This is a genomic window from Citrobacter sp. RHBSTW-00524, from assembly GCF_013747755.1.
Taxonomy (GTDB): Bacteria; Pseudomonadota; Gammaproteobacteria; order Enterobacterales; family Enterobacteriaceae; genus Citrobacter; species Citrobacter braakii.
In genome coordinates this window covers 2821045-3048139 of sequence record NZ_CP056421.1, presented here as the reverse complement: position 1 = coordinate 3048139, position 227095 = coordinate 2821045, and the positions used below count along the sequence as shown (strand labels likewise).

Genomic DNA, 227095 nt, shown 5'->3' with positions numbered 1-227095 from the left:
GGTCAAACCAGGACAAAAAGTGAAACGTGGCGATCGTATCGCGCTGTCTGGCAATACCGGGCGTTCAACGGGTCCGCATCTGCACTACGAAGTCTGGATCAACCAGCAGGCAGTGAATCCTCTGACGGCGAAACTGCCGCGCACGGAAGGCCTGACCGGCTCGGATCGTACCGATTACCTGGCACAGGTGAGAGAGGTTGTTCCTCAGTTGCGTTTCGATTAATTAACACGCTGACAGAGCCGGTACGCTATGCGTGCCGGCTTTTTTATTTTGTGCGGCGCATCGCGCGCCGCTACACTATCAGCAGATCTACTTTTCGCCGCACCAGACACTGGAAGAGCATGGAAACGAAAAAAAAGAATATTGAATATATCCCCGAGTTTCACAAATCATTTCGCCATCCGCGCTACTGGGGTGCATGGCTGGGTGTGGCGGCGATAGCAGGCATTTCGTTAACGCCAGCATCATTTCGCGATCCAATTCTGGCAAAGCTTGGAAGAATGGTCGGGCGGCTGGGAAAAAGCTCGCGTCGCAGAGCACTGATCAATTTATCCCTCTGCTTTCCTGAGCGCAGCGAAGCTGAGCGTGAAGCTATTGTCGATGAGATGTTTGCGACTGCACCTCAGGCGATGGTTATGATGTCGGAACTCGCCATACGCGGCCCGGAAAAAATTCAGCATCGGGTTGACTGGCAGGGGCTGGAAATCATCGAAGAGATGCGTCGCAACGATGAAAAAGTGATTTTTCTGGTTCCTCATGGTTGGGGCGTAGATATCCCAGCGATGCTGATGGCTTCCCAGGGACAGAAAATGGCTGCGATGTTCCACAATCAGGGAAATCCGGTATTCGATTATGTGTGGAACACGGTACGCCGTCGTTTCGGTGGTCGTTTGCATGCGCGTAATGATGGCATCAAACCGTTTATTCAGTCTGTACGTCAGGGATATTGGGGATACTACCTGCCGGATCAGGACCATGGCCCTGAGCACAGCGAGTTTGTGGATTTTTTTGCTACCTATAAAGCCACGTTACCGGCGATTGGCCGCCTGATGAAGGTGTGTCACGCCCGTGTGGTGCCGCTGTTCCCGGTATACAATGGGAAAACGCATCGCTTAACGATTCAGGTTCGTCCTCCGATGGATGACATCCTGACGGCGGATGACCACACCATTGCCAGACGAATGAACGAAGAAGTGGAAATCTTTGTGGCGCCGCATCTCGAGCAATACACCTGGATTCTAAAACTGCTTAAGACGCGTAAACCTGGTGAAATTGAGCCTTATAAGCGTAAAGATCTTTATCCGAAGAAATAAAAAAAAAGCCTCTCAAACGAGAGGCTTTTTTACATCAAACGGGGCGTTACTCGACGGTCAGAATACGCGTGGTATTCGTTGAGCCAATGGTGCTCATGACATCGCCTTGCGTCACAATGACCAGGTCGCCGGAAACCAGATAGCCTTTATCGCGCAGCAGATTCACTGCTTCATTGGCGGCAACGACGCCGTCAGTTTCGCTGTCAAAGTGAACTGGGGTGACGCCGCGATACAAGGAAGTAAGATTCAGCGTACGTTCATGACGAGACATCGCGAAAATCGGCAGACCAGAACTGATACGTGAAGTCATCAGCGCAGTACGACCGGATTCCGTCATTGTGATGATAGCGGTGACCCCTTTCAGGTGGTTAGCGGCATACATCGCTGACATGGCAATCGCTTCTTCAACGTTATCAAACTGCACGTCAAGGCGGTGTTTAGAAACATTGATGCTCGGGATCTTCTCAGCACCCAAACAGACGCGCGCCATAGCCGCGACGGTTTCAGCAGGGTACTGACCTGCTGCAGTTTCTGCAGAGAGCATAACGGCATCGGTACCGTCGAGGACGGCGTTAGCCACGTCCATCACTTCCGCACGGGTCGGCATTGGGTTGGTGATCATCGACTCCATCATCTGCGTGGCGGTAATGACCGCACGGTTCAGCTGACGTGCGCGGCGAATCAACGCTTTCTGAATACCTACCAGCTCAGGATCGCCAATTTCAACGCCCAGGTCGCCACGCGCCACCATCACCACGTCGGAGGCAAGGATGATGTCATCCATCGCATTCTGGTCGCAGACGGCTTCTGCACGTTCTACCTTGGCGACAATTTTCGCATCGCAGCCAGCGTCGCGCGCCAGACGGCGGGCATAGTTCAGATCTTCGCCGCAGCGCGGGAAGGAGACGGCCAGATAGTCAACGCTGATTTGCGCAGCGGTGACGATGTCGGCTTTGTCTTTTTCGGTCAGGGCTTCAGCAGAGAGACCGCCGCCCAGTTTGTTAATGCCCTTATTGTTGGACAGTGGGCCACCGACGGTAACTTCGGTGAAGACTTTCATGCCCTGGACTTCCAGCACTTTAAGCTGTACGCGACCGTCGTCGAGCAGCAGGATATCGCCCGGGACGACGTCAGCAGGCAGTCCTTTATAATCAATACCGACTTTTTCTTTGTCGCCTTCGCCTTTGCCGAGGTTGGCGTCTAACAGGAACTTGTCGCCAACGTTAAGAAATACTTTACCTTCTTTAAAGGTCGATACGCGGATTTTAGGTCCCTGCAGGTCACCCAAAATAGCTACATGACGTCCCAGTTTTGCGGCAATTTCACGGACCTTATCCGCCCGCAGTTTGTGATCTTCTGGAGAGCCGTGAGAAAAGTTCATACGTACGACGTTCGCACCCGCGGCGATAATCTTTTCAAGGTTATTATCGCGGTCAGTTGCCGGGCCTAACGTGGTAACGATTTTGGTTCTGCGAAGCCTTCTGGACATGTAATACTCCGTTGACTGAAACAACTTGGTGTTGCGTGAACATTAATCCGGTCGTTCTCAAATATTAACGGTAAATGAACGACCCGGATGATAAAAGGGTAGAACATTGTTATTGCTTTTAGCGGTCATCACTCTTGATGAGTAATTCTTTATCAAAACGCGATTCCTTGAGCGCTTCCTTGACACGCTTCAAGTTATCTCTAAATTTTGCCCCACGGCGCAAAGTAAATCCTGTAGCCAGCACATCTATCACGGTCAGTTGAGCAAGTCGAGAGACCATGGGCATATAAATGTCAGTATCTTCCGGTACATCGAGAGTAATTGCCAGCGTTGCTTCACGCGCCAGTGGCGTGCCGGGAGAGGTGAGGGCGATAACCATGGCGTCATTTTCCCGCGCCAACTGCGCCAGTTCCACCAGACTTTTGGTTCTTCCGGTATGAGAAATAAGCACAATGACGTCATCGTCGCTACAATTCATGCAACTCATGCGTTGCAGAACAATATCGTCGGAATAGATTACCGGTACGTTAAACCGGAAAAATTTATTCATTGCGTCATGCGCCACTGCGGCAGAAGAACCGAGGCCAAAGAAGGCAATTTTTTTCGCCTGAGTTAATAAATCTACTGCCCGGTTTACCGCTGCGTTATCCAGAGACTGGCGGACGTGGTCGAGGCTTGCCATCGCTGACTCGAAGATTTTCCCCGTGTAAGATTCTACGCTGTCATCCTCATCCACATTGCGATTAACATAAGGGGTGCCATTTGCCAGACTTTGCGCCAGATGCAGTTTAAAATCAGGGAAGCCGCGGGTATCCATGCTGCGACAGAAACGGTTCACCGTCGGTTCGCTGACATTGGCTTCCACAGCAAGTGTGGCGATGCTTGAATGGATTGCCCGCTCGGGAGAGGCAAGAATAATGTCGGCGACTTTACGCTCTGACTTGCTCAACTGTTCCAGTTTTAACTGGATTTTTTCCAGCATATTCATGATGTAGGTAGACTCATGGGTCATGGGCAAAAACGATTTCAATGATACGGAGAAACCGGGGCATAATTTCGTGTATAGATATTACCCCTGCTAATGCAGCAACGGGGCAAAATGGACAGAATAGTTGTTGTTTTTTTTCATTACATGATCGGAGTCGGGTTTTCTTACGTCTTCAGGGGTACGAAAAAAGACGACTTTTTTGTCCAATTTGCAACGGCAAACGCCCATAAAGCGACTGTTCGCGGTAACAGCACGGCTGGATAAGCGTTTACGGTTTCCGGATTCACGTAAAAGCAGTACAGTGCACTGTAATAAAATTACAACCAGTGTCTGGCAAAAGCACCAGGCACTTAATTGAGGAGAATGACATGGCGGTAACGCAAACAGCCCAGGCATGTGATCTGGTCATTTTCGGCGCGAAGGGCGACCTGGCGCGGCGGAAATTGCTGCCTTCCCTGTATCAACTGGAAAAGGCCGGCCAGATTAACCCGGAAACCCGTATCATTGGGGTAGGGCGTGCCGACTGGGACAAAGCAGCCTATACCAAGGTTGTGCGTGAAGCGCTCGAAACCTTCATGAAAGAAAAAATCGACGAAGGTTTGTGGGAGACTCTCAGCGGTCGTCTGGAGTTTTGTAATCTGGACGTCAATGACACCGCCGCGTTTAGCCGTCTGGGCGAAATGCTGGATCAAAAATCACGTACCACCATTAACTATTTCGCGATGCCGCCGAGCACCTTTGGCGCGATCTGCAAAGGCCTGGGTGAAGCAAAGCTGAATGCTAAACCAGCCCGTGTTGTGATGGAAAAACCGCTGGGTACGTCGCTGGCAACATCCCGTGAAATCAACGATCAGGTCGGCGAGTATTTCGAAGAGTGTCAGGTTTATCGTATCGACCACTATCTTGGCAAAGAGACGGTCCTGAACCTGCTGGCACTGCGTTTTGCCAACTCCCTGTTTGTGAACAACTGGGATAACCGCACTATCGATCACGTAGAAATTACCGTGGCGGAAGAAGTGGGTATTGAAGGCCGTTGGGGCTATTTTGACCAGGCAGGTCAAATGCGCGACATGATTCAGAACCACCTGCTGCAGATCCTGTGCATGATTGCGATGTCTCCGCCGTCCGATCTGAGCGCCGACAGCATTCGTGATGAAAAAGTGAAGGTACTGAAATCGCTGCGTCGTATCGATCGTTCGAACGTACGTGAAAAAACGGTTCGCGGTCAGTACACCGCGGGTTTTGCCCAGGGCAAAAAAGTGCCGGGGTATCTGGAAGAAGAAGGCGCGAACAAGAGCAGCAACACGGAAACGTTTGTGGCGATCCGTGTGGATATCGATAACTGGCGCTGGGCGGGAGTTCCGTTCTACCTGCGTACCGGTAAACGTTTACCGACGAAGTGCTCTGAAGTGGTGGTTTACTTCAAAACGCCTGAGCTGAATCTGTTCAGAGAATCCTGGCAGGATCTGCCGCAGAACAAGTTGACCATCCGTTTGCAGCCTGATGAAGGTGTCGATATCCAGGTATTGAACAAAGTGCCGGGTCTGGATCACAAGCATAATCTGCAAATTACCAAGCTTGATCTGAGCTATTCCGAAACCTTCAACCAGACGCACCTTGCCGACGCCTATGAGCGCCTGCTGCTCGAAACAATGCGCGGAATACAGGCGCTGTTTGTGCGTCGTGATGAAGTTGAAGAAGCATGGAAGTGGGTCGACTCAATTACCGAAGCCTGGGCGATGGACAACGACGCGCCGAAGCCGTATCAGGCAGGGACCTGGGGCCCGGTTGCTTCTGTGGCGATGATTACCCGAGATGGTCGTTCCTGGAACGAATTCGAGTAAAATATCACCTAGCCCATAGGTGTTATTTTACCGGTAACATGATCTAACACAGATTGTAGAATAATTTTTGCACTTTTAAGCTCCGCGTGGATTCACCCGCGGGGCTTTTTTTATTACACTGCCTGAAACGATTTTGCCCCTGAGCTACGGCCAACAAGCGATTCAGCTGTTTTTACCCAACTGAAACACATTGTTGATCCAACGCTCTGACAGATAAATTTTAGGAGCCTCTATGAATCCGAATTTGTTACGCGTAACACAACGTATCGTCGAACGTTCTCGTGACACACGTTCCGCCTATCTCGCCCGTATTGAACAAGCGAAATCAACTACCGTTCATCGCTCGCAACTGGCATGCGGTAACCTGGCGCATGGTTTTGCTGCGTGTCAGCCGGACGATAAGGCCTCGCTGAAAAGCATGCTGCGTAACAATATCGCGATCATTACCTCCTATAACGACATGCTTTCCGCGCATCAGCCGTATGAACACTATCCGGCCATCATTCGTAAAGCACTGCATGAAGCCAATGCAGTAGGCCAGGTTGCTGGCGGTGTACCTGCAATGTGCGACGGTGTGACCCAGGGACAAGATGGGATGGAGCTTTCTCTGCTCAGTCGTGAAGTGATTGCGATGTCTGCTGCAGTGGGCCTTTCCCACAACATGTTCGACGGCGCGTTGTTCCTCGGCGTGTGCGACAAAATTGTCCCGGGCCTGGTAATGGCTGCGCTGTCATTTGGTCATCTGCCGTCAATCTTTATTCCTTCCGGTCCGATGGCGAGCGGTCTGGCGAACAAAGAAAAAGTGCGTATCCGTCAGCTGTATGCTGAAGGTAAAGTCGATCGCATGGCGCTTCTTGAATCCGAGGCGGCGTCTTATCACGCTCCGGGTACCTGTACGTTCTACGGCACGGCGAACACTAACCAGATGGTAGTGGAGTTTATGGGTATGCAACTGCCTGGCTCCTCATTTGTACATCCTGATGCGCCGCTGCGTGAAGCGCTGACCGCGGCTGCAGCCCGTCAGGTAACACGCCTGACCGGCAATGGCAATGAATGGATGCCGATCGGTAAAATGATCGATGAAAAAGTGGTAGTGAACGGTATTGTGGCGCTGCTGGCGACCGGGGGCTCTACCAACCATACGATGCACCTGGTGGCTATGGCGCGTGCGGCCGGGATTCTGATTAACTGGGATGATTTCTCCGATCTGTCCGATATCGTGCCGCTGATGGCGCGTCTGTACCCGAATGGTCCGGCAGATATTAACCACTTCCAGGCGGCGGGTGGCGTGCCGGTGTTAATGCGTGAACTGCTCAATGCGGGTCTGCTACATGAAGATGTGAACACCGTTGCCGGATTCGGTTTATCCCGCTACACCATGGAACCGTGGCTTAACGAGGGTGAACTGGACTGGCGCGAAGGGGCAGCGAAGTCTCTGGACAGCAACGTGATCGCCACCTTTGACCAACCATTCTCCCACCACGGCGGCACCAAAGTGCTGAGCGGTAACCTTGGGCGTGCGGTGATGAAAACGTCGGCGGTACCGGTAGAAAACCAGATTATTGAAGCGCCGGCAGTTGTCTTTGAAAGTCAGCATGATGTGTTACCCGCGTTCGATGCCGGTCTGCTTGACCGGGATTGCGTGGTGGTTGTGCGCCATCAGGGACCAAAAGCGAACGGAATGCCAGAATTACATAAACTCATGCCGCCACTTGGTGTATTATTGGACCGTTGTTTCAAAATTGCGTTAGTTACCGATGGACGACTTTCAGGTGCTTCAGGTAAAGTGCCTTCAGCAATCCATGTAACCCCCGAAGCCTATGATGGCGGGCTGCTGGCAAAAGTACGCGATGGCGACATCATTCGTGTGAATGGACAGACAGGTGAATTGACGCTGCTGGTTGATGAAGAGGAACTTGCCTCCCGTCAGCCACACATTCCTGATCTCAGCGCATCGCGCGTGGGTACGGGACGTGAAATGTTCAGCGCGTTGCGTGAAAAGCTGTCCGGTGCGGAGCAGGGCGCAACCTGTATCACTTTTTAAGACTTATTTTGTAATCAGGCGAGAGAAAACTCTGATGAAAAACTGGAAGACAAGTGCAGAAGCAATCCTGACCACTGGCCCGGTTGTACCGGTTATCGTGGTTAATAAACTGGAACACGCGGTGCCAATGGCAAAAGCGCTGGTTGCAGGGGGCGTGCGTGTTCTGGAAGTGACCTTACGTACCGCATGTGCGATGGATGCCATTCGCGCGATCGCAAAAGAAGTTCCCGACGCTATCGTTGGTGCGGGTACCGTACTGAATCCACAGCAACTGGCTGAAGTCACTGAAGCGGGTGCGCAGTTTGCTATCAGCCCGGGCCTGACCGAGCCGCTGTTGAAAGCTGCAACTGAAGGCACTATTCCGCTGATCCCAGGCATCAGCACCGTTTCTGAACTGATGCTGGGTATGGACTACGGTTTGAAAGAGTTCAAATTCTTCCCGGCGGAAGCCAACGGCGGAACTAAAGCGCTGCAGGCAATTGCGGGTCCGTTCTCTCAGGTCCGTTTCTGCCCAACCGGCGGTATCTCTCCGGCGAACTACCGTGATTACCTGGCACTGAAAAGCGTGCTGTGCATCGGTGGTTCCTGGCTGGTTCCGGCAGATGCCCTGGAAGCTGGCGATTACGCACGCATTACCAAGCTGGCTCGTGAAGCAGTCGAAGGCGCGAAGCTGTAATTGCGTAAAATGCCCGGTAATCATTACCGGGCCTGCGAGTCTAAAACGGGCCATCTGGCCCGTTTTTTATCCTGCGACTTTCACCTGTGCCGCCGCGTCTTTCGCGCGTGTCACTGCGTCTTCAATACTCTGCGCTGTGGCCAGCACAACGCCCATACGACGGCTCCCGTCGATGTCCGGCTTGCCGAAGAATCTGACTTGCATACCTGTGCCCACAGCGGCCTGTACGTTATCAAACGTGACATTCTGGCTGGTAAGCTGCGGCAGAATAACGGCGGAAGCAGAAGGCCCATACTGACGGATTGCGCCAACCGGCAGACCGAGAAATGCGCGTACATGCAGGGCAAACTCAGACAGATCCTGCGAAATCAAGGTCACCATACCCGTGTCGTGAGGGCGAGGGGAAACTTCGCTGAAAATGACCTCATCACCGCAGACAAATAGCTCTACCCCAAACAGACCGTGGCCGCCCAGCGCCAGCACCACCTTACGGGCAATCTCCTGCGCTCGAGCCAGCGCCAGTTCACCCATCTGCTGCGGCTGCCAGGATTCGCGATAATCGCCATCTTCCTGACGATGTCCTACCGGTGCGCAGAAATGTACGCCATCAACGGCGCTGACGGTAAGCAGGGTGATTTCAAAATCAAAATTCACTACGCCTTCGACGATAACGCGTCCGGCACCTGCTCGGCCGCCTTGTTGAGCATAATTCCAGGCTTCAGTGAGTCGATCGGCGGAACGAATAAAGCTCTGTCCCTTACCGGAGGAACTCATTACCGGCTTCACGATGCAGGGATAGCCGATTTCGGCGACGGCCTCGCGAAAGCGGGCTTCGCTGTCAGCAAAGCGGTAAGAAGAGGTCGGTAGAGATAATTCTTCGGCGGCGAGACGACGGATTCCTTCGCGGTTCATGGTCAACTGCGTCGCTCGGGCGCACGGCACGATGTTGTGACCGTCTTGTTCCAGTTTTACCAGCATATCCGTGGCAATCGCCTCTATTTCCGGCACGATATAATGTGGTTTTTCACGCTCGACGAGCTGGCGTAAAGCATCGCCATCCAGCATGTTGATTACGTATGAGCGATGGGCAACGTGCATGGCTGGCGCGTCGGGGTAACGATCCACGGCAATGACTTCCACACCCAGGCGTTGGCATTCAATCGCTACCTCTTTACCCAGTTCACCTGAACCTAATAACATCACTCGCGTTGCTGCGGGACGCAGCGCTGTGCCTAATAACGTCATAAATTAATCCCCTGTTTTATCTGGGCGCAGTATATACGAAAACGTTTGCGTCTGTCTTTATTACCAGGTTGATTTCAAGGCGCAAAAAGAATATACTGTACATAAATACAGGTAATTTAAGAGGCTGCAAAAATGGCGGTTGAAGTTAAATACGTAGTCATTCGGGAAGGTGAGGAAAAAATGTCGTTTACCAGCAAAAAGGAAGCCGATGCGTATGACAAAATGCTTGATACAGCAGATTTGCTCGACACATGGCTGGAGCAATCGCCGGTAGCGCTGGAAGACGAGCAGCGCGAAGCGCTTTCCCTGTGGCTGGCTGAGCAGAAAGATGTGCTGAGCGCCATTCTGAAAAACGGCAAGCTGCCCTCTCCGCAGGCGGTCGAAAACGATGCGCACGCTGAGGATGATACTCAGGCTGCCTGAAACGACTTGCGCTCCTGACGTTTTGTACCATGCTTTTCCCTGAATCATTGTGCAATCCCTGACGTCTTTTCACGTTGCAACAGGCAACCTGAAGGACGAAGGGGAGATTAAGGAGAAAAGAATGTATAAAAAAAGAGCGTTGTTGAGCCTGCTGTTGTTATCTGCCAGCGTATCTGTATTTGCGGCAAATATGGAAAGCAAGAAAGTTCAGTTCCCCAAGTGCGAAGGACTGAATGCTGACGGTATCGCGGCGAGCGTGAAACGTGATTATCAGCAAAATCGCATCGCGCGCTGGGCTGACGATCAAAAACGCGTCGGGCAAGCCGATCCTGTCGCCTGGGTCAACACGCCTGATATTACGGGTAAAGATGGGAAATGGTCAGTTCCCCTCACGGTTCGCGGTAAAAGCGCGGATATTCACTACCAGGTAAAAGTCGACTGCAAAGCCGGAACGGCGGAGTATCAGTCGCAGTAACGAAGGCAGAAGGTATTTGCACTTCTTTTGATGACCTGAACACTTCCTGACATCCCCTCGGGTACGCTTTGATGATTATTCGTCTGTACTTGAGGGGCAACATGGCTAACTGGCTGAATCAACTTCAATCTCTTCTTGGGCAAAAAGGATCTTCCGCGTCATCTTCTGGTGAGCAAGGGCTGAGTAAACTTCTGGTTCCCGGCGCGTTAGGCGGTCTGGCAGGATTACTGGTTGCCAACAAATCTTCACGTAAGTTACTGAGTAAATACGGCACCAGCGCGCTTCTGGTGGGCGGCGGTGCGGTTGCCGGTACCGTGTTATGGAACAAATACAAGGATAAGGTTCGCGCGGCGCATCAGGGTGAGCCGCAGTTCGGTGCACAAAGCTCGCCGCTGGATGAGCGAACCGAACGACTGATCCTGGCGCTGGTTTTTGCGGCGAAAAGCGATGGTCATATTGATGCCAAAGAACGTACCGCCATTGAGCAGCAACTTCGTGAAGCAGGCGTGGAAGAGCAGGGACGCGTTCTGATCGAACGCGCCATTGAACAACCGTTAGATCCTCAGCGCCTGGCACAAGGGATCCGCAACGAAGAAGAGGCGCTGGAAATATACTTCCTGAGCTGTGCGGCGATTGATATCGACCACTTTATGGAGCGTAGCTATCTGAACGCGCTGGGCGATGCGTTGAAGATCCCGCAGGATGTTCGTGAAGGCATTGAACAGGATCTCAAGGAACAAAAACAGGCTTTACCAGGTTAATTACTTACCGTTAAGGCGCATGTTTCGCTTGCATCATTGCTGTCTTTTGCCACCCTTATAGGATGTTTAAGCAAAAGAACAATGACATGCTACCAAAAGCTTCTCGTATTCCCCACGCCATGACGAATCATGGCGATACCCGCGTTGATAATTATTACTGGCTGCGAGATGACACCCGCTCGCAGCCAGAAGTGCTGGATTATCTGCAACAAGAAAATGCGTATGGCCGCCAGATCATGGCCTCGCAGCAGGCATTGCAGGATCGCGTCCTGAAAGAGATTATCGACCGTATCCCGCCTCAGGATGCTTCCGCCCCCTATGTGAAGAATGGTTATCGCTACCGGCATATTTATGAACCGGGGTGCGAATATGCCATTTATCAACGTCAGTCTGCCTTCAGTGAAGAGTGGGATGAATGGGACACCTTGCTGGATGGTAACCAGCGCGCGGCCCACAGTGAGTTTTATACGCTGGGGGGACTGGCGATATCTCCGGATAACACCATCATGGCGTTGGCCGAAGATTATCTCTCTCGTCGGCAATATGGCGTGCGTTTTCGCAATCTGCAAAGCGGCAACTGGTATCCGGAAGTGCTGGAAAACGTTGAAGCGGATCTGGTCTGGGCGAATGACTCGCAAACCTTCTATTACGTGCGCAAACACGCAACGACGCTGCTCCCGTATCAAGTGTGGCGGCATACCGTCGGCTCGCCGTCATCACTGGATGAGCTGGTGTATGAAGAAGCCGATGACATGTTTTATGTCAGTCTGCATAAAACGACCTCGTTACATTATGTAGTTATTCATATCGCCAGCGCGACCACCAGTGAGGTTTTGCTGCTTGACGCAGAACTGGCGGATGCCGAGCCGTTAGTCTTTTTAGCGCGACGCAAAGATCACGAGTATAGTCTCGATCACTATCAGCATACGTTTTATCTGCGTTCCAATTGTCAGGGTAAAAATTTCGGCCTGTACCGTACCCGTGTGCGTGATGAACAAGCCTGGGAGACGCTGATCCCGCCGCGCGACAGCGTCATGTTGGAGGGCTTTACGCTGTTCACAGACTGGCTGGTGGTGGAAGAGCGTCAGCGGGGCTTAACCAGCCTGCGACAGATTAATCGTAAAACGCGCGAAGTGGTCGGTATCGCTTTTGATGATCCGGCGTATGTGACATGGCTTGCCTATAATCCAGAACCTGAGACATCGCGTCTGCGTTATGGCTATTCCTCCATGACCACACCGGACACGCTGTTTGAACTGGATATGGACACCGGAGAGCGTCGCGTACTCAAACAGACGGAGGTCCCAGGGTTTGATGCGGTGAACTACCGTAGCGAACACGTCTGGATCACCGCGCGTGATGGCACCGAGGTTCCGGTTTCGCTGGTTTACCATCAAAAGTATTTCCTGAAAGGGAAAAACCCGTTACTGGTCTACGGCTATGGCTCGTATGGCGCCAGCATGGACGCCGATTTCAGCAGCAGCCGCTTGAGCTTACTGGATCGCGGCTTTGTTTATGCCATTGCTCATGTGCGTGGCGGCGGCGAGTTAGGACAGCAGTGGTACGAAGACGGTAAGTTTCTGCTCAAGAAAAATACCTTCAATGACTACCTTGACGTCTGCGACGCGCTGCTAAAAATGGGTTATGGCGCGCCTTCGCTGTGTTATGGCATGGGGGGGAGCGCCGGAGGAATGTTAATGGGTGTTGCCATTAATGAGCGCCCGGAACTCTTCCATGGCGTCATTGCGCAGGTGCCTTTTGTCGATGTGGTGACCACGATGCTGGATGAGTCCATTCCCCTGACGACCGGTGAGTTTGAAGAGTGGGGGAATCCGCAGGACGAAGAGTATTACACCTACATGAAAAGCTACAGCCCGTATGACAATGTTACAGCGCAAGATTATCCTCATCTGCTGGTTACGACGGGATTACACGACTCCCAGGTGCAATACTGGGAACCGGCAAAATGGGTGGCAAAACTGCGCGAGCTGAAAACGGACGATCGTCTGCTGTTACTCTGCACAGATATGGATTCCGGGCATGGCGGAAAATCCGGGCGTTTTAAATCATACGAAGGCGTGGCCCTGGAATACGCGTTTTTGATCGGACTGGCGCAGGGGACACTGCCTGGGCAGGCGTCTGCTCAGGCGTTATCCAGATAGTGCTTCAGCGTTAAGCGCAGCTCCGGGCTCATACTGTCGAGGTTATTAAATAACCAGCGCAGATAGCCCGGATCGCGTTCAGCCACTTCTGATACAGGTTTTCCGCGATACTTGCCGAAAGTGAAAGTAGTAAGTAACGCAGGACGGCCGGTAATATCGACCATCTGTTCTGCTGACCAGCCTGACGTTTGTATGATGTCGATCAGCAGTGCCGCGGTGATGTAGCAGTCGTACAGGGCACGGTGATGATGCAGGCCAGCTGGCGTCTGCACGCTCAGCTTGCGCGATTTATACAGCGCCATGTTGCTGTATTTGATTCCTGGCCACAAACGACGGGAGAGTTTCATGGTGCAAATCCACTCCCCGGGCATGTCGGGTAATACGCGGCGATCAAAACTTGCATTGTGCGCCACGTACCATTCACTGCCGTAATATTGTGGGATGACATCTTCAATCCATGGCTTATCGGCCACCATCGCTTCCGTAATGCGATGAATTGCCATCGCCTGAGGGCTGATGGGGCGGTCAGGACGCACCAGGTGGCTCATGGGATTGACTATTTTTCCGTCAACCACATCGACAGAAGCAATCTCAACAATGCCTCCCTGCAGACCACAGGTTTCTGTATCTATTATGCGCAACATGCCATGCTCCTGACCCAAAACGATTAGCGTAAAGGAATGATATCACCTTGCCAACCCCGTGGCGTGCGTTGACCGGTTAAGAGTAAGGAACCGCTGTCTGCGCGAACAATCAATCGACCTTGCTCATCCCATAACGCGCTGCTGCCACGCGCATTTGCCATTAATACCGCAATGGCAAATTTATGCGAGAAACTCTGTAGACGAGATGTGGAGGAGAGCAATTCGGGCTCACTGACAGACTGACTGCTGGTGAATAGCGAGTACGCCGGGTCGATATCGATACCTTCCGGCTGGCTATCCACAACGCTGATGGCATTTTGCTGTCTGGCGATACAGGCCCCGTGGCTCTGATGAAACATTAAGGGGGAGGTCATCCAGGGAGAGAAAAGCGCGATACCTTTTACGAACCGATTGTTATGTTCTACCGATAGCCCCGCAATAATCGTCATGCGATAAGTCACGGCTGCATGCGCGATAGGTTCTAACAACGCTTCATCGGGTGGGGCAGGGAGCGCGTCATTCTCATCAACACAACCCAACAGGGAAAGGGAGGGGAAAACCAGCAATTCACATTGGCATTGAGCGGCTGCCTGAATGAATTGCAGGTGATGCGCGACATGTTCGGTAACTGAGGTTTGAAGAGGTTCGTACTGTGCTGCTGCGATTTTCCAGTGCGACATAATGATTTCCTTTTCATAGTGTCTACAACCATCTTTAAAGTATAGATTAAGAATATACTTATACTGTAGCAGGCATCATGTAAGGAATCGTAACGTAATATAAGTTTTATTTAACTTTAGGCTCGTAGGGTAAACGTGAAAGGGAAACAGATGCCAGACGGTGCGCGATCAGTCTTTCCCGAAACCAGTCGCGTAAATGTTCGGGCTGTTCACGCTCAACGACTTCGGCAACAACCGGCATGTTGTATCGCTCCTTAAATGCGACACCCGCCGCGGCCAGGTCAACATTGACCTTATCCATTTCAGCTTGCTCAAGTTTGGCCAGATTGATGTTCATGGGCTTCTCCTTTTCTCTGTCTTTCGGCGCGCAAAGTTACTAAGAGTGTGCATTAATGGCAAGACCGAAATGATGATTCTCGACTCGATCATTGTAGAAGGTTATTCTCTATAGATTAGACATAACAAAAAGGAATAGTTGAAATGGCTTCATCTGCATCTATGCTTCGTAACGCTCTCATCGTACTCGCCAGCGTTCTGGCAACTCCCGCCGCTCTGGCTCATGCTCACCTGACAAAACAAAGCCCGGCGGCTAATGCCGATGTTGCGGTATCTCCTCAGGCGTTGACGCTGAATTTCTCTGAAGGTGTCGAGCCGGGATTCAGCGGCGCAACGCTGACAGGCCCAAACAAAGAACAGATCAAAACGGGCAAGGCATCACGCAGTGAACAGGACAAAACACAACTGATTATTCCGCTTGCTCAAACGCTTGAGGCCGGAAAATATACTGTCGACTGGCACGTCGTCTCCGTGGATGGCCATAAGACAAAGGGGCAATATACCTTTAGCGTGAAATAACCAATGCTGGAATTTACCTGGGTTGCACTACGGTTTATCCATTTTACCACGTTGATGCTGGTGTTTGGCTGTGCGCTCTACGGCGCATGGCTGGCTCCCGTTTCGGTTCGTCGTTTAATGATGCGTCGTTTTTTGCGTCTGCAACGACATGCCGCAGCGTGGAGCTTCATTAGCGCGACGCTGATGCTGGCGATCCAGGGTGGTTTAATGGGCTCAGGCTGGCGGGATGTTATTTCTAGTGACATATGGGGCGCCGTGTTGCAAACGCAGTTTGGCGGCGTGTGGTTATGGCAGATTATCCTCGCACTGGTCACGCTGGTGGTGGTAATTATAGTACCGCGCAGCATGCCGCGACGGCTGTTAATGCTGACGATTGCGCAGTTTATTTTGCTGGCTGGCGTCGGACACGCGACGCTGCATAGCGGTATCGCAGGGGCAATCCAGCAGGTTAACCACGCCTTGCATTTGGTATGCGCTGCCGCCTGGTTCGGTGGTTTGCTGCCCGTACTTTACTGTATGCAAATGGCGCAAGGCCGCTGGCGGGAACAGGCCATCAATACTATGATGCGTTTCTCCCGCTACGGGCATCTTTTCGTTATCGGAGTTTTACTTACCGGTATCATGAATGCGCTGTTTATTGTTGGTTTTTCTGTTCCCTGGCACATGGCTTACGGGCAACTGCTTTTGTTAAAAGGTGCTCTGGTGATGCTAATGGTGGCGATTGCGCTGGTGAATCGGTATGTTCTGGTACCACGCATGCGGCAGGATAACCGCAGTATGACACTCTATTTTGTTTGGATGACTAAGCTGGAATGGGGAATTGGGGCCGTTGTGCTGGCGATTGTCAGCCTGTTTGCAACCCTCGAACCTTTCTGATTGATGGATTGGCAAAACGCATGAAAAAAATCATTATCTCGTTATTAATACTGGCAAGTTCAGGGGCCGCGCTGGCTGCGCCACAGGTCATCACCGTCAGCCGTTTTGAGGTTGGCAAAGATAAGTGGGCGTTTAATCGGGAAGAGGTGATGCTGACCTGCCGTCCGGGTAACGCGCTGTATGTCATCAATCCCAGTACGCTGGTGCAATACCCATTGAATGATGTTGCCAGACAGCAGGTAGAGAGCGGGAAAACTACGGCGAAGCCGATCGAGATTATCCAGATTGACGACCCGGCGAAACCGGGTGAAAAAATGAGCCTCGCACCGTTTGTGGAGCGTGCAGAAAAGCTCTGCTAATTGTCAGATGTAGCGTTCTGATTTCCAATAAAAAACCGCAAGGCTCTCTCAGGAGAACTTGCGGTTTTTACGTTTGGATGTGTGACAATCGTCCTTTTTTTCAGGCCACTTTAGTCGCGGACTGGAAAACCTGGCGCTGTCATCTATTCTTAAATGGCAGGGTAACTTAGCCTGCATTAATGCCAACTTTTAGCGCACGGCTCTCTCCCAAGAGCCATTTCCCTGGACCGAATACAGGAATCGTATTCGGTCTCTTTTTATATTCTTGTTTTCGTTGGGTTTTTTCGGTGCTTTCACGAAATTCCACGAAAATTACTCGAAATTTCCATATCCTGTCTAAACCATAACATATTCTGCACCACGTGCGTCCAGGTATTTTTTGGTCATTGTTAAATTTTTATGCCCCAGCAGCCTCTGTGCGAAATCCTCTCCGCGCTCCCTTTCATAGAGTCTACTCGCCAAACTCCTGATTTCATGGAACGGAGGAGGGTTGGGGCCAAACTTTAACTCTGTAGAATCCCTGATATCGGAAAACGCTTGAGTGATTCCGTCCGGAGTTAACGGACCTGGCTTCCTACCGCCACGCCTTACCGAAGAATAAATCATGAAGTCTGACGGGTTGTTTTTACGACAACGGTCGATAACATCCTGCAGTACCAAATCAGCAGAGTCCAGTCGCAAATCAAGTGGCAACGCCAATTTGTGACCTGTCTTTTCCTGCGTGACAAACAACCTTCCATCCCTGATATCGCTGAATCTGAACAACGATACGTCCTCTCTTCTTTGTCCGGTGACAAGTGCAAGGTCACATGCATTTGCAGCCCATTCGGAATGGGTTGTTGCGGCATCTCTTATTATCTCAAACTGTTCAAGCAAAAGACGCTCACGCTTCACTTTTGGTGTCGGCGTTCTTGTCGGCTCTGCCGGGTTCCTTTCAATATGCCCTTCGACAATCGCTTCCCTGAAAATATCCAACAACACCGAACGCAGTCCGGAGGCCATGCTCTTCTTGTCACAGAGTATGTAACTCTCAAGAAAAGAAGATACGTCCTTCGTGCTGACAGCAGATAGCGGCATACGTCCGAATTCATCACTGATAGTGGCGATCTGGTTACGCCTGACCTTCATCGTGTTGGGCTTCAATTCTCTTCGCTCAAGAATTACTTCGTAACGCTCAAGCCACGCTTTCACCGTAAATGTGGGTGTTTCCTTTATGCGGTCCAGCAGCGCTGACGGAAGGTAATTCTGTTCGATGTAGTTATTGGCTTCGATGGCCTGAGAAATGGCGTCCTTTCTGTCGATCCGGCCAAGAGATAACTCTTGACCGGTAATCGGGTTTCGCCAGCTATAAAGCCTGTCTCTTTTACGATAGGTCAGGTTACGGGGCAGGTTAGCGTCGTAACGAACTGGCCTTTTCGCCATGAGTCAGTCTCTCCAGTAGAGTGCCGCCAGTTGGCAGCGCTAGGTGTTTTGCTTTGTGACGAAGGTTCTTTTTGCTCGGATCCACATAGATGGCGTCAGGCTGAACCTTATATTCTTTGCCGTGAAGCTCCGGGGCAGGGAAAATGCGCCCCTCCCGCGCCCAGCGGCGAAGTGTTGAAAGAGACGGAGGGGTTGAATAAGTTGAATTCGCCCATTCCAGCAGATTAAGAAGCTTGGCCATACTACCTCCGGCTTCCGGCAACTTATTATAGAGCTGCCGGAAAACTGTTAATGAAATATCGTTATCAACTCACCTGACCTGGCAGCGCGCGCAACCGGCGCATACCTGTCATTGCCGTGGCCACGTAGCTCGCCTTACGGTTAACTACCTCAACCCAGACCTTTACGCCTTCAACTCTCACCGTGTACGTCTCTTTCATCTTGCTGCGGCCATAGTCGCCGTAACGTTCTGCATGAGTGGCCAGTGCTATGTCGCATGCCTGACGCGCTAATGGGGATTGCTGATTGGCTCGGTTAATCAGTCGCATTACATCTCCTCAGTGGGAGGGCGAAGCCTCCCGCCTCCCTTAGGCCACGTATTCCGGTTTCATATCCGCCAGGATGATGCTGAACTGATCGTGCAGCTCGTCGCCCAGATGACGTTTCGCCGTTGCAAGAGCTCGCTCAACTTCCCCAAACCGTTCAGCTGCATCCGGTGCGTCCGGAGACGGTAGGGAGTTGATCGCGGCTTCAACCTTGTTACGTGAATCAACCAAGTAATAGCGTTTCACTGCCTTATTCTTCAGCTCGGTGAACAGGGCAGATCCGAGCGTGGCCTTCGCGCTTTCGATATCAGCGCGCAGTGCTTTTGCACTATCAACATCCTGAGCGGCATCGATGCGTTCGCGGAAATCATCAGCCAGTGAGTCGATATTTACCGATGATTCCTGTGCGCTCTGCGTGGTTGTGACGGTGTCACATGCTATTTCAGCAGCGCTCATTCGTTGGATTGGTGCAGGGTTAATTTCGCGCTCTGTTCGTTGTTCCAGATCTTCTCTGTCATAAACACCCATTGTGACTTCAGGGCAGTAAGTCCTCGCCCAATACTTGACGGCCAAATAACCTATTTGCTGTTTAGGTGCGGTTTTCCACAAAGGGGAATTTCGCGTAGTAATATCAGCAAGGTAAATTGGCTCTCCCCAGGTCACCTCTGTCTCGCCTCGAAGGACTGCTCCGACGCGAACAAACAAACCTGATTCATCACGCCCGTCTTTTTTGCCAACAATTTTTTCCCACTCGCCGCCGTACTCGTATTTAAAGCGCCCGTGTACAACTTTGGAGCTGGTGATTAAAGCGTTGTAAAGCTGTGCTTCATAACCCAGAGCCCCGTTAACTAGGTGTGTTTTCTGTCCTACAACAAATGGGTCCATACCCCAACGAGCGGCCTGCATGATTATTGCTAGGCAATCAGAAGGTCTTCCCTGTAGATGTTTCGGTACTGTCGCTACGCCCTGAGACATCACCTCTGCTAGCTTCATCATGCGATCCATGACGTCGATATTCAGAAGCAGGGATGTGTTATTCATCGTGTTAGGTTCGTTATGTTCAATAACTGCAACGTTGGTCTTTTCCATCATCATTCCCCTTATACCTGAGTGCGCAGCGCTTCAAGGCGGCGCAGGTCGAAGTCGTTCAGTTCGTCGGTGTAATCAGCAGTGATCGGCGCTGGCCATTCACCAGTATCAAAACCGGTAGCGATGGCGCGCATCGCCTTGCGGTACTCCAACATGCCCAGTTCCAGTAGTTCTGCGGATGCCTCGATGATGGCGATCCAGTGGTAGTTCTCGTCTTTGTTGACGAAAATCCAGAAGAACTGGTCCAGTGCTGCGGTCTCGCAATACATAGCCGCGCTCAGGTGGTAGTCACGATCGATGATTTCCCGGTGCAGTTTGGCGCGAAGACCCTCCTGCTTAACGTTCCACATACTGATGGTTTTCAGGTCGGCACCGATGCGCACACCGTCCAGGTCGATTTCCAGATCCGGACGTACACGGACTTCCAGCCCGGTTTCGTCGTCGAATCCGAAATAACTAACCTCAACAGCGCGGCTCGGGTGTGTCAGTAGCTTGCCGGCGGTGGGGTGCTGGAGCAGAGCTTTCTGAATGTTCAGCGCGGTACTAAGTTGCTGGCGGGTTACCAGCACTTTCCCTTGCGGGTTCTCGCGCCACGCATCCAGCAGTTCGTCGGCGAAGACGGCGTCCGGATTAACAGACTTCACTGCCTGTATCAGATCTGCTTTAGTACCGGACACTTTCAGCTGTTGGGGTTTCTGCGCTTCCTGTGCAACCAGGTCAGGATTGATGATTACCAACTGCTCGAGTAACGCATCACGGCTACCGCTGGTTTTCAACTGTGCAGGCAGAGTGGCGTTGTATTCCTTGATGCAGGCTTTCATCGCCGCTGCGGTCTGTTTCTGATCCGCTTCGATACGCTGGTACTCTTCGGGCAGCGACATATAACTCTGGCCGGTTTCTTCCAGCGACCCGCCGAGCGGCAGTTGTACTGGCAGCGTGGCGTTGTATTCTTCTAGCAAAGCTTTGATATCGTCTGCGCTCAGTTGCGCTGGCAGGTTGGCGTTGTACTCATCAATAAACGCGCGGATAGTTGCCGTGGTGGTAAATGCGCCTTCCGGGATTACGGGTTCAACGCTAAATTCTTCATCGAGCTGCTCTGGCTGCAACGCCAGTGCATGCACCAGGTTACCCATATCCAGAACAGGAGAGCGTTCTTTGATAATGGTTTTCTCTACGTGGCGCGCATTGAAGTACATCAGCGACACACGCGCATCTTTCACCTGGGTAGAGCTGATACCGTTGGCTGCGTGATAAACCTCGTTCGGCAGACCTTCGTAGCGACCTGGCTCGAAGTAAGCGGGGTAAACAACAGCTGGTTCGTCAGATTGGGCATCTGGCTCGGTTTGATTCACTTTTTGGGCGTTTTGATGCGCAGATTCATCATTCTGATGCGCGTTTTCTGGTTTTTGTTTCACATCGGCTTGCTGGCCGGTATGTGACTCTTCACCAGTTTCCAGACTGCTTTCGCCTGACTGCACTTCATCACCAGTCTGTTCTTCATCACTGACAGTTTCTTCCATCTGCACATGACTGGTGGTGTCCTCATTAACTGGTGAGCGGTCATCTGTATGTGTTTGTTGATCACCCATCAGGCCATCGATGGAGAATACGCCGTTGCCCATGTTGGCGATTTGTGGCTGTTCGTCAGCGGCCTGCTTATTAATTTCGTTTTCCCAGCTTTCTTCCGGCTTATGCCTGGCTGCTGCCAGCATTTCTGTTGTTGGGTGCTCGTGGTCGGTTTCCGTTAGGTTCGCGTTGATATAACCAGATAGACGGTCTGGATTAAGGTAATAAGAAGGATGCGCGCTACGTATCAGCGCAAAAATCGCAGCGCGGGAATAATCTAGGATACCTGCGCGTTTGCGCAGGGCTGAGGACCACTCTTTGAATGGACTATCTTTGGCTAGTACCATAGCTTTTGCTGGGCGGAAGGCTTCACCGGGAATATCGTAGATGTTGAAATCCATCGACAGAGTGGCGAGAGCAATTTCTATATCCAGATTATCCAAAGAATGGGTAAGTTTAGGATTGCGATCGGTCTTATTTCCACCGCCAGCATTGGTTTTGACGTCAGTGCGTTGAATCTGCGCAACACGATTACCTTTCTGCCATTCCTTGACCAGCAGGCCGCGATCGATGTAATCAGTTTTGAACCACACCGTCAGGAACTGGATAACTGTTGCCAGCTCCGTTTTTTTACCGTCGACAGGGAAGACAGTCATAACAGCATTCACGACTTTATGAATATCGTGCTCAATGGCTTTTTTGAATGCTTCCACATTCTCAGCAGCCAGCAACAGGTTCTGGATGTACGTGTCATCAGTGTCCATCTCAAGGCGGACAATCTCGTTTTTCTGCCCAGCGTCGATGTGATAGAGATATTCACCTTCACCGATGAACTGAGCCAGTACGCGCTGGCGGAATGGCAGGGTGGCTACGACGATCAGGTTCGGCTGCTCTGACTGCTGAGACTCTTCTGCATGGCCGGTTTCACCATCAACGACATTGTCATCAGCCAGGTGTTTTTCTTCCTGCACCACATCATCAGCTTTCAGTTTCAGATTCCAGGTGCGCTGGTCTTCGGCCAGTTCGTAACGATCGCACCAGGTGAAATCAACTTCACCTTCTTCCGGAAGGTCATCAACAACCGGGAAGTCAGTGCGAATTGGCTTGGCGTACTCCTTACCACGGCCAGTTTCGATGCCAGCGTCTTCCAGAGCAACGTCCAGCATCAGGTTGGCGCGAGCCTCAGTTTTTGCAGTGAACCAGACAAAAGCATCAGGCTTTCCCGACTTTTGTGTGGCTTTAACTACATATGGAAATTCCATGTGAGATCCTCATTTTTGGGTGTTAGAATCCCCGGACCATTGATAGCGCCCATTGGGTTAACTTTGGTTTTAATGTTGTTTCCGGTGTAACTTTGGTCGGTGCCACCGGACGTAGATCCCGCCTTGCGCGGGGTGTACGTTAGCCTTCGTGAGCCATCTGGTCGTGCGAAGCGCAACGTCTGGAACAGTACTCTTTCTCTTTGCGCGCCAGCAGTGAGCCGTTGCGATAGAGAAGGGTACTTTTGATTACTTCTTCCGGTTTAACCGGCTTGCTGCAATAACCGCATTTCTTGTCTTGCATGACACTCTCCGTTAATGGCTGAGGCCATTCCCCAGACCGTTCAGATAAACTTCAACCAGCAAATCCCTGGTGTAAGTCATCTCAACGCCGCGATGCAGATACAAACGACCACGAGCATTAGCTGATGCCGTCCAGGTTGAATCCTTGTGTTTGACGAGCATTCCCGGCTGAACTGCGCCGCGGTTTACCGTCTGTGTACCGTAGTGCTGATGAACCATGATGTTCTCCACTATTGCTGAGTGAACTTCGCTGGTGATGCCGTGGTGCTGATCTTCACAGTTGAGCGTTTTAACTCTGCAGTTCACCACCGCGAAATTCACTCTTATGTGCCTGTTTGTTATCCCTGTTAGGCTTCAGGGTTCCTTGCTTTCCACAGTCAAAGGAATTCGGTACTCTGTCATTTCCACAGTCAAAACAAGGAAATGTCATGAAATTCAAACTCATCTCAGGCAATCGCACGATTGATTCAGTTGCCTACGATTTGGCGCTTTCGATTGCCTCAAAAGAAACTTCAACAACCACTCCGGCCTTAGTGTTGGCGAAGGTCATGGAGCTGATGCCTGAATGCATCAAGCTTGTTTCCGAAAAAGCTTCCGAAGAAAGCAAGCTGAAGACCGGTAAAGTTCGGCCGCTAGTCCTTTAAGAGATCGGCCATATAGCTCGGTCATAACATCTTCCAGCGAGCCGCTTGCATAAATTGAGTGGCCGCTGTTCAAAACAATTCTCACCACCTCACCGCCCGCCCCACTATCGTAGGATTCAAGGTAGGTAACGCTTCTACTGTGAATCACAACAACATGATCATCATCGCCAGTTATTGTTGTGAATCGAAATTTACCTCTCATGGGTCCTCTCCTCATTTGCCCTTGTCGCCAGGCTGGCGGAACGTTGTTGAACCTTATGCGCTTAGTGTTTCGCGATGAGGTGATAATAGCAATGGCTATCAGTCATATCAATACGTATTGCTATTTAATGAATGCAATTGCTATTAAAATGTTGATAGCGAAAGGAATTTATTTTTAATGCGGTCGCATGTTATGCTCAAAAAAACATCAAGACGGGGTGGCTGAATGGAATTAAATGAAGAAAGAGTGAACATGATGGCTCATGCCGCAGGGCGGGCGGTAATGGAGTTAGCGCTGGCGGATTTACCTGTTACTCAGCAGACCATCATTGACAAGCTAGAGCAATATCGCAAAGAAACTGGGAATGTTATCGGAAAGGGCGTGAACAGGGATGCGGCAGAGATAGTGAGAAATGGCAGTAAGGCTGTTAAATAGGCAGTAAAAACCCGGCGTGATGGCCGGGTTAAAAGATAAGAGTTAAGACTCTAATAATATTTTCTTGGCAAACTCTATTGTATCTTTATGATTTGATGCAGGAATATGGTTTATCTTCTTAGCGTCCATTGTTTTCTTTATAGTATCTATAACCTTTTTTTGACCTGTAGTGGGAGATTCTGGTACTTCAATGGTAAAAAGAATATCTTCAATCTTCAGTAGATTTTCTTCGGCAGCTCTAGTGATCCTCATGACCCAAGTGTCGCTATGTTCCATCATTTTCCCAGGTTCAGTCTGAGTGAATGCTATAGGCTTAATCGCGCATTGAATCTCATTTTGCCTTTTTGCTACTAAAGGCATTGAGAATTTTGCATAAAACCCATCAATAGACTCCTGCTTAAAAATATTTCTTAAACCATCAATTCTATCAATACTTCGTTTGAGCTCTCTTGCAAGCACATCCTCACGACGTTCTTTGGTGTAATCGGAGTGATTAACATATTTATTGTAAATACGTGTCAAATCTTCCTTTGGATTTTCACTGAGAACAACCCTTGTCGTGCTGAACTGAAAAATAGATTCTTTTTTCGAAGTAAAATATCTAAAGAATTGAGCAAGTTGCTGATGTCCAGAAATCTGTGAAGCTTGGGCTTTTGCGAATTGCAACTCTCGTTGAATGGTGTCTTTTGCTACAGGGAAAATACAATCATCGTGGAAAAAGCTTTTTACACGAGAATCATTTCTCTTAGTTATCTGAAAATCAAAGTAATTTTCTTTTGGCGCGCAGATGACTACGCCTATGTTCGCAAACTCTTCAGTTTCCGCATAGGGCGCATACCTAACAATGCTGTAAAGGCATGGGGTTGTCATGCTATCTCGCTCCAAAATTCATCACGGTCGCCTTTATCTAAGGTGTCGCAAACAAAAGGTAAAAACTCATCATCAACGATCCACTCATCTGGAATTTCTTCAAGAATAGCAGGAAGCTTAACTAAGCTATCGACGACCTTCTGACGATACTCAAGGCGATCTACTAAGTCATACTCCCACTTGCGATTACCAGGGCCGTAGACATGAACTAAAAAATCATCAGGATCAGCATTTTCATCAAAGGATAGATTATGGTCAATTAGATAATACTTATCGTTGCCAACATCATAAAGAATATTGACGTTCCCACCTTTACTGGTAAGAGTTCTATCGGCATTGATTACCCATCTATCAAAGACATAGATTAACTTCTGTTGCTCTATAGGTACGATGGACTCATTCCTTGACTGAGAGAACGTCAGTGCTACCGCACCTTCGATGTAAAGTGACGCAAAGGCGTGGCCGGTACAAATGTCACGTTGAAGGTCAGGTGAGTACTCAACAAGATCTTCCGGCACGAATACGATTTTAAAGTCAGGCAAAGCAAGGCCTAAATCGTTAGCCAGGCAACCAGAAATGAACTCAGCCAAGAGATTTTTAGGTGGCATCGATGGCTTCGATTTCAAAACATACAATTGGCCATCATCACATTTGCAAAGATATGGTTGTGTAGAGCCTTCATTAATGCGACGAATTATTTCAACGACATTAGGGATTGCATCATTGTTGCCTGCTTCGCGCTCCATCACTAATCCTTGCCTATTCGTGGTTGCTTAACTGATGCATTTCAAATGCCGGGCCCGCTAGGACAGCGCCTGAAGCAAAGTCATGCCAAATCTCAACATCGATTTTTGTTAGATACCTCAATCGTTCCCGCTGCATCATCTCAATCCTCAGATGAACGAATTCGGCCCTTCATGTACTTCTCGTACATAGCATCCAGCTCTTTCAGGCGGATGGAGAAAAAACCATTTCCTGCGGTGATTCAGGCAACTTCTTACCCATGCTTCCTGTACGTCTGCGGCATGCTACCAATCACCTTCCCGAAGACGAAAATCTTGTTCATCTCTTCCTTCTCAATTGGCTCCCACGGGCGATAGGTCTGGTTGTCTGAGATTACCAGTAGTTTGTCTTTCATCTTCTGAAGTCGCTTAACATGAGCTGTTTCGTCGTACAGGAATGCGTAAATGCCATCTCCATCGAAATGCTGAATGCTAATGTCGACGAAAAGAAGATCACCTGGTTCAATTGTTCCGGACATGCTGTCACCGCGAACGTTGATAATACGGATCTGCTCTTGTTTACGCCCGTTGAACATCTGGCGCGCATCTTCAACTGAGTATTCCACGGAGCGTAACACCTCCACGAACTCACTATTAATGACTCCGGGGCCAGCGCTGACTGTAAGGTCGAGGACGTCAACACGGAAAATGTTTGGATCGGCTTTTATAGGAGCAATGGAAACTGGTTGTTGACCGTCAGATCTCATTGGCCCAATACCTGTAGACAACCACTCAGTTCTCACACCGAGCGCATTCGCAATTTCTACAATCTTAGTCGAACCGCGAGCGTTACCGCTCGTTAGTCTCCAGATGGTTGGCTGAGCAACTCCTGACGCCTTCGCAAGAGCGCCCTGAGACATCCCGGACTGTTCCATTGCCTGATTCAGGCGTTCAGCAAGAGTTTCTTTTTTCATGGTTTTTAATTTATACGCTTGCGTATTGATGGTCAAAACACGTTTTGCTATTGCCTTGATTAATACGCATTGCTATCATTGTCTCGTTCAATACTTTTAGGAATTGAAAATGACCAACAAAATAATCCAACGCGCCATTGATATTGCCGGCAGTCAAAAAAAGCTTGCAGACCTCTGCGGTGTAGCTCAGCCAACTGTTTGGCGATGGCTCCATGGAGGCGGCATTGATGCGCGATACGTTATGAAAATCGTGTCAGCAACAAACGGGAAGGTTAAGCCAGCTGATATTCGTCCAGATCTCGCATTGTTGCTTGGTTCAAACAACCGCTAATTCTAACCACGAAAGGGAAAGCACTATGCAATCACTTACGTACCAACAAAATACCGGATTCCATTCGTCCGCGATGATAAATCGTGCTCAACAAGAGCATGGCGATAAACATGATGCCATTCGTGACGCGGTCCGCTCCTGGGCGGGCGCAGATGGTCAGGACGTAGTTACGGCTCTGATCATCGAAGAGTACCAGGCGCAGGGTGGTGATGACATCACTTTCCCTGATGATCTCTGCCGGAAACGCCAGAAGCTCTTTCGCTTCCTGGACAACCAATTCAACAGCGAGCGGTATCGCGAGAACGTCCGCCAGCTAACCCCGGCAATCCTCGCGGTTCTGCCGATTGAGTTTCGCAATCGCCTGCTGCCAGAGGACAACATCATGGCTCGCCTGGCGCGTATGGAGAAAGAAACCAGTGAAGCAAAGATTGCCGTCGCGCTGGATGCGCCACGGCATCAGAAGCTGAAAGAGTTGAGCGAGGGGATCGTGGAGATGTATCGCGTTGACCCTGGGTTAACTGGTCCGCTGATGGAGATGGTGCAGATGATGCTGGGGGCTATATGACCGGTTCAAAAATGGCGAAAGCCGCGGTGCGCGAACACCAACGGCTTTCTGGTGCAATTCATTGCGAAATCATTGCGGGGTAAGTATGCCTAACAACAAATTGTTTTGCCAGCGTGTCGGACCGCGACTGGATAAATCTTCCCTTAATTATTCTTCAGGAGGACTTAATGGCCGGAGACTGGATAAAGATGCGTACATCACTGGTCACCAGCCCGAAGGTGAACGGAATTGCGCGAATACTGGAGCGTTCACCGGAGGTGGGAAAAATGTTCACACTTTCGCATAACACCACGTTATCAGACGTTGTAACGCGTAACGTAACCCGTAACGTTACGGTGTCGTTACTAGTAACGTTTTGGTCTGCGGCAAATGAACACTCGCGTAACGGTGTATTTGAAAATGCAGACCTGTCTGATATCGATGATATTGTCGGAGTACCCGGTTTTGGGGCTGCATTATCAACCGTAGGCTGGGCCATTTATGATGCGGAGAATAACTGCGTCATTCTTCCAAACTTCAATGAATACAATACGTCAGGTGATATTCGCTCAGCTACGGCCAAGACAAATGCGCAGCGCCAGAAGGAGTTTCGTGAACGGAAAAAACTCCAGGAAAGTAACGTAACGAGTAACGTTACTAATAACGTAACGCGTAACCACAGAGAAGAGAAGAGAAGAGAAGATCTAAACCCAGAGAGAGAACGCGCGGGCGGAAGTCATTCTGGGGATGATATTTCTGGAAATCACCCACCTCTGCCAGCTATCCCTCCCAAACCTCAGAACGAGGATTTTGGGCCCGGTCTGGATTTTGGCCCATTGGGTAAATTTCCGATCACTGACTCATGGACCCCGTCTCCAGACTTCGTGCGTCAGGCTGCGCTCTGGGGTAAGAACGTCGGCACTGAGCCGGGTTACACCGCTGAAGAACTTCAGCAATTCCGTGATTACTGGATACCTGACGGCAAGGTTAAACACCAGTTGGCTTGGGAGCAGACCTTTGCCAACAGTCTGTTGCAATCGCGTGGTCACGGCCAAAGGACCGTCCATGTTGGACAGCGAGATCCCAACCGAATTTCTGAGCCAGATAAAACCATCCCGACCGGGTTCAGGGGGTAACGGTGAAAAACATTGTTAATTCTGGCAGCGCTCTTGAGCGCCTGAAGAAACTCATACCGCCAGGCGTACAGCCGAAGTTCACCAGCGCAGCAGAACTGCTGGCGTGGCAGCGTGAAGAAGGCCTGAAACATTGCGAAGAGCTGAGCAAGCGGAATCAGAAAGCGCGCACAGAGAAAATCTTCGGTCGATCTGGTATCCAGAGCCTGCACCGCAGCTGCACGTTCGCCAACTACGAAGTATCCGGAGAGCAACAGCGAAAGGCCTACACCATGGCGAAAAGCTACGCACAGAACTTTGGGGCTGGCTTTGCGAGCTTCGTGTTCAGTGGCGGGCCTGGTACCGGTAAAAACCATCTGGCAGCAGCGATCGGAAATCATCTCCTGTCCGGTGGCAAATCTGTGTTGGTGGTGACAATCCCTGACCTGATGCTGCGTGTTCGCGAGTGCTACGACGGTGGCCAGTCAGAGGCTTCACTTCTGGATGACCTCTGCAAAGTCGATTTGCTGGTACTGGACGAGGTCGGTATTCAACGCGGTAGCAACGGGGAGAAAGTCATCTTGAATCAGGTTATCGACCGTCGCCTGTCATCGATGCGCCCGGTTGGCGTTCTGACGAATCTGAACCATGACGAACTTCTTGGCGCGTTGGGTGCGCGGGTTATCGATCGCCTCCAGATGGATGGCGGGATGTGGGTGAACTTTGACTGGGGCAGCTATCGCAAGAACGTTAGCCATCTCCGGATCGTTAAATAACCTCGAGGAAAAATCACTATGGCAAGCAAATCACTGTGGGCAATCGTCGATTTCCTTCGGGTTAACCAGACCATCACGCCTCGTCAGGTCCAGAGCCTGCTGGGATGTGACTGCAAGAAGGCACATAACCTGCTGCTTCACCTGGTACGCAGAGCGGTAGTAATCCGCACTGGCGAGCCGCACCGCCCGGTCTATTCGCTGCAACCCGGCGGGGAGTTGAACATCAAGCAGCTCAAATCGAACATGAGCAAAAACATGGTCACATCAGTTTGCCGCACAAGTCCGGCTATGCAGCGTGTACTGGCGTTTTACGGGAGAGCATCAGCATGAAACCAGATGTTAAAAAAATCATCGCCGATATCAAGGCGACAAAAGGGAACCGCAAATTTTGTAATGGCCTGGCTGGCACACTCCAGGATGATAATTATGCGTCATCGATTTGCAAATACGTTAAAACCGTAACGCCGGAAAGAATCGATCTCCTGATTGAATATGCTGAAAAACTTGAAGCCGAAGTCACAGACATGGCAGTACAGCTCGCTAACGCCGAGAGCAAGTGCAGGGAGCTGGCGGGGGAGAATGAAAAGCAGAATACGCATAGCGAGGCCCTGGCGGTAGACAATGCAGCATTGCGTGAAGTGGTTGAACGCATGGTCAATCAATTTGCAATGAGTGGTATTTCTCCAGAAGAGAAGTCAATCAACCCCGCAAAATCACTTATGTTTGATGCTAAATCAGCATTGTTTATGCCAGCGACCGACGCCTACCTGGCTGAAGTGCGGGCCGCCGCAGTAGATGAAGTTTGCCTGAAAATTAGCAACGAAATTGTTAATTGCTATCAGGACGAACAGGTCGGCCTTGATGCAGCAGCAACTATCTGCGGTGACTTCGCCGCCCAACTTCGCAAAGGAGCCGCGCTATGAGTATCACAGTCGAAAAAATGAATGTACTGGCATTCACTGTCACCGGCGCTGAACGTATCGACCCGATTCGCGTGATGATTGAAAACTATGAACCAGGAAAAGGTCGCATCACTATTACCTGCTATGGAGCAGCGTGGACGGGGGCATGGTTTTCAATGGGAGGCGATTCAGTACAGGAATTCATTAAGCGAGTAAGCAATGAGTACCTGATCGGATGCTTCGACCCGCAACTGCAAAGTACCGTTGATGACGATAATGATGCGAACCTTATTTTTGTGAAGTCTGAAATCATCAAACTTCGCCGGCAATTGGAGATTAGCCACGAAGAAGCAAGGGTTATGTGGGATGAGGCAGAAGGTGCCGATGACGTGAAGGCGAGCTGCTGCGATTACCTTGTCGGTGACAAGTTGCTTAACCTGCTGGGTGATGACCCATGGTATGCGAAATGGCCGACTGCGCCAAACCACAAATATCAATACCTCGATCGCATCGTTAGCGCTGTACGTGATGGACTTAACCAGCTGGAGACAGCCCAATGACAATCAACAAACAGGCGCTGCGTGAAGCGGCGCAGGAAGAAATAATGCTCCGCTCTGTCAGTGATACCTCTGACGCCTGGCAGGATGAAGCAAGCCCGGAAGCTGTGCTGGCGCTTCTGGATGAGCTGGAAGCCGCAGAGAAGCGCATAGCAGAACTGGAGGCAAAGTTAGCTAATCCCGTTTTGCTGCCAAAAACAAACGGCTACTGGAATGAGCAAGAAAAGGCGTATGAAGAAGCCATTACGCTCGCCAAGCGGCAAGTTCGTCTTGCTGGATTTCGCTGTGAGGGGGATGAATGATGGGAAAGCGAGATTTTAAGCCAGAAGGCGCGGCCTGTTGGCAAGGTGGTAGTTGCACCCATCGCGGAGTGACTCGACGTAATCGTTATGTCACTGGTGGAGATGGTCGGAAATTTGAATCTTGTCCGTATTCTGACGACTGGTATGCGCTGGGTGACACTCTGGATTCGGTCGGGCAACCATACAGATATCGAGTCACTGGTGATAAAGCCACAGAAATTACTCGGTTCTTCGACGAAGCAATCCGCGCCGCTGGCATTGGCGTGAAGGGGGAGTGAGAGATGAGCAAATTTACAGACGTACATGACCTGTTAACCGCGTACCAGAAACAAGCTCGGAAGATACAAGCTAAGGGTGTTTATGCCTCAAGACATCGACAGGTTGAGGTAAACGCGGCCCACGTGCGAAAGATAATGCGTAAGCGTCGGCGGTCAGTCGGCAAGTCAAATAAACTCGGATGTCGCTTTACGGCGGAAATGCGCGTAGCACTGATTTGCGATATGAATTTTTGGGCTCTGGTCTGTCGCTATAACCGTAAGCAGGAGCATGCAGCATGACAACTAACAACCACCCGGCGCACGGTCCTGTATCACTCGATCGCCTGCACCAGATACGCGAAATACTCAGCAAAGCAGCAGCACAAAGCGACGGCGGTAATATCGGCTACGCAATGGCTGATGCTGTGAAGGTGATTGGTGAAGTTCTTGGACGTCGGCAGGCTGATAATCTGCCGGTTCATCCAACCATAGCCGACGAGAAGTTAGACGATGAAACACTGCAGGAACTCATCGAGTTTCGCCGTAGCACTTTTGAATATCACTCAAAGGAAGGGCACAAAGTACAGACAATCATTCACGGCGTAGTGCTCTCAGCGCTGCTGGAGCTTCAGGAGCGTCGCGCCGCCATGCTTCAGGCGGGCAACTCTCCGGTAACTCCGGATTGCTCATGCCGCACATGTCGACCTGTAACTTTCACTGATAGTCGCTTCGTTGTCTGCCATGAATGCGGAAACAAACGCTGCCCTCATGCCAATGACCACAGGAATGCATGCACAGGCAGTAACGAGCCTGGTCAGGTTGGTAGCGCATATCCAGCAGCGCCGCAGCAGGAGGTGAAGTGACGAACAAGTTGACGAGAATTACCATAGATATAAATCAAGGCCCTTACGGGCCTTTTATTCTATGATAAACGGACTTTGTTTGAGAGTGACACCATGAAGCCGAAGAAGCTAAATGCTAAGCAGCAATACCAATTAGACCTTGAGTTGGTCAAGAATAAACCTGCGAACCGGACAGAGGCAAAAGCCCATTTAGCGGCACAATTACGGATTAGTAAGTACAAGGCACAAACCTCTTCCAAAATTCGCGTTGGCAGTTTCAGGGGAAAAAAGAAAGTACATTTCAGTAAGGCGGAAGAAGCAGCCAGGGCAGCACTAAGTAAAGCAAATGCCATTAGATTTTCCGAAGGAGAGGTCGAGTCCGTCGATACGGATCGAATCTCAGAAAGTAACAAACGCTGGCGCGGGAAAACTGCTGACTAATGTCTGACTGGAACATTGCTGCAAAGCCGCAGGAAGATCGCGACAAGGTCAACGTTGACCTGGCGGCCTCCGGGGTGGCCTACAAAGAGCGCCTGAACATGCCGGTTATCGCTGAACAGGTAGCCCGTGATCAGCCAGAGCATCTCTGCGAATACTTCATGGAGCGTGTGCGTTACTATCGCGAGCAAAGCCTGACATTACCGAAAGCATCCGACCCGCGCTATCTGGATATGGCAGCCCAGAACGAGAAGAAATAATGGGCTGCCTCATTGTAAGCGGAATCAAGTTTTACGTTCTGGCAGAAGGTGAGTCATATCCCGATCCGCATAATGATAATCGGTATGTCGGTGCATATGCCGTATTCCCGTTTGAGGGAAAGTGGGTTGCTCAGAAGTATTTCAGGGGAGGACGCTGGAGTGATATCACCGAACGCCGATTTAACACTGAAAACGAGGCATTCAACTTCACATACGAATACGCGTTTCTCCCGGAAAACCGCTACAAATATTAATCAGTTCAGCTAAAAGCAACATTTGATTTTCCATTATCAGCTGTACATAATGTCAGTGTCAGCCTGAGCAACTGACAACCTTATGCGCCACGGAGAGCACCATGGCGCACGAACTACAACTAATCAAGCAGTCTTCAGGAATCCTGATCCCCGCCACGCCGGAGACCAGTGATATTCTGCAATCAAAATTCAAGCTCGGCGCCGTGCTGGTGGCTGAGTTCCGGCAGGTACGCAACCCGGCTTTTCACCGTCGCTTCTTCGCATTACTCAATCTCGGTTTCGAATACTGGGAACCTACTGGCGGAGCAATCTCTTCCAACGAACGCAAGCTGGTAACCGGCTATGCCAAGTTCCTTGCCTCATTCGCGGGAAGTGAAGCAGCACTCCTGGATGCTGCTGAGCAATATCTGGACCGCATCGCCGATAAGCGCGCCGGTAGTATCAGCATCTGCAAATCCTATGACGCATACCGTGCATGGGTGATCGTCGAGTCTGGCCACTACGACGCCATACAGCTTCCCGACGGCACCCTTCGCAAACACCCCCGCAGTATCGCCTTCGCCAACATGGACGAAACCGAGTTCCAGCAGCTGTACAAAGCCGCGCTCGATGTTCTGTGGCGCTGGGTATTGTCCCGGGCATTCAAAGACCAGCGTGAAGCGGAAAACGCCGCCTCGCAGCTCATGAGCTTTGCGGGGTGATGGCGATGAAATATTCCTGGTTTCACCATCATGAATGCACCACCGAGCAATCCGACGAGCTGGTGGCCAGTTACCGCCGCCGAGGCGCCACGGTAGAACGCAGCCTGAATCGCGACAACATCACCTGGACTGTCAGCGTGCAGCTGCCGGAAAGCGAGAAAGCGCCGCGCCCTAGCCGGGTATGGCAAAGCAAGGCGTGGGGGTGAGTATGGCTAAGCTACCGCGCCGTAAGTGCGCCAACAAAGAATGCCGCCAGTGGTTTCACCCGGTGCGTGATACGCAGACTGTCTGCGGTTATGAGTGCGCCAGCGCTGTCGGCAAAGAGCAGACCAGAAAAGCCCGTGAAGACGCTAAGCGCAAAGAGTCCGCCAAACAGCGCGCTACTGAGAAGAAAGAGCGAGCCGCCTGGCGCCAGCGTAAAGCTGCGGTTAAGCCGCTGAAGCACTGGGAAGATTTAACGCAGCGTGTAGTCAATGACTATATTCGCGAGCGTGACCATTATTTGCCATGCATCAGTTGCGGGACGTTCGAAACCGTCCAGTGGGAAGCAGGTCACTACCGCTCACGCGGTAAGGCATCACATCTTCGCTATCACGAAGACAATATCAGTAAACAGTGCCACCACTGTAACGTGCAGTTGTCGGGCAATCAGCAGCAGTACCGCCTTGGCCTTATCGAGAAAATTGGGCCTGAGCGCGTCGAGGCACTCGAAAACAATAACGTCCCACACCGATACACCATCGAAGAACTCGAAACCATTAGGAAGCACTACAGCGCGCTTCGCCGTGGATTAATTAAGAGCAGGGAGGCTGCATGACATTTGAATCCTGTTTTGCCGATCACCTCCGCGTTCGTTGGCAACGATTGCGCTTATATCACTTTCCCGGCTCTGTGCTGACGGACTACCGAATACTGAAGAACTACATCAAAACCATAGGCGGTGCTGTATGAACACTCAATTTCTCGAATACGTGCGCCAGCAGCTGATAGTGGCCACCGCCGATCTGAGTGGTGCGACGAAAGGGCAGTTAATGGCCTGGCTTGAGAACGCGCAGTTCGATACCGGTACCTTTAAGCGGAAGAAGATGAAGGTGAAGGATGAGGTTACTGGCGAGATGATAACTCTGGATAACCCGCCAATCCCCGGTAAACAGTCGCATGCCAAGGGATCGCATATTCCGCTGGTGCAGCCGGTTGAATACTCCACTGCATCGTGGCGCCGCGCGCTGATGTCACTCGAAGAACACCAGAAGGCCTGGCTGCTATGGAACTACAGCGAGAATGTGCGCTGGGATAATCAGGTTGAGGTTACGCAGTGGGCGTGGGCTGAATTCAAGTCGCAGATGGGGGATCGAAAGATAGCTGGTAAAACCATCGAACGGTTGAAGGCGTTAATTTGGCTTGCTGCTCAGGATGTGAAAGCAGAACTAGCTGGGCGCAGCACATACGAGTACCAGCAGTTGGCGCAACTGGTAGGGGTATCAAAGCCAACTTGGACTGAAACCTACCTCCCGCACTGGCTGGCGATGAAACAAGCATTCTCACGCCTTGATAATCAATCCTTGCTTTCCGTTTCGCGATCACGTTCACAACAAAAGGCGACAAATTTGGATGTAAGTCTTGCAAAACCGAACTGAAATGGGTATATTTCGTGTAAATCTGATATTGTGCCATTGTTGTATGCATTGGCAGTAAATGAGTTTTCGAGCCCGAGGTTAACGCCTTGGGCTTTTGCGTTTCTGGAGGTTTTAATTGTTTAACGTCAACGCGTTGGTGAGAAAAGGAGTCAAGAATGTTCGTTTCAGATGACCTTTTGGAGAAAGGAATGGACATTACTTACGATGACATTAGAGCCAGTAGAGAGGCGCTTGAGCAAAAATATCTCAAACGCAAAACTGAGTTGCATGAGTACGGGTATAAAATAGTAAGAAGTTATAAAGAGTCTTTAAAGCTTCCTGACAATCACTATGTCAAAGCTGATGGCTCCCAGCGGGCGTATGTAACTTGCGGTGTAATAAATAGTAAGCAGAATTATGAGTCTCGACCATTATCTGTCATGCCTCTTGATGATAATTATGGTCTTCAATTTTTGATCAGCACAGCAGTTGAAGACTCTCCAGCAAGTAATGATCAATACGTCTATGTGGAAGTTTACATTTGGAAAGAAGCGGGGATATTGATGGTTACCATCGATAAGCAAGATACCCTGTCTGTTCCATACCCAGAAGAAGATAATGCCTTTGCTGGCGTGGACGCACTGATTAAATCTCGAGTACTGTTTAAATGTACTGACGAACGACTTGATTAATTAACTCAAATCAACTTCAAGCCCCGGCACCCGCTGGGGCTTTTTTATTTCAGGCTTCCGGGAATCATCCGCTACGTGCTTTGTTGATAAATCCAGCCCGTGAAGCCTGACCCTTTTCATACACACACAGCGCCATCCGAAGAATCGGAGGTGAGGCTATGACCAGAATGAGCACCATTTACAGCAGACTTTCATATGGAACAGGCACCACGCTGACCGGCTGCGGTGTATCAGCGAAGGCATACGCCGAAACAGCTAAAACAGCAAAAGAGGTGTCCTGGATGTTGGCCGACAGAATTGCAGGGTTAAGCCTGAGCGACTGGGCAATTATTGTCGGTATCGCATGCACCGTTATCACCTGTGCAGTGAACTGGTACTACAGGCAAAAGGAAAGGGATGACCGGCTTAATGGCAATGTCACCAAAGCTGAAGAATAAACTGAGCGCAGCGGTCGTTGGTTTGATTCTTGCCGGGGCTTCCGCGCCCGTGATTCTCGATCAGTTTCTGGATGAGAAAGAGGGTAATAGCGAGCAGGCGTATCGTGACGGCGGCGGGCTCTGGACGATTTGCCGTGGCGCCACGGTGGTTGATGGTAAACCCGTTATCCAGGGTATGAAGCTGTCAGCTGAGAAATGTGCCCAGGTGAACGCCATTGAACGCGACAAGGCGCTGGCATGGGTTGAACGAAATATAAAAGTTCCGCTGACCGAGCCGCAGAAAGCAGGTATCGCTTCTTTCTGCCCCTATAACATCGGCCCCGGAAAATGCTTCCCGTCTACGTTCTATAAGCGCATCAATGCTGGCGACCGTAAAGGAGCCTGTGAAGCGATCCGCTGGTGGATTAAAGACGGCGGCCGCGATTGTCGTCTGACCAAAGGTCAGAAAAATGGTTGCTATGGACAGGTAGAACGACGGGACCAGGAAAGTGCGCTGGCATGCTGGGGGATAGACCAGTGAACCTGCGCTATCAGTTTATTGCCATTTCGCTGCTGGTGGCCGTTGCATTCATCGCGGGTAGTGTATGGAGCAGCCGCGGTTGGGAAAAAAAGTGGGCGGAACGTGATAGCGCGGAATCATCGCAAACAGCGAACGCGCAGACCGCTGCCAGAATGATTGAACAAGGGCGTATTATCGCCCGTGATGAGGCTGTAAAAGATGCACAAGCACAAGCCGCTAAATCTGCTGCCACTGCTGCTGGCCTGTCTGCCACTGTTAGCCAGTTGCGCACCGAAGGAACAAAGCTTGCCGCCCGCCTGGACGCCGCAAAGCACACCTCAGATCTTGCCGCTGCCGTCAGAAGCAAAACAGCCGGAGCCGACGCCGCAGTGCTCGCCGACATGCTCGGACGCCTTGCAGAAGAAGCTCGATATTATGCTGGACGAGCTGACGAAAGCTACCGCGCTGGAATGACGTGTGAGCGGATTCATGACTCGGTGAGAGAGTCAAATAACCAACAATGAGCTTCGCAATCAGCAGTCGCCAGATGAAAGAAAATAAGCATGTACTGGCTATTGAGCATGAGTACATTATGCATCCACATTTGCTAGTTGGACGACAGTAATTGGTTAATAATTGAACGGAATGCGGTATGATAAACCACATTCATTAAAAGGTCAGCCATCATGTCATTCTTCGATTACGCAATGCAGCGTGTTGGGCTTGTAGCCAATATGACTGTCACGTGTCCGATATGTTGACATAAATCCACACACTCGACCACGAAAGTACGCCAGCAACAGGCGTTACTTTGCCCTAAATGTAAATCGCTGTTTGTCATTCACAGGTAGTGGGTCGCGATACAAATAACCCCAGGCCTCGCAATAGCGGGGCTTTTTTATGCGTATCACACATCCACATGTAAAAGGAAAAATACCATGAGTAACAAAATCATTACGCTATCTGGCGCTGCTAATGAAGTGCTTTATGCGCTGTTTTTCCGTGGCGCGTTGCTGTCTGGTGATCTGCCTTCTAAATCTGGCACAGCCGAATTGCGCGAGCTTGGTTTTGCTGAAACCAGACACACAGCAACCGAATACCAGAAAGAAAATCACTTTACCTTTCTGACGTCAGAAGGTCAGAAATTTGCCGTTGAACATCTGGTCAATACGCGTTTTGGTAAGCAGCAATATTGCACTTCGATGACGCTTGGCGTTGAGATTGATACCTCACCATTTGTTGTGAAGAACGGTGAGGTATTCATCAAGGAAGCCAATATCGCTGGTGGTTCTATCCGCGCTGCCGAATTAGAAAAGCCTCAGCCGGTGACCAATATCTACAACATCAATTTTGGTGCTCGCAGTGATGAACCGGCACAGAACCAGGTAACCATCAGCGCCGACAAATTCGAAGTTAACTCTGGCGTCGATACCAATCTCGAAGCGGTGCTTGGTAACTCGCTGAAAAATGCTGCTGAATGTGCGGCGCTGGATGTCGCAAAGCAAATGGCAGCAGACAAGAAAGCAATGGATGAATTAACTTCCCATGTCCGCAAGGCCATTATGATGGAATGTTTCCCCGGTGGCGTTATCTGGCAGCAGTGCCGTCGATAGCCTGTGGAGGTCATATGCGTCTCACTGTAGTAGATGACGATCCCGGCAAACGAAATCTACTGCTGTCTGCTCGCCGTACTGTTCACGGCATTCCTTCCGCATTTCAAACAGGATTAACTCATGGTGAACGAAGACGAGCGCAGGCCACTTCCACCAGTTAATTTCATTGGCCCTGATAACTGGCAGCCCTACACCAGATTGATTCCCGCCAATGAAGTGCATGACTGGATAAGCCATCAAATCCTCAGCGATAGCGGAAGCATCCATAACCCAGACCACGCCCATTTAATGGAAGCTGATTTGTGTTTTATGTGGGCTTCTGACTCATTCGCGAAGAAAGGGCGCTACGTTCTCGGACAGGCCGAACAGGTAATGCTCCGCGCAGGTGGTTGGCAGAAAGCCAGAATGGAACAGCAGATGTATGAATGGTTCGGGCGCATCCCGAAGTTCATCATCACGCTGGCAGCCGACTACTGCTCACAATGCAGCGACCTTGAATTCTGCGCCCTGGTAGAGCATGAGCTTTACCACATTGCCCAGGCCACCGATGATTTCGGCGCACCTAAGTTCAACAAAGAGACCGGGCAGCCAGTTCTCACATTGCGCGGCCACGATGTCGAAGAGTTTGTCGGTGTAGTACGTCGATACGGGGCGAGCACTGACGTGCAAGAGCTGGTGGACGCAGCCAATCAACCTGCAGAGGTGGCAAAACTTAACATCGCCAGAGCATGCGGGACGTGCATGCTGAAACTGGCTTAAATACTGGACTGTATAAGACGAATGGTGATTTATGGCTGCATTAAAACCTGATGTGAAAGCCTTCATCATTCAGTCGCTTGCGTGTTATGACACGCCATCGCAGGTGGTCGAGGCTGTCCAAAAAGAATTCGGGATCAATATAACCCGACAACAGGCCGAATCTCACGACCCTACGAAGGCCAGCGGTAAGACGCTCGCAAAAAAGTGGGTCGAACTTTTCAACGCAACTCGCGAACGCTTCCAGAATGAAATTTCCGATATCCCGATCGCCAATAAGGCATATCGGCTGCGTGTACTCGACAGGATGGCTACGAAAGCAGAGGGAATGAAAAACATGGCCCTTACTGCCGCCCTGATGGAGCAGGCGGCCAAGGAAGTTGGCGATGCTTACACGAACAAACAAAAAGTAGAGCAAATAGTGGTTGCCACTCATAACGTTATGCCGGTCCCATCCTGCGATAACGTGAATGAGTGGGAAGCAGCAGCGCAGAAGCAGCAGAGCGAGGTTCTTGGTGGATGAATTACAAAGCCGTCTGGAAACCCTTGCCGGGATCGCAATCGCTCTCCCTGAGCTGTCCATGTAACGAAATTCTCTACGAGGGCACGCGCGGGCCGGGTAAAACTGCCGCGCAGCTGGCGCGCTTTCGTCGTCTGGTTGGTCTGGGCTATGGTTCGTTCTGGCGCGGTGTCATTTTCGATACCGAGTATAAGAACCTCACCGATATCATTACCCAGTCAAAGCGTATGTATCGCCTGTTCAACGACGGTGCCCGATATCTGGCCTCAGCATCTGAGCTGCGCTGGGTGTGGCCGACTGGTGAGGAGCTGCTGTTCCGCTTCGGGAAAGAAGAGGGCGACTACTGGGATTACCACGGCCAGGAGTTCCCGTTTATCGGGTTTAACGAGCTGACCAAGCAGCAGTCGGGTGAGTTCTACGAGATGATGTTCTCCTGCCGGCGATCATCTTTTCGGCCCGAGAACTACCCGAGGGATGATGGCTCACTGCTGAAGCCGATTCCACTGGAGACATTCAGCACCACAAACCCGTTTGGCATCGGCCACACATGGGTTAAGAAGCGCTTCATTGAGCCTGCGCCGCGCGGCACCATCATTCGCGAAACGCAGAAGGTGTTTAACCCTCAGACCGAGCGAGAAGAGGACGTGACGCTGACGCGTGTCGCTATCCACGGTTCGTTCAAAGAGAACCCGTATCTGGATCCGCAGTACATCGCGACGCTGATGGCAATCAAAGACCCTAACCGGCGCAAAGCCTGGGTAGAGGGTTCATGGGATGTCACCAGCGGTGGTCGCTTTGACCATCTGTGGAATGCCTCGCATCACGTGATTAAGCCGTTCCGCATTCCCGATAGCTGGACGGTTGACCGCTCTCATGACTGGGGAGAATCGAAGCCGTTCTCCAACCTCTGGTGGGCGCGGGCTGACGGCACCACCGCTGAGCTGCCTGATGGTCGCCAGTTCTGCCCGCCTGCCGGGTCGCTGATCCTCATTGGCGAGTGGTACGGCTGCCCGCCTGATGAGCTGAACAAAGGGCTGAATATGTCATCCACCAACGTTGCTAAGGGCGTGGCGTGGATTGATAAGCGTCTGGTGGGAGAGGAGCTTGCTGAGCCTGAGGAGATAAAACTCAACGGGGTGACGCAGGGGCAGCTGAACATCATGCCCGGTATCTGCAAGAAGGTTGTTCCCGGACCTGCTGACGGGGCTATCTACAACACCGGTGATGACGAATTATCTATTGCCCAGAAAATGGAATCCCAGGGCGTTAAATGGGTGCCATCCAACAAGAAGCCAGGTTCACGCGTGAACGGCGCGGCACTGTTTGCTGACATGCTGGAGGCCGTCATTGAGGGCAAGAAGCTGGAATCAGGTATGCCAGAGAAACCAGCATTCTACGTGTTTGACTACTGCCGGGGCTGGATTAGCCGTGTTCCGGTTCTCGTTCGCGACAGTAAGAACCCTGACGATGTAGACACACAGCAGGAAGATCACGATTGGGATGGCACGCGCTATGCCGTCCTACATTCACCGCCGAAGAAAGTCGGCAAAGTCACCAGCCTGAGGCTCTAAACCCATGCCTGATATTTCAACCCCCAATCTGGACTATGGGAACATGGTGCAGGCGTGGGACATCAACGACGCCCTGATGGGCGGCACGCTGTACATGCGCCAGCTTGGTGAGGCTTATCTGCCGCGCTGGCCAAAAGAGGACAAAGAGGATTACAAAAAGCGCCTGGCTGTGGCCACGCTTCTTCCTGCCTACGAAGAGACCATCAACCAGAACGTTGGCCGCGTATTCGCTGAGCCGATCCAACTGGGCGAGAACGTCCCGGATGCGCTGCGCGAATTTGCGAGGAACGTGGATCTTGAAGGCAGTCGCCTCGATGTATGGGCACAGGCGTTCTTCAGCCTGGCGATGCAGTACGGTCTGTCCCACGCGCTGGTGGACTACCCCCGGGTCGATGCCGAGCAGGTAAAGACCAAGGCTGATGAAAAGGCCACCGGAGCGCGTCCCTATGTGACGATGCTGAATCCCCGCCAGGTGATCGGCTGGAAGTCGACGATGACCGGCGGCAAGGTGCAGCTCACTGCGTTGCGCATCAAAGAGGTGGTGGTCGAAGATGGTGACGACTTTGGGCAGACCAAGGTTGAGCAGATTCGACTGCTGACGCCCGGGAAGGTGCAGATTTACCGCAAGGCCACTGGTGCCGATGGTCAGGTGAACTGGGCGCTGCATGAAGAGTGGCAGACCTCCCGCCGAGATATCACCCTGGTCACGCTCTACACCAAACGTACCGGGTTTATGTGTGGTTCACCGCCGCTGCTCAACATGGCGCTGCTGAACGTTAAGCACTGGCAGAGCCAGAGCGAGCAGGACAACATTCTGCATGTCGCACGGGTGCCTCTGCTGACGGTATTTGGCCTTGGGGATGGTGAGGAGTTGGTTATCGGCTCTTCCTCTGCAACTCAGTTCTCCGACAGGCAGAAACAAGGGCTCGAATACGTCGAGCATACTGGCTCATCCATTGGTGCTGGCAAAGATTCGCTGACTGACCTGGTGGAACAGATGCGTCAGGCAGGCGCGAAGCTGCTGCGCACTGATAATACCTCAACCAAGTCCGTAGACCAGACCTCTGAAGAGAAAATGCAGGAACAGTCGCCGCTCTACACTATGGCAACCAGCCTGGAAGATGCGATCGACAACATCCTGCAAATTATGGCCGAGTACATCGGGGAATCTGAGGGTGGTAACGTCGATGTCCGCACCGAGCTGGATGTCGAGTCGAAAGAGTTCAATCCTCCTGCTGCACTGGCCATTCAGTCGCTACGTCAGGGCGGTGACCTTCGCCGCATCGATGCGATTAAATCCCTGCAAAAACTCAACCTGATTGATGCCGATGCAGACCCGGAGAAGGTCCTGGACGAATTGCTGGCTGAATCATCGTCTCTGGATACCAGAACGTTAGACGAGGTATAGCATGGTCCGCTCTGTCAATGACCGTCTGCAGGACGAGACGATAGCGCACGGCCTATATGTGAATCGCTACGGTACCGGCGTCGCCCGGCGGATGGTGGCTCTACTCAACAAGCTGGATGCTGACCTGGCCGCCAGACTGCTGGTGCTGCTGGATGGCAAGCGTGCTGATACCTACAGCGCCCGTCGCCTGGCATCGCTGCTGGCTGGTGCGCGTGACCTCAACCAACAGGCATATGAACCGGTTAATTCCGCGCTGGCGCGCGAACTGACGCGTTACGTTGAGTATGAGGCGGGGTATCAACTGGACCTCTTCAGCAGCATTATTCCGAAGCAGATTCTCCAGCACGTTCCGCTCCAGAGTATCGCACCAGAGCAGGTTTACGCTGCTGCCGTGGCGCAGCCATTCCAGGGACGATTGCTCAAGGAGTGGGGGCAGAAACTCGAATCGGATCGACTGGACAAAATCACTAACGCTGTGCGCTCCGGTTTCCTCCAGGGTGAAACGGTAGAGCAGATTGTCAGACGCATTGCTGGTACGCCACAGCGTAATCGCGAGGACGGGGTGATCAACACATCCCGGCGCGACCTGGCCGTAGTCACGCGCACGGCGGTGAACCATATGGCTGCTTCAGCGCGTCAGGAGTTCGCCCAGGCCAACAGCGATATCGTGAAGGCCAAACAGTGGTCTTCGACTCTGGACACCCACACCAGCCAGTGGTGCATCATCCGCGACCGTAAACTCTACACACTCGATGGCAAGCCGCTGGGCCATGCAATTCCGTATCTGCGCGGACCCGGCAAAATCCACTTTTGCTGTCGCTCCTGTGAAATCCTGATCACTAAATCGTGGGAGGAAATGCAAATAGCATCAGGCGAGCTGAGCAGCGTCACGCGAGCCTCAATGGACGGACAGGTGCCAGCTCATACCAGCTATGCCGAGTGGCTTGCGAGGCAGCCTTACGCGCGGCAGGAGCAGGTGCTGGGCGTTACTCGCGCGCAGATGCTGCGTGACGGCAAAATCACCGTACCGGAGATGTTCAACGATGCCGGGGAGTACCTGACCCTGGACGAACTGCGCCGCGTGGATGCGTCGGCATTTGAGGGATAGGGTATGCGTAATGATGATTTTCACTGCGTGGGCGATGGCCGTGGCAGACGAAGGGTGTTTGTAAATGGTAATGAGGTAAAGAGCTGCGTTTGGGCGGACGTTAAGCGAGGTGTCGCTTGCATTCATCCACACCCGCTGCGGATCAATAAACGAAAGCGGAGTGAGGTTTACTCCCGCAAGCTACGCGGCGAAATTACAATCGAATTTATCTAACAGGCTGCCTCCGGGCAGCTTTTTTTATGCCTGCCGCTGAGCGGATGCGACGCGGTGCCCGGGTCGGATGACCCATTACGTATGGCCGGAAGGCTGGAGCAAAAACAATGAAACTGAAACTTGATGCTAACGGAAATGTGGTCGTTGAAAACGGTATGCCTGTGTACATCCATGATGACGGCAAAGAAATCCCGTTCGATGCGGTCGCAGCGATGACCAAAATCACCTCTCTGAATGGCGAGGCGAAAACTCACCGTGAAGCGAAGGAAGTGGCGGAAGCCAATCTCGCGAAATTCTCTGGCATCACCGACCCGGCCAAGGCGCTCGAGGCCCTGGAAATGATGACCAAAATCGACCAGAAAAAACTGATTGATGCTGGTGCCGTTGACCAGGTAAAGGCGGAGATCACCAAAGTTTTCCAGCAGCAGCTGGACGAGGCGAACGGTAAGACCAAACAGCTGGAAACTCAACTCTACGACGAGATGATCGGCGGCCGTTTCGGTGGCTCTAAGTTCATCTCCGAGAAGATGGCGATCCCGACGGAGTTCGTGCGTTCCTACTTCGGTCAGAACTTCAAAATCGAAGAAGGGAAGGTTGTCGCCTACGACGGCCAGGGCAATAAGGTGTTCTCTCGCACCAAGCCCGGCGAGTTAGCCAGCTTTGATGAGGCCCTGGAGTCTCTGGTCGAGTCGCATCCGCAGAAAGATTACATCCTCAAAGCGTCCGGTAACAGCGGCGGCGGCTCTCACCAGTCGCAGCACCAGGCCGGGCAAAAAACCATGAAACGCGGTGCGTTTGATTCCCTGGATAACGCTGGCAAGCAAGCAGCGCTGAAAGACGGCGTCAGCATCGTCGATTAAATCGAAAGGAGCCATAAATGGCAGGCAATACCCTTACTGGTCTGATCCCGACCATCTATACCGCGCTGGACGTAGTGTCCCGCGAGCAAACTGGTTTTATTCCTGCGGTGGCGCGTGACGCGAAAGCGGATGCTGCTGCAAAAGACCAGACCGTACGTGCGCCAGTCGCACCTGCAGCCACCACTGAAGATATTGTCCCTGGTCCGTCAGCACCTAATTCTGGCGACCAGACCATCGGTGGTGTGGATGTCAAAATCACCAAATCCAAGATGGCCCCGGTCAAATGGAATGGTGAAGAGCAATTGGCGCTGGGCCCGGCTGGTACCTACAACACCATCCTGGCTGACCAGTTCAAACAGGCTTTCCGCGCGCTGGCGAACGAAGTGGATGCAGACCTCGCCGCGCTGTACCTCAACTCCTCCCGCGCTGTTGGCGCGCCGAAGAATACCCCGTTCAGCATCAAAGACGATCTGACAGATGCTGCGTTGGCGCGTCAAATCCTGACCGATAACGGTGCGCCGACTACCGATTTGCGTATGGTGCTGGGTGGCGAAGCGATGGCATCTATCCGTGGTAAACAGGCTGTCCTCTTCAAAGCGAACGAAGCGGGAACCGACCAGCTGCTGCGTGAAGGTGTTATCGGTCGCATCATGGGCTTCAACCTCCACGAATCTTTCAGCATCAAGCGTACCGCGAAAAGCGCTGCTGCTGGCTATAAGGTCAATGGCGCGAAGAAAGAGGGCGATATCATCATCGCTATCTCTGCCGGCACTGGCGGTATTGCTGCAGGTACTGCGGTGAAGTTCGCCGGTGATGACAACCAGTATCTGGTCGTTGCGGCTACTTCTTCCACTATCACCATTAGCGCGCCGGGTCTCCGTCAGGATCTGGCAGACCAGGCTGATGTCACCGTGTTGAGCGAATTCGTACCGAACATGGCGTTTGACCGCGGGGCATTCCTGCTGGCCAGCCGTACTCCGGCGATGCCTGAAGGTGGCGATACTGCTGATGACGTCATGAATGTGACCGACCCGGTATCTGGCATCACCTTCCAGGTGGCGTTGTACCGCCAGTACCGCCAGGTGCGTTATGAAGTGGGTCTGGCATGGGGTGTGGCTGCTGTGGCGCCACGTCATTCCGCCATCATCATGGGTTAACCAAGGGGGCTCCGGCCCCTTTGTTTTTAAGGAGGCCCAATGGCCGGATTGACCAAAGAGCAGCGCGCGCAGCGTGAGGCTGAAAAGCTTGCGGTGCAGAACGGCGCTGAACATGCTCCTGCCCAGCAGGAGCAGCAGGAGCAGCAGGAGCAGCAGGAGCAGCAGGAGCAGCCTGGTATTGAGCTGGTGGTCATGGTGCGTGATACCCCAGAGTTCCCAGGCGGCCCGCTGAATGCTGATGTTCATCCTGACGAAGTAGACAACTGGCTGGCGCTGGACTGGCGTCTGGAGGAGTAACCATGCTGGTTGCCGATCCCCACTCTCCAGACTTCAACAGCTACGCCAGCGTGTCAGACCTGCGGGCATTTGCCGCCGGGCGCGGATATAGCATTCCTGCAGATGATGATGAGTGCGGCCAGATGCTGATGCAGGCAATGGACTTTCTGGAAGGGAAGGCCTGGCGCGGTCAGCGTTACAGCGCATCACAGCCTCTATCCTGGCCGCGTTCCGGCGTTCGTTTCGATGGTGTTGACCTGCCGGATGATGCTATTCCACAGCGCCTGGTTGATGCACAGTGCCGCCTGGCTATCGAATCGCAGGAGATTGACCTTACGCCGTCGGTAGCTGGTGGCGGAGCGGTGACCATGGAGCGCGTCGAGGGTGCGGTAACTGTTCAGTACGAGGCGGGTACCAACAAGGCTGCGCCGTCGTTCCCCTGGTTCTATTCCTCGCTGCGCGGGCTGGTGGTGGGTGGCAATCAGATCCGTATTGAAAGGGGCTGAGATGGCAATTAACTATCTTCGCATGCGCGCGACCGCAACCAGGCTACTGACCGAGAACGGGAGGACTTACCCGTTGACCCGGGGCGGCACCACCGTCCGTGATCAGTTCGGGAAAGAAGTATCCACTCCGGCGGTTAACGGGACAGTCACCGGTGTTATCACCGAATACTCCGCTCGCGAAATCGATGGTTCCCTGATTGCTACCGGCGATAAGAAGCTTGCAGCGACGTTCGAGACAGAGGTGCGTATCGGCGATCACATCGATATCGACGGTAAGAAATGGCGCGTAGTTCAACCGAACCCTGTTAAACCTGCGGATGTGCTGATCTCGTACAACATCCAGTTGAGGACCTGATTATGACCAGCACTGCAAATCAGCCGTTTCTGGCTGCCATTCAGCTGTTCGTTGATGGCTCAAAGGAGGAGATAGACCAGGTAGTGCGACGGACGGGTATCAAAATACTCGGTCGGCTGGTTGATATGTCCCCGGTTGGTAATCCGGATATATGGGAAATAAACCAGACTGCTTCTGCGTATAACACTGCAGTAAGAGATCACAACGATTCGCTGAGAAGCGACCCGAGCAATCTCACAAAAGCTGGACGCCTGAAACGTGGGCGAGCCGTAACCGATTCGATGGATATCAAAAAGCCAGATGGCTACGTCGGCGGGCGGTTCAAAAACAACTGGTATGTCGGGTTCGACAGCCAACCTACCCAATCCAACGACACGCCGGACGCTTCCGGACAGGGATCCAATTCTCGAGGTATGGCTGTGCTGGAGGTGTTCCGGGTGGGGCAGGTCAGCTCGATTTACTTCACCAATAACCTGCCTTATGCCCAGGCGCTGGAGAACGGGCATTCTAATCAGGCACCCGGCGGCATGGTGGGCATAACAGCTCTCGATGCCGCGCAGCTGTTCCGCGAGGCAATGAGCGAGGTGCGCAATGGCCGGTGACCAATCAATGCGGATTGCAGCGTTACTTGAGTCACGTCTTGCTGAGATCTCTTTTGCGATTGGCATGCCTGTTGCGTGGCCAAACATCATATTTGAGCCGCCGGATGATGTCCCGTACGGAAGAGTTTATATACTTCCAGCACAAACTATCGGGCAAGACTTTGCTGGGCAGCTTCGCACATATCAGGGCATTTTTCAGGTGAATATAGTCACCCCTGCAGGGATCGGCGTCAGTAAAGCTCGCTCATTTACCAACGCGATTGCGGGTGGATTTCCTGAGGGATTAGCGCTGGTTGATGGTGAGCTGACCGTCTACATCAACGGACCACCTCAGGTTCGCCAACCGATTCAGGACCGCCCAACGTCAGCACCAAACGATAGTAGCGGCTCGATCACCTATACCATCCCCGTCAGCATGCAATACCGCGCTGATTACTGACCCGCCACCCGGCGGGTTTTTTATTACCTAAATTCAGGAGAATGCAATGGCATTCGCAATCCCTAACGGGTCGCGTGTAAACGTGGCTAAGGCCTATCTTGCGCCGATTATCTTCACTGCTGCATCCAATGCGACGGAATGCGAACTGACCGTTGCCTCGGCTGCTGGCATCCTCGCGGGAGACGTTGTCCAGGTTAACTCTGGCTGGCTGAAACTCGACAACATGGTGGTGCGCGTTAAGTCAGTCACCGGCACTAAAATCGTGCTGGAAGCGTTCGATACCACTGATACCAAGAAATTCCCGGCAGGAACCGGCGCTGGCACGCTGCGTAAAATTGACTCGTGGATCACCATGCCGCAGGTTATGACACTCTCTACCGAAGGCGGTGACCAGCAGACCATCAGCGTGCAGTTCCTGGAAGATGATAAAGCCCGAACCATCCCGACGTTTAAAAACGCGGTCGTTCAGGTCTATACCTTCGCTCACGATCCGTTGCTCGCCATCTACAAACGACTCATTGAACTGGATGAGTCAAGCGATACGACGGCAATCTGGTTCCACAACCAGCGCGGCAAGGCTGACCGTTACTATTCTGCGAAGGTCTCATTCCAGAAGGTTCCAAAGACTGAAATCAACGCCGTAGAAAGCAACGAAGCGCGCATGAACTTCGAATCGGATATGCAGATTTACCCAATCGCTGACTCTTCTGCTGTGCCGCTGGCGTTCCTGACTGATCTGCCGGGCACGAAGCCTGCGACCGTTGGCTCAGCACTGGATCTGGCTGTGGTCATGCAGGGCGGTTCTGCACCGTACACCTACGTGTGGAAGAAAGGCGGCACGGCTATTCCAGGGAAAACTGCATCAACATTCAATATTCCGTCGGTTGCTTCCGGTGATGCCGGTTCGTACACCTGCGAAGTTACCGATGCTGCAGGCAAGACACTCACCTCAGCTGCGTGCACTGTCACTGTCAGCTAACCATTCAGGCCCGGTTAGCCGGGCAATTCTGAGATAAACCAATGACTCAATTTTCTCTGATCCCGAATCCAACGTTTTCAGCTACTGCCAGCATTCCGCAAGCCGGTAAAGAAGACGGCAAACTGACTTTCACCTTCCGCCATAAGACGCTGGAAGAGCTGCGCGCCATGGACGAGCAGTTGCACAAAAAGGCCGATGGTAAAAAAGCCCCTATCGAGCCGCAGGCGGATTACCTGATGGATATCGTCGAAGGTTGGGCGCTGCCGGATGAATTCACCCGCGATAACGTGGTTGTTCTCCTGAAGAACTACCCGCGCGCATTTGACAGCATCGGCTTGGCCTACACCAAAGAGCTGATGGGTATCCGCGAAAAAAACTGAGGCAGGTCGCCGCAGCGATGTATACACCGGGCCCGACTCGCGAGGAGTTAGCCGCTTTTGGTTTGACGCCTGAGGACGTGGAGGAAGAGGTGGGGATCCTGCCCTCGGTGTGGAGGTCCTTCACCATCTTCTCTTCCCTGGCGACCCAGTGGCGAGTCGGCGCGAGCGGGGCGACCGGCCTTGATTACAACGTTCTCCCCTGGATGTTCGAGTTACATGGGGTTGAGGATGCGGCGGCCTGCATGGCTGACCTTCAAATTATGGAAAGCGAGGCTCTCAAAGTAATGCATAAGGAGACGAAGTAATGACTGACCAGATCGCCTCGATTACTTTGCGGGCCGATGTTTCTGACCTGAAAACAGCCAGCAACGAACTGGATAAACTCGGCCAGGCGGCAGCTGGTGCTGTCGACAAAGCTGATGACCTTAATAGTGTATTCCGTGCTGGTGCTGAGTCTGCGAAACAGGGCACTGAAGGTATTAAGGAACAGCAGACCGCGCTGAAGGGGCTGCTGGAGAATATCGATCCAGTTAACAAGGCGCTGAACCGGCTGGATGAACAACAGGCAGCGCTGCGTAACTTCCAGACCAAAGGTTTCCTGGATACTGATGATTTTCAGCATTACAACAAAATCCTGGACGATACCCGCCTTAAGTTGACGGATACGGGGGAGGCGGCGGCCAAAGCAAAACAGGAGCTTGATGCTGCGCGCGAAATCGAGAGGCAGGCTGCCTCGCTGGATAAGCTGGTTGCCAGTATCGATCCTGTTCTTGGCAGGCTTAAGTCGCTCGATAGCCAGTTTGTTGAGCTGGAGGAGCATTTCTCTGCCGGGCGGCTATCGGGAGAGCAGTTTGCTCACCTGAGTGGCATTCTCCTGCAGACTGAGCAGCGGCTGACCGACACTGGCGAAGCGGCGGCGAAGGCGCAGGCCGAACTGGCGGCCACGCAGGCAGCTGAGAGGCAATCAGCTGCGCTAAAAGGCTTGCTGGGCTCAATCGACCCGACGATCCGTGCGTTCAGTGCGCTTGATGAACAATACGCGCAATTGTCCGCTCACTTCGAAGCCGGGCGCATCAACAGCGCGCAATTCGAGCACTTCAACGGCATTCTCAACCAGACGCGTGAGCGCCTTTCTGGTGTCGCTGACGTGCTGCCCGAGGCATTATCGCGGCAGGAGTTGGCCGCACGCCGCGCCGGTATTTCTGTCGGCCAATACAGCGCGGCAATGCGCACGCTGCCAGCGCAGTTCACCGACATTGCTACGCAGCTGGCTGGTGGTCAGTCTCCTTTCCTGATCCTGCTCCAGCAGGGCGGGCAGATTAAAGACCAGTTCGGCGGTGTCCAGGGGGCGCTGACGGGCGTCGGCGATTACATCAGCAGCATGGTTGGTCTGATCAGCCCGACCACCATCGCGCTTGGGGCGCTGGTTGGCACAGTCGGCCTGCTGGCTGCCGCTGCGTACAGTTCATCAAAGCAGTTCGACCAGATTGCCCGTTCCGTCATCATGATGGGTGGCGCTGGTTTCTCCTCAATGCAGCAGCTCAATCAGGCTGCCGAAGAGGTGGCCGGTAAGACGAACACATCTATCAGCTCTACCGTCGATACGTTGGTTACGCTGAATGATACTGGCAAATATACCGCCAGCCAGATGAAGCAGATCGCCACCTCCATCACGCTGATGGGCAAGGCGGGTAGCGACACCAAAGCTGCAATGTCCGACTTCGGCAAGATTGTCAGCGACCCGGTAAAAGGCTTGGCGAGCCTGAATGAGCACTATGGTTTCGTTGATGAGGCCATGATGAAACACATCATTCAGTTGCGTAAGCAGAAGGGGGAAGAGGCTGCTGTTGCGGAGGCAATTCAACTTTACGCTGACGTCATGACCAAGCGCGCCGAAGAAACGAACAAGGCAACTGATAATATTGGACGGGTCTGGGATACGCTGAAGAAAAGTGCCTCTGATAACTTCCGGGATATTGGTATTACTGTAAGGGCCTGGGGAAACCAGGTTATCGATATCTTCAACCTGGTAGAAGCATCGATAAAAGACCTGTTTCTCAACATCACATCTCTTGATGCCAAGTTCACAGGAACTGTTGCTGGATGGGCAGAAAAGATACCCGGCGGCGGGGCATTAGCTAATTTCCTCGGTATGGATGTCGAGGCAATGAAAAAAGCTGGTGTAGAGGCTGACAAAGAGATCGCCGCGAACAAAAAACGCTACGATGAGCTTTGGAAGCGGGTCACTGCACCGAATGCTCAGGCCAACTACGAGGCTGAGGCAAGAGGGGCTGGAGTATCTGGCGACGGCAGCACCAGTCGTGAGTCGAAGAACGCGGTATCCAAGTTAGCTGAAGATTCTGCCAAAAAGACAAAGGAGGCTAAAGCCACTCTTGAGGCCGGCGACCGCACACTTGAGAACTACCGTGCACAGGCCAGAACATTAACGGAAACCCTCGAAACCCTACGGCTGACTGGTGAAACTCACGCCAAAAACACTGAGTACAGTAAACAGCAATCCCGCTTTGCTGAACTGGATGATGCCGCTAAAACCCGCGCGCTGACTGCGCAGGAGAAGTCACTCCTGTCGAGCCGCGAGGCCATTCTGAATGTTGCCAGGGTGGTAGATCAAAAGAACAAGGAAGTTGAGGCCCAGCAGAAGATTAACGGCCTGACGCAGCAGGCAAATAAGTATGTAACGCAGATGTCGGAAAAGACCGATGCTTTGCGTGACAGTGCAGGTCTCAGTGGTCGCCAAACGCAGCGCATGATGGAAGAAGCCCAACTCCGCCAGGGGTGGCTAAACGGCGGCGGTAAGATCGAAGATACAGGCTATGAGAAAGAGCTGGCAGCCCTTCATAAATACTACGCCGAAGAGGATAAGCTGCGTGGTGACTGGAAAGCAGGGGCGGTTAGTGGGTGGAACGAATATCTGGACGCTGCTACCGACACATATGGAGCGGTTAAGAACGTGGCAGGTTCTGCGCTCACCGGCATATCCGATATGCTGACCGACCTCGTAATGACCGGCAATGCGTCGATTAAGTCGTTCGGGATGTCGATGCTGAAGATGATCGCGCAGGTCGTAAACCAGCTAATGGTCGCCTATGCGGTGCAGGCGGCTATGGGATGGATTGGTAGTAGCTCAGCGCCATCAACTGGGGGAGGCCAGTCATTTGCTGTTCCTTCACCACATCTTAACGCCAAAGGCGGCGTCTATGAGTCGCCCGGACTCAGTAAATATGTGAATGGTGTCTACGACTCTCCTCAGTATTTCGCTTTCCAGGGCGCGTCGAAGTTTGCCAAGGGCGGTGTGTTTGCCGAGGCCGGCGCTGAAGCAATTATGCCGCTAACTCGAGACTCTGCTGGACGACTTGGCGTAAGGGCTCAGGGCGGTGGTGGTTCAGGGCATCAAATTAACGTTGATATTTATGTCGATAACAAAGGCAATGCCACCACAAATACAAGCGGAGATGGTGACACGGCTGCTAGGGCGCTGGCCGATCGCATTAAGTTTTATGTTTCCGATGGAATCAGAATGGCTATCAAAGATGATGGAGCTATTGGGCAACGGTTTGCTAAGAAGTAGCGCCTTACAATTTTGGTTACATCTCTACCCCCCCCTGGTTATCATGTTCAAAACCGCGATAATCAAGGGGATGATAGTGCTTAGAAGGATACTGAAGAAGATTCTCAAAACTATTGGGATGTTTATTCTACTTATTGTTGTTGTCGGCATTGCTGCTGTAGTAAATAAGCCGACCGAGGCGGAAAAGAAACAAAAGGAGGCCAAAGAATTATCTGACAAGAAACTGGATGAACTCCGGAGCGCATGTGAAATCTACGTCAAGATGTCAGTAATTAACAAAAGCACCTTGGATATGTCTGCCTTTGACGCAAAAAGATGGCAAGGTGACGATGGTAAGTTTTATGCCACGCAGGAATTTAGCGCCAAAAACAAATTCGGTCTTGAGCAAAAATTCAGGGCTGTGTGCGTCGAGGATAAAGGCGGTAAAACCGACTATCGGCTTGAAGAGATAAGCGGCAGCTAACCCTAGTTATGCTTCCATCCCAGCCCCACTCGGATCTTTAATCACAGCCCACTCAGGTGGGCTTTTGGGTTAATTTTTCAAGGCGCTCAGCGATTTCATCCAGCCTTTTTAGGCGCTCATCCAGATGAACGCCGTCAGTGATTTTCGCGTTTTTCCAAAAGTCATTATTCACTGAGTCCCGCTCCTGCTTAAGGATCTCGAACTCCTCATCATCGGTCAGTAATTCAACGGCTTTTTCAATTGCTGACACTACTTCTGCATTTACTGAACGTTTGTTTTTCAATGCAAGGGCGTGAAGTTTATCTTTCAGTTCCTGCGGCAAACGAATATTCACCTTGGGTTCGTCACGTGCCATGTTCATCTCCACTTTTAATTTAGTATTGACATGATGGCACCGTGGTACTAAATTATCAATGATTCCACGGTGCCACCATGAGGGGTGATATGAATAAAGGTGAATGGAAGTTTGTCGCGCGCATTCCTGAGGAGTTCAGAGAAAGGATGTACGCATTGGCAGAAAAAGAAGATCGGTCGATAAACTACTTGGTGTTGAAGGCGATTAAAGAGCTTTTAGCCAGAAACGACGAAGCCCCAACTACTTGCGATAGCTAGGGCTTCTAATTTGTCCGTCCGCAGAAGGAATCGAACATGAGTAATTTAGCAATAAAACAGTCAGCTTGCACCATTAACGTACCATTCCACGGCAATGATTTGTATGTCGTGAACCATAATGGCGAGCCGTACACGCCGATGAAGCCGATTGTTGAGGGCATGGGGATGGATTGGAAAAGTCAGCACGTCAAGCTGACTCAGCGGTTTGCAAAAGGTATGGTGGAAATCACCATACCCACCGCTGGCGGCATGCAAAAGATGATTTGCCTCGCGCTCCGCAAACTCGCCGCTTGGCTAAACACCATCAGCCCTAACAAAGTTCGCCGGGAGATTCGCGAGCGCGTTATTCGTTACCAGGAAGAGTGCGACGATGTTCTGTATGAATACTGGACAAAGGGGCAGGTGACGAATCCGCGCAAAACCAGCACCGACGAGCGCACACCGTTGCGAGATGCAATCAATATGCTGGTGGGAAAGCTCGGCATTATGTACCCGGAAGCGTATAGCTACGTTCATCAGCGCTTTAATGTCGCTCATATTGATGAGTTACCAGCAGAACAGTTGCCGGTAGTCATTGAGTATGTTCATCGCCTGGCTCTCGAAGGTGAGTTTCTTGGCAAGCAGGAGGAGCTGCCAGATCCAAAGCTAGAGCTACCTGATATCACAATGGAGTGGTGGTATCGCAACAACATGCAGATGCAGCATGATAATCCTGAGCGTCGGAATAATCAGCCATGGAATGACGTAACACTAACGCCTCTGATGATAAGCGGTGATAATTCGCCATCACCGTCGCTATACTTGATTCGTATTCTGGAGCAGATGGGTTTCGATATGGTTGGGCCTCGCATTGAAGTGGAGGCGATGCGATCTATGCTCGGCAAAGGTAAGCAAAAAATCAGGGTAATGGGGGATAGTCAGGTTAAATACCTTCTCTCGCTTTAATTGATTAAACAACACCAAGCCTCGCTAACGCGGGGCTTTTTTACATCTATAGCCGAGAGGCAGGAGAACGTTATGACTTTAGAAGAACGCATTGAAGCGCTGGAGAAAGATGTCTCAGCTCTTAAAAAGCAGGTCAGTGACACGAACGAGGCGCTTTCCTGCTTTGAGAGTGTTATCAGAAATCGAATTAACGAATTTAGTGCTTATATCGATACGGCTACTTTAGCCGCTCGTGGAATTTCTCAATAGCCACCTTTTCAAGCTCTTCGATAGTTGATTTTCTGATGTCCATATCGCCTGGATCGAATGTGACTTGTGTGAATCCCGCGGGCGTATTGAGGCCAATAGTTACATTGCAGTTTCCTGTTCTTGATGGGTCTGACTGCCAGTCAATATCCCGAATTGATGTGATGGAAAACTTTCCCATTTTAAATTCCCTTAACCAGAGGTAATCAGCCATCCCTCCTTCCCAGAGTGCGTCAGCGTCCCACCGCTGACGGGCTGAGTCTACACATTAACCAGGGTTATCAGTTAACAACATCCTGATATTCAAACAGTAGCCACCTCCGGGTGGTTTTTTTATGGAGTAAATATGGCAGTTGAAACCTATATCTGGCACTCACAGCTCGGTGCTGGTGCCGTGGAATACAGCCAGACGGTGCGGTCTGCTCAGTTTGGCGATGGTTATGAGCAGGTGGCCGAGAACGGCATTAACTCGACTGCTATTCAGGTACCGATGAAGCATGTGGGTGCCGACTCTGAAGTGAATACTGTTCGCGACTTCCTTCTGGCTCATACCGTGAAGGCTTTCATTATCACGCCGCCTGGCGAGGAGGTAGGGCTTTATCGCGTAGTGGCCGATTCGGTGCGAAAAAACCAGATCAGTAGTAAGTTCGCTGAGCTGACTTTTACCATTAAACGGGCTTACGGGGTGTATGCATAATGGCATTTGTCGATCAGGCGGCAATGCTGGCACCGGGCGGCAGGGTCCGCCTGGTCGAAGTAGATGCTTCAGAGTTCAGTGGCGGTATTCACCGCTTCCATTATTCACCATTTCCTCATTCTCCCGCCGAGATTGATGCTGCGAACGGCGATGAGGCAAAGCTAGGACCAAAACCCATCATCTGGGATGGTAAAACCTTCGACTTCTGGCCGTTCCAAATATCCGACCTTGCACTGTCAACCGACCAGGCCGCAGAACCGAAGCTGAGCGTGTCTAACCTCGACGGACACATCACCGCGCTGTGCCTACAGTTCAAAGATATGGTCAATGCGAAGGTGAGCATCATCGATACCTATGCGGTATATCTTGATGCGGCAAACTTCCCAGGAGGCGTGAATGTAACAGCTGATCCGACGATGTTCACTCTTCAGACTTTTTGGCTGGACACAAAAACATCAGAGGATGATGAGGTGGTTACGTGGGCACTCAGTAGCCCCGCTGACCTGCAGGGTTTGGTTATCCCAACCCGGCAAATTACATCACTCTGTGAGTGGGCGTTGCGCGGCCAATACCGTAGCGGAGATGGCTGCACCTACAACGGCACGGCGTACTTCGACACCAAAGGTAATGCTGTCTCCGACCCAGCGCTTGATGTGTGCGGCGGCTGCCTTAGTGACTGTCGAAAGCGATTCGGTGCTGGCTTGTCAGAACCTAATACTGCCACCCTCGATTTTGGCGGATTCCCTGCAACCGTGCTTTTTACCCGATAACCGGACATCCAAATGAATAAAACGATAATGGCGGCAATCCGGGCGCATGCACTGGAGGAGTCTCCGCGCGAGTGCTGCGGCTTCGTCATCCAGACAGGACGGCGTCAGCGATACATTCCGGTACCGAACAGTCATGAAAACCCATCTGAGCATTTCCGTATTGATGGTGAGTACTGGGCAAATGCCGAGGATGCAGGGACCATTATTCGAGTCATTCACTCGCATCCTGGCGATGGAGCCAGGGCTATCCCCTCAGACCTCGATCGCCAGCAATGCAACCAGTCAGGTGTGGTATGGGGAATATATGCGCCTGATTGCGATGAATACGCCGAGATAACCCCGGATGCTATTCCGCTAATCGGCCGCCCGTTCATCCTTGGCTCTCACGACTGCTGGGGGTTGATCATGGACTGGCATACCACCCAGGGTGTAACGCTGAATGATTTCCGGGTCGATTACCCGTGGTGGGAAAGCCACTACCCAGACAACCTGTATTTCGATAACTGGGAGCGGGAGGGGTTTGTCGAATGCGACCCATCGCCAGGCTGTATGGTCATCATGCAGGTTGAATCCAGTAAGTGGAACCATGCGGGGATCATTACCGAGGAAGGCGAACTGCTTCACCATCTGTACGGGCAGCCATCCTGCATTACTCCGTATGCCAGAGGCTATTTCAAAGACAGGACGATGATCTGCGTCCGTCACAAAGAGCTACAGCAGGAGATTAAGCCATGGCGCGCTTAACCACGATTCGATTGTACGGCGCGCTGGGTGCCCGATTTGGCCGCGTTCATCGGCTGGCGGTGCAGACGTCAGCGGAAGCGGTAAAGGCGCTCTGCATCAACCTGGACGGACTGGAAAGTTATCTCCTGAACGCCAAAAAGAATGGCATGACGTTCGCGGTGTTTCGCGGTAAGCGCAATATCGGGGTGGAGGATTTTAAGGAGTTGTCTGGTGAAAGCGATATTCGCATTGCGCCAGTGATGGAAGGAGCGAAGAAGGCGGGCATGTTCCAGACGATTCTTGGGGCTGTGATGGTTGTTGCTGGGGTTGTTATTGGCGCAATGACCAGTTGGACAGGTGTTGGCCTGACATTCGGTGCCGGGCTTGTAATGTCCGGTGCATCAATGATGGCCGGAGGCATCTACCAGATGCTCTCTCCTCAGCCAAAAGGCCTGCAGGGACGCGACGATCCAGATAACAAACCTAGCTATGCCTTTGGTGGCTCAGTAAACACCCTGGCAATGGGTAACCCAGTGGCTCTGCTGTATGGCGAGCGTGAAATCGGCGGCGCAATTATCAGCGCGGGGATCGTCGCTGAGGACATCTGACGGCTTCTCACTTTTCAATTAGCACCCAGTAGGGTGCTTTTTTTATGGATGCAATATGGCAACGATTACTGGTGCAAAGGGCGGCAGCCAGAAGCAGCACACACCTGTAGAACAGCCTGATTCGGCGCAATCAATGGCGCGCTGTCGCATGCTGCTGGCGCTAGGGGAAGGTGAGTTTGCTGGTGGTCTGGATGCGACCCGGATTTTCCTGGACGGTACACCGCTCGGTAACGCCGATGGAACGATGAATTTTGAGAACGTTTCCTGGGAATTTCGACCGGGCACACAGACCCAGACACCGATTCCGGGTTTTCCCGCAGTCGAGAACGAAACTACGGTTGGCGTATCGCTGACGAAAGTCACCCCATGGACTAGAGCTATCAGCAATACCCAGATCGACGCCGTATTAGTACGAGTTGGCATTCCTGGCCTTCAGCAGCAGGAAAACGATGGGGATATTGTCGGCACTACTGTAACGTACCATATTGATCTCGCCGTTGATGGTGGAGCTTACTCTACAGTAATGACCAAAACGGTTACGGAGAAACTCAGCTCTCTCTATGAGTTGACGCACCGTATTAACCTCCCGAAAGCGAACACAGGCTGGCAGATTCGGGTCGTACGCGATACCGACGACAGTACCAGCCAAATGCTCCAGAACAAAACGCAGGTACAGGCGATCACCGAGGTGATTGATGCGCGTCTCCGTTATCCACATACCGCACTACTGTATGTGTCATTCAATGCTAAGTCATTCAGCAATATTCCGAAGATTTCTTGTAAACCTAAAGGTCGGGTAATCCGCATCCCTCAGAACTACGATCCGATTACACGCACTTATGGCGGTACATGGGATGGTACATTCAAATGGGGATGGACGAATAATCCTGCATGGATTTGGTTCGATATTCTTACTGAGCCGCGCTTCGGACTGGGTCGCAGGGTTACGCCAGCGATGCTCGATAAATGGGAGTTGTACCGTATTGCGCAGCGCTGCGATCAGAAGGTGCCGGATGGTAAGGGTGGCAGCGGTACCGAGCCTCGCTTTATGTTTGACGTTTATATCCAGGCTCAGGCTGATGCCTGGCAGGTGATCAAGGATATTGCGGCAGGTTTTAACGGCATGACGTTCTGGGGCAACAACATGTTCAATGTTGTCTCTGATATGCCAGCGGATACGTCAAAACTTCAGATACTCACTCGAGCCTCTGTTGTCGGTAAGCCAACGTACTCCAGCGGCAGTGAAAAGAACCGCTATAGCTCTGCGCTGATTAACTTTAGTGACCCAGATAACCACTATCAGGATCGCACAACGGCAGTGATGTTTCCCGAGCTGGTTAAGCAGTTCAAGTTTAAGCAGACGCAATTGACGGCTATTGGCTGTACACGTGAAAGCGAGGCGCAGCGCCGCGGAGGGTGGGCCGTCTACTCCAACTCGCTGGATCGCATTATCACTGTTCAGACTGGACTCGATGGCTTCGCCTATGTACCTGGGACAGTGTTCGCCTTTGCCGATGAGCGGCTGTCTGGCCGTGTCTATGGTGGGCGAATTACTGACTACGATGCCGGGCTGAAATCTGTAACTACCGATCGGGGAACAAGCGCATTGGCCGGCGATACGCTGATGATTCGTACCCAGGGCGGTACCGTTGAGAGCAGAACCATTCAGGCGGTTAACGGCCAGCAACTGATACTGGCAACTGCCTTTATCGCTGAGCCACTACCTAATGCCATTTTTGTTATCGATGCAGGTCAGTTGCGCCTCCAGTATTTCCGTGTAACCAATCTGACATTTAACGATGAGGAGAATACCTACAGTATCACCGCTGCAGAGTACAACGGGGCGAAATATGATGCCGTTGATAACAATGCCCGACTGGATACGCCACCGATCAGTCTGATACCGACAGGCCTGGTAGGGCAACCGTCGAACATCGCAATTAGCAGCTACGATTCGGTCCGCCAGGGGCAACGTATCGCCACTATGGTTGCGAGTTGGGATGCGCCAGTAGATAAAAACGGGAAACCTCAGGCTGATATCGTCGCGTATCAGGCACAGTGGAAACGTGGTGATAATGAGTGGATCAATATTCCCGAAACAGGCCTACGCAATATAGAGGTCTCCGGAATTTTTTCCGGTGATTACCTTGTGCGAGTCCGCGCTATTAATTCTGGTGGCGCTTCCAGTTTGTGGGCATCTTCTGTTCTGACTCATCTCACTGGGCGTACAGGGGAAGTTCCCAAACCGGTTGGTCTGCGCACCACAGCAATCAACTGGGGTATTCAGGTTGACTGGTCCTTCCCGGTTGATACAGGTGACACCCTCCAGACTGAGTTGCAGTATTCAGTAAACGGCAATGGGGATAACCCTCTGCTGCTTGCCGGAATTCCTTATCCGCAACACACCTACACACAACTGGGCTTAAAGGCTGGTGTTGAATTTTGGTACCGGGCTCGTCTGGTCGACCGTATTGGTAATCAGAGTGACTGGACCGACTGGGTTCGTGGTCAATCTAATGCAAATGCAGACGATTACCTGGGCGATATTGCTGATGACTTCCTTACGTCTGCCGATGGTGACCGCCTGACAAGCGACATTGATACAAACCTGGAAGCTGCATTGCAGAATGCGCTGGCCAATCATGGAACAGTGGAACACCAGTGGGCGCAGTACGGCGAGGTGCGCGCGGATATTCTGGTAATTAAAACGACGGTCGCCAGTGTGGATAAGGCGATGGCTGAGCTGTCTACGCAGGTACAGGCACAGATTGAAGATGTGACAGCCTCTCTCGAGGACAAACTGACCGCTACTGTCGATGCTTCGGGGGCGACAGCCATTCATACCCTGAAAGCCGGAGTGCGCATCAACGGTATTTTTTACAATGCCGGGATGTCGATTGCGGTACTGGCCGAAGCGGGTAAGCCGGTGGTCACTCGTGTCGGGTTTAACGCCAACCAGTTCGTCCTGATGAGTGGCAGCGGTGATACGCAGTATTCACCGTTTGCCGCTATCAATGGTCAGGTATTTATCAGTGATGCCTTTATTCAGAACGGGAGTATTACCAGTGCGAAAATTGCGGATGCTGCGATTACTAACGGCAAAATCTCAGGCGCATTCTGGTCTACGGGCTATAAAATTGCAAATCAGGGCGGTTGGTGTCTGTCTAAGGCTGATAACAACCTGTCATTTACTGGGCCCAGCGGGCGACTGCTGGTACAGCTGGGGCATATTACCGGAGTAGCGCCTAATGTCTGATTTTGGTTTTGATTGCTGGCATGAGGACGGATCATCAGCAAACTTTGGTATTAAACCAATATCAATCATTGGAACGATAAAGCTGAGTGCCGGCCAGACGTCAGGTGCATATTCGTTCAACGTGCCGGCAGGGAAGAGGCTCGGATATATGCTGGGTCTGGCAAAAACTATAGCGTATGTAGAGGGGCGCCGAACAATAACCGTTTCAGGCAATAGTATTGTAATTGGCGCAGGCACTGATAACTCTCTGAACCAGCCTCAGGCAAATGAGAGCTATGTTTTTGTTTTTCTGGAAAATGCATAATGGCTAACAGATATGGTGCGTTATTATCGTTGAAAAGCGGCGAAACATTTATCACCCCCCAGTCAGTACCTGTTTGTCTGTATTCAAAGCAGACGTTTTCGTCAGTATCGAATGGTGCTCTACATTATATTGAGAAACTGGTTAATATACCTGATGCATCACAACCTGTTATCCCGTTTGTTCTGACATCCCGTCAGGCTGCATGTGCTGTCTGGAATGAATCAAACGGACAACTGGCTGTACGAGCCTATGAGATACTGAATACCGCATTTACCATGACAGTCTATTTATTCACTATATTCCCTCAGCCCATGCCTAATCCTCCGTATGGGCTGGCTGTCTGGGATGACCAGACGGGTAATCTGATTATTACTCATGAATCGAAAATCCTCACGGACGTGGTAACTGTCGGAACAGTCGGGGCAAATGGAGGCATTTATATTGACGAGACCAGAGCGGGTAAATGGGCAATTATCCCGAATGTTGCAGGTCAGCAGGTATGGCGAATATCTGGCGGTGGACCGGGCGGTCAGCTCTGGCCTGTGCCGGTTACTTTTACAGCTGTATATAACGGGGCCAGCACCCGAATTTATACCGCTGCCATTCAGGCAATTCCATCTGGTAGCGCACAGCCAATGGCCCCTGTAAATGCAGGTAACACAGTTATTGCCGTTGAAGTGTCAAAATATTGAATGCCTGTACGATCGCTTTAAACGATCAATGTATTTAAAATGATCTGTTAAATCTATTATCTATTGTTGCCCGCTATTGATATTTTGAATATGAATAACTACAGCGAGTAACAATATGAAAATTATATTAATCGTTCTTGCATTTTTATCATTAACTGCATGTTCCGGCACTCCCGAAAAGAAATTACCCTTATGTACAGCAACGGCGATGATCGGCAATCAGGAAACAGATGTGCTCATTTACGGGATCCGTAAAGTTGTAAACCAGACACAATATCAGGCCGGTTATCCGTTTAACTGGCGATGGGTGAATAAAAATAACTTCACCAGTTCGAATTGCCATTAATGAGTTACTAAAAAATAACCCGCTCCGGTGGGTTTTTTATTATCTGAATTCAGGAGATATCCATGTCAGCAGGAACCTTAACCCTGACGAATAACTCTGCTGCTGTAGCCGGCAGCGGAACCGCATTCACTACAGAACTGGCGGCCGGTGACTTTATTGTCGTTACGGTCGGTGGTATTCCTTACACCCTCCCGGTTAAAACCGTTAACAGCAACACATCACTGATACTGGTGAGTAATTTCACCGGACCAACTCAATCAGGTTTGGCCTGGTCTGCTGTTCCACGTTTGGCGCTTAATATGGTTACTGCCGCACTGGTGGCTCAGAGCGCTGAAGCACTGCGCGGGCTGAACTATGACAAGCAAAACTGGCAAAGCATTTTCAGTGGTACAGGTAATGTCACAGTCAAACTGCCAGATGGAACGTCATACACCGGGCCTGCATGGAGTGCGATTACGACTGAGTTGGGTAAAAAGGCAAACTCATCAGATTTAGGAAGTGCTGCAAAAAAAAATACTGGCACGTCTGTTGATGATGTGATGCAGGTCGGCGCATTTGGCCTGGGGATTCATGCATCAACAGGCCCTGAGGTGGGTAATGGTTTTTATGCTAACTCAGGGTCAGGGAATTTTGTACCCGGGAATGGTGGTGGCATACAGGTGGGGTATGGAAACAACAGATTTATGCAAATCTATGTTTCATCGAACCAGGTTCTCCAGGCGAGATATATTACAGGAAACGGTGGACCCCAAACTCCAAACTCTGTAACGCCATGGATACCTCACTGGTGCACAGCAAATACGACAATTGATTCAAATGGATTTATTAAGCGTGCCTCTCCAGTTGTAAAGATTTTCAATGATGGTACGTATAAAGCCAATGATGAATCAGAAGGGGTAATTGTCAGCCGACTTAGCGTAGGGGAATATCTGATCGAAGGATGTATGGGAATGAACTCGGATGCATCCTGGGGAGGGGTTGATGGCGGATTTGAAATACCTAAGGATCGCAATGGGCAACCGCTTATCTGGCTGGATTATGAGGTAAATGCAGATGGTTCAGTCCTGGTGAAAACCTATCAGCGTACCCATCCTGACGCTCCCATTTTTGCACGTAACGAACGGGATGGATACGCCAGTGGTGACCCGATAGATATTCCATCTGACCAGTTCGTTTCCGTACGCGTGGAAATGCCGGAAAACAGTATCTGGCACCAGAAACAGAGGGAGGAACGGGAGTCGATGGAAAAAGCTGAACGCGAGCGCCAGGAAAATCAGCAGGATGCTCAGTCGTAAAAATAATAGTTGCCGCAACCACACCGTATGCAAGAGCATGATTGCGGCGCGACTGGCGAGCATTCGATAGTGCGAGTATTGAATGATTGCCAGTCACGGCGGATTGTACTTAAGCAATATGACGGTTCAAGGCGTTCAATCTGAAACCAACCACATATCAGCCTCTTCAAACATTTCCTGAACAGTACGGCTTATCTGTTCCTTCTCATGCTTGCTGGCGTCAGTGTTGATCGCCGGCAGTGTCATCATTGGTTTTACCCGGACGTTAGCATCCGGAAAAATCCGGTGAAGCCTCTTACTCAATTCGCCCTGAATGATATCTTTTGAACCGGGCAGACCATCAAAATTCCTTTTGTCATAAACGAGTTCCACGAACATTGCTTATTGCTCCTTTACTGGATGTATATACAGTATTTATACTGTGTTTTTATCCGGTATTCAAGAGAGGGCGTAAAGATGCCACGACGCAGCGATATTGAAATGGCCTGGTATGCTTCGATACAGCAGGAACCGAATGGCCGGAAGACCGTCACCACGCAGCGGTTTGTCCAGGAACTGAGTAAGGTTAACTGGAACTGGACGATGAAGCAGGCCAACGAATGGATCGAGTGGTATGTGACAACGTTCCGCGATGTATCAACGCAGGAAGGCGAGAACCGTACTTTTCAGCTGTTCAATCCAAACGGAGGGCTTTAGCCATGGGCTTCCCTTCACCTGCCAGTGATTACGTTGAAACAAGGATTTCCCTCGATCAGCAACTAATCAGCCAGCCCGCAGCGACTTATTTCATGCGAGCATCGCGTTCACATTTCAGGGAAGGGATAATCCAGGGAGCTCTTCTGGTTGTGGATGGGTCGCTTTCAGCCTGTGATGGCTCGCTGCTGATATGTGCAATAGACGGGGAATTCAGGATAAAGCGATATCGGACTCATCCCCAACCCCATCTGATAAATCTGGAGAACGGGAGAAGGGAAGCGTTGCCGGATGATGGTGATGGCTACAGATCCTCACACGCAATATTTGGAGTTATCACGTACATCATTAATGATGCCAGGAACGCGGAGTTCGATGATTGCCCGGTGATGTAATCACATTGGCTGTATTAGTTCGGATCCCTGATTTTTCACATTCCCGACGGCACGCGTCACGGCGTGCCGTAGAAATTTCTGTCCTGGAGTTTTGATCCCGAAGATTTCCCGACGGCGCCACGAAACCAATGGCAACTGATTGATCTTGAATGATTGCAATAGTAAGTATTAGGAGGTGTTTTTTAGTGGGTTTTTGGTATTAACTTATTGAAGTTTAAAGGTTATTGCGCTTTGAGTTGTAAACAGGAATCGTATTCGGTCTCTTTTTGTGTACTTTATAAACCAAAAGGTTAGAATGCACGGTGCCAAAACACACGAAATTCTTTGTGCGGCATTTTATGCCTGCTACAACAATCTAAACATTTTTGCCCCCATATCCAAGTACTTTTCTGTCATTTTTCACTTTGGTCTTGGACTCGGTGCTATCTGCATCCCTTTATGCAAATGTTCTCGTAACGTGGCAGATGGATATTATTTAAATGTTGTACTATTGAAAATGACAGTATATTAATTTTTTCATAGCCATGGGGATATCGGATAAAGTTAATTGGTAATAATCTAAGGATTATGATTTATTATGAATGGGTTATAGCGATAAAATTATTAAAGATGGAATGGATATATGAATGACTCAGATGGTTATGTTTATATTTTAAAGAATGATGCCTATCAGGATAATCTTTTTAAGATAGGGTTTACAAAGAACATGCCTGAGCATCGGGCTAAGCAATTGTTTAATGGGGTGACCGGTGTTCCACTACCATTCGATGTGGTTATGGCATGTAAAGTAGGAAATTATCGGGAAGCAGAAAAGAATATTCATCTTCGCTTAAAACCTTATAGAGTAAACCATAGAAGAGAGTTTTTTGAACTACCAATAGAAATTTGCAGTAAGGTAGTTCTAGATGAATGTAATAAGATAAATGAACGACTTAATTTCAATTGTATTAATCCTATAATATTGGTGGAAAAGAAAGAGATCGCTATTGAAATTGAAAAGTATCATGAGTCTAACTTTTTGATATCTATGAAAGATATACTTATGCAAGAAAAATATAATTCTAAATTAAATAGCGAGCAAAAAGATAGAATCGAAATATTGATGCTTGTATTAGCTGAGGTGTTCCCTAACGATCTTGTGGGTTGGTATGATGGATTTATGAAAGACCATGATCCGGAAAAAGAAATACAAATTTGGGAATCGTTAGTTAAGGCTTTTTGTAAAGCCAAGCGTTATTATGAATTCAATGCATATAAACAAGAAGTTTTTAATAGCCTGCTTCTACGGACCATTAATGATAAATCGTTTGTCATGAAAGCTATGGCTTCATCGGAGGTTCCTCATGACTTACTTTCACGAATACTTGACTGTTACGATTTAAAGCCAACACCACTTGTCGTTCTTACAGCGAATGGGATTAAAATGGATGCCCGATTACATATCCATAAATAATTATGTCTCGGATATAAATAGAAACGTCCCCGCCTTTCTGATGTATTTGCTAAAATTAAAGTTGCATGAGAACTGTGTACAGGAGGTCAAATGGGACTGCCTGACAATGCTTATCAAAGAGTGGAAGCGACGCGCTGGCGACATGTTTGGGTGGTCGGGGATATCCACGGTTGCTTCTCATTATTGATGGCGAAATTGCGCCAGTGTCGTTTTGATCCGTGGCAGGACCTGCTGGTTTCAGTGGGGGATGTTATCGACCGCGGACCAGACAGTCTGCGTTGCCTGAAGCTACTGCGTAAACGCTGGATTATCGCGGTCAGAGGGAATCATGAACAGATGGGGCTGGACGCGCTGGCAACCGGGGAGCAATTCCTGTGGTTTATGAATGGCGGTTCGTGGTTTGCGCAGGCGGAGCAGCCAGCGGCGACAGCCGCTCTTGAAACGTGTCGGCAATTACCCTGGATTCTGGAGCTGCGTTGCCAGAACGGCATACACGTTATTGCTCACGCAGATTACCCTGATGATAATTATCAGTGGCAAAAAGAGGTCGATTTACAGCGGGTACTATGGGATCGCACAAGGCTGATGAATAAAGGTAATGGCATTCGCGGCGCGGATCACTTTTGGTTTGGCCATACGCCTCTGCGTCAGCGGGTGGATCACGAGAATCTGCACTATATTGATACTGGTGCGGTGTTTGGCGGCGAGTTGACGCTGGTGCAACTGCAATAATCAAAAATCGCTGTATTCCTGGGCCGGACGCCAGAAGCTGTCGATGTAGTCATCCGCGGGTAAACATCCGCCGTTACGAATACGCTGATCGTCCATCGATATCAGGCACTGCTGCTCAGTTTTGTAGACATCAACAACGATATCTTCACAACCGCCACCCAGGTAGCACACAAAAAGAACCAGCGTGAACATTCCATCCTCAAATGGTAAAGCTATAGCTGTAGTGTAGAAGATGTTGATAGATGAGGGAAATTAACCAAGAAATAACCCGTCTGGCGACGGGTTCTTTTTGAATCAGGCAAGGCGCATGATCCAGGCATCTGACTTACGATCGTAGTGCTCGCGAAATAGAACTGAATGTTCTCCGTTAAGAAGAGCCGGGACGCTGGTGTCGGCATCCCAGGCATCAAGTTGCATGCATAAATCCGGATCGGATTTACACGGAATGGTTAACGTTCGGTCCCCTGGCGATTCGCCATGTAACTCGGCGTCGTCGATTTCAAAAGCGCCAATGCGCACACTGGTTTTCATCATCGTGCTCTCCGTTTATTTGCTGGTTGTGGTACGACCAGTTAGGCCGTCCATTTTTCAGCGTAGTCAACGTTAGCAAAAGCGCCAGTAAAAACGTGCGTTATCCTGTAAAGAGTTTGCCATCCCGGACAAGATCGCGCGGGTAGCTATTCTTTAATCGCGATCCAATACGTTTCGCCAGGCCAATCGGCTGATGCTGGAACGTAACCAGCACATCGTCGGTGGTCGGTGCGGTCTGCGGGTAGACATCCCGTCCGCGGTACCACTCTTCGGCTTCGGCAAGGGTCAGTTCGAACGCATGGCTGTGATTTGTGCTGGCGAGAGCAATGACGGCTTCATGCTGCCAGCGGTACCCTTTATTGTGCGTTTCAGCGAGTTTGATGCCAAGTCGGGAAAAGCGGACTTTGCCGATCAGGGGTTCAATCTCGGTTGGGAACAGCCAAATCTCTTTATCACGCTGCCACAGGCGCAGAGTGTCTTCCCACTGCAATCCACAGGCGTTAGCGGCCTGAGTGACAAGCGCGGATTCACGTCCTTTAAGCGGGCTGAACGGGAAGTTACCGACTTTGTATTTTGGCGTCGGTAGTGCAGGGATCGCGGCAGTTTTGCGCAGACGCGCGACGAAAAAACCTTCACAATCGTAGATCTGCGGGAACACATGCAGGAATCCTTCCGGGGTCAGGGCGCGTTCAGCCTGCGGGAATAAATCGCCCAGTGGTAAAAACTCGACGGCGTCCGGGTAGGTCTCAATCAACCACTGCATAATGTCTTCATTTTCGTCACGGTTCAGCGTGCAGGTCGAGTAAACCAACGTGCCGCCGGGACGCAAGGCATGAAAGGCGCTGTCGAGAAGTTCGCGCTGGGTTGCGGCAATTTCCAGATTACTTTCTGGCGACCAGTTTTTTAGCGCATCGGGATCTTTACGCACCACGCCTTCACCGGAACACGGCGCGTCCAGCAAAATGGCATCGAAGGCTTCTGGCAACGCTGCGCCAAATACCCGCCCGTCAAAATGGGTTAGCGCGACATTGGCTATCCCGCATCGGCTGATATTGGCATGCAGGACTTTGACGCGACTGGCGGAAAACTCATTCGCCAGAATCGCACCCTGATTTTTCATTTTTGCGGCAATTTGCGTGGTTTTGGAGCCGGGGGCTGCCGCGACATCCATCACGCGATCCGGGGTATTGCCATCGGCAAACAGCGCGGCGACCGGCAGCATTGAGCTGGCTTCCTGAATATAAAACAGGCCGCTTAAATGTTCCGCGGTACTGCCGAGCGGTACTGACTTTTCATCATCGCGTTCGATCCAGAAACCTTCAGCGCACCAGGGTATCGGAGTGAGCGACCAGTTGTAAGGTGCAGTCAGAGTGAGGAAGTCGGCAACGGAGATTTTCAGCGTATTGACGCGGATGCTGCGACGAAGCGGACGCTGGCAGGCAGCGAGAAAATCATCAAATGAGAGCGTGGAAGGCATTGCTTCACGCATTTGGTTTAGAAAGGCGTCGGGAAAATAAGCCACTTGGTACCACCGGCAAAAAAACAGGTGCGCAGTGTAGCATAAGTGCTCCGGCGCGAGTATGTACGCCGGAGCAAGGGGAGAGATTAACGTGGCAGGGCGGTTCCCCATTCACGCCACTCTTTTGGTTCGCTTTCGAGCAGCAGGAAGTGTTTACCTGCCTGCGCTTTCGGGGCCAGCGGCGTACCCGGTGGCGTAGCGAAGGCGATTCCGCCGCGAATGAACTGATTGAAGGTACCGGTCTTCACGACGCCGCCGGTCAAACCAAAGTCGAGATTGTATCCGGATGCCAGCCAGAACACTGAATTGTTCCGCACCAGATGCTGATAGCGCTGGCTAATGCGCATCGCCACCATCACGCGGTCAGAAAGCGAGCCCAGCGTCAGCCCGGTGACGGTCCCCACTTCAATGCCTCTGAACAGGACAGGCGTACCGATATTCAGCGAACCTGCTTCCGGCGCTTCTACCACAATACTCAGACCATCGAGGTAACGAGAGTCGGTAATGGTGGCTTCCTGCAGTTCAAAATCACGGCGCGGGTTACCGCGTCCTGGTTCAACGTTAATATACGGCTGTAAGATCGTATCCAGATGCTCGACGCCTGCCGCTGAGATTTGCGGTGTGATCACGGAGAAGCGGGTACCGCTACGGGCAAAAGTCTGCACGTATTCCGGATACAAAACCGCTTTTGCCTGAACTTCGTTACGGGCGGTGATGAGCTCAAGCGTCTGGATCTGGCCGATATCGATCCCCAGGTAGCGAATTGGCATGCCGGCCGCGAGTTTACCGGCATCGAACGCGTGTAGGGTTATCTGCCCGCCCACTGCACGTGCAGCGGTTTCGGAAGCATACAGAATACGCTTGTCGCCTTTGCGTTGGCTGGCGCTGGCACCGCTTAGGTTATCGAAGCTAATCGCCCCTTTGAGCGCTCGCGACAGGGGAGATGCCTGTACGGTCAATCCGCTACCGTTAAGCTGAACCTTTGCCCCGCCTTCGGCCCAGAATACGCTGTTGCTGGTCAGCAGGTTGCGATATTCCGGTTTGATATGCAGATCGATATCAAACGCATCGGCGCGTGGGCGAACGCTAATCACTTCACCGACCTCGAATTTGCGGTATAAGACCACCGAACCGGCCTGCACATCAGGCAGCGTTTCGGCGCTCAGGCTGAGCGTGGTAGTTGGCAGATCGCTCAGGCTGTTTTCAATCGCTTTTTCCAGGTTGGCATACAGCGGGTAGCTTTTTTTCATTTCACCCTTGGTACCGGGCAAAATACGAATGCCGCCGCTGAGCCATTCGCTGGCGCTGGCGCCAAGGAATTCCACGCCATCAAGCCCGACCTTGACGTCAACCCGGCTGTTGACCACAAACTTACTGTCACCTTGCACCAGGGCGCGATGCTGTGGTTCGATGGCAACGGTAAATGAAACACCTTTGCCAGAGAGCGTGCGATCAATCACCTGACCGACCTGTACGCCGTGAAGAATCAGTGGCTGACCGGCATCAATACCGTAACTCTCCGGCGCGATCAGCGTAAGCGTCATGACGCCCGGATCGTGTAACAACGACTTCTCAGCAGGAATAACCGCAAACTGGTTACGCGGCTCGCCCTCGCCAGGTACCAGCTCGAAAGTTTTGCCCGTTAGTAGCGAACTGATATTTGCATCGTTTAACGATAATTTAGGGCTGTGTAATTCAATCCGCGTATTGTCGCGCAGCAGCGTTACTACGCTGGGATCGACCGTCATTTCGCCGGTCACTTTACCGCCTGGATTTAAATCCAGTTTGGTCAGTTGCCCGACTTCTAATCCTTGATACATCAGCGACGTTGAGCCGGCCTTGAGTCCATCGCCGCTGGGTAAATCAAGCTTGACGATCACTCCCCGCTGGCTGTGCGCGAGATCCTGATACAAACCAAACGTGTCATCGGCCACCGCGGGTTTAGAGTCTTCGGGCGAATCAAAAGCAATGGCGCCATTGACCAGCGCCGCCAGACTCTCCAGCTTGATCTTCGCTCCGCTGAGGCTGACATCCGCATTCACACCGGACACGTTCCAGAAACGGCTGCCTTTTTTCACCAGGTTGGTAAAGCGACGTTCGATCAGCACGTCGATGGTTACGCCCTGATGATTTGGGTTGATGGTGTAGTCATACACCCGGCCCACCGGAATCTTGCGGAAATAAACCAGCGAACCGCTATTGAGCGACCCGAGGTCAGGGGCGCGCAGGTGCAGCATCAAATCGCCATTATCCAGACGATATTTGGGCTGCGTATCGAGGGCGACGAAATGATCTTCCGGCTCGCCGGTTCCGGGCATCATGCCGATATAGTTGCCGCCAACCAACGCATCCAGGCCAGAAACCCCCGCCAGCGACGCTTTCGGCGTGACCAACCAGAACTGGGTATCTTTGCGCAGAGCATCTTTCATGGTCGATTTGATGCTGACGCGCACTTCAATTTTGCGTAGATCTTCGCTGAGGTTGATATCTTGCACGGTGCCCACTTCAACGCCCTGATAACGAACGGGAGTACGGCCCGGTACAATGCCGTCAGCAGACATAAAGTCAATGGTTACGGTATTGCCGCGATCTTCATAGCTTCCCCAGATAAGCCATCCTGCAATCATCAGCGCGATGAAAGGCAGCAGCCAGAATGGAGAGATACGGCGTTTAGTTTTAATCTGCGCTTCAGTCTGCGAAGCGGGCGTTTCCTGACTCATGTGCATCCCAAAGTAAGCGGCTGTCCAGCCATTCCACAGCAAGAATAGTCAATATTACCGCTGCGCCGAAATAAAACGCAGCTGGCCCCATAGTAAAAGCAAGTATCTGATCGCGATTAATCAGCGACATGGTTAAAGCGATAACAAAGAGATCCAGCATCGACCAGCGACCAATCCAGGTCACCATACGCAGCAGTTTGATGCGGGTACGCAATCCTTGCTCACATCTAAAATGGATGCTGATGAGCAACGTAAACATCACAATCACTTTGGTGAATGGCACCAGAATACTGGCGATAAAAACAATCGCCGCTACGCCAACGTTGCTGTTCGCCAGGGACATTATGCCTGACAGGATCGTGTCTTCCTGGCGGCCGCCATTGACATAAATTACCGAGATGGGCAGCAGATTAGCAGGCAAAAGCAGGACGATCGAGGCCAGCAGAGCAGCCCAACACTTTTGGATACTTTGATTCCTGCGCCAGCGCAACGGGATATGACAGCGAGGGCAGCGACCTCGGGCGTCCGGATAACCTGTAAAGTGGCAGCCGAGGCAGACGCGGAGTTTTTCATCGGGCCGACGGGCTGGTCTTTGCGGGTAGAAACGGTCCCAAAGCTGCTCAACGTTAAGGTGCGACAGCGTCAAAACACTGAGGATCACCAGCGCAATAAAAGCAAACAGACCTACACCGGGTTGCAAAAAAGCATAGTCCTGAACTTTGATTGATGCGACGCCAATGCCTACCAGATAGATATCAAGCATCACCCATTCTTTGAGCCTTTCCAGCATCAGCAGCACTGGGCGCAGGTTCATCCCAAGAATATTGCCAAACCACAGATAAGCGATTGAGGTCACGAGAATGATGGGCGCACCGGCAACGCAAAAGAGTACGAAGGATGCGGTGAGTGGGTCGCCTTGTCGGGTCATTTGCCAGATGCCTTGCAGCACATTGGCGTCAATGCGCACACCTAATAAATAGATGTGCAGGAGCGGTTCTCCCCAGGCAAAGGGCATCAGCAGCAGCATGGTGAAAGCCATAGCCGCCAGTCGTGTTAATGACCAGTCGCGTCCGTCACGAATTTTTGCCTGACAGCGTGGGCAAAATGCACTTTGATGCGAACGCATTTTAGGCAAGCTAAAGATCAGGTCACATTCAGGGCAACGATGGTAATGCGCACGAGGGAGTGCATCACCAATGGACCTGATGGCTATTTTTTTAGTCGGCGTGATGCGTGGTGTCGTTAAGGCCATGTATCGCGAATCAAATTGTTGAAGTAATGTTATCTTAACTCATGACGGGAATGATCTTGAGCATTAACGCATTTAATGTTTATTTTAGTAGGCTGCAGCTTTAAGTAAGACAACTAAGTGATTACATAATGAACAAAACAGAGCTATACACGGATCTGAACCGTGACTTTCAGGCATTAATGGCAGGTGAAACCAGTTTTCTGGCAACGCTGGCAAATACCAGCGCGTTGTTGTACGAACGTCTTGCAGAAGTAAACTGGGCCGGTTTTTATCTGCTCGAAAACGATACGCTGGTGCTGGGACCTTTCCAGGGAAAAATCGCCTGCGTGCGGATCCCGGTAGGACGCGGGGTGTGTGGGACCGCAGTAGCGCAGAACCAGGTTCAGCGCATTGAGGACGTTCATGCTTTTGACGGACACATCGCATGTGATGCCGCCAGCAACGCTGAAATCGTCCTGCCAATCACCGTCGAAAATCAGATAATCGGCGTGCTGGATATCGATAGCACGGCGTTTGGCCGCTTTACTGACGAGGATGAACAGGGGCTGCGAACGCTGGTGGCACAGCTTGAAACCGTGCTTGCAACGACGGATTACAAAAAATTCTTTGCGCGCGTCGCAGGATAATCAACGGATAACGTAGCAATTACTGATGACGTCATTATAATGTCGCCTGTTCATGCCTGCGCTTGTTGGCTACGTCCGTTGTAATCAGGAAATTTCATGGAAAATCAACCTAAGTTGAATAGCAGTAAAGAAGTCATCGCGTTTCTGGCCGAACGCTTCCCGCAGTGTTTTAGTGCGGAAGGCGAAGCGCGCCCACTGAAAATTGGCATTTTTCAGGATCTGGTAGAGCGTGTTGAGGGCGAAATGAACCTCAGCAAGACGCAGCTCCGCTCTGCCTTACGTCTCTATACTTCAAGCTGGCGCTATCTGTATGGCGTTAAATTGGGCGCAACGCGTGTTGATCTCGACGGTAACCCTTGTGGTGAGCTGGATGAGCAGCACGTTGAACATGCTCGCAAACAGCTGGAAGAAGCTAAAGCCCGCGTTCAGGCGCAACGTGCAGAGCAACAGGCGAAAAAACGCGAAGCAGCCGCTGCTGCCGGTGAAAAAGAAGACGCACCGCGTCGCGAGCGTAAGCCGCGTCCTGCACCGCGTCGTAAAGAAGGCGCTGAGCGTAAACCTCGCGCTGAGAAACCAGCAGCAAAAGCACCGCGTGCTCCTCGTGAAGAACAGCATACCCCGGTATCTGATATTTCAGTACTGACGGTAGGGCAGTCTCTGAAGGTGAAAGCAGGTAATAATGCGATGGATGCCACCGTATTAGAAATCACCAAAGATGGCGTCCGTGTACAGCTGAATTCGGGTATGTCTTTGATTGTACGCGCAGAACACCTGGTGTTCTGAAACGGAGGCCAGGCCTGGCATGAACACTTTTTTTAGGCTTACTGCGTTAGCTGGTCTGCTTGCATTAGCAGGCCAGGCACTTGCTGTGGAAGATATCACGCGTGCCGATCAAATCCCCGTTTTAAAGGAAGAAACCCAGCATGCGACGGTAAGTGAACGTGTGACATCGCGTTTTACGCGTTCGCACTATCGCCAGTTCGATCTGGATCAGGCGTTTTCGGCAAAAATTTTTGACCGCTATTTGAATCTGCTCGACTACAGCCACAACGTGCTGTTGGCGAGCGATATCGAACAGTATGCAAAAAAGAAAACGGTCCTTGGCGATGAACTGCGTACCGGCAAGCTGGATGTCTTTTACGATCTCTATAATCTGGCGCAAAAACGCCGATTTGAACGTTATCAGTACGCTTTAAGCGTACTGGCACGTCCAATGGATTTCACCGGTACCGACACCTTTAACCTCGACCGGAGCAAAGCGCCATGGCCGAAGAGCGAAGCAGAGCTTAACGCGCTGTGGGACGGCAAGGTTAAATTTGACGAACTCAGCCTGAAGCTGACCGGCAAAACCGATGCGGAAATTCGTGAAACGCTGACGCGTCGCTACAAGTTTGCGATTCGCCGTCTGGCGCAGACCAACAGCGAAGATGTGTTCTCTCTGGCGATGACGGCTTTCGCCCGTGAGATCGACCCGCATACTAACTATCTCTCTCCACGCAATACCGAACAGTTCAATACTGAAATGAGCCTGTCTCTGGAAGGTATTGGCGCGGTTTTGCAAATGGATGATGACTACACCGTCATTAACTCCATGGTGGCGGGCGGCCCGGCAGCCAAGAGCAAAGCAATAAGCGTTGGCGACCGTATTGTCGGCGTGGGTCAGACCGGTAAGGGAATGGTCGACGTGATTGGCTGGCGTCTGGATGACGTTGTTGCGCTGATCAAAGGACCCAAAGGCAGCAAAGTTCGCCTTGAAATCCTGCCTGCCGGTAAAGGAACCAAGACGCGCACCGTCACGTTAACGCGTGAACGTATTCGTCTCGAAGACCGCGCCGTGAAAATGTCCGTGAAAACCGTTGGCAAAGAAAAAGTCGGCGTACTGGATATCCCTGGCTTCTATGTTGGCCTGACGGATGATGTCAAAGTTCAGTTGCAGAAGCTGGAAAAACAGAACGTCAGCAGCATCATTATCGATCTGCGCACTAACGGTGGCGGCGCGCTGACCGAAGCCGTTTCGCTCTCCGGTCTGTTCATTCCTTCCGGCCCGGTGGTTCAGGTTCGTGACAATAACGGTAAAGTGCGTGAAGACAGCGATACCGACGGCGTTGTGTACTACAAAGGCCCGCTGGTAGTGTTAGTCGATCGCTTCAGTGCTTCGGCATCAGAGATTTTTGCTGCGGCAATGCAGGATTATGGTCGTGCGCTGATCGTTGGTGAACCGACTTTCGGGAAAGGCACTGTACAGCAGTATCGCTCTCTGAACCGTATTTATGATCAGATGCTGCGTCCGGAATGGCCGGCGCTGGGTTCTGTTCAGTATACGATCCAGAAATTCTACCGTGTAAACGGTGGCAGTACACAGCGTAAGGGCGTTACGCCGGACATCATCATGCCGACAGGTAATGAAGAAACGGAAACCGGTGAGAAGTTTGAAGATAACGCGCTGCCGTGGGATAGCATTGATGCTGCGACCTACACCAAATCAGAGAATCTGACGCCGTTCGGACCTGAATTGTTAAAAGAGCACAATGCACGTATTGCCAACGATCCTGAGTTCCAGTACATCATGAAGGATATTGCGCGTTTCAATGCGATGAAGGATAAACGCAACATCGCTTCTCTCAATTATGCTCAGCGTGAGAAAGAGAATAACGAAGATGACGCAATGCGTCTGGCGCGTATCAACGATCGGTTTAAGCGAGAAGGTAAGCCGCCGCTGAAAAAACTGGACGATTTACCGAAGGATTACCAGGAACCAGATCCCTACCTGGATGAAACGGTAAAAATTGCGCTTGACCTGGCGCATCTTGAAAAAGAAAAGCCAGCGGAACAGCCCGCAACCAGTAAATAACCTCCAACAGGCACAAGGAATTGTGCCTGTTTTTTTAACAAACGCATGAAGACGTCAGTGTGATACGATAAAATGTAAAGTTGTGTCTTTCTGGTGACTTAGCACCTATGGATGCTTGAAAATAGCCATAAGACCCATACGATATGGGTAATCGCATAGTGCGTTTTGTTAAATTGAGGTTAAAAGAAAATTATGATGCGAATCGCGCTCTTCCTGCTGACGAACCTGGCTGTGATGGTCGTTTTCGGGCTGGTATTGAGCCTGACAGGGATTCAGTCAAGCAGCGTTCAAGGCTTGTTGATCATGGCACTGCTGTTTGGTTTTGGTGGTTCCTTCATTTCGCTGCTGATGTCCAAATGGATGGCGTTAAAATCCGTTGGTGGGGAAGTGATCGAACAGCCTCGCAATGAAAGAGAACGCTGGCTGATGAATACGGTAGCGAATCAGGCTCGCCAGGCTGGGATCGCTATGCCGCAGGTTGCAATCTACCATGCGCCAGATATTAACGCGTTTGCTACCGGTGCGCGCCGGGATGCTTCGCTGGTGGCTGTGAGTACAGGCCTGTTGCAAAACATGAGCCCGGACGAAGCCGAAGCCGTTATCGCGCATGAAATCAGCCACATTGCTAATGGCGATATGGTTACCATGACGCTCATTCAGGGTGTGGTGAACACCTTCGTTATCTTTATCTCACGTATTCTGGCGCAAATTGCCGCTGGCTTTATGGGCGGAAACCGCGATGAGGGTGAGGGCAGTAACGGCAACCCATTGATCTACTTCGCAGTGGCGACGGTGCTGGAACTGGTGTTTGGTATTCTGGCGAGCATTATTACCATGTGGTTCTCACGTCATCGTGAATTCCATGCGGATGCCGGTTCAGCAAAACTGGTGGGGCGTGAGAAAATGATCGCCGCGCTGCAGCGTCTGAAAACCAGCTATGAGCCGCAGGAAGCGACCAGCATGATGGCGTTCTGCATCAACGGTAAATCCAAGTCGTTGAGTGAGCTGTTTATGACTCACCCGCCGTTGGATAAACGTATTGAAGCGCTGCGCAGCGGAGAGTATTTGAAGTAAGTTAATGACTGTCACGGGGCACTCGTTGCTCCGTGACTCATAAAACATAATGGCTATTTAAAGCTATCGATTAAAGCCTCGCCCAGACTATTCTGTCCCAGTTCAGCTTTATCTCTCGTTCTGTCATTTTTCTCTGCCGAGGACGAAAATATTCCTTGCAGCTTTATCTCTGGTAAAAACATTGGAGCCCCGCTGGCTGGCAAAAAGAACAGTGCCGGGCATTTGATGAAACCCAGTGGTAGACGGGCTATCATTGACAGCCCGTCTGGTAGGAAAAAACTAAATCAGAACTGGTAGTTTAATGATACCCAATAGTTACGGCCCGGGTTTACGTATCCGGTAGTGGATTGTGCAGTCTGATAGTAATCTCCTGCGTAGGTGCTATTACGCCCCACCTGATAAAGTTTAACCTCGCTAAAGTCTTTATCCAGCACGTTATTGACCGCCGTATTCAGCGTCAGATCTTTGGTCAGCTTATAAGACATCCCCATGTCGAGAACGGTCCAGGCTTTTAAATCAGCGCCTTTATCGTCATAGACGGCCTTTTGTACTGCGCTGAGGTTGTTGTAATTTTCGGTAAAGCGTGGGGCTTTACCGCGATAACGTGCGCTCAGCCAGGCATTCATATCTTCCGTTGCCTGCCAGTTCAGGCGAGCGTTAGCCATATGTTTTGGCGTGTAGCTTAACGGCGCGCCTTTATTGTCACCATCTTTTTGCTTGCTCTGGGTGTAGGTGTAGTTGAGGGATAAAGTCAGCACATCCGACCACAGAGGGAAGGTGCTGGCAAATTCAACGCCATCGGTCCTTGCCTTGCCGCTGTTGGTATAGCTGTTGGTATTATCATCGATAGAATACGAGACAATTTTATTTTTGTATTCGGTATAGAAGCCGGTAATGTTGGCGTTCAGCCCGGTGTCGTTCTCGTAATACAGCCCGGTTTCGTAGCTGATACTTTCCTCTGGTTTTAGGTCCGGATTACCGACCGTATTCACGGTTCCTTGCGCGGTTACGCCGCTGATCCCGTTATGTAACTGGCTCAGTGATGGCGCTTTATAACCTGTCGTCACGCCGCCTTTGAGCGTCCATTCGTCGGATACGTCCCAAACCATATACGCTCGTGGGCTGAAATGACCGCCAAAGACATCGTTATGCTCGTAGCGTGTCCCTGCGGTTAAGGCCAACGAGTCGAGAATATGCCATTCATCTTCTACATAGGCTGCCCACGTTTTTTGATGGAACGTTTCGCCGGTATTGGCCAGCACCACACCGTCTTTCATCCGCGCATCCCAATATTCCCCGCCGAGGGTTAAGAGGTGCGAATCACCTAATGGCGTCAGCAGTACTGAGTCCAGAATGACGTTAGTGTTCTTCAGTTCACGTGCGTCACCGGCCCGGCCTGCGTTCTCTGGCGTGAGTGCGGAGGAGACCAGTTGTCGTCCTTTGTTCTCAGTTTCATTCCAGCCGAGGGAGGATTTCCATGTGCCGAACGTTAAGGCGGTATCGTGGCCGAGGGTGACTTTGTTACGCTCATAGCGCAGCGTTTTATCGTAACCCCCCGTCAGGTTACCCAACTGACCGTCATCGTTATCATAGCGCTGTCTGGCGGAGTCGAGATCTAACCATAGCGTATTGCTTTCATTCGTCTTCCAGTCGAGTCGCGTGCCGATGTTATAGTTTTCTGACTCGGTAGGATAAGGTACGCGAGTGGAGGAGGTATCGCTCAGGGAGGTAACGCTGGAACCCTGACGTTGGGTGGTGCTACCCCGAACCTGCATATCCAGTACGCCAGCGATTAACGGGCCGCTTGACCAGAAGTTGGCGACCGTGCTGTTACCCCATTTATTACTCTCTTGCAGGTTAACGCCGGTATTGATGGAGGTGCTCCATTTATCGGTGCTTTTTTTGGTAATGATATTCACCACGCCACCGATTGCGTCGGAGCCGTAAAGCGTCGACATCGGGCCGCGGATCACCTCAATATGATCGATTGCCGCCAGTGGAGGCATAAAGCTGGTATTCATAGCTGAGAAGCCGTTTGGCGTCACATCGCTGCTGCCGTTTTGACGAATACCGTCAATCAGGATCAAGGTATAACTGGCGGGCATGCCACGAATGCTGATCTCCAGGCCACCGGTTTTACCGGTGCTGCTTTCAACATCCACCCCTTCAACAGAACGCAGGGCTTCGCCTAAATCATTATATTTATTGGTTTGTAACTCTTGCTGTGAAATAACGGAGACGCTGGCGGCAGCGTTGGTGATTTTCTTTTCGTAACCGGAAGCGGTTACCACCATAACATCTTCAGCGAAGGCCAGGGGACTGGAAAATCCTAAACAGGACAGAACAACAGAAGCAACAGGTTTTAAGCGCATAGTCAAACTTCCTTTGTTAAAAATTCAAAGGAAGTAAGATAATTGATGGGAATGATAATAAAAATAATTATCATTATATGTTTACATAACTTATCACTTCTGGTGTTTTTCTTGAATAAATATACATAAATTGTCATTAATTATAGCTAAGTAAATAGCGGAAATGACCAATAATTAGTATTTGTAATCATTAGGTTGTAATTAATTTGCCATTAATTGAATGGCTAACATTTAATCTATTTTCGGTGATTCAGAGGGTACTCAATCAGGAGTATCAGAAAAAAGTATGATAATTTTAGGAAATCGTCATACTTTTCTGCGCCGCATCATTTTTTTCGTCATTTCAGTCCGCCATAATCCCTTCCCCAGGAGACCGTTTAACGGCATTGAATCGTTGAGCGGCATAAAAATAACGCAAATCTGGATAACATAATGATTAAAGGCAAGCTGGCACTGCTTACGTGCGCATTGACTCTCGCATTAACCTCACCACTTCTCGCCGCGCAAAATGTGAGCGAGGGGCAGACGTTGAAGCTGGCAATTGGACCTGAGCCAACGGAAGGGTTTGACCCGATGCTGGGCTGGAGTCATGGCAGCTATTTGCTTTTGCATGCACCATTATTAAAACAAAACGCAGATATGAGCTGGGGTAACCTGCTGACGGAAAAAGTTGAAACCAGTGCTGACGGCAAAACCTGGACGTTGAAGTTAAAACCCGACCTTAAATTCTCCGATGGTTCCCCGCTAACCGCTGAAGATGTGGTGTTCACCTATAATAAAGCCGCAAAGAGCGGCGGCAAAATCGACATGGGAAACTTTACTCATGCCAGCCTGAAAGATAACCGCACGGTAGAAATCACGCTGCGCAGCCCGCAGAGCACCTTTGTGAACGTGCTGGGCTCTTTGGGTATTGTTCCCGAAAAACGGTATGACGAAAAAACATTCGCCAAAAATCCGATTGGCGCGGGCCCCTATCGGTTGGTGAGTTTTCAGCCGGGGCAGCAGTTGATCGTGGAGGCGAACCCCTGGTATGCCGGTAAGAAAAATGATTTTAGTAAGCTGGTGTTTGTCTTCCTTGATGAAGATAACGCTTATGCCGCAGCGCGCAGTGGTCAACTGGGACTCGTGCGTATTGCGCCTTCGATGGCGGTCGCCCCTCAACAGCAGAATTTGAAGCTTTGGGTACGCGACAGCGTGGAAAACCGTGGCATTGTGTTCCCAATGGTCCCTGCGGGTAAAAAAGACGCCAATGGTTATCCGGTCGGCAACGATATCACGGCTGATATCGCCATCAGACGCGCCATCAACTACGCCATCGATCGTAAACAACTTGCCGATCAGGTCATGGAAGGTCATGCGATTCCGGCGTATAGCGCGGTTCAGGGCCTGCCATGGCAGGGACAGTCAGTTGCGTTCAAAGATGGCGACAGCGAAAAAGCACGGACGATTCTGGAAGAAGCCGGCTGGAAGGTGGGGAAAGACGGCGTACGTGTGAAAGACGGTAAAGAGGCTCGCCTGACTCTGTGGTACGCCAGCGGTGACAGTACGCGCCGGGATTTAGCCGAGGCCGTACGTGCGATGCTGGAGCCCGTGGGTATTCAGGTCTCGCTGCAATCCGGAAGCTGGGAAACCGTTGAGCGGCATATGCATGCGAATCCGACGCTGTTTGGCTGGGGAAGCCTGGATCCGATGGAGCTTTTCCATCACTACAGCAATCAGGCCGCGGGCGTGGAATACTACAATCCAGGCTATTACAGCAATCCCGTCGTTGAACAACATCTTAAACAGGCCATTGATGCTCCGGACTGGCAAAAAGCGTTGCCTTTCTGGCAACAGGTGGAGTGGGATGGCAAGCAAGGGGCTGGGGTGCAGGGCGATGCCGCCTGGGCATGGCTGCTGAACATTCAGCACACTTATCTGGCAAATCCGTGTATTGACTTAGGCAAAGGCGCGCCGGAGATCCACGGTAGCTGGTCCCTGCTCAATAATCTGGATGAATGGACCTGGACCTGCCGTTGATGAAGTCTGTTGTAGGCCATTTTCTACGGCTGATTGTGTTATTAGTGCTGGTTGCGGCTGGCACTTTTATGCTGCTCAGCTTTTCTCCTGTCGATCCGATTCGCGCCTATATCGGCAACGATCTCCTGCACGTGCCGCCGGAACAATATGCGCGTATCGCTGCCCGCTGGGGATTAGACCAGCCGTTATGGGAGCGTTTTGGTCACTGGTTTATACGTGTATTGCAGGGCGATCTCGGCTACTCAATGTTGTTTAATGCACCGGTTGCCAGCGTAATCAAGGAGCGCTTTGCGACTTCGTTTGCCTTGCTTGGCGGCGCGTGGCTGCTCTCCGGCATACTGGGAACGGCAATGGGGTTTGTCGCGGGTCGTTATCTGAATCGCTGGCCGGATAAAGCAATCTGTCGACTCAGCTATCTGCTTTCGTCGTTGCCGACCTTCTGGATTGGCATGCTGTTGCTGGCGTTATTTGCCGTGCGCTGGCCGGTATTTCCGGTCTGCTGCGCGTGGGAGCCGGGCAACAGTGGTGATATGGCCACGCTGGCTGAGCGTCTGCGCCATTTAGTGCTGCCCGTTTGCGCGCTAAGTTTATTGGGACTTGGCCAAATTACACTTCATACGCGGGAAAGTATCGCCAGCGTGATGAAAAGCGATTTTGTCCGTTTTGCGCGTTCTCAGGGAGATAAAGGCTGGTCGCTGTTGCGTCATCAGGTTCTGCGCCACGCTATCACGCCCGCGCTGTGCCTGCAGTTCGCCTCGCTGGGAGAACTGCTGGGCGGCGCATTGCTGGCGGAAAAAGTTTTTGCTTATCCGGGACTGGGACAGGCCACTATTGATGCCGGATTACGCGGCGATCTGCCGTTACTGATGGGGATTGTGTTGTTCAGTACCGTGTTAGTGTTCATTGGCAACTCGCTGTCTACCTGGCTTGTCCATGTGTTGAACCGTGCTCTGGAGCGACCTGATGCTCTATAATCCGACGCCGACGCTGATTCGTCTTCTGCTCTCTTTTAGCTGCCTGCTATGCATTGCGGTGTATGGCGCAGCGACGCTGGATAACCCATTGAGCGTTAATCTGCTTGCCCGTCATTTACCGCCTGATGCGCTGTATTGGTTTGGCACCGATAACCTCGGTCGCGATCTGTGGATTCGTTGCTTTCAGGGCGCGTTAACCAGTCTGCAAATTGGTATTGGCGCGGCGTTGTGCAGCGGCTTCATCGCATTAATGATGGCGGCGGTTTCACGTATACATCCGCGTCTGGATGTACTAATGCGTCTGATTACCGATGCCATGCTGTCAATGCCGCATCTGCTGTTGCTCATATTGATCTGTTTCACGCTGGGCGGCGGAAAAAATGGGGTGATTATGGCGGTTGCGTTGACCCACTGGCCGCGTCTGGCGCTAATCCTGCGTGCCGAAGCGCAGCGCGTGGCCCACAGTGACTATCTGACGTTAACCTGGCGTCTGGGACACGGACATTTTTACTGCTGGCGGCATCACTATCTCCCGGCATTGTTACCCCAGTGGTTAACGGGAACCTTGCTGATGTTTCCCCACGCGGTGTTGCACAGCGCGGCGTTGAGCTTCCTCGGTTTTGGGCTGGCGCCACATGAACCATCGCTGGGCCTGCTGCTGGCTGATGCGCTGAGGTTTATCAGTCATGGCGACTGGTGGTTAGTGCTGTTTCCCGGGCTGATGCTATTCAGTCTGGTTATGTTATTCGATCAGTTCGCAAGGGCAGTGCATCGTTTATGGTTACGAGGTGACGGATGTTGAGTTTAAGACAGGTCTCGCTGGACGTGGCGCGTTATCGCTGGTACGGCGCGAGAAACTGGTCTTCGCTGTTGCAGGATATCTCTTTCGATGTAGCGCCAGGTCAGATGGTGGCGTTAGTTGGGGGAAGTGGGGAAGGTAAAAGCCTGTTGCTGCAATGTCTGCTTGATCTCTTACCGGACAATTTGCGCTTCAACGGCTCCATCACCCTGGAGGGGAAAACGCTGGACAGTGATGATATTCGCAAATGTCGTGGCAATACTTTCAGCTATGTCCCGCAAGGTGTTCAGGCGCTTAACCCGCTGCTCTCGATTGAAAAACATCTGCGCAGGGCAAGTCAGCTCTCCGGCCAGGCCTGGAATGCCGGAAAAATTGAACGATTGCTCCAGCGTAGCCAACTGGAAAGTCGCGTATTAGATGCCTTCCCACGCCAGCTTTCGGGGGGGATGGCGAAACGTGTTCTGGCCTGTCACGCGTCGCTGAGTCAGGCTCGCTATATTCTGGCGGATGAAATTACCGCCTGGCTTGATGCACCGCTGGCTAATCAACTGCTTGAACAGCTACGTGAGCAATGTGAGCAAGGGGCTGGCGTTGTATGGGTAACGCACGACCTTACGCTGGCCGCTCGCCACGCGGACCGCATTGTCGCGCTGCATCAGGGAAGGGTGTCGGATAACGTCAGCCGGGAACAGCTGTTACGCGGAGAGATCAGCGAGCATCTGCAACGCCAATGGCGGGCCCTGCCTGAAAGAAATCAACTTTTTGGAGAGCGCGATGCTGTGCTGTCGTGAAGTGACGATTTGTCAGGGAGGAAAGGTGCTATGGCAAAATCTGACCTTCTCTCTGCGCCCCGGAGAACGCATTGGGGTTTGCGCACCCAGCGGAACCGGCAAAACAACGTTGGGGCGCGTACTGGCGGGCTGGCAAAAACCGACCTCGGGTGACATTCTGGTTGATGGCCAACCGCTGCCAATGCACCAGTATTGCCCGGTGCAACTGGTGCCACAGCATCCGGAATTAACCTTTAACCCCCGGCGCAGCACCGGCGATGCGGTTTATGATGCCTGGCGACCTGATGCTGAACTGCTTACCCGTCTTCACATCAACCCTGAGTGGTTAACCCGCCGTCCCGGACAGCTTTCTGGCGGTGAACTGGCGCGAATTGCTTTACTTCGCGCGCTGGATCCGCGGACACGTTTTCTTATTGCCGATGAAATTACCGCCCAGCTCGATCCTTCCATTCAAAAAGATATCTGGGTATTGCTGCTTGAAGAGTGCCAGCGTCGGCCATTAGGTATGCTCATTATCAGCCATCAGCAGGCTCTGCTTGATCAGATCTGCTCCAGAAAACTCATTGAAGCGTGAGGCAATAACGTGCAGTAATGTCTATTGATTAAATTGTTACGTTATATTATAACAATTCACTCGCAAACGATTTGAGGGTGAAATTTTGGCTATTCGTTTTAACAAACTGACAATCGCTCTGGGGATGCTTTTAGTCAGTGGGCAGGTTTTGGCGCATGGTCATCATTCCCATGGTGCGCCGATGAGTGAAGTAGAACAAAAGGCGTCGGAAGGGGTATTTGATGATAACCAGGTGCAGAACCGGGCGCTGTCCGACTGGGATGGCATGTGGCAATCTGTCTATCCGTATCTGGTCAGTGGCGAACTTGATCCGGTTTTCAAAAAGAAAGCGGAGAAAGATAAAAGCAAAACGGCAGAACAAATTAAAGCTTATTACCGTACAGGCTATGCAACCAATGTAGACACTATCGGCATCGAAGATGGCGTGATGGAATTTCACACCGGTAATCAGGTCGCATCGTGCAAATACGATTATGCCGGGTATAAAATCTTGCACTATAAATCAGGCAAGAAAGGTGTACGGTATCTGTTTGAGTGTAAAGCCGCTGACAGCAAAGCGCCTAAATACGTGCAATTCAGCGATCATATTATCGCGCCGCGTAAATCGAGCCACTTCCATATCTTTATGGGAAATACCTCGCAGGCTGCCTTGCTTGAGGAGATGGAAAACTGGCCTACCTACTACCCTTATCAACTGAAGGGCGAAGAAGTAGTGGATGAGATGCTGCACCATTAATCTGGGCTAACCTTATCTGTACACACCCGCCACCAGTGGCGGGTTTTTTAATTAATAACCTGCTCTTTCCATCACCTGTCGCATTCGTTAGCATATTGTATCGCAGCAAGTGCATGTGTTTTTTCAGGAAGAGGTTAACGTGTTCGCAGAGTATGGAGTTCTGAATTACTGGACGTATCTGGTGGGGGCTATTTTTATCGTGCTGGTACCGGGGCCAAATACGATATTTGTGCTGAAAAACAGCGTCGGTAGGGGAGTAAAGGGGGGTTATCTCGCCGCCAGCGGTGTGTTTATTGGTGATGCCGTGTTGATGTTTTTGGCCTATGCCGGTGTTGCTGCATTGATTAAAACAACGCCCGTTTTGTTCAATATCGTTCGTTATCTTGGCGCTTTCTATTTACTGTATCTTGGCGCGAAGATCCTGTATGCAACACTGAAATCGAAAGCAAGCGACGCCGCGCCTGAGGAAGTCCCGTTTGGCGCTATTTTTAAGCGCGCATTAATCCTGAGCCTGACCAATCCCAAAGCTATTCTGTTTTATGTGTCATTCTTCGTGCAGTTTATTGATGTCAATGCGCCGCATTCAGGGCTGTCATTCTTTATTCTGGCTATTACGCTTGAGATAGTGAGCTTTTTCTATTTGAGCTTCCTTATTTTCTCCGGCGCGTTTGTGACGCAATATATCCGTACGAAGAAGAAACTGGCCAAAGTGGGGAATTCCCTTATCGGCCTGATTTTCGTTGGTTTTGCCGCCCGTCTGGCCACGCTTCAATCGTGATGCCATCGGCCCGCTGATTGCGGCGGGCCTTTAATATTGCGCTCTGCTTTTCATTTATAATCGTAGGGTTGTAACCAATAAATGGTATTTTAAATGTATATTTTGAGGCGTACCCTGTATACAGCAGCGGTTCAATATGACTCGCTGGTTGTCGACTGGAAAAGGGAAGAAAAATGCTTCAAATTCCACAGAATCATATCCATACACGCTCTACGCCATTCTGGAACAAAGAAACGGCGCCTGCCGGAATTTTCGAACGCCACCTTGATAAAGGGACCCGAGCCGGGGTTTATCCTCGACTTTCGGTTATGCAGGGGGCGGTCAAATATCTCGGATACGCAGACGAACACAGCCCGGAGCCAGTAGAGGTGATGATTATTGAAGCCGGTCAGTTTGGCGTTTTTCCACCGGAAAAATGGCATAACATCGAAGTGATGACCGACGACACTTACTTTAATATCGATTTTTTCGTTGCCCCGGAAGTTCTGATGGAGAGTGCAAATCAACGAAAAGTCGTGCGCACCGGCAAGGAGTAAATCATGGGTAAAGCAACCTATACCGTAACAGTGACCAATAACAGCAACGGTGTTTCTGTTGATTATGAAACAGAGGCGCCAATGACATTACTGGTGCCGGATGTGGCAGCTGAAGTGGTCAAAGATCTGGTCAATACCGTGCGTTCGTACGATACCGAAAATGAGCACGAAGTCTGCGGGTGGTAGGCATTAGTCACTGCTACTGATTGAATATATTAGTTTTTAATCTAAAAAACGCACTGCGCTTTGACGGCGCAGTGCGTTTTTTTTGTGGGCGAAACAGGGAAATATCCAGAAAGGATTCCTTAAGAATACCTTAAGAGATTCGCATTGATTGCTAATAGTTGATCATTCACAGGGGTTATGATCGCGAACCAGATATAAAACAGAACATCGCGCTTATGAAACTCAATACCCGACTTACATTACCCACAATCATTCTCGGATTAGCCATCGTGGCGATCCCGTTCGCCGCGAACTGGCATCTCCCGCTACTCAACGGTACTGTCGTCAGCTGGATTGAAAATGGCCAGGCGCTATGGCTGCTGTTTGGTGCCATATTTACACTCAGCTACATCAGGCCCTTATCACGTCCCGAAGGCGAGAAGCAATTTTGGCTTTGGGCGGCAGCGTGGTGGCTGGTATTACTGGGCCGAAGCACAAGTTGGGGCCGCGATTATTTTCCTGAGCATCCTAAACTCCTGTTCCGGGCTATCTCAGTGGTATTGATTGCCATGATTATTCTGCCAGTGCTGATTTCGAAGCGCTTACGCCAGGATATTGCCCGTCGCTTTCGCAATGAACCGCTACCTCTGTGGCTGTTAGCGATCACCACCTGTGCATTTTTGATCTCCGATACGGTAGAGCATCATCGTCTGCTGGCTCCCATCTTTCTGCACAATGCTCAGTATGGCGATCTGATTGAAGAACTGTACGAACTACCGTTTATGGCGGGATTGTTTCTGATGAACCTCGGCTTTATGCGGCGGGATAAGCAGGAGGAAGCTGCATCCATCCGCTTCAGTGAACCACAGCTGGCGAAGTCATGAGATAAGGCCTGAGTCTGGAAAGCCAGACTCAGGCGATGATGGCGGTGACTTACGCAATAGCCTCACATAGACGTGACTTCATATCGCTATACGTTTGTGCGGCATATTTTTCTGCCCACCCCTGATCGGTAATGTGCTCAATATTTACGGCGCAATATTTGGTTTCCGGCGTTTTCGAAATAGGATCGAGATTGTCCTGGGTTAACTCGTTACACGCGCCAATCCACCATTGATAGGTCATATAGACCGTTCCGACATTGATGCGCTCGGAGACATCCGCGCGGCTGATAACCTTACCGCGGCGCGAGCTGACCCATACCAGATCGCGATGACGAATACCCATTTTTTCAGCATCATGGGTATTGATTTGCACATACCCAGGCTCGTCTGCCAGTGCTTGCAACGCTGCGCAGTTGCCGGTCATCGAACGGCAGGAGTAGTGCCCAACTTCACGCACGGTACACAGAACCAGCGGATATTGTTCATCAGGAACTTCTGCTGGCGCTCGCCACGGTGCGGCAAACAGTTTGCCTTTGCCATTGGCGGTATCAAACTGGCTGTGCGCGTAAAGGTAGGGTGTACCAGGACTATCGAGATCCGGACATGGCCACTGAACATGACCCATCTCACCCATTTTCTCATAGGTCACGCCGTAGAACAGTGGACACAGCTCGCGCATCTCATCCCAGATTTGCTGGTTATTTTGATACTGCATTGGATAGCCCATTTCGCTGGCCAGCAGGCTGATAATCTCCCAGTCACGCTTTACATCACCAGTGGGTTCAATCGCTTTCTCAAAACGCTGGAAACCGCGATCGGCGCAGGTAAAGACGCCACCGTGTTCGCCCCATGAGGTGGCTGGCAAGAGGACATCGGCCATTTCCGCCGTCTTGGTCATGAAGATATCCTGCACGACGATAAAATCGAGCGCGTTAAATCCTTCGCGGACCAGACCCAAATCGGCCTCGGTTTGCAGCGGATCTTCTCCCATGATGTAGTAGGCTTTGATTTTGCCTTCGATAGCCAGATGCGGAATTTCGGTGATGCGGGTTCCAACCTTGTCATCCATCTGATTAACGTCAATTCCCCATGCGGTGGCAAATTTGTCCCTGACGGCGAAATCGGTTACGTCCTGATACCCTGGAAACTGGTTAGGCAGCACCCCCATATCGCACGCGCCCTGCACGTTATTTTGCCCGCGCACCGGGCCAACACCGACGTTAGGGCGTCCCAGATTTCCGGTCAGCAAGGCCAGGCTCGACAAACCACGAACCACGTCAACGGCCTGACCAAACTGGGTGACGCCCATCCCCCACATCACGGTGGCCGATGGCGCCGCAGCAAATGTACGCATCGCCTGACGAACCTGCTGTGCGGGAACACCGGTTAAATGTTCAACGTCTTCAGGCGCATACTCCTTAACGGTTTCCCAGTATGTTTCCAGTCCTTCCGCATGCTTTTGTACATACTCGCGATCGTAGAGTTGCTCCTCGATGAGAACATGGCCAAACGCGTTGACCAGCGCCATATTGCAACCGTTTTTCAACTGCAAATGTTGGTCAGCGATACGGGCAGTTTCAATCCGGCGTGGGTCGCAGACAATGATTTTTGCGCCGTTCTGGCGAGCTTTAATTACCCGGCGGGCCACAATTGGGTGTGAATCGGCACAGTTATAACCAAAGATCAGCAGGCATTTTGAGTTTTCAATGTCGCTGATGGAATTGCTCATGGCGCCATTGCCTAACGTTTCCTGTAACCCGGCCACGGAAGGGCCGTGACAGACGCGGGCACAGCAATCGACATTGTTGGTATGGAGCACGCCACGTGCGAATTTTTGCATCACGTAGTTGGTCTCATTCCCAGTTCCACGGGAAGATCCGGTGGTCATGATGGCACGAGGGCCATAGGTATTTTTGATTTCAGTTAAGCGTTTTGCGGTGTAGCGAATGGCTTCATCCCAGCTAACGGGAGTGAATTTTCCACCTTTTTCATAACGGATCATCGGGCGGGTCAGACGGGGAGTCAGAAGGCGAGTGTCGTTAAGAAAGTCCCAACCATAATAGCCTTTCAGGCATAACTGATTTTGGTTCGTTACACCCTCTGCGGCCTCAGCGCGGATGATTTTGTTATTCTCAACAACAAGCTTGAGCTTGCACCCGGCCCCACAGTATGGGCATACACTGGTGATTTTTTTCATCAATAACAGACCTGTTAAATGCTGAAATAGCGCGAATTGTAGACGCAGTCACGCGATACGCATCGCGGACTACGATGTGTCGTAGTGACGGGCTGTTTAAGCATAAAGTGTGCCAGAAGTGAAAACCCAGCAATAGCAGGGGCTGACGGCCAAAGCGTTAAGCAGAATGACTGACGATTCGACATTAATGACGAGGCGCGACAAAATTAGTCTGCCGGTCAGCGGTGTAACCTTATGAAACATCAGAAAAAGATGAAAAACAGAAGTGATAGCGATCACAAATTTTAATTTTTCAGCGCTATGCTATGCTTTTATACGACGAGTGAATCGTTAATTTAAAAACATAAGCGAGGGAAATTATGGGCATTATTTCATGGGTGGTTTTCGGTCTTATTGCTGGGATTTTGGCAAAATGGATTATGCCGGGTAAAGATGGCGGCGGATTCTTTATGACCATTATCTTAGGGGTTGTCGGTGCGGTAGTGGGTGGCTGGATCAGCACCTTCTTTGGTTTTGGTAAAGTCGATGGTTTCAACTTCGGTAGTTTCGCCGTGGCGGTGATCGGTGCGATTGTGGTGTTGTTTATCTACAGAAAAATCAAAAGCTAAGTAAACATACAGACAATAGAGGCCACTAATATGTGGCCTTTTTCTTAGGTCACCACCAGCCGAATTCTGTTCCCAGAACGACGATGATAGCCACGCCAATCATAATAAGCGTTGTTTTTTTCATCGTTATGCTCCCGGCGCAGCGTAGCCGCCAATAAAAAACCAGGATAAGAAAACGACAGCGGAAATGAAAATGATGACGGGGAAAATAATACCGAGTCGCATACGATTATCTGCCAGAGTTATTTAAAGACGGGTTAGCATAGCAGGGCTTAATGTACGACAAAAGTGGTTTTATCCTGACGCTTTTTATCCTTGTACATTGCGCTGTCTGCGAGGTGAAGCGCGCAGTTTACATCAGTCTCCAACGGATTAATTTCCACCACGCCCAGACTGGCGCCAGGATAAAATAGATGAATGTCGCCCAGGTGGTAGTCACCACAAATTTGCTGTTGTAGCTGATTTTTCACCTGCTGCAGGCGGTCCCGCGGATCCCTGTCATCTTCCGGTGACAGGCTCACGACTAAAAATTCGTCACCACCCAGTCGGCCAAGGATATCATTGTCACCGCATTCGCGAAGCAGACGCTGACCAATCTGGATCAGAAACTGGTCGCCAACCTCGTGGCCAAAGCGGTCATTGATCAATTTGAAATCATCCAAATCAATATAGGCAAAAATAATCTTCTGCCTGAGATGTCGGGCAAGGGAAAAAAGAGTCTCAACATTTTCAAAAATGGCGCGCCGATTCGGTAATCCGGTCAGAGCATCGGTGTAAGAGTGCGCAATCAGCGCGGCATTCGCTTCGCGTAACTGAGCAACCAGCGACTCTTTTTGAATTGACTGGGCGATCAGGCCTGCAAACAGATGTAACACCTGTTCGCCACGTTGGCTTAATGCGTGCTGGTGGCGACTGGTGGCGCAGAGCGTACCGTAAAACGTTCCGTCGGGAAGATGAACCGGCGTGCTCAGGAAAGTGGTTATCTCCAGCGCGCGGGCGGCGGTACACTCCGGCCAGCGAGCGGGAACGTTGTCGCTGTACAGACAGTTTTCGTCTATGGCGCGTTTGCATAGCGTCTCATCCCAGGGTACGGACAGCCCTTCAGGGATCTGCATCTGCTTGCTATTGCGCGCATACAAAATATGCTGCAGGCGGGCATCTAAATCGACCTTAGTTAAATAGGTGGATTCCATCTCAGTCACCACTTCCAGCATCTCCAGAAGTTGCCGAACCAGGCTCTCAACTGACTGCTCCGTGGCTAAGGATTGTGAGACTCTGGCAAGGATCATGTCCGACATGAGGTGTAAATGCTCCTGAGTAATGACTGGGCTGACGTGGCCCGCATGATAGAACATCAAGATGAAAGATGAAACACGCCATCCCGCTCAAAACTTAAACATTAAATTGAAAGCTGACAGTAAAACATGGAGATAGATGGAAAGTCGGGGTAACCTGCCGGGATAAGGTTTTTAACAGGAGTCGATATGAAACTGGCGTCTATTATTTTGCCCGGCTTGTTGGTGTTAGCGGGATGTACCACTCAGCCCGAAGCCCCCAAACCGCCGAAGATTGGTCTGGCGAATCCGGCATCGGTATATTGCGAACAAAAGGGCGGCTCGCTGATTGCGGTGCAGACCCCGCAAGGCGTAAGGTCGGACTGCAAATTACCGGGCGGGGAAGTGATTGATGAATGGGCGCTCTGGCGCAGAGATCATCCGACAACGGGCAAATGAAATCCGGTTAGCATTGACGTATCCATTCAGCCAGCACCAGCGCGTGGTTTTGCTGGGTGTTTTTCGCCGCATACAGTAGCGTTAAGGTTTGCTGTCGGGCAATCTCTGCGAGACGCTTTCCTTCCTGCTGCTGTAGGGCGAGTTCAGCGCGATATTGCTCGGAAAAGTGTGTGAAATCAATCAATTCTGCGTGGAACGCCTTGCGTAAATCAGATGAGGGCGTAAGCGCTTTATTCCACTCGTTGAAAATAAGGTCGGTCTTTTTTACCCCGCGAGGCCACAGCCTGTCGACCAGTACGCGATAACCATCATTTTTTTCTGCGGGGTCATACACGCGTTTACATTGAATTTTCATCTTTTCATCTGCTCCATTAATCCACTGCTTTGATATATTTCGACACCTTTATTACGGTTAAATAAGATCGTAAAACGTGACAATTGTAACATTCTGCCCGTCCTGACTCCCAATTTAAGGGATTGTGATACCAACAAAAAATCGGTAGGCTGAGGCTCCTTATATTGTCCCTCATTGTCTGGACATAAGGAAAGCTTAATGGAAATTTCCCCGTTTAAAGATACGCTTCGCATTGCGCTGGTGGGTGATTACAGCCCTGATATTGTGGCGCATCAGGCCATTCCTCTTGCTATCGATGATGCCGCTGCCGTCCTGGAATTAGTGGCTGATTATGACTGGCTAACCACCTCTGATATTAGCAGCAGTGAAGATCTGATTGGCTATGATGCTATTTGGGTCGTTCCTGGCAGTCCATATCGGCACCTGGAAGGCGCACTGATCGCGATCCGCTACGCGCGTGAAAACAGCATCCCATTCCTCGGGACCTGTGGCGGTTTTCAACATGCGATTCTGGAGTATGCCCGCAACGTGCTGGGCTGGAGTGATGCTGCCCATGCGGAAACGGATACCACGGGGCGGATGGTCATCGCACCGTTGACCTGCTCGCTGGTAGAAAAAACGGATGATATTGAACTGAGGGCCAATACGCTGATTGCCAAAGCCTACGGACGGGGTGTTATCTCCGAGGGGTATCACTGCAACTATGGCGTATCAGAAGATTTTGCCGCCGAGCTTGAGAGCGGTGATCTTCGTGTGACTGGCTGGGATGAGGCGGGTGATATCCGTGCCATTGAGCTGGTGACGCATCCTTTTTTTGTCGGCACACTCTTTCAGCATGAACGTGGAGCGCTGGCGGGAAAACCCGTGCCGTTAGTTCAGGCAATGCTGCGCGCTGCGCGAGGATAAAAAAACGGGCAGGTTGTACCCAAACCTGCCCGCTGCATTATGCGCTTGCGATCTCCCGATTACGCCCTGCGCACAGACCAAACACTGCCATCAGTATCGCTAACACGGCGACCCCAGCTAATGGAATCAGCCAGCTACCATTGAGGTCGTGAATCTTACCCATCAGCGGTGGCCCACAGGCAGCCAGTAAATACCCGACGGATTGTGCCATGCCGGACAGGGCCGCGGCCTGATGCGCTGAGCTTGCACGCAGGCCAATAAAGGTCAAACCAAGGATCATCGTGGCGCCTGAGCCAAAGCCAAACAGTATGGTCCACAGCAAAGCCTGCCCGGGCATTACCGCGAATCCGGCTGCGCCGACGGCGCACATTAACGAAACCAGTGCGGCGATGGCGCGCTGATCCTTAAATCTGTTCAGGACGAGAGGGATCAATAACCCCGGCGCGGCGGTTGCCAGTTGCAGTAAACCATGCAACGAACCGGCCTGCGCTTCGCTGTAGCCGTGGCTGATTAAAATGGCGGGTAGCCAGCCAATGATCACGTAGTAGATAAGTGAATTGATCCCGAGAAACAGCGTCACCTGCCAGGCGAGGCTCGAGCGCCAGATCGCGCGGGAATGCAACGCGCGCGAGTTGCTCAAACTGGCATTGGCCGTCTGGCGACATTGGGGTAACCAGATAATCAGCGCCAGCAGCGGAAAGACCATCAGTACCATCAGCGCACCGCGCCAGCCAAACCCGTTCAGCGCCAGCGGAACCACAATAGCTGAACCCAGTGCCGCCGCTGCGCCCATAGTCAGCGAGTATGCGCCAGTGAGTTTTGCCACATGCTGAGCAAAATCACGCTTAATCAGCCCAGGTAACAGCACATTTCCCAGCGCGATTCCGCAACCAATGATAGCGGTGCCGCTAAACAGGAAACCTGGTGTGGGCAGAGAACGTATCGCAATACCAGCGCAAATCAGTAGCATTGCGGCAAACAGGCTGCGTTCGATACCCCAACGGCGTGCAACGGCGGCGGCCAGAGGCGATACCAGTGCGAAGGCCAGCAGCGGCAGGGTGGTCAGAAGTCCCGTCTGGGCGGTACTCAGGCCGTAGTCGGTGCGAATTGCATCCAGCAGCGGGGCGGCTCCGGTAAAGGTGACGCGCAGCGTGGTGGCAATCATCAGGATCCCCGCGATCAGCCAGGCTGCGTTTTTGCCGCGGGAGGAAGGCATATTTGTCATTTTTTTCTCATATCGTCAGGCGAGGCGATACTTTAGCGTTTTTACTCAATGGATGAATCAAGCTAAAATGACAGTTTATCGCTAAAAACGGACATTTTTATGTTAGGACTGAGGCTGGATGGGTATGAGCCCGACCTTTACCACGATGCGGCGGTGGCGTTTTGTATACAGGCCCGGGAAGATGAACTCTTCAGTCCGCTGCATCAGCACCGTAAGGGGCAGTTGATTCTGGCCTTGCATGGCGCGATCACCTGTGAGGTTGAAAATGCCATGTGGATGGTGCCTCCACAATATGCGGTATGGATCCCCGGTGAAATTCCACACAGCAATCACGTTACCGTTGGGGCGCAACTGTGCTTTTTGTTTATTGAGCCGCAGGCAGTAGTGATGCCTGAACGCTGCTGCACCCTGAAAATCGCCCCATTATGTCGGGAACTCATTCTGGCGCTGGCGTCCAAAACGGATGATCAACGGCTGGAGCCGTCTACCCAGCGGCTGACGCAAGTGTTATTTGATGAACTCCCGCAGCAGCCGCAGGAGCAAATGCAGTTGCCGGTTTCCGATCACCCGAAAATCCGCAGAATGGTCGCGACGATGGCGCGGGAGCCCGCGCAGTGGCAGACGCTGGGACAGTGGGCCAGCGTATTTGCGATGAGTGAGCGGAACCTCGCCCGTCTGGTCGTTAAAGAAACGGGGTTGAGTTTTCGCCGCTGGCGTCACCAGCTTCAATTGATTCTGGCGCTGCAGGCGCTGATAGATGGTCATAACGTGCAACAGGTTGCGCAAATGCTCGGTTACGATTCGACCACGGCATTTATCACCATGTTCAAAAAAGGCCTGGGACAGACGCCAGGCCGTTATCTGGCTGGACTGGCTACTGCTTCCCAACAATCAATGACACCAGACCTGCCGCAATGAGCGGTCCCACCGGCACACCGCGAAATAGCGCCACGCCCAGTACTGTACCCACCAGTAAACCGGCCACAAGCTGAGGCTGGCTACCCATGAGCGTGACACCGCGCCCGCCAAGCCAGGAGACGAATACCCCGATGGCAATAGCGACCAGTGATTTCCAGTTCACAAAGGAGTGGATGAGCGTGGAGGGGGGGAGCGTTCCGCTGGCGATCGGCGCCATGACGCCAATGGTTAGAATTATAATCCCGACGGTCAGGCCCTGTTTTTCTATCCATGGAAAGAACGTATTCAGAGGGGTAACACGAACAATGATCAGCACCAGAATTGAAACAGCGACAGTGGTGTTGTGGCTGACAAAGCCCAGAGCTGCCAGTCCGAGCAGGATCAGCAGAGTGACATCAAACATCGTAGTTTCCTTGCCAAAAGAAAAAATAAGCCTGCTTACTGTACGCGTAAACGCGTGACGGAACAGGCTTTTTTTAATGATTATGATTTTTTTTGGGCTAATGCACGATGCTACGTTTTTTACTCCTGACTCGGACGGCTATTGTACGCGGCGGAACGGGAGTAATTCCGGTTGCGCGATACGCAGGTAATCTGCGGTATCCATGATCACGGATTTTTCCAGCACTCCGGCATTGAACGCAATTTCATTAAAACGCTCAAACAATAGCGGATCGGCGACCAGCTTAAGTTTTGGATGGAAGCTAAACGGTGGGATAGCGCCAAATACGCAACCTGTCAGTGCATCGACTTCCGCCGGGCTGGCAAGTGATGCTCTTAACCCGCCGATATGACTGGCTAACAGACTCAGGTCGGCCTGCTGGTCGGCAGAAAGAATCGCCAGGACATGCTGATTAACGCCGTTGCCTTTGACCTTACAAACCAGCGCTTTTGCTCCCTGGCCCAGTGCGGTACCGCGAATTTCAGAAACCGCTTCACATTTGCCGACCGCTTCATGGCTTACCACGCGATACGTTGCGCCTTGTTCTGACAACAGCGAAATTAAACGCTGATGCGTTGCGTTACCTTTGTTCACTTCCGTCATGACTTACTCCTGGTACAACAATGAAAATCCTGTCAGAAAAATGATTACGCATCCGCGCGTTTTTTCTGTTTGTTCAGGTAGAGCTGTGCATCGGATGCTTTGTAGGCATCATCAATGGTGTCGTTTGGCTGCATATTATAAATCCCTGCGGAGAAGCTGATTGCTCTATCTTGCGCAATAATTTGTAAGTTATAGCGAATCCTCTCCAGCAGACGAGGCGTTAATTCAGCGGGGTAATCGATGAGGATAATGCAAAACTCATCCCCACCGAGGCGTATGGCATAGTCGTTTTTGCGAATCGAGGTTTGAATGGCTCTAGCCAGAATGGTGATAATTCGATCGCCTTCCTTATGCCCCTGCGTATCATTAATGACTTTTAGTTTATCGCAATCAATGGCGATAAAGGTCACGAGGGTGCCCGCGTTTACCAACTGCTGTAAACGCTGTTCGAGCGTCGGCGTTAAAATTTTGCGGTTGTAGAGCCCGGTCATCGCGTCACTGATATTTTCACGCGTGACGTTGTGATACAGCCGAAAATGCGTTCTGACCATATTCAGCAACAGTATTGTCGCCAGCAGATAGAAGGCGAATACTTTCCAGGAGGAGACAATAAAGTACATAAAATCAAGCGATAAGGTGATGCGTATACCGCCGGGCATGTCCTCCTGGTAGTGAACATAGCTAAACAGGTTGTTCTCACTTTGGTGAACGAGTATCTCTTTACCTGAGTTGATGTCCGAAAGCGTCACGTTAAGATAGCGCCAGACGAGAGGGCGGTCGCTGGTATAGAAAATATTCTTTAAATTCTCTTTGTTAATATCCACCATCACCACGCCTTTTAACTTACCGGCATAGTAGACCGGTGTTAAAAAGCTCATCACTTTTTTCTCGGTCAGGTTATCTTCATAAATACGGGAGATTACCGTGCGGCCAGTGAAAATACCGTCAATATCATTCTGGTTGATACCCAGGTTTCCTTTTTGCAAAAACGACCAGTTGTGTATCGCAAATTTCCGCGAATCGACCAGATCAAAGAAATAGACGTAATTATTTTTGAGATCGACGTAATATCGAAATTTATACTCCTGCATACCTAAACCATGACCGTAATCTTTCTGCTCACGATTAACGTTTACCGCCCGGTCAAAAGAGGGCAGTAGAAATATGTCTTCAAGTTTCTCGCTACATTTTGTGGTGGGGGTTTGCAACGTACCGTGTAATGGTAGGTAGTTATGCTGGGTGAGGTTGAGCCCATGAGTGCCGTTAACGCTGTCGAAAGCGTTGCAAAGTGCTTTTTGTTGCTCGATAGAAGCGGGTTCCTGGGGGGATGAAAATGTGCGCATCAGATGGGCTGCAATACTTTGATTAGTATACTTATCATAGAGAAACGACGAGTCGGCTTTCTCATTGATATAGCGCATGTACGCATTCATTGCTTTATCGCTGGCAATGAGCTCATAAACCAAAAAAGAAAATGTCAAAACAACTACGCTGACGGAGATAAAGAGCCTGAGCGCTTTATGATGCAATTGCATAATGATGTACAGCCCTGTAAGTCTGATACTTCAGTCTATCACACGGCATTCATCCGCTCTAACGCTACTGGGAAGGGCATTTTGTAATAAAAATCATTCGCGTGCTTCACCTTTAACTCTTATTGTTGTATTTATAATGCAACTTATAAGAAAGGAGACAAGCAGATGAGCGCGACTGATAAAGCGGGCCATACGTTCTTAGCCAGCCTGGGCAAAACCCGTCTGCGTCCGGGGGGCGTTGAAGCAACAGAGTGGTTGTTCAGCCAGTCACAGCTGACGCCCGACAGCCAGGTGCTGGAAGTGGCGTGTAACATGGCCACGACGGCGATAGAGTTAGTTCAACGTTTTGGTTGTACGGTATACGCCATTGATATGGATAAAACCGCACTGGCAAACGCCAGAAATAACGTGGCGGCAAATGGTCTGGAAAATCACATTCACGTTATGGCAGCTAACGCTAACACCCTTCCATTTGCGGATAACAGTTTCGACGTTGTGATCAACGAAGCCATGCTGACAATGTATGCCGATAAAGCGAAGGCGAAGTTAATTGCCGAGTATTATCGCGTATTGAAGCCCGGCGGGCGTCTGTTAACTCACGACATTATGTTCACCGCACAAAAACTGGTCGCGGGCGAGCAGGGCCAGCTTGTAGAGGTAGTGAAATCAAACGTTAGCCCGATGACCAGACAAGGCTGGCGCGATTTATTTCTGAACGGTGGGTTTGCACAGGTCTTGCAGCAGAATGGTGATATGTCGCTGATGTCGCCGCGAGGATTAATTCGTGATGAAGGGCTGACTGGGGCGGTTAAAATTGTGTTTAACGGCTTACGCACACGCGAAAATCGTCGCCGGTTCCTGAAAATGTTTCGCTTCTTCCGTTCGCAACGTCACCAGCTAAACTACATTGCCTGCTGCTCCGTAAAGGGAAAATAAAAAAGGATAAACGGATGAATATTGATAAAATGAAAGATCAGCATGTTGAAATTTTGGAAAAAATATCATTTCTACGTACGTTGAGCCATGCAGGCGTATCATCCAATGCCCAGGAAATTGCAACTGCGATCGTTAGCATGAGTGCCATTATAAAAACACATTTGTCTGCTGAAGATCAGTTCCTTTATCCACATATTGAGCAGGATGGAAATAGTACGCTCAGACAGGTTAGCTCAAAATTTCAACGTGAAATGACGGATATCGTCAGCGAATATGAAGTTTTTTCCCGGCGCTGGAATATTGCCAGTAAATTAAAAGGTAATGATGAGGCATTCAGACGTGATGCCAACAATGTTCTACGCAAAGTGTATGAGCGTATGCAAAAAGAAAATAAAGACTTCTATCCGCTGGTGGAAAGGATGTAGGGTGTTTTAAAACACAATGATAAAAGGATGGCGAAGTGTCAGAAAAACACTGGTCGAGAATGGAGTACCTTCATCAGACAGTGACCAACCCTAATATAGTTATTAAGGGTACGCATAGCTATTACAGTGACTGCTGGGATCAAGGATTCGAACGTTCGGTGGTGCGGTATTTACTCGGTGATGAGATCAGCCGGGACTGGGAACCGCTTGGGCATTTGGATAAGTTGATTATTGGGAATTTCGTCTGCATTGGCGCTGAGAGCGTTATTCTGATGGGGGGAAATAGTACGCATCGGCTTGACTGGATCAGTCTTTATCCCTTTATGGCGTCGATCAAAGATGCCTACGAGTTTCGGGGTGACACGGTGTTGCATGATGGTTGCTGGTTAGGCATGCGCGCCATGATCATGCCAGGCGTTACGCTCGGGGAAGGCGCTGTTGTCGCAGCAGGTGCTGTGGTGACTAAAGATGTGCCACCGTATGCGGTAGTCGGCGGCAATCCGGCAAAAATAATAAAATATCGCCTGCCGGTGGGGGATATTGAACGAATACTGGCCCTTAATTTGTATCAACTTCCGGAAGAGTCGCTCGTGAAAATGCAACCGCTGTTGTCTTCTGGCGATATTTCCGCGCTCGAAGTGGAAGTGGCTAGCCTGAGACAAAATGCTAAATGACATAACATGTGGTCGAAACGCGAGGTCATAAAAATCAACCAGAGGAGATAACCTCTGGCTGATTTATGTATGTGGTTAGCTATTGCTGGTTGTACTTTGCTTATGAAACAGTTCGCGAAAGACCGGATAAATATCATCCTGGTCGCGGATATGCTGCATCGCAAAGTTTTCAAACGTTGATTGCAGATGTTCGTATTCACGCCACAAGGTCTGGTGCGCGCGGCGGGTGATTTCGATATAGCTATAATATCGTACCATCGGCAGCAGTTTTTTCGCCAGAATCTCATGACACAACGGGGAATCATCCGCCCAGTTATCACCGTCCGAGGCCTGTGCGGCATAGATGTTCCACTGGGCCGGGTCGTAACGGTCTTTTACCACTTCATCCATTAACTTCAGCGCGCTGGAGACAATGGTTCCCCCGGTTTCCTGAGAGTAGAAGAACTCGTGCTCATCCACCTCTTTCGCCTGGGTATGGTGGCGAATATAAACCACTTCCACGTTTTTGTAGGTCCGACTCAAGAACAGATACAGCAAGATATAAAAACGCTTGGCCATATCTTTGGTCGACTGATCCATTGAACCGGAGACGTCCATCAGACAGAACATCACTGCCTGGCTGGAAGGATCGGGCCGTTTTTCATAATTCTTGTAGCGTAAATCAAAGGTGTCGATAAACGGCACGCGTTCGATTTTTGCCCGTAGTTCGGCAATCTCTTTGCGTAACCGTTCCTCTTCCAGCAACTGCGCTGGTTCACTTTTCGCGATGGTTTCCAGATCCGCTTCGAGCGCATGCAATTCGCGACGCTTACCTGCCGTCATCGCTGTGCGGCGCGCCAGTGAGTTTTGCAGGGAGCGCACCACGCTGATGTTGGCAGGCACGCCGTTAGAGGTGAAACCTGCCCGGTGCGTTTTGTACTCCGTTAACTGACGCTGCTGATTCTGCTTCAGGTTAGGAAGTGCTAAATCTTCGAACAACAGATCGAGATATTCATCTTTAGAGATCTGGAAGACGAACTCATCCTGACCCTCGCCATCCTGGCTGGCCTGGCCTTGTCCGCTTCCTGAACCACCGCCGCCGCCCTGCGGGCGTTCAATGCGGTCGTTCTGCACAAAATGGTCGTTACCCGGATGCACGCGATGGCGCAAGCCGCCACGCCCCTGATGGAACATCGGTTCGCTAATATCATCAGTCGGAATAGAGACAGATTCGCCGCTATCCACATCAGTCACCGAACGCTTGTTAATGGCCTCGGAGATCGACTGTTTAATTTGCGATTTATAACGGCGTAAGAAGCGCTGGCGGTTTACCGTGCTCTTGTTTTTGCCGTTAAGACGCCGGTCAATAAACCAGGTCATAAGCCCCCCGTACTGCATTTGCCAACTTTATGCTACATCAGTAACGCCGGATGCGCTGAGCATATCCGGCCTACGGATGTGTATTGTAGGCCCGGCAAGCGTACGCGCCTCCGGGCACTTATTTTAAGACGATTTACGTACGCGCAAATACCATTCGCACAGTAAACGTACCTGCTTACGCGTGTAGCCTTTTTCCATCATCCGGTCGACAAAATCGTCGTGTTTTTTCTGCTCGTCAGTTGAGGTTTTGGCGTTGAACGAAATGACCGGCAGCAGCTCCTCGGTATTGGAGAACATTTTCTTCTCAATGACCGTGCGCAGTTTTTCGTAACTGGTCCAGTTTGGATTGCGACCGCTGTTATTCGCTCTGGCACGCAGAACAAAGTTGACGATCTCGTTACGGAAATCTTTGGGGTTACTGATACCCGCCGGTTTCTCAATTTTCTCCAGTTCTGAGTTCAACGACTCGCGGTCAAACAGCTGACCGGTATCCGGGTCGCGATACTCCTGATCCTGAATCCAGAAATCCGCATAAGTGACATAACGGTCGAAAATGTTTTGTCCATATTCGGAATAGGATTCGAGATAAGCCGTCTGGATCTCTTTGCCGATGAACTCAGCATATTTCGGGATCAGATAGCCTTTCAGGAACTCAAGGTAACGTTCTGCCAGCTCCTGCGGGAACTGTTCGCGCTCGATTTGCTGCTCCAGTACGTAGAACAGATGCACCGGGTTAGCTGCCACTTCGGCGTGGTCAAAGTTAAAGACGCGTGAGAGGATCTTAAACGCGAAGCGCGTGGAAAGACCGTTCATTCCCTCATCGACCCCGGCGTAATCCCGATATTCCTGATAGGACTTCGCTTTTGGATCGGTATCTTTCAGGCTTTCCCCATCGTAAACGCGCATCTTCGAGTAAATGCTCGAGTTCTCAGGCTCTTTCAGGCGAGAAAGAATGGTAAAGCGAGAGAGCGTTTCCAGCGTGCCCGGTGCGCAAGGCGCATGGGTCAGCTCACTGTGGTTAAGCAGTTTTTCGTAAATTTTGATCTCTTCGGAGATCCGCAGGCAATAAGGCACTTTGACGATGTAAACACGGTCAAGGAACGCCTCATTGTTTTTATTATTACGGAACGTCACCCATTCGGACTCGTTCGAGTGGGCAAGAATAATTCCGTTAAACGGCAGGGCAGAGATACCTTCTGTCCCGTTGTAGTTTCCTTCCTGGGTTGCGGTCAGCAGAGGATGCAGCACTTTAATTGGTGCTTTAAACATCTCAACGAACTCCATAATCCCCTGGTTTGAGCGGCACAGTGCGCCCGAATAACCGTAGGCATCAGGATCGTTCTGGGCGTGGTGTTCGAGTTTACGAATATCCACTTTCCCGACCAGCGCAGAGATATCCTGGTTGTTTTCATCACCAGGCTCCGTTTTGGCGATAGCGATCTGCTCCAGAATAGACGGCCAGACTTTGACAACGCGGAATTTTGTAATGTCCCCGCCAAAATCATGCAGACGTTTTGCAGCCCAGGGCGACATGATCGTACCGAGATAACGACGTGGGATCCCATACTCTTTTTCCAGGATCTGCGCGTCTTCCTGTGGGTTAAACAGGCATAACGGATGATCGTTTACCGGGCTACGCTCGCCGTTGGCGCTCAGGACATAAATCGGTACTCGCTGCATCAGCGACTTCAGCCGCTCAGCAAGAGATGATTTCCCCCCTCCCACAGGCCCCAGCAGATACAGAATCTGCTTCTTCTCTTCCAGACCCTGAGCCGCATGCTTCAAATAAGAAACAATCTGCTCAATGGCCTCTTCCATGCCATAAAACTCTTCAAAAGCGGGGTATCGTGCAATCACCCGATTCGAAAAGAGTCGAGAAAGACGAGGTTCGTGGGCAGTGTCGACCATGACAGGCTCACCAATAGCCATTAATAGCCGCTCTGCCGCATTGGCATAAGCGCTGCGATCTTGCCGACAAGTGGTAAGAAACTCCTGCAGCGTGAACTCTTCGTCCTTGGCAGCTTCATAACGCTGGCGATAGTGATCGAATATATTCATGGTATGCCGTCCTTTCGTTTTTTTAGCACATGTTAAGAGCCGTTCATATGAATAGTAGAGGCCCCTGAAGAGGTAAACTGAACGACGTCGCTGCTGAAGAAATAAGCAACTCTCATGCCATTGTGGTGGTCAGGAGATCAACGTATTCGGTGATACACCTTCTAAAATTAAGCGTAGATGGCATTTGCAAAACTTGCCTGTGTGCGCAAATGAATTTCAATGGCATATCAATAACTCATCAGCAAAAAAAGCATATCTTTTGTAAATCTATGGAGCAGGATTCATGCGGTGTTCACTGTCCTGCAAGCAAAATGTCATCACTCGCTGAGAAATTAGGGGGTTACATTCTGGGGCGAATCCGTAAAATAGTTGGGCTGAAGCGTATTGACGGTTAAACTTTGACCGCTACACATTTAAATAAGGAATTATTGACTGTGACCAAACTCAAACTTCTGGCACTTAGCGTGCTTATCGCCACTTCCGCTAACGTCGCACAGGCAGAGAGCAACCTGACGCTGGGCGCAGGCGTTGGTGTGGTTGAGCACCCTTACAAAGATTACGATAGTGACGTTTACCCGGTCCCGGTTGTGACTTATGAAAGCGATAACTTCTGGTTCCGTGGTCTGGGCGGTGGTTACTACCTGTGGAATGACGATACCGATAAGCTGTCGGTGATGGCCTATTGGTCGCCAATGTACTTCAAACCGGGTGACAGCGACGACAACCGTCTGCGTAGTCTGGATAAACGTAAGAGCACCATGATGGCTGGCCTTTCTTACATTCACAACACGCAATACGGTTTCCTGCGTACCAGCCTTGCAGGCGATACGCTGGATAACAGCAATGGTATTGTATGGGATCTGGCGTGGTTATACCGCTATACCAATGGCGGTTTGACGTTGACTCCGGGGATTGGTGTCGAGTGGAACAGTGAAAACCAGAATGAATACTATTATGGTGTTTCACGCCATGAATCTGCCCGTAGCGGCTTGCGTAGCTACGATCCTGAAAGCTCCTGGAACCCGTATCTGGAGCTCAGCGCAAACTATAACTTCCTGGGCAACTGGAGCGTATACGGTACTGCGCGTTATACCCGCCTGTCTGATGAAGTGACAGACAGCCCGATGGTGGACAAATCCTGGACGGGTCTGATTTCAACGGGTGTTACCTACAAGTTCTGATGCCACTGCGTGTCAAACACTAGCCCGCAGAGATGCGGGCTTTTTTGTGCATATCAGAGATGAATATTGATCCAAAACATGTGATTTGATTTTTTGTGCTGTTTTGGCATTACATCGGCCGCAACAAATAGTTAACGTATTTTTCCTGCCGCAATTACCAAAATTAAACCTGTTGTTTGATGAGACTGAAATCTATTCGTTTGTGAATGGAAGAGTATCTGTACAGTTTCACGAATCATTGTTCTGGGAGAGTGATTTCTGGTTGCGCAATATATTGATAATATTCTATTTTATAATCACGGTATAATTTTATCGTGAAACTCTCGCCACTAAAAATAGCAAGGTAACTATTTTATTATTGTTGTGTAACGATGAAAGTTAACTTTCATTTGAAAAAAATAAAATCATTAAGTTAATTTTTATTTTACATCTTTTAGGTATTTATCTGAAAAAATTAAAATTGACATTAAATAAGCGATTGCAGATATTACTCCAACTTAATAAGTAAAGACAGTAACGCTGCATGGCTCAGATATTAAATGTCATGTGGTTTTCTTGCGAATAAACCTGGTAGAGATAATGAAAAAGTTAATCATGATAGCAGTGATGGGTGGGATTCTGACGGGATGTTCCACCGAGGCTTCACGCATGAGTGCTTGCGAAAGCAAGGGCGTGAGCCGCGATGCCTGCTATATCGCTGAGCAAAACCGTCAGGCGACAATCAATGCCGTAGCTGAAAAACAAGCTATGGAGAACGCGCAAAACTTATATAACTCAAATGATACTAATTCCAGTCATCACCACAAACACAATAATTATTAAGGTGTAACTTATGAAGAAATTAATAATTATCGCTGTACTGGTCGCAACATCTGCTGCTGCACCAGCCTATGCCATCAGCGAGGCTTACCGTCAGCAGTTACAGCATGAACATAAAACGATGGTCAGCGATGCTAATGCTCCGCTGCAAGCCAGTAAAATCACACCCGTGAATGTGAATAAACTGGGCGTAGACTTTAAACGTGGCGCTGATGGTATTGCTTATATTAATGGCAAAGCTGCGGCAAATGATGAGAACAATGCAGACGCTCAGTCTTATAGCGCGGGCTTGATTTCCGTCATTGTCTATAAAAACGGGAAAATTAACGCGATGAAAGAGGGGAAATATTTAGGTCGCTTAAAATAACCGCAGTGCAGTTAAGATTTTCTGTCATTCGGCCCGGGAGCATTGTTTGTTCCCGGGTTTTTTATTGCCGTTGCCATAGCGGTCAACTTCCAATCTTAGAAGGTGCAATTTGTGCACCCTAACAGGACACATGCCAGTTGTTTTGCTTTACTGTGGTGCATTAACACAGGAGGGCGCGATGACAGCGAAACAGGTGATGTTTACAAAGCAGGTATCGCTGCCTGCTATTGGGCAGGGAACATGGTACATGGGCGAGGATCCTGGCCGACGCCGGGAAGAGGTTTCAGCGCTGCGGGCTGGTCTGGATCTCGGTCTGCGGTTGATCGATACCGCCGAAATGTATGCAGATGGTGCAGCGGAAGAGGTAGTGGGTGAAGCATTAATCGGGTGTCGTGATAGCGCTTTTTTAGTCTCGAAAGTATACCCTTGGAATGCCGGTGGTCAGAAAGCCATTGCCGCCTGTGAGGCGAGCCTGCGTCGACTAAAAACCGATTATCTGGATCTCTATTTGCTCCACTGGACGGGCAGTTTTTCATTTGCTGAGACCGTGGATGCCATGGAAGCACTCATTGCGCAGGGGAAAATCCGCCGCTGGGGCGTCTCTAATCTCGATTACGATGACATGCAGGCGTTATGGCAAGTCACAGGTGGGCGGGAATGTGCCACTAACCAGGTGCTTTATCATTTAGCATCGCGCGGTATTGAATATGATTTACTGCCGTGGTGCCAGCAGCAGCAGATGCCGGTCATGGCTTACAGTCCGCTGGCTCAGGCGGGGCGATTGCGCGGTGACTTGCTTTCTCACTCTGTGGTGAACGACATCGCGCACGCGCACAATGTTAGTGCTGCGCAGATTTTGCTGGCATGGGTGATCCGTCTGCCGGGCGTGATGGCGATTCCAAAAGCGGCAAGCATAGCGCATGTCGAACAAAATGCCGCCGCGCTGGAGATAACGCTCTCAGTTGATGAGCTGAAGCAGTTAGATAAGGCATATCCAGCGCCAAAGGGTAAAACGGCGCTGGATATGGCCTGATTTGCCGAATGGCGATGCTCACGCTTCTTATCCGGCCAACGCAATGTTTGGTAGGCCGGATAAGGCGCAAGTTCCGTCAGGCTACAGACACAATTTTAGCGTTTAGCAACGCGGATAGTTTGTGCCAGGCGTGATGGTTTTTCTTCGCGGGTTTTCTGCGGCGCGGTTGCGTAAGCCGTCTCTACGCAAACAAACGTTTTATAGCCGTCATCCGGCATGTCGCCCATGCTAACGGACAGCGCCGGACCCGGGTTCCAGCCCACGACATTCAGATGGTGATGATGGACAACGTCAATATTGCGGTTGAGCGCATCATCATGGATAACGCTGCACGCTTGCGGATTCAGATAGACACGATCGGTGCGGTCCGGGAAGGTCTGGATACCATCAGCCAGCACATCTTCTTTAGCATCATTCACTTTGTCGATCAGGCGATCGCCAAGTCCACTGACTTTTACTGCCGCAATGTCACCGACGTTGAAATAGGTATGCAGCGCAGAGGTGGTTTCAAATTCACCGTGGGCTTCCAGTTCCATTTCACAGGTGGCACCTACTTTGAAACGGGCCAGCAGGCAGAACTCGTGCGGCCATAGCTGACGCGTTTCAGCGTTGCTTTGCAATTCAAACGTCAGCACCACGCCATTGTCGTCTTCATTGTGCGCTTTCAGCGTCCATGGCAGGTTGCGGGCAAAACCATGAGAAGGCAGGCCCTGCTGAGCAGCCGGACCAAACCACGGCCAGCAAATTGGTACGCCGCCACGCAGCGCTACGCCGGTTTTAAACGGGGTATTGTTACTTAGCCACAGGACTTCCTCTTCGCCGTTGGGTTTCCAGGAAAGAAGATGTGCGCCCTGCAGTGCGAAAGATGCTTTAACCTGTGGATGATCGACCACAAGAATCTCAAGTTCATCAAGCTGGCGGCGGGAGAGGACCGGGGTAATTTGTTCGATTACCGGAAGTGCAAAAATTTTATTAATCATTATGCAATCCTTTTTTTTACCCTAAATAATTCGAGTTGCAGGACGGCGGCAAGTGAACGATCCCGATGAGCTTACAGAAGTAAGTGATTCGGGTGAGAGAGCATTGCCAACACACCGGTAACTTGAAGTATGACGGGTATCTTCAGGCAAAAAAAAGAGCGACCTGAGTCGCTCTTACAGATTACTGTTTCATCTCAACTTATTTGGAGATGTGAGCAATCAGGTCCAGAACTTTGTTGGAGTAGCCGGTTTCGTTGTCGTACCAGGATACCAGTTTCACGAAGTTGTCGTTCAGTGCGATACCAGCTTTAGCATCGAACACGGAAGTGCAAACTTCACCGTTGAAATCGGTAGATACTACGTCGTCTTCGGTGTAACCCAGAACGCCTTTCATCGGGCCTTCGGAAGCAGCTTTGATTGCTTTCTTAATTTCTTCGTAAGAAGCAGCTTTTTCCAGACGAACGGTCAGGTCAACAACAGATACGTTCGGGGTAGGAACGCGGAACGCCATACCAGTCAGTTTGCCATTCAGTTCTGGCAGTACTTTACCTACAGCTTTAGCAGCACCGGTAGAGGACGGGATGATGTTCTGGGATGCGCCGCGGCCGCCGCGCCAGTCTTTGTGAGACGGGCCATCAACGGTTTTCTGAGTAGCGGTGGTCGCGTGAACAGTAGTCATCAGACCTTCGATGATGCCGAAGTTGTCGTTGATAACTTTAGCCAGCGGAGCCAGGCAGTTAGTGGTGCAGGAAGCGTTAGAAACGATGTCCTGACCTTCGTATTTGTCAAAGTTAGCGCCTTTAACAAACATCGGAGTGTTATCTTTGGACGGACCAGTCAGAACCACTTTTTTCGCGCCAGCAGTGATGTGCTTACGAGCGGTTTCATCTGTCAGGAACAGGCCAGTAGCTTCAGCTACTACGTCAACACCAACTTCGTCCCATTTCAGGTTAGCCGGATCACGTTCAGCGGTAACACGGATTTTTTTACCGTTTACGATCAGATGACCGTCTTTCACTTCAACGGTACCGTTGAAACGGCCGTGAGTGGAGTCATATTTCAGCATGTAAGCCATGTAGTCAGCGTCTAACAGGTCGTTGATTGCAACGATCTCGATGTCAGAGCGTTCTTGAGCAGCACGGAAAACAATGCGACCGATACGGCCAAAACCGTTGATACCTACTTTGATAGTCATATATTCCACCAGCTATTTGTTAGTGAATAAAAGGTTGCCTGTAAAATTACAAAAACCTTACGCAGCGTCAAGCGGAATCGTGTCAATCATTGCGACAAATCAATCTGCTGCTTAAGCTTTGCGCAACTGACTCGCCTCACTCTTCCTTTGGGCTTGAAACCACATGGGGTCGGCGGCCCGAATTTTAAAGGGCAATCAAGATAAAAACGTGATTGTGATCACGAATTGCAGGCTGCCATTTCGCACGGATCAAGTTTAGAACAAAAGTTCGCACTCTGGTGTTAATGTTTTGTTAGAATCTGTCTCGCGATGTGAGTTTAGATAAAGCGAGATGTGAGCAAATGGCTAATCAACCTTCTCCAGAAGAACTAAAAAAAAATTTAACCGAAATGCAGTTCTACGTGACGCAGAATCACGGGACAGAACCGCCATTTACCGGGCGTTTGCTGCACAACAAGCGTGACGGAATCTACCACTGTTTGGTCTGTGACAAACCGCTATTTCGTTCCGAGACAAAATATGAATCTGGCTGCGGCTGGCCCAGCTTTTACGAGCCTGTCAGCGCAGAGGCTATCCGTTACATTAAAGATACTTCACACGGTATGCAGCGCATTGAAATCCGCTGTGGTAACTGTGATGCGCACCTGGGGCATGTCTTCCCGGATGGTCCGCAACCTACCGGTGAACGTTACTGCGTTAACTCAGCCTCTTTGAACTTCACCGATGGTGAAAACGGTGAGCAGACCAAAGGCTGAAGAAACGATTCAGCAAATTATTCTACGGAGAGTGGATTTAACATGAATCTTGATGAGATGATCAACAGCATGACGCCGGAAGTTTATCAGCGCTTATCAACTGCCGTTGAACTCGGAAAATGGCCGGATGGCGTGGCGCTAACGGCAGAACAAAAAGAGAACTGCTTACAGCTGGTGATGTTATGGCAGGCGCGAAACAATATTGACGCGCAGCATATGACGATTGATACCAACGGTGAGATGGTGATGAAGAGTAAGCAGCAGTTGAAAGTGGAGTTTGGTATTACGCCCGAACCCATTGCGACGTTTAAATCCTGATTACTCAGGCCCGGCAAACATCTATGTCGGGCCCGCAGTTGAAGTTATTTCTTGTTCATCATCGCCTTCAGATCGGCGAACGGATTATATTTCGCTTCGCCCACCGCTTTCTGCGCATCTTCGCCTGCAACCACCGTTGAACCATACTGGTCCGCTTCCGTGTATTTGGAATGTTCGTGATCGTGGCAGTACAGGCACAACATTTCCCAGTTGCTACCATCTTCCGGGTTATTGGAGTGATCGTGATCGATATGGTGTACCGTCAATTCGCGCAAATTTGAATACACGAACTCACGGGAACAACGTCCGCAGACCCAGGGGAAGAGTTTAAGCGCCTTTTCCCGGTAACCGACTTCCAGACGGGCGTAATTTTTAGGGATAAAAGCCATAAAGCTCATGCCTCCAGTAGAAAATGAAAAGCTGCGCCAAAAGCTGGCGCAGCAGAATGCGATAATCATAACCTATTGTGTCAGGCGTTGGGATCAGTGTTTGATGCCTAACGAATCGGCTAACTGCTTAGCCAACTGGTTTTGGTCATCCGCACCGTATTCCCAGAACATGGCGCCTCCCAGCCCCTTGCTCTTGATGTAGTCAGCCTTGATCGCTACCGAGCGCGGGTTTTCATAAGAGAGGGCAAAGAGCGCTTTTCCATCCACAGACTGCACTGACAGCCACGGTACTTTTGCTTCATCATCCCAATGCTGGCTAAAGCGCTTCTGCGGATCGTTGATCAATTTCGCCACGATATCGTTGTACTTCACATAGGTATCTTTGCTCAGATCGATGCCCAGTGATTTGAACAATTCAATTTGCGCGGGCTCGAAATAGGGCTGGGTAACAGGATTTTTCTGTGCGTCAGGTTTGCTCCAGTCAATGCCTGGCTCAACAGCGCGTTTCGGTACGCGACCATAAAAACCAATGCCCAGGTTCATCTGACTCGCTTTTAGACCGGCAGCAAGATAGTTGTTGACCACAAAATCAGCGCTGTACTTATCCGCCGCGGCGACTGTCGGCCATTGTGTCGAATCGTACAGGTTCGAGTTGAAATACTGCGTACCGTAAGCCATGTCATAGGTCATCAGGTTTATGTAGTCGAGCGATGGCGCAATGGCTTTCACATCCACCCAGCTTTTCGGGCTTTCCGCATTTGCGCCCACGGCGATAGTCAGTAGTTTTTTATGCCCCAATGCGGCGCGGAGCTCTTTTAACAGTGCGGTAAAGTTAGCTCGGTCGGCCGGTTGACTTTCGACCAGTCCCCAGGCGCCGTTGACCGGGTATTCCCAGTCGAGGTCGATGCCATCCAGTCCATATTTCGCAATTATCTCCTGAGCAGACTGAATAAACACCGCGCGCGATTCTTTCGTTGCTGCCGCGCCGGAGAATCCACGAGCCCCCCAACCACCGACGGAAAGCAATACTTTCAGGTTCGGATTCTGTTTACGCAGCTGTGGAATTTTCAGTAAATCATCCTGCACTTTCGGTGAAAGCCAAATCTGATGCAGCTTGCCGGCGTCTTTTAAGGCGTCATTGGTCTCGTCTTTTTCGTTGTTGTAGACAAGGCCAAACGAATAGTTGAGATGGGTTATCTGACGAACATCCAGTTTATTGATGTCACCACCAGGACCGGCAGTGACGTCGCCGCCACCATTGAAGTAGCCAACTGACATCAGTGAACTGGCGGAAACAACGCTGGCGCAAAGCAGGGGTAATGCTGCCAACAAAGGCAATAGTTTCATCGGTGTTCCTCTTTGACATTTAAACAAGCAAACACGCCACGGAAATGGCGTGGCGAAAAAAACAGCACCTGCAGGTTAACAGTTTCATAACAGGAAAAATGCGAAGGTGTTCACGTCATTTTAACCAAGCGGCTGCTGTGTCTTTGGCTTTCAATTCATTATGGCACTTATTTGTGATCTAAGTTGTGAAATGCAGATCATAATCTGTGTTTTAAAGATTTTGTGTTGACCTCAAAAATTATATGGATAAGTATGATGCCAGGTGATGCAAAACTAAACACAAAGGAAAATTCAATGAAAGCACTGGCAAGATTTGGCAAGAGCTTTGGCGGCTACAAGATGATTGATGTCCCGGAACCGATATGCGGCCCGGAAGACGTAGTGATTGAAATCAAGGCGGCAGCTATCTGCGGCGCGGACATGAAACACTACAATGTCGAAAGTGGGTCCGACCAGTTCAATTCGATTCGTGGTCACGAATTTGCCGGCCAAATTGTGCAGGTTGGCGATAAGGTTAAGGACTGGAAAGTCGGTCAGCGAGTGGTTTCTGACAACAGCGGGCACGTCTGCGGCGTTTGTCCGTCTTGCGAACAAGGTGATTTTCTTTGTTGTACAGAAAAGGTGAATTTAGGTCTGGATAACAATACCTGGGGAGGTGGGTTTTCGAAATACTGTCTGGTCCCTGGGGAGATCCTCAAAATTCACCGTCATGCGCTGTGGGAAATCCCAACAGGCGTTGATTATGAAGAGGCGGCTGTACTCGATCCCATCTGCAATGCCTACAAATCTATCGCCCAGCAATCCAAATTTCTTCCGGGTCAGGATGTGGTGGTTTTTGGTACCGGCCCGCTGGGGCTTTTTTCGGTACAAATGGCGCGCATTATGGGGGCCGTTAATATCGTGATGGTTGGGCTGGAAGACGATGTCGCGGTACGTTTCCCGATAGCCAAAGAAATGGGGGCCACGGCTGTCGTCAACGGTTCAACCGAAGATGTGGTCGCACGTTGTCAGGAGATCTGCGGGAAAGACAATCTGGGACTGGTCATCGAATGTTCCGGTGCCAATATAGCCCTGAAACAATCTATCGAAATGCTGCGTCCTAACGGTGAAGTCGTCCGCGTGGGGATGGGCTTCAAACCTCTCGATTTTTCTATTAACGACATCACTGCGTGGAATAAAAGCATCATTGGTCATATGGCCTACGATTCCACTTCCTGGCGCAATGCTATTCGCCTGCTCGCTAGCGGTGCGATAAAAGTCAAACCGATGATCACTCACCGTATCGGCTTATCGCAATGGCGAGAAGGTTTTGACGCGATGGTCGATAAGACCGCGATTAAGGTCATCATGACCTACGACTTTGATGAATAACCCCATTTATTAAAGGAAGGTTCCCGGATGGAACAGATAGCAAAACCACACTGCGGCGCGAGGTTGGACAGGCTGCCTGACTGTCGCTGGCATACGTCTATGTTTGCCATGGTTGCCTTCGGATTACTGGTTTGCTGGAGTAATGCCGTCGGCGGATTAATTCTCGCGCAATTAAAAGAACTTGGCTGGACTGATAATTCCACCACCGCCACATTCTCTGCCATTACGACGGCTGGAATGTTTCTCGGTGCGCTCGGTGGGGGAATTATTGGCGATAAGATCGGGCGTAAAAATGCATTTATTCTGTATGAAGCGATTCATATTTTTTCTATGATCGTTGGTGCGTTTTCACCCAATATGACCTTCCTGATCGCTTGTCGTTTTGTGATGGGAGTTGGATTAGGCGCGCTGCTGGTCACCTTATTTGCCGGGTTTACCGAATATATGCCTGGCAGAAATCGTGGTACCTGGTCGAGTCGGGTCTCGTTTATCGGCAACTGGTCTTATCCGCTCTGTTCACTGATCGCGATGGGGCTGACGCCACTTATCAGCGCGGAATGGAACTGGCGCGTACAGCTGTTGATTCCTGCGGTGCTGTCGCTCATAGCAACTGTTATTGCCTGGCGCAGTTTCCCTGAGTCGCCTCGCTGGCTGGAGTCTCGTGGGCGCTACCAGGAAGCCGAAAAGGTGATGCGGGCAATTGAAGAAGGTGTTATTCGACAGACCGGTAAGCCTCTTCCGCCAGTCGTGATAAAGGATGATGGCAAACAACCTCGTTCTGTACCGTACTCCGCCTTATTAACAGGGGTATTGCTGAAGCGGGTTATTTTGGGTTCTTTTGTTCTGATTGCCATGAACGTCGTTCAGTACACCTTAATTAACTGGCTACCGACAATATTTATGACCCAGGGTATTAATCTGAAAGACTCCATTGTCTTAAATACCATGAGCATGTTCGGTGCGCCATTTGGGATTTTTATCGCCATGCTGGTAATGGATAAAATTCCGAGAAAAACAATGGGGGTGGGGTTATTAGTGTTAATTGCTGTTCTGGGTTATATCTATTCGCTGCAAACCAGTATGCTGCTAATTACATTAATCGGCTTTTTCCTGATTACTTTTGTTTATATGTATGTTTGTTATGCCTCCGCTGTATACGTTCCGGAAATATGGCCGACCGAAGCGAAACTTCGCGGTTCGGGACTGGCCAACGCTGTCGGGCGTGTCAGTGGTATCGCCGCACCTTATGCAGTCGCAGTATTACTTAATGGTTACGGCGTGACAGGGGTGTTTGTACTGCTAGGTGCGGTCTCCATTATTGTCGCCATTGCCATTGCTACCATAGGAATTGAAACCAAAGGCGTCTCTGTCGAAAGTCTCGGGATTGATGCAGTTACCAGCAAATAATATTGACGGGAAATAAAATGAAAAACTCGAAAGCGATATTAAAAACGCCGGGCACGATGAAAATCATCGCCGCCGATATTCCGGTGCCCAATGAGCATGAAGTGCTGATCAAAGTTGAATACGTTGGGATTTGCGGTTCAGATGTTCACGGTTTTGAATCAGGTCCTTTTATTCCGCCGAAAGATCCTAATCAGGAAATTGGTTTGGGGCATGAATGCGCCGGTACGGTGGTGGCGGTAGGGAACCGTGTCACCAAATTTAAACCGGGTGATCGGGTGAATATTGAACCCGGTGTACCGTGCGGTCACTGCCGCTACTGCCTGGAAGGGAAATACAATATCTGCCCGGACGTCGATTTTATGGCTACGCAGCCCAACTACCGCGGCGCGCTAACCCACTATCTGTGTCATCCGGAGAGTTTCACTTACAAATTGCCCGATAACATGGACACCCTGGAAGGTGCGCTGGTGGAACCAGCGGCGGTGGGTATGCATGCTGCAATGCTGGCAGACGTTAAACCGGGTAAGAAAATCGTCATTCTTGGGGCGGGGTGTATTGGTTTAATGACTTTGCAGGCGTGTAAATGTTTGGGCGCAACCGAGATCGCGGTGGTTGATGTGCTGGAAAAACGTCTGGCGATGGCTGAACAACTCGGGGCGACAACCGTTATAAACGGTGCAAAAGAGGACACCATTGTCCGCTGCCAGCAGTTTTCTGGCGATATGGGCGCGGACATTGTTTTCGAAACTGCCGGTTCAGCCATAACCGTTAAGCAGGCGCCGTATCTGGTGATGCGCGGCGGGAAAATCATGATCGTTGGTACAGTACCTGGTGATTCCGCAATTAATTTCCTCAAAATTAACCGTGAAGTGTCTATTCAGACCGTTTTCCGTTACGCCAACCGCTATCCGGTTACTATTGAAGCCATATCCTCCGGTCGGTTCGATGTGAAATCGATGGTGACGCATATTTACGATTATGCAGATGTTCAGCGCGCGTTTGATGAATCCGTGAATAACAAAAGCGAAATTATTAAAGGCGTAATTAAAGTAAATCATTAATTTATCGGAAAGGGAGAAATAACTATGCTGGCAGATATTAAATATTGGGAAAATGATGCCCAAAATAAACATTATGCGATTGCTCACTTTAACGTGTGGAATGCGGAAATGCTAATGGGGGTGATTGATGCGGCGGAAGAATCGAAATCGCCGGTGATTATCTCTTTCGGTACTGGTTTTGTGGGTAATACCTCGTTCGAAGATTTTTCGCACATGATGGTTTCAATGGCTAAAAAGGCCTCGGTTCCAGTTATTACCCACTGGGATCACGGACGTAGCATGGAGATTATCCATAACGCCTGGACTCATGGTATGAATTCGCTGATGCGTGATGCCTCTGCCTTTGATTTCGAAGAGAATATTCGTCTGACAAAAGAGGCCGTGGATTTTTTCCATCCGCTGGGTGTGCCGGTCGAAGCTGAGCTGGGCCATGTGGGCAATGAAACGGTGTACGAAGAAGCGCTGGCGGGTTATCACTATACCGATCCGAACCAGGCGGCGGAATTTGTCGAGCGTACCGGCTGCGATTCTCTGGCGGTGGCGATTGGTAACCAGCACGGCGTCTATACCTCAGAGCCGAAACTGAATTTCGACGTGGTTAAACGCGTGCGGGAAGCCGTATCCGTGCCACTGGTGTTGCATGGTGCGTCGGGTATCAGCGATGCGGATATCAAAAAAGCCATTTCATTAGGTATCTCTAAAATCAACATTCATACCGAACTGTGCCAGGCTGCCATGGTGGCAGTGCAGGAGAACCAGAATCAGCCCTTCCTGCACGTTGAACGTGAAGTTCGCAAAGCGGTAAAAGAGCGCGCGCTGGAGAAAATTAAATTGTTTGGTTCTGACGGTAAAGCGGAATGACAACATGGATAATATCGAGGTTATTTGTATAGGGGCAGCTATTGTTGATATTCCCTTACAGCCGGTGAGTAAAAATATTTTTGATGTTGATTCTTATCCGTTAGAAAGAATAGCGATGACAACCGGCGGCGACGCAATTAATGAAGCGACTATTATTTCTCGTCTCGGTCATCGTACAGCGTTAATGAGCCGGGTAGGTGCTGATGCAGCAGGTCATTTTATTCTCGACCACTGTCGTCGGGAGAATATAGATATTCAGAGCCTGAAGCAGGATGCCGCAATTGATACATCTATTAACGTGGGATTAGTCACCGCCGATGGCGAGCGTACTTTCGTGACTAACCGTAACGGCAGCCTGTGGAAGCTGAATATCAGCGATGTTGATTTTGACCGCTTCTCTCAAGCAAAGCTGCTGTCGCTGGCGAGTATTTTTAATAGCCCGTTACTGGATAGCGATGCACTGACGGCAATTTTCGCTCAGGCGAAAGCGCATCGGTTAATTATCTGTGCGGATATGATAAAACCGCGGCTTAATGAAACACTGAAAGATATTCGACAGGCATTGAGCTACGTGGATTATCTGTTTCCTAATTTTGAGGAGGCCAAACTGCTCACCGGGAAAGAGACGCTGGAAGACATTGCCGACAGTTTCCTGAACTGCGGCGTGAAAACAGTCGTGATTAAGACCGGCAAGAGAGGTTGCTTTATCAAACGTGTCGATATGAAAATCGAGGTTCCAGCCGTTTCGGGAATTACCGCCATCGACACTATCGGCGCGGGAGACAATTTCGCCTCGGGATTTATTTCCGCGCTGCTTGAAGGCAAAACACTGCGTGAGTGCGCGCTGTTTGCTAATGCAACGGCGGCCATATCGGTTTTGAGCGTAGGGGCCACGACGGGTGTGAAGAACAGAAAGCTGGTTGAACAACTTCTCGATGAATATGAAGGATAATAGCGGCAGATGAAAATGATTCCTTTAGGCAGTACGGATATTACGCTTTCCCGCATGGGATTAGGCACATGGGCGATTGGCGGCGGTCCGGCGTGGAACGGCGATCTCGATCTGCAGGTCTGTATTGATACCATTGTTGAGGCGCATCGCTGCGGTATTAATTTGATTGATACCGCGCCAGGTTACAACTTCGGCAATAGTGAAGTGATTGTCGGGCAGGCGCTGAAAAAACTGCCGCGTAACGATATCGTTGTTGAAACCAAATGCGGCATCGTCTGGGAGCGAACAGGAAGTTTGTTTAACAAAGTGGGCGACCGGCAGTTGTATAAAAATCTCACACCCGAGTCGATTCGCGAAGAGGTGGATGCCAGTCTGCAAAGACTGGGTATTGAGAGCATTGATATCTACATGACCCACTGGCAGTCGGTCGAACCCTGTTTTACGCCGATTGCGGAAACCGTCGATACACTAAACGCACTCAAGAAAGAGGGGAGAATTCGTTCTATCGGTGCGGCTAACGTCGATGCGGAACATATCAGGGAGTATCTCAAACACGGTGAGCTGGATATCATCCAGGCCAAGTACAGCATCCTTGACCGGGCACTGGAAGCTGAACTGCTGCCGTTATGTCAGCAGCATGGCATCGTGGTGCAGGTATATTCACCGCTTGAGCAGGGTCTACTGACCGGAACTATTGATCGCGATTATGTCCCTGGCGGGGCGCGGGCCAACAAAGTCTGGTTCCAACGAGACAATATGCTACGGGTGATTGACATGCTTGAGCAATGGCGGCCGTTGTGCGAAAAATACCGCTGCACAATCCCCGCGCTGGCACTGGCGTGGATTTTAAAGCAAAGCGATTTAATCACCTTGCTGAGCGGCGCAACCGCACCTGAACAGGTCCGTGATAATGTTCAGGCGTTAACGATTCCCCTGACCGATGATGATTCTTTATTGATGAGGCGAATGGCTGAGGCGTTGGATACAAAATAAGCCAAATGGGGTTCACCTCTGTTTCTGTGTAAAATAGCACTAAAATCTGTGATTCAGACATGTTATTTTGAAAATAAACATGGCCTGTGAGATACTTGGGTCTTATTATTACTTTGCAGCAAACAGAGGTGTCATCGTGGCGGCAAAAGACAGGATTCAGGCCATTAAGCAAATGGTGGTGAATGATAAGAAAGTAGCGGTATCTAATTTAAGTTCGATCTTTCAGGTGACTGAAGAAACGATTCGCCGTGATCTGGAAAAACTGGAAGATGAAGGTTTTTTGACCCGAACATATGGCGGTGCTGTACTCAATACAACCGCGTTGTCCGACAATATCCATTTTTATAAGCGTGCAAAATCTTTTTTTGAAGAAAAGCAGATCATTGCCCGTAATGCATTACCGTTCATTAAAAATAAGACCACCATGGCTGCCGACGCCAGCAGTACCGCGATGGAATTATTGAAACTGTTGAAGGAAAGAAACGATCTGACGCTACTGACCAACTCGGCTGAAGCTTTTCATGAACTTGCACAGTCAGAAATTAACGTTGTTTCTACTGGCGGTGAATTAAATAAGAATACGCTGTCGCTTCAGGGAAGGATCACCAAGGAGATTATCAGCCGCTATCATGTTGATATCCTGGTGATGAGCTGCAAAGGTCTGGATATGCAGAGCGGAGCGCTTGATTCTAACGAAGCGGAAGCGGAAATCAAAAAGACGATGATCCGCCAGGCGACCGAGGTGGCTCTGTTGGTTGATCATTCTAAGTTCGATCGTAAAGCGTTCGTCCAGCTCGTGGACTTTAGCCATATTAATTACCTAATAACCAATAAGGCACCGGGTGCAGAGTGGATTGCATTTTGCAAAGAAAATAATATTCAACTCGTATATTAATTTTAACGTGGGTCGTGTCGATATTATTTTAGTTTGCACCTGGAAAATGCCATAAGAATCTAATGATGATGGATGGCGCGGTGAGATTTTTTCTGCCGCGATCGCCATACTTTCTATTTAGCTTAATTTGAGGCATCCAGATGGAACAATGTGACCCTATCGGTGCAAGATTAGATCGCTTGCCTTTATCTCGATTTCATTTTCGTATTTTCGGCATTATCAGTTTTAGTTTATTAGTCACCGGTTTTCTCAGCTATTCCGGGAATGTGGTGTTGGCAAAATTAGTCAGTACCGGTTGGTCAAATAATTACCTCAACGCCGCGTTTACCTCTGCTCTGATGTTTGGCTATTTTATTGGCTCACTAACCGGTGGCTTTATTGGTGATTATCTTGGTCGACGCAAAGCGTTCCGCTTCAATTTGCTGATCGTCGGGGTCTCTGCCTGTGCGGCAACGTTTGTGCCTAACATGTATTGGCTTATCTTTTTCCGCTTCCTAATGGGGAGCGGAATGGGAGCGCTGATTATGGTGGGCTATGCCTCATTTACTGAATTTATTCCGCCCGGGGTGCGTGGGAAGTGGTCTGCTCGCCTGTCGTTTGTCGGCAACTGGTCGCCGATGCTTTCAGCGGCGATTGGCGTTGTGATTATCGCCTTTCTAAGCTGGCGGATGATGTTTTTACTCGGTGGCATGGCGATGCTCTTAGCATGGTATCTGTCGGGAAAGTATTATATTGAATCTCCTCGTTGGCTGGCTGGCAAAGGAAAGAGAAACGAAGCTGAAAAACATCTTCTACAGGTGGAACTGCAAATTCAGAAAGAAAAAAACATCACTTTACCTCCCTGCCATAGCGATTGCCTGACGGCGGATATAAGCACGGAAAGTGATTCATTTTGGCTCTTGTTCAAAGGGCCGATGTTGCGTTGTACGCTGGTGGCAATCACCGTGCTTATCGCGATGAATATTTCGCTCTATACCATTACGGTATGGATCCCGACGATTTTTGTTAATTCGGGAATCGATGTGACGAAATCTATTTTTATGACCGCGATAATTATGATTGGCGCACCCGTTGGGATATTTATTGCCACACTGATTATTGATCGTTTTCCACGTCGATTGTTTGGTTCATTCTTGTTGATTATTATCGCGCTGCTCGGATATTTCTATTCGATTCAAACCGAAGAGTGGGCTATTTTGAGCTATGGGCTGGTGATGATCTTTTTTTTGTATATGTACGTGTGCTTTGCCTCTGCGGTATATGTCCCCGAACTGTGGCCCACACACCTTAGATTGCGGGGATCGGGCTTTGTGAATGCCGTGGGAAGAATTGTCGCAGTATTTACGCCCTATGGCGTCGCTATCTTGTTGACCCGCTACGGCTCGATTACGGTCTTTATCGTGCTAGGCATAATGCTGGTGCTGTGCGCGCTGATTCTTTTTTGCTTTGGCATCGAAACACGCAAAGTTTCGCTGGAAGAGATTTCGACACTGGCTTGAGATAACGTGCCGACAGGGGGGGATCCTGTCGACATCAATTAGCGATGGGTTTCCAGCCAGTCATCAAGCGTATACAGCGTTGCGCCCCCCGCCGCCATTTCCATAAACGCCTCTGCACTGTCCTGGGGTTGAATATTGACGCCACGGCAGCCGTCGGTAATAACGCTGACGGTATAACCAAGATCGAGCGCATCCAGAACGGTGAATTTAACGCAATAGTCGCTAGCCAGACCCATGATAATAAGCTCAGCAATACGGTGTTCGAGCAGCCAGGCGTTCAGCGCGGTTGCCTGACGACGACCGTTATCAAAAAACGCACTGTAACTGTCGACCAGCGGGTTCTCGCCCTTGGTGAAGGTTTTCGCTATTGCACGCTGGTTCAGCAGTGGATGCAGGGCCGCCCCTTCGCTGTTTTGCACGCAATGATCGGGCCAGAACGTTTGCGCCAGACCATCCAGTTGTCCCTGACTGTAGGGGGCGACCTGATGCTGGCTGGCAAAACTACCGTGATTAGCTGGATGCCAGTCCAGACTGGCAACAACCGTGTCGCCGCGTAGGGCGCACCAGTCAATCAGACGGTTGGCAATCTCGATTGTGCTGTCGCCTTGCGGAACAGCGAGAGCGCCGCCGGCACAAAAGTCATTTTGTAAATCGACCAACAGTAAGGCTCGGGCCATGGGCATAGACTCCTTTATTCGTCCGGGGTGAGCTCGCCGCGCAGATTTTGCGTCATAGCTTCACGAATGCTCTGCACATCCAGTCCCTGACTGAGTAAATAGTGCAATTTGGTGAGCGTGGCTTCGACGGTCATATCCGCGCCGCCAATCACGCCAGCGTGGGCGAGGGCATTACCCGTCGCGTAGCCACCCATGTTTACCTTGCCGGACATACACTGGGTCAGGTTCACCACCACAATGCCCCGCGAGCTCGCATCTTCAAGTTCTTGCAGAAACTCTTTATTTTGCGGTGCATTGCCCACGCCGTAGGAGCGCAAAATTAACGCTTTCACCGGCTGGCGCAGGAAGTTACGCACCACATCAGCGGAGATACCTGGATAAATGGTGACCACGCCAATCGGTTGTGGAGTAATAGGATGAACAATCAGTTCACCTGCGCCGTGCGGTGCTGGCGGTGTTCCCAGTCGACGGATGTGGATCCCGGCTTCCAGTAGCGGCGCAAGGTTGGGTGAGGCAAAGGCGTCAAAGCCATCGGCGTGCGCTTTAGTGGTACGGTTGCCGCGAAACAGTCGATTGTTGAAAAACAAGGTAACTTCATTGATCGGGTAATTTGCCGCAACGTACAGCGCATTGAGCAGGTTGATTTGCCCGTCTGAACGTAGCTCTGCCAGCGGAATTTGTGACCCTGTCACGATTACCGGTTTACCCAGGTTCTCCAACATAAAAGAGAGCGCTGAAGCCGTAAACGCCATGGTGTCGGTGCCGTGCAGAATGACAAAACCATCGTAATCGTCGTAGTGCGCTTTAATGTCTTCCGCAATATGCTGCCAGTCTTCCGGCGTCATGTCGGAGGAATCCATCAACGGGACGTATTCGTGGATGGTGAAGTCTGGCATCTCCGGGCGGTGGAATTCAGGCATCAATGCCAGTTGACGCTGGAGATGACCAGAAACAGGAATATAACCCTGTTCTGAGCGCTGCATACCAATGGTACCGCCGGTATAGGCAACGTAAATCGATTTCTTTTGCATGACTTTTCTTCTGTCTCAATGAAAACCCCTCTTCATCCCGAAGAGGGGGCAATTGTTAGCGAACGTTGGCGCAGGTCAGGCAAAACGCATATCGGTTTTGCGGATCGTTAAACGCGGCCAGCTTATCGCTTTCCGCTTTAACTGCACTGGCCGCAGAAGCAAGCGGTGCCGGGAGCATGGCCTGAATAGCTTCGGGCAGCATGGCGCGAACGGAGCCTGACATGCTGTCCATTACCATATCGACGAATGTCGGTTCATCCTGATAATACGCAATGTGCCACTGTTTCAGCTTGGCAAGCTCAGCCGCTTTCGCGATGGCGTCGTCAAAATCACCGAGGCTGTCTACCAGTCCGTTGGCTTTCGCATCCTGACCGGTCCAGACGTGACCCTGCGCGATTTTGTCAATCTGCTCAGGGGTTGTCTTACGTGCATCCGCGACCAGCGTGATAAAGCGCTTATAGCCATTTTCAATGCTCAATTGCATCATTTGCTGCACTTCAGGCGGTAACGCTTTGGTGATGGAGATATCCGCTAGCGGGGAAGTGGCCACGCCATCGGTATGTACACCAATGGAATCCAGGCTGTTTTCTACGGTGTTGATCACACCAAAGATCCCGATTGAACCGGTCAACGTGCTGGGGTTTGCCACAATGTAACTGGCTGGGGTGGAGATCCAGTAGCCACCGGAGGCCGCCATGCCACCCATAGACACGACAACCGGTTTACCCGCCGCTTTTGCCGCAGCCAGCTCAGCACGAATGACTTCCGAAGCGCTGACGCTGCCACCAGGACTGTTCACGCGCAGAACAATAGCTTTCACTTTCGGATCGAGACGCGCTTCGCGGATTTGTGCGGCAGTGGTGTCGCCCCCCACATTTCCTGGGGTTTCTTCACCGTCCATAATCGCGCCGTTCGCAAAGATAACGCCAATGCTGTCTCCGGTATCCGCCGGTGTTTTCAGCGAATAATCGTAATAGCTGACGGCGCGATAGTTTTTATCCGCTTTGCTCCAGCCAAACTGTTTGGTCAGCATTTTTTCGACTTCGGCGCTGGAGGCGAGTGCATCCACCAGTTTGTTGTCGAGCGCATATTTCGCCGTATCTCCATCGACCTTCGTCAAACCGTCCAGCATCGCCTGTGCGCCAGGGAACACCTGCTGAGCTGGGATCTGGCGGTTGGCGGCGACCGTGTCGAGATAGTTCTGCCACAGCTCGCCGATCCAGCGACTGTCGGCTTCACGCGCGGCAGGAGACATATCATCGCGGATAAACGGTTCTACGGCAGACTTATAGGTCCCGACGCGGAATACGTGCGTGGAAACTTTCAGCTTATCGAGCAGGGACTTGTAGTACAGACCGTTGGTGGCAAAGCCGTGCAGATCAACGGAACCCTGCGGAGAGAGGTAAATTTTGTTAGCAAAACTGGCGAGGTAATACTGCCCCTGGCTGAAGTTATCGCCCACGGCAAAGACCGGTTTACCGCTGTCGCGGAATTCCCGCAGTGCTTTGCCGATATACTGCATGGAAGGCTGGTCTGCCCCGGCAAAATTTTTCAGACCCATCACGATGCCGGTGATGTTGCGATCATCTTTTGCCTGGCGAATCGTATTCACGATATCGAACAGGGAGTTTTCCTGCAGACGATCGGAACTGGCGCCAAACAGCTGACGGCCAATAACGCTTAAACGACTGGTGCTCGAAGGCTTATCGACAATCACCCCGGAGATATCCAGCAGCAGCGCGCCTCGCTCAGCGTGTTCGCTGGTGTTGCTGCTGCTGACCTGCATCCAGATGCCCACGCCAACCAGCACCAAAAAGATGAAGAACAGGTTAAGCACAAATTCACGGACGAAATTGAGTAATCGCCATGTCCATTTAAAAAATCCGGCAATAAATCGCCACAGGGTTCGCATGTATTCTCCCTACCAATTAACAACACGCCACCCCGAAATCCCGGAGAAAGGCGATAAGATGAGGCTATCGTAATGACCCGACAGGCACTTGTCAGCAGGAATCACCGCCTGTGCTGTAACAAAATCCGCTCACGTGTTAATTTTGTGAACAAATTTCATTGTTGGAGTTAAGCAAATGGATGCACTCGAATTACTTATGACCCGTCGTAGCGCCTCACGTCTCGTCGAACCGGCCCCGGCAGGAGAGCAACTGCAAAATATTCTGCGCGCGGGAATGCGCGCGCCGGACCACAAAACGCTGCAACCGTGGCAATTCTTTGTCATTGAGGGCGAAGGGCGTGAACGCTTTGCCGCCGTGCTTGAAAAAGGCGCTATTGCATCTGGCAGCGATGAGAAGGCCCAGGAAAAAGCGCGCAGCGCGCCGTTTCGCGCACCGCTGATTATTACCGTGGTAGCGAAATGTGAAGCAAACGACAAGGTTCCGCTATGGGAACAGGAAATGTCTGCCGGTTGTGCGGTGATGGCCATGCAGATGGCTGCCATTGCCCAGGGCTTTGGCGGTATCTGGCGCAGTGGCGCATTAACCGAAAGTGAGGTCGTCCGCGAAGCGTTTGACTGTCGCCCACAGGATAAAATCGTCGGTTTTCTCTATCTGGGCACACCACAGTTGAAAGCTTCCACGACGATTACCCTTGCCGATCCGAGCGCATTCGTCCGTTATTTCTGATATCAACGGCAAAACTGTCTGGATTATGAGCAAAGGCACCCGAATTCAGACAGTCACTCTTACCACATCATGGAATGAGCGCTACCATATCCGGATTGCAATGACAGGAGATGTCCATGAGCGAGCAAGCTATTCGTTTAACGCAATACAGCCACGGAGCCGGTTGCGGTTGTAAAATTTCCCCAAAAGTGCTGGAAACCATCCTGCACAGCGAGCAGGCGAAGTTTGTTGATCCAAACTTACTGGTGGGTAATGAAACCCGCGACGACGCGGCTGTATACGATCTGGGGAACGGCACCAGCGTAATCAGCACCACCGATTTCTTTATGCCGATTGTCGATAATCCGTTTGATTTTGGCCGCATCGCCGCCACCAACGCCATCAGCGATATTTTCGCCATGGGCGGCAAACCGATTATGGCAATTGCTATCCTGGGCTGGCCGCTTGATAAGCTGGCGCCGGAAATCGCCCGCGAAGTAACCGAAGGCGGACGCTTTGCCTGCCGTCAGGCGGGTATCGCGCTGGCGGGGGGGCACTCTATTGATGCCCCTGAGCCTATCTTTGGTCTTGCGGTAACCGGCGTTGTTCCAACTGAACGCGTGAAGAAAAACAGCACCGCCGAGGCGGGATGCAAGCTGTTTTTGACCAAGCCTCTGGGTATTGGTGTCCTGACCACCGCAGAAAAAAAATCGCTGCTGAAGGACGAGCACAAAGGGCTGGCGACGGAAGTGATGTGCCGGATGAACATTGCCGGGGCGGCATTTGCCGATATCGACGGCGTGAAAGCCATGACCGACGTTACCGGTTTTGGGCTGCTGGGGCATCTGAGCGAGATGTGTCAGGGGGCCGGCGTTCAGGCGCAGATCGTCTACCAGGCTATTCCTAAGCTGCCAGGTGTTGAAGAATACATCGCGCAGGGCGCGGTGCCGGGCGGTACCCAGCGTAACTTTGCCAGTTACGGACACCTGATGGGTGAAATGCCGCAGTCGGTTCGCGATTTGCTCTGCGATCCGCAAACTTCCGGTGGTCTGCTGTTAGCGGTAACGCCGGAAGCTGAAGCCGAAGTTAAAGCGGCAGCGGCGCAGTTTGGCATCGACCTCACTGCGATTGGTGAGTTAGTGGAAGCTCGTGGCGGTCGCGCCATGGTTGAGATCCGTTAACTCGATGCGGTTGTTTATTGCCGAAAAACCGAGTCTGGCGCGCGCTATCGCCGATGTACTGCCGAAGCCGCATCGCAAAGGTGACGGTTTTATCGAGTGCGGAAACGGGCAAGTGGTGACCTGGTGTATTGGTCACCTGCTTGAGCAGGCGCAGCCAGATGCCTACGACAGTCGTTATGCTCGCTGGAGTCTGGTTGATCTGCCGATTGTCCCGGAAAAGTGGCAACTGCAGCCGCGTCCCTCGGTGACCAAACAGCTCAACGTTATTAAGCGATTTTTGCATGAGGCCAGTGAAGTCATTCACGCAGGTGACCCCGATCGTGAAGGACAGCTGCTGGTGGATGAAGTGCTGGATTACCTGCAACTGGCCCCTGAAAAGCGCCAGCAGGTGCAACGCTGCCTGATTAACGACCTCAACCCGCAGGCCGTCGAGCGGGCGATTGAGCGTCTGCGCGCCAACAGTGAGTTCATCCCCCTTTGCGTGTCGGCACTGGCGCGAGCGCGGGCGGACTGGCTGTACGGTATCAACATGACGCGCGCTTATACCATTCTGGGGCGTAACGCGGGCTATCAGGGCGTACTTTCGGTCGGGCGCGTGCAAACGCCGGTGCTCGGACTGGTTGTGCGCCGCGATGAAGAGATTGAAAACTTCGTTGCCAAAGACTTCTTCGAGGTGAAAGCGCATATCGTGACGCCCGCCGATGAGCGGTTTACCGCTATCTGGCAGCCGAGCGAAGCGTGTGAGCCGTATCAGGATGAAGAAGGGCGCTTGCTAAACCGCACGCTGGCTGAACACGTGGTAAACCGCATTAACGGTCAGCCAGCGATCGTCACCAGCTATAACGATAAACGGGAATCAGAATCCGCGCCGCTGCCGTTTTCGCTGTCGGCGTTGCAGATTGAAGCGGCGAAACGCTTTGGCTTAAGTGCGCAAAACGTTCTGGATATCTGCCAGAAGCTGTATGAAACCCATAAACTGATCACCTATCCGCGTTCGGATAGCCGTTATCTGCCGGAAGAACACTTTGCCGGACGTCACGCGGTGCTGAACGCGATTAGCGTCCATGCGCCGGATCTGCTTCCGCAACCGGCGGTCAATCCCGATACGCGAAACCGCTGTTGGGATGATAAAAAAGTGGATGCCCACCACGCCATCATTCCAACCGCGCGCAGTTCGTCTATCAACCTGAACGATAATGAAGCGAAAATATACAACCTGATTGCCCGTCAATATCTGATGCAGTTTTGCGCGGATGCGGTATTCAGGAAGTGCGTTATTGAGCTGGACATCGCGAAAGGTAAGTTTGTCGCCAAAGCCCGTTTTCTGGCGGAGGCCGGATGGCGTACGCTGCTTGGCAACAAAGAGCGCGACGAAGATAACGACGGGACGCCGCTGCCGGTGGTGGCAAAAGACGACGAACTGCTGTGCGAAAAAGGCGAAGTGGTTGAACGACAGACCCAGCCTCCGCGGCACTTTACCGATGCCACGCTGCTGTCAGCGATGACCGGAATCGCGCGCTTTGTGCAGGATAAAGATCTGAAAAAGATCCTGCGCGCAACGGACGGACTGGGAACGGAAGCGACGCGCGCCGGGATTATCGAGCTGCTGTTTAAGCGTGGTTTCCTGGTGAAGAAGGGGCGCTATATTCATTCTACCGATGCCGGAAAAGCGCTGTTTCATTCGCTGCCTGAAATGGCGACGCGTCCGGATATGACTGCGCACTGGGAGTCTATCCTGACCCAAATCAGCGAAAAACAGTGTCGATATCAGGATTTCATGCAGCCGCTGGTGGGGACGCTGTATCAGCTAATCGATCAGGCGCGCAGCACGCCGGTACGACGCTTCCGTGGTATTGCCGCACCGGGTAGTAGTGGCGGTGACAAGAAAAAGAGCGCGCCGCGGAAACGCACGGCGAAAAAAAGCCCGCCATCTGAAGAGGCGGGCCTGTAATGCGCTCTTAGGCTTGATAAGGCATGTGTGCCGCATCAAGCCTACGGGAACAACAGATCTGAATTAAATCACACCCTGGCCCAACATCGCGTCGGCAACTTTCACGAATCCCGCGATGTTGGCGCCACGTACGTAGTTGGTTTGCTTGCTTTCGCCGCCGTACTCGACGCAGGCATGGTGAATATCCAGCATGATGTGGTGCAGGCGCGCATCCACTTTCTCCGCTTTCCAGCCCAGACGTGCGGCGTTCTGCGCCATTTCCAGACCGGATGTCGCTACGCCTCCCGCGTTGGCCGCTTTACCCGGCGCGAACAATACACCCGCTTCCAGGAACAGATCGGTGGCCTCGATGGTGGTAGGCATGTTTGCCCCTTCAGCGACAGCCTTCACGCCGTTGGCGATCAGCACGCGTGCCGCATCGACATCAAGTTCGTTCTGGGTGGCGCACGGCAGGGCGATATCAACCGGAACCGACCACGGCTGTTGGCCTTCCAGATAGGTCAGGCCAAATTCGCGGGCGTAATCCGCCACGCGGCCGTCGCGGCTGTCTTTGATCGCGCACAGACGCGCCAGTTTTTCTTTGGTAAATCCGCTTTCGTCGACCACAGTTCCGCTGGAGTCGGAGGCGGTGACTACTCGCGCGCCAAACTCCATGGCTTTCTCAATGGCGAATTGCGCCACGTTACCGGAACCAGAGACGGCCACGCGCATGCCTTCAAAGCCCAGGCCATGGCGTTTGAGCATCGCTTCGGTGAAGTACACCAGACCGTAGCCGGTAGCTTCTGGGCGAATCAGGCTGCCGCCGAAAGAGAGACCTTTACCGGTAAAGACACAGGCGCTGTTGTTGGACAGTTTTTTCATCATCCCGGCCATAAAGCCGACTTCACGACCGCCTACGCCGATATCGCCCGCCGGAACATCGGTATCGGGTCCTAAATGGCGGAACAGTTCGGTCATCAGCGCCTGACAAAAACGCATGATTTCGCCTTCGCTTTTACCTTTAGGATCGAAATCGCTCCCGCCTTTACCCCCGCCCATTGGCAGCGTGGTGAGGGCGTTTTTAAATGTTTGCTCGAAGCCAAGGAATTTCAGGATCGACAGGTTCACGGAAGGGTGGAAACGCATCCCGCCTTTGTATGGGCCAATGGCGGAGCTAAACTGCACGCGCCACGCGCGGTTGACCTGCACCTGATTGCGATCGTCCAGCCAGACGACGCGGAACTGGATCACGCGCTCCGGTTCAACCAGACGTTCCAGCAACGACATCTGACGATAACGCGGGTTTTGCTCGAGGAAGGGCCACAGTGTCGTCATTACCTCACGAACGGCTTGCGCGAACTCGGTCTGATTCGGGTCGCGCTTTTGCACATGGTTAAGGAATGACTCCAGAGAACGTGTCTGATCCATAGATATAAGTACCTCTTATGTATTGATATGGTTATATTTTTGATTTTTGTGTTAAGTGTTTTGCAGTTTTTGACTATAACATCAGCAGTGTGACGGGACGCAAGAAAAAATTAACCGCGCTAAGTAAATTAATATTGCGGCGTGGGTCATAACCAAAAGCGATGATGGCAAGGGCTAAAGTTTCTGCCGGTTTATACCGTTATACTGAGCATAACTGTCAGTCAAAAAGGAAAGAATATGCGCCGTATAATCATGGCAGGAGCGTTGGCACTGGTGTCCAGCGCGACGCTGGCAAATCAGCTCTATCGCCCGGACGTGCAGGTGAATGTCCCACCGGAGGTGTTCAGTTCCAGCGGTCAGCGGGCGCAACCCTGTAGTCAGTGCTGTATTTATCAGGATCAAAACTACTCAGAAGGGGCGGTGATTAAAGCGGATGGCGTTTTGCTTCAGTGCCAGCGCGATGATAAAACGATCAGCACGAATCCGCTGGTCTGGCGTCGCGTAAAAGGATAAACGCTTCTAATAGCGGGATATCGGCAGGCGCCAGCGGATAACGCAGCGCCTCTTCGGGTGAACACCAGACGATATCCTGATGTTCATACACTTTCAGCTCCCCCTGATATGACGGTACATGCCAGGCATGTAAGTGAATGAGTCGGCCTGAAACCTCGCGTTGATGGCTGGCAATGTAGCGCCCAACGACCGCCTCGATGCCCAACTCTTCACGCAGTTCACGGACCAGCGCCTCTGGCTGACTTTCCCCCGGCTCAACCTTACCGCCAGCAAACTCCCACATACCTGACTGATCCGCATGCTGCGGGCGTTGAGCCAGTAAAATTTTGCCATCACGTTCAATGATAGCGGCGACCACGTCGAGGATTTTCATTATATTCATCAATATCTAACGGCAGAAAATGACATACTATCGTTATCTTTGTTTTATCTAAAGTATTCAGGAGCCACCGTTGAACGATCCTCAGTCGTGGGTAAAACCGTTAACGCGTATCCCTTCCAGTTTGCAACCGCTCGTTGCTACGCAGAAAAAACATTATGGTGATGTGCTGCATCCCACACGCTGGTGGGGGCGGATGCCGTTCCTGTTCTGGCTGGTGGCGCTGTTTGTCGGGTATCTGGAGCGTAAAAAGGCGCGCCTGTCGCCGGTGATGCGCGCGCTGTTGATGACCCGCGTTTCTCAGGTGTGCCACTGCGCTTTCTGCGTTGACGCCAACAGTTTACGGCTGGCTGAACGCTGCGGCGCGCTGGATAAAGTCTTACAGGTTGCCAACTGGCAAGAATCAACGCTATTTAGCGCAGAAGAACGTGTAGGACTGGCCTATGCTGATGCGGTCACCGCAACGCCACCACAGGTTGACGATGCGCTGAAAGCGCAGATGAAGCAGTATTTTACCGATGATGCCATTACTGAAATGACCGCGCTGATTGCGTTTCAAAATCTCTCGGCGCGTTTTAATGCCGCTCTCGATATTCCCTCCCAGGGACTGTGCGACAGTTTTAAAGGACGCCCGCATGCTTGACCGCCATCTTCATCCGCGATTAAAACCGCTTTTGCATCGCTGCGTGGGCATCATTGATCAACCGGCGATTACCCCGGACGGACTTACGCTGGTCGGTTTTGCTATTGGCGTGCTGGCGTTGCCATTTCTGGCGTTAGGCTGGTATATGGCGGCGCTGGTGGCCATTGTACTCAATCGGCTGTTTGACGGGCTGGATGGGGCGCTGGCACGGCGCAGAGGGCTAACGGACGCGGGAGGATTTCTCGATATCTCGCTCGATTTTCTGTTTTACGCCTTAGTGCCGTTTGGTTTTATTCTTGCTGCGCCGGCGCAAAATGCGCTGGCAGGCGGTTGGCTGTTGTTCGCGTTTATTGGCACCGGCAGCAGCTTTCTGGCCTTCGCCGCGCTGGCGGCAAAGCATCAGATTGATAACCCCGGTTATGCGCATAAATCGTTTTATTATCTGGGCGGACTGACCGAAGGAACCGAGACGATTTTGCTGTTTGTGTTGGGATGTCTGTTCCCGGAATATTTTGCCGTAATGGCGTGGGTCTTTGGCGCGCTGTGCTGGATGACGACGTTCACCCGGATCTGGAGCGGATATCTGACGCTGAAAGCGGTCCAGCGTCCGGAGTGACGTAGTGCGTTGCCGGATGCGCTTCGCTTATTCGGCCTACAACGATGGTTTATGTAGGCTGGGTAAAGCGTTCTCGCTGCATCCGGCAACAATGACAATCTTACTTGCTGGCGTCCGGACCCCGTTCACCGCTGGCGATCGGGTTTTTCGGAGAGCTGCTCCACTCATACCAGCCGCCGTCGTAGACGGAGACGTTTTTCCAGCCCATTGCGCGGGCATACATAAACGTTTCCGAAGCACGCCAGCCGGTACCACAATAGAATGAGACCTGTTGCTCTGGCAGGATATTCCATTGCTTCCACATGGCGGCGATGTCATCGGCGCTGCGCATGGTGCCATCCGGGTTATGGAAATCTTCCATGTGGGTGGAGTCGCTGCCTGCATGGCCCCAACGCGCCCCTGCGATCTCACCTTTTGGCTTAATGTAGCTATAGCCGCTGGTCGTACCGATAAATTCCGGCCATGAACGAATGCTCACCAAAGACGCATCCTGGCGATGCAGCAGACCGCGAGCCTGTTCCATATCCAGCATCAGTTGCGGTTGGGCAGGGATCGTCACGCCGAAATCAGGTTCAGGCTTCACCGTTGGTGCAGTACCACGTTCGACCGGTAAACCTGAGTCAGACCAGGTCTGCCAGCCGCCGTCGAGCAGACGAACATCTTTCACACCTGCATACAGCATAATTTGTGCCACGCGCGCGGCGGCGTAGACATCGCGGCCGTATAAAATCACCGTGGTGTCGTGGCGGATGCCGTGTTTCGCCAGCATCGCTTTGAGCTGCGCGTCGGACACTTTATTCCACAGCGGTTCGCTTTCGACTTCGTTGGTATCAATGTAGCCCGCGCCAGGGATATGGCTAAGCAGATACAACTTCGGCGCGCCCCAGGCGGCTTCAATCACTTTCCAGTCACCGGCCGGTTTGGCGGTCACCTCTTTACCCTGCTGAAGGTCGTGCAGCCACTGCGGGTAAACCAACTGTTCGAAGTGCGGCAGACGTTGCAGGCGGGCAGGGTCCGTAAGCGCATCGCTGAGGGTTGAGATAGCGTTAAAGCCGACTTTCTGCAGGCGGGATTTGACGGCCTGCATGTCAGTATCGCTGCCATACAATGCCACCGGCGCGTCGGTTTTCAGTTGATGTGCCTTAACCCAGGCGCTGAGTTGTTCATCATTCATCTTGTCGAGCCAGGCGGCAGACAGGTTCAGTGCGGAAGGCTCGTGTCCTGAAGGACCATTAAGCGATTGCGGCCAGCCGTTGTAAAAAGCGCTCTGACGGGTATCGATCGCCGCGCCTTGCTTTTGCTGTAACTGGTTGAGGGTGAGCGTCTGTGCTGTTTCAGCAGCCCAGGAAGAAGCGCAAGCGAGCCCTAAAGCCAGTGCCAGCGCGGTCATTTGAGAAACACGTTTCATCGAATAGCCCGACGTTGAAAAAGAGGACGACATTCTGTGCCGCCAGTTAAGTAAAAACCTTGCGTTAACGCAGCATATCGCCACATTCACGCCCAGTTTTCCATCTGTAATACGCGACCTGCTGGCGGAACGTCCTGCGCATCGTGGGTAACCTGGACCACCGGAATACCCAGTTTACGTACTTCGGTGAAGACCCACTGGCGAAAGGTATCGCGCAGCGACGCATCCAGCCTGCTAAAGGGTTCATCGAGTAACAGCGCCTGGGGTTGCGCCAGCAGCGCGCGAAGCAGGGCGACACGCGAGCGTTGCCCGCCGGAGAGCGAAGCCGGATCGCGTGAATAAAATCCTGCCAGGCCCGCGCGTGCGAGGGCGCTTTCCACCTCATGGCGTCTGGCGGGACCTTGCACGCTGGCGGGTAAGGCCAGCAGTAAATTCTGCCCAACGCTGAAATGGTCAAACAGCAGCGCATCCTGAAACAGAATGCCAATCTGGCGCTGCGCGGTAGGCAGTGTGTCTACGCGCTGTTCGTTGAGCCACAGTTCGCCTGACGCCTGAAATTGAGGAGACAACGCCCCGATCATCCATGAAAATAGCGAAGACTTACCGCTGCCGGAAGGTCCCATAATGGTGACAATGTCACTTTTATTAACCTGGAAATTAACGTCCTTCAGTAGTGCTGTCGTACCCTGGTACAACGAAACGCTTTGTACAATGAGCATTAGCGGAGTCCTTGTCGAAAGCGGCCAATCCACGCAGCGAGAAACGCCGCCAGTGCGAAAATTATAAGCGGTAACAGAAGCTGCCATAGCGCCTGGGTTGCCAGAATGGCGGTGCTACCGCCGCTGCTTAATGCCACCGCTTCGGTGGTCAGCGTGGGATAGCGCCCGGCGCCTAACCACAGCGTCGGCATATACTGGGCGATACTGACTGAGAACCCTACCGCGAAGGCAACCAGCGCCGGGCGCGCCAGCTGCGGACATTTTACTTGCCAGAATATGCGCCCCCGGGTCCAACCCAGCGTTTGCGCAATCAAAATCAACCGTGGGTCAATGCGTTGCCACGCCGGTTTGAGCACAAACAGCATCCATGGCATCACCCACAGCAGGTGTCCCCAGACAATGGTTATCATCAGCCCATCCTGTCCGGCATATAACGCCAACAGATACTGTCCAGTCACCAGCGGCAGCGCAGGCAAAATGAGCGGTAGCCAGACCCAACGGTGTCCGGTTTGCGGACCCCATTCCAGCCAGGCAAAAAGTATCAGCAGCGCCAGCACGCTGGAGAAAAGCCCCAGTTGCAGGCTAGTGCTGAGCGCCTCGCTATTTAGCGACGAATAGCTGGCGATCAGCGCCAGAACCAGCGCGCACACCACACCGCCAAAGGGCAAAAGTTGTACCAGCGAACGGCCGATTGTACAGGATGAAAAACGCAGGCGTTCCCCGTTTACTGCGGGAATAGTGCGTTGCCAGGCGCGCCAGAGCAGATACCCCGCCAGCGCGATGATAAGTAGCAGCAGTACCAGCAGCAGGCTGGCGAGTGCTCCTTTAGCCTGTTGCTCGGCATCGCCCTGACTGAGCCATTGCCAGCTCAACACGGCAAGCGTTGGTGGGTTTCCGGGACCAAGGACGATTGCTACATCCACTACCGAGAGCGACCAGGCGACAATCGCCAGCATGGCTTTGCCTAACGCGGGGGCGAGAGAGGGCAGAACCAGCCAGTTCAGGCATTGCAGTCGGCTGTAACCCAGCGAATCCAGGACGATAACCTGCTGCGAAAGCTGTTTTTCACTCAGCAGAGCTGAGAGGATCCATAACAAAAAGGCACTCTCTTTTACCGCCAGCGTCACGCCAAGCCCAATGCCGTAGCGGTCAGGCTGGGGGCTGAGGAACGGGAGCCATTGCCAGAGCATGCCGCCTTCGGCAAAAACCAACAGTACGCTGGTGGCGAAGGCAACATGTGGAATCGCCAGCAGCCACGGAAGACGCGTGCACAGACGCGCCCAGCCTGCGCCGGGCCATAAGGCGAGGATCGCCAGCAGGGCGATGATCAGCGCGCCGCCAGCCGCGAGGCTTACGGAAACCAGCGTTGCCAGTAACGCCTGCGGGAGTTGAGGATCGCTAAATAGCGCCAGCCAGTGTCTGGTGCTCAGCGCCGGCGTTATCAGAGAAAAAGCCGCTGGCGCCAGCGGCAGATAAACGCCCGCCATGATGGCCCAGAGTAGCAGAATTAATGTGTACCGTAGCGGCGTAGCCATTCTTGTTCCAGAGCGTTTACCCATGCAGCATGCGGTTCTGGCAGCATGGCAGGGAGCCCTTGTGGGATCCGCGCCAGCAGCGCATTACGCTGGTCGACAGGCAATTTTTGTGGATCAAGCACCGAAGGATCTCCCCAGACAGACGGGTCGGCTTTACGCAGCTGCGCTTCGGGTGAAAGCAGGAAATTTGCCACGACTTTCGCTCCGGCGCTGGCACGCGCATTCGCTGGAATGGTGACAAAATGCACGTTGCCGAGCATGCCCTGTGAGAAACCAAAACTATAGCTGCTTTTGGGTAATTCACCGCTGGCCACTTTTTGCTGCGCGTGGGCAGGATTAAAGGTCATTGATAAGCGCAGGGTGCCACCGTTGAGCAGCGCATCCATTCGCGCGGGCGTGGGCGGAAAATCTTTACCTTCGCGCCACAGGGCAGGATGCAAAGCATCAAGGTAATGCCACAATGGAGCGGTAACGTCGGCGAATGTGGACGCATTGGGCGCTATTTTCAGCGCCTGCGGCTTGTTGGTGAGCGAAATTAACAACTGCTCAAGAAAAGCCGTTCCGGTAAAGTCTGGCGGACGCGGATAGGTCACCGTGCCAGGGTGCGCCTGGGCAAACTCAAGCAGTGCCTGCGGGGATTGCGGCGGCTGCGCGGTGAGATCCTGCCTGGCAATAAATGTGAGCTGTGCGCCGCCCCACGGTGATTCAGCCCCCTCCGTTGGAATGGAAAAGTCTTCGTTCACCGGTTTCTGGGTATCAACATAGCGCCAGTTAGGCAGCGTTTGTGCCCACTGGGTCTGTAGCAGCCCGGCTTCTTTCAGCGTGCGGAAATTTTCGCCGTTCACCCACAGTAAATCGACCGAGCCACCGGCTTTTCGCCCGGATGCCGCTTCCGTCTGGATACGTTTTACGGCGTCGGCGGCATCCGCCAGGCGTACGATTTTCAGGTTAATGGCATAGTGCGTTTTCATCTCGCCGCTAACCCAGTCGAGATACTGGTTAACTGCGTTGTCGCCACCCCAGGCGTTGAACCACACCGTCTGACCGCGGGCGTCATTTTTGATTTGCTGCCAACTGGCGTCCTCGGCGAAAGCCGCCAGCGGAGAGAGCAGCAAACTCAGGCACAATAAGCAGTAACGCATAATATCTCCATTGCTAAAAATGGGGGAAAGACTCAGGTCTTTTTCCGTTGATGCTCAAGATAAAGGCTTCTGGCCACGGCAATCACCACGCTCAGAGCGAACAGGATGAACAGGCCGGTAACAAACCAAAATGTGCCGCCGGTTAACAGGCTACCAGCCCATGAATAGACGATAGTGGCCGGTAACTGACCGATGCCGGTGGCGATGAAGAAATGGCGAAAACGAATCGAGGTCAGGCCTGCTGCGTAACTTACCGGGTCGAACGGCACAAAAGGTAACAGGCGACAGACAAGAATTGTGTGCTTGCCATAGCGCTCGAAAAAAGTGTCCATGTTGTTCAGCACCGTTTTTCCGGTCAGTTTTTCCACCGCGCTGCGACCTAAAACGCGGGCAATAAAAAAGCACAGCGCCGCGCCTGCCATCGCGCTGCTCCAGGACAGAACGCTGCCCCAAAATGCGCCAAACAGCGAGGCGTTGGCAAAGGTGATCACAAAGGCGGGAAGCGGTGCGACGATGGCCTGTAAGATCATCAGGAAGAACGACACGACCGCCGCCTGGGTTCCGTAAGAACGAATGAAGTTCTCAATAGCATGCTGATCGAGCGTGGTAAATGCCGCAAGGCTGGCGTGAAGAAAATCACTCACGCCAGGTATCCACGCCCACGCCATCAGGGCGAGCAGCAGCAGGGCAAGCAAGCTTAAACGGTAATAGCGTGTCCGCCGCGCTTTATTCATCTTGATCATTTACCCGCGTACTCGTGACCGGGCGCCGGATCGACATGTTTATGTCGCGCCCAGGCTTTGGCTGCCTGAACGAGGACGAATAGCGCCAGCCCCGCAACGCTGAGCTTACCGATAAATGCCCAGCTAATCCCTTCGCTGGCCAGTTCGTGCGACATCAGCGTATAGATAAAGATGCCGGGTAAGGTGGTTAGCGCAGATATCACGGTAAATGACCAGAACGGAATGGCCGTCAGCCCATAGGCATAGTTTTGAATGTTATAGGGGAACAGTGGCACGAGCCGGGTCAGGATCAGAAAGTCTACTCCACTATGGGCAATGCCTTTTTCGATAGCCTGAAACGTTGCCGTATGGCCAACGTATTTCAGCAGTAATTCCCGGCCAAGCCAGCGAGCCAGCATAAATGACAGCGCCGAAGCCATGGTTGCCGCCACTAAAGAGATAAGCGTCCCTGTCACCGGGCCAAACAGCACACCGCCGACGATCACCAGAATGCTGCCTGGGATCAGACACAGCGCGGAAACTATAAACAACAGGATATAAAGGGTATAGCCGAACAGGCCGCTTTGGCGGATGACATCTTGTAAATGATGGAAATTGGTGATCAGATCGGTCAGACCGTAATGATGGAAAACTCCCGCCAGAACGCAGAACAATACCGCAACAATTAGCAGCCGGTATTCTGCGTTATGCGAACTTCTTTTTCATGGGGGTTCTCCTGTAAAACCGAGTGCAATGTAGCGTTTTCGTCAGCGAAAAGTGCGCGCGAAGATATAATAAATTTCCGGCCGCAACAATGTATTACCGTGGCTTTATTGATTTTGCACAGAATAAACAGACTCTCCAGGCCAGGCCCGGAGAGTGAAAATACGCAGACGATCAGACGCGGAATTTAGCCCATACAGGCGCATGGTCGGACGGCTTTTCCATGCTGCGGATTTCATAGTCGATGCCGGTTTCTTCGCAGCGCTCCGCCAGCGGTTTGCTCGCCAGCAGCAGATCGATACGCAGGCCACGGTTATCATCAAAGCCTTTTGAGCGGTAATCAAACCACGAGAACTGGTCGTTCTTTTCAGGCCAGGCGTGACGGTAGGTATCTACCAGACCCCAGCCCAGCAGACGTTCCATCCACTCGCGCTCTTCTGGCAGGAAGGAACATTTGCCGGTACGCAGCCAGCGTTTACGGTTCTCTTCGCCAATACCGATATCGAGGTCGGTTGGGCTGATATTCATATCGCCCATGATCAATACCGGATTGTCGCGCTTCAGTTCAGTCTCCAGGTAGTTTTGTAGGTTCTGATAAAACGCGGCTTTGGCCGGGAACTTGGTTTCATGGTCACGGCTTTCGCCCTGCGGGAAATAGCCGTTAATCACCGTGATGCTGCCCAGAGGCGACGGAATTTCCGCCATGATGATACGACGCTGCGCTTCTTCGCCATCACCCGGGAAGCCACGACGCACCGCAATCGGCGTTTCTTTCGTTAATAGTGCTACGCCGTAATGGCCTTTCTGACCGTGATAAAAGACGTTATAACCCAGCTTTGCTACCTCTTCGAGAGGGAACATATCGTCGTGGACTTTTGTCTCCTGTAAGCCAATAACATCCGGTTGGTGTTTTTCGACAATGGCTGCCAGTTGATGGGGACGGGCACGCAGGCCGTTGATATTAAAAGAGACAAATTTCATAGTCGCTGCCACTTTGCAAGATGAATAGTGCAAGGATGGTAGCAGAATTTCTGCAGGCTGACTCCTTCTTGTCACCTGATTCCAACAATGATTGCTAATGGTGTTAACGATGGAGCAAAAACTGCACCGTTTTGGCGCGTAGCGCGTCGGAATAGAGCAATAATTTCCGATAAATTTCGTATACGATCACAATTCCAGAATTATATTTGGCGACTGAATAAAATTGCGTTTTTTCCTCTGTTTAGTCATCTGGTACGCAAACATATTCACTTTATATGCACATACAGTGAATATCGTCAGGTTGTAACTCGTTGATATTCCGTCACCGCCCTCCGTTTATGCACTTTTTTTGCTGGCTGGCACGAAGCCTGCAATCTACATTTACACCGCAAACACTATATTTATTAACATATAAATAACCTTTTATTTACCGTTGAGGTCGCTATGTCTCTGTCAATTACGCGTGAAAATTTTGATGAATGGATGATGCCCGTATACGCTCCGGCCCCTTTTATTCCGGTGCGTGGCGAAGGTTCACGTCTGTGGGATCAGCAGGGTAAAGAGTATATCGATTTCGCGGGAGGCATTGCGGTTAACGCGCTGGGTCATGCACATCCGGCATTGCGCGAGGCATTAAACGACCAGGCGAGCAAATTCTGGCATACGGGAAATGGCTACACCAACGAGCCGGTGCTGCGCCTGGCGAAAAAGCTGATTGATGCCACTTTTGCCGAGCGCATTTTCTTCTGTAACTCTGGCGCAGAAGCTAACGAAGCGGCATTAAAACTGGCACGTAAATATGCCCACGATCGTTTTGGTAGCCAGAAGAGCGGCATTGTGGCGTTTAAAAATGCTTTCCATGGTCGCACGCTGTTTACCGTCAGCGCCGGAGGACAGCCCGCCTATTCACAGGACTTCGCGCCGCTTCCGCCGGATATCCGCCATGCCGTGTATAACGATCTCGACTCTGCCAGCCAACTGATTGATGACAACACCTGTGCGGTTATTGTGGAGCCGGTGCAGGGGGAAGGCGGCGTAGTGCCGGCAACAAACGCCTTTTTGCAGGGGCTGCGTGAATTATGCGATCGCCATAATGCGCTGTTGATTTTTGATGAAGTTCAGACCGGGGTTGGCCGTACCGGCGAACTGTATGCCTACATGCACTACGGCGTTACGCCGGACCTGCTGACGACAGCAAAAGCGCTAGGCGGTGGTTTCCCCATCGGCGCACTGCTGGCGACAGAGCGTTGCGCCAGTGTGATGACGGTCGGTACGCACGGTACAACCTACGGCGGAAACCCGCTGGCCACTGCGGTGGCGGGAAAACTGCTGGAAATTGTTAACACGTCGGAAGTGCTTAACGGAGTGAAACAGCGCCACGACTGGTTTGTGGAGCGTATTAACGCCATTAACGAACGTTTTGGACTGTTTAGTGAAATTCGTGGACTCGGACTGCTGATTGGCTGTGTGCTGAACGCGGAATTTGCCGGGAAAGCAAAACTCATCTCGCAAGAAGCGGCCGTTGCCGGAGTGATGGTGCTGATTGCTGGCGCTAATGTGGTGCGGTTTGCGCCAGCGTTAAACGTCAGCGAAGAAGAAATCGCCACCGGACTGGATCGCTTTGCGCTGGCCTGCGAACGCATTAAAGCAGGAGGTTCATCATGATGGTGATTCGTCCCATTGAACGCGCTGATATCACCGCGCTGATGCAGCTTGCCAGTAAGACCGGCGGCGGGTTGACCTCGCTACCGGCGAATGAAGCTACGCTGATGGCGCGTATCGAACGTTCGCTACAAACCTGGCGCGGTGAGTTGCCCAAAAGTGAGCAGGGATATGTGTTTGTGCTTGAAGACAGCGCCAGCGGAACCGTGGCAGGGATTTGCGCCATTGAGGTGGCGGTAGGGCTTAACGATCCCTGGTACAACTACCGGGTCGGTACTCTGGTGCACGCCTCGAAAGAGCTAAACGTGTATAACGCGCTGCCGACGCTGTTTCTGAGTAACGATCACACAGGCAGTAGCGAACTTTGTTCTCTGTTTCTCGATCCGGACTGGCGTAAAGAAGGCAACGGCTATTTGTTGTCGAAGTCGCGCTTTATGTTTATGGCGGCCTTTCGTGATCGATTCAATGAGAAGGTCGTGGCCGAGATGCGCGGCGTGATCGATGAACACGGCTACTCTCCGTTTTGGCAAAGCCTCGGCAAACGTTTTTTCTCAATGGAGTTCAGCCGGGCGGATTTTCTCTGCGGAACCGGGCAAAAAGCCTTTATTGCTGAACTGATGCCTAAGCATCCGATTTATACCCATTTCCTGTCTGACGAAGCGCAGAGCGTGATTGGTCAGGTGCATCCGCAAACGGCTCCTGCGCGGGCGGTGCTGGAGAAAGAAGGATTTCGCTACCGCAACTACGTCGATATTTTCGACGGCGGACCGACCCTGGAATGCGATATTGACCGGGTACGGGCTATCCGTAAAAGCAGGCTGGTGGAGGTGGCTGAAGGGCAGCCTGCGCCGGGCGACTATCCTGCTTGTCTGGTTGCCAATGAAAATTATCAAAATTTCCGCGTCATGTTGGTTCGTGCCGACCCGGATACTCAGCGTCTGGTACTGACGGCGGCGCAACTGGACGCCCTGAAATGTCACGCGGGCGACCATGTACGTTTTGTGCGTCTTTGTGCAGAGGAGAAAACAGCATGACATTATGGATAAACGGCGACTGGGTGACGGGGCTGGGCGAGCGTCGGGTGAAAACCAATCCCGTAAGCGGTGATGTGCTGTGGCAGGGGAATGATGCCGATGCAGCCCAGGTAGCGCAGGCGTGCCGGGCCGCGCGCGCAGCCTTTGCCGGTTGGGCTAAACAGCCCTTTGGTGCACGCCAGGCCATTGTTGAAAAATTTGCTTCATTACTGGAAAGCAATAAAGCCGAACTCACACAGATTATCGCCCGGGAAACCGGCAAACCCCGTTGGGAAGCCGCTACGGAACTGACGGCGATGATCAATAAAATTGCCATCTCCGTGAAAGCCTGGCATGCGCGTACCGGAGAGCAGCACAGCGAATTACCGGATGGCGCAGCGACGTTGCGCCATCGCCCGCACGGCGTGCTGGCGGTTTTTGGCCCGTATAACTTCCCTGGCCATTTACCCAATGGTCATATTGTTCCGGCACTGCTGGCAGGCAACACATTGATTTTCAAACCCAGCGAGCTGACGCCGTGGACCGGTGAAGCCGTGACAAAGCTCTGGGAGCAGGCGGGATTGCCGCCGGGTGTGCTGAACCTGGTGCAGGGCGGTCGCGATACGGGACAGGCGCTGAGCGGGCAGGACGATCTCGATGGCCTGCTGTTTACCGGCAGTGCCAATACGGGTTATCAACTGCATCGACAGCTATCCGGCCAGCCGGAAAAAATCCTTGCTCTGGAGATGGGGGGCAACAACCCGCTGATTATTGAGAACCCGGAAGATATTGATGCCGCAGTGCATCTGACTATTCAGTCCGCGTTTGTCACCGCCGGACAGCGTTGTACCTGCGCCCGTCGCCTGTTAGTTAAAAAAGGCGCGCAGGGGGATGCGTTCCTGACGCGTCTGGTGGACGTCAGCCAGCGTTTAATGCCCGGCAACTGGGATGCAGAACCGCAGCCATTTATTGGCGGGCTGATTTCCGAACAGGCCGCGCGGCATGTCTATGATGCCTGGCAGCGTCTGGAGTCGTTAGGGGGCCGGACGCTGTTAGCGCCACGTCTGGTGCAAGCCGGAACGTCACTGCTCACCCCAGGGATCATCGAACTGACCGGGGCGGCTAACGTACCCGATGAAGAGGTCTTTGGACCGCTGCTTGGCGTCTGGCGTTATGACAGCTTTGATGACGCAATTCGTATGGCGAACAACACCCGCTTTGGATTGTCGTGTGGGTTGGTTTCCCCCGATCGCAGCCAGTTTGATCAACTGCTGCTTGAGGCGCGGGCCGGGATCGTCAACTGGAATAAGCCGTTAACCGGCGCGGCGAGTACAGCGCCGTTTGGCGGCGTTGGCGCTTCCGGGAACCATCGTGCCAGCGCGTGGTATGCCGCAGATTATTGCGCCTGGCCGATGGCAAGTCTGGAATCACCGGCCTTAGCGCTGCCAACGACGCTTAGCCCCGGCCTGGATTTTTCTCGCGAGGATAAGCTATGAAAGCCCGTGAGGTAAATTTTGATGGTCTGGTGGGGCTGACCCACCACTATGCGGGGCTGTCATTTGGTAATGAGGCCTCAACCAAACATCGTTTTCAGCTATCGAACCCGCGTCTGGCGGCGAAGCAGGGTCTGCTAAAGATGAAAGCGCTGGCGGATGCGGGATTTCCCCAGGCGGTGATCCCGCCTCATGAGCGGCCGTATATTCCGGTGCTGCGTCAGTTGGGCTTTACCGGCCGCGACGAACAGATACTGGAGAACGTGGCGCGTCAGGCGCCTCACTGGCTCTCCAGCGCCAGCTCCGCATCGTCTATGTGGGTGGCGAATGCGGCAACGGTCTGCCCTTCAGCCGATGCGTTGGACGGGAAAGTGCATCTGACGGTGGCGAATCTGAATAATAAGTTTCACCGTTCGCTGGAACCGCCGACCACCGAAGCGTTGTTACGGGCGATTTTCCGTGATGAGAATAGTTTTACGGTCCACGGTGCGTTACCCCAGGTTGCACTATTCGGTGATGAAGGTGCGGCAAACCATAACCGCCTCGGCGGGGATTACGGCGACCCTGGCGTACAGCTGTTTGTTTACGGTCGTGAAGAAGGGAATGCGTCCCATCCGAAGCGCTATCCGGCGAGGCAATCCCGTGAGGCCAGCGAGGCGGTCGCCCGACTGAATCAGGTTAACCCGCATCAGCGCATTTTTGCCCAGCAAAACCCGGACGTTATCGATCTTGGCGTGTTTCATAACGATGTGATTGCGGTGTCGAATCGCCAGGTACTGTTTTGTCATCAACTGGCGTTTGCCAGACAGCAGGCGTTGTTCGAGCAGTTACGCAGTCAGGTGGCAGGTTTTACCCCGCTGGAAGTCCCTGCTGCGGAAGTGTCGGTGCAGGATGCGGTGACCACCTATCTGTTTAACAGCCAGTTACTGAGCCGTGATGACGGTTCGATGATGCTGGTCCTGCCGCAGGAGTGTCGGGAGCATGCGGGCGTGTGGCGGTATTTGAACCGTCTGCTCGAGGAAGACAATCCGATCGGTGACCTGCAGGTATTCGATCTGCGTGAAAGTATGTCCAACGGCGGCGGGCCGGCATGTCTGCGCCTGAGAGTGGTGCTTACGCCACAGGAGCTGCAGGCCGTAAATCCGGCGGTTATCATGAACGATACGCTGTTTAACACGCTGAATAATTGGGTCGACCGTTACTATCGCGATCGTCTTACCGCCGCCGACCTTGCCGACCCGCAGCTGTTGCGTGAGGGGCGTGAAGCGCTGGATACGTTGACGCAATTGCTCAACCTCGGCTCTGTGTATCCCTTCCAGCAGGAGAGGACCCGCCATGGATAATTTTCTGGCCCAGACGCTGGCAGGGATAACCCCCGAGACAACCGAGGGCACAGCTCGCGGCTTTTCCTGGCAGTGGATTGGTCACGGAATTCTGGAGCTGACGCCGGACACTCCGGCGGAATATTCGCTGGTGCTGTCTGCGGGGATCCACGGCAATGAAACGGCCCCGGTAGAGATACTTGATTCAATTCTTTCCAGGCTGTTTAGCGGTGAACTAACGCTCACATGGCGGCTGCTGGTGATTCTGGGGAACCCGCAGGCGCTGGCGGCGGGACAACGTTATTGTCATAGCGACCTGAACCGTATGTTTGGCGGCCGTTGGCAGATTTTTGCCGCGAGTGAAGAAACGCACCGAGCCCATCAGCTTGAGCTGTGTCTGGAGGATTTTTATTCGCGGGCGAAAGAGCCAGTCCGCTGGCATCTGGATCTGCACACCGCGATTCGCGGCTCGCAGCATCTGCGCTTTGGCGTGTTGCCACAACGCAACGTTGCCTGGGACGAAGATTTTTTGGGATGGCTGGGAGAGGCAGGGCTGGAGGCGCTGGTTTTCCATCAGACACCTGGCGGCACGTTCACCCATTTTAGCGCTGAACATTTTGGCGCGCTGGCCTGCACGCTGGAACTGGGTAAAGCGCTGCCGTTTGGACAAAACGATCTGACTCAGTTTGCGCAGACGGCAGATGCGCTGGCGAAGCTGCTAAAGGGCGAGCGAATGTCACTGGGAGAAACATCTCCGCTGCGTTACCGCGTGGTGTCGCAAATCACGCGGCGTAGCGACGATTTCATTCTTCACATGGATAACCAGACGCTCAACTTTACCCCTTTTACAGAGGGCACCTTGCTGGCGCAGGACGGTGATGAACGTTTTACCGTCACCCATGATGTTGAATACGTTCTCTTTCCAAATCCAAACGTGGCCTGTGGTTTACGTGCCGGATTGATGCTCGAAAAATTGTGACAAATATATATGCCCTTTTGGTTTATCCCTAAGGGCTTATTTTTACGTGCTGTTTTTATTTATTACGGATTATTCCTGGTGAATTGCTTTCTTAATAATCAGGGATGAGGTATAGTTCTTCATAATCCCTTCAAAATCATCCCGTTGTAATTTTTTATTGCAACTCTGCGCAATTTATTCTTTTTTTCTCCATAATTGATGAAAGTTTGTTTTTTACACTTTCATTGTTTTACCGTTGCTCTGATTAATTGACGCTTAAGCCGGTAAAGTTAATCTCGTCAACACGACATCACATTGCATAAGAGTCGCATGAGTGTCGTAAAAATAACTGAAAGAAAGGATAGAAATTATGCGTAAACTGACTGCTCTGTTTGTTGCCTCTACCCTGGCGCTGGGCGCTGCTAACCTGGCCCACGCCGCTGACACGACAACAGCTGCGCCAGCTGATGCCAAACCAATGATGCACCACAACGGTAAGTTTGCCCCGCATCACGACATGATGTTTAAAGACCTGAACCTGACCGATGCGCAGAAACAGCAGATTCGCGAGATCATGAAAGGTCAGCGTGATCAGATGAAACGTCCGCCGCTGGAAGAGCGCCGCGCAATGCACGACATCATCGCCAGCGATAGCTTCGATAAAGCGAAAGCGGAAGCGCAGATTGCGAAGATGGAAGAACAGCGCAAAGCCAACATGCTGGCGCATATGGAAACCCAGAACAAGATTTACAACATTCTGACCCCGGAACAGAAAAAGCAGTTTAATGCCAATTTTGAGAAGCGTCTGACAGAACGTGCCGCGCAGAAGGGTAAAATGCCGCAAGCTGCTGAGTAATCGTTCAGCGTCTACACTATATCATTCACGCTGTGTGTGCTGATTGCCGCACAGTGTGAAACCAAACTCAAGACCGCCGCTCTTGTCCACAACACGTTTAACGAGGTGGGCAGGATCGGCGGTTTTTTCTTTGCTGCCTCTTGCACCGCGCTTGTGACACGTTATTCTCCTGAAGCCCGCGAAAATTCCACCTGGAGGGCGCGTTGTTCTTTTTTGCAAAACACCGGGTTCATCGCTAAGGCAAATCAACTCTGCTGCCGATAACAATAATCTGCAGGGTGAACATAACAATGATGATTTATGGCTGCCTGTTTACGGTGGGCTGCCGTGCTGCGCCTTTCTGGAGGGATGATGGAATACTTTGATATCCGCAAAATGCCGGTCAATCTGTGGCGAAATGGTGCGGGAGAAACGCGTGAGATTTGCTGTTTTCCGCCAGCAACACGAGATTTTCACTGGCGGGCGAGTATCGCCTCCATCGCAGCGAATGGAGAGTTTTCTCTTTTTCCCGGCGTAGAACGCGTGATTACCCTGCTGGAAGGTGGAGAAGTGACGCTGGAAGAGCCGAACACCTTCACGCATACCCTGAAACAGCATCAGCCTTTTACCTTTGCCGGTGACAAGGTGGTAAAAGCGAAGCTGACGGAAGGGCAGATGTCGATGGATTTTAATATCATGACCCGACGTGATGTCTGCCAGGCAAAAGTCAGAGTTGCCGATCGCACCTTTACGACCTTTGGTTCGCGCGGCGGCGTAGTGTTTGTTATCAGCGGAGCCTGGCAACTGGGTGATAAGTTGTTGACCGTCGATCAGGGTGCAAGCTGGCACGACGGTAAACACACGTTACGACTGCTGGAGCGCGAGGGGAAACTGCTGTTCAGCGAGATCAACTGGATGCCGGGGCATTCTCCGGACTCAGTTCAATAATGTCATATTGACCAGACAGAATAGGCCGGCAGAGAATTTTGTAGCCATCTTGATCAAAGCCGGCCGGCATTCGCGCCAGTGTAGCTGCCTCATCCAGCGTTGAAACGGCTCCCAGCCACAGCCAGTTATTGATGATATGGTACTGCGTCATTTCAGCGCGGGTTTCCTGCAGCGCAATGGCATTGCTCCACGGCCAGCAGATTACGCGCACTCTTTCCAGGGCTTCTACCAGACGCACATGATGCGCTTCAGGGCTTTCTTTCCCACAGCAGGCTCCGGCGCAGCGTTTAAGCGCGGAGCGAAAACAGGCGCGCCCGTGGCTGAGGGGTTCCAGCCCCAACAGGCCGTAGCACAGCTGTTGTTCATCGGCGAGGCTTTGCAGCGTCTGTAGCGCTGCGCGGCGGTTGGCAAACAGGCCAAACAGATTGGGGGCGTGGGAGAAATCAATATCTCGTGCGTAAACCACCTGAACCGTTCGGTCGGTAAGCTGCAAGGCACACAGCTGGCGATTGCGTCGCAGCCGTTTGTTAAACAGGGGCTGCTGTTCTTTGATAAGCCGCGCTTCCAGCAGCAGGGCGCCAATTTCTCCGGCCGTACAAATCCAGCTAATGCGCCTGGCCTGACGCAGCATACTCGCTTCGTCTGCGGTACGCAGATGCGCCAGCACACGGCTGCGAATATTGACACTTTTACCAATATAAAGCGGCATGGTGTCGCTATCACTGTGAAACAGATAGACGCCTGGCGCGGTGGGAAGCGCACTCAAAAACGGGCGCAGGTGCTCGGGATATTCATAGATTGCCGCTGCCTCAAATGTCATACGAGGGGCTGATTGACGCTGTACCACTGTTGACTCCAGATGCTGGTTATTCATCCAGTGTAGCAGTTTGAGGGCGATTAAAAAAGCGGCATGAGATTCAGCAGGCTAATGCCAGATAGGGCCAATCCTGGCGCTACCCGGCATTTTGAAGGGAAAAGGATTACGCTTTTTTCCAGAAATCATCAAACACGGTGATCGGTGTGCGACGTTTATGCTCAGTTTTCACGTACCAGCCTTCAATTTTTTTTGCGACGTCGGCATCCAGCGTTTTTCCTTCCAGATAGTCGTCGATGTTGTCGTAAGTGACGCCCAGTGCGGCTTCATCCGGCAGAGAAGGGCGATCGTCCTCGAGGTCAGCAGTTGGTGCTTTCTTATATAAGTGCTCCGGGCACCCCAGCGCGGCGAGCAGTTGTTTGCCCTGGCGCTTGTTCAGACGAAATAGTGGGTTAATGTCGGTACCGCCATCGCCGTACTTAGTGAAAAATCCGGTGATGGCTTCTGCAGCATGATCGGTACCCACGACAACCCCGCTGGTCATGCCGGCGATACTGTATTGTGCCTTCATACGTTCACGGGCTTTTTCATTGCCACGCACAAAATCGCTCAGTTCAATACCCGCTTCACGCAGGGCCTGCTCGCTGGCCAGCACCGCGCCCTTAATATTGACGGTCAGTACGCGGTCCGGTTGAATAAAGGCGATGGCATCCTGGCAGTCCTGCTCATCGGCCTGAACGCCATACGGTAGGCGTACGGCAATAAACTGCAGTGCGTCATTACCCGTTTCTTTTCGCAGCTCGGTGATCGCCATCTGGCACAGTTTTCCCGCGAGCGTTGAGTCCTGTCCGCCGCTAATTCCCAACACCAGCGATTTCAGAAAGGGGTAGGTCTGCAGATACGATTTCAGGAAATCCACGCTGCGGCGAATTTCTTCTTCTGCATCGATGTGCGGTTTTGCGCCAAGCGCCTGGATTATCTCTTGCTGCAGAGTCATTTAACCCCCTCCGAAAAATAAAATGATCAAAAAAATGATGTGTTAAAGCTAACGCGTTGAGGCCCAAACGACAAGGGATGCGAGCCTGATATAGCATCATTTTGTTTTAATAGAATTTTCCGAAACCACCTAAGTATCCTCTGATTGCTTGAAAAATGCGTTGTTGTGCTCCAGGCTTATATAACACGCTGAAATACAAGAGGACGGAATATGAACAAGAATCTAACAGGAATTCTGAGCGCAGCGGCTGTTTTGACTATGCTGGCAGGGTGTACGGCCTACGATCGTACGAAAGACCAATTTGTTCAGCCCGTGGTGAAAGATGTGAAGAAAGGGATGAGCCGGGCGCAGGTAGCGCAGATTGCCGGTAAACCGTCTTCCGAAGTCAGTATGATCCATGCGCGTGGGACGTGTCAGACCTACATCCTGGGTCAACGAGATGGTAAAGCTGAGACCTATTTTGTTGCTTTAGATGACACCGGACACGTGATTAACTCTGGCTACCAGACCTGCGCAGAGTACGACACCGACCCGCAGGCAGCGAAGAAGTAACAACTGTTTATTGCCTGAGCACTCGGGAAAACCGGCCACTGCGCCGGTTTTTTTATGTCACACGATCTTAATTATTGACGCGAATTATTTGCCTGAAGTGTGAGGGTGGTCATAACGCCAGGTCAAGGAGAGACAATTTAGTTGGTCAAGGAAATACCATCCGCCGGTGCAATCCCGTATACTCATTTCAGCCACCTAAAAAAGTAATTTAGCTGACGCAAGTTACCCAGAGCATGGATGCAGGTTAGGGCTTGCGGAGTGTCTGGTGACAGATAATCGCACATGAGGATCGTTTTAATGGAAAAGAAACACATTTATCTGTTTTGTTCTGCGGGCATGTCGACTTCATTGTTGGTTTCGAAGATGCGTGCTCAGGCCGAAAAATACGAAGTACCGGTTATTATTGAAGCGTTTCCTGAAACGCTGGCCGGAGAAAAAGGTCCAGTGGCCGATGTTGTATTATTAGGTCCACAAATTGCTTATATGTTGCCCGAAATTCAGCGTTTGTTACCCAACAAGCCTGTGGAAGTGATTGACTCGCTGCTGTATGGCAAAGTCGATGGTTTAGGCGTGCTTAAGGCTGCGGTTGCAGCAATTAAAAAAGCCGCAGCAAATTAATTATTTTATTTTAATTTTTCCCGTCAAAGAGTTATTTCATTAACATTCACCGCAATTATTAATTGCGGTATTTAAGGGTATTTTTCTATGAGTAACGCTATTGCTTCACTTGAAAAGGTACTCCTTCCTTTTGCTGTAAAAATTGGAAAGCAGCCACACGTTAATGCAATCAAAAACGGTTTTATTCGTTTAATGCCGTTAACCCTCGCAGGGGCCATGTTTGTATTAATCAATAACGTTTTCCTGAGCTTTGGGGAGGGGTCGTTTTTTTATTCAATGGGCATTCGACTTGATGCTTCAACTATTGAAACGCTGAATAGTTTGAAAGGCATTGGTGGAAACGTCTATAACGGTACGCTGGGTATCATGTCATTGATGGCGCCGTTCTTTATCGGTATGGCGCTGGCAGAAGAACGCAAAGTCGACTCTCTGGCTGCCGGGCTGTTATCCGTCGCCGCGTTTATGACCGTAACGCCATATAGCGTGGGTGAAGCCTATGCCGTTGGCGCGAACTGGCTCGGCGGTGCCAATATTATTTCCGGTATTATTATCGGCCTCGCGGTCGCGGAAATGTTCACCTTTGTGGTCCGTCGCAATTGGGTAATTAAATTACCTGATAGCGTACCGACATCCGTGTCGCGCTCTTTCTCTGCGCTGATTCCTGGCTTCCTTATCCTCTCCATTATGGGGATCATCGCCTGGGCATTGAACACCTGGGGTACGAACTTCCACCAGATTATCATGGATTCCATTTCAACGCCGCTGGCATCGCTGGGCAGCGTGGTGGGCTGGGCCTACGTGATTTTTGTTCCGCTGCTGTGGTTCTTCGGTATTCACGGTTCACTGGCGCTGACCGCGCTGGACAGCGGTATCATGACGCCATGGGCGCTGGAAAACATCTCCATTTACCAACAGTTTGGTTCCGTAGACGCCGCGCTGGAAGCCGGAAAGACCTTCCACGTCTGGGCGAAACCGATGCTCGACTCCTATATTTTCCTCGGGGGTAGCGGGGCTACGCTGGGTCTGATTATCGCTATCTTCCTGGCATCGCGTCGTCCGGATTATCGTCAGGTTGCTAAACTGGCACTGCCGTCAGGCCTGTTCCAGATTAACGAACCTATCCTGTTCGGTCTGCCGATCATCATGAACCCGGTGATGTTTATCCCGTTCATTCTGGTGCAGCCGATTCTGGCGGCGATTACGCTGGCGGCTTATTACTCCGGCATTATTCCACCGATTACCAACATCGCACCGTGGACCATGCCAACCGGTTTGGGCGCGTTCTTTAATACCAACGGTAGCGTCGCTGCTCTGCTGGTCGCGCTGTTCAACCTCGGTATCGCCACGCTGGTTTACCTGCCGTTCGTGGTGGTAGCCAACAAAGCGCAGAACGTTATTGATCAAGAAGAAAGCGAAGAAGATATCGCTAACGCATTGAAATTCTAAATTTAATCCGGCATGGCTTCACGGTCATGCCGGACTGAACCAGAGGAAAAAAGTATGTTGGATATCGAAAACATCGTCGACACGCAGTCAGAAGCAGAAGAACTCGAAGAAGTGGTGATGGGTCTCATCATCAACTCCGGTCAGGCGCGTAGCCTGGCGTACGGCGCGCTCAAAATGGCCAAGCAAGGCGATTTCGAGTCAGCTAAGGCTATGATGGACCAGTCTCGCCTGGCGCTGAATGAAGCGCACCTCGTGCAAACGAAACTGATTGAAGGCGATCAGGGCGAAGGTAAAATGAAAGTTAGCCTGGTGCTGGTTCATGCTCAGGACCACCTGATGACATCAATGCTGGCGCGTGAGCTGGTGACTGAACTGATTGAGCTTCACGAAAAGCTGAAATAGCGAGGAGTGCATAATGCAGCTACAGATTAACGCACCGGAAATTAAAACCGTCTATGAGCAGCAGCTGTTTAATGGCAAAAATTTCCATGTGTTCATCTATAACAAAACTGAGAGCATCAGCGGGCTGCATCAGCATGACTACTACGAATTTACCCTGGTTTTAACCGGGCGCTATTATCAGGAAATCAACGGTAAACGCGTATTGCTCGAACGCGGGGACTTTGTTTTTATTCCATTGGGATCGCACCACCAGAGTTTTTATGATTTTGGGGCGACAAGGATCCTGAACGTCGGTATCAGTAAACGCTTTTTTGAACAGCACTACCACCCGCTGCTGCCATTTTGTTTCGTTGCATCGCAGGTCTATCGGGCGAATAATTCGTTTCTCACTTACATTGAAACGGTTATTGCATCACTGAACTTTCGCGAGAGTGGGCTGGATGAATTTGTAGAAGTGGTCACCTTCTATATTATTAACCGGTTGCGCCATCATCGCGAGGAGCAGGTGCTGGATGATATTCCGCAGTGGCTTAAAACCACCGTGGAGACCATGCATGACAAACGGCAGTTTAGCGAGAATGCGCTGGAAAACATGGTACACCTGTCCGCGAAATCTCAGGAGTATCTGACCCGCGCAACCCAGCGTTATTACAGCAAAACGCCGATGCAGATCATTAATGAAATCCGCATTAACTTTGCCAAAAAACAGCTGGAAATGACTAACTATTCTGTAACGGATATTGCTTACGAATCTGGCTACAGTAGTCCAAGTCTGTTTATTAAAACGTTTAAAAAGCTGACGTCATTTACACCTAATAGCTATCGTAAGAAATTAACTGAATTTAATCAGTAGATATTATTAGCCAATAACCCATTTTTTATAGCTTGCCCAAAATAGCGTCGGGACAGCCACGCTATACCTGACAAACGGGTTGAGCATAATACACGTCAGTGTTTTGACACTGAAGGGAGAAAGTATGAGCCAGAAATTAAAAGTCGTCACTATCGGTGGCGGGAGCAGCTACACCCCTGAGTTACTTGAAGGCTTTATTAAGCGCTATCATGAATTACCGGTTTCTGAATTGTGGCTGGTTGATGTCGACGATGGAAAAGAGAAGCTGGACATTATTTTTGACCTTTGCCAGCGCATGATCGATAAAGCTGGCGTGCCGATGAAGTTGTTTAAAACGCTGGACCGTCGTGAAGCGCTGAAAGATGCTGATTTCGTTACTACCCAGCTGCGCGTAGGGCAACTGAAAGCCCGCGAAAAGGATGAACGCATTCCGCTGAGCCACGGGTATTTGGGGCAGGAAACCAACGGCGCTGGTGGGCTGTTCAAAGGTCTGCGTACTATTCCGGTTATCTTTGATATTGTCAAAGATGTGGAAGAACTGTGCCCGAATGCGTGGGTGATTAACTTTACTAACCCGGCAGGGATGGTGACGGAAGCGGTCTATCGCCATACGAATTTTAAGAAATTCATCGGTGTATGTAATATTCCTGTCGGCATGAAAATGTTCATTAGCGATGTGCTGGCGCTGAAAGAGAGCGATGACTTATCCATCGATCTGTTCGGTCTGAACCATATGGTCTTTATTAAAGACGTACTGGTGAATGGTAAATCACGCTTTGATGAACTGTTGGATGGCGTGGCTTCAGGTCAACTGAAAGCCTCCACCGTGAAGAACATCTTCGATCTGCCGTTCAGTGAAGGGTTGATTCGCTCGCTGAAGCTGCTGCCGTGCTCATATTTGCTCTATTACTTCAAGCCAAAAGAGATGCTGGCGATTGAAATGGGTGAATACTATAAGGGCGGCGCTCGCGCTCAGGTGGTACAGAAAGTGGAGAAACAACTGTTTGATCTCTACAAAAACCCGGATTTGAACGTGAAACCGAAAGAGCTGGAACAGCGTGGTGGAGCCTATTACTCCGATGCGGCCTGTGAAGTGATCAACGCCATCTACAACGACAAACAGACCGAGCACTATGTCAACGTTCCACATCATGGGCATGTTGACAATATCCCGGCGGACTGGGCGGTTGAGATGACCTGTACACTGGGACGCAACGGCGCCACGCCGCACCCACGTATTACCCATTTTGATGAGAAAGTGCTCGGCCTTATCTATACCATTAAAGGCTTTGAAGTCGCGGCGAGCAATGCGGCACTGAGCGGCGAGCTGAATGATGTGCTGCTGGCGTTGAACCTGAGCCCGCTGGTGCATTCTGACAGCGATGCCGAGATTCTGGCGCGTGAGCTGATTCTGGCGCATGAAAAATGGCTGCCAAACTTCGCCGGGTGTATCGAGAAACTCAAAAGCGAACAACACTAACTGAGGTCGGCTATGGAACGCGTACTGATTGTAAATGCGGATGATTTTGGCCTGAGTAAAGGACAAAACTACGGCATTGTTGAAGCCTGTCGCAATGGCGTGGTCACCTCGACAACCGCACTGGTTAATGGCGCAGCCATTGACCATGCGGTACAGCTGAGTCGCGACATTCCTGAACTTGCCGTTGGGATGCATTTTGTTCTGACGCTGGGCAGGCCGTTGACGGCAATGCCAGGCCTTACTCGTGACGGGTTACTGGGAAAATGGATCTGGCAGATGGCTGAAGAAGACACCTTGCCGTTGGATGAAATTTCTCAGGAACTGGCCGCGCAGTATCAGCGTTTTATTGACCTGTTCGGGCGGGAGCCAACGCATCTGGATAGCCATCACCATGTGCATATGTTCCCGCAGATTTTCCCTATCGTGGCCGGGTTTGCTGCCCAACGGGGGATTGCGTTACGGATCGATCGTCAGGCGGTATTCCAGGCGTCTGACTTTCCGCAGACGTTACGGACTTCCCAGGGATTCAGCAGCGAGTTTTATGGCGAAGCGATTTCTGAAGCCCTGTTTTTGCAAACGCTTGACGCGTCAGCAGACCGGGGAGAGTCCTCGCTGGAAGTGATGTGTCATCCGGCCTTTATCGATGACATTATTCGTCAAAGTGCCTACTGTTACCCCCGCTTAACTGAGCTCGACGTGCTGACGTCTCCGTCACTGAAATATGCTATTGCGGAACGCGGTTATCGTCTTGGCAGTTTTCTGAACATCTAACTCCTGAGTTTGCGGCGCATAATGCGCCGCATTTTTTTAGGCAGGGATCGTGTCGATTTTTCCGGCGCGTGACCAGACGCGGTGCGCAGTCATTAGCGTCAGCAGGGTATCCATAAACTGTGCGTCTGCACTGTCTGCCTCCACCACGCCTTCTTCTCCTTCAGTTTTGATATCCAACGTTGCTTTAAACTGACGCGCATCGCCAGCCAGTGCGATAGGTTTTAAGTGCTTATACGCTTCGAGTAAGTAATATCGGGCATCACCGTTCATAGCGATATCTGCGATATTGCCACACGGAACGATAACCGCATCGACGGTCAGCGATGGTGAACCCGCAAAGGTACCGGCGATTGTCAGGACGGAACCATCATCGGCAACCACATTACCCATTCGGGAATAGAGCAGTTTGGCGTGAACGCCTTTGGCCTGTAAGGCTTGCATGATGGCAAGCAGGTCGCCCGATTTCACCTGGTCATTAAGTAGAATGGCGACCACGCGGCCCTTAATCTCACCTTGCGCACCCGCATATAAACTGAGTGACGGCGCACTTTTCAAACCATTCACGTTGGCCGGTGGGGCGATTTTGGTCTGTTCCTCGGTTAGCTCAAAACCGAGATTATCGGCAACCGCCTCGGCGAGGGCTGTATCAATATGGGCTAACTGTTCGACCACTCTTTCCCGAATATAGGGGCGCGTAACTTTGCTGAGTTCGAAGCTGAATCCGCCGATAATATGCTGCTGTTCAATTGGCGTCTGACTTAGCCAGAACAGGCGAGGGTGCGCATAGTATTCGCCAAAAGAGGGGCTACGTTCGCGGATTTTGTTTCCTTCAATCCGTTCCTGATACGATTCAAATCCACCGCGTTTTGGCCCCGGCGGCGTTTCACGCGGCCAGTTATCATTGATGGAATTAGGTTCATAGTTGGCCGGGTTGGTATCGATGTCCATACGATGCATACCGTCACGCTGGAAGTTATGGTACGGGCAGGTCGGGCGATTAATCGGGATTTCATGGAAGTTGGGCCCGCCCAGGCGACTGATCTGGGTATCGGTATAAGAAAACAAGCGGCCTTGCAGCAAGGGATCGTTGGTAAAATCAATACCAGGGACGATGTGTCCGGGATGAAAAGCGACTTGTTCATTTTCGGCGAAGAAATTATCCGGATTACGGTTCAGCACCATTTTACCAACGCGTTGCACCGGAACCAGCTCTTCCGGGATCAGCTTGGTCGGGTCGAGCAGGTCAAAATCGAACTTGAATTCGTCTTCTTCAGGAATGAGCTGCAGCCCCAGTTCGTATTCTGGATAATCGCCTGCTTCAATAGCTTCCCACAGATCGCGGCGATGAAAGTCGGGATCACGACCGGTAAGTTTTTGCGCTTCATCCCATACCAGCGAAGCTTTGCCCGCCAGCGGTTTCCAGTGAAAACGGACAAAGGTGGCTTTCCCTTGCGCATTTATCAACCGGAATGTGTGGATGCCAAAGCCTTCCATCGTGCGATAGCTGCGTGGAATACCCCGGTCGGACATTGCCCATATAACGTTGTGCAACGTTTCTGGCTGTAATGAAACATAATCCCAAAAGGTATCGTGGGCGCTTTGACCCTGTGGGATAGCCCAATGCGGCTCCGGTTTTACCGCATGAACGAAATCCGGGAATTTATGGGCATCCTGAATGAAGAAGACTGGCGTGTTGTTTCCCACCAGATCGAAAATGCCCTCTTCAGTATAAAATTTGGTCGCAAATCCTCGAATATCTCTGACCGTATCCGCTGAGCCTGCGCCGCCCTGAACCGTAGAGAAACGGACAAAAACCGGGGTGATTTTATTTTCATCACTCAGAAAGTCCGCTTTCGTTGTCGCGCTGAGACTGGCATAGGGCTGAAAGTAACCATGAGCGGCCGAACCTCGGGCATGTACGATCCGCTCCGGGATGCGTTCGTGATCAAAATGGGTGATTTTTTCCCGCAGGATAAAGTCTTCCAGCAGAGTTGGCCCACGGTTTCCTGCGCGCAGAGAGTTCTGATCGTCTGCGATGCGCACTCCCTGATTGGTTGTCAGAGCAAAATCTTCGCTGCCTTTACGAAAACTATCCAGCGCGTTGAGTTTGTCACTTTTGGTGTCAGGCGCTTTTAAGCTGCCGGACGTAGTGGGCTGCATGCCTGGTGGCGTGGGTTCAGGTGTTGGCCGATGTGAACCGTCTGCTGGTGCCAGTGAGTCAAGTCCTGGCTGGGATTCGCTGGCATCATGAACCGGCGCTGAGTGATGGAGTGGGTGCTTATCATTCTGTGACATTAAACTCGTCTCCTGTTTTCATCGCTTAAAGGTCGTTGTTGCCGTCAAAAGCTTTAACTATAGACCACTTGCTCAGTGGTGCAGGAACTGACCGAGGGCGTAAAGCGCGATGAACCAGGCAAACAGCGCACGCAAGGCAGGACGTCAGGAGACAAAATCGGCTAAGATAGCCGTTTTCTGATTTTTAGAATTAGTCTTTAGTGAAGCAACTGATTATGAAACCTCTTCGCCAACAAAATCGTCCGGTAATTAGCTATGTTCCTCGCGTGGAGCCAGCCCCACCAGAGCATGCAGTTAAAATGGATGCGTTTCGTGACGTATGGATACTGCGCGGAAAATATGTCGCTTTTGTCTTAATAGGGGAGGCGTTTCAGCGTTCGCCTGCATTTACGGTCCCGGAATCAGCGCAACGCTGGGCTAATCAGGTTCGCCAGGAAAATGAACTGAGCGATTAACGGATATAAAAAACCGCCGGAGCATGACACTCCGGCGGTTTTTTTTGTTTTTCAGATCTAACAGACTTAGCGATGCGCCAGTTCGGCGTTATCGTCGCTGTCCAGAATTGTTTTATCGGTCTGTTTCAGCCATTGGCTGGTCAGCGTACCGGCTGTCATAGAACCGCTCACGTTCAGCGCGGTACGACCCATATCGATCAGCGGCTCAACGGAAATCAGCAGCGCAACCAGCGTGACCGGCAGACCCATAGCTGGCAGGACGATCAGCGCGGCAAACGTTGCACCGCCACCCACACCCGCAACCCCTGCGGAACTGACGGTGACGATACCGACCAGCGTCGCAATCCACATCGGGTCCAGCGGGTTGATCCCGACGGTCGGGGCGACCATTACTGCCAGCATTGCCGGGTACAGCCCTGCACAACCGTTCTGGCCAATGGTGGCGCCAAAGGAGGCGGCAAAAGAGGCGATGGATTCAGGCACGCCCAGACGACGGGTTTGCGCTTCAACGTTCAGCGGAATTGAGGCTGCGCTGGAACGGCTGGTGAAGGCGAAAGTCAGCACCGGCCACACCTTGCGGAAGTATTTCAGCGGGCTAACGCCGTTAACACCCAACAGGATCCCGTGTACCACGAACATAATGCCCAGACCGAGATAAGAGGCTACGACGAAGCTACCCAGCTTAATTATGTCCTGCAGGTTGGAGCCTGCAACTACTTTGGTCATCAGCGCCAGAACACCGTACGGTGTCAACTGCATCACCAAACGAACCAGCTTCATCACCCAGCTTTGCAGGGTATCGATAGCGACCAGCACGCGCTCGCCTTTCGGCGCATCATCTTTCAGCAGCTTCAGTGCGGCAACACCGAGGAATGCCGCGAAGATAACCACGCTGATAATCGACGTCGGGTTAGCTCCGGTCAGATCGGCAAACGGGTTTTTCGGGATAAACGACAACACCAGCTGTGGAACGCTGAGGTCAGCTACTTTGCCAACATAGTTGGTTTCAATCGCGTTCAGACGAGCGGTTTCGGCCCCACCTTGCACCAGACCTTCCGCGGTCAGGCCGAACAGGTTGGTCACCAGAACCCCTACCAGCGCGGCAATCAGCGTAGTAAACAGCAGCGTACCGATGGTCAGGAAGCTGATTTTACCTAACTGAGAGGCGTTGTGCAGACGCGCAACGGCGCTGAGAATAGACGCAAACACCAGCGGCATGACAATCATCTGCAGCAGTTGGACGTAACCGTTGCCGACAATGTTGAACCACTGTACGGAATCTTTAAGAACCTGGCTGTCGGAACCATAAATGGTGTGCAGGGCGAGGCCAAACACCACACCCATGACCAGACCGACCAGTACTTTTTTTGCCAGACTCCACTGCTTGTGACGGGCTTGCGCCAGCACGAACAGCAGCACTACGAACACGATAATGTTCGCGATTAATGGATAGTTCATCCCCGTTCTCCTGATCTTATTATGCGTATCACCGTGTGACGGTGATTCTGTTGGCGCAAGATTAGCAGAACTGTGACTTGCCTCTTATATTCAAATGGAATTGTTTATGCCAAAAATAACTTTTTGGCTGATTTATTAGTCAACCTGGTGCGTTATAAAACGATTAAACTGCATTTGCAGCGTATTTATCATTTGTGATGACCAGCGCACCGCACTGTTCTCTTGTACGGTCTGCGGCATCCAGATTGCCCACGCGAACAGCGCCATGCACAGAAATCGCTCCAGTTGGTTGCCTTTTTGCGGCACGAGGATAGGCAGACGAAAACGCCAGCGGCAGGGCCAAAGCAGGGGGACGCCCGCCGGGGTCAACATGTCGGCCAGAATGTGGCTGAGATAACCGAGAACCATACCTTGTAAGGCATCCGCTGGAATTATCCAGGTATCAGGGACTTTCAGGTAAAACGTGGCCAGCAGGGCAAAAACCGCCAGCAGGCTATGCGTAAATCCGCGATGACCAAATGCCCGGGCAATGGGCTTTGATATCCACTTCAGACGCTGTCCCAGCAGGGATTTGGGATGATCGATATCCGGCAGCAGGCACGTTAAAATGGCTGAAGGAACAATATGCCACCAGTCACCCTGCGCAAGAACGGGCGTTAGCTCGGCATTCTTGGCAAATACCGCACAGGCAATAGAAAAAAGAAGGTGACCTTCCGCCGTCATGATAAAACCCAATAAACTGTCGATTCATACAGTATAGGGGTTTTATACAGTAGGCGGAAGAGGTGACGTTGTAACTCTTTGTCACAAGTGCGCCTTTACCGCGCCAGCCAACCGCCATCCACGGCCTGCGTATAGCCATGTATATAGTCCGAGGCAGCACTTGCGAGGAACACGACCGGGCCTTTCAGGTCATCAGGCGTGCCCCAGCGTCCGGCAGGCGGGCAATGCGATCATTGCCCGTCGCAGGATTAGCCGCGCAGGTGAGCGGCAGTGAGTTCGGTGAGCGAGGCCAGTTTGACGTCGGCCAGAACGAAGCGAGGATCGTCCTGATTTTCATGCGCAGGTACCACGATGGAACGCATACGGGCGGCTTTCGAAGCAATCATGCCGTTCACCGAGTCTTCCAGTGCTACGCAGTTTAAAGGGTCAATGCCCAGTTTCGCCGCGCAATCGAGATAAACTTGCGGGTGCGGTTTGCTGTAGGGCAGTTTTTCCGCAGAAGCCAGTGCATCGAAGCTGCTGCGCAGATCAAACATGGTTAGCACTTTTTCCAGCATATGCAGCGGCGAGGCGGATGCCAGTCCTACTTTCAACCCCTGAGATTTACACAATTCCACGGCCTCACGCACGCCCGGCAGCAGTGGTTTTGTTTCTTCAACTAACGCAATTGCGCGGGTAATGATGCGCTCGGTAACTTCCTGACGTGAGGGACCGTTCCACGGTTGCTGTGCAAACCACAAATCAACCACCATGTCGATGCGTAAGCCAAGTGTATCGGGAAGTTCATGGCGGCGGGAGATATCAACGCCTAAACTTGCTATCACATCCAGTTCGGCCTGATCCCAAAGCGGTTCAGAATCGACCAGTAATCCATCCATATCGAAAATTGCAGCAAGAATTTGACGCGGGGTTGACATCACAACCTCTCCTTTACGGGTGATAAAAGGGATTAAGAGCCAGCCAGGACGGGCTCTGAGCGTTCATTATGGCTAATTCAGCAGTATACCGCCTTTAAAGATCAGGCGAAAACGATAATCAACGGGTAAACTTAGGCCAAAATGACACGTCTTAATCAAGGGGAACTCATGACGTATCAACAAGCTGGACGCATTGCCATCTTGAAAAGGCTGGTGGGATGGGTGATTTTCATTCCCGCGCTGATTTCAACCCTGGTTTCAGTACTGAAGTTTATGTATGCGCACAGCGAAAAGCAGGAAGGGATTAACGCGGTCATGCTCGATTTTGCTCACGTGATGATCGACATGATGCGCGTGAACACACCTTTTCTTAACGTGTTTTGGTATAACTCGCCGACGCCCGATTTTCAAAGTGGACTGAATCTCGTTTTTTGGCTGATTTTCATTCTGATTTTTATCGGTCTGGCGTTGCAGGATTCAGGCGCCAGAATGAGCCGTCAGGCGCGTTATTTACGCGAGGGCGTTGAGGACCAGTTGATTCTGGAACAGGCAAAGGGCAGTGAAGGGTTATCACGCGAGCAACTTGAGTCGCGTATTGTGGTACCGCACCATACGATCTTTTTACAAATTTTCCCGCTCTATATTTTGCCGGTGATCGTTATCGTGATTGGCTACTTCTTCTTTTCATTACTGGGTTTTTTGTAACTGCTGCACTATCAGGCCTGACGCGTTGTGAAACGCCAGGCCAGATAAGCAACGTGCGACTTTGCTAAGCCGCCAGTAACCTGTCCAGCGCTTTCTGCGCCACGACCAGATGCTGTCCCCCAAACAGAATAGCCCTGTTCAGCAGCGTATAGAGCTGGTAGACAGGCTGTCTGTCGAGAAAATCCAATGGTAGCGGAGAAACAGACTGATAACCGTCATAGAGTTGCGGCGGCTGATCGGTATGTAACGGCAGCATTGCCAGGTCACACTCTCTGTCCCCCCAGTAGCAGGCAGGGTCAAAGATGTACGGGCCGTTCGGGCCGAGGGCGCAGTTCCCGGACCACAAATCACCATGCAGAAGAGATGGCTGCGGCTGATGGGAAGAGAGACGCTGCTGAACATGCTCGACAATGGCGTCGATATTGCCAAACGCAATGCCTTTTTCAGCGGCGAGTTCCAGCTGCCAGCCAATACGCTGCTCGGCAAAAAAGGTTGACCAGCGACGTTGCCAGGTGTTGGGCTGCGGCGTGGTAGAGAGCGCATTATCGAAGTCGAGCCCAAACTGCGGCTGATCGCTCCATTCGTGCAAATGTGCCAACTGCTGGCCGAGGATAAACGCGTTGTGCGCATCAAGCGGACGGGGAGGGAGGAAATCCATCACCAGAAAGCTGTAATCTCTGTCTGCGCCTACCGCCCAGACTTTCGGTACAGATACGGTTTGACTGCGAGAAAGTAGCTCCAGCTGATCGGCTTCCGCCGTAAAGCCGGTTAACAGCTCTCTTTCATCGCATTTGACGAAAAAATCGCGCCCCGCATAGCGTAAATGCCATGCGGCGTGGATCTCTCCGCCGGGCAGTTCGTTACGCAGTTCGATTTCGCCTTCACCTAATTGCTCGCTTAAAAGACGACTGATAGCCTGCCACATGATGTCTCTCCCCATGTTGTCTGCCAGATCATAAGGTTAGCGCAAGAATGCGGTTAAAAAACACGAACTGACGCACACCACGGACGCGTCATCGCTGGAAAGGCACTTAATGTGTGTCGTTCTTCTTCACCTCGCATCGTTGTGAAGACGCCCGGTCGCACATGATTCACTTCTTTGTAATCACGTGATTTTTTATCATAGACGTATAACACCCATGCCGACAGTTTTACGGGGAAATCCCCTTGTATCTAAACAAGGGGAAGCCGTTATTACTGAGCCAGATACGCGTATATTTTTTGCGTATCGTCTAAAGCGCACAGGCGCGTACCTTGATTCAGGGTGGCGGCGCTACCTGCGGCGACACCGTAACGAACAATATCTGCAAAAGGTGCGCTCTCCGCCAGTTTAAGCGTCATGGCCCCGACCATACTGTCGCCCGCGCCTACGGTACTTTGACTCTTCACTGGTGGCGGAACCACCTGGACACAGGTTTCACGATCAACGCCCAGCGCTCCTTGTGGTCCAAGCGAGACCACTACGCGATGCGCTTTTCCGCTTTGCACGATTTCTTGTGCGGCGTTGCGCACATCATCGGGCTGCGTGAGTTCGCGATTCACCAGCGCGCTCAGTTCTTTGAGGTTGGGTTTGACCAGTTCAATATTGCCGATGGTTAATGCTGCTGCCAGCGCTTCGCCAGAACTATCGACGATACAGCGAATCCCTTGTTTTTGTGCTGTGGTAATGAGCCGGGTCAACTTCTCAAGCTGTTCGCCAGGCGGCAAACTGCCGCTGATAACCAGCAGTGCGCCAGACTCAATTTCCAGCACCTGATCCTGAAGTTGGTAGAACTCATCATCGGTGAGCGCAGCGCCTGGCATGACGAAGCGATACTGTTCGCCGCTGGACTCAACGTGGACATGGAGATTTTGTCGGGTCCAGTCTTTAGCTTCGACGGTGGATACGGGAACATTTTCGTCGGCGAGCAAAGCAACAAGATGCTCTCCGGTGGCGCCACCCGCAGGGAAGATGGCCGTAGCGGTGCCGCCAAGATGGGCAATTGCGCGAGCGACGTTGATACCGCCGCCGCCGGGTTCAAAAACCGGCGAGGTACAGCGAAGCTTACCTTCCGGGTAGATTTGCGGCGTGATTGTTGCGCTATCGAGAGAGGGCGCAAGTGTTAACGTATAGATACGTACCATCTTTACCTCCTGTTAGGCTGTCCTCAGTCTGGCACTTAACCCCCCGAAAGTGAAGTAATTAACAACATGATTTTTCATATCTTTATTTAAAATATTCGCGTTAAAGATATATAAATAAAAAAACGGTTTAGGAACGCTCTTATTCAAAAAATGAAATAAGAATTTATTGCTATGTTATTCGAGTCTTTTTATAATTTGTTACCTTTCAAGGGTCTTTTGTCATTGATCCATATGAAAGTTTCCGAGACCGTTATGGTCTCTTTTTTTGTTGTACGGACTCTTAATAAATGAAGCTTTTGAAGACAGTGCCCGCAGCGTTACTGCTGACGGGTGGCCTGCTTGCGTCAATGCAGGCTGCCGCCGATGATTCCGTTTTTACTGTCATGGATGACCCTTCCAGCGCGAAAAAAACCTTTGAAGGTAACCTGAACGCGGGATATCTCGCCCAGTCAGGCAACACAAAAAGTTCTTCTTTAACTGCAGACACCACCATGACCTGGTACGGTCAAACTACGGCGTGGTCTTTGTGGGGAAATGCCAGCAATACCTCCTCAAATGATGAGCGTTCATCAGAGAAATATGCCGTAGGTGGCCGTAGTCGTTACAACATGACCGACTATGATTATCTCTTTGGTCAGGCAAGCTGGCTGACCGACCGTTACAACGGCTATCGCGAGCGTGACGTGCTGACCGCAGGTTATGGTCGTCAGTTCCTCAACGGACCGGTGCACAGCTTCCGTTTTGAATTCGGTCCTGGTGTGCGCTATGACGAGCACACGGATGGCATCACCGAAACACAGCCGCTGGGCTATGCGTCCGGGGCCTATGCGTGGCAGATGACGGACAATACTAAGTTTACGCAAGGTGTGTCGGTATTTGGTGCTGACGATACAACGCTCAATTCTGAAACAGCCTTGAACGTTGCCATCAACGAACACTTTGGGTTAAAGGTGGCTTACAACGTTACCTGGAACTCTGAACCACCGGCAACAGCGCCGGAGCATACCGATCGTCGTACTACTGTGTCACTCGGCTATCGTATGTAATGACAAGCCGGGTCAAATAATTGGCCCGGCTTTTCTCAATTAACGTTAAATTTATTTAATATTAAATCTGTGTTTTATTTTTAATACTTATCAATAACGCGCTATTTTCAGACGAATTCGATTTAATTGATAAATACAACGGAACCGGAACAGCGTGTGCCAGTATTTTAACCCCAGATCATCGCAGCCCAACGTAGCATCAGCATTGCCGCACAAATAACGAGCAGTATCACAACCATCTTCCAGTGTTTCTTCGCAAAGCGATTTGTTGGCATTGTCCTTTTCCTGCTCAGGTTAGATAACTTTATACAAGTGTAACAAAAACGTCAGGGTGTCAGTGAATTGATTTACATCATAGAGTGCGCGTTGATTGTTGCTTTGATCGGCTCGTAATGCCGTGTACACTGTCAAACGGTGTTATCAAAAAGCGGGTGTAGGTCCAGTGTAGCCATTAAGGCGACCAGTGACATATTTCGCAGAGTGAAGCGGGAATCAGCCCACACCTTTTTGATGATTTTAAATATTGAATCTTTGTATGTGATCTTACGTGTGGGTCACCACTGCAAATAAGGATATAACATGCCTGTTATTACTCTTCCTGATGGCAGCCAACGCCATTACGACCACGCTGTAAGCCCCATGGATGTTGCGCTGGACATCGGTCCAGGTCTGGCGAAAGCCACTATTGCTGGCCGTGTTGACGGTGAGCTGGTAGATGCTTCCGATCTGATTGAGCATGATGCGAAGCTCTCCATCATCACCGCGAAGGATGAAGAAGGTCTGGAGATCATTCGTCACTCCTGTGCGCACCTGTTAGGGCACGCGATCAAACAACTCTGGCCGCACACCAAAATGGCGATCGGACCGGTTGTTGATAACGGTTTTTACTACGATATCGATCTTGACCGTACGCTAACCCAGGAAGATGTCGACGCGCTCGAGAAGCGGATGCACGAGCTCGCTGAGAAAAACTACGATGTCATTAAGAAGAAAGTCAGCTGGTACGAAGCGCGTGAAACCTTCGTGAAGCGTGGCGAGACCTATAAAGTCTCCATTCTTGATGAAAACATTGCCCATGATGACAAGCCTGGCTTGTACCATCATGAAGAATATGTCGATATGTGCCGTGGCCCGCACGTGCCGAACATGCGTTTCTGTCATCACTTCAAACTGATGAAGACCGCTGGGGCATACTGGCGTGGCGACAGCAATAACAAGATGCTGCAGCGTATTTATGGTACTGCATGGGCCGATAAAAAAGCCCTGAATGCCTACCTGCAACGTCTGGAAGAAGCGGCCAAACGCGACCACCGTAAAATCGGTAAGCAGCTTGACCTGTATCATATGCAGGAAGAAGCGCCGGGTATGGTGTTCTGGCACAATGATGGCTGGACAATCTTCCGTGAACTGGAAGTCTTTGTTCGCTCAAAACTGAAAGAATACCAGTATCAGGAAGTTAAAGGTCCGTTCATGATGGACCGCGTGCTGTGGGAAAAAACAGGTCACTGGGATAACTACAAAGATGCGATGTTCACGACCTCCTCTGAGAACCGTGAATACTGCATTAAGCCCATGAACTGCCCGGGCCACGTGCAGATCTTCAATCAGGGTCTGAAATCCTATCGTGATCTGCCGTTGCGTATGGCCGAGTTTGGTAGCTGCCACCGTAATGAGCCGTCAGGCGCGCTGCATGGCCTGATGCGTGTTCGTGGCTTCACTCAGGATGATGCACATATCTTCTGTACAGAAGAGCAGATCCGTGATGAAGTTAACGCTTGCATTCGTATGGTCTACGATATGTATAGCACCTTTGGCTTCGAGAAAATCGTCGTCAAACTGTCCACTCGCCCCGAAAAACGTATCGGTAGCGATGAAATGTGGGACCGTGCTGAAGCTGACCTGGCCGTTGCGCTGGAAGAAAACAACATCCCGTTTGAGTACCAACTGGGTGAGGGCGCATTCTACGGTCCGAAAATTGAATTTACCCTGTATGACTGCCTCGATCGTGCATGGCAGTGCGGTACTGTACAGCTGGACTTCTCTCTGCCGTCCCGTTTAAGCGCCTCTTATGTTGGCGAAAACAACGAGCGTCAGGTGCCGGTTATGATTCACCGCGCAATTCTTGGGTCGATGGAACGTTTCATCGGTATCCTGACCGAAGAGTTCGCTGGCTTCTTCCCGACCTGGCTTGCGCCAGTTCAGGTTGTCGTCATGAACATCACCGATTCACAGTCTGAATACGTCAACGAATTAACGCAGAAACTACAAAATGCGGGTATTCGTGTAAAAGCAGACTTGAGAAATGAGAAGATTGGCTTTAAAATCCGCGAGCACACTTTACGTCGTGTCCCTTATATGTTGGTCTGTGGCGACAAAGAGGTAGAAGCAGGCAAAGTTGCCGTGCGCACCCGTCGTGGCAAAGACTTGGGCAGCCTGGACGTAAATGAAGTGATTGAGAAGCTGCAACAAGAGATTCGCAGCCGCAGTCTTCAACAACTGGAGGAATAAGGTATTAAAGGCGGAAAACGAGTTCAAACGGCACGTCCGAATCGTATCAATGGCGAGATTCGCGCCCTGGAAGTTCGCTTAACAGGTCTGGAAGGCGAAGCTTTGGGTATTGTGAGTCTGAGAGAAGCGATCGAAAAAGCTGAAGAAGCTGGAGTAGATTTAGTTGAAATCAGCCCTAACGCCGAACCGCCAGTTTGTCGTATTATGGACTACGGCAAGTTCCTTTATGAAAAGAGTAAGTCTTCTAAGGAACAGAAGAAAAAGCAAAAAGTTATCCAGGTTAAGGAAATTAAATTCCGTCCTGGCACCGACGATGGCGATTACCAGGTAAAACTCCGCAGCCTGGTACGCTTTCTGGAAGATGGCGATAAGGCTAAGATCACGCTGCGTTTTCGCGGTCGTGAGATGGCCCACCAACAGATCGGTATGGAAGTGCTCAACCGCGTCCGTGACGATCTGAGTGAACTGGCAGTAGTCGAATCCTTCCCTACGAAGATCGAAGGCCGCCAGATGATCATGGTGCTCGCTCCTAAGAAGAAACAGTAAGGCCTTCAAGTAGCAATGTCTGTGGAGCCTGCGGGTTCCACAGCCGTTGTTCGCCTACGTTTCGTTTATTAACAATGCGAAGTGGAAGTTATTAAAATGCCAAAAATTAAGACCGTACGCGGTGCTGCTAAGCGCTTCAAAAAAACCGGTGGTGGTGGATTTAAGCGTAAGCACGCAAACCTGCGTCATATTCTGACCAAAAAATCTACTAAGCGTAAACGTCACCTGCGTCCAAAAGGCCTCGTTTCTAAAGGCGATCTGGGTCTGGTTATCGCGTGCCTGCCGTACGCATAAGCCGTTAACGTTTAATTAATTTTTTTACTAAGAATATAGATACAGGAGAGCACATATGGCTCGCGTAAAACGTGGTGTAGTTGCCCGTGCACGTCACAAGAAAATTTTGAAACAAGCTAAAGGCTACTACGGTGCGCGTTCTCGCGTATACCGCGTTGCCTTCCAGGCTGTTATCAAAGCTGGTCAGTACGCTTATCGTGACCGTCGTCAGAAAAAGCGTCAGTTCCGTCAACTGTGGATTGCGCGTATCAACGCAGCAGCACGTCAGAACGGTATTTCTTACAGCAAATTCATCAACGGCCTGAAAAAAGCCTCTGTTGAAATCGACCGTAAGATCTTGGCTGACATCGCAGTATTCGACAAAGTAGCGTTCACCGCTCTGGTCGAAAAAGCGAAAGCAGCTCTGGCATAAGCCGGTGAAAAGAGGGAGCCTGGCTCCCTCTCTTTTATTTGTAGTGCAATCAATTGGTTGACAATTTATCCGTAAGCCTTTTCAATAAAGGTTGTCCGGTTTTTACCACACAAGGTAACGCAAGCATGAATGCTGCTATTTTCCGCTTCTTCTTTTACTTTAGCACCTGAACTCAGGAGGCTTGCGCGTGAAAGAAGAAACGGAAAACAGCGCCTAAAAGCCTCCCTGGTGGAGGCTTTTTTTATACACGTTATCCTTCAGGCTGCCTCTGCGTTGGCTGCAGTCGCTTCCCCCAGTCACATATTTGTCTGGGGATTAGCGCTCTACTGCTGCCTTGACTCAGCCAGAATGATTTTGTGTATATACGAGCGACTAGTGAATATCGCAACATAACGAGGAAAACCATGTCACATCTCGCAGAGCTGGTTGCCAGTGCAACGGCCGCCATTAACCAGGCTTCAGATGTTGCCGCGTTAGACAATGTCCGCGTCGAATATTTGGGCAAGAAAGGGCACCTGACCCTTCAGATGACTACCCTGCGTGAACTGCCGGCAGAAGAGCGCCCGGCAGCAGGTGCGGTGATAAACGAAGCCAAAGAGCAGGTTCAGCAAGCGCTGAACGCGCGTAAAGCCGAATTAGAAAATGCCGCGCTGAATGCTCGTCTGGCTGAAGAAACGATCGATATCTCCTTGCCTGGGCGTCGTATCGAAAACGGCGGTTTGCATCCGGTAACGCGGACTATCGATCGCATTGAAAGTTTCTTTGGTGAGCTGGGCTTTACCGTGGCGACCGGTCCGGAAATCGAAGATGACTATCATAACTTCGATGCGCTGAACATTCCTGGCCATCACCCGGCGCGCGCTGACCACGACACTTTCTGGTTTGATGCGACTCGTCTGCTGCGCACGCAGACTTCCGGCGTGCAGATCCGCACCATGAAAGAAAAACAGCCGCCGATCCGTATTATCGCTCCGGGCCGCGTATATCGTAACGACTACGATCAGACGCACACCCCAATGTTCCATCAGATGGAAGGGCTGATTGTTGATACCAACATCAACTTCACCAACCTGAAAGGCACTCTGCATGATTTCCTGCGCAACTTCTTTGAAGAAGACCTGCAGGTTCGTTTCCGTCCTTCCTACTTCCCGTTCACCGAACCTTCTGCGGAAGTCGATGTGATGGGTAAAAATGGCAAATGGCTGGAAGTATTGGGTTGCGGAATGGTTCACCCGAACGTGCTGCGTAACGTCGGTATCGATCCGGAAATCTACTCTGGCTTTGCATTCGGTATGGGTATGGAGCGTCTGACCATGCTGCGTTACGGCGTAACCGATCTGCGTTCTTTCTTCGAAAACGATCTGCGTTTCCTCAAACAGTTTAAATAAAGGCAGGATAAAACAATGAAATTCAGTGAACTGTGGTTACGCGAATGGGTAAACCCGGCGATTGATAGCGATGCGTTGTCAAACCAAATCACGATGGCGGGTCTGGAAGTTGACGGTGTGGATCCTGTTTCTGGCGCGTTCAACGGCGTTGTAGTGGGTGAAGTGGTTGAGTGCGCTCAGCATCCTAACGCTGACAAACTGCGCGTCACCAAGGTGAATGTCGGCGGCGACCGCCTGCTGGATATCGTCTGCGGTGCGCCAAACTGCCGTCAAGGGCTGAAAGTGGCTGTAGCAACCGTTGGTGCCGTTCTGCCGGGCGATTTCAAAATCAAAGCCGCAAAACTGCGCGGTGAGCCGTCTGAAGGCATGCTGTGCTCGTTCTCCGAGCTGGGCATTTCCGACGATCACAACGGTATTATCGAACTGCCTGTCGATGCACCAATTGGTACCGATATCCGTGAATACCTGAAGCTTGACGATAATACTATCGAAATCAGCGTCACTCCGAACCGCGCCGACTGCTTAGGCATTATCGGTGTGGCACGTGACGTTGCTGTACTGAACAAAGCCCCTCTGGTTGAGCCGGAAATAGCGCCAGTAGCCGCAACCATTAGCGACGTCCTGCCGATTCAGGTCGACGCGGTGGAAGCCTGCCCACGCTATCTGGGCCGCGTGGTGAAAGGCATTAACGTTAAAGCGCCAACCCCGCTGTGGATGAAAGAAAAACTGCGTCGTTGCGGCATCCGCTCGATCGATGCCGTGGTTGACGTGACTAACTATGTGCTGCTCGAATTGGGCCAGCCGATGCACGCATTCGACAAAGACCGCATTGAAGGCGGGATTGTTGTCCGCATGGCAAAAGAAGGTGAAACCCTGGTATTGCTGGACGGCAGTGAAGCGAAGCTGAATGCGGATACGCTGGTGATTGCGGACCATAACAAAGCGCTGGCAATGGGCGGCATCTTTGGTGGCGAACACTCCGGTGTGAATGATGAAACGCAAAACGTCCTGCTGGAATGCGCGTTCTTCAGCCCGCTGTCTATTACCGGTCGCGCACGTCGTCACGGTCTGCACACCGATGCCTCTCACCGCTATGAGCGTGGTGTCGATCCGGCGCTGCAACATAAAGCCATGGAGCGTGCTACGCGCCTGCTGATTGATATCTGCGGCGGCGAAGCGGGTCCAATCATTGACGTGACGAACGAAGCCTCGCTGCCAAAACGCGCAACCATTACGCTTCGCCGTAGCAAACTGGATCGTCTGATCGGACACCATATTGCAGATGAGCAGGTGAGCGATATTCTGCGCCGTCTGGGTTGTGATGTCACGGAAGGGCAAGATGAGTGGAAAGCGGTAGCACCGAGCTGGCGTTTCGATATGGAGATCGAAGAAGACCTGGTCGAAGAAGTCGCCCGTGTATACGGTTATGACAATATCCCGAATACGCCAATTCAGGCGGGTCTTATCATGGGTACTCATCGTGAAGCGGATTTGTCGCTGAAACGCGTAAAAACCATGCTGAATGACAAAGGCTACCAGGAAGTTATTACCTACAGCTTTGTCGACCCGAAAGTCCAGGCGCTGCTACACCCGGGTGAAGAAGCGCTGTTGCTGCCAAGCCCAATCTCGATTGATATGTCGGCAATGCGTTTATCCCTGTGGACCGGCTTGCTGTCTACGGTAGTGTACAACCAGAATCGTCAGCAAAACCGCGTGCGTATTTTCGAAACGGGTTTACGTTTCGTACCGGACACGCAGGCCAACCTCGGGATCCGTCAGGATCTGATGCTGGCGGGCGCGATCTGCGGTAACCGTCATGATGAACACTGGAATCTGGCAAAAGAGACCGTTGATTTCTATGATCTGAAAGGCGATCTGGAAGCGGTTCTCGACCTGACCGGCAAGCTGGCGGATATTCAATTCAAAGCTGAAGCGAATCCAGCACTGCATCCGGGGCAGTCTGCGGCGATTTATCTGAAAGGTGAACGCATTGGTTTCATTGGGGTTGTTCATCCTGAACTGGAACGTAAACTGGATCTGAACGGTCGCACTCTGGTGTTTGAACTGGAGTGGAACAAGCTCGCAGACCGCGTGGTGCCTCAGGCGCGTGAAGTTTCTCGCTTCCCGGCGAACCGCCGCGACATCGCGGTCGTTGTGGCAGAAAACGTTCCCGCTGCGGATATTTTATCCGAATGTAAGAAAGTTGGCGTAAATCAGGTAGTTGGCGTAAACTTGTTTGACGTGTACCGCGGTAAGGGTGTTGCGGAGGGTTATAAGAGCCTCGCTATCAGCCTGATCCTTCAGGATACCAGCCGTACACTTGAAGAAGAGGAGATTGCCGCTACCGTCGCCAAATGTGTAGAGGCATTAAAAGAGCGATTCCAGGCATCATTGAGGGATTGAACCTATGGCGCTTACAAAAGCTGAAATGTCAGAATATCTGTTTGATAAGCTTGGGCTTAGCAAGCGGGATGCCAAAGAACTGGTCGAGCTGTTTTTCGAAGAGATCCGTCGTGCTCTGGAAAATGGTGAGCAGGTAAAACTCTCTGGTTTTGGTAACTTCGATCTGCGTGATAAGAATCAACGTCCGGGCCGTAATCCGAAAACGGGCGAAGATATTCCCATTACAGCACGGCGCGTGGTGACCTTCAGACCCGGACAGAAGTTAAAAAGCCGGGTTGAAAACGCAACGCCGAAAGAAGAGTAATCTGAACTAACTAAAAAGGCCGCGAATGCGGCCTTTTTTCTTAGTGGGCCAGAAGGAAAAACAGCCCGGTCAGTGCTGCACTCAGCAGGTTAGACAACGTGCCCGCCAGGATCACTTTAAGCCCCATTTTAGCAATGAAACTTTTTTTCCCCGGCACAATCCCCCCCAGTACGCCAATCAATGCGGCAGGAGAGGACAAATTGGCAAACCCAGCCAGCGCCATGATCGTTATTATCTGCGAATATTCCGACAGTTGGTCTTTCATTGGAATAAAGCTGGTATACGCGACGAACTCATTCAACACCAATTTTTGACCTAACAGGCTGCCAATTTGCAAGACTTCGTTAGCGGGAATGCCCAACAGCCAGGCAACCGGAGCAAAGAGGTAACTGAAGATAAATTGTAGCGTGACGTTACCATAGCCGAAAAAGCCACAAAACCAGCCCAACAAGCCGTTCACCATAGCAATTAATGCAATCAGTGCCAGAAGCATTGCCCCCACGTTAGCGGCGAGCTTCAGCCCGATAGTCGCGCCATTTGTCGCCGCTTCAACGATGTTGATAGGCTTTTCATCTTGACCAAGCATATTGCCTGACACGTCGGCAGTGTTTTCGGGTTCCGTTTCTGGAAACAGCATTTTCGCCATTAACAGACCGCCTGGTGCTGACATAAAAGAGGCGGCTACCAGATAGCGAATTTCGATCCCCATACTGGCATAGCCAACCAACACTGAGCCTGCGATAGAGGCCACACCACCTGTCATGAGGGCAAACAGTTCTGAGCGCGTCATGCGTGGCGCATAAGGCTTCATCAGGACGAAGACGTCAGTATTGCCCGCAAAAATATTGGCCGTTGCAGCCATGGATTCTGCCGGGCTGGTGCGTAGCAGTTTATGGATACCCGTACCGATGAGGCGGATAATCCACTGCATGATGCCCAGGTAGTACAGCACGGAGAACAATGCTGACATAAAAATGATAATCGGCAGAACATGCACGGCAAATACAAACCCCATTTTGAACTGTCCGAGATTACCGAAGAGAAAGTTAATCCCTTCCGACGAATAGTTCAGCATGCCTGACAGACTGTTTGATATGGCGAGTAAGATTTTTTCCCCTAAGGGGACATACAGGATAAATGCAGCAAAAAGAGCCTGGATTGCAAAGGCGCCGCTAACAGTGCGAAACCGGATAGCTTTGCGATTTTCTGAACATAGCCAGGCAACGAGTAACAGGACAACAATGCCAAGTATGACGATGAGTATCTGCATGGTTTATCCCTCATCGGCATCAATGATGCTACGGAAAAGATCTTTAAAGAGAGCGTCCCGCTCAATAAATTTTGCGACCTGAATGACGTGACGGCGGTTATCAAAACTCCAGCTCAGATTGTCATTGATCAAAGGGGATGTACGGTATTCACAGGTGAACCAGTCAGGATTCAGGACATAGCCAACCGTAGTGATATCCCAAATGACTTTGCGGGATGCAAAACCAATCCAGGGGCATCGCGGGGCAATTTCAGCAAAGTAGCTACCAATGCGGCTGGTCTCTGCAAAATAGTGCTGCATCTCTGGGACCGATGAGGCCATAGTGTTAGCCACGCCAAAGCAGGGAATTTGGGTGAGCGCTACGCCGCTATCAAAAAGTACCCGACTCGCCGCAATGTCCTGCATCAGGTTGAATTCATGATTATCTTTCCAGGCATAACTGTTACCCCCAAGCCAGATGACATGAATCTTTGTGACGATGTCCGGCGCGAGGAGCAGTGCGTTAGCGATATTGGTCGGCGCGGCGATTGCGAGTACATGTAATGTTTGCTCAGCCGTTCTTGCCCGGTTAATCAAATCCTGTACTGCTGCTGACATCTCCGGCTGGTTGCTATCTTTCAGATAGCGTGTTGAACCCTGAAATATTTGCGGTATGTTTTCGCGGCGGGGGAGTTTGTTAAATACGCGATAGATCTCATCGACGCTCAGTTGCATGCCTACTGCGGGATCGTCAACATATGTGTGCGAGCCCTCTTTACCAAAATAGTGGTTGGTAAACGGAGCGGCGTAAACAGCTTGCAGATCGAGGCGCTCCGGGTGTAAGAATGCCCAGGCAATGGCCATCTGATCGTCAATTTCATTGTAGGTATCGCTGTCAATAACGATAGGTACTTTGCCATACTTAGGTGGCGTAATTAAGGCAATACGCTGCGCTGAAGTTAATTCAGGCCAGTGGATACTTAACATCGTTAATGTTCCTTAAGTTAGAAGTCGTAGGCCAGTCGATAAATGAGAATATCGCCATATCCATCCGCACCAAGTTTGTTATAAAAGTATCGATACATTAATGTGGTGGATATATGAGGCATGATTTTCCAGGTAATATTCAGGCCGCCGTTTAAACCATTGCTACCATGATTGTTAGCGGTATAGTCATCATTACGGTCAAGTTCTATTTCATTCCAATTGGACAGTAAGAAGTCCTGGTTGAGAAGATTGAAAGCATAACCAGCGTTCCATCCAATTGAGAAACCATTGAGTCCATTAATATCATAAGCTGGGCCAAAATTACTGTGCGCGGTAATATACTGACGAGCAATCCAGGGTTTAAACCACCATCCATCGCCTTTCAGGTCGGTATAGCCAAGCCCAATAAATTGATTCGTCTCTTTAAAATTAGGGCTTTGCGAATTATAGACTTTTGTAAATAGGCTGGCACCCGTTTTCCAGAGGTAGGTATGGATTTCACCATTCGCAGTCTGCCCCTGATTTCCCTCGTCGTCTAGAATATTTTCAAAATCATAAAAACCGTACATCTCACCCCAATCAAAACCAATACCTCCCTCAATACCAATTAAGGCTTGTTCATATTCGAGGTCTTTAACACCGGCATCCCAGGATTGATAGTCAAAATGTATATTTCCCCAACCGTATTGTTGTTCAGCTAATGAGGAAAAAGCTACGCACGATAATAAAGCCCCGAAGGCGATTTTTTTCATTTTATATCCCTATTTTGGTGGTGGGTTAATATCAGTATTTATTACAAGCTAATCGTTTTAATACGAGTTCATGGGATGGCATATTGGCTGCGCCTTCACGCTCTACGGCCAGTGCTGCAAATACACAGGCGTAATGAATTGCGTTGGCAATATTTTCTCCACAGGCAAGTCGTGCAGCGAGTGCACCATTAAATGCATCACCGGCGCCGGATGTATCAATATTAACGGCGGGATATGCCGGGAACTGTTGGTGTGTAGATCCATCAAATAACCAGCACCCATCTTTGCCTAACGTAATTAGAATATATTGTGGTCCCATTTGGTGCATGGTTTCGGCGGCCTGACGAATATCGTCTGGCGTACGAATAGCCTTGCCAATTATCGCCTCTGCTTCTGTGAGGTTTGGGGTCAGGATGTGTGTCCAGCGGAGAAGATCTGTCACTTCCTTGCGCCATGGTGCTGGATTCAGGATTGTCATCACCCCGGCGGCATGTGCGAACTTAATAGCTTGAGCTGTAGCATCAGGATTGTTTTCCATCTGCGTCAAAAAAACATTGGCGGTGCCTATCTCGTCATAACAGGATATAATTTCTTCACTCGTTATTTCCTGATTAGCCCCTGGATTAATAACGATTACATTATCGCCAGCCTCTTCGGATATCATCACTACGGCACTGCCGGTTGGTGCATCATTTTTGGTAAAGATTGTTAGTTTTTCTAATCCTACGCCATTTAAAAAATGCTGGGCTTTGGTTGAAAACTCATCTTCACCTAATTTGACCGTAAAATAAGTGCGAGCATTGGCTTGTGCGGATGCTATCGCCTGGTTGCTGCCTTTCCCGCCGGGTAAACAACAGGAAAAAAGCGCGCGCGTAGTTTCCCCTGAAATAGGAAAACGGTGAAGCCGATATACTAAGTCGGTATTAAATGAACCCAGAATGTAAACTTTCCCACTGTTTTCGTTCATTGATATTTCTCGTTCGATCTTTGATTGGTTAATGATGATGTTTTGGTGCAAATAAAGAGAGTTGTTCTCATATAATGGGAATGCATTGTCGTGATTATATACAGCACCTCCATAGCATGAGCGGACATGTCCTGTTTTTACGAGGTCATTGATGTCGCGGCGGAGTGTTCTTTCCGTAACATCAAGTACCTTAACAAGAGATGATATTTTTACACTTCCTTGTTTTTTGAGTAGTGTTAAAATATAGCGAAGACGCTGTTTTTTGTAACGACAGGGCATCTAATCCTCACTTTTCATGAATGTGATGAGAGGTCCATGTAATAAGTTTATTTTGTCTATACGTTAATTTCTTTGGTGAATGAATTTATTTGTTGAATAAATAATTAAAGATCTGATTACCACTAAGTACACCGATGATACCAAATACACCAGGCCAGGCAGCAGGGGCTGGAATGGGGAGTTTTATTAATGTAAATATGAAACCAATAATTGCACCGGAAATAAGCGAAAGAATTATATCCATAAGATAATTCCTGAGGGTGTTATGATGATATGAAGACTACACAATATATTTACGTGTTGATGAGAAGACAATCACACAAAACTTCTGCAACCGGACATCTTGTCCGGTTGTGGTTATTTATTTAATCTCAGGAACGATATTAATAATGACAGCTACTACCTGGTATTGCTGCCAGCATTGCATTATGCAAAAGACTAAGGTTCATGCTGTTTTGGGCCATTGCCTCATTTGCGGTAGAGCTTCCTTCCATGTTTTTTGCTTTCATCGTAAAATTAATGAGATAACCCATAAAAAAAGTATAAACATGCAACCTTTTGCACAATTACAACGTCGGCGAGACCGATACTGGTTAGGCACTTTATCGCTGTTGCTATTGGTCATGCTCGTGATTAGCTTATGCGCAGGAGAACAGTGGATCGCCCCCGGCGACTGGTTCAGCGCCCGCGGCGATCTGTTCGTCTGGCAAATCCGATTTCCCCGTACCCTCGCCGTTTTGCTGGTAGGCGCTGCGTTGGCCTTATCTGGCGCAGTGATGCAAGCTCTCTTTGAAAACCCGCTCGCAGAGCCTGGATTACTGGGCGTGTCTAATGGCGCGGGCGTCGGGCTCATCGCGGCGGTGCTGCTGGGGCAGGGGCAGCTCCCCGGCTGGGCGTTGGGCTTATGCGCCATCGCTGGGGCGCTGATTATCACGCTTATTCTGCTCCGTTTTGCCCGCCGTCATTTGTCTACCAGCCGTCTGCTGTTGGCGGGGGTGGCGCTGGGCATTATCTGTAGCGCGCTGATGACATGGGCCATCTACTTCTCCACTTCTTTTGATTTGCGACAGCTAATGTACTGGATGATGGGGGGCTTTGGCGGCGTTGACTGGCATCAGGCCTGGCTCATGGTGGCGTTGATTCCGGTGCTGGTGTGGATCTGCTGTCAGTCGCAGCCGATGAATATGCTGGCGCTGGGGGAGACTTCTGCACGTCAGTTGGGATTGCCGTTATGGTTCTGGCGCAACCTGCTGGTGGTCGCCACGGGCTGGATGGTTGGCGTAAGCGTGGCTCTGGCGGGAGCGATTGGCTTTATTGGGCTTGTGATCCCACATATTCTGCGGCTGTGCGGCTTAACCGATCATCGCGTGTTACTGCCGGGCTGCGCGTTGGCTGGCGCTATCGTGTTACTGTTGGCTGATGTTGTCGCGCGTCTGGTGCTGGCCTCGGCTGAGCTGCCAATTGGCGTGGTGACGGCCACCATGGGCGCACCGGTATTTATCTGGCTATTGTTAAAAGCCGCGCGCTAGAACGCGTTGATTCGGTCTATGATTAAAAACTGAAAATCCACATGTTGTTCTGGAGATGCTATGCAAAACACTATCCTCGATACAGACGTGACGACCATCGACGGCGAGGTGACCTCACTGCAGCCGTATGCCGGAAATGTGCTGTTAATCGTCAACGTTGCTTCAAAATGTGGGCTAACGCCGCAATATGAGCAACTGGAGAATCTGCAGAAAGCCTGGCATCAGCAGGGCTTTACCGTTCTTGGGTTCCCCTGCAACCAGTTTCTGGGCCAGGAGCCGGGCAGTGAAGAGGAAATAAAAACGTACTGCAGTACCACCTGGGGCGTTACCTTCCCGATGTTCAGCAAAATTGAGGTCAACGGCGAGGGACGCCATCCGCTGTATCAGAAACTGATTGATGCCGCGCCAACCGCCGTTGCGCCTGCGGATAGTGGATTCTATGAGCGTATGGCGAGTAAAGGTCGGGCGCCGCTCTACCCGGACGATATTCTGTGGAATTTCGAGAAGTTTTTAGTGGGTCGGGATGGTCAGGTACTGCAACGATTTTCACCCGATATGACGCCTGAGGATCCTGTTCTGGTGCAATCCATCAAGACGGCGCTGGCAAACTAATGTCTCGATTGATGCAGCTACAGGACGTAGCAGAATCGACCCGACTCGGCCCGCTTTCTGGTGAGATAAAAGCAGGGGAGATCCTGCATTTAGTGGGACCTAACGGCGCAGGAAAGAGCACGCTGTTGGCGCGAATGGCGGGGCTGACGACCGGCAAGGGCAGCATCACCTTTGGTGATGTGTCATTGGATGAATGGCCGGCAGCAAAGCTGGCGCAATATCGTGCTTATCTTGCGCAACAGCAAAACCCGCCGTTTGCGATGCCGGTCTGGCATTTTCTGACGCTGCATCAACCCGATAAAGCACGCACCGATCTGTTACAGGAAATCGCCGATGCGCTTGGGCTTGGAGATAAGCTGGGACGCAGCGTGAATCAGCTCTCCGGCGGTGAGTGGCAGCGCGTGCGCCTGGCTGCGGTTATCCTGCAGATTTGCCCACAAGCGAATCCATTCGGCCAGCTTTTACTGCTGGATGAGCCGATGAACAGCCTGGACGTGGCGCAACAAAATGCGCTGGACCGGATGCTGGGTCAGCTGTGTTTACAGGGCATCGCGATTGTAATGAGCAGTCATGACCTTAATCACACCTTACGTCATGCGCACAAGGCCTGGCTCCTCAAACGCGGGAAGCTGCTTGCCAGTGGTGCTCGTGATACGGTACTAACGCCGGCCAATCTGTCTGCGGCTTATGGCGTGAACTTCCGTCGTTTGGATATTGAAGGCCACAGAATGCTCATATCAACCACTTAAGTTAAATGGGTTCTTGAAAATCATATAATTTCCACGCTAAATTGGCATAAAAATATAATTCAGAGGATTCGTCCTGAATGCGCTTTTGGCTTCTTTTCATCACAGCATTGTTTTTGGCGGGCTGCAGCAGCCATCGTGCTCCTGCGCCAAATGCCCGCTTGTCGGATTCTATCGCCGTTATCGCCGGGCTTAATGACCAGCTACAAACCTGGCATGGCACACCCTATCGTTATGGCGGCATGAGCCGTAGCGGAGTGGATTGTTCTGGATTTGTATTGATGACAATGCGCGATAAATTCGATCTGCAACTCCCGCGTGATACGCGCACGCAATCAAAGATTGGTACCGAAATTGATAAAGATGATTTGCTGCCCGGCGATCTGGTGTTCTTTAAAACCGGGTCTGGGGAAAGCGGTCTGCATGTCGGAATTTACGATACCAATAATCAATTTATTCATGCCTCAACCAGCCGTGGTGTGATGCGCTCGTCACTGGACAACGTTTACTGGCGCAAAAACTTTTGGCAGGCGCGACGTATTTAATCCTCATCAGTCACGAGGCTGCCTACGGCTGAGCAGCCTCGACATTTCCATTTGATAGTAACTTCTTATTTCTGCCGCCAGCCGGACAATACCCCTGAACATTAAGAGCGTATCTTGCTAAAAATATGATTTATTCCGAGATATTAAAAAGTGCAAAGCTGGATATTCGCTTATAATCAGGATAAGCTAAAAAAAAGGGATTCGATTTACTGGCTATAAAGGGAAAAATGAAAGGGCCTCTACTTGCATCAGCAATAACGTATTTCTCCATCCTTTGCTACAGGATGCCGGATAACACCTATGCAGAGGGGCTGGCACGATGATTGTTTCAATGGATACTCTTTACCATTCAGAGTTCTCTTTTCTCCCTGCGAGAAACGAAAAAGGCGATCTTGAATACGTAGATATCATTACCAGTTTTGCCAGTGCGCAGGGGGATGTGCGTATACCCACCGAGCTGGTCCTACCTCGGATGTCGGACGAAGAGCAATGTCGGTTATTTACCGAAAAGCTTGAATTAATCGAAACGTGCCAACATTTTTTTATTCAACGAAAGGTTTCTGCCTGGATTAATTTAACGCCGGCAATTGCTAATACTTTATTATCAGATACTAAATTTGCTTCACAAGTTGAACGATTGTCATTTCTGGAACTGGCTATTAATGAAAACTATCCAGAGTTAAATAATGGAAAAGCGAATCCAACGTTGGCAGCACTGGCGGCGCGATTTCCATTAGTACTGACAAACTATGGTGCTGGCGGCATATCAAACCGGGCAATTTTTGATGGGCTGTTCAAACGCGTCGTGCTCGATAAAAACTTTGTTCAACAAAGGATTACACATATTTCGTTTGAGCCGTTTATGCGGGCTATCCTGGCACAGCTATTTCCCAGCAGTGAGTCAATTATCATTAGCGGTATTGATACACCCGAGATGTTAGCGCGCGTACTGCCTCTGGGATTCAGCGCCATGCAGGGCGCGCTGTGGCCTGCTGTACCCCCCGCGCAGATAATTTCGCTCGCGAAGATATAACCCTCATATTTGCTGGTGTTTAACAGGCTTTTAACAGTCTACACTAGAGACAGGAGGCCCTATGACCCTGTCTTTTACCACCCGCTGGCGTGATGAATTACCAGCAACCTATACAGCACTTTCACCCACTCCCCTGAAAAACGCGCGCCTGATCTGGCATAACGATGCGCTGGCGGAGCAATTAGCTATTCCAGAGACACTATTTGATATTCCGACCGGAGCCGGTGTTTGGGGCGGTGAATCGTTGCTTCCCGGGATGTCGCCTTTAGCGCAAGTTTATAGCGGACATCAATTTGGCGTCTGGGCGGGCCAGCTTGGCGATGGACGCGGGATCCTGTTGGGCGAACAACAGCTCGCTGACGGCTCAACGTGTGACTGGCACCTGAAAGGCGCCGGACTTACGCCTTATTCCCGTATGGGGGATGGTCGCGCCGTACTGCGCTCGACAATTCGCGAAAGCCTGGCCAGCGAAGCGATGCATTACCTGGGAATACCGACCACGCGGGCATTGTCGATTGTTACCAGCGACACGCCGGTGTATCGCGAAACGGTAGAATCAGGGGCGATGCTCATTCGCGTGGCGCAAAGCCATCTGCGCTTTGGCCATTTTGAGCATTTTTACTATCGCCGTGAGCCGGAAAAAGTGCGCCAGTTGGCTGACTTTGCGATTCGCTATTATTGGCCGCAATGGCAGGAAGAAGCCGATAAGTATCAGCTGTGGTTTAACGATGTTGTCACGCGTACTGCGACGTTAATCGCGGACTGGCAGGCGGTGGGATTTGCGCATGGTGTCATGAACACCGACAACATGTCGATTCTGGGACTGACGATGGATTACGGTCCATTCGGTTTCCTTGATGACTACGTGCCCGATTTTATCTGCAACCACTCAGACAACCAGGGTCGATACAGTTTCGATAATCAACCGGCCGCGGCGCTTTGGAACCTGCAACGTCTGGCGCAAACTCTGTCGCCATTTATCCCGGTCGAGGCGCTTAATGATGCGCTGGACAGTTATCAACTGGCGCTGTTAACTCGCTACGGTCAGCGGATGCGACAAAAGCTTGGCTTCTTTAGCGAGCAAAAAAACGATAACGAACTGCTTAGTGAACTGTTTAACCTGATGGCGCGGGAAAGAAGCGACTATACGCGAACGTTTCGCATGCTCAGTCAGACGGAACAACACAGCGCGCAATCCCCGCTGCGCGATGAGTTTATCGACCGCGCAGCGTTTGATGACTGGTTCACGCGGTATCGCTCACGCCTGCAGCAAGACAACATTGCCGACGCAGTCAGACAAACGCAGATGAAGGCGGCTAATCCGGCGATGGTATTGCGTAACTGGTTGGCGCAACGGGCGATTAATCAGGCAGAGCAGGGGGATTACGCCGAGCTGCATCGGTTACACGAGGCGTTGCGTACCCCATTTGTCGATCGTGATGATGACTATGTCAGCCGTCCACCTGACTGGGGCAAACGGCTGGAAGTGAGCTGTTCAAGCTAAGGGGCCAGAAACACCTGCGGGGATCCGTTGGCCGGATGCTGGCCAACGTGTACCTGCGCGCCATACCAGCGTTTCAGGTCATCGGCCTGTAACACGGCCTCAGGCGTTCCCTGCGACACCAGCCTGCCGTTGTGCAGCAACACTATTCTGTCTGCCCACAGTGCGGCGAGATTCAGATCGTGAAGCACAATGCACACATGCAGCTCTTGTGAAGCGGTAAGCGTCTTCAGCAAGCGCAACAGATGCTGCTGGTGGTAAAGATCCAGCGCAGAGGTCGGTTCATCAAGGAATAACCAGCCGCGAGGCGCGCCGTCGCACCAAAGTTGCGCCAGTGCACGGGCTAACTGTACTCGCTGTTGCTCGCCGCCGGAAAGCGCGGCGTATTGCCGGCCCGCCAGCGGTGTACATCCGGTCATTTCCATCACCTGAGCGATAAGTCGAGGTTCCGACCGCTGGGTCCAGGGCGCACGCCCCATCGCGATGACGGCCTCTACCGGCCAGTCAAATCCCAACTGCGTTTGCTGGCGCATCACCGCCCGATGCCGCGACAGTGTCTGGGTATGCCATTCATCCAGCGGTTTACCCGCCAGCACGCAGCGCCCTGTAGCCGGTTTCAGAAAACCGGTCAGCAGGCGCAGCAGGGTGGATTTCCCCGCACCGTTTGGGCCGATGAGCGCCACCAGTTCACCTTTTTCGAGAGCAAGAGAGACGTCGTCAATCACCGCTCTGCCCGCGACGCGATAGTGAAGCCCTTCAGCGATGAAATGTTCAGCCATGCGGTCCTCGCTGACGAAAAATAAGCCATAAAAACCACGGTGCGCCCAGAAGACTGGTTAGCAAACCGACCGGCATTTCCGCAGGCGCAACCGCCGTACGGGCCAGCGTGTCGGCTATCAGCAATAAAAATGCGCCCGTCAGCACGGAACCTGGGATAACGGCCCGATGGTCTGAGCCGAGCCACATGCGTATCAGATGCGGGATAACCAGCCCGATAAAGCCAATTACGCCGCTTACCGCCACGGCTGCGGCAACCAGCAGTGCGCTACAAAGTAGCAAAACACGCTGAACGTTACGCACATCTACGCCGAGGTAATGCGCCTCTTCCTCTCCTAACTGCAGCAGGTTCAGCGCCGGTGCCAGACGCCAGATGATCAGCACCGTCGGGACAGTCAATGAAGTGACAGCCAGCAGCGTGGACCATTGCGCGGCCCCCAGACTGCCCATCCCCCATAGCGACAGCTGGCGCAGTTGCGCGTCATTACTGACCCACGACAAAACGCCAACCGCCGCCCCGCACAGCGCGTTGATGGCAATACCGACCAACAGCAGACGTGAGAGTGAAGCGTCGCGCTGTTGGCTAAGGATAAAAATAACCACCGTAGCTGCCAGCGCACCGAGAAAAGCGGCCAGCATGGGGGCGTACAGCATCAACAGCGCGGGCAAAGAGACCGGCAGCACTACCCACAGGGCGACGGCGCAGGCGGCACCGCTGCTTATCCCCAGTAATCCCGGATCGGCAAGCGGGTTGCGAAACAGGCCCTGCATCACGCAGCCCGCGAGCGCCAGAGAACCGCCAATCACCAGCGCTAGCAGGACGCGGGGCAGGCGAATGGTGAGCCAGATTTGACGCAGTGCCTCATCGCCATCACGCCACAGCAGACTTACCGGCAGGCGCAACGCGCCAAAACCGGTAGCCATAATTGTCATCACGACCAACATGAGTGCGAGTGTCCATAAAGAACAACGGATACGTCGCGACATCAGGGCAATTGCTCAGCTTTAGCGCGAAGCTGCAAAATGGCCTGCGGGGTGCGTACGCTAAAGCCGAGCAGCGCCATATCGTCAACCTGCAATACCTGTTTATTTCGTCCGGCAGGCGTCTGCGCCAGGCCCGGCAGCGCCCACAGGTTATCTTCGCCACCCATCGCCTTAACGCCGTCCTGTGAAATCACCACCAGATCGGGCTGGCTGGCAATGACACCTTCCTGCGACAGCGGCTGATAGCGGTTAACACCCTGCATTGCGTTGCGCAAACCGGCGGCACGAATAGCCGCATCGGCTGCGGTTTGCTGGCCCGCCGCCATCGCGGTCATCCCGCCATGATTGAGAATAAACAGCACGCGTTTGTTGAGTTCAGATGACGGCAGCGCCGCCAGTTCCTGACGGAAGCGGGTGCGCAGCGTTTCGCCATCGGCCTCCCTATGGGTGGCTTCGGCGATGACGCGAATTTTTTCATCAATAACATTAAGCGCGTTGCTTGCCGGGATCGTCACAACCCTGACGTTGCTCTGTTCGAGCTGTTTTAGCGCCAGAGAGGGCTGCGCCTGCGCGCTGGCAAGGACCAGCGTAGGGCGGGTGGCAAGGATCCCTTCGGCGTTGAGCTGGCGCAAATAACCGACATCAGGTAGGGCGTTTGCTGCTTCAGGCCACTGGCTGGTGCTGTCTCGCGCCACAAGGGAAGACTGTGCTCCCAGTGCGTATACAATCTCGGTGACATCGCCACCGAGAGCAACAACCCGTTCCCTGGACGCAGCCATCGCGACGATGGGCAGTAGCGCAATCAGGACCAGCAGTTTTTTCATGCGGCCAGCCCTTTCGGCGTCAGTGCGTCAATTTGCGCGCGCCATTGCGTCTGCTCCGGTTCGCCTTCCGTTCGTTGACCATACAACTGGGCGATTTGCGTGCCGTCGGCAGCAAACAGTTCCAGGCTGGTGACGTGGCCATCGGCGGTCGGTTTGCGCGTTACCCATGTTTCTGCCACGCTCTCTTCCAGCAGGTGTAAGGTAAATGTCGGGTTGAATATGTTCAGCCAGCCTTTCATCGGCACCAGTTTTTCTATCACACCGGTAAAAATCTGTACGCAGCCACGATTACCTACAAAGACCATAATTTCATTGCCATCCTGGCGCGCGGTGTCGAGTAACTGCGCCAGAGCGCTATTTGCGACTTTACAGGCCAGATCGTCGCCCACCAGGTTAAACGCCTGTTGGCGGGTGAGATCGTGGCGTTTCAGCAGACCGAAGAACTGGTGTACATCGGTCATGGCTCGCCACTCTTGATCAACGGTCTGCGCATCGACCGTGACGGTGGCTGGAGCAGAAGGGGGGGCGGGTTGCAGCGCCAGAGGCGGGTTTTCAGCGAAGATGAAACGGGTCAGCAACGCAGCCCATTCCTCAATGAGGGTATTCTGTGTGGCATAGACCTTCAGTAGCGCATCCCCCTGATGGTCAAAGAACTGAATGCTCTGACGCTCACCGTGGGCGGTTGTTTCGCTGATATGGAACACGCTTGCCCACTGATTGAGGAACAGGCGCAGGTCGAGGGCGCGCGGATTGAGTACCAGTCCGGCATGACCGTTCAGGTGCTGATTGGTAAACGCACCAACCTGCTCATGCACCGCATATTCGTTGCGGCATATACATTTGGTTTCGCCGACGGCTTCCAGTGCGCCGAGGATTTCACGCACTTCGCCACGTAAGCGCCAGGCGTCATGACCGACGCGCGCGAAGGTCAGTTCGGCTTCGCTAATATTCATCAATCCCGCAATATCACGTGCGTATTTGCCAGGATTTTCTTTCTTCAGTTCCAGCCAGCGTGTGTAATGATTCATTGTCTCTTCCTTCCAGATTGCTGCCCCGGCGAACCGGGGAAAAGTGATTACCACTGATAACTCACGAAAATTTTGCCATTACGACCATCCTGCGGAATGCCCTGCGGCGACCAGTACTCTTTGTCGAAGGCGTTGCCCAGTACCAGCGTGGTGGTCATGCCTTTCAGCGCTTGTTGGCCCTGATAGCTCACGTAGAAATCGTTTACCGCATAACCGGGCTGTTTCGTGTAGCTGCTGCTGATATGCGTTGAACGGTCAGCAAATGTACCTATCCAGCCAACGGAAAAACCGCTGTGCGCAACCGGCACGTTCAGTTTGCTGGTGACGGTATCCGGGTTAATGCTGGAAATGTATTCGCCGGTGTCTGTATCTTTGCCGCGCGTACGGTTATAGGCCATGTCGAGGCTGAACAGATCGGCGGAATATTTCGCCATCACGTCCCAGCCCCAGATTTTGGCGTTGGGTACGTTATAGGACATGGTTGTCGCGGCGGCAAAGTCGACGCTGGTGGAGATGTAATCTTTCGCTTTGGTGTCGAAATAGCTGGCTTTAAATTCGAGCGCATCGCTCGCCATCAACAGATCGTCAAAGCGCAGGCCAAATCCGTATTCCTGGGTTTCGTTGGTTTCCGGGCGTAGGTTAGGGTTCGGCACCCAGTAGTTGGTGTAAAAACGGCCAATCGAGAAGTGTTTGGCATCGTTATACATCTCGCCCATGGTCGGCGCACGGAAGGCCTGAGCGTATGAACTGAACAGCATCAGCCAGTCGGTTGGCGCAACGGTGAGCCCTGCGCGGGACGACCATTTATCGGCATCGACATCTTCATAGCCGTCGCTGCTGCCGCGATAAGAGTCATAACGGGTACCGCCCAGCAGCGTAACTGGCAGGTCGCGCAGGGTGATTTCATCTTGTAGCCAACCGGAGCTGAAATCTATTTTTGCCTCCGGGAAACCGGTGGTTGCGCCGCCTGGCTGTTGTTCCTGACGATAGTATTCCCCGCCGTAGGTCAGCAAATGAGATGCAAAAGAGTCGGTAAACAGACGGCTGCGGTTGTCGATTTTGCCGCCTTTGGTGGTTTGTTTGCGAAACTCGCCGGTGTTATCCGTGTTTTGCGCATTAATGCGTGCTTCGGACCAGTAGACGCGGGCATCCGCGTTCAACCAGTCATTGTCGGCTGGAGCAATCGAGTAGGTCAGTTGTGCGTCGCGCTGGATGGTTGAGCGATCGGTCATCGGGTTGCTGGTGGCATCCGCCGCGCTGGTTTGCGGGTTTTTAGGTTCACGGGCGTCATTGTTGTAGTAACGCAGCGAGCCGGCCAGCGTCTGGGCGCTGTCAATTTTCCAGCTGCCTTTCGCCAGCATATTGTTAATCGCTTCGTCGTTTGGTGCCGTAGTACCGTTGCTCTGGCGCAAATCACCGCGATCGCGACTGGACCAGGCAAGCAGTCCGTCCAGCGTATCGGTGCGACCAAACGCGCTGGCGCCCATACCGAGGCTGTGATCGCCGGTTGCCGCGGTGCCGAACACGCGATAACCGCTGTTTTGTCCGGCCTCCAGCAGATCTTTGGCATTCGCAGTGTCATAGGCGATCACTCCACCTAACGCGCCGCTACCGTACAGCAGTGCAGAAGGGCCACGGACGACCTCGATGCGTTTGATCAGCGCCGGATCGAGGAAGGTACTGTTCAGGTGTCCGGTGTCGGTTCCCTGACGAACGCCATCAACCAGCACCAGAACGCCACGTCGATCGTAGCCGCGCAGATTCACGTCCTGGCCGTTAGTGCGACCGGTGCCGTCAAGGGTCAGGCCCGGAACCGTACGCAACAGGTCGGCTGCTGAGCTGGCGGTCTGGTTTTCCGGCGCGGTGGCATCAATCACGCTGACCATCATCGGTGCTTCAAAAGCACTACGGGCATTGCCGGTAGCGGTGACGGTCATATCTTCTACCGCCGCATACGCGACGGCGGGCAGGTTACTGATAATCGCCAGCGCCAAGAGCGAAGGGCGCAGGGATGCAGTGTGCAGGTGTGGCATAGCAACTCTCCATTAGGAAATCGAAAAGCGCTGGCTGCCTGGGTACTACCTGGGTGGCTGGCGAAAAGTGGTGTTTATTTGGTCAGAATGAGTTTTCCGGCTTGTGTCTGGCGCAGCAGATAGAGCTGACCATCGTGTTCTATGATCACGCGCCCCTCTTTGCCCAGCAGACTTTTACTGTCAATTCGGCGCTCGTTTGGCGCGACGGCAGGCGGTGTTTTTTCTTTTGCGGGCGTTGTTGTGTTATCCATACGTGAATAGTGTTTAAAAATAACAATCAATTTAACAATGATAATCATTATCATCAAACTGCAAAATTGCGGCAAGCCTTTTTGTGAAATAATTGTGACGAGAATAGATTTTGTACAATAAGGGGGGGGAACAAAGGATTAGCACCGGGCAACGTGATGTTACCCGGCGAACAGCATTAAAAACGGCTATCAACCGCAGAGGCGAGTTTTTCAACCAGCAGTTCAGTATCTTCCCAGTTCAGGCACGGGTCGGTAATGGACTGGCCGTAAACCAGCGGCTGGCCGCTAACGATTTTTTGCGTACCTTCACGCAGGAAACTCTCCGCCATAATCCCGGCAATCGCCGTCGAACCATTGCGAATTTGCTGGCACACATCATCACAAACGTCCAACTGACGACGATGCTGCTTCTGGCAATTGCCATGGCTAAAATCGACCACCAGATGTTCAGGCAGGGAAAATTCGTGCAGGGTATCGCAGGCGGCGGCAATATCTTCAGCATAATAATTCGGCTTTTTACCGCCGCGCATGATGATATGCCCGTAAGGATTACCGCTGGTCTGATAAATGGTCATCTGGCCGGTTTTATCCGGAGAGAGGAACATATGGCTGGCACGGGAGGCGCGAATCGCATCGACGGCAATACGCGTATTGCCATCCGTACCGTTTTTAAAGCCGACCGGGCAGGAAAGCGCAGAGGCCATTTCACGGTGGATCTGGCTTTCAGTGGTGCGTGCGCCAATGGCTCCCCAACTGATTAAATCGGCAATAAACTGACCGGTCACCATGTCGAGGAATTCTGTTGCCGTGGGTACGCCCAGTTCATTGACCTGCAACAGCAGTTTACGCGCCAGCTCAATGCCGTGGTTCACGCGGTAGCTGCCGTTTAAATCTGGGTCGGAAATTAAGCCTTTCCAGCCCACTACGGTGCGCGGTTTTTCAAAATAAGTGCGCATCACGATTTCCAGACGCGCCTGATGTTTTTCGCGCAGCGCCTGTAAACGCGTCGCGTATTCCATGGCGGCATCAAGATCGTGAATCGAGCAGGGACCTACGATCACCAGTAAACGAGCGTCTTCACCATTTAATATTTTTTCTATCCGGCGTCGGGAGTCCGTAACATGACGGGCGACGGAGGACGAAACAGGATGCCGTTGCGCAAGCTCTGCTGGAGTGACCAGGTTGTCAATACGCGCAGTACGGAGTTCATCGGTTCTGTTCATTACTTGTCTCAGAAATTTGTTGCTTCAACGGCAGGACTACCGGGAAGTGATGTATATCACAATATCATACTCATCCTGCCTGGTGGCGAGCATAATAACAAAAAATCGAACCAATGCACTAGCATTCTAGTACATGCGGCGATTCAGCCCCATGATGTCGAGGATCTTGGTAGCAATCTCTTCTACCGAATAATTGGTACTGTTCAGCCATGGGATCTGGTTTTTCCGGTATAGCGCTTCCACCTCAGCAACCTCCATCCGGCACTGGCGCATCGAGGCGTAACGGCTGTTTTCCCGGCGCTCTTCGCGGATGGCCGCCAGGCGCTCAGGGTCAATGGTTAGGCCGAACAATTTATGCTGTAACGGCTTCAGGGATGCTGGCAGCACCAGATTATCCATATCATCGGCAATAAAGGGGTAGTTGGCCGCGCGAATGCCAAACTGCATGGCCAGATACAAACTGGTCGGGGTTTTACCGCAACGGGAAACGCCAAGCAGGATCACCTGCGCCTGATCGAGGTTGCGCAACGAAATACCGTCGTCATGAGCGAGGGTATAATCAATGGCGGCAATGCGCGCGTCGTACTTGTTAAGGTTGCCGGGGTTCAGGCCGTGGGTACGATGGGCGATCGGCGTAGGGTCGAGCTTCATCTCTTGTTGCAGTGGGGCAACCAACGCCTGCACGATATCCTGACAAAATCCTTCGCTTTGCAAAATGATCGAGCGAATTTCCGGCAAAACGATAGAGTAAAACACCAGAGGGCGCACGCCAGTTTGTTGATAGATCGCGTCAATCTGGTCTTTAACCGCTCGCGCACGACTCTCATTTTCTACAAACGGCAGCGTAATGCTGCTGATCGTAACCGGAAATTGCGACATTACCGCGTGGCCCAATACCTCGGCGGTGATGGCCGTACCATCAGAAATATAAAATACGTGACGATCAACAGCATTATCCATTTTGCTCATCCTGGGGCTGACATAATTCTCTGAAAGCATAAATTAAAATTCGCCAGAAGCGAATATTGCTGCATCTATTTTGTAAAATGAAACGGTATTTTTATATTTACTGAAAAGTACATTTCATTTTTCGGAACAAATGTTTATACCGGTAGTTTTTGTGGTGATCCCCTGTGGCTCGCGGGTTTGCGCAAATGCGGAAACAATCTGAAAAAATAAAAAATAAAGTTGCTTGAACGATTCACCGTTTTTTTCGCTGAAGTAAATATGCAAAGATAATTACGCAAAATTGAGTTTCCTAACCTCGTTCATATATAAGGATTGTTCGATGTCCAACAATGGCTCGTCACCGCTGGTGCTTTGGTATAACCAACTCGGCATGAATGATGTAGACAGAGTTGGGGGCAAAAATGCCTCCCTGGGTGAAATGATTACTAACCTTTCCGGTATGGGTGTTTCCGTACCGAATGGTTTTGCAACGACCGCCGATGCGTTTAACCAGTTTCTGGACCAGAGCGGTGTAAACCAGCGCATTTATGAGCTGCTGGATAAAACGGATATTGACGATGTCACCGAGCTTGCGAAAGCCGGCGCACAGATCCGCCAGTGGATTATCGACACTCCTTTCCAGCCGGAGCTGGAAAATGCCGTCCGCGATGCCTACGCGCAGCTGTCAGCAGACGATGCCCATGCCTCTTTTGCCGTGCGCTCTTCCGCCACCGCAGAAGATATGCCAGATGCGTCATTTGCCGGTCAGCAGGAAACCTTCCTCAACGTCCAGGGATTTGATGCCGTACTGGTTGCTATCAAACACGTCTTCGCCTCGCTGTTTAACGACCGAGCAATCTCTTATCGCGTTCACCAGGGTTATGACCATCGTGGCGTAGCGCTCTCTGCTGGCGTTCAGCGGATGGTGCGCTCAGACCTCGCGTCTTCCGGCGTAATGTTCTCCATCGATACCGAATCCGGTTTCGATCAGGTGGTGTTCATCACTTCCGCATGGGGCCTGGGCGAGATGGTCGTGCAGGGTGCCGTTAACCCGGATGAATTCTACGTGCACAAACCGACTCTGGCGGCAAACCGTCCGGCGATCGTCCGTCGCACAATGGGTTCGAAAAAAATCCGTATGGTCTACGCGCCAACCCAGGAACACGGCAAGCAGGTGACGATTGAAGATGTACCGCAGGAGCAGCGCGACATTTTCTCCCTGACCAACGAAGAAGTGCAGGAGCTGGCGAAGCAGGCGGTACAGATCGAGAAGCACTACGGTCGTCCGATGGACATCGAATGGGCGAAAGACGGTCATACCGGCAAGCTGTTCATTGTGCAGGCGCGTCCGGAAACCGTGCGCTCGCGCGGCCAGGTGATGGAGCGTTATACGCTGCATGCTCAGGGTAAAATTATTGCTGAAGGTCGTGCTATCGGTCACCGCATTGGCGCGGGTCCGGTCAAAGTCATTCAGGACATCAGCGAAATGAACCGTATCGAACCTGGCGACGTCCTGGTTACCGACATGACCGACCCGGACTGGGAACCGATCATGAAGAAAGCGGCGGCGATTGTCACCAACCGTGGCGGTCGTACCTGTCACGCGGCGATCATTGCCCGTGAACTGGGGATCCCGGCCGTGGTTGGCTGTGGTGATGCCACCGAGCGTATGAAGGACGGTGAGAAAGTCACTGTCTCCTGTGCCGAGGGTGATACCGGTTATGTTTACGCTGAGATGCTCGACTTCAGCGTGAAGAGTTCCAGCGTGGAGACCATGCCGGATCTGCCGTTGAAGGTGATGATGAACGTGGGTAACCCGGACCGGGCTTTCGACTTCGCCTGTCTGCCAAACGAAGGTGTCGGCCTGGCGCGTCTGGAATTTATCATCAACCGCATGATTGGTGTACACCCGCGTGCGTTGCTGGAGTTCGATGACCAGACGCCTGAGCTGCAAAACGAAATCCGCGGCATGATGAAAGGTTTTGATTCCCCGCGTGAATTCTACGTTGGTCGTCTGACGGAAGGGATCGCTACGCTGGGTGCAGCGTTCTATCCAAAACGCGTTATCGTGCGTATGTCAGACTTTAAGTCCAACGAATATGCCAACCTCGTCGGCGGTGAGCGTTATGAGCCGCATGAAGAGAACCCGATGCTGGGCTTCCGCGGGGCGGGCCGTTACATTGCTGATAGCTTCCGCGACTGTTTCGCGCTGGAATGTGACGCAGTGAAACGTGTCCGTAACGATATGGGCCTGACTAACGTAGAAGTGATGGTACCGTTTGTACGTACCGTTGCCCAGGCGAAAGCGGTAGTGGAAGAGCTGGCGCGTCAGGGGCTGAAACGCGGTGAGAACGGACTGAAGATCATCATGATGTGCGAGATCCCGTCCAACGCCTTGCTGGCCGAACAGTTCCTTGAGTACTTTGACGGTTTCTCCATCGGTTCAAACGACATGACGCAGCTGGCGCTGGGACTGGACCGTGACTCTGGTGTGGTTTCTGAACTGTTTGACGAGCGTAACGACGCGGTGAAAGCGTTGCTGTCGATGGCGATTCGTGCAGCCAAGAAACAGGGCAAATACGTGGGTATTTGCGGTCAGGGTCCATCCGATCACGAAGACTTCGCTGCCTGGCTGATGGAAGAGGGGATCGACAGTCTGTCGCTGAACCCGGACACCGTCGTGCAGACCTGGCTGAGCCTGGCTGAACTGAAGAAGTAACATCATGCCGGATGGTGGTGTAAATGCCTTATCCGGCCTACGGTTAGTATGCAACGTAGGCCGGATTAGAGGTGTTAGCATCGCCATCCGGTACTTTACCCTTCAACGCTTTCCACACTCTCCACGCTTAAACGCTGAATGATATCCTGACGCAGCTGGTATTTTTGTACCTTGCCTGACGCCGTGCGCGGTAACGTTTCGACAATGACGATGTGTTCCGGATATTTATACTTTGCCACCCGTTTGCGGCTAAAAAAGGCCACCACTGATTCCAGCGACAGCGAATGATGCGGCGGTTTCAGTACCACATAAGCGCACGACCGTTCACCTAACCGATCGTCTGGCATCGCGACAACGCAGGCATCATGAATGCGCGGATGCTGCAATAAAATATCCTCCACTTCGCGGCTGCTGATGTTTTCCCCACCGCGCACAATAATATCTTTTTTACGCCCGGTAATTTTGATGTATCCCGCTTCGTCCATGCGGCATAAGTCGCCACTGTAATACCAGCCATCTTTATCCAGCGCGCGGGCGGTTAGTTCAGGCTCATCGAGGTAGCCCATAAAAACATTGGGACCACGCGAGGCCTCTTCACCTTCGATCCCTGCAGGCAACGTATTGCGCTCTTCATCGACGACTTTAATTTCAACGCCTGCGGCGGCATATCCATCGGTGTTCATCATGCGTGAAAGTGAATCGTCGAGATTGACCAGCGCATGCGGCGAGCTCTCCGTCGAACCATAGATGCTTAACAATTTAATGCCGCGCTGTTGGCAGTCACGGGCAATCTTTTGCGGAATAGTGGTGCCACCGCATAAGAAAAAACGTAGTGATGTGAGATCACAGGGCCGTTTTTCCAGACTACACAACATGTCGTAGACGAAGGGGGTTGCACCGAGCACGCAGGTACAGCGTTGTTGCTCGAGCAGTTCAAGACAGGCGGTTGGGGTGAATATATCCAACAATACGCTGCGTGCGCCGATTAAAAACGGCGCGGTAACGCCATGCAAAAAACCGGTAGCGTGTCCCAGTGGGGCGGGCATCAAAAACACATCCTGCCAGGTGAGATTGAGTCGGGCACAGTAGGCGCGTTCGCTGGCAAGGATATTGTTGTGGGTTAACATTACGCCTTTCGGCATTCCCTCGGTCCCGGAGGTAAACAGCACGGCAGCCAGTTCATCGGCGTGAACGTTAATAACCTGGGTTAATGGCGGAGCCTGAAGCAGTTGGCTGAACGCCAGCGAAGCGGTGGCCGGTGCCAGTTTATCTACGGCGACAATCTGTTGCAGATGCGGCAACTGGTTTTGCAAGGGGAGGATCAGATCAACCGGTCGGGTCTGTTTAAACAACGTCGGTGCGAAAAAAATCTTCGCTTTGCATTTGTTCAGTACCCACACCAGTTCCGCTTCGCGCCAGGCAGGCAGCAGTGGTACGGAAACGGCTCCGGTTTTCAGGCAGGCCAGATAGATAATGGTGAACTCGCACCAGCCAGGCAACTGAAAGGCAATGCGATCGCCGGGTTGGATCCCGCAGGCTACAAACCAGGTTGCCAGACTGCTGGCAGCATCGTCGAGTGCAGAGTAGGTATATGAAGCGCCATGATTATCAACCACGGCGATTTTATCCGGCATGGCTCTGGCGGTTTGGTGCCAGTAATCGCCAAGCGAAGCATCTCCCCATAAACCCAGTTGTCGCCAGGCCTGGCGACGTTCGGCGTTAAACGTAAGTGTGATACTCATGAAGTTATTCCCAGGATTATTTCGGCATACATCTGACCGGATGGCCAGGCGGGGCCAATCCGGCGTACAACATGCAAAATCCATTAGCCGTAGCGGAAATCAACGCCAAATGTTCCGAGCGGGTATTCCCATTGTGTGAGGATCGTGTCACCGCACAGCACCCGGCAGGTGCCGCACTCCAGGCAGCCTGCGGAATCAAAATGAATATTTCCACTCTCATCCTGTTTATACAGTCCGGCGGGGCAGGCTTTCAGCAACTTGCGAAATTCATTAAGGTCGGGATGTTCAGCCAGAATGATGTGTGGGTGGCCTTCATCAACATTAAATTTATTGACGCCCAGTTTGACGTCGACGTTAACGTTAGTGTCCTGATTCATAGTGCGGTGGCCCCCTTGATGCCGTCTTTCAGTAAGTTCATCAGCCCAATCTGCCTGGCATGGGACATGATCATCTTGCGAACGGGCTGATTTGGGCTTCCGTCGACGGTAAACATATCGTTCATGATATCGGCCACCATGCGGGGATATTGGGTAAACAGGCGCGGGTTTTCCATCAGCGCTGGGATCTTGCGAAAATGCTGCAAATCACGCATCACACAGCCCTGTTCGAGGGCACGTTTGTAATCCATCAGGCTACTGGCCGAGTAATCCTGGCGCTCTTTTGCTGCAATGGCTGTTTGGGCGGCGGCTTCTGCGGAAGCTATCGCCAAATCCATGCCGCGCACGGTATAACCCAGATTCAGACAGAAACCAGCGGCATCGCCGACGATCATTACCCCGTCATCAACCAGTTTCGGAACCATTGCCAGACCGCCTTCCGGTACCATATGTGCGGAATATTCCAGCAGTTCACCGCCGGCAATCAGCGGACGAATAGTCGGGTGTCGCTTAAAGTCTTCCAGCATTTGCGGAATGCTTTTCGTGGCATGGGCAATATCCCCCAGACCACACACCAGGCCCAGAGAGATGGAATCCTGGTTGGTATACAGAAATCCGCCTCCCATCAGTCCATTAGACGGTGAGCCTGCGAACAGCCAGGCTGCACCTTCGTTGCCTGACAGATTGAACCGATCCGCAATCACCGCCGACGGTAAGCCGATCAGCTCTTTTACGCCAACGGCATAGTGCTGTGCAGAAGAGGGGGGAACCATCCCCAGCGACCGTCCCAGCATAGAATTAACGCCATCGGCAAGGATGACAATATTGGCTTCAAGGATATCGTCCCCGGCTTGCACACCGGTGACCTTATTGCCTTCGCGAATTAGCGCGTCGACGCGCACGCCGGGGATGAACTGCACGCCAGCCTGTTCCGCTTTTTCCATTAGCCATGGGTCAAGCCGGTTGCGCAAAACGGTGTAAGAGTCCTGCGCTGGCGCGTTGTCTTTTTCACGATGGAAGTCGAGGGTAACGGCGCTCTCTTCGGTCAGGAAGGAGATTTTTTCGCGGGTGACTTTACGTTCGAGAGGCGCTTCCTGCGCGAATCCGGGCATGATGCGCTCAAGGCTGTGCGCGTAGAGTCTCCCGCCGGTCATATTTTTACTGCCCGCACTGTTGCCGCGCTCAATGACCAGTACGTCCAGTCCGGCCCGGGCCATAACGTAGCCTGCCATTGTACCCGCTACACCAGCACCGACCACAATGGCATCAAATTTTTCATCTGACATGCTTTATGCTCCTTTCCCGCCGCAAGGGCAGCGGGAGATGTGCGTTAAGGGGATTAGCGGCTGAGATGGTCGATAAGGGCCGGAACCACTTTGTAGATGTCGCCCACCAGACCGTAATCGGCGTAATTGAAAATAGGGGCTTTTTTATCTTTGTTGATGGCGACAATGACTTTCGCGCCGTTACCGCCGACCATATGCTGAATTTGTCCTGAGATGCCCAGTGTGAGATACAGGTCTGATTTCAATAACACGCCAGAAACGCCAATGTAGCGTTCGCGTTCCATCCAGTTTTCGCCTTCGGCAATCGGTCGTGAACAACCCACTTCAGCACCCAGCACCGATGCCAGTTGGCGCACCATTTCCAGATCGTTTTGCGCCACCAGACCGCGACCCACACCCACCACGCGCTTAGCTTTGCTGAGATCCACGCTGCTCACGGATTTGGCGCGACGCTCCAGGCACATCACTTCATGGTGCGGCGCGATGTACGTTGCTGAGACAACCGGGCAGTTGTGCGAGGCGTTTTCCGCGACCGGTTCAAGCTGGCCTGGGGCAAGCGTGATAATCGCCAGCGTACTTTTGATTTTTTCTTTGCCAAATGCCAGACCACCATACATCCGGTGTTCGGCGAACAAAATGCCTGCATCCAGCGTTACCGATGTGGCGTCGTTCACCATCGCTGCGTTGAGCTGAATGCTTAAGCGTGCGCCAAGGGATTTGGCTCGTTTAGTCGCGGACATCAGCAGCAGCCCGGCGTGTTCCTGCATCAGGGCGGCGATGGTCTCAGCGTAATTTTCAACACGCTGTAAACCGGAGGTTGCGTCGAGCACGACTATCTTATCGGCGCCCAGGGCTTGCAACTGATTGGCCTGGTCGCTGCCTTGTACGATAAGGTGAACCTGCTCACCCCACAGGCGAGCGCCGGCCATTAATTCTGCATAGCGTTCTACGTTATCGCTGAACACCCAGACGTTGGCTAATTTACTCATGATGATTTCTCTCCGTTGGGCTTAGTTCAGGGCTTTTTTCAGGTGTTCAGCCAGTTCGGCAATGGCTTCTGCTGAGTCATTTTCCAGAATGATGTGCTGACGTTCGGTTTGCGGCGGCACGGTAAGGCTCACCAGTTCCGCTAACGGTGATGCAGGTATCCAACCAATATCGCTGGCTTGCCACGGGGTGACCGGTTTTTTACCCGCGCCCAGAATCGCCTTCATCGAGGGAATACGCGGTGTGTTGATATCCGACGTCACGCACAGTACGGCGGGGAGCGGCAGATCAATTACTTCGACTTCATCTTCAAGCGTGCGCTCAACCACAAGGCGATCGCCGTTACGTTGGATGCTGCTGACGGCATTAATCACCGGGAGCTGTAATAGTTCGCCAACCAGTAAGCCGACCTGCTGCGCGTAGATATCCCCCGATCCTTCACCGAACAGCATCAGGTCGAAATCCATATTGTTGGCCGCACAGGCCAGCGCCTGAGCGGTATCCCGGGGTAATGAATGCTCCAGTTGTGGATCCTGCACCATATACAAACTGTCCGGCCCGCGGGACAGCACGTCTTTACGCACTTTGGAGTTTTGTAGTAGCGACCCGCCCACCGTTAAGGCGACGATTTCATCACCCTCCGCGCTAAGTTGCGCTGCGGCCTCTATCGCATTTAAGTCAAACTGGCTGATTTTGGCATCGGCCCGGTCAAAGTTAAGCGAGCGCTGTGGGGTAACAACAATGTCCTGTTCTTCAGGCACCAACTTAAAGCAGGTTATTATTTTCATGGCATCTCCAGTGATTCTCGTGTGGATGATGACGTGGTGCGTCATTATCGACAGTAGGGAAAATTGACTGAAAATAGTGTGCGACAGAGGGAGGGCTGTTTTCGACGGGGAAATCTGTTTTCATTGCCAACAATCTTGCAAAAAAAACGTCCCGGGAATGCCTGGTTTATCAGCAATAATCAGACGGTGCGTCCCAGAGGAAAAAACGGGAACACAAAGACAGTGAAAATAATTGCGAAATGCATCATGTTTTTAATCGCCTCTGCGCTGAATTTGTTTCTTATATGTAAATTATTAATGCAGACTTAATAACATTTATTCTTTTTGATTATTATAAAACGCAAATAATCAATGGCAGCAATGTACCAAAGCAAAAGGTGTCATCTTGCAGACGGCGCAAATAATTTTGTTTCGCCGGGAAGGAATAACGTTGTATAACGTCATTATCATTTTTATTTTCTGATATTAATAATCCCAAAATTGCTGCCTTTAGGTGGAGGTTGTCATGTATCAACGCTGTTTTGATAATGCCGTGGAGACCCTTTTTGAACAGGGGAAAACCCCGAGATTCTCGCGATTCGTCATCAGTGATGACCCTAACTGGGAGTCGGGTCATCACGTTCACGATAATGAAACAGAGCTTATTTATGTCAAAAAAGGGGTCGCAAGATTAATTATCGATTCGTCGCTGTATGTCGCGCATGCCGGGGATATCGTGGTGATAGAGCAAGGGCGACTTCATGCGGTTGCTTCGGATAGTAGCGCACCTGCAACGACTTACACCTGCGCGCTCTACGGTTTTCGTTTCAACGGCTGGCAGGATAATCAGCTATTGCAGATGCACTCGTGTCCGGTGATTAGCGTTACTCAGGGGAAGGAGGTTATTAAGAGTATCTTTAATGAGTTGGGAGTTATGCTCCCCCAGAGCAAAAATAACCTGACATCTTCAGCCTACGACGCTTTTGCTTATGCTCTAACCGTTTTATTTTACGAAAACTTTAAAAATGCCTATCGTTCTGAGCAAGGTTATATTAAAAAAGATGTCTTAATTAAAGATGTGCTGGTTTATTTAAATAATAACTTCCGAGAAAAAATTACTCTCGATCAGTTATCCAAAAAATTCCGGGCCAGCGTGAGTTATATCTGCCATGAATTTACTAAGGAGTATCGAATTTCGCCGATCAATTATGTGATTCAGCGACGAATGACCGAGGCGAAATTTGCCCTGACGAATACGGAAGCTTCGTTAGCGGAAATCTCCTGGCGGGTAGGGTATGAAAATGTCGATCACTTTGCCAAACTCTTTCAGCGGCATGTGGGTTGTACCCCCAGTGATTATCGCAAGCAGTTTAAAAATAATCTGGTTGAGCAGGAATGTTTGATGCCAGAGGTCTGATTAACCCTTGCTCGTGCCGGAAAACGCTTGTGCGCTATCCGGCACGAATTACCGCTTACTTATTCTGGTAATCTTTCAGGATTTGGCGTCCGGCGACGTAAATCATAATTTCGTCGGTGCCGCCGCCAATGCGCTCGCAGCGAACATCGCGCCAGAATCGGGAAACGCGCGCTTCATCGGTGTAACCCAGCCCGCCCATGATCTGAATGGCGTCATCAATCACTTCCATTGCCGTGCGGGCGCAATACAGTTTTGCCAACGCCGCGCTGGTCCGCAGCGACTGTTCCTGATCGGCCTGCCAGGCGACTTTCAACACCATATTGCGCATGTTTTCAATTTTAATCGCCATCAGCGCCAGTTTTTCCTGGATCATCTGGTTATGGCCAATCGGTTTACCAAATGCGATGCGCTGGTTAGCATAGCGGGCGGCATCTTCGAAGGCGCACTCGGCGAAACCGGTACTACGCGCGGCGTTGATCAACCGTTCCATCTCAAAGTTGTACATGACGTTGAGGAAGCCCATGCCTTCTTCGCCGACCATATCGCTTTCGTCTACTTCAACATCATCAAGATAAACTTCGCAGGTGCTGAGCATGTGCCAGCCGATTTTATGCAGCGGATTAACCTTAATGCCGGGTTTCTTCGAATCCACCCACCACAGCGTAAAGGCTTTCTTCGGATCTTTCGGCTCCGGATCGCGAGCCAGTACCAGCATATAAGGATACTCTTTAGCGCCGGTGATAAAGGTTTTTTGTCCGTTGAGATATACCTTGCCGTTTTTGCGGGTGTAACTGGTGGTGGCGCTGTTATTGTCTGAACCTGCTCCCGGTTCGGTTAATGCCAGCGCATAAGCCGGATCGCCCGTTTCCATGGTGCTTTCTGCCGTTTTACGTAACTGTTCGGCGGAGCCAAAACGACGCATACTGTGAATGCACTGACCGTTCGTGATTAAAAAAGCGGGTGCGCCGCATTTGGAAACTTCCATCAGTGCCAGCATCTGCGTGACGTAATCTGCCGGGATACCGCCGAATTCTTCCGGAACGCCCAGCATTGAAATTCCGTTGTCCGCAAGGGCGCGCATAAACTCTTTCGGATAGGTAGCCGTCTGATCGCAGGTACGGAAATATTCCTCCGGGAAATTGCTGGTAATCAGTTCGCGAATGCTGGCAAGCAGCAGTTCTTGTTCTTCAGTTAATGAAAAATCCATCAGGGTACTCCTTTTAATTGGCGGCATCGGGCAATATAAAACCCATCGAAGCATCGATAAATAATCTTTCGTCCATCAGTTTCAGTTCCGGAGAAATAACAGGAGGGAAATCCATTTTGTCCAGAATGTCTTCCTGTAAAGAGACACCTGGCGCAATTTCGACTAAATGAAGGCCATCTTCTTTTAACGTAAATACAGCGCGCTCGGTGATGTAACGGACATCCAGTCCGCGCTCGAGTGCAATTTTTCCGCTGAAAGTGACTTCTGGTAATTCGTTGACGAATTTTTTCACCCGGCCTTCCTGCACGATATTTAATTTGCCATTGGCAACTTCCGTTTTCAGGCTTCCGGCAGTTAAGGTGCCGCAAAATATTATTTTCTTCGAGGTGGCGCTAATATCGATAAAACCGCCAGTTCCCATAATTTTGCCATTGAATTTATGTACGCCGACATTGCCGTGGCGATCCACTTCGGCGAAGCTTAAATAGCATACATCCAGCCCACCGCCGTGGTAGAAGTCAAACTGGGAGGTCATATCCAGAATCGCGCGGGTGTTGACGTTGGCGCCAAAAGCGATGCCCTGGGAGGTAATTCCGCCAATCGGACCGGTCTCGACCGTCAGAATAAAGTCGTCAGCGCAGCCTTCTTCGCGTGCAACGAGACCAATACCATCGGCGATACCCACGCCAACGTTGCCGACCGCGCCTTTACGCATTTCGAACAGGGCGCGTCGGGCCACCAGTTTACGCTGATTGAGCGGCAGGGCAGTCTGCTGGCTGTCATCAAGGACAAAATCGCCCGAGATAAAGCGGTTAACCGGCGCACCGCCGTACAATTGAGTTTGATCGGGATCGATGACCACAATATCGACCAGATAGCCCGGAATACGCACGGCTTTTGGGTGCAGTGTGGCTTTCTTCACCATTTTTTGCACCTGCATCATGACGATGCCGCCGTTGTTGTGAACGGCCTGAGCAATCACCAGCGCGTCGAGATACATAACTTCATCTTCAAACGTGGCGTAACCTTCGCTGTCGCAGGTGGTGGCGCGAATAAAGGCGATGTTTGGCGCAATGGCTTTGTAGTAGAGGTACTCTTTGTTATCAATTTCCACCAGCTTGATCAGATCTTCGGTGGTCACTTCATTCAGCTTTCCGCCCTGTTGGCGGGGATCGACAAATGTTCCGATACCGATCTCACTCAGAATACCCGGCTGGTGGGCTGCCGAGGCACGCAGGGTCTGGGTTAATACGCCCTGAGGATAGTTATAGGCGGCAATTTTATTCTGCTCAGCGAGGTCAGAAATTCGTGGTGATTGTCCCCAGTGGCCGCATAATGCCCATTTGACTAAACCTTCCTGTGCTAACGGGCTAATTCCACGGTCAGCACGGTCACCTAATCCCGTTGGGCTAATCAATGATAAGTTTCGGGGTGAGTGTGCGTTTTTATATTTTTCAGCCAGCGCATTAATTAATGTTGTTGCTTCGAGAATACCGCCACCTGCGCCTAATACACAGAGCGTTGCCTCATCAGGAATATAATTAATGGCATCCGCTGCGGATAATGCGGGGACCCGACCATCAATGCGTTTTGGTCTTGATAATTTCATATGAACTCCAGATTATATGCGTGCGACTACCTGTCGCTATATTCGACAATAATAATGTGAGTTATTTAATAATGTCCGGCCATCTGCCCGATATTCGTGATTAAGCGAATATCTGGGGCAGGGCATTACTGATATTAATATGGATAAACGGTACTATTACGCCTGATGCAATATGGTCAAAACAGTACGTAGGTCGGTGACCGAAATTTGCCCAGGGGCAGAGGCTTTTTTCACCGCGCCAAAGGTTGCAGCTGAACCGAAAACCTCACCGGACAGACGTGAAATCACCCCTGTTTTAGCCATCGACATAGTAATGATCGGGCGATCGGCATAGCGTTCCTGCATTTCCAGAGTTGCGCCAAGCAGGGTCAATACATCCGTTTTGTTTTGCGGCATCAGGGCGATTTTCGGGATATCAGCGCCAAGCTCCTGCATTTTACGCAGGCGCAGGACAATCTCTTGTGCCGCTGGCGTCTTATGGAAATCATGATTCGACATAATGACGGCGACATTTTTTGCATGTGCATATTCGACGGTGGCTTTAATCAGTTCGTCACCGGTGAAAAGCTCCAGGTCAATCATATCGACCAGACCGCTATCTACCGCCGCACGGTTTAGCGCAATATAGTTTTCGACAGCCAGCGCCTGTTCACCACCTTCTTTGGCACTACGGAAGGTGAACAGCAGCGGTTTGTCAGCCATCACCTCGCGGATGGCGCGTGCAGCTTCCAGTACGGAATCAACGGAGGACACCTCGGTGAAATGGTCAACGCGCCATTCCAGAATGTCGAAATCCGCCTCGCGATAGGCCAGCGCTTCGCTTTTTACCGTTGCGATGTCTTTACCCATCAGTGAGACAATGATCTTCGGCGCACCCTCGCCAATGACGAGGTTTTTTACGGTTACGGTTTTCATCGATTACCCTTTAAATATTTTACAAATGCTTGCCCATCAGGCTGCAAAACCCATAACCTGTTTCACATACTCAAGAGGGAAATCTTTCCCGGTCCAGAGTTTAAACTGTTCAGCCCCTTGCCATAACAACATGCCGTAACCATCAATCGTTTTGCAACCGGCAAGTTGTGCCTGTTGCAATAATTTGGTCATATGCGGGTTGTAGACGCATTCAGTCACCAGCAGATCCGGGCGTAGCAGGGAAACGTCGGTTACCAGAGATTCGTTCTCCAGCGGCTTCATTCCCACTTTCGTACCGTTAGTCAGAATATCCGCGCTGGCCAGTGCGTCCGCAAAAGCCTGTCGATCGTCGAGATCGATAACGGTGACCACGCAGTCGGTATTTTCATTAACACGTTTGGCGAATTCCTGCGCTTTGGCAAAGAACTCATCTTGACGGTTAAAGAGTTTGATTTCTTTGATGCCTTCAATCGCCGCCTGGGCGCCAATGGCCGTTGACGCGCCGCCTGCGCCCAACAGTACCATGGTTTTACCCCTGATATCGAAACCGCTTTCCTTGATGGCGCGAATATGCCCCGTGCCATCAGTATTGTAGCCGCGCAGGTAACCATCATCATTGACGATAGTATTAATCGCGCCGACCAGTTTGGCTGCAGGCGTTAATTCATCAACATATTCACATGCCAGTTGCTTGTTGGGCATTGAGACTCCGGTACCGCGCATTTTTAAGGCCTTCAGCCCGGCAATCGCATTAGCAAACGTGGAGTTATCGACTTCAAATGCCATGTAGGTAAAAGGTAATCCCGCTTTTTCTAATGCCTTATTTTGCATTTCAGGCGACAGGCTGTGTCTGATAGGGTAGGCCATCAGACCAATCAGTTCATATTTTGCAGTTACGTCCATTTGATACTCCTTCTAAGCAATTTATTGAAAATAACGTTCGCCCAACCGCACATCATTTTTGGGAATATCAAATACGCGGTAGTAACGAATAAAGACGATAATGGCGGTGATGAAGGCCAGCAAAGCAAATGCGAGGTCCAGCAAAATGATGTACTGCAGGCCTATGTTAGAAAGGTATCCGGTGATTAATGGGATAATAAAGTTGGCTACGCCCCCCATCATCATATAAATACTGGTGACCTTGGCTTTGCTCCTGGGGAAAAACTCTGACATCACCGAAACGCCGAGCTGTAAAATACCGCCTGCGGCAGAAAACCCGATAAGAAATGAACCGGCGTTACACACCAATGGGGATGGATATAAATAGATAACCGCTGCGGTGAGGGTTGCCAGCCCGGCGTTAAATACATTCGCCCAAATGGGTCGAACCATTTTCTTGAGCAGTGCAGCAAAAATAAACACGCAGACCAGCGATCCCATACTGTAGTAAGAGATGGTTTTCAGCGCGTCGGCTTCTGCCATGCCGGCAAATGCCATCGCGTATTTCGGCATCCAGACTACGATGACGTAAAAGGTCGAAAATGCGGCCACCCCAAACATAACGGAGGCTACGCCTTCCAGCCAGACCAGCGGTTTACTGTTCATCTGCGGTAGCTCTTTTGCAATGCCCGCATCCACCATCTGGCTGGGGAAACGGCTTTTGAGCAGCATCAACGTTATGACGACGAACAGTACCCCCGGGATAATGACCGCATAGCCGTACCAGATATGGTTGAGCAGCATGGTGCTGACGACGATGGGGTAGATCATCTGCCCGAATGAGACCATCGCTTTAACCAGGATAACAGCTGATCCAGATGCCTTAGGGAAGCATTCCATCAATGCCGGATAGCCCCCTGTATCCAGGGCCGAGTTAGCGACGCCGACACAAACAGCGAGAATAAAGGCAATCATCAGATTCGGGCTGGCGGGAATGCCGAAGAAAAACAGCATGTACAGAATTGCCCCTAACAGAATGATAGCCCGTCTACCAAATTTATCTGAGAGCACGCCAAAGAATAAAATACTCACCAGGCGACCAAGACCAATGCCGGAAATTAAATAGGCTATCCCAGCATTGTCGGTGGAAAATTTTTCTGCGAGAGAGCTCATATTTTGCGCCAGTGTAATGACGCTAATGCCATGTAAAAAATAACTTAAATAAATACAGATTATCGCCAAAAGAAATGGCGTATTAAAGGTCTTATTTTGAGACATGTTCACAACTCCTTGCGGATTTTAAAATTGTTCTGTGCTCGTCGATATTGTTTAAATTGCGGCGACCTTGTGATTAATATACCGGGGTGCTGATATTGTGCCTACATAGCATGGCGTTTAAGTTACCAGGTATGTTGCATGCTCAACTGTGAAACTTAATTCTTTCAACCAACATTTTGCTGAAGTTTTAAAACCGCGACCAATTATTTTGCAACGGGGGAGAACAATATTGCATCCGCGTTATTTTACGACCGTCGCCATGTTTAGTTGCTGCTTTGTCGTGATACGGCTGCGATAGCCAATAAACAATGCTAACAGGAAGCCTACCGCGGCTATGCCGGTATCAAACCACATGATGTGAGCAATGCTGGTCTGCGAGAGTCTTGCCGTTATCAGTGGGATGGTGAAGGTCGCAATGCTGCCCGCACTGTAGTAAATCCCGGTGGCTTTGCCCTTCGCATCGGGAAAGCGTGCGGCCATCAGCGTTAAACCGATTTGTACAACGCCTCCGGCTGAAGAGAAACCGATGACAAACGCGAAGACGATCACCATGTAGATCGACGGATGCAGGCAGACCATCAGCAATGCGATAAATGAGATAAAGGTGTACAGCATTAACAGAGAGGTTGCGCGCCCCGTCTTTCGTGCCAGTGGCGCGGTGATCAACACACACAGTAGAGAACCGCAGGTGTAAATGCTTAACAGCTTGATCGATAAGGTGTAGGACATCCCAGCGACAAACTGTCCGTACTGTGCCAACCACTGGCTTATCAGATAAAATGTCGCCATGGCGATGTAGCCGTACAGAGTGTAACTGGTGAGATCAAGAAGAGAACAACGATGTTCAGATTGTATGCTTTTCTGTTCAACGGGTAATGCCTTGAGGGGGGCTTGATGCCCAGGATGGGCCGGGAATCGACAGCGAAACAAAAATACGCCATTGATTAGCATCACCGCGGCCGCCACAAGGAAGGACCAGCCAAACCAAAGTTCTGCCCACACCAGCAGACTGATAATCATCGGCAGCAGAAACTGACCGATGGAAACAAACGCTTTAATTAAGATATTAGCCGTGCCGGGAGAGCGGGGAAACGCCTCCATCAGGCTGGGGTAAGTTCCGGCGTCAAGAAAACTGTTTGCCATTCCGGCTAAAAATCCAAAAGCATAGGCAATATAAATGCTGTGAGTATTGATGATGCCTACAAAGAACAGCAGGTAGCAGGCCATGCCGAAAATAATAAACGGTCTGCGGCCATAGCGATCGGAAAGCATGCCCGCCACCAATAACACGCTTAAACGGCCAATGCCGAGTGAGGAAATAACAATTGAGACGCCTGCGGCATCGGTGTGCCACTGTTGTTCCAGTGAAGACATATTGAGGCTCATCAGAATGACCCCCATGCCGTGTACCAGGTAATTAAAGTACAGCCCTATCGCAGTGGAGAAATAGGTGTTTTTCATAATATGTTACTCAGCGAAGAGGCTAAATGAGTGTGGCGCTGCGGTCTCTTAACACAAACGCTCAAGGTCGTGGGCATACAGTTCAACAGCGGCCGATTGATAGATTTTCCAGTCGAGAAAATCATCGTGCTGATAAACCGCCTGAAAAGAGTTCAGATCGGGAAAGAAACGCATGGTGTTATTACCGATACGGTTATTTATTTTTTCGATAATGGCGTTAATTCTTAACTTTCGTCTGGCTTTCATTTCTGCACAAATGCGCGTGATGTCTTCCGGGATTTCCCTTTCGCCATTCTCCCATTGTTGCCAGGCGGCAACATTGTGATCCCGCGAGATATACATAGCGCTTTCTTCTACCGTCATAGCAAAAATATGGCGGATAGCCTGGAGTTCTAATGCGTTCATTATTTGATCACCTCATAAAAGACGGTGGAATAGTAATAACATTGCTGTGGATATTTCGGCTTGAAGAGAGTCACAGTATCTTGTGCAATATTATTTGTTTATCAACGGGGAAGAGCGGAGCTGTGGTGCGGTAAGGTTGGTGGCGAGGCGCGCGAAGGACAAAAAAAAGCCCATCGTGGGAGATGGGCAAAGACTACACACAGCAATTCGTTGTTTCACTCAGGGGATTTCCATGCTTATAAATCAATGTGTTGATCTAAAGCCATGGGCTAATAGTAGGCATACTGATTTTTTACGTCGATCAGATTCATCTCAATAGTTTAAAAACTGTAAATAATTTGCGAAGCAAATGAGTATTTAAAGAAGGATAACGTTGGGTCTTATTCAGTAAGCGGGCGGAATTGATTAGTATTGTTAAACAATCAGGCGGCGGTGCCGCCTGACGTGGGATTACTTATTGCGTTCGATTTCAGCAATTTCTTCGAGGATTTCGTCGGGATCGCTACCTGGCGCAGGGGCTTCGTTTACCCAGGCGGAGAACAGACGCCAGGACACGGCCAGTACCACCGGGCCGATAAACAGACCAATCATGCCGAAGGCAATCAGTCCGCCGATGACCCCTGAGAGAATCAGGATCAGTGGCAAATCGGCCCCCATGCGAATCAGCATCGGGCGAATAACGTTATCCAGCGTTCCGACCACGCCGCTCCACACCAGCAGCACCGTGCCCCAGGTTGAATCGCCCGTCCAGTACAGCCAGATAATGGCCGGGACCAGCACCGGCAATGGTCCCAGTTGCACCAGACAAGACAGGATCATCAATACCGCCAGCAGCGTGGCGTACGGCACGCCGGTTACCGCCAGACCAATGCCACCGAGCACTGCCTGCACCAGCGCGGTGACCACAACGCCTAATGCGACGGCGCGAATGGCTTGTGCTGCCAGCAGAATGGCGGCATCGCCACGTTTGGATGCCAGGCGACAAGCGAAGTGGCGAATACCTAACGCCACCTGTTCACCGCGCCAGTACAGCAGGGCGCTGAACAGCAGCATCAGACCACAGTGCATCATAAAGCGGCCAAGATGTGCAGCCTGGCCAACAAACCAGGTCGTCGTTGTGCCGATATAAGGACGAACCTTGGCCATGATGGCCGCGCCGCCCATATCCAGCAGACTGTGCCACGCGGCATACAATTTTGCGCCGACCAACGGAATACTGTTCAGCCACGCCAGATCCGGCAGGGTCATATCGCCTGCGGTTACGGCATGGATCAATGGCCCGCTGCCATCAACAATGCTATTGACCAGTAGCGCGATAGGAATGATGAACAACAGCACCAGCAGCAGGGTCATCACCAGCACGGCCAGCGAGCGACGGCCCCAGAGCAATTTTTGTAAGCGTAGCAGGATCGGCCAGGTCGCAATGACCACCGTCCCCGCCCATGCAAAACCGAGGATAAAGGGCTGAACAATCCAAAGACAGGCCACAATCATGACGGCTAAAAACAGCGCCGATAGCAGCACTTGTGCAATATCCTTGGGCTGGCGGAAATTTACCATAAATACTTTTCACCTTTGTCTTTGCGCCAGAACGTTGACGCGACGTGAACACTTAAATGACACCCTGTAATGATGAGCAATTTCAGCGGTTTTTAACAGGCGGATTCTGCCTGTAAATCTGCTGAGCGTATTAGAAAAAAATGTGATACAACAAACAAAGCAACACGCAAACGATTAAATTCACAACACAGACCGCAGGAAAGGGTCACTATAATGATTCCACAAATTTCTCAGGCGCCAGGTGTCGTTCAACTGGTGCTCAATTTTTTGCAGGCACTGGAGCAGCAAGGATTTACGGGCGATACGGCAACGAGCTATGCCGATCGTCTGACAATGTCGACGGATAACAGTATTTATCAGCTGCTTCCTGATGCTGTCGTATTCCCTCGTTCAACCGCAGATGTGGCGCTCATCGCTCGTCTGGCGGCGGAACCTCTTTTCTCTTCGTTGATTTTTACCCCACGCGGCGGCGGCACCGGGACCAACGGTCAGGCGCTGAATCAGGGCATTATTGTTGATATGTCCCGCTATATGAGCCGCATCATTGAAATCAATGCGCAGGAAGGTTGGGTGCGGGTCGAAGCCGGGGTGATAAAAGACCAGCTCAACCAGTTTCTGAAGCCTTACGGCTATTTCTTTGCCCCCGAGTTATCCACCAGTAACCGGGCAACGCTGGGTGGGATGATCAATACCGACGCATCCGGACAAGGCTCGTTGGTTTACGGTAAAACCTCCGATCACGTGCTGGGTATCCGCGCGGTGCTAATGGGCGGCGATATTCTTGATACCCAGCCAATGCCGGTCGAACTTGCCCAAACGCTGGGTAATAGCAACACCACTATTGGCCGCATTTACAAGACGGTTTATGAGCGTTGCCGCGACAACCGACAGCTGATCATTGATAAATTCCCGAAACTTAATCGCTTCCTGACCGGTTACGATCTGCGGCACGTCTTTAACGATGAGATGACCGAATTTGATTTAACCCGCATTCTTACCGGCTCTGAAGGTACGCTGGCGTTTATCACCGAAGCCCGTCTCGATATCACGCCGCTACCCAAAGTCAGACAACTGGTTAACGTTAAGTACGACTCTTTCGACTCGGCATTGCGTAATGCCCCGGTGATGGTGGAAGCGCGCGCGCTGTCGGTAGAAACCGTCGACTCCAAAGTGCTTAACCTGGCACGGGAAGATATTGTCTGGCACTCGGTAAGTGAATTGATTACCGATGTGGCGGATAAAGAGATGCTGGGTCTGAATATTGTGGAGTTTGCCGGTGACGATGAAGCATTGATTGATTCGCAAGTCAGCGCACTGTGCGAACGGCTGGATGGCTTAATCGCGCGTCAGGAAGCGGGCGTTATAGGCTGGCAGCTATGTACCGAGCTGGCAGGCGTCGAACGCATTTACGCGATGCGTAAAAAAGCCGTCGGTCTGCTGGGGAATGCGAAAGGGGCCGCGAAGCCGATTCCGTTTGCTGAAGATACCTGCGTTCCGCCGGAACATCTGGCTGACTATATTGCCGAGTTCCGCGCGCTGCTCGATAGCCACGGCCTGAGTTACGGCATGTTTGGTCACGTAGATGCAGGCGTGCTGCACGTCAGACCGGCGCTGGATATGTGCGACCCGCAGCAGGAAGTGCTGATGAAACGCATTTCTGACGATGTTGTCGCGCTGACGGCAAAATATGGCGGTCTGCTGTGGGGCGAGCACGGGAAAGGTTTTCGTGCAGAATATAGCCCGGCGTTCTTCGGTGAGGAATTGTATCGCGAACTGCGTAAAGTGAAATCGGTGTTTGATCCGCAAAACCGGCTCAATCCGGGCAAAATCTGTCCACCGGAGGATGTTGATGCGCCGATGATGAAAGTGGACGCGGTGAAGCGTGGAACGTATGACCGTCAGATCCCGCTGGCCGTACGCCAGGAGTGGCGTGGGGCGATGGAGTGTAACGGCAACGGGTTATGCTTTAACTTTGATGCGAAAAGCCCGATGTGTCCGTCGATGAAAATCAGCCTCAACCGTATCCATTCACCGAAAGGGCGAGCTACGCTGGTGCGTGAATGGCTGCGTCTGTTGGCAGATCGCGGGATTGACCCGCTACAGCTGGAAAAAGAGCTACCGGAAAAACGTGCCAGTTTACGTACGCTGATTGCCCGTACCCGCAATAGCTGGCATGCGCGCAAAGGCGAATACGATTTCTCGCACGAAGTGAAAGAGGCAATGTCGGGTTGTCTGGCGTGTAAAGCCTGTTCCACACAGTGTCCGATTAAAATCGATGTGCCGGAGTTCCGCTCACGCTTCCTGCAGTTGTATCACACGCGTTATCTGCGGCCGTTGCGCGATCACATGGTGGCGACCGTTGAGAGCTATGCGCCTTTAATGGCGCGGGCGCCCAACACGTTTAACTTCTTCATCAACCAGCCGCTGGTGCGTAATCTGGCTAAAAAGCACATCGGCATGGTCGACTTACCGCTGCTGTCTGCGCCGTCGCTTCAACGTCAGCTGGTTGGTCATCGTTCCGCCAATATGACGCTGGAACAGCTCGAATTACTCAGCCTTGAGCAAAAAAACCGTACGGTGCTGGTGGTGCAGGATCCGTTCACCAGCTATTACGATGCACAGGTGGTGGCTGATTTTATACGTCTGGTTGAAAAGCTGGGTTTGCAGCCGGTACTGCTGCCGTTCTCGCCAAACGGCAAGGCCCAGCATATTAAGGGCTTTTTAAACCGTTTTGCTAAAACCGCAAAGAAAACATCTGAGTTTCTCAATCGGGTGGCGAAGCTGAATATTCCGATGGTGGGTGTCGATCCGGCGCTGGTGCTTTGCTATCGCGATGAATACAAACTGGCGCTCGGGGAACAGCGGGGTGATTTCCATGTGTTACTCGCCAACGAATGGTTATCGACGGTTGTGGAGTCACAGCAGCCAGTGGCTGTGGGCGGTGAACCGTGGTACTTCTTTGGACACTGTACCGAAGTGACGGCCCTGCCGGGCGCGCCTGCTCAGTGGGCGGCTATTTTTGCCCGCTTTGGCGCAAAGCTGGAGAACATCAGCGTAGGGTGCTGTGGCATGGCGGGCACCTATGGCCACGAAGTGAAGAATCATCAGAACTCACTGGGGATCTATGAGCTATCATGGCACCAGGCAATGCAACGATTGCCGCGTAACCGTTGTCTGGCTACCGGATACTCCTGTCGCAGTCAGGTTAAACGCGTTGAAGGTACGGGCGTTCGCCATCCATTACAGGCACTGCTGGAGATTATAGGATGATCTGGAAACGTGAAGTCACACTCGAAGCGCTCAACGCCATGGGTGAAGGAAATATGGTTGGGCTGCTTGATATTCGTTTTGTGCACATTGGCGATGACACGCTGGAAGCCACAATGCCGGTAGACCACCGTACTAAACAACCATTTGGTTTGCTGCACGGCGGCGCGTCCGTAGTGCTGGCTGAGAGCATTGGTTCGGTGGCTGGCTACCTGTGTACTCAGGGTGAGCAGAAAGTGGTGGGCCTGGAGGTCAACGCCAACCATATTCGCTCGGCGCGGGAAGGGCGCGTCAGAGGGGTATGTCGCGCGGTGCATACTGGCTCTCGTCATCAGGTATGGCAAATCGAAATCTTCGATGAGCAGGGACGATTGTGCTGCACGTCGCGTCTGACGACAGCAATTTTGTGATGCATATTGCTTTTGGTCATTATCTGCACAGGGAATGGTGTTATACTGTGCAGGTTTTGAACACAAGCGAGGATGATATGTCTACCCAATTAGACCCGGCCCAACTGGCAATAGAGTTTTTACGTCGTGATAAAACCGATCTTTCACCAGCTCAGTACCTGAAAAGACTGAAACAGTTAGAGCTGGAGTTCGCGGATTTATTGACGCTTTCTTCGACTGAACTTAAAGAAGAGATCTATTTTGCCTGGCGCATGGGCGTTCATTGATTCCGGTATGCTTATCGTAATGAAACCCCGACACGCGTTCGGGGTTATTTTTTGCGTTAAATCTCAATCACCACTTCATCTCACCAGTATTAACCTTCGCACTTAGCTCCAGAGAACTTGCGTCTGCAAGACCTGGCCATGCCGCGGTGATGGTTTTAATCACATAATCCGAACCTTTCTTCGCCCCTAACGCCTGCTCAAACGATTGCAGATAGTCCTGTGTGAAGCGGATCGCTTTATCGCCCGCAGGGCGTTCGCCGATGTAATGCCCCGGGACCACCTGGGTGGGTTGTAACTTCTGCATTTCGCCCAGTACGCTACGCCACGCGCTACGCTGTTCTGCAGATTGCGTATCCGCCGTCCAGACGTGTATACCAGACGCCACGCCGGTACCGCCAATAATGGCACGGTTCGCCGGGATCCAGACGTAGGCTGCATAATCATTAGGGTGGCGCAGTTCCAGCGTTTCACCATCAACCGTGAAATGCGTTTGCGTTGTCGCCTGCGGAACGGTGAGCGATGTTGGCGCACCATCCTTCATTTGCGGACCCCAGAATTGCAGTTTGGCCTCTTTGGTGGCACGGATATGGTCTACTACGTGCGGTGTTGCCAGGACTTTTACCTGTGGGAAGGCTTTGACGATAGGCTGCAGTCCGAAATAGAAATCCGGATCGCCGGAGGTGATCACGATGGCCTTCAGCGTTTTACCGCTGGCGCGAATCATCTGCACCAGTTGTTCACCATCTTTAGTACTGAACTGTGCGTCAAACAATATTGCTTCTTTCGGTCCTGAAACCAGCGTTGAAGAGACCGGGAAAATAGCCTTGTCCTGTGGATTGTAGACGTCCAGCTGTAGCGTCGCGGCAAAGGCTGAAGAGGCGAACAGAGGTAACAGCAGGGCCAGCGTTTTAACTTTCATGTCAGGTATCCTTGTGCAGGAAATTGTCTTTTGATAGTTCCTGTATTTTAAGGAAATTCGGATCTGTTAGAATTCCCTTATTAGGACATGCTGAGTTTCATAAAACGATCGGATGGGATGCAATGGACAGAGTGATGGCGGCAACGGTATTCAACCATATCTGTGATTTGGGCAGTCTGAGCGCCGCCGCGCGTGCGCTGGGGCTTTCCCGTCCGATGGTCAGTCGTTACCTCGACGAGATGGAGAAATGGGCGGGTGCAAGGCTTATCCATCGCTCGTCGCGCCGTCTGACAATCACGCCAGCGGGTGAAGAGGCATTAGTGAAAACGCGTTCTCTGGCGCAGCTTTCGCTGGATATTGGTGCCGCCAGCGCCGCGCAAACTCCCTCTGGCACGCTACGTGTGGCCTGTGCGCATTTTACAGCTATGCATATTTTAGCGCCGGTCCTGCCCGCGTTTCTGACGAAGTATCCGCAACTGCGTATCGAGGTGGAGATCAATAATCAACCGGTAAGCCTCGTGGGAGAACGCATTGATGTGGCGATCCGTATAACGGAAAACCCTGAATCTGGAACTATCGCCCGTCGCCTTGGCGACTGTAAATCGGTACTGTGCGCGTCTGTAGAGTACCTGCATCAACATGGCACTCCTGAGACTATCGACGACCTTACGTGGCATAATTGTCTGTACTACAGCGGGTTTGCCGGAAAATCCTGGCACTTTCTGGATGCCCAGGGGCGGGCTGCCGCTGTTGCGATTAAAGGCAATTTGAGCGCCGGGATCTCTTCGTTGCTTTGTGAGTCGGCGTTGGCGGGAACGGGCATTGCGCTGGTGCCGGAACTGGAGGCGCGGGAAGGGCTGGCACAGGGAAAGCTGGTTAGACTCTTGCCCGAGCTTCAACCAAAAAGCCTGCCAATTTATGGTTTATATCTTTCGCGGGAGCATCAGCCTGCAGGACTGCGCCTGTTGCTGGACGCGCTCAGTGAAAAACAGCGCCTAATAATTGATTGAATACGCTTATAAAATAGTCAAATCGCAATTTGTGTTAAACAAAACATATCCGGAAGTGAGATTATTCTTATCGCCCCTTCAAGAGCTAAGCCATCGTGAGTGCCGGAGATAAGCGCCGGATGGGGCCGGAACCCTTAAGCCTGCCAGCAAGCAGCCTTAAGGGTTTTTTGTTGTCTTCACGTAGTGCCCGAACGGGATTGTACCTACTTGCCGTGAGTCTGCAGACCGGTGTTGTCAAAAAATACCCGTGGTGACATTTAAGTTTAAAGAATCATAACCGCTTTATATCGCACAGAGAATGCAGAACAGACGCTTTGGTAAATCATTACTGTGTGTGCTGTTCTGGTCACCGTATCAGCTTGAAAATAATATAACCCCTGCCTACGGGCGAGTGAAAAATGGCAATGGGTGGTTAGCCAGCCGTTAACTTTTGTCCGTTCACCGCTCTGCGAATCTCATCTCTGATAACTCCCTGGTTAGGTATAGCCTGACAGAGGAAGTTACCCCTTCTATCACAGAAATAGTCATTTTCTATACATCTTTTGATTATCGACCTGTCTCGCCGATTGAAATTACTTAATCCATTATTAATCAATGCATTGAACAAAAAAATCCATCCCTGTTAACCCACGCAGCAGGGTCTATGCTTAGTAAAAGGGGTCAAAAAGGGCGATTAACCCGAATGCCCCTGCTGTTGAGGGGTTGAAGTGATAATCATTATCACTAACATGTTGTTATAGCTTGAAAGCTAGTGACTCGAGGTAACCCTATGGAATTGCATTCAGGAACATTTAACCCGGACGATTTTGCCTGGCGTGGTCTGACGTTAACGCCAGCGGCTGCGGCGCACATCCGCGAGCTGGTGGCAAAGCAACCCGACATGTTAGGCGTGCGTTTAGGCGTGAAGCAAACGGGATGCGCGGGATTTGGCTACGTGCTGGACACCGTTCGCCAGGCGGAAAAAGACGATCTGCTGTTTGAAACGGAGGGGGCCAGACTTTATGTACCGTTACAGGCGATGCCGTTCATCGACGGCACAGAAGTCGATTTCGTGCGCGAAGGATTAAATCAGCTATTTAAATTTCATAACCCGAAAGCCCAGAACGAATGCGGCTGTGGCGAAAGTTTTGGGGTATAGGCGGTACTATGTCTCGTAATACTGAAGCAACTGACGATGTCAACACCTGGGCTGGCGGGCACCTTAATTACAAAGAGGGCTTCTTCACCCATCTACAAACCGATGAGCTGGCGAAAGGGATTAACGAAGATGTCGTGCGCGCGATTTCGGCAAAACGTAATGAACCCGACTGGATGCTGGAATTTCGCCTGAATGCCTTTAAAGCGTGGCTGACCATGGAAGAGCCGCACTGGCTAAAAGCGCATTACGATAAGCTGAACTACCAGGAGTACAGTTATTACTCCGCGCCGTCCTGCGGTAATTGCGATGAAACCTGCGCGTCTGAGCCGGGCGCGGTGCAGCAAACGGGGGCGAATGCGTTTTTAAGTAAAGAAGTTGAGGACGCATTCGAGCAGCTTGGCGTGCCGGTCCGCGAAGGCAAAGAGGTGGCGGTTGATGCCATTTTTGACTCGGTGTCGGTGGCGACAACTTATCGCGATAAACTGGCGGAACAGGGCATTATTTTCTGTTCGTTTGGTGAGGCGATTCACGATCACCCTGAGCTGGTAAAACAATATCTGGGTACGGTTGTCCCGGGTAATGACAATTTTTTTGCGGCGCTGAATGCGGCGGTGGCCTCCGACGGCACGTTTATTTATGTCCCGAAAGGTGTACGTTGCCCAATGGAACTGTCGACCTATTTCCGTATAAATGCGGAAAAAACCGGTCAGTTTGAACGCACCATTCTGGTTGCGGATGAGGGCAGTTACGTCAGCTATATCGAAGGCTGTTCAGCCCCGGTACGCGATAGCTACCAACTGCATGCCGCGGTGGTGGAAGTCATCATCCACAAAGATGCCGAAGTGAAATACTCGACGGTACAAAACTGGTTCCCTGGTGATGGTAACACCGGCGGCATTTTGAACTTCGTCACCAAGCGCGCTCTGTGCGAAGGCGAAAACAGCAAAATGTCGTGGACGCAGTCGGAAACCGGCTCGGCCATTACCTGGAAATACCCAAGCTGTATTCTGCGCGGCGACAACTCTATCGGCGAATTCTACTCCGTCGCGCTGACCAGTGGTTATCAGCAGGCCGATACCGGCACCAAGATGATCCACATCGGCAAGAACACCAAATCGACCATTATCTCGAAAGGGATCTCCGCGGGACACAGTCAAAACAGCTATCGCGGCTTAGTGAAGATCATGCCGACCGCAACCAACGCCCGCAACTATACCCAATGCGACTCGATGCTGATTGGCGCGGATTGTGGAGCGCACACCTTCCCGTATGTGGAGTGTCGTAACAACAGCGCCCAGCTTGAGCATGAAGCCACGACCTCGCGCATTGGTGAAGACCAACTGTTTTACTGTTTGCAGCGCGGCATCAGCGAAGAAGATGCCATTTCGATGATCGTTAATGGTTTCTGTAAAGACGTGTTCTCTGAACTGCCGCTGGAATTTGCCGTTGAAGCGCAAAAACTTCTCGCCATAAGTCTTGAACACAGCGTCGGTTAAAATTTAAGGAAAGCACATGTTAAGCATTAAAAATTTACAGGTCAGTGTGGAAGATAAGGCGATCCTGCGTGGGCTGAGCCTGGATATTGGCCCCGGAGAGGTACACGCCATTATGGGGCCGAACGGTTCCGGGAAAAGTACGCTTTCCGCAACGCTCGCCGGGCGCGATGACTACGAAGTCACCGGCGGGACGGTAGAATTCAACGGTAAGGATTTACTGGAACTGTCACCCGAAGACCGGGCCGGTGAAGGGATCTTTATGGCATTTCAGTATCCGGTAGAAATCCCCGGCGTCAGTAATCAGTTTTTCCTGCAAACGGCACTGAATGCGGTGCGCAGCTACCGTGGTGAAGAGTCGCTGGACAGGTTTGACTTCCAGGATCTGATGGAGGAGAAAATCGCGTTATTGAAGATGCCGGAAGATTTGTTAACGCGTTCGGTCAACGTTGGTTTCTCCGGTGGCGAGAAAAAGCGTAATGACATTTTGCAAATGGCGGTGCTGGAACCTCAGCTGTGCATTCTTGATGAGTCGGACTCCGGGCTGGATATCGACGCGCTGAAAGTCGTTGCGGATGGCGTGAACTCGCTGCGCGACGGGCAACGTTCATTCATTATCGTCACCCACTATCAGCGCATCCTGGATTACATCAAACCCGATTATGTGCACGTTCTCTACCAGGGGCGAATTGTGAAATCCGGCGATTTCACGCTGGTCAAACAACTGGAGGAGCAAGGTTATGGCTGGCTTAGCGAACAGCAGTAACGTGCTGCAACAGTGGCATCATCTGTTTGAAACGCAAGGGAAGACGCGCTCGCACCATGCCCAGCAGCACCTGCAGCAGATGCTGCGTCTGGGACTGCCAACGCGTAAGCATGAGGACTGGAAATACACGCCGCTGGAAGGATTAACCAACAGCCAGTTTGTCAGTCATGTCACTGAGATAACGTCCGCCCAGTGTGAAGCGTTAGCGCCGGCTATTGATGCTGTCCGCCTGGTGTTTGTTGACGGGCAATTCTGTCCAACGCTCAGCGACAGCGTGGAAGGTAGCGGTTTTAACATTACCGTTGATGATGTGCGCCAGTCGCTACCGGCGGCTATCCAACCGGAAGTCTTTCTGCACCTGACCGAAAGCCTCTCCCGCAGCGTAACGCACATTCAGGTGAAGCGTAACCAGCGACCGGCAAAACCGTTGCTGCTGCTGCACATTACCCAGGGGCTGGCGGGCGAAGAGGTGAACACGGCGCACTATCGCCACCATCTGGACCTGGCAGAAGGCGCAGAAGCCACCGTCATTGAACACTATGTCAGCCTCAGCGAATATCGCCATTTTACCGGTGCACGATTAACGATGAACGTCGCGGCAAACGCACACTTGCGCCACATCAAACTGGCGTTTGAGAATCCGCTCAGCCACCACTTCGCGCATAATGATATTCAGTTGGGCGCTGATGCCACGGCCGCCAGCCACAGCTTTTTACTCGGTGATGCGGTGTTGCGCCATAACACCAGCACCCAGCTTAACGGCGAAAACACCACGCTTCGGCTTAACAGCCTGGCGATGCCGGTGAAAAATGAAGTCTGCGATACCCGCACCTGGCTTGCGCACAACAAGGGATATTGCAACAGTCGACAACTGCATAAAACGATTGTCAGCGATAAGGGGCGCGCGGTATTCAATGGCCTGATCAACGTCGCTCAGCACGCCATTAAAACCGACGGTCAGATGACCAACAATAATTTGCTGCTCGGAAAACTGTCGGAAGTGGATACCAAGCCGCAGCTTGAAATTTACGCCGACGACGTGAAATGCAGCCACGGGGCGACGGTAGGGCGGATCGACGACGAGCAGATGTTCTATCTGCGTTCGCGCGGGATCGGCCAGCAGGATGCCCAACAAATGATTCTCTATGCGTTTGCCGCTGAGCTGACGGAAGCCCTGGGCGAGGAAACGCTGAAACAACAGGTCCTGGCACGGATCGCCCAACGCTTGCCGGGAGGCGTAGCATGACATTTCCCATTGAAAAAGTGCGGGCTGATTTTCCGGTCCTGACGCGTGAAGTGAACGGTTTACCGTTGGCGTATCTGGATAGCGCCGCCAGCGCGCAAAAGCCCAACCAGGTGATTGATGCCGAAGCCGAGTTTTACCGTCATGGCTATGCCGCGGTCCACCGCGGGATCCATACGCTGAGCGCGCAGGCCACGGAAAAAATGGAGAATGTGCGCAAGCTCGCCTCGCTGTTTATCAACGCCCGTTCAGCTGAAGAACTGGTGTTTGTTCGCGGCACAACGGAAGGTATCAACCTGGTGGCTAACAGCTGGGGCGGCAGCAATGTGCGGGCGGGCGATAACATTATCATCAGCGAAATGGAGCACCACGCCAATATTGTGCCCTGGCAGATGTTGTGCGCCCGCGTAGGTGCAGAACTGCGCGTTATTCCGCTCAATACAGAGGGTACGTTGCAACTGGAAACGCTGCCGACGCTGTTTGACGATCGCACGAAACTGCTGGCGATTACCCATGTGTCTAACGTGCTGGGCACGGAAAACCCATTGGTTGAGATGATTGAGCTGGCGCATCAATACGGCGCGAAAGTGCTGGTGGATGGCGCACAGGCAGTTATGCATCATCAGGTGGATGTGCAGGCGCTGGATTGCGACTTCTATGTTTTCTCTGGGCACAAGCTCTACGGGCCAACCGGTATTGGCGTTCTGTATGCCAGAGAGTCGTTGCTGCAGGAGATGCCGCCGTGGGAAGGCGGTGGATCGATGATTGCGACGGTGAGCCTGAGCCAGGGGACGACGTGGGCCAAAGCCCCCTGGCGGTTTGAAGCCGGAACGCCAAACACCGGGGGGATTATTGGACTCGGCGCGGCTATTGAATATGTTTCCGCGCTGGGGCTTACTGAAATCAGCGAATATGAACAATTCCTGATGCGCTATGCGCTGGAACAGCTGGCGGATGTGCCGGATTTAACGCTCTACGGGCCGGATAATCGTCTGGGGGTGATTGCGTTTAACCTCGGCAAACATCATGCCTATGACGTCGGGAGTTTTCTTGATAACTATGGCATCGCCGTGCGGACAGGGCATCACTGCGCCATGCCGCTGATGGCCTACTATAACGTTCCTGCGATGTGCCGGGCGTCGATTGCCATGTACAACACCCACGAAGAAGTGGATCGCCTGGTAACGGGCCTCAAGCGTATTCATCACTTACTGGGATAACAGGGAGGCGTTATGGCTGCGCTGCCGGATAAAGAAAAGTTGTTGCGTAATTTTCTGCGTTGCGCTAATTGGGAAGAGAAATACCTGTACATTATTGAACTGGGTCAGCGTTTGCCGGAATTAAACGACGACGATCGTAATACGGAAAATAGCATCCAGGGCTGTCAAAGTCAGGTATGGATTGTCATGCGTCAGAATGCTGAAGGAATTATTGAATTACAGGGCGACAGCGATGCGGCAATTGTGAAAGGGCTTATCGCTGTCGTATTCATTTTATATGACCGCATGACGGCCCAGGATATTGTGAATTTTGATGTGCGTCCGTGGTTTGAAAAAATGGCGCTCGCACAGCATCTCACACCGTCTCGTTCACAAGGGCTGGAGGCGATGATTCGGGCTATTCGCACCAAAGCCGCAACTCTTAGCTAAACTGATAAAACACGTCAATTTTCAGCTCGACGTGAAAGAGTGAGGTAGTGCAACGCAGTGACTCGTAGGCCGGATCGGGCGCTCGACGCCGTCCGGCAGGAACGCCAGGGGGGTGAGTATGAAACGCGCGTCTGTTATTACGTTAATGCTAATCGGCGCTTACAGCGCTATTCAGGCCGCATGGGCGGTCGATTATCCTTTGCCTCAGGCGAACAGCCGTCTTGTTGGGCAAAATCAAACTTACACCGTGCAGGAAGGCGATAAAAACCTACAGGCGATTGCCCGTAAGTTTGATACCGCCGCAATGCTGATCCTTGAAGCCAATAATACTATTGCCCCCGTACCTAAACCCGGAACGCTGATTACTATTCCCTCGCAATTACTGCTACCGGATGCACCCCGAGAAGGCATTATTGTGAATCTGGCGGAACTGCGTCTGTATTACTTCCCGCCGGGAGAGAATATTGTTCAGGTTTTCCCAATTGGTATCGGTTTACAGGGGCTGGAAACGCCGGTAATGGAAACCCGGGTTGGGCAGAAAATCCCGAATCCGACCTGGACCCCTACAGCAGGCATCCGTAAACGCTCTTTGGAGCGCGGCATAACATTACCGCCGGTAGTACCTGCCGGGCCAAATAACCCGTTAGGACGCTTTGCACTGCGTCTGGCGCATGGAAACGGTGAATATCTGATCCATGGCACCAGTGCGCCTGACAGCGTGGGACTGCGCGTAAGTTCTGGGTGTATTCGCATGAACGCGCCGGACATCAAAGCACTGTTTGCTCAGGTCCGGACAGGAACGCCGGTTCGGGTGATTAATGAGCCGATAAAATATTCGATAGAGCCGAACGGAATGCGCTATGTCGAGGTGCATCGACCGCTGTCGCCGGAAGAGGAGCAAAACGTCCAGACCATGCCGTATGTGCTGCCAGCCGGTTTTACCCAGTTTAAAGACAATAAAGCCGTCGATAACAGTTTGGTGGAAAGAGCCTTGTATCGTCGTGCGGGCTATCCGGTCACCGTAACGGCCGGGCAAGCGTCGGTCGTAAGCAATGGCGCGGAAGTGAAGTCTGCACAGAATGGCGTGCCGGGAGAGGATGCAGAGGTGCGCGCTACGCAATAACAGGGAAGGGAAATTCAGAGCAAAAAAAATGGCGCACAATGTGCGCCATTTTTATTACACAGATACTATTACTTGCGGTATTTAGTAGCTGCGTTGTCCAGACGCTGGTTAGCGCGAGCTGCGTCATCTTTAGCAGCCTGAACGTCGGAACGCATTGCGTTCACGTCGTTGCTCAGCTGGTCAACTTTAGCGTTCAGAGTCTGAACGTCAGAAGACAGCTGATCGATTTTAGCGTTGCTGGAGCAACCTGCCAGCAGAGTAGAACCCAGGATTACCGCGCCCAGTACCAGTTTAGTACGATTCATTATTAATACCCTCTAGATTGAGTTAATCTCCATGTAGCGTTACAAGTATTACACAAAGTTTCTTATGTTGAGAATATTTTTTTGATGGGAATGCACTTATTTTTGATCGTTCGCTCAAAGAAGCATCGAATTGTGCAAAAACGGCTAAAAACCCGAGTGAAAACAGAAAGCTTCCATCGGATTCATCTTAGATAATCACGGATTAGATAGTGAAATCCGATTTGATTTTTTATTAATTGTAGCTATCGATAAAATAAAAAAAGCGCCACCAGGGCGCTTTTTTAAGCAAATTAATTCGCGTTGGAATTATTACAGCACGTGAACGGATGCCGTGTTGGTCGTGCCGCTCGGAACCAGTGCACCGGAAACCATCACCACAACGTCACCTTTCTGAGCCAGACCGCTTTCCAGAGCGACTTCTTTACCCAGACGATAGAAATCATCGGTAGAGCTGATTTCTTTAACCACCTGTGCAACAACGCCTTTGCTCAGCACCAGCTGACGCGCGGTAGTTTCGTTGGTGGTCAGCGCCAGGATAGTGGCATCCGGGAAATATTTACGTACTGCGCGAGCAGATTTACCGCCCTGGGTTGCTACAACGATCAGCGGAGCATCCAGTTTTTCTGCAGTTTCAACTGCGCCACGGCAAACGGCTTCGGTGATGCGCAGTTTGCGGCTGTCGTTGTTGAAGTCCAGACGGCTGGTCATCACGCGGTCGGTACGCTCACAAATGGTTGCCATGATGGTGACGGCTTCCAGCGGGTATTTACCTTTTGCAGACTCGCCAGACAGCATTACTGCATCGGTACCGTCGAGGATGGCGTTCGCTACGTCACCGGCTTCAGCGCGGGTCGGACGCGGGTTTTTGATCATGGAGTCCAGCATCTGGGTCGCAGTGATAACGACTTTACGTGCACGGATACATTTTTCGATGATCATCTTCTGCGCGAAGATAACTTCTTCAACCGGGATCTCAACGCCCATGTCGCCACGAGCAACCATGATGCCGTCAGATGCTTCGAGGATTTCGTCGAAGTTGTTCAGGCCTTCCTGGTTTTCGATTTTGGAAATGATCTGGATGTTTTCGCCGCCGTGCGCTTTCAGGTGCTCACGGATTTCAACGACGTCAGAACGTTTACGGATAAAGGATGCTGCAACGAAGTCAACGCCTTGCTCGCAACCGAAGATCAGGTCCTGTTTGTCTTTTTCAGCCAGTGCTGGCAGCGCGATGGAAACGCCCGGCAGGTTAACGCCTTTGTTTTCGCCCAGGTCGCCGTTGTTCAGCACTTTACAGATAACTTTGTTACCTTCGATAGCGGTAACTTCCATGCCGATCAGACCATCGTCAACCAGAACGGTATTGCCGACGGACAGATCTTTAGTGAAGCCTTCATAAGTAACAGCAACGATTTCGTTGTTGCCGACGACAGATTTGTCGGTGGTGAAGGTGAAGGTTTGGCCCGCTTTCAGGGAAACGTCGTTACCGCCTTCCAGTTTGATGGTACGGATTTCCGGACCTTTGGTGTCGAGCAGGATTGCGGCTTTCTTGCCGGTTTTGCTCATGACGTTGCGCAAATTCTTGATGCGCTGACCGTGTTCTTCATAGTCCCCGTGGGAGAAGTTCAGACGCATGACGTTCATGCCCGCGTCCAGCATTTTGGTTAACATCTCTTCGGATTCGGTTTTCGGACCGATGGTGCAAACAATTTTCGTCTTTTTCATGACAGTCTTAGTCTTTAAGTTGAGAAGGATATGGAAATCTGGCTCCCGCCGCGCACGGACGGGAAGCTAAACCTGAGTTACGAAAGTTGTGATGCCTCGCTCTAAGGATAGGTGACATCGAAAGAGCGTGCAGAGGAATGTGTGCTTGTGTTTCAGCCCAACGGGATGGTGAGTTTTGTAGTCGTTGAGTTTTACAGGTCAATGTGCTGAAACCATTCAAGAGACAATTGGCGCGCATTATACGCTGAAAATTATCAAAAAGGAAAATGGAAACAGCGTTTCAAAACACTTCTGTGCAGTTTTACAGAAAATATTCATTAATTTGTTTCCAGGTATGGATAAAGAGGTTATTCGCAGCAGCATTTGTTGC

242 protein-coding genes, 1 other RNA gene, 4 pseudogenes and 1 other annotated feature (1 of these 248 cut by a window edge) are annotated in these 227095 nt (G+C 51.4%); of the genes and pseudogenes, 154 read left to right on the top strand and 93 right to left on the bottom strand.

Translation table 11 applies throughout. From position 1 onward, the window contains the following. Both mepM and lpxM read left to right on the top strand, forming a co-directional pair. On the top strand, nucleotides 1-223 hold the final stretch of the coding sequence (gene mepM / locus HV229_RS14800) for a murein DD-endopeptidase MepM (protein ID WP_181545735.1). It extends 1097 nt beyond the left edge of the window; 223 of the gene's 1320 nt are visible here — the last part of the coding sequence; its start codon lies off the left edge, out of view; it ends in the stop codon at nucleotides 221-223. A 119-nt stretch (nucleotides 224-342) separates the two neighbouring features. Further along, nucleotides 343-1314 carry a lauroyl-Kdo(2)-lipid IV(A) myristoyltransferase gene (gene lpxM, locus HV229_RS14795; protein ID WP_065554602.1) on the top strand — a complete coding sequence of 324 codons (972 nt, stop codon included), beginning with the start codon at nucleotides 343-345 and terminating at the stop codon, nucleotides 1312-1314. Nucleotides 1315-1360: 46 nt separating this feature from the next. Here lpxM and pyk read toward each other — a convergent pair whose 3' ends face one another. Together pyk and HV229_RS14785 are read right to left on the bottom strand one after the other, a co-directional pair. Next, complete coding sequence (pyk, locus tag HV229_RS14790) at nucleotides 1361-2803, bottom strand: pyruvate kinase (protein ID WP_046276423.1); 1443 nt, start codon at nucleotides 2801-2803, stop codon at nucleotides 1361-1363. 118 nt (nucleotides 2804-2921) lie between these two features. Next, nucleotides 2922-3791 carry a MurR/RpiR family transcriptional regulator gene (locus HV229_RS14785; protein ID WP_019076523.1) on the bottom strand — a complete coding sequence of 290 codons (870 nt, stop codon included), beginning with the start codon at nucleotides 3789-3791 and terminating at the stop codon, nucleotides 2922-2924. Between the two features lie 368 nt (nucleotides 3792-4159). Between HV229_RS14785 and zwf the strand changes: the two genes are divergently transcribed. The 3 genes from zwf to kdgA all read left to right on the top strand — a co-directional run bounded on the left by zwf (nucleotide 4160) and on the right by kdgA (nucleotide 8355). Next, on the top strand, nucleotides 4160-5635 hold the full coding sequence (gene zwf, locus HV229_RS14780) for a glucose-6-phosphate dehydrogenase (protein WP_003034896.1): 1476 nt from the start codon (nucleotides 4160-4162) through the stop codon (nucleotides 5633-5635). 232 nt (nucleotides 5636-5867) lie between these two features. Then, nucleotides 5868-7679 carry a phosphogluconate dehydratase gene (gene edd, locus HV229_RS14775; protein ID WP_049271196.1) on the top strand — a complete coding sequence of 604 codons (1812 nt, stop codon included), beginning with the start codon at nucleotides 5868-5870 and terminating at the stop codon, nucleotides 7677-7679. Between the two features lie 34 nt (nucleotides 7680-7713). Then, complete coding sequence (gene kdgA, locus HV229_RS14770) at nucleotides 7714-8355, top strand: bifunctional 4-hydroxy-2-oxoglutarate aldolase/2-dehydro-3-deoxy-phosphogluconate aldolase (RefSeq protein ID WP_016152768.1); 642 nt, start codon at nucleotides 7714-7716, stop codon at nucleotides 8353-8355. Nucleotides 8356-8421: 66 nt separating this feature from the next. Here kdgA and purT read toward each other — a convergent pair whose 3' ends face one another. Continuing rightward, nucleotides 8422-9600 carry a formate-dependent phosphoribosylglycinamide formyltransferase gene (purT, locus tag HV229_RS14765; RefSeq protein ID WP_181545733.1) on the bottom strand — a complete coding sequence of 393 codons (1179 nt, stop codon included), beginning with the start codon at nucleotides 9598-9600 and terminating at the stop codon, nucleotides 8422-8424. Between the two features lie 132 nt (nucleotides 9601-9732). Between purT and yebG the strand changes: the two genes are divergently transcribed. The 4 genes from yebG to ptrB all read left to right on the top strand — a co-directional run bounded on the left by yebG (nucleotide 9733) and on the right by ptrB (nucleotide 13421). Beyond that, nucleotides 9733-10023, top strand: coding sequence for a DNA damage-inducible protein YebG (yebG, locus tag HV229_RS14760; protein ID WP_003833810.1), 291 nt, complete (start codon nucleotides 9733-9735; stop codon nucleotides 10021-10023). Nucleotides 10024-10144: 121 nt separating this feature from the next. Then, nucleotides 10145-10498: a protein YebF gene (gene yebF / locus HV229_RS14755; protein WP_016152770.1), complete on the top strand. Its 354-nt coding sequence runs from the start codon at nucleotides 10145-10147 to the stop codon at nucleotides 10496-10498. 101 nt (nucleotides 10499-10599) lie between these two features. After that, the gene (locus HV229_RS14750) at nucleotides 10600-11259 is read left to right on the top strand and encodes a tellurite resistance TerB family protein (RefSeq protein WP_016156220.1); all 660 of its coding nucleotides are present in this window, start codon (nucleotides 10600-10602) and stop codon (nucleotides 11257-11259) included. Between the two features lie 86 nt (nucleotides 11260-11345). Further along, nucleotides 11346-13421, top strand: coding sequence for an oligopeptidase B (gene ptrB, locus HV229_RS14745; RefSeq protein WP_172976638.1), 2076 nt, complete (start codon nucleotides 11346-11348; stop codon nucleotides 13419-13421). Here the strand turns inward: ptrB and exoX are convergent. From exoX to HV229_RS14730, 3 genes are all read right to left on the bottom strand, one after another. Beyond that, entirely contained in the window at nucleotides 13403-14065 is a 663-nt protein-coding gene (gene exoX / locus HV229_RS14740) for an exodeoxyribonuclease X (RefSeq protein ID WP_016152773.1), read from the bottom strand. The genes ptrB and exoX overlap by 19 nt on opposite strands. A 23-nt stretch (nucleotides 14066-14088) precedes the next feature. Then, on the bottom strand, nucleotides 14089-14745 hold the full coding sequence (locus tag HV229_RS14735; protein WP_049271204.1) for a carbon-nitrogen hydrolase family protein: 657 nt from the start codon (nucleotides 14743-14745) through the stop codon (nucleotides 14089-14091). A 106-nt stretch (nucleotides 14746-14851) separates the two neighbouring features. Next, a complete protein-coding gene (locus HV229_RS14730) occupies nucleotides 14852-15082 on the bottom strand; it encodes a DNA polymerase III subunit theta (RefSeq protein ID WP_003034925.1) in 231 nt (76 codons plus the stop codon). A gap of 143 nt (nucleotides 15083-15225) precedes the next feature. Here HV229_RS14730 and yobA point away from each other — a divergent pair, with 143 nt between their 5' ends. From yobA to HV229_RS14715, 3 genes are read left to right on the top strand one after another with little or no spacing between them, the layout of a single operon-like run. Further along, nucleotides 15226-15600 carry a CopC domain-containing protein YobA gene (gene yobA, locus HV229_RS14725; RefSeq protein WP_046276426.1) on the top strand — a complete coding sequence of 125 codons (375 nt, stop codon included), beginning with the start codon at nucleotides 15226-15228 and terminating at the stop codon, nucleotides 15598-15600. Between the two features lie 3 nt (nucleotides 15601-15603). Then, complete coding sequence (copD, locus tag HV229_RS14720) at nucleotides 15604-16476, top strand: copper homeostasis membrane protein CopD (RefSeq protein WP_049271209.1); 873 nt, start codon at nucleotides 15604-15606, stop codon at nucleotides 16474-16476. A gap of 20 nt (nucleotides 16477-16496) precedes the next feature. Beyond that, on the top strand, nucleotides 16497-16835 hold the full coding sequence (locus HV229_RS14715; protein WP_115190683.1) for a YebY family protein: 339 nt from the start codon (nucleotides 16497-16499) through the stop codon (nucleotides 16833-16835). 336 nt (nucleotides 16836-17171) lie between these two features. Here HV229_RS14715 and HV229_RS14710 read toward each other — a convergent pair whose 3' ends face one another. The 7 genes from HV229_RS14710 to HV229_RS14680 all read right to left on the bottom strand — a co-directional run bounded on the left by HV229_RS14710 (nucleotide 17172) and on the right by HV229_RS14680 (nucleotide 23238). Then, nucleotides 17172-18257 carry a tyrosine-type recombinase/integrase gene (locus tag HV229_RS14710; protein ID WP_047415377.1) on the bottom strand — a complete coding sequence of 362 codons (1086 nt, stop codon included), beginning with the start codon at nucleotides 18255-18257 and terminating at the stop codon, nucleotides 17172-17174. Continuing rightward, entirely contained in the window at nucleotides 18226-18498 is a 273-nt protein-coding gene (locus HV229_RS14705; protein WP_072034353.1) for an excisionase, read from the bottom strand. The genes HV229_RS14710 and HV229_RS14705 overlap by 32 nt, the downstream gene beginning before the upstream one ends. 64 nt (nucleotides 18499-18562) lie before the next feature. Further along, a complete protein-coding gene (locus tag HV229_RS14700) occupies nucleotides 18563-18805 on the bottom strand; it encodes a DUF4060 family protein (protein ID WP_047415379.1) in 243 nt (80 codons plus the stop codon). 39 nt (nucleotides 18806-18844) lie between these two features. Continuing rightward, a complete protein-coding gene (locus tag HV229_RS14695) occupies nucleotides 18845-19891 on the bottom strand; it encodes a RecT family recombinase (RefSeq protein ID WP_181547711.1) in 1047 nt (348 codons plus the stop codon). Between the two features lie 11 nt (nucleotides 19892-19902). Beyond that, a complete protein-coding gene (locus HV229_RS14690; protein WP_181545731.1) occupies nucleotides 19903-22719 on the bottom strand; it encodes a RecE family exodeoxyribonuclease in 2817 nt (938 codons plus the stop codon). Nucleotides 22720-22858: 139 nt separating this feature from the next. Beyond that, nucleotides 22859-23020: a YdaE family protein gene (locus tag HV229_RS14685; RefSeq protein WP_057064861.1), complete on the bottom strand. Its 162-nt coding sequence runs from the start codon at nucleotides 23018-23020 to the stop codon at nucleotides 22859-22861. Between the two features lie 11 nt (nucleotides 23021-23031). Beyond that, nucleotides 23032-23238, bottom strand: coding sequence for a hypothetical protein (locus HV229_RS14680; RefSeq protein ID WP_016156718.1), 207 nt, complete (start codon nucleotides 23236-23238; stop codon nucleotides 23032-23034). Between the two features lie 209 nt (nucleotides 23239-23447). Between HV229_RS14680 and HV229_RS14675 the strand changes: the two genes are divergently transcribed. Both HV229_RS14675 and HV229_RS14670 read left to right on the top strand, forming a co-directional pair. Next, entirely contained in the window at nucleotides 23448-23663 is a 216-nt protein-coding gene (locus HV229_RS14675; RefSeq protein WP_039270078.1) for a hypothetical protein, read from the top strand. Nucleotides 23664-24090: 427 nt separating this feature from the next. Further along, on the top strand, nucleotides 24091-24300 hold the full coding sequence (locus HV229_RS14670) for a hypothetical protein (RefSeq protein WP_181545729.1): 210 nt from the start codon (nucleotides 24091-24093) through the stop codon (nucleotides 24298-24300). A gap of 42 nt (nucleotides 24301-24342) precedes the next feature. Here HV229_RS14670 and HV229_RS14665 read toward each other — a convergent pair whose 3' ends face one another. From HV229_RS14665 to HV229_RS14655, 3 genes are all read right to left on the bottom strand, one after another. Then, nucleotides 24343-25170 carry a DUF3037 domain-containing protein gene (locus HV229_RS14665; protein ID WP_181545727.1) on the bottom strand — a complete coding sequence of 276 codons (828 nt, stop codon included), beginning with the start codon at nucleotides 25168-25170 and terminating at the stop codon, nucleotides 24343-24345. Continuing rightward, complete coding sequence (locus tag HV229_RS14660; protein WP_181545726.1) at nucleotides 25167-25916, bottom strand: HipA family kinase; 750 nt, start codon at nucleotides 25914-25916, stop codon at nucleotides 25167-25169. Before HV229_RS14660 ends, HV229_RS14665 begins: the two co-directional genes overlap by 4 nt. 251 nt (nucleotides 25917-26167) lie before the next feature. Further along, nucleotides 26168-26866 carry a helix-turn-helix transcriptional regulator gene (locus HV229_RS14655; protein WP_181547709.1) on the bottom strand — a complete coding sequence of 233 codons (699 nt, stop codon included), beginning with the start codon at nucleotides 26864-26866 and terminating at the stop codon, nucleotides 26168-26170. Between the two features lie 109 nt (nucleotides 26867-26975). Here HV229_RS14655 and HV229_RS14650 point away from each other — a divergent pair, with 109 nt between their 5' ends. The 40 genes and pseudogenes from HV229_RS14650 to HV229_RS14460 all read left to right on the top strand — a co-directional run bounded on the left by HV229_RS14650 (nucleotide 26976) and on the right by HV229_RS14460 (nucleotide 54181). Further along, nucleotides 26976-27197 carry a helix-turn-helix domain-containing protein gene (locus HV229_RS14650; protein WP_181545725.1) on the top strand — a complete coding sequence of 74 codons (222 nt, stop codon included), beginning with the start codon at nucleotides 26976-26978 and terminating at the stop codon, nucleotides 27195-27197. Between the two features lie 25 nt (nucleotides 27198-27222). Next, nucleotides 27223-27762 (top strand): toxin YdaT domain-containing protein, encoded by a 540-nt coding sequence (locus tag HV229_RS14645; protein ID WP_181545724.1) that lies wholly within the window; start codon nucleotides 27223-27225, stop codon nucleotides 27760-27762. A 167-nt stretch (nucleotides 27763-27929) separates the two neighbouring features. Further along, nucleotides 27930-28877: a DnaT-like ssDNA-binding domain-containing protein gene (locus tag HV229_RS14640; protein ID WP_181545723.1), complete on the top strand. Its 948-nt coding sequence runs from the start codon at nucleotides 27930-27932 to the stop codon at nucleotides 28875-28877. A gap of 2 nt (nucleotides 28878-28879) precedes the next feature. Beyond that, nucleotides 28880-29629, top strand: coding sequence for an ATP-binding protein (locus HV229_RS14635; RefSeq protein WP_071687775.1), 750 nt, complete (start codon nucleotides 28880-28882; stop codon nucleotides 29627-29629). A gap of 18 nt (nucleotides 29630-29647) precedes the next feature. Beyond that, nucleotides 29648-29959, top strand: a complete 312-nt coding sequence (locus HV229_RS14630) for a hypothetical protein (protein WP_049041807.1) — start codon at nucleotides 29648-29650, stop codon at nucleotides 29957-29959. Continuing rightward, nucleotides 29956-30552: a hypothetical protein gene (locus HV229_RS26315; protein WP_249417754.1), complete on the top strand. Its 597-nt coding sequence runs from the start codon at nucleotides 29956-29958 to the stop codon at nucleotides 30550-30552. Before HV229_RS14630 ends, HV229_RS26315 begins: the two co-directional genes overlap by 4 nt. After that, on the top strand, nucleotides 30549-31091 hold the full coding sequence (locus tag HV229_RS14620) for a hypothetical protein (protein WP_181545722.1): 543 nt from the start codon (nucleotides 30549-30551) through the stop codon (nucleotides 31089-31091). The genes HV229_RS26315 and HV229_RS14620 overlap by 4 nt, the downstream gene beginning before the upstream one ends. After that, nucleotides 31088-31390, top strand: coding sequence for an ead/Ea22-like family protein (locus HV229_RS26310; protein WP_249417753.1), 303 nt, complete (start codon nucleotides 31088-31090; stop codon nucleotides 31388-31390). Before HV229_RS14620 ends, HV229_RS26310 begins: the two co-directional genes overlap by 4 nt. A 553-nt stretch (nucleotides 31391-31943) precedes the next feature. After that, nucleotides 31944-32510, top strand: coding sequence for a hypothetical protein (locus tag HV229_RS14610; protein WP_181545720.1), 567 nt, complete (start codon nucleotides 31944-31946; stop codon nucleotides 32508-32510). A gap of 93 nt (nucleotides 32511-32603) precedes the next feature. After that, nucleotides 32604-32930, top strand: coding sequence for a hypothetical protein (locus tag HV229_RS14605; RefSeq protein WP_016156242.1), 327 nt, complete (start codon nucleotides 32604-32606; stop codon nucleotides 32928-32930). Further along, nucleotides 32930-33187: a DNA polymerase III subunit theta gene (locus HV229_RS14600; RefSeq protein WP_181545719.1), complete on the top strand. Its 258-nt coding sequence runs from the start codon at nucleotides 32930-32932 to the stop codon at nucleotides 33185-33187. Before HV229_RS14605 ends, HV229_RS14600 begins: the two co-directional genes overlap by 1 nt. Beyond that, nucleotides 33187-33441 (top strand): hypothetical protein, encoded by a 255-nt coding sequence (locus HV229_RS14595; RefSeq protein WP_016156244.1) that lies wholly within the window; start codon nucleotides 33187-33189, stop codon nucleotides 33439-33441. The genes HV229_RS14600 and HV229_RS14595 overlap by 1 nt, the downstream gene beginning before the upstream one ends. Nucleotides 33442-33542: 101 nt before the next feature. Beyond that, nucleotides 33543-34142 carry a DUF1367 family protein gene (locus HV229_RS14590; protein WP_049041767.1) on the top strand — a complete coding sequence of 200 codons (600 nt, stop codon included), beginning with the start codon at nucleotides 33543-33545 and terminating at the stop codon, nucleotides 34140-34142. Next, nucleotides 34142-34348, top strand: coding sequence for a hypothetical protein (locus HV229_RS14585; RefSeq protein WP_181545718.1), 207 nt, complete (start codon nucleotides 34142-34144; stop codon nucleotides 34346-34348). The genes HV229_RS14590 and HV229_RS14585 overlap by 1 nt, the downstream gene beginning before the upstream one ends. A gap of 2 nt (nucleotides 34349-34350) precedes the next feature. Next, nucleotides 34351-34959, top strand: coding sequence for a recombination protein NinG (locus tag HV229_RS14580; protein ID WP_181545717.1), 609 nt, complete (start codon nucleotides 34351-34353; stop codon nucleotides 34957-34959). After that, the gene (locus HV229_RS14575) at nucleotides 34956-35093 is read left to right on the top strand and encodes a YlcG family protein (RefSeq protein WP_181545716.1); all 138 of its coding nucleotides are present in this window, start codon (nucleotides 34956-34958) and stop codon (nucleotides 35091-35093) included. Before HV229_RS14580 ends, HV229_RS14575 begins: the two co-directional genes overlap by 4 nt. Next, the gene (locus HV229_RS14570; RefSeq protein WP_048997997.1) at nucleotides 35090-35779 is read left to right on the top strand and encodes a bacteriophage antitermination protein Q; all 690 of its coding nucleotides are present in this window, start codon (nucleotides 35090-35092) and stop codon (nucleotides 35777-35779) included. Before HV229_RS14575 ends, HV229_RS14570 begins: the two co-directional genes overlap by 4 nt. Before the next feature lie 155 nt (nucleotides 35780-35934). Then, complete coding sequence (locus HV229_RS14565) at nucleotides 35935-36450, top strand: hypothetical protein (RefSeq protein ID WP_048997996.1); 516 nt, start codon at nucleotides 35935-35937, stop codon at nucleotides 36448-36450. A 158-nt stretch (nucleotides 36451-36608) separates the two neighbouring features. Beyond that, complete coding sequence (locus HV229_RS14560; RefSeq protein ID WP_181545715.1) at nucleotides 36609-36887, top strand: phage holin; 279 nt, start codon at nucleotides 36609-36611, stop codon at nucleotides 36885-36887. After that, on the top strand, nucleotides 36859-37407 hold the full coding sequence (locus HV229_RS14555) for a lysozyme (RefSeq protein WP_181545714.1): 549 nt from the start codon (nucleotides 36859-36861) through the stop codon (nucleotides 37405-37407). Before HV229_RS14560 ends, HV229_RS14555 begins: the two co-directional genes overlap by 29 nt. Then, the gene (locus HV229_RS14550; protein WP_181545713.1) at nucleotides 37386-37910 is read left to right on the top strand and encodes a DUF2514 domain-containing protein; all 525 of its coding nucleotides are present in this window, start codon (nucleotides 37386-37388) and stop codon (nucleotides 37908-37910) included. Before HV229_RS14555 ends, HV229_RS14550 begins: the two co-directional genes overlap by 22 nt. 276 nt (nucleotides 37911-38186) lie before the next feature. After that, nucleotides 38187-38237 (top strand): annotated as a pseudogene (locus tag HV229_RS26515) (hypothetical protein); the annotation flags it as partial. Between the two features lie 87 nt (nucleotides 38238-38324). Beyond that, the gene (locus tag HV229_RS14545; protein ID WP_136398002.1) at nucleotides 38325-38999 is read left to right on the top strand and encodes a Fur-regulated protein; all 675 of its coding nucleotides are present in this window, start codon (nucleotides 38325-38327) and stop codon (nucleotides 38997-38999) included. A gap of 120 nt (nucleotides 39000-39119) precedes the next feature. Continuing rightward, nucleotides 39120-39758 carry a putative metallopeptidase gene (locus tag HV229_RS14540; RefSeq protein WP_019076560.1) on the top strand — a complete coding sequence of 213 codons (639 nt, stop codon included), beginning with the start codon at nucleotides 39120-39122 and terminating at the stop codon, nucleotides 39756-39758. Between the two features lie 31 nt (nucleotides 39759-39789). Then, nucleotides 39790-40278 carry a DUF2280 domain-containing protein gene (locus HV229_RS14535; RefSeq protein WP_094543014.1) on the top strand — a complete coding sequence of 163 codons (489 nt, stop codon included), beginning with the start codon at nucleotides 39790-39792 and terminating at the stop codon, nucleotides 40276-40278. Next, a complete protein-coding gene (locus HV229_RS14530) occupies nucleotides 40275-41846 on the top strand; it encodes a terminase (protein WP_047416709.1) in 1572 nt (523 codons plus the stop codon). Before HV229_RS14535 ends, HV229_RS14530 begins: the two co-directional genes overlap by 4 nt. A gap of 4 nt (nucleotides 41847-41850) precedes the next feature. Beyond that, nucleotides 41851-43254, top strand: a complete 1404-nt coding sequence (locus tag HV229_RS14525; RefSeq protein WP_181545712.1) for a DUF4055 domain-containing protein — start codon at nucleotides 41851-41853, stop codon at nucleotides 43252-43254. 1 nt (nucleotide 43255) lies between these two features. After that, nucleotides 43256-44362, top strand: coding sequence for a phage minor head protein (locus tag HV229_RS14520; protein WP_181545711.1), 1107 nt, complete (start codon nucleotides 43256-43258; stop codon nucleotides 44360-44362). Between the two features lie 320 nt (nucleotides 44363-44682). After that, the gene (locus HV229_RS14515; protein ID WP_016156687.1) at nucleotides 44683-45435 is read left to right on the top strand and encodes a DUF6651 domain-containing protein; all 753 of its coding nucleotides are present in this window, start codon (nucleotides 44683-44685) and stop codon (nucleotides 45433-45435) included. Nucleotides 45436-45452: 17 nt separating this feature from the next. Then, the gene (locus tag HV229_RS14510; RefSeq protein ID WP_016156686.1) at nucleotides 45453-46592 is read left to right on the top strand and encodes a P22 phage major capsid protein family protein; all 1140 of its coding nucleotides are present in this window, start codon (nucleotides 45453-45455) and stop codon (nucleotides 46590-46592) included. Nucleotides 46593-46631: 39 nt separating this feature from the next. Then, the gene (locus HV229_RS14505; RefSeq protein WP_181545710.1) at nucleotides 46632-46889 is read left to right on the top strand and encodes a hypothetical protein; all 258 of its coding nucleotides are present in this window, start codon (nucleotides 46632-46634) and stop codon (nucleotides 46887-46889) included. 2 nt (nucleotides 46890-46891) lie between these two features. After that, on the top strand, nucleotides 46892-47374 hold the full coding sequence (locus tag HV229_RS14500; protein WP_181545709.1) for a DnaT-like ssDNA-binding protein: 483 nt from the start codon (nucleotides 46892-46894) through the stop codon (nucleotides 47372-47374). Between the two features lies 1 nt (nucleotide 47375). Further along, a complete protein-coding gene (locus HV229_RS14495) occupies nucleotides 47376-47729 on the top strand; it encodes a hypothetical protein (protein ID WP_181491289.1) in 354 nt (117 codons plus the stop codon). Nucleotides 47730-47731: 2 nt separating this feature from the next. Continuing rightward, a complete protein-coding gene (locus HV229_RS14490) occupies nucleotides 47732-48331 on the top strand; it encodes a hypothetical protein (protein ID WP_181545708.1) in 600 nt (199 codons plus the stop codon). Beyond that, nucleotides 48321-48770: a DUF4128 domain-containing protein gene (locus HV229_RS14485; protein ID WP_181545707.1), complete on the top strand. Its 450-nt coding sequence runs from the start codon at nucleotides 48321-48323 to the stop codon at nucleotides 48768-48770. The genes HV229_RS14490 and HV229_RS14485 overlap by 11 nt, the downstream gene beginning before the upstream one ends. Before the next feature lie 46 nt (nucleotides 48771-48816). Further along, nucleotides 48817-49749 carry a phage tail tube protein gene (locus HV229_RS14480; protein WP_181545706.1) on the top strand — a complete coding sequence of 311 codons (933 nt, stop codon included), beginning with the start codon at nucleotides 48817-48819 and terminating at the stop codon, nucleotides 49747-49749. Between the two features lie 41 nt (nucleotides 49750-49790). Beyond that, a complete protein-coding gene (locus HV229_RS14475; RefSeq protein WP_181545705.1) occupies nucleotides 49791-50129 on the top strand; it encodes a phage tail assembly chaperone in 339 nt (112 codons plus the stop codon). 17 nt (nucleotides 50130-50146) lie between these two features. Continuing rightward, complete coding sequence (locus HV229_RS14470; protein WP_181545704.1) at nucleotides 50147-50434, top strand: DUF1799 domain-containing protein; 288 nt, start codon at nucleotides 50147-50149, stop codon at nucleotides 50432-50434. Next, nucleotides 50434-53718 carry a phage tail tape measure protein gene (locus HV229_RS14465; protein WP_249417751.1) on the top strand — a complete coding sequence of 1095 codons (3285 nt, stop codon included), beginning with the start codon at nucleotides 50434-50436 and terminating at the stop codon, nucleotides 53716-53718. The genes HV229_RS14470 and HV229_RS14465 overlap by 1 nt, the downstream gene beginning before the upstream one ends. Continuing rightward, complete coding sequence (locus HV229_RS14460) at nucleotides 53681-54181, top strand: hypothetical protein (RefSeq protein WP_071687886.1); 501 nt, start codon at nucleotides 53681-53683, stop codon at nucleotides 54179-54181. The genes HV229_RS14465 and HV229_RS14460 overlap by 38 nt, the downstream gene beginning before the upstream one ends. A gap of 52 nt (nucleotides 54182-54233) precedes the next feature. On the opposite strand, the gene HV229_RS14455 is transcribed toward HV229_RS14460, so the two are convergent. Continuing rightward, nucleotides 54234-54536: an Arc family DNA-binding protein gene (locus HV229_RS14455; RefSeq protein WP_065944830.1), complete on the bottom strand. Its 303-nt coding sequence runs from the start codon at nucleotides 54534-54536 to the stop codon at nucleotides 54234-54236. Nucleotides 54537-54625: 89 nt separating this feature from the next. Between HV229_RS14455 and HV229_RS14450 the strand changes: the two genes are divergently transcribed. The 12 genes from HV229_RS14450 (at nucleotide 54626) to HV229_RS14395 (ending at nucleotide 64675) form a co-directional block, all read left to right on the top strand. Continuing rightward, nucleotides 54626-54793: an Arc family DNA-binding protein gene (locus tag HV229_RS14450; protein ID WP_114141104.1), complete on the top strand. Its 168-nt coding sequence runs from the start codon at nucleotides 54626-54628 to the stop codon at nucleotides 54791-54793. Nucleotides 54794-54829: 36 nt separating this feature from the next. Further along, nucleotides 54830-55738, top strand: coding sequence for a phage antirepressor N-terminal domain-containing protein (locus HV229_RS14445; RefSeq protein WP_181545703.1), 909 nt, complete (start codon nucleotides 54830-54832; stop codon nucleotides 55736-55738). Nucleotides 55739-55810: 72 nt separating this feature from the next. Beyond that, nucleotides 55811-55987, top strand: coding sequence for a hypothetical protein (locus HV229_RS14440; RefSeq protein ID WP_158513309.1), 177 nt, complete (start codon nucleotides 55811-55813; stop codon nucleotides 55985-55987). 343 nt (nucleotides 55988-56330) lie between these two features. Next, nucleotides 56331-56681, top strand: coding sequence for a phage tail protein (locus HV229_RS14435; protein ID WP_065554634.1), 351 nt, complete (start codon nucleotides 56331-56333; stop codon nucleotides 56679-56681). Then, nucleotides 56681-57451: a phage minor tail protein L gene (locus HV229_RS14430; RefSeq protein WP_065554635.1), complete on the top strand. Its 771-nt coding sequence runs from the start codon at nucleotides 56681-56683 to the stop codon at nucleotides 57449-57451. The genes HV229_RS14435 and HV229_RS14430 overlap by 1 nt, the downstream gene beginning before the upstream one ends. 12 nt (nucleotides 57452-57463) lie before the next feature. Beyond that, entirely contained in the window at nucleotides 57464-58195 is a 732-nt protein-coding gene (locus HV229_RS14425; protein ID WP_181545702.1) for a C40 family peptidase, read from the top strand. Continuing rightward, nucleotides 58183-58782 carry a tail assembly protein gene (locus tag HV229_RS14420; RefSeq protein WP_047416550.1) on the top strand — a complete coding sequence of 200 codons (600 nt, stop codon included), beginning with the start codon at nucleotides 58183-58185 and terminating at the stop codon, nucleotides 58780-58782. Before HV229_RS14425 ends, HV229_RS14420 begins: the two co-directional genes overlap by 13 nt. Before the next feature lie 55 nt (nucleotides 58783-58837). Continuing rightward, nucleotides 58838-62038, top strand: a complete 3201-nt coding sequence (locus tag HV229_RS14415; protein ID WP_181545701.1) for a DUF1983 domain-containing protein — start codon at nucleotides 58838-58840, stop codon at nucleotides 62036-62038. Further along, on the top strand, nucleotides 62031-62342 hold the full coding sequence (locus HV229_RS14410) for a hypothetical protein (RefSeq protein ID WP_181541802.1): 312 nt from the start codon (nucleotides 62031-62033) through the stop codon (nucleotides 62340-62342). The genes HV229_RS14415 and HV229_RS14410 overlap by 8 nt, the downstream gene beginning before the upstream one ends. Further along, a complete protein-coding gene (locus HV229_RS14405) occupies nucleotides 62342-63034 on the top strand; it encodes a hypothetical protein (RefSeq protein WP_181545700.1) in 693 nt (230 codons plus the stop codon). The genes HV229_RS14410 and HV229_RS14405 overlap by 1 nt, the downstream gene beginning before the upstream one ends. A 115-nt stretch (nucleotides 63035-63149) precedes the next feature. Continuing rightward, a complete protein-coding gene (locus tag HV229_RS14400; RefSeq protein ID WP_181545699.1) occupies nucleotides 63150-63380 on the top strand; it encodes a cor protein in 231 nt (76 codons plus the stop codon). A 62-nt stretch (nucleotides 63381-63442) separates the two neighbouring features. Then, nucleotides 63443-64675 (top strand): phage tail protein, encoded by a 1233-nt coding sequence (locus HV229_RS14395; RefSeq protein WP_181545698.1) that lies wholly within the window; start codon nucleotides 63443-63445, stop codon nucleotides 64673-64675. Nucleotides 64676-64810: 135 nt separating this feature from the next. Here HV229_RS14395 and HV229_RS14390 read toward each other — a convergent pair whose 3' ends face one another. Together HV229_RS14390 and HV229_RS14385 are read right to left on the bottom strand one after the other, a co-directional pair. After that, nucleotides 64811-65053, bottom strand: coding sequence for a DinI family protein (locus HV229_RS14390; RefSeq protein ID WP_181545697.1), 243 nt, complete (start codon nucleotides 65051-65053; stop codon nucleotides 64811-64813). A 93-nt stretch (nucleotides 65054-65146) separates the two neighbouring features. Next, a pseudogene (locus HV229_RS14385) lies at nucleotides 65147-65227 on the bottom strand (DinI family protein); the annotation flags it as partial. Between the two features lie 30 nt (nucleotides 65228-65257). Here HV229_RS14385 and HV229_RS14380 point away from each other — a divergent pair. The 3 genes and pseudogenes from HV229_RS14380 to pphA all read left to right on the top strand — a co-directional run bounded on the left by HV229_RS14380 (nucleotide 65258) and on the right by pphA (nucleotide 67948). Next, nucleotides 65258-65763: pseudogene (locus HV229_RS14380) on the top strand (LexA family transcriptional regulator). A gap of 622 nt (nucleotides 65764-66385) precedes the next feature. After that, the gene (locus tag HV229_RS14375) at nucleotides 66386-67216 is read left to right on the top strand and encodes a GIY-YIG nuclease family protein (RefSeq protein WP_181545695.1); all 831 of its coding nucleotides are present in this window, start codon (nucleotides 66386-66388) and stop codon (nucleotides 67214-67216) included. 90 nt (nucleotides 67217-67306) lie between these two features. Further along, a complete protein-coding gene (pphA, locus tag HV229_RS14370) occupies nucleotides 67307-67948 on the top strand; it encodes a protein-serine/threonine phosphatase (protein WP_181545694.1) in 642 nt (213 codons plus the stop codon). On the opposite strand, the gene HV229_RS14365 is transcribed toward pphA, so the two are convergent. The 5 genes from HV229_RS14365 to yebS all read right to left on the bottom strand — a co-directional run bounded on the left by HV229_RS14365 (nucleotide 67949) and on the right by yebS (nucleotide 73970). Next, on the bottom strand, nucleotides 67949-68140 hold the full coding sequence (locus HV229_RS14365; protein WP_016152779.1) for a YebW family protein: 192 nt from the start codon (nucleotides 68138-68140) through the stop codon (nucleotides 67949-67951). 102 nt (nucleotides 68141-68242) lie between these two features. Beyond that, nucleotides 68243-68479 (bottom strand): YebV family protein, encoded by a 237-nt coding sequence (locus HV229_RS14360; RefSeq protein ID WP_029139506.1) that lies wholly within the window; start codon nucleotides 68477-68479, stop codon nucleotides 68243-68245. 100 nt (nucleotides 68480-68579) lie between these two features. Continuing rightward, complete coding sequence (gene rsmF / locus HV229_RS14355) at nucleotides 68580-69968, bottom strand: 16S rRNA (cytosine(1407)-C(5))-methyltransferase RsmF (RefSeq protein ID WP_032947083.1); 1389 nt, start codon at nucleotides 69966-69968, stop codon at nucleotides 68580-68582. A gap of 116 nt (nucleotides 69969-70084) precedes the next feature. Then, the gene (locus HV229_RS14350; protein WP_016156286.1) at nucleotides 70085-72718 is read right to left on the bottom strand and encodes a PqiB family protein; all 2634 of its coding nucleotides are present in this window, start codon (nucleotides 72716-72718) and stop codon (nucleotides 70085-70087) included. Continuing rightward, complete coding sequence (yebS, locus tag HV229_RS14345; protein ID WP_016152782.1) at nucleotides 72687-73970, bottom strand: membrane integrity lipid transport subunit YebS; 1284 nt, start codon at nucleotides 73968-73970, stop codon at nucleotides 72687-72689. Before yebS ends, HV229_RS14350 begins: the two co-directional genes overlap by 32 nt. 128 nt (nucleotides 73971-74098) lie before the next feature. Between yebS and HV229_RS14340 the strand changes: the two genes are divergently transcribed. The 4 genes from HV229_RS14340 to htpX all read left to right on the top strand — a co-directional run bounded on the left by HV229_RS14340 (nucleotide 74099) and on the right by htpX (nucleotide 78521). Beyond that, nucleotides 74099-74596 (top strand): GAF domain-containing protein, encoded by a 498-nt coding sequence (locus HV229_RS14340; RefSeq protein WP_016152783.1) that lies wholly within the window; start codon nucleotides 74099-74101, stop codon nucleotides 74594-74596. A gap of 96 nt (nucleotides 74597-74692) precedes the next feature. Beyond that, nucleotides 74693-75379, top strand: coding sequence for an RNA chaperone ProQ (gene proQ / locus HV229_RS14335; RefSeq protein ID WP_003833781.1), 687 nt, complete (start codon nucleotides 74693-74695; stop codon nucleotides 75377-75379). Nucleotides 75380-75398: 19 nt separating this feature from the next. After that, nucleotides 75399-77447, top strand: coding sequence for a carboxy terminal-processing peptidase (gene prc / locus HV229_RS14330; RefSeq protein WP_029139508.1), 2049 nt, complete (start codon nucleotides 75399-75401; stop codon nucleotides 77445-77447). A gap of 192 nt (nucleotides 77448-77639) precedes the next feature. Further along, nucleotides 77640-78521 carry a protease HtpX gene (gene htpX, locus HV229_RS14325; RefSeq protein WP_003034964.1) on the top strand — a complete coding sequence of 294 codons (882 nt, stop codon included), beginning with the start codon at nucleotides 77640-77642 and terminating at the stop codon, nucleotides 78519-78521. 284 nt (nucleotides 78522-78805) lie between these two features. Here htpX and HV229_RS14320 read toward each other — a convergent pair whose 3' ends face one another. Further along, nucleotides 78806-80893, bottom strand: coding sequence for a TonB-dependent receptor (locus HV229_RS14320; RefSeq protein ID WP_049271218.1), 2088 nt, complete (start codon nucleotides 80891-80893; stop codon nucleotides 78806-78808). Nucleotides 80894-81325: 432 nt separating this feature from the next. Between HV229_RS14320 and HV229_RS14315 the strand changes: the two genes are divergently transcribed. From HV229_RS14315 to HV229_RS14270, 10 genes are all read left to right on the top strand, one after another. Further along, nucleotides 81326-82912 (top strand): ABC transporter substrate-binding protein, encoded by a 1587-nt coding sequence (locus tag HV229_RS14315; protein WP_181545693.1) that lies wholly within the window; start codon nucleotides 81326-81328, stop codon nucleotides 82910-82912. Then, entirely contained in the window at nucleotides 82912-83886 is a 975-nt protein-coding gene (locus tag HV229_RS14310) for an ABC transporter permease (RefSeq protein WP_016156289.1), read from the top strand. Before HV229_RS14315 ends, HV229_RS14310 begins: the two co-directional genes overlap by 1 nt. Continuing rightward, nucleotides 83876-84688 carry an ABC transporter permease gene (locus tag HV229_RS14305; protein WP_181545692.1) on the top strand — a complete coding sequence of 271 codons (813 nt, stop codon included), beginning with the start codon at nucleotides 83876-83878 and terminating at the stop codon, nucleotides 84686-84688. The genes HV229_RS14310 and HV229_RS14305 overlap by 11 nt, the downstream gene beginning before the upstream one ends. Continuing rightward, nucleotides 84682-85476 carry an ATP-binding cassette domain-containing protein gene (locus HV229_RS14300; RefSeq protein WP_115190673.1) on the top strand — a complete coding sequence of 265 codons (795 nt, stop codon included), beginning with the start codon at nucleotides 84682-84684 and terminating at the stop codon, nucleotides 85474-85476. Before HV229_RS14305 ends, HV229_RS14300 begins: the two co-directional genes overlap by 7 nt. Beyond that, nucleotides 85460-86050: an ATP-binding cassette domain-containing protein gene (locus HV229_RS14295; RefSeq protein WP_181545691.1), complete on the top strand. Its 591-nt coding sequence runs from the start codon at nucleotides 85460-85462 to the stop codon at nucleotides 86048-86050. Before HV229_RS14300 ends, HV229_RS14295 begins: the two co-directional genes overlap by 17 nt. Before the next feature lie 124 nt (nucleotides 86051-86174). Further along, nucleotides 86175-86786 carry a metal-binding protein ZinT gene (gene zinT / locus HV229_RS14290; RefSeq protein ID WP_230851707.1) on the top strand — a complete coding sequence of 204 codons (612 nt, stop codon included), beginning with the start codon at nucleotides 86175-86177 and terminating at the stop codon, nucleotides 86784-86786. Between the two features lie 139 nt (nucleotides 86787-86925). Continuing rightward, nucleotides 86926-87564 (top strand): leucine efflux protein LeuE, encoded by a 639-nt coding sequence (gene leuE / locus HV229_RS14285; RefSeq protein ID WP_016152793.1) that lies wholly within the window; start codon nucleotides 86926-86928, stop codon nucleotides 87562-87564. A gap of 173 nt (nucleotides 87565-87737) precedes the next feature. Continuing rightward, entirely contained in the window at nucleotides 87738-88100 is a 363-nt protein-coding gene (yeaR, locus tag HV229_RS14280; RefSeq protein WP_005120376.1) for a DUF1971 domain-containing protein YeaR, read from the top strand. A 3-nt stretch (nucleotides 88101-88103) separates the two neighbouring features. Next, nucleotides 88104-88286, top strand: a complete 183-nt coding sequence (locus tag HV229_RS14275; RefSeq protein WP_003832433.1) for a DUF1869 domain-containing protein — start codon at nucleotides 88104-88106, stop codon at nucleotides 88284-88286. 215 nt (nucleotides 88287-88501) lie between these two features. Continuing rightward, complete coding sequence (locus HV229_RS14270) at nucleotides 88502-89149, top strand: hypothetical protein (RefSeq protein WP_016156293.1); 648 nt, start codon at nucleotides 88502-88504, stop codon at nucleotides 89147-89149. Nucleotides 89150-89198: 49 nt separating this feature from the next. On the opposite strand, the gene fdhF is transcribed toward HV229_RS14270, so the two are convergent. Beyond that, complete coding sequence (gene fdhF, locus HV229_RS14265) at nucleotides 89199-91346, bottom strand: formate dehydrogenase subunit alpha (RefSeq protein WP_181545690.1); 2148 nt, start codon at nucleotides 91344-91346, stop codon at nucleotides 89199-89201. A gap of 359 nt (nucleotides 91347-91705) precedes the next feature. On the opposite strand from fdhF, the gene HV229_RS14260 reads away from it, so the two are divergent. Next, nucleotides 91706-91954: a GlsB/YeaQ/YmgE family stress response membrane protein gene (locus tag HV229_RS14260; protein ID WP_016152796.1), complete on the top strand. Its 249-nt coding sequence runs from the start codon at nucleotides 91706-91708 to the stop codon at nucleotides 91952-91954. Between the two features lie 49 nt (nucleotides 91955-92003). Here HV229_RS14260 and yoaJ read toward each other — a convergent pair whose 3' ends face one another. The 3 genes from yoaJ to HV229_RS14245 are packed head-to-tail and all read right to left on the bottom strand — an operon-like array spanning nucleotide 92004 to nucleotide 93252. Continuing rightward, entirely contained in the window at nucleotides 92004-92078 is a 75-nt protein-coding gene (yoaJ, locus tag HV229_RS14255; RefSeq protein ID WP_101700011.1) for a protein YoaJ, read from the bottom strand. Between the two features lie 2 nt (nucleotides 92079-92080). Further along, nucleotides 92081-92179, bottom strand: coding sequence for a YoaK family small membrane protein (locus HV229_RS14250; RefSeq protein ID WP_032941789.1), 99 nt, complete (start codon nucleotides 92177-92179; stop codon nucleotides 92081-92083). A gap of 47 nt (nucleotides 92180-92226) precedes the next feature. Continuing rightward, nucleotides 92227-93252 (bottom strand): sensor domain-containing diguanylate cyclase, encoded by a 1026-nt coding sequence (locus HV229_RS14245; protein WP_131381123.1) that lies wholly within the window; start codon nucleotides 93250-93252, stop codon nucleotides 92227-92229. Between the two features lie 186 nt (nucleotides 93253-93438). Between HV229_RS14245 and HV229_RS14240 the strand changes: the two genes are divergently transcribed. After that, nucleotides 93439-93687 carry a DUF333 domain-containing protein gene (locus HV229_RS14240; RefSeq protein WP_016152798.1) on the top strand — a complete coding sequence of 83 codons (249 nt, stop codon included), beginning with the start codon at nucleotides 93439-93441 and terminating at the stop codon, nucleotides 93685-93687. A gap of 7 nt (nucleotides 93688-93694) precedes the next feature. Here HV229_RS14240 and HV229_RS14235 read toward each other — a convergent pair whose 3' ends face one another. Next, a complete protein-coding gene (locus tag HV229_RS14235) occupies nucleotides 93695-94042 on the bottom strand; it encodes a DUF488 domain-containing protein (protein ID WP_016152799.1) in 348 nt (115 codons plus the stop codon). A gap of 198 nt (nucleotides 94043-94240) precedes the next feature. Here HV229_RS14235 and HV229_RS14230 point away from each other — a divergent pair, with 198 nt between their 5' ends. Beyond that, nucleotides 94241-94948 (top strand): CTP synthase, encoded by a 708-nt coding sequence (locus tag HV229_RS14230; RefSeq protein WP_016156299.1) that lies wholly within the window; start codon nucleotides 94241-94243, stop codon nucleotides 94946-94948. Nucleotides 94949-94985: 37 nt separating this feature from the next. On the opposite strand, the gene HV229_RS14225 is transcribed toward HV229_RS14230, so the two are convergent. Continuing rightward, the gene (locus HV229_RS14225; protein ID WP_047358591.1) at nucleotides 94986-96173 is read right to left on the bottom strand and encodes a CynX/NimT family MFS transporter; all 1188 of its coding nucleotides are present in this window, start codon (nucleotides 96171-96173) and stop codon (nucleotides 94986-94988) included. 99 nt (nucleotides 96174-96272) lie between these two features. On the opposite strand from HV229_RS14225, the gene HV229_RS14220 reads away from it, so the two are divergent. After that, nucleotides 96273-97091 carry a helix-turn-helix transcriptional regulator gene (locus HV229_RS14220; protein WP_047358592.1) on the top strand — a complete coding sequence of 273 codons (819 nt, stop codon included), beginning with the start codon at nucleotides 96273-96275 and terminating at the stop codon, nucleotides 97089-97091. Here HV229_RS14220 and HV229_RS14215 read toward each other — a convergent pair. From HV229_RS14215 to dgcJ, 3 genes are all read right to left on the bottom strand, one after another. Continuing rightward, complete coding sequence (locus HV229_RS14215) at nucleotides 97048-97494, bottom strand: DUF441 domain-containing protein (RefSeq protein WP_016152803.1); 447 nt, start codon at nucleotides 97492-97494, stop codon at nucleotides 97048-97050. The two genes, HV229_RS14220 and HV229_RS14215, sit on opposite strands and share 44 nt — an antisense overlap. 138 nt (nucleotides 97495-97632) lie before the next feature. Next, complete coding sequence (locus tag HV229_RS14210; RefSeq protein WP_046275927.1) at nucleotides 97633-98136, bottom strand: YbaK/prolyl-tRNA synthetase associated domain-containing protein; 504 nt, start codon at nucleotides 98134-98136, stop codon at nucleotides 97633-97635. A 44-nt stretch (nucleotides 98137-98180) separates the two neighbouring features. Continuing rightward, nucleotides 98181-99671 (bottom strand): diguanylate cyclase DgcJ, encoded by a 1491-nt coding sequence (gene dgcJ, locus HV229_RS14205; protein WP_181545689.1) that lies wholly within the window; start codon nucleotides 99669-99671, stop codon nucleotides 98181-98183. A gap of 165 nt (nucleotides 99672-99836) precedes the next feature. Here dgcJ and HV229_RS14200 point away from each other — a divergent pair, with 165 nt between their 5' ends. The 3 genes from HV229_RS14200 to HV229_RS14190 are packed head-to-tail and all read left to right on the top strand — an operon-like array spanning nucleotide 99837 to nucleotide 101706. Then, complete coding sequence (locus HV229_RS14200) at nucleotides 99837-100607, top strand: class I SAM-dependent methyltransferase (protein ID WP_137380475.1); 771 nt, start codon at nucleotides 99837-99839, stop codon at nucleotides 100605-100607. A 14-nt stretch (nucleotides 100608-100621) separates the two neighbouring features. Next, the gene (locus tag HV229_RS14195; protein WP_181545688.1) at nucleotides 100622-101032 is read left to right on the top strand and encodes a hemerythrin domain-containing protein; all 411 of its coding nucleotides are present in this window, start codon (nucleotides 100622-100624) and stop codon (nucleotides 101030-101032) included. A gap of 35 nt (nucleotides 101033-101067) precedes the next feature. Next, nucleotides 101068-101706: a CatB-related O-acetyltransferase gene (locus HV229_RS14190; protein ID WP_170973730.1), complete on the top strand. Its 639-nt coding sequence runs from the start codon at nucleotides 101068-101070 to the stop codon at nucleotides 101704-101706. A 75-nt stretch (nucleotides 101707-101781) separates the two neighbouring features. Here HV229_RS14190 and HV229_RS14185 read toward each other — a convergent pair whose 3' ends face one another. After that, nucleotides 101782-103065, bottom strand: a complete 1284-nt coding sequence (locus HV229_RS14185) for a YeaH/YhbH family protein (RefSeq protein ID WP_016152809.1) — start codon at nucleotides 103063-103065, stop codon at nucleotides 101782-101784. Nucleotides 103066-103188: 123 nt separating this feature from the next. Further along, nucleotides 103189-105123 (bottom strand): protein kinase YeaG, encoded by a 1935-nt coding sequence (yeaG, locus tag HV229_RS14180; protein ID WP_016152810.1) that lies wholly within the window; start codon nucleotides 105121-105123, stop codon nucleotides 103189-103191. Between the two features lie 434 nt (nucleotides 105124-105557). On the opposite strand from yeaG, the gene HV229_RS14175 reads away from it, so the two are divergent. The 4 genes from HV229_RS14175 (at nucleotide 105558) to HV229_RS14160 (ending at nucleotide 108523) form a co-directional block, all read left to right on the top strand. After that, nucleotides 105558-106304, top strand: a complete 747-nt coding sequence (locus HV229_RS14175) for a MipA/OmpV family protein (RefSeq protein WP_016152811.1) — start codon at nucleotides 105558-105560, stop codon at nucleotides 106302-106304. 579 nt (nucleotides 106305-106883) lie between these two features. Further along, nucleotides 106884-107126 (top strand): hypothetical protein, encoded by a 243-nt coding sequence (locus HV229_RS14170; protein ID WP_053389182.1) that lies wholly within the window; start codon nucleotides 106884-106886, stop codon nucleotides 107124-107126. A 10-nt stretch (nucleotides 107127-107136) separates the two neighbouring features. Next, nucleotides 107137-107490, top strand: coding sequence for a hypothetical protein (locus HV229_RS14165; protein ID WP_080858690.1), 354 nt, complete (start codon nucleotides 107137-107139; stop codon nucleotides 107488-107490). A gap of 178 nt (nucleotides 107491-107668) precedes the next feature. After that, nucleotides 107669-108523 (top strand): aldo/keto reductase, encoded by an 855-nt coding sequence (locus HV229_RS14160; RefSeq protein WP_019076612.1) that lies wholly within the window; start codon nucleotides 107669-107671, stop codon nucleotides 108521-108523. A gap of 95 nt (nucleotides 108524-108618) precedes the next feature. On the opposite strand, the gene HV229_RS14155 is transcribed toward HV229_RS14160, so the two are convergent. Next, nucleotides 108619-109503: a D-hexose-6-phosphate mutarotase gene (locus HV229_RS14155; protein WP_016156308.1), complete on the bottom strand. Its 885-nt coding sequence runs from the start codon at nucleotides 109501-109503 to the stop codon at nucleotides 108619-108621. Between the two features lie 199 nt (nucleotides 109504-109702). Beyond that, nucleotides 109703-110698 (bottom strand): glyceraldehyde-3-phosphate dehydrogenase, encoded by a 996-nt coding sequence (gapA, locus tag HV229_RS14150; RefSeq protein WP_003030697.1) that lies wholly within the window; start codon nucleotides 110696-110698, stop codon nucleotides 109703-109705. A 341-nt stretch (nucleotides 110699-111039) separates the two neighbouring features. On the opposite strand from gapA, the gene msrB reads away from it, so the two are divergent. Together msrB and HV229_RS14140 are read left to right on the top strand one after the other, a co-directional pair. Further along, complete coding sequence (gene msrB / locus HV229_RS14145) at nucleotides 111040-111453, top strand: peptide-methionine (R)-S-oxide reductase MsrB (protein ID WP_181545687.1); 414 nt, start codon at nucleotides 111040-111042, stop codon at nucleotides 111451-111453. Nucleotides 111454-111495: 42 nt separating this feature from the next. Beyond that, nucleotides 111496-111771, top strand: coding sequence for a YeaC family protein (locus HV229_RS14140; RefSeq protein WP_016152817.1), 276 nt, complete (start codon nucleotides 111496-111498; stop codon nucleotides 111769-111771). A 44-nt stretch (nucleotides 111772-111815) separates the two neighbouring features. Here HV229_RS14140 and yajD read toward each other — a convergent pair whose 3' ends face one another. Further along, the gene (yajD, locus tag HV229_RS14135) at nucleotides 111816-112160 is read right to left on the bottom strand and encodes an HNH nuclease YajD (RefSeq protein ID WP_003832478.1); all 345 of its coding nucleotides are present in this window, start codon (nucleotides 112158-112160) and stop codon (nucleotides 111816-111818) included. 93 nt (nucleotides 112161-112253) lie between these two features. After that, nucleotides 112254-113507 (bottom strand): glycoside hydrolase family 18 protein, encoded by a 1254-nt coding sequence (locus HV229_RS14130; protein WP_142417888.1) that lies wholly within the window; start codon nucleotides 113505-113507, stop codon nucleotides 112254-112256. A 294-nt stretch (nucleotides 113508-113801) separates the two neighbouring features. Here HV229_RS14130 and HV229_RS14125 point away from each other — a divergent pair, with 294 nt between their 5' ends. From HV229_RS14125 to HV229_RS14090, 8 genes are all read left to right on the top strand, one after another. Continuing rightward, nucleotides 113802-114878, top strand: a complete 1077-nt coding sequence (locus HV229_RS14125; RefSeq protein WP_047358599.1) for a zinc-binding dehydrogenase — start codon at nucleotides 113802-113804, stop codon at nucleotides 114876-114878. Nucleotides 114879-114905: 27 nt separating this feature from the next. Further along, complete coding sequence (locus HV229_RS14120) at nucleotides 114906-116285, top strand: MFS transporter (protein WP_016152820.1); 1380 nt, start codon at nucleotides 114906-114908, stop codon at nucleotides 116283-116285. Nucleotides 116286-116302: 17 nt separating this feature from the next. Next, a complete protein-coding gene (locus HV229_RS14115) occupies nucleotides 116303-117346 on the top strand; it encodes an NAD(P)-dependent alcohol dehydrogenase (RefSeq protein WP_047498905.1) in 1044 nt (347 codons plus the stop codon). Nucleotides 117347-117370: 24 nt separating this feature from the next. Further along, a complete protein-coding gene (locus tag HV229_RS14110; RefSeq protein ID WP_016152822.1) occupies nucleotides 117371-118207 on the top strand; it encodes a ketose-bisphosphate aldolase in 837 nt (278 codons plus the stop codon). A gap of 4 nt (nucleotides 118208-118211) precedes the next feature. Beyond that, complete coding sequence (locus tag HV229_RS14105; protein ID WP_181545686.1) at nucleotides 118212-119159, top strand: sugar kinase; 948 nt, start codon at nucleotides 118212-118214, stop codon at nucleotides 119157-119159. Nucleotides 119160-119168: 9 nt separating this feature from the next. Further along, nucleotides 119169-120152, top strand: a complete 984-nt coding sequence (locus HV229_RS14100) for an aldo/keto reductase (RefSeq protein WP_181545685.1) — start codon at nucleotides 119169-119171, stop codon at nucleotides 120150-120152. A gap of 136 nt (nucleotides 120153-120288) precedes the next feature. After that, nucleotides 120289-121047: a DeoR/GlpR family DNA-binding transcription regulator gene (locus HV229_RS14095; protein ID WP_016152825.1), complete on the top strand. Its 759-nt coding sequence runs from the start codon at nucleotides 120289-120291 to the stop codon at nucleotides 121045-121047. Between the two features lie 140 nt (nucleotides 121048-121187). Beyond that, the gene (locus HV229_RS14090) at nucleotides 121188-122546 is read left to right on the top strand and encodes an MFS transporter (protein ID WP_094761838.1); all 1359 of its coding nucleotides are present in this window, start codon (nucleotides 121188-121190) and stop codon (nucleotides 122544-122546) included. Between the two features lie 38 nt (nucleotides 122547-122584). Here the strand turns inward: HV229_RS14090 and pncA are convergent, their stop codons facing one another. Genes pncA through sppA form a run of 3 tightly spaced genes read right to left on the bottom strand, consistent with a single transcriptional unit; the run spans nucleotide 122585 to nucleotide 126166 of the window. Then, a complete protein-coding gene (gene pncA, locus HV229_RS14085) occupies nucleotides 122585-123229 on the bottom strand; it encodes a bifunctional nicotinamidase/pyrazinamidase (protein ID WP_181545684.1) in 645 nt (214 codons plus the stop codon). Between the two features lie 8 nt (nucleotides 123230-123237). Then, complete coding sequence (ansA, locus tag HV229_RS14080) at nucleotides 123238-124254, bottom strand: asparaginase (RefSeq protein ID WP_016156311.1); 1017 nt, start codon at nucleotides 124252-124254, stop codon at nucleotides 123238-123240. A gap of 55 nt (nucleotides 124255-124309) precedes the next feature. Next, complete coding sequence (gene sppA / locus HV229_RS14075) at nucleotides 124310-126166, bottom strand: signal peptide peptidase SppA (protein WP_181545683.1); 1857 nt, start codon at nucleotides 126164-126166, stop codon at nucleotides 124310-124312. Between the two features lie 175 nt (nucleotides 126167-126341). Here sppA and HV229_RS14070 point away from each other — a divergent pair, with 175 nt between their 5' ends. The 3 genes from HV229_RS14070 (at nucleotide 126342) to topB (ending at nucleotide 130004) form a co-directional block, all read left to right on the top strand. Beyond that, nucleotides 126342-126893, top strand: a complete 552-nt coding sequence (locus HV229_RS14070; RefSeq protein ID WP_016152830.1) for an NAD(P)H nitroreductase — start codon at nucleotides 126342-126344, stop codon at nucleotides 126891-126893. Between the two features lie 116 nt (nucleotides 126894-127009). Further along, nucleotides 127010-128053: a selenide, water dikinase SelD gene (selD, locus tag HV229_RS14065; protein ID WP_016152831.1), complete on the top strand. Its 1044-nt coding sequence runs from the start codon at nucleotides 127010-127012 to the stop codon at nucleotides 128051-128053. 4 nt (nucleotides 128054-128057) lie between these two features. Next, nucleotides 128058-130004 carry a DNA topoisomerase III gene (gene topB / locus HV229_RS14060; RefSeq protein ID WP_019076618.1) on the top strand — a complete coding sequence of 649 codons (1947 nt, stop codon included), beginning with the start codon at nucleotides 128058-128060 and terminating at the stop codon, nucleotides 130002-130004. Nucleotides 130005-130067: 63 nt separating this feature from the next. Here topB and gdhA read toward each other — a convergent pair whose 3' ends face one another. After that, the gene (gene gdhA / locus HV229_RS14055; protein WP_016152833.1) at nucleotides 130068-131411 is read right to left on the bottom strand and encodes an NADP-specific glutamate dehydrogenase; all 1344 of its coding nucleotides are present in this window, start codon (nucleotides 131409-131411) and stop codon (nucleotides 130068-130070) included. A gap of 252 nt (nucleotides 131412-131663) precedes the next feature. Between gdhA and HV229_RS14050 the strand changes: the two genes are divergently transcribed. Then, nucleotides 131664-131924, top strand: coding sequence for a YnjH family protein (locus HV229_RS14050; protein ID WP_170973731.1), 261 nt, complete (start codon nucleotides 131664-131666; stop codon nucleotides 131922-131924). On the opposite strand, the gene HV229_RS14045 is transcribed toward HV229_RS14050, so the two are convergent. After that, on the bottom strand, nucleotides 131884-132297 hold the full coding sequence (locus HV229_RS14045) for a pyrimidine (deoxy)nucleoside triphosphate diphosphatase (RefSeq protein ID WP_181545682.1): 414 nt from the start codon (nucleotides 132295-132297) through the stop codon (nucleotides 131884-131886). The two genes, HV229_RS14050 and HV229_RS14045, sit on opposite strands and share 41 nt — an antisense overlap. Nucleotides 132298-132376: 79 nt before the next feature. On the opposite strand from HV229_RS14045, the gene HV229_RS14040 reads away from it, so the two are divergent. Then, entirely contained in the window at nucleotides 132377-132946 is a 570-nt protein-coding gene (locus tag HV229_RS14040) for a carboxymuconolactone decarboxylase family protein (RefSeq protein ID WP_047417903.1), read from the top strand. Continuing rightward, entirely contained in the window at nucleotides 132939-133562 is a 624-nt protein-coding gene (locus HV229_RS14035) for a CDP-alcohol phosphatidyltransferase family protein (RefSeq protein ID WP_137352125.1), read from the top strand. The genes HV229_RS14040 and HV229_RS14035 overlap by 8 nt, the downstream gene beginning before the upstream one ends. Nucleotides 133563-133662: 100 nt before the next feature. On the opposite strand, the gene HV229_RS14030 is transcribed toward HV229_RS14035, so the two are convergent. The 7 genes from HV229_RS14030 to xthA all read right to left on the bottom strand — a co-directional run bounded on the left by HV229_RS14030 (nucleotide 133663) and on the right by xthA (nucleotide 140792). Continuing rightward, nucleotides 133663-134970 carry a sulfurtransferase gene (locus HV229_RS14030; protein ID WP_181545681.1) on the bottom strand — a complete coding sequence of 436 codons (1308 nt, stop codon included), beginning with the start codon at nucleotides 134968-134970 and terminating at the stop codon, nucleotides 133663-133665. 86 nt (nucleotides 134971-135056) lie between these two features. Next, on the bottom strand, nucleotides 135057-135689 hold the full coding sequence (locus HV229_RS14025; RefSeq protein ID WP_181545680.1) for an ATP-binding cassette domain-containing protein: 633 nt from the start codon (nucleotides 135687-135689) through the stop codon (nucleotides 135057-135059). Next, entirely contained in the window at nucleotides 135689-137224 is a 1536-nt protein-coding gene (locus HV229_RS14020; RefSeq protein WP_095715543.1) for a thiamine ABC transporter permease, read from the bottom strand. The genes HV229_RS14025 and HV229_RS14020 overlap by 1 nt, the downstream gene beginning before the upstream one ends. Beyond that, nucleotides 137197-138366, bottom strand: coding sequence for an ABC transporter substrate-binding protein (locus HV229_RS14015; protein WP_181545679.1), 1170 nt, complete (start codon nucleotides 138364-138366; stop codon nucleotides 137197-137199). The genes HV229_RS14020 and HV229_RS14015 overlap by 28 nt, the downstream gene beginning before the upstream one ends. Nucleotides 138367-138398: 32 nt before the next feature. After that, the gene (locus tag HV229_RS14010; RefSeq protein WP_181545678.1) at nucleotides 138399-139109 is read right to left on the bottom strand and encodes a TVP38/TMEM64 family protein; all 711 of its coding nucleotides are present in this window, start codon (nucleotides 139107-139109) and stop codon (nucleotides 138399-138401) included. After that, on the bottom strand, nucleotides 139106-139762 hold the full coding sequence (locus HV229_RS14005; RefSeq protein ID WP_170976019.1) for a TVP38/TMEM64 family protein: 657 nt from the start codon (nucleotides 139760-139762) through the stop codon (nucleotides 139106-139108). Before HV229_RS14005 ends, HV229_RS14010 begins: the two co-directional genes overlap by 4 nt. Before the next feature lie 223 nt (nucleotides 139763-139985). Continuing rightward, nucleotides 139986-140792 carry an exodeoxyribonuclease III gene (gene xthA, locus HV229_RS14000; protein WP_016156323.1) on the bottom strand — a complete coding sequence of 269 codons (807 nt, stop codon included), beginning with the start codon at nucleotides 140790-140792 and terminating at the stop codon, nucleotides 139986-139988. Nucleotides 140793-141236: 444 nt separating this feature from the next. Here xthA and HV229_RS13995 point away from each other — a divergent pair, with 444 nt between their 5' ends. The 7 genes from HV229_RS13995 to ves all read left to right on the top strand — a co-directional run bounded on the left by HV229_RS13995 (nucleotide 141237) and on the right by ves (nucleotide 149023). Then, complete coding sequence (locus tag HV229_RS13995; RefSeq protein WP_016156324.1) at nucleotides 141237-142457, top strand: aspartate aminotransferase family protein; 1221 nt, start codon at nucleotides 141237-141239, stop codon at nucleotides 142455-142457. After that, nucleotides 142454-143488 carry an arginine N-succinyltransferase gene (gene astA / locus HV229_RS13990; protein WP_016152846.1) on the top strand — a complete coding sequence of 345 codons (1035 nt, stop codon included), beginning with the start codon at nucleotides 142454-142456 and terminating at the stop codon, nucleotides 143486-143488. Before HV229_RS13995 ends, astA begins: the two co-directional genes overlap by 4 nt. Continuing rightward, nucleotides 143485-144963, top strand: a complete 1479-nt coding sequence (gene astD / locus HV229_RS13985; RefSeq protein WP_181545677.1) for a succinylglutamate-semialdehyde dehydrogenase — start codon at nucleotides 143485-143487, stop codon at nucleotides 144961-144963. Before astA ends, astD begins: the two co-directional genes overlap by 4 nt. Then, the gene (gene astB / locus HV229_RS13980) at nucleotides 144960-146303 is read left to right on the top strand and encodes an N-succinylarginine dihydrolase (RefSeq protein ID WP_181545676.1); all 1344 of its coding nucleotides are present in this window, start codon (nucleotides 144960-144962) and stop codon (nucleotides 146301-146303) included. The genes astD and astB overlap by 4 nt, the downstream gene beginning before the upstream one ends. Next, a complete protein-coding gene (astE, locus tag HV229_RS13975) occupies nucleotides 146296-147261 on the top strand; it encodes a succinylglutamate desuccinylase (protein WP_047358615.1) in 966 nt (321 codons plus the stop codon). Before astB ends, astE begins: the two co-directional genes overlap by 8 nt. Nucleotides 147262-147610: 349 nt before the next feature. Further along, entirely contained in the window at nucleotides 147611-148096 is a 486-nt protein-coding gene (spy, locus tag HV229_RS13970; protein WP_003030629.1) for an ATP-independent periplasmic protein-refolding chaperone Spy, read from the top strand. A gap of 351 nt (nucleotides 148097-148447) precedes the next feature. Then, complete coding sequence (ves, locus tag HV229_RS13965; RefSeq protein WP_016152850.1) at nucleotides 148448-149023, top strand: environmental stress-induced protein Ves; 576 nt, start codon at nucleotides 148448-148450, stop codon at nucleotides 149021-149023. Here ves and cho read toward each other — a convergent pair. After that, on the bottom strand, nucleotides 148983-149870 hold the full coding sequence (gene cho / locus HV229_RS13960) for an excinuclease Cho (protein ID WP_065554663.1): 888 nt from the start codon (nucleotides 149868-149870) through the stop codon (nucleotides 148983-148985). The two genes, ves and cho, sit on opposite strands and share 41 nt — an antisense overlap. 133 nt (nucleotides 149871-150003) lie before the next feature. Beyond that, nucleotides 150004-150834, bottom strand: a complete 831-nt coding sequence (nadE, locus tag HV229_RS13955; protein ID WP_047498859.1) for an ammonia-dependent NAD(+) synthetase — start codon at nucleotides 150832-150834, stop codon at nucleotides 150004-150006. Nucleotides 150835-151044: 210 nt separating this feature from the next. Here nadE and osmE point away from each other — a divergent pair, with 210 nt between their 5' ends. The 7 genes from osmE to chbG all read left to right on the top strand — a co-directional run bounded on the left by osmE (nucleotide 151045) and on the right by chbG (nucleotide 156956). Continuing rightward, complete coding sequence (osmE, locus tag HV229_RS13950; protein WP_003030621.1) at nucleotides 151045-151386, top strand: osmotically-inducible lipoprotein OsmE; 342 nt, start codon at nucleotides 151045-151047, stop codon at nucleotides 151384-151386. Nucleotides 151387-151683: 297 nt separating this feature from the next. Then, nucleotides 151684-152004, top strand: coding sequence for a PTS N,N'-diacetylchitobiose transporter subunit IIB (chbB, locus tag HV229_RS13945; RefSeq protein ID WP_003832547.1), 321 nt, complete (start codon nucleotides 151684-151686; stop codon nucleotides 152002-152004). 87 nt (nucleotides 152005-152091) lie between these two features. Further along, nucleotides 152092-153450, top strand: coding sequence for a PTS N,N'-diacetylchitobiose transporter subunit IIC (gene chbC, locus HV229_RS13940; protein WP_003030619.1), 1359 nt, complete (start codon nucleotides 152092-152094; stop codon nucleotides 153448-153450). A gap of 54 nt (nucleotides 153451-153504) precedes the next feature. Beyond that, on the top strand, nucleotides 153505-153852 hold the full coding sequence (gene chbA / locus HV229_RS13935) for a PTS N,N'-diacetylchitobiose transporter subunit IIA (protein WP_003030618.1): 348 nt from the start codon (nucleotides 153505-153507) through the stop codon (nucleotides 153850-153852). Nucleotides 153853-153862: 10 nt separating this feature from the next. After that, nucleotides 153863-154705, top strand: coding sequence for a transcriptional regulator ChbR (gene chbR, locus HV229_RS13930; RefSeq protein ID WP_085951046.1), 843 nt, complete (start codon nucleotides 153863-153865; stop codon nucleotides 154703-154705). Nucleotides 154706-154829: 124 nt separating this feature from the next. Continuing rightward, the gene (locus tag HV229_RS13925; RefSeq protein ID WP_016152854.1) at nucleotides 154830-156185 is read left to right on the top strand and encodes a 6-phospho-beta-glucosidase; all 1356 of its coding nucleotides are present in this window, start codon (nucleotides 154830-154832) and stop codon (nucleotides 156183-156185) included. A 12-nt stretch (nucleotides 156186-156197) separates the two neighbouring features. Beyond that, nucleotides 156198-156956: a chitin disaccharide deacetylase gene (gene chbG / locus HV229_RS13920; RefSeq protein WP_065554665.1), complete on the top strand. Its 759-nt coding sequence runs from the start codon at nucleotides 156198-156200 to the stop codon at nucleotides 156954-156956. Between the two features lie 36 nt (nucleotides 156957-156992). On the opposite strand, the gene katE is transcribed toward chbG, so the two are convergent. Further along, nucleotides 156993-159251, bottom strand: coding sequence for a catalase HPII (gene katE, locus HV229_RS13915; protein ID WP_181545675.1), 2259 nt, complete (start codon nucleotides 159249-159251; stop codon nucleotides 156993-156995). 212 nt (nucleotides 159252-159463) lie between these two features. Between katE and cedA the strand changes: the two genes are divergently transcribed. Then, nucleotides 159464-159706 carry a cell division activator CedA gene (gene cedA, locus HV229_RS13910; protein WP_029139771.1) on the top strand — a complete coding sequence of 81 codons (243 nt, stop codon included), beginning with the start codon at nucleotides 159464-159466 and terminating at the stop codon, nucleotides 159704-159706. A gap of 66 nt (nucleotides 159707-159772) precedes the next feature. Here cedA and tcyP read toward each other — a convergent pair whose 3' ends face one another. The 4 genes and pseudogenes from tcyP to hxpB form a co-directional block, all read right to left on the bottom strand. Continuing rightward, the gene (gene tcyP / locus HV229_RS13905) at nucleotides 159773-161164 is read right to left on the bottom strand and encodes a cystine/sulfocysteine:cation symporter (RefSeq protein WP_019078417.1); all 1392 of its coding nucleotides are present in this window, start codon (nucleotides 161162-161164) and stop codon (nucleotides 159773-159775) included. A 135-nt stretch (nucleotides 161165-161299) separates the two neighbouring features. Further along, nucleotides 161300-161899, bottom strand: coding sequence for a metal-dependent hydrolase (locus tag HV229_RS13900; RefSeq protein WP_087050648.1), 600 nt, complete (start codon nucleotides 161897-161899; stop codon nucleotides 161300-161302). 83 nt (nucleotides 161900-161982) lie between these two features. Next, a pseudogene (locus tag HV229_RS13895) lies at nucleotides 161983-162105 on the bottom strand (SDR family oxidoreductase); the annotation flags it as partial. Between the two features lie 30 nt (nucleotides 162106-162135). Next, complete coding sequence (gene hxpB, locus HV229_RS13890) at nucleotides 162136-162804, bottom strand: hexitol phosphatase HxpB (RefSeq protein WP_101699998.1); 669 nt, start codon at nucleotides 162802-162804, stop codon at nucleotides 162136-162138. Nucleotides 162805-162972: 168 nt separating this feature from the next. Here hxpB and HV229_RS13885 point away from each other — a divergent pair, with 168 nt between their 5' ends. Continuing rightward, nucleotides 162973-163509, top strand: coding sequence for a YniB family protein (locus tag HV229_RS13885; protein ID WP_019076635.1), 537 nt, complete (start codon nucleotides 162973-162975; stop codon nucleotides 163507-163509). Nucleotides 163510-163573: 64 nt separating this feature from the next. On the opposite strand, the gene HV229_RS13880 is transcribed toward HV229_RS13885, so the two are convergent. Together HV229_RS13880 and pfkB are read right to left on the bottom strand one after the other, a co-directional pair. Beyond that, nucleotides 163574-164434 (bottom strand): fructosamine kinase family protein, encoded by an 861-nt coding sequence (locus HV229_RS13880; RefSeq protein WP_016152861.1) that lies wholly within the window; start codon nucleotides 164432-164434, stop codon nucleotides 163574-163576. A 269-nt stretch (nucleotides 164435-164703) separates the two neighbouring features. Beyond that, nucleotides 164704-165633, bottom strand: a complete 930-nt coding sequence (pfkB, locus tag HV229_RS13875) for a 6-phosphofructokinase II (protein ID WP_181545674.1) — start codon at nucleotides 165631-165633, stop codon at nucleotides 164704-164706. A gap of 287 nt (nucleotides 165634-165920) precedes the next feature. Between pfkB and HV229_RS13870 the strand changes: the two genes are divergently transcribed. Further along, nucleotides 165921-166679 carry a YdiY family protein gene (locus HV229_RS13870; RefSeq protein ID WP_181545673.1) on the top strand — a complete coding sequence of 253 codons (759 nt, stop codon included), beginning with the start codon at nucleotides 165921-165923 and terminating at the stop codon, nucleotides 166677-166679. A gap of 167 nt (nucleotides 166680-166846) precedes the next feature. On the opposite strand, the gene yniD is transcribed toward HV229_RS13870, so the two are convergent. Continuing rightward, complete coding sequence (gene yniD, locus HV229_RS13865; RefSeq protein ID WP_003030590.1) at nucleotides 166847-166954, bottom strand: small membrane protein YniD; 108 nt, start codon at nucleotides 166952-166954, stop codon at nucleotides 166847-166849. A gap of 304 nt (nucleotides 166955-167258) precedes the next feature. On the opposite strand from yniD, the gene thrS reads away from it, so the two are divergent. The 8 genes from thrS to ihfA all read left to right on the top strand — a co-directional run bounded on the left by thrS (nucleotide 167259) and on the right by ihfA (nucleotide 174534). Then, nucleotides 167259-169187 carry a threonine--tRNA ligase gene (gene thrS, locus HV229_RS13860; protein ID WP_047500283.1) on the top strand — a complete coding sequence of 643 codons (1929 nt, stop codon included), beginning with the start codon at nucleotides 167259-167261 and terminating at the stop codon, nucleotides 169185-169187. Between the two features lie 3 nt (nucleotides 169188-169190). Further along, nucleotides 169191-169733, top strand: coding sequence for a translation initiation factor IF-3 (gene infC / locus HV229_RS13855; protein WP_048997935.1), 543 nt, complete (start codon nucleotides 169191-169193; stop codon nucleotides 169731-169733). Nucleotides 169734-169829: 96 nt separating this feature from the next. After that, nucleotides 169830-170027: a 50S ribosomal protein L35 gene (gene rpmI, locus HV229_RS13850; RefSeq protein WP_003030583.1), complete on the top strand. Its 198-nt coding sequence runs from the start codon at nucleotides 169830-169832 to the stop codon at nucleotides 170025-170027. A 55-nt stretch (nucleotides 170028-170082) separates the two neighbouring features. Beyond that, a complete protein-coding gene (rplT, locus tag HV229_RS13845) occupies nucleotides 170083-170439 on the top strand; it encodes a 50S ribosomal protein L20 (protein ID WP_003030578.1) in 357 nt (118 codons plus the stop codon). Nucleotides 170440-170559: 120 nt separating this feature from the next. Beyond that, nucleotides 170560-170684: a sequence feature (Phe leader region), on the top strand. Continuing rightward, on the top strand, nucleotides 170565-170609 hold the full coding sequence (gene pheM, locus HV229_RS26145) for a pheST operon leader peptide PheM (RefSeq protein ID WP_001386830.1): 45 nt from the start codon (nucleotides 170565-170567) through the stop codon (nucleotides 170607-170609). It overlaps the preceding feature by 45 nt. 159 nt (nucleotides 170685-170843) lie before the next feature. After that, nucleotides 170844-171827, top strand: coding sequence for a phenylalanine--tRNA ligase subunit alpha (gene pheS / locus HV229_RS13835; RefSeq protein ID WP_016152865.1), 984 nt, complete (start codon nucleotides 170844-170846; stop codon nucleotides 171825-171827). A gap of 15 nt (nucleotides 171828-171842) precedes the next feature. Further along, on the top strand, nucleotides 171843-174230 hold the full coding sequence (pheT, locus tag HV229_RS13830) for a phenylalanine--tRNA ligase subunit beta (protein WP_016152866.1): 2388 nt from the start codon (nucleotides 171843-171845) through the stop codon (nucleotides 174228-174230). A 4-nt stretch (nucleotides 174231-174234) separates the two neighbouring features. Continuing rightward, nucleotides 174235-174534, top strand: coding sequence for an integration host factor subunit alpha (ihfA, locus tag HV229_RS13825; RefSeq protein WP_003030571.1), 300 nt, complete (start codon nucleotides 174235-174237; stop codon nucleotides 174532-174534). 40 nt (nucleotides 174535-174574) lie between these two features. Here ihfA and HV229_RS13820 read toward each other — a convergent pair whose 3' ends face one another. The 5 genes from HV229_RS13820 to HV229_RS13800 form a co-directional block, all read right to left on the bottom strand. Further along, nucleotides 174575-175804, bottom strand: coding sequence for a NupC/NupG family nucleoside CNT transporter (locus tag HV229_RS13820; protein WP_181545672.1), 1230 nt, complete (start codon nucleotides 175802-175804; stop codon nucleotides 174575-174577). Nucleotides 175805-175807: 3 nt separating this feature from the next. After that, on the bottom strand, nucleotides 175808-176770 hold the full coding sequence (locus HV229_RS13815) for a nucleoside hydrolase (RefSeq protein ID WP_080858713.1): 963 nt from the start codon (nucleotides 176768-176770) through the stop codon (nucleotides 175808-175810). A 17-nt stretch (nucleotides 176771-176787) separates the two neighbouring features. Next, on the bottom strand, nucleotides 176788-177522 hold the full coding sequence (locus tag HV229_RS13810; protein WP_016152869.1) for an outer membrane protein OmpK: 735 nt from the start codon (nucleotides 177520-177522) through the stop codon (nucleotides 176788-176790). Nucleotides 177523-177553: 31 nt separating this feature from the next. Continuing rightward, nucleotides 177554-178768: a PfkB family carbohydrate kinase gene (locus HV229_RS13805; protein WP_181545671.1), complete on the bottom strand. Its 1215-nt coding sequence runs from the start codon at nucleotides 178766-178768 to the stop codon at nucleotides 177554-177556. 85 nt (nucleotides 178769-178853) lie between these two features. Then, a complete protein-coding gene (locus HV229_RS13800; protein ID WP_181545670.1) occupies nucleotides 178854-179012 on the bottom strand; it encodes a DUF1427 family protein in 159 nt (52 codons plus the stop codon). A 304-nt stretch (nucleotides 179013-179316) separates the two neighbouring features. Between HV229_RS13800 and btuC the strand changes: the two genes are divergently transcribed. From btuC to selO, 6 genes are all read left to right on the top strand, one after another. Next, the gene (gene btuC / locus HV229_RS13795) at nucleotides 179317-180297 is read left to right on the top strand and encodes a vitamin B12 ABC transporter permease BtuC (RefSeq protein WP_032931198.1); all 981 of its coding nucleotides are present in this window, start codon (nucleotides 179317-179319) and stop codon (nucleotides 180295-180297) included. 60 nt (nucleotides 180298-180357) lie between these two features. Continuing rightward, nucleotides 180358-180909: a glutathione peroxidase gene (locus HV229_RS13790; RefSeq protein WP_016156341.1), complete on the top strand. Its 552-nt coding sequence runs from the start codon at nucleotides 180358-180360 to the stop codon at nucleotides 180907-180909. Beyond that, nucleotides 180909-181658: a vitamin B12 ABC transporter ATP-binding protein BtuD gene (btuD, locus tag HV229_RS13785; RefSeq protein ID WP_080858716.1), complete on the top strand. Its 750-nt coding sequence runs from the start codon at nucleotides 180909-180911 to the stop codon at nucleotides 181656-181658. Before HV229_RS13790 ends, btuD begins: the two co-directional genes overlap by 1 nt. A 77-nt stretch (nucleotides 181659-181735) precedes the next feature. After that, on the top strand, nucleotides 181736-182200 hold the full coding sequence (locus tag HV229_RS13780) for an NlpC/P60 family protein (protein ID WP_003832591.1): 465 nt from the start codon (nucleotides 181736-181738) through the stop codon (nucleotides 182198-182200). Nucleotides 182201-182519: 319 nt separating this feature from the next. Further along, on the top strand, nucleotides 182520-183233 hold the full coding sequence (locus HV229_RS13775; protein ID WP_016152875.1) for an EAL domain-containing protein: 714 nt from the start codon (nucleotides 182520-182522) through the stop codon (nucleotides 183231-183233). A gap of 61 nt (nucleotides 183234-183294) precedes the next feature. Then, entirely contained in the window at nucleotides 183295-184737 is a 1443-nt protein-coding gene (gene selO / locus HV229_RS13770; protein WP_103766224.1) for a protein adenylyltransferase SelO, read from the top strand. On the opposite strand, the gene HV229_RS13765 is transcribed toward selO, so the two are convergent. The 8 genes from HV229_RS13765 to ppsR all read right to left on the bottom strand — a co-directional run bounded on the left by HV229_RS13765 (nucleotide 184734) and on the right by ppsR (nucleotide 192814). Next, nucleotides 184734-185513, bottom strand: a complete 780-nt coding sequence (locus tag HV229_RS13765; RefSeq protein ID WP_181545669.1) for a heme ABC transporter ATP-binding protein — start codon at nucleotides 185511-185513, stop codon at nucleotides 184734-184736. The two genes, selO and HV229_RS13765, sit on opposite strands and share 4 nt — an antisense overlap. Then, nucleotides 185506-186498 (bottom strand): iron ABC transporter permease, encoded by a 993-nt coding sequence (locus tag HV229_RS13760; protein WP_181545668.1) that lies wholly within the window; start codon nucleotides 186496-186498, stop codon nucleotides 185506-185508. Before HV229_RS13760 ends, HV229_RS13765 begins: the two co-directional genes overlap by 8 nt. Beyond that, nucleotides 186498-187319: a hemin ABC transporter substrate-binding protein gene (locus tag HV229_RS13755; RefSeq protein ID WP_049268798.1), complete on the bottom strand. Its 822-nt coding sequence runs from the start codon at nucleotides 187317-187319 to the stop codon at nucleotides 186498-186500. The genes HV229_RS13760 and HV229_RS13755 overlap by 1 nt, the downstream gene beginning before the upstream one ends. Beyond that, complete coding sequence (gene chuS, locus HV229_RS13750; RefSeq protein ID WP_016152880.1) at nucleotides 187316-188347, bottom strand: hematinate-forming heme oxygenase ChuS; 1032 nt, start codon at nucleotides 188345-188347, stop codon at nucleotides 187316-187318. Before chuS ends, HV229_RS13755 begins: the two co-directional genes overlap by 4 nt. A 47-nt stretch (nucleotides 188348-188394) precedes the next feature. Next, nucleotides 188395-190380, bottom strand: coding sequence for a TonB-dependent hemoglobin/transferrin/lactoferrin family receptor (locus HV229_RS13745; protein ID WP_181545667.1), 1986 nt, complete (start codon nucleotides 190378-190380; stop codon nucleotides 188395-188397). Nucleotides 190381-190454: 74 nt separating this feature from the next. Continuing rightward, nucleotides 190455-190685, bottom strand: a complete 231-nt coding sequence (gene hemP, locus HV229_RS13740) for a hemin uptake protein HemP (protein WP_072034386.1) — start codon at nucleotides 190683-190685, stop codon at nucleotides 190455-190457. A gap of 122 nt (nucleotides 190686-190807) precedes the next feature. Beyond that, nucleotides 190808-191854: a 3-deoxy-7-phosphoheptulonate synthase AroH gene (aroH, locus tag HV229_RS13735; RefSeq protein ID WP_016152883.1), complete on the bottom strand. Its 1047-nt coding sequence runs from the start codon at nucleotides 191852-191854 to the stop codon at nucleotides 190808-190810. 126 nt (nucleotides 191855-191980) lie between these two features. Next, nucleotides 191981-192814, bottom strand: a complete 834-nt coding sequence (gene ppsR, locus HV229_RS13730; RefSeq protein ID WP_016152884.1) for a posphoenolpyruvate synthetase regulatory kinase/phosphorylase PpsR — start codon at nucleotides 192812-192814, stop codon at nucleotides 191981-191983. 328 nt (nucleotides 192815-193142) lie between these two features. On the opposite strand from ppsR, the gene ppsA reads away from it, so the two are divergent. Then, the gene (gene ppsA / locus HV229_RS13725; RefSeq protein ID WP_019076667.1) at nucleotides 193143-195521 is read left to right on the top strand and encodes a phosphoenolpyruvate synthase; all 2379 of its coding nucleotides are present in this window, start codon (nucleotides 193143-193145) and stop codon (nucleotides 195519-195521) included. Nucleotides 195522-195616: 95 nt separating this feature from the next. Here ppsA and fadK read toward each other — a convergent pair whose 3' ends face one another. The 5 genes from fadK to HV229_RS13700 all read right to left on the bottom strand — a co-directional run bounded on the left by fadK (nucleotide 195617) and on the right by HV229_RS13700 (nucleotide 200701). After that, nucleotides 195617-197263 (bottom strand): medium-chain fatty-acid--CoA ligase, encoded by a 1647-nt coding sequence (fadK, locus tag HV229_RS13720; protein ID WP_181545666.1) that lies wholly within the window; start codon nucleotides 197261-197263, stop codon nucleotides 195617-195619. Nucleotides 197264-197346: 83 nt separating this feature from the next. Then, nucleotides 197347-197640, bottom strand: a complete 294-nt coding sequence (locus HV229_RS13715) for a ferredoxin (protein ID WP_016152887.1) — start codon at nucleotides 197638-197640, stop codon at nucleotides 197347-197349. Then, entirely contained in the window at nucleotides 197637-198926 is a 1290-nt protein-coding gene (locus tag HV229_RS13710; protein ID WP_046275857.1) for an FAD-dependent oxidoreductase, read from the bottom strand. The genes HV229_RS13715 and HV229_RS13710 overlap by 4 nt, the downstream gene beginning before the upstream one ends. 53 nt (nucleotides 198927-198979) lie before the next feature. Further along, nucleotides 198980-199915 carry an electron transfer flavoprotein subunit alpha gene (locus HV229_RS13705; protein WP_016152889.1) on the bottom strand — a complete coding sequence of 312 codons (936 nt, stop codon included), beginning with the start codon at nucleotides 199913-199915 and terminating at the stop codon, nucleotides 198980-198982. A 21-nt stretch (nucleotides 199916-199936) separates the two neighbouring features. Beyond that, on the bottom strand, nucleotides 199937-200701 hold the full coding sequence (locus HV229_RS13700) for an electron transfer flavoprotein (protein WP_047500317.1): 765 nt from the start codon (nucleotides 200699-200701) through the stop codon (nucleotides 199937-199939). Between the two features lie 505 nt (nucleotides 200702-201206). Between HV229_RS13700 and HV229_RS13695 the strand changes: the two genes are divergently transcribed. Beyond that, nucleotides 201207-202097: an AraC family transcriptional regulator gene (locus tag HV229_RS13695; RefSeq protein WP_016152891.1), complete on the top strand. Its 891-nt coding sequence runs from the start codon at nucleotides 201207-201209 to the stop codon at nucleotides 202095-202097. Between the two features lie 55 nt (nucleotides 202098-202152). Here the strand turns inward: HV229_RS13695 and HV229_RS13690 are convergent, their stop codons facing one another. The 9 genes from HV229_RS13690 to ydiK form a co-directional block, all read right to left on the bottom strand. Continuing rightward, entirely contained in the window at nucleotides 202153-203304 is a 1152-nt protein-coding gene (locus HV229_RS13690) for an acyl-CoA dehydrogenase (protein ID WP_003836610.1), read from the bottom strand. 13 nt (nucleotides 203305-203317) lie between these two features. Then, nucleotides 203318-204913 (bottom strand): acyl CoA:acetate/3-ketoacid CoA transferase, encoded by a 1596-nt coding sequence (locus HV229_RS13685; protein ID WP_181545665.1) that lies wholly within the window; start codon nucleotides 204911-204913, stop codon nucleotides 203318-203320. 156 nt (nucleotides 204914-205069) lie between these two features. Then, a complete protein-coding gene (gene aroD / locus HV229_RS13680) occupies nucleotides 205070-205828 on the bottom strand; it encodes a type I 3-dehydroquinate dehydratase (RefSeq protein WP_181545664.1) in 759 nt (252 codons plus the stop codon). Between the two features lie 36 nt (nucleotides 205829-205864). Beyond that, the gene (ydiB, locus tag HV229_RS13675) at nucleotides 205865-206731 is read right to left on the bottom strand and encodes a quinate/shikimate dehydrogenase (RefSeq protein WP_016156358.1); all 867 of its coding nucleotides are present in this window, start codon (nucleotides 206729-206731) and stop codon (nucleotides 205865-205867) included. Between the two features lie 21 nt (nucleotides 206732-206752). After that, entirely contained in the window at nucleotides 206753-207988 is a 1236-nt protein-coding gene (locus tag HV229_RS13670) for an MFS transporter (protein WP_047417810.1), read from the bottom strand. 240 nt (nucleotides 207989-208228) lie between these two features. Continuing rightward, nucleotides 208229-209449, bottom strand: coding sequence for an MFS transporter (locus tag HV229_RS13665; RefSeq protein WP_049281889.1), 1221 nt, complete (start codon nucleotides 209447-209449; stop codon nucleotides 208229-208231). Between the two features lie 48 nt (nucleotides 209450-209497). Further along, a complete protein-coding gene (locus HV229_RS13660; RefSeq protein WP_019076677.1) occupies nucleotides 209498-209854 on the bottom strand; it encodes a YdiL family protein in 357 nt (118 codons plus the stop codon). Between the two features lie 158 nt (nucleotides 209855-210012). After that, nucleotides 210013-210120: antisense sRNA RprA (gene rprA, locus HV229_RS13655), an RNA gene on the bottom strand. Nucleotides 210121-210304: 184 nt separating this feature from the next. Further along, entirely contained in the window at nucleotides 210305-211414 is a 1110-nt protein-coding gene (gene ydiK, locus HV229_RS13650) for an AI-2E family transporter YdiK (RefSeq protein WP_016156362.1), read from the bottom strand. A 213-nt stretch (nucleotides 211415-211627) separates the two neighbouring features. Here ydiK and HV229_RS13645 point away from each other — a divergent pair, with 213 nt between their 5' ends. The 3 genes from HV229_RS13645 to HV229_RS13635 all read left to right on the top strand — a co-directional run bounded on the left by HV229_RS13645 (nucleotide 211628) and on the right by HV229_RS13635 (nucleotide 215357). Continuing rightward, nucleotides 211628-214684 carry an FAD-binding and (Fe-S)-binding domain-containing protein gene (locus tag HV229_RS13645; protein WP_181545663.1) on the top strand — a complete coding sequence of 1019 codons (3057 nt, stop codon included), beginning with the start codon at nucleotides 211628-211630 and terminating at the stop codon, nucleotides 214682-214684. After that, the gene (menI, locus tag HV229_RS13640; protein WP_016152900.1) at nucleotides 214681-215091 is read left to right on the top strand and encodes a 1,4-dihydroxy-2-naphthoyl-CoA hydrolase; all 411 of its coding nucleotides are present in this window, start codon (nucleotides 214681-214683) and stop codon (nucleotides 215089-215091) included. Before HV229_RS13645 ends, menI begins: the two co-directional genes overlap by 4 nt. Nucleotides 215092-215168: 77 nt before the next feature. Further along, the gene (locus tag HV229_RS13635; RefSeq protein WP_029139522.1) at nucleotides 215169-215357 is read left to right on the top strand and encodes a YdiH family protein; all 189 of its coding nucleotides are present in this window, start codon (nucleotides 215169-215171) and stop codon (nucleotides 215355-215357) included. A 67-nt stretch (nucleotides 215358-215424) separates the two neighbouring features. On the opposite strand, the gene HV229_RS13630 is transcribed toward HV229_RS13635, so the two are convergent. Further along, nucleotides 215425-216276, bottom strand: a complete 852-nt coding sequence (locus HV229_RS13630; protein ID WP_049268703.1) for a Vmh family MBL fold metallo-hydrolase — start codon at nucleotides 216274-216276, stop codon at nucleotides 215425-215427. Nucleotides 216277-216398: 122 nt separating this feature from the next. On the opposite strand from HV229_RS13630, the gene HV229_RS13625 reads away from it, so the two are divergent. The 8 genes from HV229_RS13625 to HV229_RS13590 all read left to right on the top strand — a co-directional run bounded on the left by HV229_RS13625 (nucleotide 216399) and on the right by HV229_RS13590 (nucleotide 224698). Continuing rightward, nucleotides 216399-217286: a LysR family transcriptional regulator gene (locus HV229_RS13625; protein ID WP_181545662.1), complete on the top strand. Its 888-nt coding sequence runs from the start codon at nucleotides 216399-216401 to the stop codon at nucleotides 217284-217286. Nucleotides 217287-218055: 769 nt separating this feature from the next. Further along, on the top strand, nucleotides 218056-218424 hold the full coding sequence (gene sufA, locus HV229_RS13620; RefSeq protein WP_016152905.1) for a Fe-S cluster assembly scaffold SufA: 369 nt from the start codon (nucleotides 218056-218058) through the stop codon (nucleotides 218422-218424). Nucleotides 218425-218432: 8 nt separating this feature from the next. Next, entirely contained in the window at nucleotides 218433-219920 is a 1488-nt protein-coding gene (gene sufB / locus HV229_RS13615) for a Fe-S cluster assembly protein SufB (protein ID WP_016152906.1), read from the top strand. Between the two features lie 16 nt (nucleotides 219921-219936). Beyond that, nucleotides 219937-220683: a Fe-S cluster assembly ATPase SufC gene (gene sufC, locus HV229_RS13610; protein ID WP_016152907.1), complete on the top strand. Its 747-nt coding sequence runs from the start codon at nucleotides 219937-219939 to the stop codon at nucleotides 220681-220683. Continuing rightward, on the top strand, nucleotides 220658-221929 hold the full coding sequence (gene sufD, locus HV229_RS13605) for a Fe-S cluster assembly protein SufD (protein WP_181545661.1): 1272 nt from the start codon (nucleotides 220658-220660) through the stop codon (nucleotides 221927-221929). Before sufC ends, sufD begins: the two co-directional genes overlap by 26 nt. Then, nucleotides 221926-223146, top strand: coding sequence for a cysteine desulfurase SufS (sufS, locus tag HV229_RS13600; protein ID WP_016156370.1), 1221 nt, complete (start codon nucleotides 221926-221928; stop codon nucleotides 223144-223146). Before sufD ends, sufS begins: the two co-directional genes overlap by 4 nt. A 12-nt stretch (nucleotides 223147-223158) precedes the next feature. Next, nucleotides 223159-223575 (top strand): cysteine desulfuration protein SufE, encoded by a 417-nt coding sequence (gene sufE / locus HV229_RS13595; RefSeq protein ID WP_016152910.1) that lies wholly within the window; start codon nucleotides 223159-223161, stop codon nucleotides 223573-223575. Between the two features lie 118 nt (nucleotides 223576-223693). Further along, complete coding sequence (locus HV229_RS13590) at nucleotides 223694-224698, top strand: L,D-transpeptidase family protein (protein ID WP_016152911.1); 1005 nt, start codon at nucleotides 223694-223696, stop codon at nucleotides 224696-224698. 68 nt (nucleotides 224699-224766) lie between these two features. Here HV229_RS13590 and lpp read toward each other — a convergent pair whose 3' ends face one another. The 3 genes from lpp to HV229_RS26305 form a co-directional block, all read right to left on the bottom strand. Continuing rightward, a complete protein-coding gene (gene lpp, locus HV229_RS13585) occupies nucleotides 224767-225003 on the bottom strand; it encodes a murein lipoprotein Lpp (RefSeq protein ID WP_003029373.1) in 237 nt (78 codons plus the stop codon). Between the two features lie 309 nt (nucleotides 225004-225312). Next, the gene (gene pykF / locus HV229_RS13580; protein ID WP_016152912.1) at nucleotides 225313-226725 is read right to left on the bottom strand and encodes a pyruvate kinase PykF; all 1413 of its coding nucleotides are present in this window, start codon (nucleotides 226723-226725) and stop codon (nucleotides 225313-225315) included. 7 nt (nucleotides 226726-226732) lie between these two features. Continuing rightward, entirely contained in the window at nucleotides 226733-226927 is a 195-nt protein-coding gene (locus HV229_RS26305) for a hypothetical protein (protein ID WP_242637968.1), read from the bottom strand. Between the last annotated feature and the right edge of the window lie 168 nt (nucleotides 226928-227095).

Coding starts and splice junctions, on each gene's coding strand:
- HV229_RS14440 (WP_158513309.1), top strand. CDS start 55,811: ATGACTTTAGAAGAACGCATTGAAGCGCTGGAGAAAGATGTCTCAGCT.
- HV229_RS14225 (WP_047358591.1), bottom strand. CDS start 96,173: ATGACAAATATGCCTTCCTCCCGCGGCAAAAACGCAGCCTGGCTGATC.
- HV229_RS14620 (WP_181545722.1), top strand. CDS start 30,549: ATGAGTATCACAGTCGAAAAAATGAATGTACTGGCATTCACTGTCACC.
- HV229_RS14275 (WP_003832433.1), top strand. CDS start 88,104: ATGGGTAAAGCAACCTATACCGTAACAGTGACCAATAACAGCAACGGT.
- HV229_RS14540 (WP_019076560.1), top strand. CDS start 39,120: ATGGTGAACGAAGACGAGCGCAGGCCACTTCCACCAGTTAATTTCATT.
- HV229_RS14505 (WP_181545710.1), top strand. CDS start 46,632: ATGGCCGGATTGACCAAAGAGCAGCGCGCGCAGCGTGAGGCTGAAAAG.
- HV229_RS14485 (WP_181545707.1), top strand. CDS start 48,321: ATGGCCGGTGACCAATCAATGCGGATTGCAGCGTTACTTGAGTCACGT.
- lpp (WP_003029373.1), bottom strand. CDS start 225,003: ATGAATCGTACTAAACTGGTACTGGGCGCGGTAATCCTGGGTTCTACT.
- sufD (WP_181545661.1), top strand. CDS start 220,658: ATGGCTGGCTTAGCGAACAGCAGTAACGTGCTGCAACAGTGGCATCAT.
- HV229_RS13805 (WP_181545671.1), bottom strand. CDS start 178,768: ATGCCCTGTCGTTACAAAAAACAGCGTCTTCGCTATATTTTAACACTA.
- HV229_RS13885 (WP_019076635.1), top strand. CDS start 162,973: ATGACGTATCAACAAGCTGGACGCATTGCCATCTTGAAAAGGCTGGTG.
- HV229_RS14010 (WP_181545678.1), bottom strand. CDS start 139,109: ATGATCAAGATGAATAAAGCGCGGCGGACACGCTATTACCGTTTAAGC.
- HV229_RS14400 (WP_181545699.1), top strand. CDS start 63,150: ATGAAAATTATATTAATCGTTCTTGCATTTTTATCATTAACTGCATGT.
- rsmF (WP_032947083.1), bottom strand. CDS start 69,968: ATGCGTGAAGCAATGCCTTCCACGCTCTCATTTGATGATTTTCTCGCT.
- HV229_RS13800 (WP_181545670.1), bottom strand. CDS start 179,012: ATGGATATAATTCTTTCGCTTATTTCCGGTGCAATTATTGGTTTCATA.
- HV229_RS14195 (WP_181545688.1), top strand. CDS start 100,622: ATGAATATTGATAAAATGAAAGATCAGCATGTTGAAATTTTGGAAAAA.
- astD (WP_181545677.1), top strand. CDS start 143,485: ATGACATTATGGATAAACGGCGACTGGGTGACGGGGCTGGGCGAGCGT.
- HV229_RS14090 (WP_094761838.1), top strand. CDS start 121,188: ATGGAACAATGTGACCCTATCGGTGCAAGATTAGATCGCTTGCCTTTA.
- HV229_RS14630 (WP_049041807.1), top strand. CDS start 29,648: ATGGCAAGCAAATCACTGTGGGCAATCGTCGATTTCCTTCGGGTTAAC.
- HV229_RS14140 (WP_016152817.1), top strand. CDS start 111,496: ATGAATCTTGATGAGATGATCAACAGCATGACGCCGGAAGTTTATCAG.
- proQ (WP_003833781.1), top strand. CDS start 74,693: ATGGAAAATCAACCTAAGTTGAATAGCAGTAAAGAAGTCATCGCGTTT.
- rpmI (WP_003030583.1), top strand. CDS start 169,830: ATGCCAAAAATTAAGACCGTACGCGGTGCTGCTAAGCGCTTCAAAAAA.
- HV229_RS14570 (WP_048997997.1), top strand. CDS start 35,090: ATGAACACTCAATTTCTCGAATACGTGCGCCAGCAGCTGATAGTGGCC.
- aroD (WP_181545664.1), bottom strand. CDS start 205,828: ATGAAAACCGTAACCGTAAAAAACCTCGTCATTGGCGAGGGTGCGCCG.
- HV229_RS14415 (WP_181545701.1), top strand. CDS start 58,838: ATGGCAACGATTACTGGTGCAAAGGGCGGCAGCCAGAAGCAGCACACA.
- HV229_RS14025 (WP_181545680.1), bottom strand. CDS start 135,689: ATGCTCATTGTACAAAGCGTTTCGTTGTACCAGGGTACGACAGCACTA.
- HV229_RS14730 (WP_003034925.1), bottom strand. CDS start 15,082: ATGAACATCAATCTGGCCAAACTTGAGCAAGCTGAAATGGATAAGGTC.
- HV229_RS14240 (WP_016152798.1), top strand. CDS start 93,439: ATGAAACTGGCGTCTATTATTTTGCCCGGCTTGTTGGTGTTAGCGGGA.
- HV229_RS13705 (WP_016152889.1), bottom strand. CDS start 199,915: ATGAGTAAATTAGCCAACGTCTGGGTGTTCAGCGATAACGTAGAACGC.
- HV229_RS13710 (WP_046275857.1), bottom strand. CDS start 198,926: ATGTCAGATGAAAAATTTGATGCCATTGTGGTCGGTGCTGGTGTAGCG.
- HV229_RS14675 (WP_039270078.1), top strand. CDS start 23,448: ATGAAATTCAAACTCATCTCAGGCAATCGCACGATTGATTCAGTTGCC.
- chbB (WP_003832547.1), top strand. CDS start 151,684: ATGGAAAAGAAACACATTTATCTGTTTTGTTCTGCGGGCATGTCGACT.
- HV229_RS14100 (WP_181545685.1), top strand. CDS start 119,169: ATGAAAATGATTCCTTTAGGCAGTACGGATATTACGCTTTCCCGCATG.
- kdgA (WP_016152768.1), top strand. CDS start 7,714: ATGAAAAACTGGAAGACAAGTGCAGAAGCAATCCTGACCACTGGCCCG.
- HV229_RS13645 (WP_181545663.1), top strand. CDS start 211,628: ATGATTCCACAAATTTCTCAGGCGCCAGGTGTCGTTCAACTGGTGCTC.
- HV229_RS14590 (WP_049041767.1), top strand. CDS start 33,543: ATGGCGCACGAACTACAACTAATCAAGCAGTCTTCAGGAATCCTGATC.
- HV229_RS13635 (WP_029139522.1), top strand. CDS start 215,169: ATGTCTACCCAATTAGACCCGGCCCAACTGGCAATAGAGTTTTTACGT.
- topB (WP_019076618.1), top strand. CDS start 128,058: ATGCGGTTGTTTATTGCCGAAAAACCGAGTCTGGCGCGCGCTATCGCC.
- HV229_RS14200 (WP_137380475.1), top strand. CDS start 99,837: ATGAGCGCGACTGATAAAGCGGGCCATACGTTCTTAGCCAGCCTGGGC.
- HV229_RS13700 (WP_047500317.1), bottom strand. CDS start 200,701: ATGAAAATAATAACCTGCTTTAAGTTGGTGCCTGAAGAACAGGACATT.
- HV229_RS14435 (WP_065554634.1), top strand. CDS start 56,331: ATGGCAGTTGAAACCTATATCTGGCACTCACAGCTCGGTGCTGGTGCC.
- HV229_RS14210 (WP_046275927.1), bottom strand. CDS start 98,136: ATGACGGAAGTGAACAAAGGTAACGCAACGCATCAGCGTTTAATTTCG.
- sufC (WP_016152907.1), top strand. CDS start 219,937: ATGTTAAGCATTAAAAATTTACAGGTCAGTGTGGAAGATAAGGCGATC.
- astE (WP_047358615.1), top strand. CDS start 146,296: ATGGATAATTTTCTGGCCCAGACGCTGGCAGGGATAACCCCCGAGACA.
- HV229_RS14050 (WP_170973731.1), top strand. CDS start 131,664: ATGGCAGGAGCGTTGGCACTGGTGTCCAGCGCGACGCTGGCAAATCAG.
- HV229_RS14460 (WP_071687886.1), top strand. CDS start 53,681: ATGATGGAGCTATTGGGCAACGGTTTGCTAAGAAGTAGCGCCTTACAA.
- HV229_RS14015 (WP_181545679.1), bottom strand. CDS start 138,366: ATGCGTTACTGCTTATTGTGCCTGAGTTTGCTGCTCTCTCCGCTGGCG.
- HV229_RS14130 (WP_142417888.1), bottom strand. CDS start 113,507: ATGAAACTATTGCCTTTGTTGGCAGCATTACCCCTGCTTTGCGCCAGC.
- HV229_RS14565 (WP_048997996.1), top strand. CDS start 35,935: ATGTTCGTTTCAGATGACCTTTTGGAGAAAGGAATGGACATTACTTAC.
- HV229_RS14035 (WP_137352125.1), top strand. CDS start 132,939: ATGCTTGACCGCCATCTTCATCCGCGATTAAAACCGCTTTTGCATCGC.
- HV229_RS14575 (WP_181545716.1), top strand. CDS start 34,956: ATGACATTTGAATCCTGTTTTGCCGATCACCTCCGCGTTCGTTGGCAA.
- HV229_RS13765 (WP_181545669.1), bottom strand. CDS start 185,513: ATGGCTGAACATTTCATCGCTGAAGGGCTTCACTATCGCGTCGCGGGC.
- sufS (WP_016156370.1), top strand. CDS start 221,926: ATGACATTTCCCATTGAAAAAGTGCGGGCTGATTTTCCGGTCCTGACG.
- HV229_RS14340 (WP_016152783.1), top strand. CDS start 74,099: ATGAACAAAACAGAGCTATACACGGATCTGAACCGTGACTTTCAGGCA.
- HV229_RS13925 (WP_016152854.1), top strand. CDS start 154,830: ATGAGCCAGAAATTAAAAGTCGTCACTATCGGTGGCGGGAGCAGCTAC.
- gapA (WP_003030697.1), bottom strand. CDS start 110,698: ATGACTATCAAAGTAGGTATCAACGGTTTTGGCCGTATCGGTCGCATT.
- spy (WP_003030629.1), top strand. CDS start 147,611: ATGCGTAAACTGACTGCTCTGTTTGTTGCCTCTACCCTGGCGCTGGGC.
- HV229_RS14610 (WP_181545720.1), top strand. CDS start 31,944: ATGACAACTAACAACCACCCGGCGCACGGTCCTGTATCACTCGATCGC.
- dgcJ (WP_181545689.1), bottom strand. CDS start 99,671: ATGCAATTGCATCATAAAGCGCTCAGGCTCTTTATCTCCGTCAGCGTA.
- astA (WP_016152846.1), top strand. CDS start 142,454: ATGATGGTGATTCGTCCCATTGAACGCGCTGATATCACCGCGCTGATG.
- HV229_RS14070 (WP_016152830.1), top strand. CDS start 126,342: ATGGATGCACTCGAATTACTTATGACCCGTCGTAGCGCCTCACGTCTC.
- HV229_RS14020 (WP_095715543.1), bottom strand. CDS start 137,224: ATGGCTACGCCGCTACGGTACACATTAATTCTGCTACTCTGGGCCATC.
- HV229_RS13590 (WP_016152911.1), top strand. CDS start 223,694: ATGAAACGCGCGTCTGTTATTACGTTAATGCTAATCGGCGCTTACAGC.
- selO (WP_103766224.1), top strand. CDS start 183,295: ATGACCCTGTCTTTTACCACCCGCTGGCGTGATGAATTACCAGCAACC.
- ptrB (WP_172976638.1), top strand. CDS start 11,346: ATGCTACCAAAAGCTTCTCGTATTCCCCACGCCATGACGAATCATGGC.
- HV229_RS14515 (WP_016156687.1), top strand. CDS start 44,683: ATGAAACTGAAACTTGATGCTAACGGAAATGTGGTCGTTGAAAACGGT.
- yebS (WP_016152782.1), bottom strand. CDS start 73,970: ATGGCCTTAACGACACCACGCATCACGCCGACTAAAAAAATAGCCATC.
- copD (WP_049271209.1), top strand. CDS start 15,604: ATGCTGGAATTTACCTGGGTTGCACTACGGTTTATCCATTTTACCACG.
- HV229_RS14555 (WP_181545714.1), top strand. CDS start 36,859: ATGGCAATGTCACCAAAGCTGAAGAATAAACTGAGCGCAGCGGTCGTT.
- ydiB (WP_016156358.1), bottom strand. CDS start 206,731: ATGGACGTAACTGCAAAATATGAACTGATTGGTCTGATGGCCTACCCT.
- chbG (WP_065554665.1), top strand. CDS start 156,198: ATGGAACGCGTACTGATTGTAAATGCGGATGATTTTGGCCTGAGTAAA.
- HV229_RS13760 (WP_181545668.1), bottom strand. CDS start 186,498: ATGTCGCGACGTATCCGTTGTTCTTTATGGACACTCGCACTCATGTTG.
- chbC (WP_003030619.1), top strand. CDS start 152,092: ATGAGTAACGCTATTGCTTCACTTGAAAAGGTACTCCTTCCTTTTGCT.
- HV229_RS14395 (WP_181545698.1), top strand. CDS start 63,443: ATGTCAGCAGGAACCTTAACCCTGACGAATAACTCTGCTGCTGTAGCC.
- HV229_RS13815 (WP_080858713.1), bottom strand. CDS start 176,770: ATGTTAAGTATCCACTGGCCTGAATTAACTTCAGCGCAGCGTATTGCC.
- HV229_RS14785 (WP_019076523.1), bottom strand. CDS start 3,791: ATGAATATGCTGGAAAAAATCCAGTTAAAACTGGAACAGTTGAGCAAG.
- HV229_RS14260 (WP_016152796.1), top strand. CDS start 91,706: ATGGGCATTATTTCATGGGTGGTTTTCGGTCTTATTGCTGGGATTTTG.
- HV229_RS13755 (WP_049268798.1), bottom strand. CDS start 187,319: ATGAAAAAACTGCTGGTCCTGATTGCGCTACTGCCCATCGTCGCGATG.
- HV229_RS14640 (WP_181545723.1), top strand. CDS start 27,930: ATGGCCGGAGACTGGATAAAGATGCGTACATCACTGGTCACCAGCCCG.
- ves (WP_016152850.1), top strand. CDS start 148,448: ATGGAATACTTTGATATCCGCAAAATGCCGGTCAATCTGTGGCGAAAT.
- fadK (WP_181545666.1), bottom strand. CDS start 197,263: ATGAGTATCACACTTACGTTTAACGCCGAACGTCGCCAGGCCTGGCGA.
- HV229_RS13715 (WP_016152887.1), bottom strand. CDS start 197,640: ATGAATCAGGACACTAACGTTAACGTCGACGTCAAACTGGGCGTCAAT.
- HV229_RS14365 (WP_016152779.1), bottom strand. CDS start 68,140: ATGTTCACGCTGGTTCTTTTTGTGTGCTACCTGGGTGGCGGTTGTGAA.
- HV229_RS14525 (WP_181545712.1), top strand. CDS start 41,851: ATGCCTGATATTTCAACCCCCAATCTGGACTATGGGAACATGGTGCAG.
- exoX (WP_016152773.1), bottom strand. CDS start 14,065: ATGTTGCGCATAATAGATACAGAAACCTGTGGTCTGCAGGGAGGCATT.
- HV229_RS14270 (WP_016156293.1), top strand. CDS start 88,502: ATGAAACTCAATACCCGACTTACATTACCCACAATCATTCTCGGATTA.
- HV229_RS14660 (WP_181545726.1), bottom strand. CDS start 25,916: ATGGAGCGCGAAGCAGGCAACAATGATGCAATCCCTAATGTCGTTGAA.
- zwf (WP_003034896.1), top strand. CDS start 4,160: ATGGCGGTAACGCAAACAGCCCAGGCATGTGATCTGGTCATTTTCGGC.
- HV229_RS14120 (WP_016152820.1), top strand. CDS start 114,906: ATGGAACAGATAGCAAAACCACACTGCGGCGCGAGGTTGGACAGGCTG.
- pykF (WP_016152912.1), bottom strand. CDS start 226,725: ATGAAAAAGACGAAAATTGTTTGCACCATCGGTCCGAAAACCGAATCC.
- htpX (WP_003034964.1), top strand. CDS start 77,640: ATGATGCGAATCGCGCTCTTCCTGCTGACGAACCTGGCTGTGATGGTC.
- gdhA (WP_016152833.1), bottom strand. CDS start 131,411: ATGGATCAGACACGTTCTCTGGAGTCATTCCTTAACCATGTGCAAAAG.
- yeaR (WP_005120376.1), top strand. CDS start 87,738: ATGCTTCAAATTCCACAGAATCATATCCATACACGCTCTACGCCATTC.
- HV229_RS14500 (WP_181545709.1), top strand. CDS start 46,892: ATGCTGGTTGCCGATCCCCACTCTCCAGACTTCAACAGCTACGCCAGC.
- astB (WP_181545676.1), top strand. CDS start 144,960: ATGAAAGCCCGTGAGGTAAATTTTGATGGTCTGGTGGGGCTGACCCAC.
- hemP (WP_072034386.1), bottom strand. CDS start 190,685: ATGATAATGATTATCATTGTTAAATTGATTGTTATTTTTAAACACTAT.
- HV229_RS14310 (WP_016156289.1), top strand. CDS start 82,912: ATGAAGTCTGTTGTAGGCCATTTTCTACGGCTGATTGTGTTATTAGTG.
- HV229_RS14530 (WP_047416709.1), top strand. CDS start 40,275: ATGAATTACAAAGCCGTCTGGAAACCCTTGCCGGGATCGCAATCGCTC.
- btuD (WP_080858716.1), top strand. CDS start 180,909: ATGTCTCGATTGATGCAGCTACAGGACGTAGCAGAATCGACCCGACTC.
- HV229_RS14250 (WP_032941789.1), bottom strand. CDS start 92,179: ATGCGACTCGGTATTATTTTCCCCGTCATCATTTTCATTTCCGCTGTC.
- lpxM (WP_065554602.1), top strand. CDS start 343: ATGGAAACGAAAAAAAAGAATATTGAATATATCCCCGAGTTTCACAAA.
- HV229_RS13745 (WP_181545667.1), bottom strand. CDS start 190,380: ATGCCACACCTGCACACTGCATCCCTGCGCCCTTCGCTCTTGGCGCTG.
- pheS (WP_016152865.1), top strand. CDS start 170,844: ATGTCACATCTCGCAGAGCTGGTTGCCAGTGCAACGGCCGCCATTAAC.
- HV229_RS14710 (WP_047415377.1), bottom strand. CDS start 18,257: ATGGCGAAAAGGCCAGTTCGTTACGACGCTAACCTGCCCCGTAACCTG.
- HV229_RS13670 (WP_047417810.1), bottom strand. CDS start 207,988: ATGTCTCAAAATAAGACCTTTAATACGCCATTTCTTTTGGCGATAATC.
- HV229_RS14300 (WP_115190673.1), top strand. CDS start 84,682: ATGTTGAGTTTAAGACAGGTCTCGCTGGACGTGGCGCGTTATCGCTGG.
- ppsR (WP_016152884.1), bottom strand. CDS start 192,814: ATGGATAATGCTGTTGATCGTCACGTATTTTATATTTCTGATGGTACG.
- HV229_RS14680 (WP_016156718.1), bottom strand. CDS start 23,238: ATGGTTCATCAGCACTACGGTACACAGACGGTAAACCGCGGCGCAGTT.
- HV229_RS14545 (WP_136398002.1), top strand. CDS start 38,325: ATGAGTAACAAAATCATTACGCTATCTGGCGCTGCTAATGAAGTGCTT.
- HV229_RS13690 (WP_003836610.1), bottom strand. CDS start 203,304: ATGGATTTTTCATTAACTGAAGAACAAGAACTGCTGCTTGCCAGCATT.
- HV229_RS14185 (WP_016152809.1), bottom strand. CDS start 103,065: ATGACCTGGTTTATTGACCGGCGTCTTAACGGCAAAAACAAGAGCACG.
- HV229_RS14750 (WP_016156220.1), top strand. CDS start 10,600: ATGGCTAACTGGCTGAATCAACTTCAATCTCTTCTTGGGCAAAAAGGA.
- HV229_RS14550 (WP_181545713.1), top strand. CDS start 37,386: ATGCTGGGGGATAGACCAGTGAACCTGCGCTATCAGTTTATTGCCATT.
- HV229_RS14215 (WP_016152803.1), bottom strand. CDS start 97,494: ATGTTTGATGTCACTCTGCTGATCCTGCTCGGACTGGCAGCTCTGGGC.
- yebG (WP_003833810.1), top strand. CDS start 9,733: ATGGCGGTTGAAGTTAAATACGTAGTCATTCGGGAAGGTGAGGAAAAA.
- HV229_RS14030 (WP_181545681.1), bottom strand. CDS start 134,970: ATGAAACGTGTTTCTCAAATGACCGCGCTGGCACTGGCTTTAGGGCTC.
- HV229_RS14490 (WP_181545708.1), top strand. CDS start 47,732: ATGACCAGCACTGCAAATCAGCCGTTTCTGGCTGCCATTCAGCTGTTC.
- ihfA (WP_003030571.1), top strand. CDS start 174,235: ATGGCGCTTACAAAAGCTGAAATGTCAGAATATCTGTTTGATAAGCTT.
- HV229_RS14220 (WP_047358592.1), top strand. CDS start 96,273: ATGTTAGGACTGAGGCTGGATGGGTATGAGCCCGACCTTTACCACGAT.
- HV229_RS14170 (WP_053389182.1), top strand. CDS start 106,884: ATGAAAAAGTTAATCATGATAGCAGTGATGGGTGGGATTCTGACGGGA.
- HV229_RS13660 (WP_019076677.1), bottom strand. CDS start 209,854: ATGAACGCATTAGAACTCCAGGCTATCCGCCATATTTTTGCTATGACG.
- HV229_RS14305 (WP_181545692.1), top strand. CDS start 83,876: ATGCTCTATAATCCGACGCCGACGCTGATTCGTCTTCTGCTCTCTTTT.
- HV229_RS14450 (WP_114141104.1), top strand. CDS start 54,626: ATGAATAAAGGTGAATGGAAGTTTGTCGCGCGCATTCCTGAGGAGTTC.
- edd (WP_049271196.1), top strand. CDS start 5,868: ATGAATCCGAATTTGTTACGCGTAACACAACGTATCGTCGAACGTTCT.
- chbA (WP_003030618.1), top strand. CDS start 153,505: ATGTTGGATATCGAAAACATCGTCGACACGCAGTCAGAAGCAGAAGAA.
- pfkB (WP_181545674.1), bottom strand. CDS start 165,633: ATGGTACGTATCTATACGTTAACACTTGCGCCCTCTCTCGATAGCGCA.
- HV229_RS13695 (WP_016152891.1), top strand. CDS start 201,207: ATGTATCAACGCTGTTTTGATAATGCCGTGGAGACCCTTTTTGAACAG.
- yniD (WP_003030590.1), bottom strand. CDS start 166,954: ATGCCAACAAATCGCTTTGCGAAGAAACACTGGAAGATGGTTGTGATA.
- HV229_RS13630 (WP_049268703.1), bottom strand. CDS start 216,276: ATGAAAGTTAAAACGCTGGCCCTGCTGTTACCTCTGTTCGCCTCTTCA.
- HV229_RS13780 (WP_003832591.1), top strand. CDS start 181,736: ATGCGCTTTTGGCTTCTTTTCATCACAGCATTGTTTTTGGCGGGCTGC.
- sppA (WP_181545683.1), bottom strand. CDS start 126,166: ATGCGAACCCTGTGGCGATTTATTGCCGGATTTTTTAAATGGACATGG.
- yeaG (WP_016152810.1), bottom strand. CDS start 105,123: ATGAATATATTCGATCACTATCGCCAGCGTTATGAAGCTGCCAAGGAC.
- HV229_RS13625 (WP_181545662.1), top strand. CDS start 216,399: ATGGACAGAGTGATGGCGGCAACGGTATTCAACCATATCTGTGATTTG.
- HV229_RS14705 (WP_072034353.1), bottom strand. CDS start 18,498: ATGGCCAAGCTTCTTAATCTGCTGGAATGGGCGAATTCAACTTATTCA.
- osmE (WP_003030621.1), top strand. CDS start 151,045: ATGAACAAGAATCTAACAGGAATTCTGAGCGCAGCGGCTGTTTTGACT.
- chuS (WP_016152880.1), bottom strand. CDS start 188,347: ATGAATCATTACACACGCTGGCTGGAACTGAAGAAAGAAAATCCTGGC.
- HV229_RS14595 (WP_016156244.1), top strand. CDS start 33,187: ATGGGCTGCCTCATTGTAAGCGGAATCAAGTTTTACGTTCTGGCAGAA.
- thrS (WP_047500283.1), top strand. CDS start 167,259: ATGCCTGTTATTACTCTTCCTGATGGCAGCCAACGCCATTACGACCAC.
- HV229_RS13665 (WP_049281889.1), bottom strand. CDS start 209,449: ATGAAAAACACCTATTTCTCCACTGCGATAGGGCTGTACTTTAATTAC.
- HV229_RS14110 (WP_016152822.1), top strand. CDS start 117,371: ATGCTGGCAGATATTAAATATTGGGAAAATGATGCCCAAAATAAACAT.
- HV229_RS14535 (WP_094543014.1), top strand. CDS start 39,790: ATGGCTGCATTAAAACCTGATGTGAAAGCCTTCATCATTCAGTCGCTT.
- HV229_RS14665 (WP_181545727.1), bottom strand. CDS start 25,170: ATGACAACCCCATGCCTTTACAGCATTGTTAGGTATGCGCCCTATGCG.
- pheT (WP_016152866.1), top strand. CDS start 171,843: ATGAAATTCAGTGAACTGTGGTTACGCGAATGGGTAAACCCGGCGATT.
- HV229_RS14405 (WP_181545700.1), top strand. CDS start 62,342: ATGGCTAACAGATATGGTGCGTTATTATCGTTGAAAAGCGGCGAAACA.
- ansA (WP_016156311.1), bottom strand. CDS start 124,254: ATGCAAAAGAAATCGATTTACGTTGCCTATACCGGCGGTACCATTGGT.
- HV229_RS14420 (WP_047416550.1), top strand. CDS start 58,183: ATGGCGCGCTTAACCACGATTCGATTGTACGGCGCGCTGGGTGCCCGA.
- xthA (WP_016156323.1), bottom strand. CDS start 140,792: ATGAAATTTGTCTCTTTTAATATCAACGGCCTGCGTGCCCGTCCCCAT.
- HV229_RS13820 (WP_181545672.1), bottom strand. CDS start 175,804: ATGCAGATACTCATCGTCATACTTGGCATTGTTGTCCTGTTACTCGTT.
- HV229_RS14410 (WP_181541802.1), top strand. CDS start 62,031: ATGTCTGATTTTGGTTTTGATTGCTGGCATGAGGACGGATCATCAGCA.
- HV229_RS14600 (WP_181545719.1), top strand. CDS start 32,930: ATGTCTGACTGGAACATTGCTGCAAAGCCGCAGGAAGATCGCGACAAG.
- HV229_RS14350 (WP_016156286.1), bottom strand. CDS start 72,718: ATGAGTCAGGAAACGCCCGCTTCGCAGACTGAAGCGCAGATTAAAACT.
- HV229_RS14360 (WP_029139506.1), bottom strand. CDS start 68,479: ATGAAAACCAGTGTGCGCATTGGCGCTTTTGAAATCGACGACGCCGAG.
- HV229_RS14045 (WP_181545682.1), bottom strand. CDS start 132,297: ATGAAAATCCTCGACGTGGTCGCCGCTATCATTGAACGTGATGGCAAA.
- nadE (WP_047498859.1), bottom strand. CDS start 150,834: ATGACTCTGCAGCAAGAGATAATCCAGGCGCTTGGCGCAAAACCGCAC.
- HV229_RS14470 (WP_181545704.1), top strand. CDS start 50,147: ATGTATACACCGGGCCCGACTCGCGAGGAGTTAGCCGCTTTTGGTTTG.
- tcyP (WP_019078417.1), bottom strand. CDS start 161,164: ATGAACTATCCATTAATCGCGAACATTATCGTGTTCGTAGTGCTGCTG.
- HV229_RS14375 (WP_181545695.1), top strand. CDS start 66,386: ATGAATGACTCAGATGGTTATGTTTATATTTTAAAGAATGATGCCTAT.
- HV229_RS14690 (WP_181545731.1), bottom strand. CDS start 22,719: ATGGAATTTCCATATGTAGTTAAAGCCACACAAAAGTCGGGAAAGCCT.
- HV229_RS13810 (WP_016152869.1), bottom strand. CDS start 177,522: ATGAAAAAAATCGCCTTCGGGGCTTTATTATCGTGCGTAGCTTTTTCC.
- menI (WP_016152900.1), top strand. CDS start 214,681: ATGATCTGGAAACGTGAAGTCACACTCGAAGCGCTCAACGCCATGGGT.
- HV229_RS14230 (WP_016156299.1), top strand. CDS start 94,241: ATGGAAATTTCCCCGTTTAAAGATACGCTTCGCATTGCGCTGGTGGGT.
- sufB (WP_016152906.1), top strand. CDS start 218,433: ATGTCTCGTAATACTGAAGCAACTGACGATGTCAACACCTGGGCTGGC.
- pyk (WP_046276423.1), bottom strand. CDS start 2,803: ATGTCCAGAAGGCTTCGCAGAACCAAAATCGTTACCACGTTAGGCCCG.
- katE (WP_181545675.1), bottom strand. CDS start 159,251: ATGTCACAGAATGATAAGCACCCACTCCATCACTCAGCGCCGGTTCAT.
- HV229_RS14510 (WP_016156686.1), top strand. CDS start 45,453: ATGGCAGGCAATACCCTTACTGGTCTGATCCCGACCATCTATACCGCG.
- HV229_RS26315 (WP_249417754.1), top strand. CDS start 29,956: ATGAAACCAGATGTTAAAAAAATCATCGCCGATATCAAGGCGACAAAA.
- ydiK (WP_016156362.1), bottom strand. CDS start 211,414: ATGGTAAATTTCCGCCAGCCCAAGGATATTGCACAAGTGCTGCTATCG.
- msrB (WP_181545687.1), top strand. CDS start 111,040: ATGGCTAATCAACCTTCTCCAGAAGAACTAAAAAAAAATTTAACCGAA.
- yebF (WP_016152770.1), top strand. CDS start 10,145: ATGTATAAAAAAAGAGCGTTGTTGAGCCTGCTGTTGTTATCTGCCAGC.
- HV229_RS13775 (WP_016152875.1), top strand. CDS start 182,520: ATGATTGTTTCAATGGATACTCTTTACCATTCAGAGTTCTCTTTTCTC.
- HV229_RS14605 (WP_016156242.1), top strand. CDS start 32,604: ATGAAGCCGAAGAAGCTAAATGCTAAGCAGCAATACCAATTAGACCTT.
- HV229_RS14655 (WP_181547709.1), bottom strand. CDS start 26,866: ATGAAAAAAGAAACTCTTGCTGAACGCCTGAATCAGGCAATGGAACAG.
- HV229_RS14715 (WP_115190683.1), top strand. CDS start 16,497: ATGAAAAAAATCATTATCTCGTTATTAATACTGGCAAGTTCAGGGGCC.
- HV229_RS14235 (WP_016152799.1), bottom strand. CDS start 94,042: ATGAAAATTCAATGTAAACGCGTGTATGACCCCGCAGAAAAAAATGAT.
- HV229_RS14465 (WP_249417751.1), top strand. CDS start 50,434: ATGACTGACCAGATCGCCTCGATTACTTTGCGGGCCGATGTTTCTGAC.
- HV229_RS13880 (WP_016152861.1), bottom strand. CDS start 164,434: ATGTGGCAGGCTATCAGTCGTCTTTTAAGCGAGCAATTAGGTGAAGGC.
- HV229_RS14695 (WP_181547711.1), bottom strand. CDS start 19,891: ATGGAAAAGACCAACGTTGCAGTTATTGAACATAACGAACCTAACACG.
- selD (WP_016152831.1), top strand. CDS start 127,010: ATGAGCGAGCAAGCTATTCGTTTAACGCAATACAGCCACGGAGCCGGT.
- HV229_RS14650 (WP_181545725.1), top strand. CDS start 26,976: ATGACCAACAAAATAATCCAACGCGCCATTGATATTGCCGGCAGTCAA.
- HV229_RS14475 (WP_181545705.1), top strand. CDS start 49,791: ATGACTCAATTTTCTCTGATCCCGAATCCAACGTTTTCAGCTACTGCC.
- sufE (WP_016152910.1), top strand. CDS start 223,159: ATGGCTGCGCTGCCGGATAAAGAAAAGTTGTTGCGTAATTTTCTGCGT.
- HV229_RS14320 (WP_049271218.1), bottom strand. CDS start 80,893: ATGCGCTTAAAACCTGTTGCTTCTGTTGTTCTGTCCTGTTTAGGATTT.
- HV229_RS14520 (WP_181545711.1), top strand. CDS start 43,256: ATGGTCCGCTCTGTCAATGACCGTCTGCAGGACGAGACGATAGCGCAC.
- HV229_RS13685 (WP_181545665.1), bottom strand. CDS start 204,913: ATGAAATTATCAAGACCAAAACGCATTGATGGTCGGGTCCCCGCATTA.
- HV229_RS13995 (WP_016156324.1), top strand. CDS start 141,237: ATGTCTCTGTCAATTACGCGTGAAAATTTTGATGAATGGATGATGCCC.
- zinT (WP_230851707.1), top strand. CDS start 86,175: ATGCTTTTAGTCAGTGGGCAGGTTTTGGCGCATGGTCATCATTCCCAT.
- fdhF (WP_181545690.1), bottom strand. CDS start 91,346: ATGAAAAAAATCACCAGTGTATGCCCATACTGTGGGGCCGGGTGCAAG.
- HV229_RS14685 (WP_057064861.1), bottom strand. CDS start 23,020: ATGCAAGACAAGAAATGCGGTTATTGCAGCAAGCCGGTTAAACCGGAA.
- HV229_RS26310 (WP_249417753.1), top strand. CDS start 31,088: ATGACAATCAACAAACAGGCGCTGCGTGAAGCGGCGCAGGAAGAAATA.
- HV229_RS14580 (WP_181545717.1), top strand. CDS start 34,351: ATGGCTAAGCTACCGCGCCGTAAGTGCGCCAACAAAGAATGCCGCCAG.
- HV229_RS13870 (WP_181545673.1), top strand. CDS start 165,921: ATGAAGCTTTTGAAGACAGTGCCCGCAGCGTTACTGCTGACGGGTGGC.
- prc (WP_029139508.1), top strand. CDS start 75,399: ATGAACACTTTTTTTAGGCTTACTGCGTTAGCTGGTCTGCTTGCATTA.
- HV229_RS14480 (WP_181545706.1), top strand. CDS start 48,817: ATGGCATTCGCAATCCCTAACGGGTCGCGTGTAAACGTGGCTAAGGCC.
- HV229_RS14165 (WP_080858690.1), top strand. CDS start 107,137: ATGAAGAAATTAATAATTATCGCTGTACTGGTCGCAACATCTGCTGCT.
- rplT (WP_003030578.1), top strand. CDS start 170,083: ATGGCTCGCGTAAAACGTGGTGTAGTTGCCCGTGCACGTCACAAGAAA.
- HV229_RS14105 (WP_181545686.1), top strand. CDS start 118,212: ATGGATAATATCGAGGTTATTTGTATAGGGGCAGCTATTGTTGATATT.
- HV229_RS14445 (WP_181545703.1), top strand. CDS start 54,830: ATGAGTAATTTAGCAATAAAACAGTCAGCTTGCACCATTAACGTACCA.
- HV229_RS14645 (WP_181545724.1), top strand. CDS start 27,223: ATGCAATCACTTACGTACCAACAAAATACCGGATTCCATTCGTCCGCG.
- HV229_RS14155 (WP_016156308.1), bottom strand. CDS start 109,503: ATGATTAATAAAATTTTTGCACTTCCGGTAATCGAACAAATTACCCCG.
- purT (WP_181545733.1), bottom strand. CDS start 9,600: ATGACGTTATTAGGCACAGCGCTGCGTCCCGCAGCAACGCGAGTGATG.
- HV229_RS14295 (WP_181545691.1), top strand. CDS start 85,460: ATGCTGTGCTGTCGTGAAGTGACGATTTGTCAGGGAGGAAAGGTGCTA.
- HV229_RS14390 (WP_181545697.1), bottom strand. CDS start 65,053: ATGTTCGTGGAACTCGTTTATGACAAAAGGAATTTTGATGGTCTGCCC.
- yajD (WP_003832478.1), bottom strand. CDS start 112,160: ATGGCTTTTATCCCTAAAAATTACGCCCGTCTGGAAGTCGGTTACCGG.
- HV229_RS14125 (WP_047358599.1), top strand. CDS start 113,802: ATGAAAGCACTGGCAAGATTTGGCAAGAGCTTTGGCGGCTACAAGATG.
- pncA (WP_181545684.1), bottom strand. CDS start 123,229: ATGCCCATGGCCCGAGCCTTACTGTTGGTCGATTTACAAAATGACTTT.
- HV229_RS14455 (WP_065944830.1), bottom strand. CDS start 54,536: ATGGCACGTGACGAACCCAAGGTGAATATTCGTTTGCCGCAGGAACTG.
- HV229_RS14425 (WP_181545702.1), top strand. CDS start 57,464: ATGAATAAAACGATAATGGCGGCAATCCGGGCGCATGCACTGGAGGAG.
- hxpB (WP_101699998.1), bottom strand. CDS start 162,804: ATGTCAACCCCGCGTCAAATTCTTGCTGCAATTTTCGATATGGATGGA.
- ppsA (WP_019076667.1), top strand. CDS start 193,143: ATGTCCAACAATGGCTCGTCACCGCTGGTGCTTTGGTATAACCAACTC.
- HV229_RS14735 (WP_049271204.1), bottom strand. CDS start 14,745: ATGTCGCACTGGAAAATCGCAGCAGCACAGTACGAACCTCTTCAAACC.
- HV229_RS14315 (WP_181545693.1), top strand. CDS start 81,326: ATGATTAAAGGCAAGCTGGCACTGCTTACGTGCGCATTGACTCTCGCA.
- sufA (WP_016152905.1), top strand. CDS start 218,056: ATGGAATTGCATTCAGGAACATTTAACCCGGACGATTTTGCCTGGCGT.
- btuC (WP_032931198.1), top strand. CDS start 179,317: ATGCAACCTTTTGCACAATTACAACGTCGGCGAGACCGATACTGGTTA.
- HV229_RS14560 (WP_181545715.1), top strand. CDS start 36,609: ATGACCAGAATGAGCACCATTTACAGCAGACTTTCATATGGAACAGGC.
- aroH (WP_016152883.1), bottom strand. CDS start 191,854: ATGAACAGAACCGATGAACTCCGTACTGCGCGTATTGACAACCTGGTC.
- pphA (WP_181545694.1), top strand. CDS start 67,307: ATGGGACTGCCTGACAATGCTTATCAAAGAGTGGAAGCGACGCGCTGG.
- HV229_RS14245 (WP_131381123.1), bottom strand. CDS start 93,252: ATGTCGGACATGATCCTTGCCAGAGTCTCACAATCCTTAGCCACGGAG.
- HV229_RS14700 (WP_047415379.1), bottom strand. CDS start 18,805: ATGCGACTGATTAACCGAGCCAATCAGCAATCCCCATTAGCGCGTCAG.
- HV229_RS13790 (WP_016156341.1), top strand. CDS start 180,358: ATGCAAAACACTATCCTCGATACAGACGTGACGACCATCGACGGCGAG.
- HV229_RS14670 (WP_181545729.1), top strand. CDS start 24,091: ATGGAATTAAATGAAGAAAGAGTGAACATGATGGCTCATGCCGCAGGG.
- HV229_RS14160 (WP_019076612.1), top strand. CDS start 107,669: ATGACAGCGAAACAGGTGATGTTTACAAAGCAGGTATCGCTGCCTGCT.
- HV229_RS14115 (WP_047498905.1), top strand. CDS start 116,303: ATGAAAAACTCGAAAGCGATATTAAAAACGCCGGGCACGATGAAAATC.
- HV229_RS14430 (WP_065554635.1), top strand. CDS start 56,681: ATGGCATTTGTCGATCAGGCGGCAATGCTGGCACCGGGCGGCAGGGTC.
- HV229_RS14495 (WP_181491289.1), top strand. CDS start 47,376: ATGGCAATTAACTATCTTCGCATGCGCGCGACCGCAACCAGGCTACTG.
- yobA (WP_046276426.1), top strand. CDS start 15,226: ATGGCTTCATCTGCATCTATGCTTCGTAACGCTCTCATCGTACTCGCC.
- HV229_RS14585 (WP_181545718.1), top strand. CDS start 34,142: ATGGCGATGAAATATTCCTGGTTTCACCATCATGAATGCACCACCGAG.